184 protein-coding genes, 7 tRNA genes, 3 rRNA genes and 1 other RNA gene (1 of these 195 running past the window's edge) are annotated in these 230,686 nt (G+C 39.4%); 101 read left to right on the forward strand and 94 right to left on the reverse strand.

What is annotated here, in order from left to right:
• Together HS960_RS16015 and HS960_RS16020 are read right to left on the reverse strand one after the other, a co-directional pair.
• On the reverse strand, positions 1 to 2,674 hold the 5' portion of the coding sequence (locus HS960_RS16015) for a TonB-dependent receptor (protein WP_159731939.1). 80 nt of this gene lie to the left of the window's left edge; the window shows 2,674 of its 2,754 coding nt (coding positions 1-2,674); it begins with the start codon at positions 2,672 to 2,674; its stop codon lies beyond the left edge, outside the window.
• 80 nt (positions 2,675 to 2,754) lie between these two features.
• The gene (locus tag HS960_RS16020; RefSeq protein WP_120335275.1) at positions 2,755 to 3,357 is read right to left on the reverse strand and encodes a TetR/AcrR family transcriptional regulator; all 603 of its coding nucleotides are present in this window, start codon (positions 3,355 to 3,357) and stop codon (positions 2,755 to 2,757) included.
• Positions 3,358 to 3,905: 548 nt separating this feature from the next.
• On the opposite strand from HS960_RS16020, the gene HS960_RS16025 reads away from it, so the two are divergent.
• Entirely contained in the window at positions 3,906 to 4,430 is a 525-nt protein-coding gene (locus tag HS960_RS16025; RefSeq protein WP_070564708.1) for a hypothetical protein, read from the forward strand.
• 68 nt (positions 4,431 to 4,498) lie between these two features.
• Here the strand turns inward: HS960_RS16025 and HS960_RS16030 are convergent, their stop codons facing one another.
• The gene (locus HS960_RS16030) at positions 4,499 to 6,814 is read right to left on the reverse strand and encodes a TonB-dependent receptor (RefSeq protein ID WP_202883694.1); all 2,316 of its coding nucleotides are present in this window, start codon (positions 6,812 to 6,814) and stop codon (positions 4,499 to 4,501) included.
• 116 nt (positions 6,815 to 6,930) lie between these two features.
• On the opposite strand from HS960_RS16030, the gene HS960_RS16035 reads away from it, so the two are divergent.
• The gene (locus tag HS960_RS16035; protein WP_182330042.1) at positions 6,931 to 7,590 is read left to right on the forward strand and encodes a metal-dependent transcriptional regulator; all 660 of its coding nucleotides are present in this window, start codon (positions 6,931 to 6,933) and stop codon (positions 7,588 to 7,590) included.
• A 196-nt stretch (positions 7,591 to 7,786) separates the two neighbouring features.
• On the opposite strand, the gene HS960_RS16040 is transcribed toward HS960_RS16035, so the two are convergent.
• Positions 7,787 to 8,362, reverse strand: coding sequence for a 2,3-bisphosphoglycerate-dependent phosphoglycerate mutase (locus HS960_RS16040; RefSeq protein ID WP_182330044.1), 576 nt, complete (start codon positions 8,360 to 8,362; stop codon positions 7,787 to 7,789).
• A 370-nt stretch (positions 8,363 to 8,732) separates the two neighbouring features.
• On the opposite strand from HS960_RS16040, the gene HS960_RS16045 reads away from it, so the two are divergent.
• The 3 genes from HS960_RS16045 to HS960_RS16055 all read left to right on the forward strand — a co-directional run bounded on the left by HS960_RS16045 (position 8,733) and on the right by HS960_RS16055 (position 12,443).
• On the forward strand, positions 8,733 to 9,107 hold the full coding sequence (locus HS960_RS16045) for a BlaI/MecI/CopY family transcriptional regulator (protein WP_112373710.1): 375 nt from the start codon (positions 8,733 to 8,735) through the stop codon (positions 9,105 to 9,107).
• The gene (locus HS960_RS16050; RefSeq protein WP_159731941.1) at positions 9,104 to 10,501 is read left to right on the forward strand and encodes a M56 family metallopeptidase; all 1,398 of its coding nucleotides are present in this window, start codon (positions 9,104 to 9,106) and stop codon (positions 10,499 to 10,501) included. Before HS960_RS16045 ends, HS960_RS16050 begins: the two co-directional genes overlap by 4 nt.
• Before the next feature lie 649 nt (positions 10,502 to 11,150).
• Positions 11,151 to 12,443 carry a hypothetical protein gene (locus HS960_RS16055; protein ID WP_159731943.1) on the forward strand — a complete coding sequence of 431 codons (1,293 nt, stop codon included), beginning with the start codon at positions 11,151 to 11,153 and terminating at the stop codon, positions 12,441 to 12,443.
• An 87-nt stretch (positions 12,444 to 12,530) separates the two neighbouring features.
• On the opposite strand, the gene HS960_RS16060 is transcribed toward HS960_RS16055, so the two are convergent.
• The 5 genes from HS960_RS16060 to HS960_RS16080 form a co-directional block, all read right to left on the reverse strand.
• Positions 12,531 to 12,962 (reverse strand): DoxX family protein, encoded by a 432-nt coding sequence (locus HS960_RS16060; protein WP_182330046.1) that lies wholly within the window; start codon positions 12,960 to 12,962, stop codon positions 12,531 to 12,533.
• Between the two features lie 43 nt (positions 12,963 to 13,005).
• The gene (locus HS960_RS16065; RefSeq protein ID WP_159731948.1) at positions 13,006 to 13,155 is read right to left on the reverse strand and encodes a hypothetical protein; all 150 of its coding nucleotides are present in this window, start codon (positions 13,153 to 13,155) and stop codon (positions 13,006 to 13,008) included.
• A gap of 306 nt (positions 13,156 to 13,461) precedes the next feature.
• Positions 13,462 to 15,852 (reverse strand): PDZ domain-containing protein, encoded by a 2,391-nt coding sequence (locus HS960_RS16070; protein ID WP_159731951.1) that lies wholly within the window; start codon positions 15,850 to 15,852, stop codon positions 13,462 to 13,464.
• Between the two features lie 184 nt (positions 15,853 to 16,036).
• A complete protein-coding gene (locus HS960_RS16075; protein WP_153847876.1) occupies positions 16,037 to 16,444 on the reverse strand; it encodes an EthD family reductase in 408 nt (135 codons plus the stop codon).
• 83 nt (positions 16,445 to 16,527) lie between these two features.
• Positions 16,528 to 17,574, reverse strand: coding sequence for an alpha-L-fucosidase (locus HS960_RS16080; RefSeq protein WP_153847875.1), 1,047 nt, complete (start codon positions 17,572 to 17,574; stop codon positions 16,528 to 16,530).
• A gap of 317 nt (positions 17,575 to 17,891) precedes the next feature.
• On the opposite strand from HS960_RS16080, the gene HS960_RS16085 reads away from it, so the two are divergent.
• Both HS960_RS16085 and HS960_RS16090 read left to right on the forward strand, forming a co-directional pair.
• Entirely contained in the window at positions 17,892 to 18,389 is a 498-nt protein-coding gene (locus tag HS960_RS16085; RefSeq protein ID WP_153847874.1) for a DinB family protein, read from the forward strand.
• A gap of 16 nt (positions 18,390 to 18,405) precedes the next feature.
• Positions 18,406 to 19,020, forward strand: a complete 615-nt coding sequence (locus HS960_RS16090) for a DNA alkylation repair protein (RefSeq protein ID WP_202883695.1) — start codon at positions 18,406 to 18,408, stop codon at positions 19,018 to 19,020.
• Between the two features lie 249 nt (positions 19,021 to 19,269).
• On the opposite strand, the gene HS960_RS16095 is transcribed toward HS960_RS16090, so the two are convergent.
• Positions 19,270 to 20,766: a succinate CoA transferase gene (locus tag HS960_RS16095; protein ID WP_153847873.1), complete on the reverse strand. Its 1,497-nt coding sequence runs from the start codon at positions 20,764 to 20,766 to the stop codon at positions 19,270 to 19,272.
• A gap of 433 nt (positions 20,767 to 21,199) precedes the next feature.
• Here HS960_RS16095 and HS960_RS16100 point away from each other — a divergent pair, with 433 nt between their 5' ends.
• Together HS960_RS16100 and HS960_RS16105 are read left to right on the forward strand one after the other, a co-directional pair.
• Positions 21,200 to 22,033 carry an AraC family transcriptional regulator gene (locus HS960_RS16100; RefSeq protein ID WP_153847872.1) on the forward strand — a complete coding sequence of 278 codons (834 nt, stop codon included), beginning with the start codon at positions 21,200 to 21,202 and terminating at the stop codon, positions 22,031 to 22,033.
• Positions 22,034 to 22,072: 39 nt separating this feature from the next.
• Positions 22,073 to 22,924, forward strand: coding sequence for a 3-keto-disaccharide hydrolase (locus tag HS960_RS16105; RefSeq protein ID WP_153847871.1), 852 nt, complete (start codon positions 22,073 to 22,075; stop codon positions 22,922 to 22,924).
• A 147-nt stretch (positions 22,925 to 23,071) separates the two neighbouring features.
• Here HS960_RS16105 and rpsT read toward each other — a convergent pair whose 3' ends face one another.
• Complete coding sequence (rpsT, locus tag HS960_RS16110; protein WP_046671646.1) at positions 23,072 to 23,326, reverse strand: 30S ribosomal protein S20; 255 nt, start codon at positions 23,324 to 23,326, stop codon at positions 23,072 to 23,074.
• Positions 23,327 to 23,439: 113 nt separating this feature from the next.
• On the opposite strand from rpsT, the gene HS960_RS16115 reads away from it, so the two are divergent.
• Positions 23,440 to 23,973, forward strand: a complete 534-nt coding sequence (locus tag HS960_RS16115; protein WP_153847870.1) for an RNA methyltransferase — start codon at positions 23,440 to 23,442, stop codon at positions 23,971 to 23,973.
• Positions 23,974 to 24,063: 90 nt separating this feature from the next.
• The gene (sucD, locus tag HS960_RS16120; protein ID WP_153847869.1) at positions 24,064 to 24,936 is read left to right on the forward strand and encodes a succinate--CoA ligase subunit alpha; all 873 of its coding nucleotides are present in this window, start codon (positions 24,064 to 24,066) and stop codon (positions 24,934 to 24,936) included.
• Between the two features lie 76 nt (positions 24,937 to 25,012).
• Here the strand turns inward: sucD and HS960_RS16125 are convergent, their stop codons facing one another.
• The 24 genes from HS960_RS16125 to HS960_RS16235 form a co-directional block, all read right to left on the reverse strand.
• On the reverse strand, positions 25,013 to 25,273 hold the full coding sequence (locus tag HS960_RS16125) for a DinB family protein (protein ID WP_227550317.1): 261 nt from the start codon (positions 25,271 to 25,273) through the stop codon (positions 25,013 to 25,015).
• A gap of 46 nt (positions 25,274 to 25,319) precedes the next feature.
• Positions 25,320 to 25,514 carry a DinB family protein gene (locus tag HS960_RS26810; RefSeq protein ID WP_200845703.1) on the reverse strand — a complete coding sequence of 65 codons (195 nt, stop codon included), beginning with the start codon at positions 25,512 to 25,514 and terminating at the stop codon, positions 25,320 to 25,322.
• Between the two features lie 7 nt (positions 25,515 to 25,521).
• Positions 25,522 to 26,412, reverse strand: coding sequence for a DUF4886 domain-containing protein (locus HS960_RS16130; RefSeq protein ID WP_227550316.1), 891 nt, complete (start codon positions 26,410 to 26,412; stop codon positions 25,522 to 25,524).
• A 600-nt stretch (positions 26,413 to 27,012) separates the two neighbouring features.
• A 5S ribosomal RNA gene (gene rrf, locus HS960_RS16135) occupies positions 27,013 to 27,124 on the reverse strand.
• A gap of 126 nt (positions 27,125 to 27,250) precedes the next feature.
• Positions 27,251 to 30,130: ribosomal RNA gene (locus tag HS960_RS16140) — 23S ribosomal RNA — on the reverse strand.
• A 229-nt stretch (positions 30,131 to 30,359) separates the two neighbouring features.
• Positions 30,360 to 30,433, reverse strand: a tRNA-Ala gene (locus HS960_RS16145).
• Between the two features lie 11 nt (positions 30,434 to 30,444).
• Positions 30,445 to 30,518: transfer RNA gene (locus HS960_RS16150), tRNA-Ile, on the reverse strand.
• Between the two features lie 121 nt (positions 30,519 to 30,639).
• Positions 30,640 to 32,169, reverse strand: a 16S ribosomal RNA gene (locus HS960_RS16155).
• The 16S, 23S and 5S rRNA genes sit together here with 2 tRNA genes alongside, the layout of an rRNA operon.
• 143 nt (positions 32,170 to 32,312) lie before the next feature.
• Positions 32,313 to 32,456, reverse strand: a complete 144-nt coding sequence (locus tag HS960_RS16160; RefSeq protein WP_153848835.1) for a hypothetical protein — start codon at positions 32,454 to 32,456, stop codon at positions 32,313 to 32,315.
• 468 nt (positions 32,457 to 32,924) lie between these two features.
• A complete protein-coding gene (rpoC, locus tag HS960_RS16165; RefSeq protein WP_153847174.1) occupies positions 32,925 to 37,202 on the reverse strand; it encodes a DNA-directed RNA polymerase subunit beta' in 4,278 nt (1,425 codons plus the stop codon).
• Between the two features lie 71 nt (positions 37,203 to 37,273).
• Complete coding sequence (gene rpoB / locus HS960_RS16170; protein WP_153847175.1) at positions 37,274 to 41,083, reverse strand: DNA-directed RNA polymerase subunit beta; 3,810 nt, start codon at positions 41,081 to 41,083, stop codon at positions 37,274 to 37,276.
• 168 nt (positions 41,084 to 41,251) lie between these two features.
• Positions 41,252 to 41,629: a 50S ribosomal protein L7/L12 gene (gene rplL, locus HS960_RS16175; protein ID WP_003011668.1), complete on the reverse strand. Its 378-nt coding sequence runs from the start codon at positions 41,627 to 41,629 to the stop codon at positions 41,252 to 41,254.
• A 78-nt stretch (positions 41,630 to 41,707) separates the two neighbouring features.
• On the reverse strand, positions 41,708 to 42,226 hold the full coding sequence (gene rplJ / locus HS960_RS16180; RefSeq protein WP_046672239.1) for a 50S ribosomal protein L10: 519 nt from the start codon (positions 42,224 to 42,226) through the stop codon (positions 41,708 to 41,710).
• Positions 42,227 to 42,228: 2 nt separating this feature from the next.
• Complete coding sequence (rplA, locus tag HS960_RS16185) at positions 42,229 to 42,927, reverse strand: 50S ribosomal protein L1 (protein ID WP_046672240.1); 699 nt, start codon at positions 42,925 to 42,927, stop codon at positions 42,229 to 42,231.
• 22 nt (positions 42,928 to 42,949) lie between these two features.
• Positions 42,950 to 43,393 (reverse strand): 50S ribosomal protein L11, encoded by a 444-nt coding sequence (rplK, locus tag HS960_RS16190; RefSeq protein WP_028072660.1) that lies wholly within the window; start codon positions 43,391 to 43,393, stop codon positions 42,950 to 42,952.
• Between the two features lie 266 nt (positions 43,394 to 43,659).
• Positions 43,660 to 45,246 (reverse strand): S41 family peptidase, encoded by a 1,587-nt coding sequence (locus HS960_RS16195; protein WP_182330048.1) that lies wholly within the window; start codon positions 45,244 to 45,246, stop codon positions 43,660 to 43,662.
• A 70-nt stretch (positions 45,247 to 45,316) separates the two neighbouring features.
• Positions 45,317 to 45,862 carry a transcription termination/antitermination protein NusG gene (gene nusG / locus HS960_RS16200; RefSeq protein ID WP_046672242.1) on the reverse strand — a complete coding sequence of 182 codons (546 nt, stop codon included), beginning with the start codon at positions 45,860 to 45,862 and terminating at the stop codon, positions 45,317 to 45,319.
• Between the two features lie 20 nt (positions 45,863 to 45,882).
• Entirely contained in the window at positions 45,883 to 46,077 is a 195-nt protein-coding gene (gene secE / locus HS960_RS16205; RefSeq protein WP_028072657.1) for a preprotein translocase subunit SecE, read from the reverse strand.
• A 23-nt stretch (positions 46,078 to 46,100) separates the two neighbouring features.
• Positions 46,101 to 46,171: transfer RNA gene (locus tag HS960_RS16210), tRNA-Trp, on the reverse strand.
• Positions 46,172 to 46,334: 163 nt separating this feature from the next.
• Positions 46,335 to 47,519, reverse strand: a complete 1,185-nt coding sequence (tuf, locus tag HS960_RS16215; RefSeq protein WP_153847177.1) for an elongation factor Tu — start codon at positions 47,517 to 47,519, stop codon at positions 46,335 to 46,337.
• 72 nt (positions 47,520 to 47,591) lie between these two features.
• Positions 47,592 to 47,663: transfer RNA gene (locus tag HS960_RS16220), tRNA-Thr, on the reverse strand.
• A 95-nt stretch (positions 47,664 to 47,758) separates the two neighbouring features.
• Positions 47,759 to 47,831 (reverse strand) — tRNA-Gly (locus HS960_RS16225).
• A 50-nt stretch (positions 47,832 to 47,881) separates the two neighbouring features.
• Positions 47,882 to 47,962, reverse strand: a tRNA-Tyr gene (locus HS960_RS16230).
• A gap of 26 nt (positions 47,963 to 47,988) precedes the next feature.
• Positions 47,989 to 48,061: transfer RNA gene (locus tag HS960_RS16235), tRNA-Thr, on the reverse strand.
• Between the two features lie 326 nt (positions 48,062 to 48,387).
• Here HS960_RS16235 and HS960_RS16240 point away from each other — a divergent pair.
• Positions 48,388 to 49,551: a BamA/TamA family outer membrane protein gene (locus HS960_RS16240; protein ID WP_153847178.1), complete on the forward strand. Its 1,164-nt coding sequence runs from the start codon at positions 48,388 to 48,390 to the stop codon at positions 49,549 to 49,551.
• A gap of 177 nt (positions 49,552 to 49,728) precedes the next feature.
• Here the strand turns inward: HS960_RS16240 and HS960_RS16245 are convergent, their stop codons facing one another.
• From HS960_RS16245 to HS960_RS16260, 4 genes are all read right to left on the reverse strand, one after another.
• Positions 49,729 to 50,247 carry a hypothetical protein gene (locus HS960_RS16245; protein ID WP_182330050.1) on the reverse strand — a complete coding sequence of 173 codons (519 nt, stop codon included), beginning with the start codon at positions 50,245 to 50,247 and terminating at the stop codon, positions 49,729 to 49,731.
• An 82-nt stretch (positions 50,248 to 50,329) separates the two neighbouring features.
• Positions 50,330 to 51,649: a sensor histidine kinase gene (locus HS960_RS16250; RefSeq protein WP_182330052.1), complete on the reverse strand. Its 1,320-nt coding sequence runs from the start codon at positions 51,647 to 51,649 to the stop codon at positions 50,330 to 50,332.
• Between the two features lie 3 nt (positions 51,650 to 51,652).
• Positions 51,653 to 53,014, reverse strand: a complete 1,362-nt coding sequence (locus tag HS960_RS16255; RefSeq protein WP_153847181.1) for a sigma-54-dependent transcriptional regulator — start codon at positions 53,012 to 53,014, stop codon at positions 51,653 to 51,655.
• A 32-nt stretch (positions 53,015 to 53,046) separates the two neighbouring features.
• Positions 53,047 to 54,429 (reverse strand): TolC family protein, encoded by a 1,383-nt coding sequence (locus HS960_RS16260; protein WP_159730438.1) that lies wholly within the window; start codon positions 54,427 to 54,429, stop codon positions 53,047 to 53,049.
• 634 nt (positions 54,430 to 55,063) lie between these two features.
• Between HS960_RS16260 and HS960_RS16265 the strand changes: the two genes are divergently transcribed.
• From HS960_RS16265 to HS960_RS16340, 17 genes are all read left to right on the forward strand, one after another.
• A complete protein-coding gene (locus tag HS960_RS16265) occupies positions 55,064 to 56,317 on the forward strand; it encodes an efflux RND transporter periplasmic adaptor subunit (protein WP_153847183.1) in 1,254 nt (417 codons plus the stop codon).
• Positions 56,318 to 56,398: 81 nt separating this feature from the next.
• Entirely contained in the window at positions 56,399 to 58,774 is a 2,376-nt protein-coding gene (locus tag HS960_RS16270; RefSeq protein ID WP_182330054.1) for an ABC transporter permease, read from the forward strand.
• Positions 58,775 to 58,804: 30 nt separating this feature from the next.
• Entirely contained in the window at positions 58,805 to 61,171 is a 2,367-nt protein-coding gene (locus HS960_RS16275; protein ID WP_153847185.1) for an ABC transporter permease, read from the forward strand.
• Between the two features lie 91 nt (positions 61,172 to 61,262).
• Entirely contained in the window at positions 61,263 to 61,940 is a 678-nt protein-coding gene (locus HS960_RS16280) for an ABC transporter ATP-binding protein (RefSeq protein WP_046672289.1), read from the forward strand.
• Between the two features lie 44 nt (positions 61,941 to 61,984).
• Complete coding sequence (locus tag HS960_RS16285; protein WP_153847186.1) at positions 61,985 to 64,390, forward strand: ABC transporter permease; 2,406 nt, start codon at positions 61,985 to 61,987, stop codon at positions 64,388 to 64,390.
• A 48-nt stretch (positions 64,391 to 64,438) separates the two neighbouring features.
• On the forward strand, positions 64,439 to 66,814 hold the full coding sequence (locus HS960_RS16290) for an ABC transporter permease (protein ID WP_153847187.1): 2,376 nt from the start codon (positions 64,439 to 64,441) through the stop codon (positions 66,812 to 66,814).
• Positions 66,815 to 66,876: 62 nt separating this feature from the next.
• A complete protein-coding gene (locus HS960_RS16295; RefSeq protein WP_182330056.1) occupies positions 66,877 to 69,297 on the forward strand; it encodes an ABC transporter permease in 2,421 nt (806 codons plus the stop codon).
• 34 nt (positions 69,298 to 69,331) lie between these two features.
• Positions 69,332 to 71,803 carry an ABC transporter permease gene (locus HS960_RS16300; RefSeq protein WP_182330058.1) on the forward strand — a complete coding sequence of 824 codons (2,472 nt, stop codon included), beginning with the start codon at positions 69,332 to 69,334 and terminating at the stop codon, positions 71,801 to 71,803.
• 47 nt (positions 71,804 to 71,850) lie between these two features.
• Positions 71,851 to 74,259: an ABC transporter permease gene (locus HS960_RS16305; protein WP_153847190.1), complete on the forward strand. Its 2,409-nt coding sequence runs from the start codon at positions 71,851 to 71,853 to the stop codon at positions 74,257 to 74,259.
• Between the two features lie 69 nt (positions 74,260 to 74,328).
• Positions 74,329 to 76,710, forward strand: coding sequence for an ABC transporter permease (locus HS960_RS16310; protein WP_182330060.1), 2,382 nt, complete (start codon positions 74,329 to 74,331; stop codon positions 76,708 to 76,710).
• 32 nt (positions 76,711 to 76,742) lie between these two features.
• Positions 76,743 to 79,106, forward strand: coding sequence for an FtsX-like permease family protein (locus HS960_RS16315; protein ID WP_153847192.1), 2,364 nt, complete (start codon positions 76,743 to 76,745; stop codon positions 79,104 to 79,106).
• Between the two features lie 215 nt (positions 79,107 to 79,321).
• Positions 79,322 to 81,712, forward strand: coding sequence for an ABC transporter permease (locus HS960_RS16320; protein ID WP_182330063.1), 2,391 nt, complete (start codon positions 79,322 to 79,324; stop codon positions 81,710 to 81,712).
• Positions 81,713 to 81,812: 100 nt separating this feature from the next.
• The gene (locus HS960_RS16325) at positions 81,813 to 84,206 is read left to right on the forward strand and encodes an ABC transporter permease (protein WP_153847194.1); all 2,394 of its coding nucleotides are present in this window, start codon (positions 81,813 to 81,815) and stop codon (positions 84,204 to 84,206) included.
• A gap of 51 nt (positions 84,207 to 84,257) precedes the next feature.
• On the forward strand, positions 84,258 to 86,648 hold the full coding sequence (locus HS960_RS16330; RefSeq protein WP_182330065.1) for an ABC transporter permease: 2,391 nt from the start codon (positions 84,258 to 84,260) through the stop codon (positions 86,646 to 86,648).
• A gap of 32 nt (positions 86,649 to 86,680) precedes the next feature.
• On the forward strand, positions 86,681 to 89,086 hold the full coding sequence (locus HS960_RS16335; RefSeq protein WP_182330067.1) for an ABC transporter permease: 2,406 nt from the start codon (positions 86,681 to 86,683) through the stop codon (positions 89,084 to 89,086).
• Positions 89,079 to 89,213: a hypothetical protein gene (locus HS960_RS27030; protein WP_259255529.1), complete on the forward strand. Its 135-nt coding sequence runs from the start codon at positions 89,079 to 89,081 to the stop codon at positions 89,211 to 89,213. The genes HS960_RS16335 and HS960_RS27030 overlap by 8 nt, the downstream gene beginning before the upstream one ends.
• A 66-nt stretch (positions 89,214 to 89,279) precedes the next feature.
• Positions 89,280 to 91,685 carry an ABC transporter permease gene (locus tag HS960_RS16340; RefSeq protein ID WP_182330069.1) on the forward strand — a complete coding sequence of 802 codons (2,406 nt, stop codon included), beginning with the start codon at positions 89,280 to 89,282 and terminating at the stop codon, positions 91,683 to 91,685.
• 149 nt (positions 91,686 to 91,834) lie between these two features.
• On the opposite strand, the gene HS960_RS16345 is transcribed toward HS960_RS16340, so the two are convergent.
• Positions 91,835 to 92,506, reverse strand: a complete 672-nt coding sequence (locus HS960_RS16345; protein ID WP_153847198.1) for a hypothetical protein — start codon at positions 92,504 to 92,506, stop codon at positions 91,835 to 91,837.
• A 136-nt stretch (positions 92,507 to 92,642) separates the two neighbouring features.
• On the opposite strand from HS960_RS16345, the gene HS960_RS16350 reads away from it, so the two are divergent.
• The 6 genes from HS960_RS16350 to HS960_RS16375 all read left to right on the forward strand — a co-directional run bounded on the left by HS960_RS16350 (position 92,643) and on the right by HS960_RS16375 (position 102,348).
• Positions 92,643 to 92,867, forward strand: a complete 225-nt coding sequence (locus tag HS960_RS16350; RefSeq protein WP_153847199.1) for a helix-turn-helix domain-containing protein — start codon at positions 92,643 to 92,645, stop codon at positions 92,865 to 92,867.
• Between the two features lie 205 nt (positions 92,868 to 93,072).
• A complete protein-coding gene (locus HS960_RS16355; RefSeq protein ID WP_182330071.1) occupies positions 93,073 to 95,514 on the forward strand; it encodes an ABC transporter permease in 2,442 nt (813 codons plus the stop codon).
• 26 nt (positions 95,515 to 95,540) lie between these two features.
• Entirely contained in the window at positions 95,541 to 97,988 is a 2,448-nt protein-coding gene (locus HS960_RS16360; RefSeq protein WP_153847201.1) for an FtsX-like permease family protein, read from the forward strand.
• A 256-nt stretch (positions 97,989 to 98,244) separates the two neighbouring features.
• Positions 98,245 to 100,638 carry an ABC transporter permease gene (locus HS960_RS16365; RefSeq protein WP_182330073.1) on the forward strand — a complete coding sequence of 798 codons (2,394 nt, stop codon included), beginning with the start codon at positions 98,245 to 98,247 and terminating at the stop codon, positions 100,636 to 100,638.
• Between the two features lie 101 nt (positions 100,639 to 100,739).
• The gene (locus HS960_RS16370) at positions 100,740 to 101,399 is read left to right on the forward strand and encodes an ABC transporter ATP-binding protein (RefSeq protein ID WP_046672265.1); all 660 of its coding nucleotides are present in this window, start codon (positions 100,740 to 100,742) and stop codon (positions 101,397 to 101,399) included.
• Positions 101,400 to 101,496: 97 nt separating this feature from the next.
• Positions 101,497 to 102,348, forward strand: a complete 852-nt coding sequence (locus HS960_RS16375) for a transglutaminase-like domain-containing protein (RefSeq protein WP_310442314.1) — start codon at positions 101,497 to 101,499, stop codon at positions 102,346 to 102,348.
• A gap of 8 nt (positions 102,349 to 102,356) precedes the next feature.
• Here HS960_RS16375 and HS960_RS16380 read toward each other — a convergent pair whose 3' ends face one another.
• Positions 102,357 to 103,526 carry a hypothetical protein gene (locus HS960_RS16380; protein ID WP_153847203.1) on the reverse strand — a complete coding sequence of 390 codons (1,170 nt, stop codon included), beginning with the start codon at positions 103,524 to 103,526 and terminating at the stop codon, positions 102,357 to 102,359.
• Between the two features lie 179 nt (positions 103,527 to 103,705).
• Between HS960_RS16380 and HS960_RS16385 the strand changes: the two genes are divergently transcribed.
• The 12 genes from HS960_RS16385 to HS960_RS16440 all read left to right on the forward strand — a co-directional run bounded on the left by HS960_RS16385 (position 103,706) and on the right by HS960_RS16440 (position 113,760).
• Positions 103,706 to 104,356: an epoxyqueuosine reductase QueH gene (locus tag HS960_RS16385; RefSeq protein ID WP_153847204.1), complete on the forward strand. Its 651-nt coding sequence runs from the start codon at positions 103,706 to 103,708 to the stop codon at positions 104,354 to 104,356.
• 102 nt (positions 104,357 to 104,458) lie between these two features.
• Complete coding sequence (locus HS960_RS16390) at positions 104,459 to 104,995, forward strand: YceD family protein (protein ID WP_153847205.1); 537 nt, start codon at positions 104,459 to 104,461, stop codon at positions 104,993 to 104,995.
• 14 nt (positions 104,996 to 105,009) lie between these two features.
• On the forward strand, positions 105,010 to 105,201 hold the full coding sequence (gene rpmF, locus HS960_RS16395) for a 50S ribosomal protein L32 (RefSeq protein WP_046672269.1): 192 nt from the start codon (positions 105,010 to 105,012) through the stop codon (positions 105,199 to 105,201).
• A gap of 106 nt (positions 105,202 to 105,307) precedes the next feature.
• Complete coding sequence (gene plsX, locus HS960_RS16400) at positions 105,308 to 106,246, forward strand: phosphate acyltransferase PlsX (protein WP_153847206.1); 939 nt, start codon at positions 105,308 to 105,310, stop codon at positions 106,244 to 106,246.
• Positions 106,247 to 106,253: 7 nt separating this feature from the next.
• Positions 106,254 to 107,243, forward strand: coding sequence for a beta-ketoacyl-ACP synthase III (locus tag HS960_RS16405; RefSeq protein ID WP_153847207.1), 990 nt, complete (start codon positions 106,254 to 106,256; stop codon positions 107,241 to 107,243).
• A 74-nt stretch (positions 107,244 to 107,317) separates the two neighbouring features.
• Positions 107,318 to 107,797, forward strand: a complete 480-nt coding sequence (gene accB, locus HS960_RS16410) for an acetyl-CoA carboxylase biotin carboxyl carrier protein (protein ID WP_153847208.1) — start codon at positions 107,318 to 107,320, stop codon at positions 107,795 to 107,797.
• Positions 107,798 to 107,870: 73 nt separating this feature from the next.
• Positions 107,871 to 109,226: an acetyl-CoA carboxylase biotin carboxylase subunit gene (accC, locus tag HS960_RS16415; protein ID WP_153847209.1), complete on the forward strand. Its 1,356-nt coding sequence runs from the start codon at positions 107,871 to 107,873 to the stop codon at positions 109,224 to 109,226.
• A gap of 76 nt (positions 109,227 to 109,302) precedes the next feature.
• Positions 109,303 to 110,163, forward strand: coding sequence for a twin-arginine translocase subunit TatC (tatC, locus tag HS960_RS16420; protein ID WP_153847210.1), 861 nt, complete (start codon positions 109,303 to 109,305; stop codon positions 110,161 to 110,163).
• Between the two features lie 13 nt (positions 110,164 to 110,176).
• Positions 110,177 to 110,623, forward strand: a complete 447-nt coding sequence (gene rpiB, locus HS960_RS16425) for a ribose 5-phosphate isomerase B (RefSeq protein ID WP_153847211.1) — start codon at positions 110,177 to 110,179, stop codon at positions 110,621 to 110,623.
• 180 nt (positions 110,624 to 110,803) lie between these two features.
• Positions 110,804 to 112,378: a M28 family peptidase gene (locus tag HS960_RS16430; protein WP_182330075.1), complete on the forward strand. Its 1,575-nt coding sequence runs from the start codon at positions 110,804 to 110,806 to the stop codon at positions 112,376 to 112,378.
• A 154-nt stretch (positions 112,379 to 112,532) separates the two neighbouring features.
• A complete protein-coding gene (locus HS960_RS16435; RefSeq protein ID WP_153847213.1) occupies positions 112,533 to 113,465 on the forward strand; it encodes a DnaJ C-terminal domain-containing protein in 933 nt (310 codons plus the stop codon).
• A 4-nt stretch (positions 113,466 to 113,469) separates the two neighbouring features.
• Positions 113,470 to 113,760 (forward strand): chaperone modulator CbpM, encoded by a 291-nt coding sequence (locus HS960_RS16440; RefSeq protein ID WP_088160304.1) that lies wholly within the window; start codon positions 113,470 to 113,472, stop codon positions 113,758 to 113,760.
• Positions 113,761 to 113,782: 22 nt separating this feature from the next.
• Here HS960_RS16440 and HS960_RS16445 read toward each other — a convergent pair whose 3' ends face one another.
• From HS960_RS16445 to HS960_RS16465, 5 genes are all read right to left on the reverse strand, one after another.
• Entirely contained in the window at positions 113,783 to 114,673 is an 891-nt protein-coding gene (locus HS960_RS16445; RefSeq protein WP_153847214.1) for a hypothetical protein, read from the reverse strand.
• Between the two features lie 16 nt (positions 114,674 to 114,689).
• The gene (locus tag HS960_RS26815; protein WP_202883697.1) at positions 114,690 to 116,423 is read right to left on the reverse strand and encodes an energy transducer TonB; all 1,734 of its coding nucleotides are present in this window, start codon (positions 116,421 to 116,423) and stop codon (positions 114,690 to 114,692) included.
• 30 nt (positions 116,424 to 116,453) lie between these two features.
• Positions 116,454 to 116,822, reverse strand: a complete 369-nt coding sequence (locus HS960_RS16455; RefSeq protein WP_075991136.1) for a BlaI/MecI/CopY family transcriptional regulator — start codon at positions 116,820 to 116,822, stop codon at positions 116,454 to 116,456.
• Between the two features lie 151 nt (positions 116,823 to 116,973).
• Positions 116,974 to 117,378 carry an alternative ribosome rescue aminoacyl-tRNA hydrolase ArfB gene (arfB, locus tag HS960_RS16460; RefSeq protein WP_153847215.1) on the reverse strand — a complete coding sequence of 135 codons (405 nt, stop codon included), beginning with the start codon at positions 117,376 to 117,378 and terminating at the stop codon, positions 116,974 to 116,976.
• Positions 117,375 to 118,094: a DUF1003 domain-containing protein gene (locus HS960_RS16465; protein WP_153847216.1), complete on the reverse strand. Its 720-nt coding sequence runs from the start codon at positions 118,092 to 118,094 to the stop codon at positions 117,375 to 117,377. Before HS960_RS16465 ends, arfB begins: the two co-directional genes overlap by 4 nt.
• Positions 118,095 to 118,456: 362 nt before the next feature.
• Between HS960_RS16465 and bshA the strand changes: the two genes are divergently transcribed.
• From bshA to HS960_RS16485, 4 genes are all read left to right on the forward strand, one after another.
• Entirely contained in the window at positions 118,457 to 119,599 is a 1,143-nt protein-coding gene (gene bshA, locus HS960_RS16470; RefSeq protein ID WP_075991133.1) for an N-acetyl-alpha-D-glucosaminyl L-malate synthase BshA, read from the forward strand.
• A gap of 74 nt (positions 119,600 to 119,673) precedes the next feature.
• Positions 119,674 to 120,378 (forward strand): UMP kinase, encoded by a 705-nt coding sequence (gene pyrH, locus HS960_RS16475; protein ID WP_075991132.1) that lies wholly within the window; start codon positions 119,674 to 119,676, stop codon positions 120,376 to 120,378.
• 28 nt (positions 120,379 to 120,406) lie between these two features.
• The gene (gene frr / locus HS960_RS16480) at positions 120,407 to 120,970 is read left to right on the forward strand and encodes a ribosome recycling factor (RefSeq protein WP_075991131.1); all 564 of its coding nucleotides are present in this window, start codon (positions 120,407 to 120,409) and stop codon (positions 120,968 to 120,970) included.
• A gap of 231 nt (positions 120,971 to 121,201) precedes the next feature.
• On the forward strand, positions 121,202 to 122,185 hold the full coding sequence (locus HS960_RS16485; RefSeq protein WP_227550265.1) for a sugar phosphate isomerase/epimerase family protein: 984 nt from the start codon (positions 121,202 to 121,204) through the stop codon (positions 122,183 to 122,185).
• A 45-nt stretch (positions 122,186 to 122,230) separates the two neighbouring features.
• Here HS960_RS16485 and purE read toward each other — a convergent pair whose 3' ends face one another.
• From purE to glyA, 8 genes are all read right to left on the reverse strand, one after another.
• Positions 122,231 to 122,740: a 5-(carboxyamino)imidazole ribonucleotide mutase gene (purE, locus tag HS960_RS16490; protein WP_153847217.1), complete on the reverse strand. Its 510-nt coding sequence runs from the start codon at positions 122,738 to 122,740 to the stop codon at positions 122,231 to 122,233.
• Positions 122,741 to 122,748: 8 nt separating this feature from the next.
• Positions 122,749 to 123,891 carry a 5-(carboxyamino)imidazole ribonucleotide synthase gene (locus HS960_RS16495; protein WP_153847218.1) on the reverse strand — a complete coding sequence of 381 codons (1,143 nt, stop codon included), beginning with the start codon at positions 123,889 to 123,891 and terminating at the stop codon, positions 122,749 to 122,751.
• Between the two features lie 31 nt (positions 123,892 to 123,922).
• Positions 123,923 to 124,426: an NADH-quinone oxidoreductase subunit B gene (locus HS960_RS16500; protein WP_046674041.1), complete on the reverse strand. Its 504-nt coding sequence runs from the start codon at positions 124,424 to 124,426 to the stop codon at positions 123,923 to 123,925.
• 2 nt (positions 124,427 to 124,428) lie between these two features.
• Complete coding sequence (locus tag HS960_RS16505) at positions 124,429 to 125,019, reverse strand: NADH-quinone oxidoreductase subunit A (RefSeq protein WP_182330076.1); 591 nt, start codon at positions 125,017 to 125,019, stop codon at positions 124,429 to 124,431.
• A gap of 335 nt (positions 125,020 to 125,354) precedes the next feature.
• Positions 125,355 to 126,695: a signal recognition particle protein gene (ffh, locus tag HS960_RS16510; protein ID WP_075991125.1), complete on the reverse strand. Its 1,341-nt coding sequence runs from the start codon at positions 126,693 to 126,695 to the stop codon at positions 125,355 to 125,357.
• 133 nt (positions 126,696 to 126,828) lie between these two features.
• Positions 126,829 to 127,524, reverse strand: a complete 696-nt coding sequence (locus HS960_RS16515; protein ID WP_088160292.1) for a zinc metallopeptidase — start codon at positions 127,522 to 127,524, stop codon at positions 126,829 to 126,831.
• A 442-nt stretch (positions 127,525 to 127,966) separates the two neighbouring features.
• The gene (locus tag HS960_RS16520; RefSeq protein ID WP_075991123.1) at positions 127,967 to 128,563 is read right to left on the reverse strand and encodes an RNA polymerase sigma factor; all 597 of its coding nucleotides are present in this window, start codon (positions 128,561 to 128,563) and stop codon (positions 127,967 to 127,969) included.
• Positions 128,564 to 129,098: 535 nt separating this feature from the next.
• A complete protein-coding gene (gene glyA / locus HS960_RS16525) occupies positions 129,099 to 130,370 on the reverse strand; it encodes a serine hydroxymethyltransferase (RefSeq protein WP_075991122.1) in 1,272 nt (423 codons plus the stop codon).
• 285 nt (positions 130,371 to 130,655) lie between these two features.
• Between glyA and HS960_RS16530 the strand changes: the two genes are divergently transcribed.
• The 7 genes from HS960_RS16530 (at position 130,656) to HS960_RS16560 (ending at position 138,402) form a co-directional block, all read left to right on the forward strand.
• Complete coding sequence (locus HS960_RS16530; RefSeq protein ID WP_182330078.1) at positions 130,656 to 131,006, forward strand: HesB/IscA family protein; 351 nt, start codon at positions 130,656 to 130,658, stop codon at positions 131,004 to 131,006.
• A 213-nt stretch (positions 131,007 to 131,219) separates the two neighbouring features.
• On the forward strand, positions 131,220 to 134,633 hold the full coding sequence (gene ileS, locus HS960_RS16535; RefSeq protein WP_182330080.1) for an isoleucine--tRNA ligase: 3,414 nt from the start codon (positions 131,220 to 131,222) through the stop codon (positions 134,631 to 134,633).
• 3 nt (positions 134,634 to 134,636) lie between these two features.
• Entirely contained in the window at positions 134,637 to 135,023 is a 387-nt protein-coding gene (locus HS960_RS16540) for a TraR/DksA family transcriptional regulator (protein ID WP_046674049.1), read from the forward strand.
• A gap of 55 nt (positions 135,024 to 135,078) precedes the next feature.
• The gene (locus tag HS960_RS16545; RefSeq protein WP_075991120.1) at positions 135,079 to 135,729 is read left to right on the forward strand and encodes a lipoprotein signal peptidase; all 651 of its coding nucleotides are present in this window, start codon (positions 135,079 to 135,081) and stop codon (positions 135,727 to 135,729) included.
• An 89-nt stretch (positions 135,730 to 135,818) separates the two neighbouring features.
• Positions 135,819 to 136,763: a M20/M25/M40 family metallo-hydrolase gene (locus HS960_RS16550; protein WP_075991119.1), complete on the forward strand. Its 945-nt coding sequence runs from the start codon at positions 135,819 to 135,821 to the stop codon at positions 136,761 to 136,763.
• Between the two features lie 182 nt (positions 136,764 to 136,945).
• Positions 136,946 to 137,860 (forward strand): SDR family oxidoreductase, encoded by a 915-nt coding sequence (locus tag HS960_RS16555; RefSeq protein WP_153847221.1) that lies wholly within the window; start codon positions 136,946 to 136,948, stop codon positions 137,858 to 137,860.
• 14 nt (positions 137,861 to 137,874) lie between these two features.
• Entirely contained in the window at positions 137,875 to 138,402 is a 528-nt protein-coding gene (locus HS960_RS16560; protein ID WP_046674180.1) for an acyl-CoA thioesterase, read from the forward strand.
• Positions 138,403 to 138,512: 110 nt separating this feature from the next.
• Here the strand turns inward: HS960_RS16560 and HS960_RS16565 are convergent, their stop codons facing one another.
• The 4 genes from HS960_RS16565 to HS960_RS16580 all read right to left on the reverse strand — a co-directional run bounded on the left by HS960_RS16565 (position 138,513) and on the right by HS960_RS16580 (position 141,024).
• Positions 138,513 to 138,920 (reverse strand): EVE domain-containing protein, encoded by a 408-nt coding sequence (locus tag HS960_RS16565; protein ID WP_075991117.1) that lies wholly within the window; start codon positions 138,918 to 138,920, stop codon positions 138,513 to 138,515.
• Positions 138,921 to 138,947: 27 nt separating this feature from the next.
• Positions 138,948 to 139,298 (reverse strand): gliding motility protein GldC, encoded by a 351-nt coding sequence (gldC, locus tag HS960_RS16570; RefSeq protein WP_088160288.1) that lies wholly within the window; start codon positions 139,296 to 139,298, stop codon positions 138,948 to 138,950.
• A gap of 103 nt (positions 139,299 to 139,401) precedes the next feature.
• Complete coding sequence (locus tag HS960_RS16575; protein WP_075991115.1) at positions 139,402 to 139,647, reverse strand: hypothetical protein; 246 nt, start codon at positions 139,645 to 139,647, stop codon at positions 139,402 to 139,404.
• Positions 139,648 to 139,653: 6 nt separating this feature from the next.
• The gene (locus tag HS960_RS16580; protein WP_153847222.1) at positions 139,654 to 141,024 is read right to left on the reverse strand and encodes a DEAD/DEAH box helicase; all 1,371 of its coding nucleotides are present in this window, start codon (positions 141,022 to 141,024) and stop codon (positions 139,654 to 139,656) included.
• Between the two features lie 176 nt (positions 141,025 to 141,200).
• On the opposite strand from HS960_RS16580, the gene HS960_RS16585 reads away from it, so the two are divergent.
• Both HS960_RS16585 and HS960_RS16590 read left to right on the forward strand, forming a co-directional pair.
• Positions 141,201 to 143,339, forward strand: coding sequence for a S46 family peptidase (locus tag HS960_RS16585; protein WP_153847223.1), 2,139 nt, complete (start codon positions 141,201 to 141,203; stop codon positions 143,337 to 143,339).
• Positions 143,340 to 143,457: 118 nt separating this feature from the next.
• A complete protein-coding gene (locus HS960_RS16590; protein WP_153847224.1) occupies positions 143,458 to 143,637 on the forward strand; it encodes a histone H1 in 180 nt (59 codons plus the stop codon).
• A gap of 59 nt (positions 143,638 to 143,696) precedes the next feature.
• On the opposite strand, the gene HS960_RS16595 is transcribed toward HS960_RS16590, so the two are convergent.
• The 7 genes from HS960_RS16595 to HS960_RS16625 form a co-directional block, all read right to left on the reverse strand.
• Positions 143,697 to 144,488 (reverse strand): GLPGLI family protein, encoded by a 792-nt coding sequence (locus tag HS960_RS16595; RefSeq protein ID WP_153847225.1) that lies wholly within the window; start codon positions 144,486 to 144,488, stop codon positions 143,697 to 143,699.
• Between the two features lies 1 nt (position 144,489).
• On the reverse strand, positions 144,490 to 147,207 hold the full coding sequence (locus HS960_RS16600) for an outer membrane beta-barrel protein (RefSeq protein ID WP_182330082.1): 2,718 nt from the start codon (positions 147,205 to 147,207) through the stop codon (positions 144,490 to 144,492).
• 253 nt (positions 147,208 to 147,460) lie between these two features.
• Positions 147,461 to 148,249 carry a GLPGLI family protein gene (locus HS960_RS16605; RefSeq protein WP_182330084.1) on the reverse strand — a complete coding sequence of 263 codons (789 nt, stop codon included), beginning with the start codon at positions 148,247 to 148,249 and terminating at the stop codon, positions 147,461 to 147,463.
• Between the two features lie 18 nt (positions 148,250 to 148,267).
• On the reverse strand, positions 148,268 to 150,991 hold the full coding sequence (locus HS960_RS16610; protein WP_182330086.1) for an outer membrane beta-barrel protein: 2,724 nt from the start codon (positions 150,989 to 150,991) through the stop codon (positions 148,268 to 148,270).
• Between the two features lie 183 nt (positions 150,992 to 151,174).
• On the reverse strand, positions 151,175 to 151,528 hold the full coding sequence (locus HS960_RS16615; RefSeq protein ID WP_153845994.1) for a hypothetical protein: 354 nt from the start codon (positions 151,526 to 151,528) through the stop codon (positions 151,175 to 151,177).
• Positions 151,521 to 152,072, reverse strand: a complete 552-nt coding sequence (locus tag HS960_RS16620) for an RNA polymerase sigma factor (protein WP_159730492.1) — start codon at positions 152,070 to 152,072, stop codon at positions 151,521 to 151,523. Before HS960_RS16620 ends, HS960_RS16615 begins: the two co-directional genes overlap by 8 nt.
• A 7-nt stretch (positions 152,073 to 152,079) precedes the next feature.
• Positions 152,080 to 152,394: a hypothetical protein gene (locus HS960_RS16625; RefSeq protein ID WP_153845996.1), complete on the reverse strand. Its 315-nt coding sequence runs from the start codon at positions 152,392 to 152,394 to the stop codon at positions 152,080 to 152,082.
• Between the two features lie 107 nt (positions 152,395 to 152,501).
• Here HS960_RS16625 and HS960_RS16630 point away from each other — a divergent pair, with 107 nt between their 5' ends.
• The 16 genes from HS960_RS16630 (at position 152,502) to HS960_RS16705 (ending at position 170,076) form a co-directional block, all read left to right on the forward strand.
• Positions 152,502 to 153,872, forward strand: coding sequence for a dipeptidase (locus HS960_RS16630; protein WP_153845997.1), 1,371 nt, complete (start codon positions 152,502 to 152,504; stop codon positions 153,870 to 153,872).
• 61 nt (positions 153,873 to 153,933) lie between these two features.
• Complete coding sequence (locus HS960_RS16635) at positions 153,934 to 154,836, forward strand: LysR family transcriptional regulator (protein ID WP_153845998.1); 903 nt, start codon at positions 153,934 to 153,936, stop codon at positions 154,834 to 154,836.
• A gap of 80 nt (positions 154,837 to 154,916) precedes the next feature.
• Complete coding sequence (locus HS960_RS16640; RefSeq protein WP_182330088.1) at positions 154,917 to 155,897, forward strand: c-type cytochrome; 981 nt, start codon at positions 154,917 to 154,919, stop codon at positions 155,895 to 155,897.
• A gap of 31 nt (positions 155,898 to 155,928) precedes the next feature.
• Positions 155,929 to 156,399 carry a DsrE family protein gene (locus HS960_RS16645; RefSeq protein WP_153846000.1) on the forward strand — a complete coding sequence of 157 codons (471 nt, stop codon included), beginning with the start codon at positions 155,929 to 155,931 and terminating at the stop codon, positions 156,397 to 156,399.
• A 5-nt stretch (positions 156,400 to 156,404) separates the two neighbouring features.
• Positions 156,405 to 157,319 (forward strand): substrate-binding domain-containing protein, encoded by a 915-nt coding sequence (locus tag HS960_RS16650; RefSeq protein WP_182330090.1) that lies wholly within the window; start codon positions 156,405 to 156,407, stop codon positions 157,317 to 157,319.
• Positions 157,320 to 157,385: 66 nt separating this feature from the next.
• A complete protein-coding gene (locus tag HS960_RS16655; RefSeq protein WP_088160278.1) occupies positions 157,386 to 158,177 on the forward strand; it encodes a lysophospholipid acyltransferase family protein in 792 nt (263 codons plus the stop codon).
• On the forward strand, positions 158,159 to 158,917 hold the full coding sequence (locus tag HS960_RS16660) for an ABC transporter ATP-binding protein (RefSeq protein ID WP_182330092.1): 759 nt from the start codon (positions 158,159 to 158,161) through the stop codon (positions 158,915 to 158,917). The genes HS960_RS16655 and HS960_RS16660 overlap by 19 nt, the downstream gene beginning before the upstream one ends.
• Before the next feature lie 122 nt (positions 158,918 to 159,039).
• On the forward strand, positions 159,040 to 159,261 hold the full coding sequence (locus HS960_RS16665; RefSeq protein WP_028072584.1) for a DUF2795 domain-containing protein: 222 nt from the start codon (positions 159,040 to 159,042) through the stop codon (positions 159,259 to 159,261).
• Between the two features lie 150 nt (positions 159,262 to 159,411).
• On the forward strand, positions 159,412 to 159,879 hold the full coding sequence (locus HS960_RS16670) for a hypothetical protein (protein ID WP_182330094.1): 468 nt from the start codon (positions 159,412 to 159,414) through the stop codon (positions 159,877 to 159,879).
• Between the two features lie 350 nt (positions 159,880 to 160,229).
• The gene (gene trpD, locus HS960_RS16675; RefSeq protein ID WP_153846004.1) at positions 160,230 to 161,219 is read left to right on the forward strand and encodes an anthranilate phosphoribosyltransferase; all 990 of its coding nucleotides are present in this window, start codon (positions 160,230 to 160,232) and stop codon (positions 161,217 to 161,219) included.
• Between the two features lies 1 nt (position 161,220).
• Positions 161,221 to 161,847 (forward strand): phosphoribosylanthranilate isomerase, encoded by a 627-nt coding sequence (locus tag HS960_RS16680; RefSeq protein ID WP_182330096.1) that lies wholly within the window; start codon positions 161,221 to 161,223, stop codon positions 161,845 to 161,847.
• Complete coding sequence (gene trpB, locus HS960_RS16685) at positions 161,844 to 163,028, forward strand: tryptophan synthase subunit beta (RefSeq protein WP_153846006.1); 1,185 nt, start codon at positions 161,844 to 161,846, stop codon at positions 163,026 to 163,028. The genes HS960_RS16680 and trpB overlap by 4 nt, the downstream gene beginning before the upstream one ends.
• A 3-nt stretch (positions 163,029 to 163,031) precedes the next feature.
• Entirely contained in the window at positions 163,032 to 163,793 is a 762-nt protein-coding gene (trpA, locus tag HS960_RS16690) for a tryptophan synthase subunit alpha (protein ID WP_153846007.1), read from the forward strand.
• 185 nt (positions 163,794 to 163,978) lie between these two features.
• Positions 163,979 to 166,444, forward strand: coding sequence for a phosphocholine-specific phospholipase C (locus HS960_RS16695; RefSeq protein WP_182330098.1), 2,466 nt, complete (start codon positions 163,979 to 163,981; stop codon positions 166,442 to 166,444).
• A 363-nt stretch (positions 166,445 to 166,807) separates the two neighbouring features.
• Positions 166,808 to 167,227 carry an HYC_CC_PP family protein gene (locus HS960_RS16700; RefSeq protein WP_182330101.1) on the forward strand — a complete coding sequence of 140 codons (420 nt, stop codon included), beginning with the start codon at positions 166,808 to 166,810 and terminating at the stop codon, positions 167,225 to 167,227.
• A gap of 263 nt (positions 167,228 to 167,490) precedes the next feature.
• Positions 167,491 to 170,076, forward strand: a complete 2,586-nt coding sequence (locus HS960_RS16705) for a TonB-dependent receptor domain-containing protein (protein ID WP_153846010.1) — start codon at positions 167,491 to 167,493, stop codon at positions 170,074 to 170,076.
• Between the two features lie 54 nt (positions 170,077 to 170,130).
• Here the strand turns inward: HS960_RS16705 and HS960_RS16710 are convergent, their stop codons facing one another.
• Both HS960_RS16710 and HS960_RS16715 read right to left on the reverse strand, forming a co-directional pair.
• The gene (locus HS960_RS16710) at positions 170,131 to 170,709 is read right to left on the reverse strand and encodes a Maf family protein (protein WP_153846011.1); all 579 of its coding nucleotides are present in this window, start codon (positions 170,707 to 170,709) and stop codon (positions 170,131 to 170,133) included.
• A gap of 2 nt (positions 170,710 to 170,711) precedes the next feature.
• A complete protein-coding gene (locus HS960_RS16715) occupies positions 170,712 to 171,230 on the reverse strand; it encodes a KdsC family phosphatase (protein WP_153846012.1) in 519 nt (172 codons plus the stop codon).
• A gap of 864 nt (positions 171,231 to 172,094) precedes the next feature.
• On the opposite strand from HS960_RS16715, the gene HS960_RS16720 reads away from it, so the two are divergent.
• The 7 genes from HS960_RS16720 to HS960_RS16750 all read left to right on the forward strand — a co-directional run bounded on the left by HS960_RS16720 (position 172,095) and on the right by HS960_RS16750 (position 181,346).
• Complete coding sequence (locus HS960_RS16720; protein ID WP_153846013.1) at positions 172,095 to 175,526, forward strand: response regulator; 3,432 nt, start codon at positions 172,095 to 172,097, stop codon at positions 175,524 to 175,526.
• Positions 175,514 to 176,353: a CheR family methyltransferase gene (locus tag HS960_RS16725; protein ID WP_227550176.1), complete on the forward strand. Its 840-nt coding sequence runs from the start codon at positions 175,514 to 175,516 to the stop codon at positions 176,351 to 176,353. Before HS960_RS16720 ends, HS960_RS16725 begins: the two co-directional genes overlap by 13 nt.
• A gap of 6 nt (positions 176,354 to 176,359) precedes the next feature.
• Positions 176,360 to 176,920 carry a chemotaxis protein CheB gene (locus HS960_RS16730; RefSeq protein WP_200845652.1) on the forward strand — a complete coding sequence of 187 codons (561 nt, stop codon included), beginning with the start codon at positions 176,360 to 176,362 and terminating at the stop codon, positions 176,918 to 176,920.
• Between the two features lie 22 nt (positions 176,921 to 176,942).
• On the forward strand, positions 176,943 to 178,544 hold the full coding sequence (locus HS960_RS16735) for a response regulator (protein WP_153846016.1): 1,602 nt from the start codon (positions 176,943 to 176,945) through the stop codon (positions 178,542 to 178,544).
• Between the two features lie 176 nt (positions 178,545 to 178,720).
• Positions 178,721 to 179,254 carry a plastocyanin/azurin family copper-binding protein gene (locus HS960_RS16740; RefSeq protein WP_075991088.1) on the forward strand — a complete coding sequence of 178 codons (534 nt, stop codon included), beginning with the start codon at positions 178,721 to 178,723 and terminating at the stop codon, positions 179,252 to 179,254.
• A gap of 212 nt (positions 179,255 to 179,466) precedes the next feature.
• Complete coding sequence (gene lpdA, locus HS960_RS16745; protein WP_182330103.1) at positions 179,467 to 180,873, forward strand: dihydrolipoyl dehydrogenase; 1,407 nt, start codon at positions 179,467 to 179,469, stop codon at positions 180,871 to 180,873.
• Positions 180,874 to 180,941: 68 nt separating this feature from the next.
• Positions 180,942 to 181,346, forward strand: coding sequence for an acyl-CoA thioesterase (locus HS960_RS16750; protein ID WP_153846018.1), 405 nt, complete (start codon positions 180,942 to 180,944; stop codon positions 181,344 to 181,346).
• Positions 181,347 to 181,490: 144 nt separating this feature from the next.
• Here the strand turns inward: HS960_RS16750 and HS960_RS16755 are convergent, their stop codons facing one another.
• Positions 181,491 to 181,790, reverse strand: coding sequence for a DUF3817 domain-containing protein (locus HS960_RS16755; protein ID WP_046674086.1), 300 nt, complete (start codon positions 181,788 to 181,790; stop codon positions 181,491 to 181,493).
• A 245-nt stretch (positions 181,791 to 182,035) separates the two neighbouring features.
• On the opposite strand from HS960_RS16755, the gene lpdA (HS960_RS16760) reads away from it, so the two are divergent.
• Positions 182,036 to 183,424, forward strand: coding sequence for a dihydrolipoyl dehydrogenase (lpdA, locus tag HS960_RS16760; protein WP_153846019.1), 1,389 nt, complete (start codon positions 182,036 to 182,038; stop codon positions 183,422 to 183,424).
• An 81-nt stretch (positions 183,425 to 183,505) separates the two neighbouring features.
• Here the strand turns inward: lpdA (HS960_RS16760) and HS960_RS16765 are convergent, their stop codons facing one another.
• From HS960_RS16765 to HS960_RS16780, 4 genes are all read right to left on the reverse strand, one after another.
• Entirely contained in the window at positions 183,506 to 184,510 is a 1,005-nt protein-coding gene (locus HS960_RS16765; RefSeq protein WP_120333605.1) for a LacI family DNA-binding transcriptional regulator, read from the reverse strand.
• A gap of 127 nt (positions 184,511 to 184,637) precedes the next feature.
• On the reverse strand, positions 184,638 to 185,168 hold the full coding sequence (locus tag HS960_RS16770; protein ID WP_153846020.1) for an HAD family hydrolase: 531 nt from the start codon (positions 185,166 to 185,168) through the stop codon (positions 184,638 to 184,640).
• A 77-nt stretch (positions 185,169 to 185,245) separates the two neighbouring features.
• Positions 185,246 to 185,725 (reverse strand): ATP-grasp domain-containing protein, encoded by a 480-nt coding sequence (locus tag HS960_RS16775; protein ID WP_153846021.1) that lies wholly within the window; start codon positions 185,723 to 185,725, stop codon positions 185,246 to 185,248.
• Positions 185,726 to 185,754: 29 nt separating this feature from the next.
• Positions 185,755 to 186,405, reverse strand: coding sequence for an ABC transporter ATP-binding protein (locus HS960_RS16780; RefSeq protein ID WP_182333244.1), 651 nt, complete (start codon positions 186,403 to 186,405; stop codon positions 185,755 to 185,757).
• A 172-nt stretch (positions 186,406 to 186,577) separates the two neighbouring features.
• Here HS960_RS16780 and sucC point away from each other — a divergent pair, with 172 nt between their 5' ends.
• The 3 genes from sucC (at position 186,578) to HS960_RS16795 (ending at position 190,305) form a co-directional block, all read left to right on the forward strand.
• Positions 186,578 to 187,771, forward strand: coding sequence for an ADP-forming succinate--CoA ligase subunit beta (gene sucC, locus HS960_RS16785; protein ID WP_153846023.1), 1,194 nt, complete (start codon positions 186,578 to 186,580; stop codon positions 187,769 to 187,771).
• 321 nt (positions 187,772 to 188,092) lie between these two features.
• Positions 188,093 to 189,538 (forward strand): asparagine--tRNA ligase, encoded by a 1,446-nt coding sequence (gene asnS, locus HS960_RS16790; RefSeq protein ID WP_088160265.1) that lies wholly within the window; start codon positions 188,093 to 188,095, stop codon positions 189,536 to 189,538.
• Positions 189,539 to 189,684: 146 nt separating this feature from the next.
• On the forward strand, positions 189,685 to 190,305 hold the full coding sequence (locus HS960_RS16795) for an L-threonylcarbamoyladenylate synthase (protein WP_182330105.1): 621 nt from the start codon (positions 189,685 to 189,687) through the stop codon (positions 190,303 to 190,305).
• A 367-nt stretch (positions 190,306 to 190,672) separates the two neighbouring features.
• On the opposite strand, the gene HS960_RS16800 is transcribed toward HS960_RS16795, so the two are convergent.
• The 7 genes from HS960_RS16800 to tilS all read right to left on the reverse strand — a co-directional run bounded on the left by HS960_RS16800 (position 190,673) and on the right by tilS (position 195,830).
• Entirely contained in the window at positions 190,673 to 191,107 is a 435-nt protein-coding gene (locus HS960_RS16800; protein ID WP_182330108.1) for an SRPBCC domain-containing protein, read from the reverse strand.
• Positions 191,108 to 191,371: 264 nt separating this feature from the next.
• Positions 191,372 to 191,935, reverse strand: coding sequence for a Crp/Fnr family transcriptional regulator (locus HS960_RS16805; RefSeq protein ID WP_182330110.1), 564 nt, complete (start codon positions 191,933 to 191,935; stop codon positions 191,372 to 191,374).
• Between the two features lie 11 nt (positions 191,936 to 191,946).
• Positions 191,947 to 192,273: a DUF721 domain-containing protein gene (locus tag HS960_RS16810; RefSeq protein ID WP_228280047.1), complete on the reverse strand. Its 327-nt coding sequence runs from the start codon at positions 192,271 to 192,273 to the stop codon at positions 191,947 to 191,949.
• Complete coding sequence (recF, locus tag HS960_RS16815; protein WP_182330112.1) at positions 192,266 to 193,369, reverse strand: DNA replication/repair protein RecF; 1,104 nt, start codon at positions 193,367 to 193,369, stop codon at positions 192,266 to 192,268. The genes HS960_RS16810 and recF overlap by 8 nt, the downstream gene beginning before the upstream one ends.
• Positions 193,370 to 193,402: 33 nt before the next feature.
• Positions 193,403 to 193,723, reverse strand: coding sequence for a DUF4834 family protein (locus HS960_RS16820; RefSeq protein ID WP_182330114.1), 321 nt, complete (start codon positions 193,721 to 193,723; stop codon positions 193,403 to 193,405).
• A gap of 89 nt (positions 193,724 to 193,812) precedes the next feature.
• A complete protein-coding gene (locus HS960_RS16825; protein WP_182330116.1) occupies positions 193,813 to 194,307 on the reverse strand; it encodes a hypothetical protein in 495 nt (164 codons plus the stop codon).
• Positions 194,308 to 194,498: 191 nt separating this feature from the next.
• The gene (tilS, locus tag HS960_RS16830) at positions 194,499 to 195,830 is read right to left on the reverse strand and encodes a tRNA lysidine(34) synthetase TilS (protein WP_182330118.1); all 1,332 of its coding nucleotides are present in this window, start codon (positions 195,828 to 195,830) and stop codon (positions 194,499 to 194,501) included.
• Between the two features lie 99 nt (positions 195,831 to 195,929).
• Here tilS and HS960_RS16835 point away from each other — a divergent pair, with 99 nt between their 5' ends.
• Entirely contained in the window at positions 195,930 to 198,458 is a 2,529-nt protein-coding gene (locus tag HS960_RS16835; protein WP_153846029.1) for an OstA-like protein, read from the forward strand.
• A gap of 145 nt (positions 198,459 to 198,603) precedes the next feature.
• Here HS960_RS16835 and HS960_RS16840 read toward each other — a convergent pair whose 3' ends face one another.
• Positions 198,604 to 199,179 carry a non-canonical purine NTP diphosphatase gene (locus tag HS960_RS16840; protein ID WP_182330121.1) on the reverse strand — a complete coding sequence of 192 codons (576 nt, stop codon included), beginning with the start codon at positions 199,177 to 199,179 and terminating at the stop codon, positions 198,604 to 198,606.
• A 168-nt stretch (positions 199,180 to 199,347) separates the two neighbouring features.
• Here HS960_RS16840 and HS960_RS16845 point away from each other — a divergent pair, with 168 nt between their 5' ends.
• Both HS960_RS16845 and HS960_RS16850 read left to right on the forward strand, forming a co-directional pair.
• On the forward strand, positions 199,348 to 199,599 hold the full coding sequence (locus tag HS960_RS16845) for a hypothetical protein (protein ID WP_182330123.1): 252 nt from the start codon (positions 199,348 to 199,350) through the stop codon (positions 199,597 to 199,599).
• A gap of 57 nt (positions 199,600 to 199,656) precedes the next feature.
• Complete coding sequence (locus HS960_RS16850) at positions 199,657 to 199,962, forward strand: hypothetical protein (RefSeq protein WP_182330125.1); 306 nt, start codon at positions 199,657 to 199,659, stop codon at positions 199,960 to 199,962.
• Between the two features lie 71 nt (positions 199,963 to 200,033).
• On the opposite strand, the gene HS960_RS26930 is transcribed toward HS960_RS16850, so the two are convergent.
• The 7 genes from HS960_RS26930 to HS960_RS16885 form a co-directional block, all read right to left on the reverse strand.
• Positions 200,034 to 200,693 carry a hypothetical protein gene (locus tag HS960_RS26930; protein WP_228280049.1) on the reverse strand — a complete coding sequence of 220 codons (660 nt, stop codon included), beginning with the start codon at positions 200,691 to 200,693 and terminating at the stop codon, positions 200,034 to 200,036.
• A 91-nt stretch (positions 200,694 to 200,784) separates the two neighbouring features.
• Positions 200,785 to 201,765, reverse strand: a complete 981-nt coding sequence (locus tag HS960_RS16860) for a deoxyhypusine synthase family protein (RefSeq protein ID WP_046674101.1) — start codon at positions 201,763 to 201,765, stop codon at positions 200,785 to 200,787.
• Positions 201,766 to 201,905: 140 nt separating this feature from the next.
• On the reverse strand, positions 201,906 to 203,693 hold the full coding sequence (locus HS960_RS16865; protein WP_182330127.1) for an outer membrane beta-barrel family protein: 1,788 nt from the start codon (positions 203,691 to 203,693) through the stop codon (positions 201,906 to 201,908).
• Complete coding sequence (locus tag HS960_RS16870) at positions 203,666 to 204,127, reverse strand: hypothetical protein (protein ID WP_182330129.1); 462 nt, start codon at positions 204,125 to 204,127, stop codon at positions 203,666 to 203,668. The genes HS960_RS16865 and HS960_RS16870 overlap by 28 nt, the downstream gene beginning before the upstream one ends.
• A gap of 21 nt (positions 204,128 to 204,148) precedes the next feature.
• On the reverse strand, positions 204,149 to 205,624 hold the full coding sequence (locus HS960_RS16875) for a M56/M15 family metallopeptidase (protein WP_153846035.1): 1,476 nt from the start codon (positions 205,622 to 205,624) through the stop codon (positions 204,149 to 204,151).
• Positions 205,617 to 205,988, reverse strand: coding sequence for a BlaI/MecI/CopY family transcriptional regulator (locus HS960_RS16880; protein ID WP_153846036.1), 372 nt, complete (start codon positions 205,986 to 205,988; stop codon positions 205,617 to 205,619). The genes HS960_RS16875 and HS960_RS16880 overlap by 8 nt, the downstream gene beginning before the upstream one ends.
• A gap of 254 nt (positions 205,989 to 206,242) precedes the next feature.
• Positions 206,243 to 207,340, reverse strand: a complete 1,098-nt coding sequence (locus tag HS960_RS16885; protein WP_153846037.1) for a mandelate racemase/muconate lactonizing enzyme family protein — start codon at positions 207,338 to 207,340, stop codon at positions 206,243 to 206,245.
• A gap of 307 nt (positions 207,341 to 207,647) precedes the next feature.
• On the opposite strand from HS960_RS16885, the gene gltB reads away from it, so the two are divergent.
• A complete protein-coding gene (gltB, locus tag HS960_RS16890; protein WP_153846038.1) occupies positions 207,648 to 212,162 on the forward strand; it encodes a glutamate synthase large subunit in 4,515 nt (1,504 codons plus the stop codon).
• A gap of 17 nt (positions 212,163 to 212,179) precedes the next feature.
• Positions 212,180 to 213,640, forward strand: a complete 1,461-nt coding sequence (locus HS960_RS16895) for a glutamate synthase subunit beta (RefSeq protein ID WP_153846039.1) — start codon at positions 212,180 to 212,182, stop codon at positions 213,638 to 213,640.
• Between the two features lie 153 nt (positions 213,641 to 213,793).
• On the opposite strand, the gene HS960_RS16900 is transcribed toward HS960_RS16895, so the two are convergent.
• Positions 213,794 to 215,083, reverse strand: a complete 1,290-nt coding sequence (locus HS960_RS16900; RefSeq protein ID WP_202883699.1) for an esterase-like activity of phytase family protein — start codon at positions 215,081 to 215,083, stop codon at positions 213,794 to 213,796.
• 342 nt (positions 215,084 to 215,425) lie between these two features.
• On the opposite strand from HS960_RS16900, the gene HS960_RS16905 reads away from it, so the two are divergent.
• On the forward strand, positions 215,426 to 218,467 hold the full coding sequence (locus tag HS960_RS16905; RefSeq protein ID WP_182330131.1) for a VIT domain-containing protein: 3,042 nt from the start codon (positions 215,426 to 215,428) through the stop codon (positions 218,465 to 218,467).
• Positions 218,468 to 218,512: 45 nt separating this feature from the next.
• Here HS960_RS16905 and HS960_RS16910 read toward each other — a convergent pair whose 3' ends face one another.
• From HS960_RS16910 to tgt, 3 genes are all read right to left on the reverse strand, one after another.
• Positions 218,513 to 219,424, reverse strand: a complete 912-nt coding sequence (locus HS960_RS16910) for a DMT family transporter (protein WP_153846041.1) — start codon at positions 219,422 to 219,424, stop codon at positions 218,513 to 218,515.
• 97 nt (positions 219,425 to 219,521) lie between these two features.
• Positions 219,522 to 220,598 (reverse strand): LptF/LptG family permease, encoded by a 1,077-nt coding sequence (locus HS960_RS16915; RefSeq protein ID WP_153846099.1) that lies wholly within the window; start codon positions 220,596 to 220,598, stop codon positions 219,522 to 219,524.
• A 26-nt stretch (positions 220,599 to 220,624) separates the two neighbouring features.
• Complete coding sequence (gene tgt, locus HS960_RS16920; RefSeq protein WP_153846042.1) at positions 220,625 to 221,755, reverse strand: tRNA guanosine(34) transglycosylase Tgt; 1,131 nt, start codon at positions 221,753 to 221,755, stop codon at positions 220,625 to 220,627.
• A 277-nt stretch (positions 221,756 to 222,032) separates the two neighbouring features.
• Between tgt and HS960_RS16925 the strand changes: the two genes are divergently transcribed.
• Both HS960_RS16925 and rsmG read left to right on the forward strand, forming a co-directional pair.
• Positions 222,033 to 223,175, forward strand: coding sequence for a glycosyltransferase (locus tag HS960_RS16925; RefSeq protein ID WP_159730528.1), 1,143 nt, complete (start codon positions 222,033 to 222,035; stop codon positions 223,173 to 223,175).
• A 22-nt stretch (positions 223,176 to 223,197) separates the two neighbouring features.
• Entirely contained in the window at positions 223,198 to 223,833 is a 636-nt protein-coding gene (gene rsmG / locus HS960_RS16930; protein ID WP_153846044.1) for a 16S rRNA (guanine(527)-N(7))-methyltransferase RsmG, read from the forward strand.
• On the opposite strand, the gene HS960_RS16935 is transcribed toward rsmG, so the two are convergent.
• Both HS960_RS16935 and HS960_RS16940 read right to left on the reverse strand, forming a co-directional pair.
• Positions 223,834 to 224,424 carry a hypothetical protein gene (locus HS960_RS16935; protein ID WP_153846045.1) on the reverse strand — a complete coding sequence of 197 codons (591 nt, stop codon included), beginning with the start codon at positions 224,422 to 224,424 and terminating at the stop codon, positions 223,834 to 223,836.
• 75 nt (positions 224,425 to 224,499) lie between these two features.
• Positions 224,500 to 224,733: a hypothetical protein gene (locus HS960_RS16940; RefSeq protein ID WP_120333516.1), complete on the reverse strand. Its 234-nt coding sequence runs from the start codon at positions 224,731 to 224,733 to the stop codon at positions 224,500 to 224,502.
• Between the two features lie 262 nt (positions 224,734 to 224,995).
• On the opposite strand from HS960_RS16940, the gene dprA reads away from it, so the two are divergent.
• The 5 genes from dprA to accD all read left to right on the forward strand — a co-directional run bounded on the left by dprA (position 224,996) and on the right by accD (position 229,396).
• The gene (dprA, locus tag HS960_RS16945; RefSeq protein ID WP_182330133.1) at positions 224,996 to 226,126 is read left to right on the forward strand and encodes a DNA-processing protein DprA; all 1,131 of its coding nucleotides are present in this window, start codon (positions 224,996 to 224,998) and stop codon (positions 226,124 to 226,126) included.
• A gap of 75 nt (positions 226,127 to 226,201) precedes the next feature.
• A complete protein-coding gene (locus HS960_RS16950) occupies positions 226,202 to 227,707 on the forward strand; it encodes an MFS transporter (protein ID WP_159730534.1) in 1,506 nt (501 codons plus the stop codon).
• Positions 227,700 to 227,927 carry a DUF6814 family protein gene (locus HS960_RS16955; RefSeq protein ID WP_075991056.1) on the forward strand — a complete coding sequence of 76 codons (228 nt, stop codon included), beginning with the start codon at positions 227,700 to 227,702 and terminating at the stop codon, positions 227,925 to 227,927. The genes HS960_RS16950 and HS960_RS16955 overlap by 8 nt, the downstream gene beginning before the upstream one ends.
• Positions 227,928 to 228,232: 305 nt before the next feature.
• An RNA gene (gene ffs / locus HS960_RS16960) (signal recognition particle sRNA small type) lies at positions 228,233 to 228,330 on the forward strand.
• Between the two features lie 223 nt (positions 228,331 to 228,553).
• Positions 228,554 to 229,396 carry an acetyl-CoA carboxylase, carboxyltransferase subunit beta gene (gene accD / locus HS960_RS16965; protein WP_159730536.1) on the forward strand — a complete coding sequence of 281 codons (843 nt, stop codon included), beginning with the start codon at positions 228,554 to 228,556 and terminating at the stop codon, positions 229,394 to 229,396.
• A gap of 166 nt (positions 229,397 to 229,562) precedes the next feature.
• Here the strand turns inward: accD and HS960_RS16970 are convergent, their stop codons facing one another.
• Positions 229,563 to 229,898, reverse strand: coding sequence for a hypothetical protein (locus HS960_RS16970; RefSeq protein ID WP_182330135.1), 336 nt, complete (start codon positions 229,896 to 229,898; stop codon positions 229,563 to 229,565).
• A gap of 188 nt (positions 229,899 to 230,086) precedes the next feature.
• Between HS960_RS16970 and HS960_RS16975 the strand changes: the two genes are divergently transcribed.
• On the forward strand, positions 230,087 to 230,422 hold the full coding sequence (locus HS960_RS16975; protein ID WP_046674120.1) for a MerR family transcriptional regulator: 336 nt from the start codon (positions 230,087 to 230,089) through the stop codon (positions 230,420 to 230,422).
• Positions 230,423 to 230,686 lie beyond the last annotated feature (264 nt).

Here is a 230,686-nt window from a genome sequence, read left to right on the forward strand (position 1 = left end):
TTGTGATATTGGTCCCCCCAATACGAATTCCGGATCGAGCCTTAACAAATTTATAGCTCACTTGCGCATCGATCACCGCTGAGCTTGGCACTTGACCTGCGGCAAGTCCTCCAGACACGACATAATAGTACCCCGGTTTATAACGTAAGGAAGTACTAAAAGACCAAACCTGTTTTTTCCCAAAGCCACTATTCGCGAATTCAAGATTAAAGTGATAATGTGGTGTATTGAAATTGTTAATTTGACTATTGTTCTTATTTTTTAGGTAGTCAGAATAATAATTGGCCTTGGTCACAAAATTCCGGCCTAGATCCAAACTAATACTCGCGGCATATCCATAGGTATTTACGGTCTCTCCGCCATTAAAAGCGATATTATACTGAACATAGGTCGCATGATCTTTAAAAGCATTGTAATCGTCGCTTCCAGGAGTATTGGCAACATTGGCATAGCCAATAAAATTCTTCCAAGTTGAAAAATACCCCAACACATCGATCATCACCCGCTTGCCCAACATAGCTGCATAGCCCAGTTCGAAAGCATTAACCGACTGCGGCTTAATATCATCAAATTTAAATTTCTGAAGTACGGTTGGATCGTTCGATTGCTGAAACTTCTGCACGCTTTCCAAGGTGTAAGGAGGATAGCGATCAAATTGATAATTATCGATCAACAACAGCGATGAACCGCCGGAGGAATAGCTATTATAACCGTTTAAGGTATTTTGCAAGGCTTGTATATTAGAGGGGAAACTATACGCATTCTGATAAGAAAGGCGTAAATAATTCTGATGAAACAAATCAAACACCAGTGATGCTCTTGAAGTTAACTTTGGCTGAGCAAACAACGTATTCTTATCGTAACGGAATGAAGTGGCAATATTAAGGCGATCATCCAATACTTTTTTGGCGAGTTGCAGGTAAGCACTGTACTCTTTTACATGAATCGGCTTATCCTTATCCGGGAATAGTGTATTTTTTGAATTTAGATTGTACAAACGCCAATTGACACCTGCAATCACCTGCATAAATTTTACGAGATCTGAGAAATTATATTGTGCTTCGGCATTGTATAATTTGCTGCGGTCCAAGAACAGCGTTCCACCCTGCGATATTGGTGTATTGCTGATACTATCTTTAAGTCTATTGAACAGCGGTGTTCCAAGTTCGGCACGTCCTTGATCGGCTAACGTGCGTGCCGCTAGATGAGCGTCTGTGAGCGAAGTACCTGAAGCAAGTGCATTTAAGAGACCGGCAGTATACTCAGGATACCAGCCACCTGTTCCTCCATCGTAACTTGTTTTCCAAGATTCATTGATATATTGTGCCGTCGGCCCTGCAACCAGTGTCCTCCCCGAATTTTCTTGGGTCGTATACGTTCTGAAAAACCATTTATCCCCACGAAGCTCCAGCCGATATTGCCCTACTTTAAATCCTTTCAGCTGATAACGCGTATCGTTGGTATACACAATATTACCTGTACCAAAAGTGGCTGAAGCGATGGCTTCAATAGTGGTGGAAACCTTGTAACGGAATTCACCATTGATTTTAAAGAGCTTGGCTCTATTATCGAGATAGCCATATTCGGGGTATCCAGTCCGGGCAACATAATTTGGATTTTTCAGTAGGGGCTCGATTAGGGGGGCCAATTCCGGATTTCCCTGAAGTGCACCTTCCAAAAAGGGATTAATATCTGTCGAAGTCGCTCCTCCATACAGGTTAACCCCATTATAGTTTGGATCTGTCAGCGCTGTCCCAGGACCGTTTTTGTTGGTTTCATCGTTGGCTACCCAATCTTTTGCCTGCGTATACTGACCATTGATCTTGAAAGCAATTTTATTCCCCATTTGTTTTGCATAGCGTATAGCCCAATCATAATAGGGTGACGTAGGCACAGGATCATTGTTCTTTTTATGATTGATATGGTTGACACCTTGAGTCACCAACACACTTAATCCTTGATATTTAAACGGATTTTTACCTGTGGCAACCATCGTACCATTCAATCCCCTTGACCCATACAAGGCTGAAGATGCTCCAGACAGCACCTCTATATTATCGACATCAAGTTGAGTTAGCCCGATGACCGATCCGAGCGGAAAATTCAGTCCTGGCGCCTGATTATCCATCCCGTCTACGATCTGAGTAAAGTTGGTGTTCCCACTGGTATTGAATCCACGCGTTGTAACACTGGTAAAACCAATACTGGATACGGTAACATCGACTCCTCTCAAGCCTTGAAGCATATCCATGTAATTTAATTGTGCAGCATTACGAATGTCTTTGCTGCTCATTTGCTCAATTGTTACTGGCGCGGATAGTTTACTTTGTACGGTTCTACTTGCAGAAACAACAACTTCCTGCCCCAAAATGGGCGATAAATTCAAAGAAATATGCAATGGAGATGACAGGTTATTCACCAAAACTTCTTTCGATTCATACCCGATAGCGGAAATATACAGCGTAATGGGTAGTGGTCTATTTGTTTTCAGCTGAAAACGCCCTCGATCATCCGTGAAAGTACCTTCTTTTCCGTTTTTTACGTGGATCGAAACTGCATAGGCCGGCTCGGATGTTGAGCTATTGCTGACCTGCCCATTGATGATCTGTTGTGCAGACAAACTAAATGGCACACAGATACAGAGAATCTGGATTAATAAGGCAATTTTTTTCATGTTTATATTGGTTAGCGTATTATTATCGCTTCAATGCTTCACCTTACCCGCCATGATTCTCCAAAATGGACAATCGAGAATTATATTCTGAGCCCTCTAAAAATTAGGCTGACTAGAAATTTGGTATCCCGAAGACTTTGTGCATAGTCAATTTCAACCTGCCGCTTCAGTATCGCCTGCTGCTCTGTACTATGTTTCAATGCATTAGCAAAATTTATAAGTACAGAAGCTATATTTTCAGGATCTGTTAGATCCAATTTTTCATGTGCAATAGCCTGCGTGAGAAGCTTAGTAAGAAAAGCTTTCTCTTGCACCATCATTGCATCATATAGTTCAAAAAAACGAGGTAAAATCTTATCAAGTGACTCGACAGACACCCTATTCATATTTAGCACATTGGTATAATAGTTCAATCTCGATTCTAAATAAAAAGAAATCTGATTCTCCACTCCCTTCTTTTTCAATGTACTTTTTTGTAATGTATCGATAAAAGATTGTCCTTCTCGTATTGCTACTTCAATAAAAATATCCTCTTTGTTCTTGTAATAATAATAAAGAGACGTTTTGTTCAATCCTACAGTTTTAGCAATGTCTTCCAAGGTTGTTTTTTCCAATCCATAACGCTCGAAACATTCCATGGCCGCCTGTCCAATTCTTTCTTTGACCTGTTCCTTTTTGTTCATCTAAAATAAAGTTAGTAATATATTTTTCAATTTTCAAACATTTAAATAAAATGTTTGAAAATTGAAAAATATATCAAGATGTAAACCTAACACTGTTAAAAGTCAAATAAATACAGACTTAACATGTTACGCCAAACATAGACAAATTGATTTTTAAATAAAAGAAGTATGCGATCTTATTCAGGTTTATTCGCGACAAAATTGTCTATACTGCACTTTTTTAAGGGGCTCCGTTTTCTTTTCATCAAAGTATCTTGACTCCATCTTCTCTATTTTGTTTCCTGTTAAAACAGTCCAGCTATAAAAAACAGACCAATCACAGGTTGTTTATTTGGAAAAGCAGGCTCCTCGCAAATAGAATATGACTATTATGTATATAGTTGGGGTTATTTTTAGATTATCTACAAAAAAAAAAGCACTAAAAGAGAAGTAGTTACAAATCATTTATTGTTTATCAAAACATTAAAAAAAATCTTTGGCAAACTATTTGTTTGAACAGCGAAAGCTTTCTAATCGGAAACACACAACTTATATTTTTTTAAATTATCATGAAAAAAGTAATTCTACCTTTTCTAACACTTTTTACGCTACTATTTGTCGCTCATCAGCAAGCAAACGCACAAACTCCCTATCGGACAGCCATTGGTCTTGGAATAGATGTCGGCGATGGTCAAACATTATTCGGTCCACAGATAAAACACAATTTTGGTGGAAATGATGCTGGAAATGCACAAGTATTATTTGGAGACAATATTACTGTTATCGGCGTGGATTATTCATACAACAAACGTATTCCTGGATCTCGAGGTCTTTCATGGTACATTGGTGTTGGTCCACAAGTATCATTTATTGATTATGGTAAATGGCACGACGACTGGTATGACGACTACCATTGGAAAGATGGAAAAACACATACTGATTTTGCGATCCGTCCAGCTTTGGGTCTAGAGTTCAAAATACCTTCTGCGCCATTGGCCATGCATTTCGACTGGAAACCTTGGTGGAATCTTTCTCATGGTTCTAATTTCGAGCCATCGCGTTTTTCTTTAGGATTTAAATTCGTTTTGAAATAGCATAACGCGAATACAAATAACAAAAATCCTGCTCATCATCGGTGTGGCAGGATTTTTTGTTTTCACCATTAAGGTGTTTTTATCTTTACACCGACAAAGTATGTCCTTGGCATGTTGGGGCCATAAATGTAATTGCTATCGCGATTTTTCCCGGTATCAAAATCAGTTTGATACGCATTAAAAATATTTTTTACCCCTGCATAAAGCTCAATGACATTTTTGTATTTAGGTAAGTTAAATGCATAAGCTACTTTACTATTGAGCTCCGAAAAGGCTCTTGTCCGTACCATTTGATCGTCAGGAAAATTATCTGCTCCCCCGACATGGGCAATACGCATATTTCCCGTATAAACATAGTTTAAATTGATTGTCCAGGGTTTACTTCCTGTAATATTGAGGTTGGCAAAACCATATTCGTTGGGTGTCCGCAAAAATGATCGAATTGGAGCTACTCCTTCCAAATACGACACCGGACTATCATACTTGCTTTGCTGCACTGTCAATCCAGTTTCCAACTGAATCTTCTTAGCATAATTTACACGTAATTCCAATGTTCCTCCGGCTACTGTTGCGTTGTTTCCATTTCGCTTTTCAAAAATCTTCCCAAAATTATCTGCACCGATTTCCTCAAGTACAAATGCATTATTCAGGTGCGTATAAAATCCTTCCAGGGTGAAGCCTGCTATCCACGTTTCAGTTGCTTTGTCGTAGTTTATCGAACCACTCAGGCTTTTTGAACGCTCCTCCCTTAAATCAGCAGATAACTGTACACGCGATACGCCGCCACCAGCAAATGCGATATGCAGGTCGGTGTCAAATGCCTGTGGCGCTCTAAAGCCGGTTCCATAGCTTAATCGAAATTGTGTTGTTGGGGCATATTTATAAAGGAGTGCTATTCGCGGACTGACAACAACTTTATGCAATAAATTATGTTTGTCAACCCGAACACCCGACAATACATTAAACTTAGTCGCCAAATCCCAATCACTTTGAAAGAAGCTTCCCCAATCTTTGGTATGCTGATCCACGAGATAATTATAACTCGGAATTTCGTCATAAACTTTGTCAGAAACATACTCCGATCCAATGGTCAATACATTACGACCACTAAAGAAATTGCGGATCTCATGATTCAATTGAAAACCTCCCTGAAGTGTTGTTGTTTTAGAATCCCCATAAGGTGGATGCTTAAGATGATTTTCAATCGCCTCAGGATCATCTGGAAATACGCCGGTATAATGTTTTCTATTGGTATTTTGAAAAGCAGTATAGACGATCAATGCCGATTTATCTTGATTGAAGTTAATCTGATAATCAGTGCTTCCCATCCAAATTTTATGATGCCGCTCTTCTGACTGCAGTGTTAAATACGCAGGTTTATCGGTCATTTCACCACCGAAACGATATTCATTCAGGTTGCTTAAGGAGACTTCTAATTTTTGATTATCCGAAAACTGATAGAATGAATTAATTCCTAAAGAGGTATTTTCAATTTTGGGCATTTCAGAAAAATTATCACCATTTGCATCATAGAAACCACGATCCCGCTTGTTGAAGAAGAATGAAGTTCCGGCATTCCCCTTCTCGTTGACTAATGTTGCATTGCCCCCGAGGTTAAAATCATTTGTCCCCCCACCTATACGCTGATAGAAAGAATTGATTTCATAGCTGTTTGCCCGTGGGAGCTTTGTAATCACATTCACCGTTCCGCCAATTGCGCTTGAACCATACAATGAGGAGCCGCCTCCGCGAACGACTTCAATTTTTTCAATCATATTGACCGGTAGTTGCTCCATGCCATAAAGTCCCATCAACGGACTGAAAATTGGCCGACCGTTAATCAGAATCTGTGAATAACCACCCTGAAGTCCATTCATCCGCAATTGCGTATAGTTACAGGTCTGACAGTCTGTTTCTACGCGCAATCCGGGTTGAAACTTCAAACCCTCCGAAAGGTTACACACTTGTAGATTGTCCAAAGTCTTGCTATCCAAAATATTTACCATTACAGGACTCTCTGTTTTCCTTTTAAATGTTTTGGTACCCGTTACCACAATTTCATCCAGTAAAAGTTCAGCCCCATCTAACTGAATATCTTTGGTCAATACCCCTGGACCGACTTTTACTGAATCACGGAATTCCTTAAATCCAATGTGTTTTACTTCCACTTCCCAGGTACCATGGGGGATACTTTCAACGATATACCTTCCCGAATTGTTCGACTTGGTACCTATCTGTAATTTTGGAATAACAACGGATGCTGCTCCTAACGGCACACCATTCTTATCGTAAACCTTACCAGTAATCTTACCTGTCTGTCCAAAGGAAATAAATCCTGTAAGCACCATGGCTATTGTCAAATGAGCACTGTACCCTTTCATCATGTTTTGCTTTTTTATATTTATAAATTTAGATTAGCAAATCTAACAAGTTAGATTAGGCTAACAAAATAATTATAACATAATTATTAGACACGGCTAATATTTAATAAATTTGTCTTATGATTTCACAGACCGAAGAGAATTACTTAAAAGCATTGTATAACCTCACTTACCTAAAGGGTGATGCGAATGTCAATGAAATAAGTAAAAGGCTCGACATCAAGATGCCCACAGTAAATAGTATGATGAAAAAACTAGCCGACAAAGGTTTCGTTCATTATGAAAGCTATAAACCATTGCGGTTAACTGAAGAAGGAAAGAAAGAAGCCGCCCTTATTATCCGGAAACATCGACTTACTGAAATGTATCTGGTTGATAAAATGGGGTTTGCCTGGGATGAAGTCCATCAGATTGCTGAACAGATTGAGCATATCCATTCGCCCGAATTTTTCAGTAAAATGGATGAGTTATTGGGTTATCCGACTGTGGATCCCCACGGGTCGCCAATTCCCGATTCTAATGGGGTTATGCCTTTGGAAAACTATGTGTTTCTAAATAGTTGTAAAGTAGGTGATATAGTTACATTAATGGCGGTTCAGCCATCTTCAAAGGAGCTTTTACAATATTTGACAGCGAAAAATCTCGAGCTCGGTACGACTTTAACAATCAAATCAATAGAACCGTTTGATGCTAGCATCACAGTGGAATACAAAGACAGGCCAACGGAAGTGCTAAGCAGCAAAGTCACCGCAACACTACTTGTACGCCCTATCGCCTAAACTAGGAGAGAATGAGATCCAAATGTTATTTTTTGAAATGAAATCTACTGTTATTTCTCTTTATTAAGAAAAAAAATATTAGAAACAACTAACAAAAATAAGTAAATATTTAAAATGCTAAACCCGGAGAATCTATAGAAATACGATAAATTATTAGTCTCTACAGTTCAACTATCAATTTGTAAAAATTGGGCGTTTATTCTTCAATTTGATACTTGATTGGTTGCCCGGTAGCAATCTCCCGTTCCAATATCTGCTCCGGAGAAAGATGTTCCAAAAACATAATCAGCGCCCTCAGGCTATTGCCGTGCGCAACAACGAGTACATTTTTACCTTCTTTCAGTTTGGGTGCTATAAAACGTTCATAATATGGAATAACACGTTCGTATGTATCTTTCAGGCTCTCACCTCCAGGCGGAGGCACATCAAAAGATCTGCGCCAAATATGCACTTGTTCAGAACCATATTTTTCGGCTGTTTCGGCCTTATTCAAGCCCTCAAGCTTTCCATAACCTCGTTCATTCAAAGCAGCGTCTATAACAATGGGGATGGGAGGATCGCCCATTTCATGCAAAATAATACTTAACGTATGCTGCGCTCTTATAAGTGTCGACGTATACGCTATATCAATTGGTTCATTTGCCAGAGCCAGTCCTGCCTGCCGAGCTTCCTGTTGTCCCAATTCAGTAATATCAACATCTTGCCATCCCGTAAAGCGATTTTCCAAATTCCATTGCGACTGTCCGTGCCGGACTAAAAAAAGTTTTGCCATTATTTATCCAAAGTTTTTCTAAACGGTCTCTCACTACGTACCCAACATCATATATAATAGCGATACATTCCATTTTGTTTTATTTATACCATTTAGTCCCGATCAAATCACCTAAACCTAGGATCGAAGTACTTCAAAATCCAACGACAGATCCTTTAGTTAAAACAATATACTGACATATTCAGTTCCCCTATTATTTGTATAAACTTATCGGTTATATCCGGGAACAGCAACTAATTTTAGGGTGAAAACTATCCTCATTACCAGAACTAAAAAAAATAAACACCTATAAATCAATCAAATAAAACAACATAAATTATTTAACATATTTTAATTCTACACAATGTAGAATATATTCTATATTTGTAGTATGAATAAATTATCAGCTACGGAAGAACAATTGATGGGCTACATCTGGGACATGAAAAAAGCTTTTATGAAAGATCTTATGGAAGCGTATTCTGAACCTAAACCAGCGCCAACAACTGTTGCTACATTATTGAAGAGAATGACTGAAAAGGGGGCGATATCTTATGTGCTTTATGGAAATTCGAGAGAGTATTATCCACTAATTGATAAAGACAACTATTACTTAGCACATGTAAATGATATCGTAGAAACCTACTTCGACAATTCAGCATTAAAATTTGCTTCTTTTTTCACTAAACAATCTCAGCTGAGCAAAGAGCAATTGGAGGAACTGAAAAATATAATTGATTCCGAAATTAAAAACAAAGAGACATGATGCTATATATTGGAAAACTGATAGCCTGTTCGGGTTTACTCTATCTTATTTATTGGTCAATACTACGCAACCAAAAACTACTGATATTCAACCGTTTTTATTTACTCGGGATTATCCCCCTATCTGTCGTCATTCCATTGGTGCAGATCGTTGTCCCATTTGATATTTTCAACTTACTGAACGACAGAAACAGTGATGTTACCCCTGCGGGGCCGATCATTAAACAGCCCGCAACAGATTCAGCACTCTTCAATAATTATCACGTCGATTGGTACGATGGCGCTCTGCTGATTTATGTAATTGTCACTATTGCATTACTTCTGAAACAGGTATGGTTATACCGCAAATTCCTTTATTATATCCGAAGTGCCACACCAACCGATGAACAGTCCATTTATTGCATACATGGCTTAAAAACACCATTTTCCTTTTTTCAAAAAATTTATGTTCCCAAAGAGGCCTACCAACAGCGCGGTATTGATCAGTCAATTATAACGCACGAACGGGCCCATTCCAATCAACGCCATTCGATGGATATACTTTTTATGCAGATTTTGGGTATATTTTTGTGGTTCAATCCCTTCATTTATCTCATTCAAAAATCGATCCGACAAACCCATGAATACCTTGCAGACGATGCCGTAGTCAAGATTCATGAAAAGTTAAGATACCAACATTTGATTATCGAGTGGAGCATGTCCACCCCTGATATAAACACATTACCGGCCAGTAATTTTAATTTTTTAACAACAAAAAAACGATTAATTATGTTACAAAAAAGAACAACCCGAAGTAAACTCTTGCTAATGCCCGGGCTTACTTTATTACTGACAGTAGCGATATCTACGTTGTTTTCAACACATGTGGAGGCACAGAAAACAACGCCGACCACGACAAAAAAAGCAGCAGCTGCCAACACCGCAATAACGCCGCCTGCATCAAAGCAACCGGACGCTCCTAAAACTAGTGGAAGATCTCCTAAATCACCGACAAAGGAAATGGCTCCGCCAATGATATCCCAGCGTAGGTCTTCTTCCCAACAGGAAGGTAATGTACGTTTCCCGGAACCTCGAAAAAAACCTGCCCCACCTCAAAAATCACCCAAAGTAATCGAGGAAGTAAGTGTTGAACAGGTCAAATTTGCGGAACCTCAAAAAAAATCTACTCCATCAAAAAAAACTTCGGCGATAATTGAAGAAGTGCAAGTAGCACCTAAAATTGAGGAAGTAAGGGTCGAAGATATTCAACTGCGTCAACCAAAGCGGATCAATCTTTCCGCCAATGTCAGTTCAAATCAAGATCAAAAAGATATTCAAGTTAAGGAGGAAACGCCCGCAAAGATCGTCCTAAAAATGAAACCCGAAGTAGAAGTAAAATCTGTAAATAAAAAATAAATAGCAGAATTCTTCGGAATACAATAAGAGGAATACAATTCCTCTTATTGCGTTATGTCTACTCCTCACGATTACTCACCTATAAACCAGAATGTTGTTTAGATTATCCAAAATTTAATGTACCAACTCTTCTTATAGATATTGATATAATCTAAAATCAAGTTAAAAATAAACATCAGCATTTTCCAGAATATAATTAAGGATTGAATTCGGGTTTAAAAAACGACAAATTCTACTATAGTTTATTTTTAAAGCAATCATGTCCAGCTAATGATCCTTAAAAACGGCGGAAAAAGTTACACCCATCTAGGTGAAATGAATGTCTACCGGATGCGCTCTTCTATCATTGACAAAGAAAAAGAAGCGGAAGATAACTATTGATCGTCATCGCAAAGATTGTTTTCTAATCATCACTGGTGCTCAAAAGAGCATGACGACGGAGGTAGAAATACCTCCGTTTTATTTTTTTCATCTTTATATCATCAATATTCGAACAAGCTCCAAAAGGGTACGACGTCAAATTCCCGCTATAGCATAAGCCTATTCGACGAGGCTATCCCCAGCAAAAAATAAAAAACTTTTTTATTACCTTAGATAAATAAATCGAACAAGAAAACAACTTGTTTTTCATTAACTATAGTTCACATATATGAAATTATATGCCTTTGTTTTGGGAGTAGGCTTACTTCCGGCCGTAGGATTATGTCAAAAGACCGTCACCCCTGGTAGCAGCGATATCAATACCAACTATATAAAACCGGAGAAATCACTGTATACGGTATATTATGTTAAAGATAATACCTGGGACAAACAAGGATCATTGACCTACGATATCGTAGCGGCCAACAATCAGCTGACCTTAACCAATACCTATGTTCCGAAAGACAATGCCTGGACTTCGATCCGCACGACGATTGCCGACGCAAAAACACTTCGGTCCATCAGCTACTCGAGCGATGGCAAGGAAACAAAAGTAAACCTCAACTTTGCAGAAACAATTACAGGTAATTATTATTCGAAGAAAACTAAAAAGGAAAAAAAGATCGACTTACAGCCAACTAGACCTTTTGTAGATTTTAACTGGACAGATCATCTGATTTCAACTCTACCTTTAGATCTAGGGTATAAAGCGCGCATCCCGCAATTTTATTACAATAGTGATTCCAACATTTTTGTCGAAGACTATACCATCAAGGAAGTAAAAAGCTACAGTTATGGTTCCCCAAAAACAGGTAAGCACGACAGTTGGCTGGTTACACTTTTAGAAGAAAGTACCGGAGCCATCTACAATTATGTCATCGATAAGAAAGATCGCCGATTATGGCAAAGGGAAATGTCCATGGGAAACGGAAAGTGGGAAATTACCGTAAACGAAGAACTGGACTATCAACCTATTAAAAATAGATTCAACAAAGAACAGGCTGCCCAGCAGGTTTCTCAGGGGAGCAGTGTTATTATCGGGACGGCTTACGCACGATCTAGCTCCGGAAAAAAACTTGGCGGGCTCGTGAATACTGCCAAAAAGCAATATGCTCCAAAAGGGACAGAAATTACGCTATTCGCCAACTCTGCTTATTACGAAGAATGGCTGGAAGTCAATAAAAAGATCCGAAAACAGAAAAAGGTCCAGGAAGTTCCATTAGACCCTGATTTTGGCTATGCTGTTAAAAAAGCAAAAGTGTATGATGATGAGGGGCGTTTCGAATTTGCAGATCTCATGCCAGGTGCATACGTGATTATGGCGAGCTTCGATTTCACCAATTCTTACAACTATTCCTATGTATCAGGCTACACCAATTATTATAACTATTGGGGTTATACAGGTTCCACGACAAATTACGGTACGGCAAGATCATCTTATGTCGACAAAGCCAATGTTGAGAAACACGTTACCATCGACAAAGACGGTGAAAAGAAAGAGGTAAACTTAAAGGAAATGTAATCCTAAAAATGCCCTTAAACAAACTCGTTTAACGGCATTTTTATATTTTTGAGATCTATTCCTAAAATGAGAAGATCATCTATCCATTTACTTTTTTCGAAGTTCAATATAGCGGTCTATGCTAATGGGAAAGTTATCGGCAGTACGCAGTAGAAAACAGGCAGCCGCTCCTACCCAGACTGAATAATCGAACGTCGATTTAATTCCTAACGAGAGGGTCATCACTATCGCAAAGCTGATCAGTAGAATCCCGGCAACAAATGCAGTAAAACGCAACTTATAGCCGATCAGCAGTAGGATTGCTAAAACAACCTCTAATAATGTTGCACCGATAGCAAGTATATTGCCGAAAGATTCGGGCACAAAAAAATTAAGGGTATTTGAATAGGCTACAAAATTGGCCCAATTTCCCCAGGAAACATGTGATGCCCCCGGTGCCCCCCACACCCCAAAACGATCTGCAACAGCAGACAAAAATGCTGTCGATACAGCTATACGTACAAAAAGTTGATTATACATGGTATAAATTATATAAATATGGTGTAAACGATATAAATCAAATTTAAGAGAACAAAAACAGTCCAAACTTAAACCAGTTTAAGAAACTTGTTTCAACCATCCCATACCGACAAAGCCCCTCCTCATTGTCATACCGCTGTTGTACCTTCACTTCCACGCTCATCGTTCGGCGATCACCTGTGGGTAAATCCATTGCACAGTTAAATCAATAAGGCTGCCAGCACGTGGGTGCTGTACAGCCTTATACATCAATTAATACGAATAAGAATTTAATATCATGTGTCTACTCCATTAAATGATAACACACTGTTATAATGACGACCAAGATGCTCAATAGTCCCAATGGAAATAAAAATTATAAACAAAAGCTAAGCATCGTCATAAGATGATCGATCTATCAAAACTGCATTGGTTTACTGTTAAATCCCCACAATAGTGATATCGCGTGTCAACAAGCCAAAGTACAATACTATATTTCAATCTGCCTATAGAAAATTTGCTACAGCTGCAGCGTTAATTCCTGCTGCTGTTGGTTTCTAAAAATTAACACCTTCGGCTGGTCTGCGTGTACATGCTTTTTAATCGCTTGTTGCAAGTCTATTAATTGATTTATTTTCTCGCCCTGGTAATTCAGTACAACATCACCGACACGCAAACCGCTTTTATAAAGATTGCCTTTTTCATCCAACTGGAGTAGCAGCACGCCGTTTATCGAGGGTAGGCCCGCAGCCGACTGCTCTCCCAAAGTCTCCACTGATTTAAATAAGCCCGACTTCCAGGCCCATCTGCTCCCCTGTTCCTTTGCTTCGGATTGGATCAACTGAGGTATTTCAGGACTAGCGGCAAGAGTTTTAAGTCTTTTACTCATAACCCCGAAATGCAGCATGTCAAAATTTTTAAAATCTTGATCGTTCCAGTTCTTCAATCGGAAATCACCATGTGCAGGATCCGTAAAGTTCAATTGAATAACACGACCATGTTTTTCTATGCCTTTCGCCCGATCTTTGTCTAGGTCATCCTGCCTCCCGTAGATATTATGGTCTACCTCTTCCCCCCAATACTTGACCTGTATATCCTGATGGGACTCCATCACAATATTATTACGGAATACATCGTGACTATTCTGAAACCAGACATGCGGATGAAAACCATTGTTGATCATCACGTTGTTATACACTTTGCGATAAAATCCTTCTCTTAGTTTTAGTCCCCCACTTAAACAAAGATTGTTGTAAATTTCATAGTTGGAAGATCCGTCGTCCAAATCAATATCCCAACCGTGATCACAGCGAAATCTATTATCATGAATTTTGGTTGTTTTGACTGCATCCAGCAATATTAAATTGGGATGTTTCTCCGTCAGTTCATCCATCTCCTTTCGATTAGGATGCCAAAATCGGTCGCGACCCCATGAGTTGAAGGCTCCATGATCGCTGGTTTCCAGGACTGTATTAAAAACATCATTGTAAGCTATCTCATGACCGCCCCAAGTACCATCACCTACATTAATACCTGCTCGAGGCACATCGTAAATGGTATTGTGCAAAATTCGTAAAGATTCAGCCATGGAGACCTGTACACCGGCGACTTGTTTTTCGATCAATCCAATGTTATGAATCAGATTGTCACTCGCCTCACAATCCATAGGATAATTATCGGTTTTTGGCCCTTTGATGGTATCCATTTGGGCAAACGGAACAAATTTTTCATATCGAAATTCCGGTGAGCGTACCGCCGCTGGATCTCCTACAAAATTAATCGCTCCTGCACCGATCTGTTCAATCCGGTTGCCTTCGATTTTGACCCCGCGATTGTAATTATTAACAAATATTGCATTGCCGCCCAAAGCGATAAAATCATTCGCGCGGAAAATACAGTTTTCCGCACCTTCAATCTTTACCGCTCCCTGTCGATCGATCGTCCAATCACTACGTAAGAGCGGTTCGCTTGTTTTCATAAAGGTAGGAGCAGTATACATGAAGCGAAGGCCACTAACCTCAATATCATGCACTGGGCTGGAAGATGAACCTGAAAGATGGATTAGATTTTCCAATTGTGGTGCTACAAACTTTAGCTGGTTGGGATCAACTCCTTTAGCAGGCATATAATATAATAGTGCTTTCTCCTCATCCAAATACCACTCCTGAAAGGTATCGAGTTCTTCAAAGATATTTTCTACAAAGCGATAGGTCTCGTGCATTTTGCTGGGACGATTATTTTGCTGTCCACCTTCAAGTGTAACTGTTGATAAGCCATCTTTTCCGGTAATCTTATAATGGAATCCTCCCCAGCGACCAGCATGCAAAGCATGTACAATTCCCCCCTTAGGGTTTTTCCAGGTTGCGACACGTTCGGGACTTAATGCATCTGCAGCATAGCCTTGAAATGGCAAGACAGTGGGATCGTAGTTTGGATAACGTGCCCGGACAAGATGCTTATCATTAGCATATAAACTTTGGACGTTTACTCCTCTTGGGACCTTAGCCTCCCAAATACCATGATCGCCCTGTTTCCATTTGAGGTTAAGCGATTTGGCACCACTCAGTGTAACTTGTGCTCCATCCTCGGCTTTAATCCGCAAGGGTTGCCTTCTTGTACCCGATATCCCAGCAGACAATTCAATCGGTTTATCCAGTTGATAGGTGCCTGCCATAAAGATGATTTCGATGCCCGGTGTATTTTTCCCTTGTTTCTGTTTTTCTACTGATCGCAGTGCGGCCTCAGCTGTGGCATAGGGACTTCCCTTAGTTCCTTGGTTTCTATCACTTCCTTTTGTACTGACATAAATACGTTTGACCGAGCCAGACTGTTGCCCACGCACGCTAAGCGAAGTGACACCGGTAAGGCCAATAAATAATAATTTTGGAAATAGCATACAAGATATCTTCATAATTTTAATCGTTCATATAGTTTTAGCTAGATTACATCGACTATAAACCCGCTATATAGTTAGGTCTATAAGACCATAAAAATAAAGTCGTTTGCTATGCACAAACGACTTTATCAGTTCGTGTTTCATTCGATCAGGTTAATATTTCACAAAACAATAGTATTTCGGCGAATTAACGAACGGTCTATTGAATCACTTCACTGATCTGTACCTCTGGCGTAATATTCGTATACTTTGGGAAATCTTCGGCAAACTTTTTCCCATTTTCTTTTAAAGGATCCTGATAGGCCGCAACAGAATCAAAATACAAATGGCAAATGGCCAAATAGATCGGACCTTCTGCTGAGCTACGTCCCGAAAACCCTTTATCAATGGTTACGCCTTTCAGTGCTTTACCGTAAACTTTTTTGACAAGCGCAATATGTTTAGGGAGATAATAATCCCAATCAAATGTCTTTCCAGGTCCATTGCGATAAAAGATCGATACCTTGATCATCCCCTTTTTATGAAAAGGTGGATCTGCCTTTGCATTGCACTGAAACCCCAACAGCATGGTTATCAAAACCATAACTAAAATGATCTTTGTTTTCATATTTGTTGATAAGTAAGATTAAATAACACTCTTTTTTCCAAAAACATTTACCATGATTCAATAAACAGCTAATATTGCTTAGATTAGTTCTTTTTGCGCTCTGCGGCTGCTTTCAACAAAATATCTTTACTAGCAACCGGCACATTTCCGTCAGCATCAGGTCCAATATTGAGCAACAAATTTCCACCTTTTTCATTTATCTCCCGTAGCTTAGTATTTACTTCTGTAGGAGATTTCCAATTATTATCTGATTTTTTATATCCCCAAGAATTGTTCAGGGTATAACAGGCTTCCCAATCGTAATCCAGTAACGCTCCAGGATGTTCTTGTTCAGGCGTTCCAAAATCTCGCTTAAATTGATCACGCTTTGCTACGCGGTTATTAATGATAAGAGAGGGCTTCAATTTGCGTAGATATTGATAAAGATCTTCTCCTGCGGCCATATCCCACCAATTCACCCAGTCCCCATCAAACCACAGGATGTCAGTATCATACTTAACAACCAATTCTTTCAATTGATTTTTCATGTATTGAATATAAGCGGCTTTCTGTTCTGGCTTAATGAGGATCTGGCCCCAATCTCCTTTACCATTGGGATCGACATATTGCGAATCGTGATGCCAATCGATAATACTGTAGTAGGTACCAAATCTAATCCCAGCTTTCCTACAAGCTGTGGACAGCTCCCGCACGAGATCTCTTCCTTTCATTGGCGTCGAAGCTATATCATAATCTGTATAGGGGGAATCCCACAGACAAAACCCCTCATGGTGTTTGGTCGTCAGGACAATATACTTCATTCCGGCATCCTTAGCCAATTGAACAATACGATCCGCATTGAAGTCCTTAGGGTTCCATGTGTTGATCAGTTCCGAATAGGCTGCCTTCGGAATATTCATTTCCGATTGTATCCACTCGGCATATCCTTTAGTTGAATTCCCTTTATACATCCCTCCAAGTTGACTATAAAGTCCAAAATGAATAAACATTCCATATTTTGCTTCCCTAAACCAATGCATTCGTTCATCAAAATCCTTTTTGGACTCCTGTAAATAATTAACTTGGGCGTTTCCCATGTTCATAAACAACATGGCTATTAGAGAAAGAATACAATGCGTTGCTTTTATCATATTTATATAATTGGTTAATCCAACAAGCTCAAGCGGCTGTCAAATATTCTATTGGTATCTCACGCGCATTCGGCAAATGCTAAACCATTCTGCTATTGCAAAATAAATATAAAAAATATGAACAACACTTTTTATTTATTTCAAATAAGTTACGCTTAGCGTACAGGTCTATACCTGTCACAATTTTATAAAAAATAAAAACTTCCAAAGCAGCTTATCAAACAGTCTATCTGCTATGAAATTTAATATAAATTCTTTCCAAAAAGGATTTATATTTAGTAAAAATATCATTAAAAACCATACTATAGATTGAAATTATGAGTTTAAAGACCTTAATCACAAAAAGCGCAGAGTATAACAACTGGGTCGTTAATAAATACATCAATTGGCTGGCTGATAAATCGGATGACCAACTTAACCAAGAGGTACCTTCAAGCTTCCCGACCATTTTGAAAACTTTAAACCACATCTTGCAGACACAGGAATATTGGTGGAGCCACATTGCAGAAAGCAATGATTTTGATTTTGAAAAAAAGCGAACCACAAAAGAAGAAATATTTGAAGCACTAAGAAGAAGTTCAGTTCAACTTGTGGATTATATACACAAGCTATCTGAGTTGGATCTTGAAAAAAATATCAAAGTGGAATCACCATGGTTTCAATGCGACTTCACGAAATATGAATACATACAACAGCTGATCCTTCACGGAACATATCACAGGGGACAGATCGTTACAATGGGCCGGGCTATTGGAATAACGGATGCCCCAATGACAGACTTTAATTATTGGAATATTTATAAAGATCAACAATAGGGATTGGAGCAACGCCATGGACCAAATTACCAGTAAAGTACAGATCCGAGAAATTGTCGCAGCGGCGAAACAGCAAGGGCAGCAATCCGGTATTGAATGCCTTATATTAAGCTTACAAGAGTGTTTACTGAAAAAGAAAGTACGATTTCCACTTCTGGAGTTCGCGGCCAGGGAAATTATGCTATTCGTGCCTGAGGCCGAGCAATTACACTTGACAGATCGTCTCATTGCCACAACAGAAATGGGAAGTTATGTTTTAACGGGAATAATTCTTCAGCAACGTCTCACCGAACACTTTGAAGAATCTATCCATAAAGCCTGCACCTATATAACCATGGGCAATCAATGGTACGTATGTGATATCATCGGCGAACGCGTACTTGGTCATGCGCTGTTGACTTCACCTAAAAAAGCAATACCATTATTAGAAGAATTAGCTCATCATCCTGATAAATGGATTGTCCGTACCATTGGTGTAGCTACGCACTATGCTGTAAAAAAGGGACTACCAGCCACATACGTAGACATTTTGTTGAAGCTGTTGGTTTCACTATCCAATAAGACAGATTTCCACGTGAAGAAAGGAATTGGCTGGGGGCCAAAACAATCGCAAAGTTTCACCCTAAGCTAGTTGCTTGCTACAGTAAAGTAATTGAATCGCCAGAAACTAAACAATGGTTTCGGACAAAAATTACCATTGGTCTCATTCGCCACAAATTGGGGGCTAAACAGATCCAGTAGGAAGCCACAATGGTTCATCATAACCAATGAAATGAATGCGTGATTTTCTTTGCGATAGTTATACATCAAGAAAGGCGAAGTCTACAATTAAACCGCGCCTTTCTTTATACCTTTAGTCCATATGTAACCGCGCCCTCGGTTATTGGTCTTTTTTCATTGTTCCTTTTTCACGAAGATTAATATGCCAGCTAAAAGCCTCTTCTAGCAAATGTGGTGTATGCCCTCCCCTTTCACAAGCGCGGTTATAATAGTCTGATAGCTGCTCCTTATAATCGGGATGTACGCAGTTCTCAATAATTACTTTCGCTCGCTCACGAGGCGCTAAACCACGCAAATCTGCCAAACCATAATCTGTTACCAAAATATCGACATCATGTTCGGTATGATCTACATGAGAAACCATAGGAACAATATGAGAAATTGCATCCCCTTTAGAGGCTGCCTGTGTAACAAAGATGCTCAAGTAAGCATTGCGTGCAAAGTCACCCGATCCACCGATACCGTTCATGATATTTGTTCCCGACGTATGGGTAGAATTTACGTTTCCATAAATATCAAACTCTATAGCTGTATTAATTGCTATAATCCCCAAACGTTTGATCAGTCCAGGTGTATTGGAAATGTTCTGTGGCCGCAATACAATTTTATCACGGTATCGATCCAAATGATCGAACACTCTTGAATAACACTCTTCCGAAACAGTAATTGAAGAAGCAGAAGCAAAATCCAGTTTTCCAGCATCGATAAGGTCAAAGGTACTATCTTGCAACACTTCAGAAAACATCGTTAGATTACGGAACTTACTATGTATAAATCCGGTCAGAACAGCGTTAGCTACTTTTCCAATACCCGCTTGGAGAGGCATCAAGCTTTCTGACAAATGACCTAACTCTACTTCATTTTCGAAAAACTGTAAAATATGCTTCGCTATCGCTGTAGTTTTGGTATCCGGTTCAGCAATATCGGCTGGGCTATCAAGCTCATTCGTAAACACAATTCCCACCACCTTGCTTGCGTCCAAAGGAATAGTTTTACGCCCAATTTTATTTTCTGGAGCTACAATTGGAATAACATTACGGCGAGGGTAATCTTCCGCTTGGTAAATATCATGTATCCCTTTAATAGTCATCGGTATCGCAGTATTTACCTCCAAAATAACCTGCTTAGCCAATGCAGCAAAAGTAGCCGAATTTCCCACAGAAGTCGTTGGAACAATACTTCCGTCTGATTCTATTGCTGCTACTTCCAAAACAGCAATATCCACCTGAGGCAAATTCTTATTGTGCAGCAATTCGGCTGTTTCGCTTAGATGCTGATCAATAAACAGCACATCTCCAGCATTAATTTTATTACGTAAAATACGGTCTACCTGAAAAGGCATCCGCTTAGATAGTGCTCCCGCTTCCGCCAATTTACCATCCGTTCCATGTCCCAACGAAGCCCCGGTAATCAAGGTTATTTTCAATGGATCCACTTTTGCACGTTCAGCCAAGGCAGGTAACACAACCTTACTGTCTCCAGCCTTAGTAAAACCACTCGACCCAACGACCATTCCGTTTTGAAATAGTTTAGCAGCTTCTTCCGCTGTAATCACTTTATTATGTAAGCTTTGAACTTTTATTCTTTCGTAAGCCATATTGTTATAGTTTGATTTTATTCCATTATTGTAAACTTAAGAAATTGAAACCTATATATTTCCCTTATTGGAAAAGTTCTTTGTTATATTTTCCAACCTCTTAACCAAACAATTTTAGCATTTTTTTCACCTGCATATTTATTACCATTCGACACAAAATTATCCAAACGAGACTAAAAAGTCACAACTCACTACAAATCAAAAATATACAACAAATCACAATAAAAAAATATTTTATATCACACTGATCGATAATATATATCACACTGATAACAAACAACTTACAATAATAAAGATAAAATCAAAGTAAGTAAAGACTAACTCTCCGGTCGATTAATTGCCATTTTAACGTAAGCATACACTCACTTTCAAGAAGTAAAGGTGGGGTATAGTAAAAAAGTCTTACCTTTGTGGTATAGTATTATAGGTTAAAATGAATACACAAGATATAACGACAGATGCTAAATATGTCAACCGCTATTATATGACGGAAGTAGACTCATTTGAAGATAGCATTTACTGTCACCACGCTATTATTGCAGAGAATCATATTTCCGAACACTGCCACGATAAGGACCAATTTTTATATACAGAAGGTGGTGTCGTATTTGTTAAAACAGAGGAAAAATCATATTTTCTACCTGCCCGTCATTATTTGTGGATTCCTGCTGGCATAAAACATAGTATTCATCCAAGTACCCCTGAGGTCGTTATGCGTAATCTGTACTTTCCCAAAGCCAATAATGATGCACCCTTCTACAGTAAAATGGGGATTTATCCAGTAAATGATCTTTTGATAGAGCTGATTATGTTTACCAACCGCTGGAATGGCAATATATTTCCGGTCGAAGAACCTAAATATAGTATCGCTACAGCATTTAAGCTTATCCTGCCGGAATTATCGCTACATGAGCTTCCATTGGCCTTGCCTTATCCTAATCATCAGAAATTAAAGGATATCGTCACTTACCTCGAAGAGAATATAGAGGAAAATGTCAGCTTTAAAAAACTTGCCGGATTATTTAACATTAGTGAACGTACATTAGCCAGACTATTTCAAAAAGAATTAAATATGTCTTTTATCCAGTACTACACGATCCTCAGAATGCTAACCGCTCTTAAGCTCCTTTTAGACGAAAAACTAAGTGTAAATGAAGTTGCACTCAAAGTTGGATACAATAGCCTCCCCACGTTTAGTAACACATTCAATAAGGTCGTCGGTATCCGTCCAAGCGAATATGTCAAACAAAAAGAATTGCTTATTTAAAAATGTTTACCTAATTTAGGTCAATAAACCTAATTCAGGATGAAATTCAAACATATCATTTATAGTGCTGGAATTTTATTGCTTAGCACTTCTTTATTTGCCAAATCTCAAGATAAGAAACCCAAACCCATTCAGTTATTCAATGGGAAAGATTTGAAGAACTGGACCCCAAAAATCAGAAACCACAAAGTTGGGGATAATTACAAAAATACATTTCGTGTAGAAGACGGTTTACTCAAGGTAAGATATGATGGTTATGATAATTTCAATTTTCAGTATGGCCATCTCTTCTACAATAAAGAATTCTCTGCTTATTTGTTGCGTGTCACTTACAGATTTGTCGGTGAACAGGTAAATGGTGGCGAAGGTTGGGCTTGGCGTAATAGCGGAGCCATGCTACATGGACAGAATCCTAATACTATGGGTGTGGATCAAGACTTTCCGATATCTATAGAAGGGCAACTGTTGGGTGGAAATGGCAAGGACGAACGGACCACAAGTAACCTTTGTACACCAGGCACAAACGTTGTGATCGACAATAAGCTATTCACACCGCATTGCATTAGCTCAACATCAAAAACCTATGCTGGAGATCAGTGGGTAACTGCTGATTTTTTGGTCTTGGGAGACTCTCTTGTGCAGCATATCCTTGAAAACAAGGTCGTATTACAGTATAATAAACCCCAAATTGGTGGCGGCAATGTAAGTGGTTTCGATCCTAAAGTGAAAAAAGATGGTCAGCTTTTAAATAAGGGAACTATTTCACTTCAGAGTGAGAGTCATCCCATTGATTTCAAAAAGGTGGAACTTTACGATTTAGAACCTTACATGAAAGATCCCAACAAATTGAAAAAGATCATCGCTGAGTTACTTCCAAATTTGCAGCAATAAATACAATGTAGGTCAGTTTTAAAATAAAAAAGCATCGATATCCGATGCTTTTTTATTTACCATTCGCTTGGAAAGAGAAATCCAAAGTATATAACATAAAGAAAAGGGATACAGCGAGCTGTACCCCTCTATATCTGTACGAAAAGCTTACGCTAAACCGTTAACAAATTTTGTTAACTTAGATTTGTTGTTAGAAGCTTTTTTCTTGTGGATCACATTTTTCTTTGCCAAACGATCAAGCATAGAAATTACGCGTGGTAACAATGTTTTTGCTTCTTCTGCAGAAGTAGTGTGACGTAATTTTTTGATTGCGTTACGTGTAGTTTTTGCTTGGTAACGGTTTCTTAAACGTTTAGTAGCGTTTGCTCTAATTCTTTTGATCGCTGATTTATGATTTGCCATTTTTTTTAGCTAATTTTTATTCAATTTTTTCTTGTAATTCGGACTGCAAAAATAACACCTTATTTTCAATATTCAAAATCTATTTTATTTTTTAGGTTTAGTATATTTGCGACATGCAAAAATTATCGATGGATGAACTTCAACGTACAGATGTTGAATCGTTTAAAAAACAAGAAAAAACTCCTATCACAATCGTTATGGACAATGTACGGAGCATGCATAATGTGGGCTCGGCCTTCCGTACTGCAGACGGATTTGCTATTGAAAAAATACACTTGTGTGGCATTACCGGCACACCTCCCCATCGCGAAATCGAAAAGACGGCCCTCGGGGCAACCCAATCGGTCGCTTGGGAATACCACAAAGATACCACAGCTGTTGTTGATCAGCTTCGGATAGAAGGGTATGTCATTATTGCCATCGAGCAAGCAGATGATAGTGTTATGTTACATCAGTTTGAACCAGAAAATGACAAAAAGTATGCGTTGATTTTTGGAAATGAGGTCAATGGAGTCGATGAGAATGTCATGGAAAAAATTGATACCTGCATCGAAATCCCCCAATACGGGACTAAACATTCCTTAAATGTATCTGTCGCAATTGGCATTATTCTTTGGGATTTTATCCAAAAACGCAATTTCAATTAAAAATTTATCAATAAAGGTCACATTCCTATTCACATTGCTTCCATTTTAGAAAGCAAAATAGTAGATTTGTGTGCAAAATTTAAAGAAGAAATGAGTGTATTAGTTAATAAAGATTCAAAAGTAATCGTTCAAGGTTTCACTGGAAACGAAGGTACTTACCATGCTACTCAAATGATTGAGTACGGAACAAATGTAGTTGGTGGTGTTACTCCTGGTAAAGGTGGTCAACAACACTTAGACCGTCCTGTATTCAATACTGTGCAAGATGCAGTTGACACTACAGGAGCTAATGTTTCTATTATTTTTGTACCTCCAGCATTTGCTGCAGATGCGATCATGGAAGCTGCCGCTGCTGGTATCGAAGTGATTGTTTGTATTACAGAAGGTATCCCAACAAAAGACATGATCCAAGTAAAATCTTACTTGAGCGACAAAAACTCTCGTTTGATCGGTCCTAACTGCCCAGGTATCATCACTGCAGACGAAGCTAAAATCGGTATCATGCCAGGATTTATCTTCAAAAAAGGTAATGTGGGTGTTGTTTCTAAATCAGGAACTTTAACTTACGAAGCCGTAGATCAAACTGTAAAAGCAGGATTAGGCATCACAACAGCAATTGGAATTGGTGGTGACCCTATCATTGGTACAACAACGAAAGAAGCTGTTGAATTATTAATGAATGACCCTGAAACTGAAGCGATCATCATGATCGGTGAAATTGGTGGCGGAATGGAAGCTGAAGCTGCTCGTTGGATCAAGGAACACGGTACTAAACCTGTTGTTGGATTTATCGCAGGTCAAACAGCGCCTCCAGGACGTCGTATGGGACACGCTGGTGCAATTGTAGGTGGTGCAGATGACACTGCTGCTGCAAAAATGAAAATCATGCGTGAGTGTGGTATTCGTGTTGTTGAATCTCCAGCTGAAATTGGAAAAGCAATCGCAGAAGAATTGGCTAAATAATTAGACCATCGAGCATATAAAAAAAGGGAATCAAATTTGATTCCCTTTTTTTATACCTAATAATTAGATGACAACATTAACTAGACATTGCTTCGTCTGCCGATGGTCCATATAAGCCCGGTACAGCAATATCCAATAATCGCAAATAAACAGTCAACTGACCACGATGATGAACAATATGATTATTGACAATAAAACGTATCGCTCCAGCTCGTGGCAAACGGGCAATCTCATGGTCCCCAGCTTTAAGCACCCATTCATTAAACCAATCCGATTCGGCGATATCCTCTAGTGTTGCCTTGTTCTCTTCCAGTCCAAGAGTGAGGATTGTTTTCAACTCTTCTACTGAGGATACCTTGAGAGGCTTATAATCTACTTTAAAATCAAAATACGTCCTTTGGTATTGCCTTGTGTACCCAGTTATATAACTCGACAACATGAGCGGCCAATTCGCCCAAACTCATCGATTTTTCGTGTGGGCGCCAATCCAATTTATCGTCCGGTATCCGTTCTAGAATACGTTTGGTATTTTTTGTTTCGTGATCCAATTCGATCAAATAGCTCCTTTTGATACTCATATAAATACTAATTCATTAATTGAAAATCTTTTAATACGGTAACAGTATAGGGGAATTCCACAGCCTTATGTGCTGCCGCTCGCGCAATCTCTCCCTCTACATAGGTTACCTTGAGCGGCAAAAATGTATTGTTCAGTACATTTTCATGGAATAATGCCTCATACCAGGTGCAGGCAGCAACGAAACGTCCGTAGTTCAGATTTAGGTGATAGCCATCACGCGTAAAATGATCCCCCACAAAACTCGAACGCGCATTTTGAACAGCTGTACCCGAAGGAATCAAAAGATCGAAATTACCCCAGTTAAACACCTCTTGCGAAGTATTGGCAATAGCCCTATACATACTATCTTGGCTACGGTTATAGCGAACAAAACCTTCATGCGATGAACCGTTCTGATATGCCCAAGTTTGATGCAATATATACTTAGTTTCAGGAAATAGAATATGTTTTGTCACATAATCATATAAAGGCGGTAGATCCTTCGCATACGAATCATAATCTCCTGATAGCGGACTTGCTTGCTGAAAGCTAATATAATCCCAAGCCTCATCGATAAGCGCTTCAGATAAGCGCTCATTCGCTTTCTCGGACATTTGCCCGTCAAGATTTATTTTGCGGTAGCGATAAGCCGGCTTATCTTCTTTTGCGTTACTTACATGTAAACTTAAAGGAGCTCCCCCAATATAGAGATTGCCGATCACTATCTTTTTCTTGCCGGCTTTCGCCAATTCATATAAATTCTGTTCGATAGCATCTTCCGAGAAACTATTACCGATGGCCAATATTCGTAGCACACCATCATCTAAAGATTTATTTTGCGCATTTAATCGATTATTCTTCAAAAAGAATACGATTAAAAAACCAAAAACCAATACCTGTTTTACTTTTATCATCATATAATGCAATAACAACTAAATTAGATAATATCTCGTAGAAATACGAATGATATACCTAGAAAGGGAGATTTCCTCCCATCTGTAAGCTATCGAGATAGCAGCTGGGACAGGGGTATTTGCCGATAAAGCTTAATAATAGTATAGAATAGCTGTATAGCATGTAATTCTGAGAGCTATATCTGTAACCACTACCTGTATACTTCCCAACAGTCGGATAGCATATACAACTGCTTATTACAAGTAGCTACTGCAAGGCCATTGATATACAGCAATACGATACAGATGAAAAACAATATAGCTTGATAAGGATAGTAGCAGAACAGGATATTCCCCCAATAATTACGAGTAGTCCTTGCTGTACTTACCGATATACGGCTATAGGACACTCGTGAAAAGCAATAAGGTTTGACACGGTCAGTGAAGGCTGTAGGATTGCTGTCCACTGGATTACAATTCCCCTTGGCTACAAGGATGCTCCATACCACTGAGGACAATGAGAGTTGCGCAACAGCTGCCGATGGACAATGCTCATCGACGACCGGGAAAAGTATCCAAACGAAAGAAGCCCTTGACTGTTTCCAGCAAGGGCTTCCGTGTAAAAAAAGGCACCGACCTACTCTCCCACCTGTTACGGCAATACCATCGGCTCTGGCGGGCTTGACTGCTCTGTTCGGAATGGGAAGAGGTAGACACCGCCGATATAGGCACCTAAAAATCTTTATTGGCTGATCTATGATATTCATATCATCTTATTCATGCCAACTGACATAGCTATTGAAAGAGGTTCGTTTCTTGTTTGTTTCAAAAATTAAAGAGGAAGACAACAGTGTCTGTCTGCTTGAGAAAGCTTCGGGCTATTAGTACCACTTGGCTTTGGTCTCTCAACCTTTACACCTATGGCCTATCAACGTAGTCATCTTCTACGACCCTATAAGGAAGTCTCATCTCGTGGCTAGTTTCGCACTTAGATGCTTTCAGCGCTTATCTATTCCAGACGTAGCTACCCTGCCGTACACCTGGCGGCATAACAGGTTCACCAGAGGTCTGTCCAACCCGGTCCTCTCGTACTAAGGTCAGATCCACTCAAACTTCCAACGCCCACAACAGATAGGGACCGAACTGTCTCGCGACGTTCTGAACCCAGCTCGCGTGCCACTTTAATGGGCGAACAGCCCAACCCTTGGGACCTTCTCCAGCCCCAGGATGTGACGAGCCGACATCGAGGTGCCAAACCTCCCCGTCGATATGAGCTCTTGGGGGAGATCAGCCTGTTATCCCCAGCGTACCTTTTATCCTTTGAGCGATGGCCCTTCCATACAGAACCACCGGATCACTATGTCCGTCTTTCGACCCTGTTCGACTTGTCGGTCTCACAGTCAAGCAAGCTTATGCCATTGCACTCCACGTACGGTTACCAAGCGTACTGAGCTTACCTTTGAAAGCCTCCGTTACCTTTTTGGAGGCGACCACCCCAGTCAAACTACCCACCAAACAATGTCCTCGGCATGACCGAGTTAGAAACCGAATACAGAAAGGGCGGTATTTCAAGGTTGATTCCATGACTCCTGGCGAAGCCACTTCAACATCTCCCGCCTATCCTACACATCCTGTACCCAATCTCAATGTTAAGCTATAGTGAAGGTGCATGGGGTCTTTCCGTCCCGTTGCGGGTAATCGGCGTCTTCACCGATACCACAATTTCACCGAGCTCATGGCTGAGACAGCGCCCAGATCGTTACACCATTCGTGCAGGTCGGAACTTACCCGACAAGGAATTTCGCTACCTTAGGACCGTTATAGTTACGGCCGCCGTTTACTGGGGCTTCGATTCAATGCTTCTCTTGCGATGACATCCCCTCTTAACCTTCCAGCACCGGGCAGGTGTCAGGCCTTATACTTCATCTTGCGATTTTGCAAAGCCATATGTTTTTGTTAAACAGTCGCCTGGGCCTTTTCACTGCGGCTGCTCATCGCTGAGACAGCGCCCCTTCTCCCGAAGTTACAGGGCCATTTTGCCGAGTTCCTTAGCCATGACTCACTCGAGCACCTTAGGATTCTCTCCTCGACCACCTGTGTCGGTTTGCGGTACGGGTCTTCATAACCTGAAGCTTAGCGGGTTTTCTTGGAAGTCTGTTTACCTGCTCTATCAGCGCCACCGGAGCTTTGCTGTACTATTGGGTTTCAGCAGGGTCGGCGGATTTGCCTACCGTCCCTATACCTACGCCTTTCAACGAACTATTCCGTCAGTTCGCGGCAGTGTCACTACTCCGTCACCACATCGCAGTTATGAAGAGTACTGGAATATTAACCAGTTGTCCATCGGCTTGCCCCCTTCGGGTGCGCCTTAGGTCCCGACTGACCCTGATCCGATTAACGTTGATCAGGAAACCTTGGTCTTTCGGTGGGCGGGTTTCTCACCCGCCTTATCGTTACTTATGCCTACATTTGCTTTTCCATAACCTCCACAGTTCATTGCCAAACTGCTTCTCCGGCGATGGAATGCTCCCCTACCAGATGCACCTAAGTGCAAATCCATAGCTTCGGTACCGTTCTTGATGCCCGTTTATTATCCACGCCCGGCCGCTCGACTAGTGAGCTGTTACGCACTCTTTAAATGAATGGCTGCTTCCAAGCCAACATCCTAGCTGTCTGGGCAACCGGACCTCGTTAGTTCAACTTAGAACGAATTTGGGGACCTTAGCTGATGGTCTGGGTTCTTTCCCTCTCGGCCTTGGACCTTAGCACCCAAAGCCTCACTGCCGGCTATATTTGATAGCATTCGGAGTTCGTCTGGATTTGGTAGGATTTGACTCCCCCGCACCCAATCGGTAGCTCTACCTCTATCAAACTCTACGCCGACGCTGTTCCTAAAAACATTTCGGGGAGTACGAGCTATTTCCCAGTTTGATTGGCCTTTCACCCCTACCCTCAGGTCATCCGGAAACTTTTCAACGTTTATCGGTTCGGTCCTCCATTACATGTTACTGCAACTTCAACCTGCCCAAGGGTAGATCACAAGGTTTCGCGTCTACCTCATCTGACTATGCGCCCTATTAAGACTCGCTTTCGCTTCGGCTGCGTCCCTGAAGGACTTAACCTTGCCAGACAAGAGTAACTCGTAGGCTCATTATGCAAAAGGCACGCTGTCACAGAACTTGTCTGCTCCAACCGCTTGTAAGCACACGGTTTCAGGTTCTTTTCACTCCCCTGTTCGGGGTTCTTTTCACCTTTCCCTCACGGTACTGGTTCACTATCGGTCTCTCAGGAGTATTTAGCCTTACCAGATGGTGCTGGTGGATTCCCACAGGATTTCTCCGGTCCCGCGGTACTCAGGATACCACTATGTCAACATTCTTTACCTGTACGGGGCTCTCACCCTTGTCGCGCAGTTTCCCACCTGCTTCCAGTTCATAGCGCTGTACAATGTCGTGGTCCTACAACCCCGACCATGCCGTAACATGATCGGTTTGGGCTCTTTCCCGTTCGCTCGCCACTACTTGGGAAATCATTGTTATTTTCTTCTCCTACGCCTACTTAGATGTTTCAGTTCAGCGCGTTCGCGTTTTATACGACTATTCTTCAAATAGTCAGGTTGCCCCATTCGGAAATCTCTGGATCAAGTCGCATTTGCCAATCCCCAAAGCTTATCGCAGCTTATCACGTCCTTCTTCGCCTCTGAGAGCCTAGGCATCCCCCGTGTGCCCTTATTTACTTTCTTCACCGGCATAGCCTTTTGCTACTATGCGGCTGCTTTTGATATATATACACGTATGCTAGGTTCGGGATCGTTCGGCCTTGACCGAGGGTCTCTCCCTTACTTCAAACACATACACGTATTGTCTCTATACTGTTGTCTTCTCTTGTAATTTTTTTTCTCTTTCAATATGTCAAAGAACTCTTTTTCCGGTTTATTTTAGGAGCATCTGTCGATGCTCCTCCCGGAGATGTGGAGAATAACGGATTCGAACCGTTGACCCCCTGCGTGCAAGGCAGGTGCTCTAGCCAGCTGAGCTAATTCCCCTCTTTTTTTCGTAGTCCCGAGCAGATTTGAACTGCTGACCCCTACATTATCAGTGTAGTGCTCTAACCAACTGAGCTACGGGACTAGCTTATCTTGTTCATCTCTTTCTCTCGGTCCTGCTCCTTTCGGGGCGGGCACTTTCTTCTGATGTTTTCTCTTTTTGCAATCATATGTAACGTGACGAGTACCGATCCGCGATACTCTAGAAAGGAGGTATTCCAGCCGCACCTTCCGGTACGGCTACCTTGTTACGACTTAGCCCCAATTATCGGTTTTACCCTAACACGCTCCTCGCGGTAACATGCTTTAGGTACCCCCAACTTTCATGGCTTGACGGGCGGTGTGTACAAGGCCCGGGAACGTATTCACCGCGTCATTGCTGATACGCGATTACTAGCGAATCCAACTTCATGGGGTCGAGTTGCAGACCCCAATCCGAACTGTGAATGGCTTTTAGAGATTAGCATCATATTGCTATGTAGCTGCCCGCTGTACCATCCATTGTAGCACGTGTGTAGCCCCGGACGTAAGGGCCATGATGACTTGACGTCGTCCCCACCTTCCTCACTGTTTGCACAGGCAGTCTGTTTAGAGTCCCCACCATTACATGCTGGCAACTAAACATAGGGGTTGCGCTCGTTGCGGGACTTAACCCAACACCTCACGGCACGAGCTGACGACAGCCATGCAGCACCTAGTTTCGTGTCCCGAAGGACGAATGCGTCTCTGCATTCTTCACTAACTTTCAAGCCCGGGTAAGGTTCCTCGCGTATCATCGAATTAAACCACATGCTCCTCCGCTTGTGCGGGCCCCCGTCAATTCCTTTGAGTTTCACCCTTGCGGGCGTACTCCCCAGGTGGATAACTTAACGCTTTCGCTTGGACGCTGGCTGTCTATCGCCAACATCGAGTTATCATCGTTTAGGGCGTGGACTACCAGGGTATCTAATCCTGTTCGATCCCCACGCTTTCGTGCATCAGCGTCAATACCAGCTTAGTGAGCTGCCTTCGCAATCGGAGTTCTAAGACATATCTATGCATTTCACCGCTACTTGTCTTATTCCGCCCACTTCAAATGGATTCAAGCCCATCAGTATCAAAGGCACTGCGATGGTTGAGCCACCGTATTTCACCCCTGACTTAATAGGCCGCCTACGCACCCTTTAAACCCAATAAATCCGGATAACGCTCGGATCCTCCGTATTACCGCGGCTGCTGGCACGGAGTTAGCCGATCCTTATTCTTCCAGTACATTCAGCTTCCTACACGTAGAAAGGTTTATTCCTGGACAAAAGCAGTTTACAACCCATAGGGCAGTCATCCTGCACGCGGCATGGCTGGTTCAGGCTTCCGCCCATTGACCAATATTCCTTACTGCTGCCTCCCGTAGGAGTCTGGTCCGTGTCTCAGTACCAGTGTGGGGGATTCTCCTCTCAGAGCCCCTAGACATCGTCGCCTTGGTAAGCCGTTACCCTACCAACTAGCTAATGTCACGCGAGCCCATCTCTATCCTATAAATATTTAATAGCTAACCGATGCCGGTCAGATATGTTATGCGGTGTTAATCTCTCTTTCGAGAGGCTATCCCCCTGATAGAGGTAGGTTGCTCACGCGTTACGCACCCGTGCGCCACTCTCACCGTCTTCGAGCAAGCTCTCCGACGGATCCCGTCCGACTTGCATGTATTAGGCCTGCCGCTAGCGTTCATCCTGAGCCAGGATCAAACTCTCCATTGTAAAATGAAGTTTTTGATTCCAACTATTTACATAATCAGAATTCTTTTTTTTATATCTCTGATCTTGGATCGAATTGAACTAATTCTTGAATTTGTTCATGACTTTCGTTTGTCTACTCGTCACGCTTACATGATTGTGTTTTCTTAAAGAACTTTTCGCGCTTCAACTTCCGTATCCGCTATATTCCGATAGGCATTGCGCCCCTCTTTATCGTTTTGTTTTTCCCTTCGTTTCCGTTGGGACTGCAAAGGTAGAAATCTTTTTTGAACTTCCAAAAACTTTTTCAAGTTTTTTTTCTTTTCCCTTTTTTCGATTTCCGCGTTTAAAATAAACTGAGCGGGATTTTAAATCCTGTCAGGCTTCTCTTAAACCCTTCTTTTTTCATCGTTCCCTCTTTCGGGGTAACCGTTCCTCCCTTGCGGAGTGGTGCAAAGATAGGGAGTTTACTAACAAACTTCCAAGCCTTTTGTTTATTATTTTTTAACATTAAGGTTAACTAACTGTAACATTGAACGATTCATTTAAGATAGATATGCATTAAGCCGTCCAATCAGGTAAAATTAACCAATTAAACGGCCAAGCTGCTTGCTATAAATTTCAGTTTGCCCCCCTCCCTTAACAAGCAATTTCACAACTAAAAGGGCAAGTTTAAATACATTTTACTACGTTCTTCTATATCATATAAGGTCGCTATAGAAACAAAAAAGGTCCAGACGAATGTCTGGACCTTTCTATATAAAATAATCTATGATAGATTAATCTTCTTCTTTCGAAGCCAACAATTGATCGTACTCTTCGCGAGAACCGACAATTAAGTTGCTGTATTGACGGATACCTGTACCTGAAGGGATCAAGTGACCAACGATTACGTTTTCTTTCAAACCTAATAAGTTATCACGTTTACCTGCGATAGCAGCCTCGTTCAACACTTTTGTAGTCTCTTGGAAAGAGGCTGCAGAGATGAACGATTTCGTACCCAATGAAGCTCTGGTAATACCTTGCAACAATGGACTTGAAGTCGCCGGAATTGCTTCACGAACTTCAACAAGTTTTAAGTCACGACGTTTCAGACTAGAGTTTTCTTCTCTCAACTTACGTAAAGAAACAATTTGTCCCGGACGTAAATTATTGGAGTCTCCCGCATCAACAACAACTTTCTTGTCAAACAAGGAATCATTTTCTTCCATGAAATCCCATTTGTTAACTGCTTCTTTTTCTAAGAAACGCGTATCTCCTGGATCTTCGATGTTAACTTTTTGCATCATTTGGTGAACGATCGTCTCGAAGTGTTTATCGTTGATCTTTACACCTTGCAGACGGTATACCTCTTGGATACCATTCACAATGTAATGTTGCACCGCTGATGGACCTTTGATCGACAAGATATCCGCAGGAGAGATCGAACCATCTGATAATGGCATACCAGCTTTCACGAAGTCATTATCCTGAACAAGGATATGTTTAGAAAGAGGTACCAAGTATTTCTTGATTTGACCATCACGAGATTCGATAGACATCTCACGGTTACCGCGTTTCACACCACCCAATGTTACCACACCGTCGATTTCTGTTACAACAGCAGGGTTAGAAGGGTTACGTGCTTCGAATAACTCCGTTACACGTGGTAGACCACCTGTGATATCTCGCGTTTTACCTGTAGAACGAGGGATTTTAACAAGGATACCACCTTCTTTCACTGTTACACCATTAGCAACTGCAACGTGGGCGCCTACTGGGATATTGTAGGTACGAATAACCTCTCCCGATTTATCAAGAATCTTGATGGATGGGTTTTTCGTTTTATCGCGTGTTTCAATAATTACTTTCTCTTTGTGACCAGTTTGCTCATCTGACTCTTCACGGAAGGTAACACCTTCGATGATTGCATCAAATTCAACTTTACCGGCAAATTCCGAAATAATTACTGCATTATATGGATCCCATTCGACCAATTTATCACCTTTAGCTACTGTACCGCCATCCTCAACGAACAACTGTGAACCATAAGGAATATTTTGTTGGAATACGATTTTATTATGTGCATCAATGATCTTAACCTCACCAGAACGTCCTAAGACTACCTGATGTGTGCCATTATCGTTTGTTTGCGAAACAGTACGTACGTTTTCAAATTCGATTTTACCATCGTATTTAGAAATGATACTTGAATCAGCAGCAATGTTCGATGCCGTACCACCCACGTGGAATGTACGAAGTGTCAACTGTGTACCTGGCTCACCAATTGATTGAGCGGCAATAACACCCACAGCTTCACCTAACTGAACACGCTTACCTGACGCCAAGTTACGTCCGTAACAACAAGCACAAACACCACGCTTAGACTCACAAGTTAACACCGTACGAATCTCAATTCCTTCGATACCTGCTTTTTCGATAGTTTCAGCAATTTCCTCAGTGATATCTTCATTTGCAGAAACGATCAATTCGTCAGTATCCGGATGAAGAACGTCATGCAATGGTGTACGACCCAAAATACGATCGAACAATGGCTCAACAACATCATCATTATCTTTCAATGCTGTTGTATAAATACCACGTAAACCACCACAATCTTGTTCCACAACGATCATATCTTGCGCTACGTCATGTAAACGACGAGTCAAGTAACCCGCATCCGCTGTTTTCAATGCCGTATCGGCAAGACCTTTACGCGCACCGTGGGTAGAGATAAAGTACTCCAATACGGACAAACCTTCTTTAAAGTTTGACAAGATCGGGTTTTCGATAATCTCACCACCAGAAGTACCTGATTTTTGAGGTTTCGCCATCAAACCACGCATACCACATAACTGACGAATCTGCTCTTTCGAACCACGCGCTCCAGAATCCAACATCATGTAAACTGAGTTGAAACCTTGGTTATCATTCGAAAGAATATCCATAACGTGTGCAGTCAATCTGTTGTTGATACGCGTCCAGATATCGATGATTTGGTTATAACGTTCGTTGTTTGTAATGAAACCCATGTTATAGTTATTCATTACTTCTTCAACCTCGTTAGTTGCTTGTTGAATCAATTCAGCTTTCGCAGCAGGAATGTTCAAATCTTCCAAGTTGAACGAAAGACCACCTTTGAAGGCTGTTTGATATCCCAATTCTTTCATATCATCCAAGAATTGTGCTGCACGAGCCATACCCGTAGTCTTCACAATTTCACCGATGATATTACGCAAAGATTTTTTCGTAAGCAATTCATTGACAAAACCCATTTCCTCAGGAACAACTTGATTGAAGATCACACGACCTACAGTTGTTTCTAACAAGGTATCAACAATGCTACCATCTTTTTGTCTAACTTTTGTTTTTACTTTAATCCAAGCGTGAAGATCAATTTGCTTCTCATTTAAAGCGATGATAACCTCTTCAGCCGAATAGAAAATCATATCTTGACCTCTTACGATTTGATCACCAGCAGTTTTACGGCCTTTAGTAATATAGTAAAGACCCAATACCATGTCTTGAGATGGTACTGTGATTGGAGAACCATTCGCAGGGTTTAAGATATTGTGCGCACCTAACATTAAGATTTGGGCTTCCAAAACTGCAGCATTACCAAGAGGTAAGTGGACTGCCATCTGGTCACCGTCAAAATCGGCGTTGAACGCTGTACACACTAATGGGTGTAATTGAATAGCTTTACCCTCTACTAATGTAGGTTGGAAAGCCTGAATACCCAAACGGTGAAGCGTAGGTGCACGGTTTAGCAATACAGGGTGACCTTTCAATACATTCTCAAGGATATCCCATACCACAGGATCTTTACGATCAACGATTTTCTTAGCTGATTTTACTGTTTTTACAATACCACGTTCGATCATCTTACGGATGATAAACGGTTTGTAAAGTTCAGCAGCCATATCTTTAGGAAGACCACACTCGTGTAATTTCAAGTGAGGACCTACAACAATTACCGAACGAGCTGAATAATCCACACGCTTACCTAACAAGTTTTGACGGAAACGACCTTGTTTACCTTTCAAAATATCAGATAAAGACTTCAATGCACGGTTACCTTCTGTCTTAACAGCGTTCACTTTACGTGAGTTGTCAAACAAAGAGTCTACCGCTTCTTGAAGCATACGTTTTTCGTTACGTAAGATTACTTCAGGAGCCTTGATTTCGATCAAACGTTTTAGACGGTTGTTACGGATAATCACACGACGGTATAAGTCATTCAAATCCGAAGTCGCAAAACGACCACCATCCAAAGGCACTAAAGGACGCAATTCAGGTGGAATGATTGGAACGATTTTCACAATCATCCATTCTGGACGATTCTCGATATTTTCACGTGAACTACGGAAAGCCTCAACTACATGAAGACGTTTTAACGCTTCATTTTTACGTTGTTGAGAAGTCTCATTAGCAGCTTGGTGACGTAAGTCGTACGACAATTGATCCAAATCAATACGTTTCAACAAATCTTCTAACGCCTCAGCACCCATCTTAGCAACGAATTTTTGAGGATCGTTATCGTCTAAATATTGATTTTCTTTTGGTAAGGTATCTAAAATATCTAAATATTCTTCTTCAGTCAAGAAGTCCATGAAGTTGATACCATCTTCTTCCTTAATACCAGCTTGGATAACCACATAACGTTCGTAGTAAATGATCATATCCAATTTCTTGGTAGGAAGTCCCAATAAATAACCAATTTTATTAGGAAGAGAACGGAAGTACCAAATGTGCGCAACAGGAACCACCAAGTTGATATGTCCCATACGCTCACGACGTACCTTTTTCTCTGTTACTTCAACACCACAACGGTCACATACAATACCTTTATAACGGATACGTTTGTATTTACCACAGTGACATTCGTAATCCTTTACAGGACCAAAAATGCGCTCACAGAATAAACCGTCACGTTCTGGTTTGTAGGTACGATAGTTAATCGTTTCCGGTTTTGTAACTTCACCACTTGAGCGTTCCAAAATAGTTTCTGGAGAAGCCAAGCTGATCGTAATCGAAGTGAAGTTGCTTTTAATTTTATTATCTTTTTTGTAAGACATACTTATTCAAAAGTTAAAGCTTTATAAAGAAGCTTTGAAGGACTGAGCCCTTCAAAGCCCTATTTGCTTAATTAATCCAATGTGATATCTAGACCCAATCCACGTAACTCGTGTACCAATACGTTGAACGATTCTGGTACCGATGGTGTCGGAAGGTTGTTACCTTTTACGATTGCCTCGTAAGTTTTGGCACGACCAACCACGTCATCCGATTTCACAGTCAAGATTTCTTGAAGGATGTTAGACGCACCAAATGCTTCCAATGCCCAAACCTCCATCTCACCGAAACGTTGACCACCGAATTGCGCTTTACCACCCAGAGGTTGTTGCGTGATCAATGAGTACGGACCGATTGAACGTGCGTGCATTTTATCATCAACCATGTGACCTAATTTCAACATGTAGATTACACCCACTGTCGTCGGTTGATCGAAACGGTCACCTGTCAATCCGTTGTACAAATATGTACGTCCAGATTTTGGTAAGCCAGCTTTCGCAACCCAATCTTGTACCTGGTCCATTTCAGCACCATCAAAGATAGGTGTAGCAAATTTCACACCCAATTTTTGACCTGCCCAACCCAATACGGTTTCGTAGATCTGTCCCAAGTTCATCCGTGAAGGTACCCCTAGTGGGTTCAACACGATATCAACTGGTGTTCCATCTTCTAAGAATGGCATATCCTCGTCACGTACGATACGTGCAACGATACCTTTGTTACCGTGACGACCGGCCATCTTATCCCCTACTTTCAACTTACGTTTTTTAGCAACGTAAACTTTAGCCATCTGCACAATTCCTGATGGAAGTTCATCACCGACAGATACTGCGAATTTATCACGTTTGAATGAACCTAGCTCTTCATTAATTTTGATATTGTAATTATGAAGGGCCATTTTGATCAACTCGTTTTTATCTTCGTCAGTTGTCCATCCCATTGGGTTGATGTTGTTGTAATCCAATTCAGCTAAGATTTTTTGTGTAAACTTAGCACCCTTAGCAACCAACAACTCTTTATATACATTGTAAACACCTTGGCTTGTTTTACCATTCACTACAGTGAATAATTTTTCAACCAAACGATCTTTCAATGATTTAACAGCTCTATCGTGAGCAACCTCTAGTTTCTCTAAAGTTTTACGCTCAACCTCTTTAGACATTTTCTTCGCACGCGAGAATAACTTCGTATCGATAACAACACCTTTTAATGATGGTGGAGTTTTCAATGAAGCATCTTTCACGTCGCCAGCTTTGTCACCAAAGATTGCACGTAACAATTTCTCTTCTGGAGAAGGATCAGACTCACCTTTAGGTGTGATTTTACCAATTAAGATATCACCACCACCAACTTCAGCACCGATACGGATAATACCGTTTTCGTCTAAGTCTTTTGTCGCTTCTTCAGATACGTTAGGAATATCAGCTGTTAACTCTTCTTCACCACGTTTTGTATCACGAACTTCAAGTTCGAATTCTTCAATGTGAAGAGAAGTAAACCAGTCTTCTTTCGCTACACGTTCGGAAATTACGATCGCATCCTCAAAGTTATATCCTTGCCAAGGCATGAACGCTACTTTCAAGTTACGACCTAATGCCAATTCACCATTTTCAGTCGCATAACCTTCACATAATACCTGTCCTGGTTCAACTCGCTGACCTTTCTTAACGATAGGCTTCAAGTTCATACATGTATTTTGGTTGGTTTTCTTGAATTTGATCAATTTATATGTTTTGACATCATCATCGAATGATACAAGACGATCATCGTCGTTTCTGTCATAACGGATCTTGATTTCATCAGCATCTACATATTCTACCACACCATGACCTTCCGCATTGATCAATGTGCGTGAATCTTTCGCAACACGACCTTCAAGACCAGTACCTACAATAGGAGCTTGTGGACGCAATACAGGCACGGCCTGACGTTGCATGTTCGATCCCATCAATGCACGGTTGGCATCATCGTGTTCCAAGAAAGGAATTAATGAAGCCGCAATAGATGTAATTTGGTTTGGAGCAACGTCCATATAATCAAGCATATTAGGCTCGATAATTGGGAAGTCACCCTCATATCTGGCTTTCACTTTCGCATCTTCGAAATTACCTTTGTCATCATACAAAGCATTCGCTTGTGCGATTGTTTTACCATCTTCATCCTCAGCAGATAAATATACGACTGGCTCGTCAACCACAACAATCCCATCTTTTACCTTACGGTAAGGAGTCTCGATAAATCCTAAGTGGTTAATTTTCGCATGTACAGCCAATGAGGAGATCAAACCGATGTTTGGACCCTCAGGAGTTTCAATTGTACAAAGACGACCGTAGTGTGTATAGTGAACGTCACGAACCTCGAAACCTGCACGCTCACGGGAAAGACCACCTGGACCTAAAGCTGACAAACGACGCTTGTGCGTAATTTCAGCAAGAGGGTTAGTCTGGTCCATGAACTGAGACAACTGGTTTGTACCGAAGAACGAATTGATTACCGACGAAAGTGTACGTGCGTTAATCAAATCGGTAGGTGTAAACACCTCATTATCACGAATGTTCATACGCTCACGGATTGTACGAGCCATACGAGATAGACCTACACCAAATTGAGCATATAATTGTTCACCTACAGTACGTACACGACGGTTTGACAAGTGGTCAATATCATCTACTTCAGCTTTAGAGTTGATCAAATTGATCAAATACTTCACAATCGCAATGATATCCTCACGGGTTAATACTTTCGTCTCATCCGGAGTTCCCAACTTCAACTTACGATTGATACGGTAACGACCTACATCACCTAAATCGTAACGTTTGTCAGAGAAGAATAAACGATCGATGATACCACGAGCAGTTTCCTCATCTGGTGGTTCAGCGTTACGCAATTGACGATAGATATGCTCCACCGCTTCTTTTTCTGAGTTGGACGTATCTTTTTGTAAAGTGTTATATATAATAGAATAGTCCGCATTGTTTGACTCATCATCTTTTGCTAAGATAATAGACTTAACGCCAGCTTCGATAATCAAATCAATGTGATCTTCTTCTAGAACAGTTTCACGCTCAAGGATAATTTCGTTACGGTCGATAGATACTACTTCACCTGTATCTTCATCCACGAAATCTTCTACCCATTTTTTCAATACCCTAGCCGCAAGACGACGACCAACATATTTTTTAAGACCAGATTTACTAACTTTTACTTCATCCGCTAAATCGAACAATTCTAAGATATCTTTATCCGAATCGTAACCGATAGCACGCAATAAGGTCGTAACTGGAAATTTCTTTTTACGGTCGATATAAGCATACATGACGTTGTTTACGTCAGTTGCAAATTCGATCCAAGATCCTTTGAAAGGAATTACCCTTGCAGAATAAAGTTTAGTACCATTTGTGTGTCTACTTTGACCAAAGAAAACGCCTGGTGAACGGTGTAATTGCGATACGATGACACGCTCTGCACCATTTACCACGAAAGTACCTTTAGGAGTCATATAAGGGATAGTCCCTAAATATACATCCTGAACAATGGTTTCGAAATCTTCGTGTTCTTCATCATTACAAGATAACTTTAACTTAGCCTTTAAAGGAACGCTATAAGTCAAGCCGCGCTCGATACACTCTTGGATATCATAACGTGGTGGATCAATGAAATAATCCAAAAACTCTAGCACAAAAATGTTTCTTGAATCAGAAATAGGGAAGTTTTCCGAGAATACCTTGAACAGCCCTTCCTGATGGCGGTTGTCAGAAGTAGTTTCTAATTGAAAAAACTCCTTGAAAGATTCCAATTGCACATCTAAGAAATCTGGATATTCCAATACTTTCTTACTTGTCGCAAAGTTTATTCTTTCTTGTTGAATATTATTGTTTGCCAAGGGAATATGAATTTTAGTTTTAAAAAAACTGCGCTTACACTTATGCTGTAAACCACCTTTCCACTGTGCCCAGCATATACACAGCATAGTGGCGTATTGATATAAATAGGAATAGACTCTGACGAAAAATCGTCAGAGTCTAAACCTTTTCGGGCTAATTAGTTGAGATTATTTAATCTCAACAACAGCACCAGCTTCTTCTAATTGTTTTTTCAAAGCTTCTGCTTCGTCTTTAGATACACCAGTTTTTAATTCTTTAGGTGCTCCGTCAACTAAATCTTTAGCTTCTTTCAAGCCTAATCCAGCTAAATCTTTAACCAATTTAACTACAGCTAATTTTTGACCACCAGCTTCTTTCAAGATAACGTCAAATGAAGTTTTCTCTTCAGCAGCAGCAGCACCACCTTCAGCTGGAGCAGCAGCTACAGCAACAGCAGCAGCAGCAGGCTCGATGCCATACTCGTCTTTTAAGATATCAGCTAATTCTTTAACTTCTTTTACTGTTAAGTTAACTAACTGTTCAGCAAGTTGTTTTAAATCTGCCATTTTATTTTGAATTTTTGAATGTACTTTATAAAAATTGTTAATTAAATTGTAACGAATGTTTCTGTTCTAGAGGATTCGTTAACCTCTTTCTTCTAAAGCTTTTACTAAACCTGCAACAGTATTTCCTCCTGATTGAAGAGCTGAAATAACATTTTTCGCAGGAGATTCCAAGGCTGCGATAACGTCCGCAATAAGTTCGTTTTTAGATTTAAGATTAACTAATGCAGTTAATTGATTATCTCCAACGAATGCAGTTGCTTCAATGAATGCCGCTTTTAACAACGGTTTTTCACCTGATTTACGCAATTCTTTGATTAATTTCGCAGGTGCGTTAGCGACTTCCGAAAACATCATTGTAGACGCTCCTTTAAGCGTTCCAAAGATTTCTTCTTCATCAACACCAGCTTCGATTAATGCTTTCTTGATTAAAGTGTTTTTTACAGCTTTAATCTCGATGCCTTGTTCAAAACATTTACGACGAATGTTATTCACTTTTTCAACGGACAACTCAGCAGTATCGGTAATATAGAAGTTACCGTAAGATTTAATCTGTTCGGCCAAAGCTAGAACAATTTCTTGTTTTTCTTCTTTTCTCATGATTAAATACCTGCTACTGATTTAGTCTCAATATGAATACCAGGACTCATAGTTGAGGAAATGTGAATACTTTTAAAGTAAGTTCCTTTAGCTGCAGATGGTTTCAAACGAGCTAGAGTTTGTAATACCTCTAGTGCGTTATCATATATCTTATCTGCATCGAACGACGCTTTACCAATAGAAGTATGGATGATACCGGTTTTGTCAACTTTGAAATCGATCTTACCACCTTTTACATCTGTTACAGCTTTACCAACTTCTGTTGTAACTGTACCAGTTTTAGGGTTAGGCATCAAGTTTCTCGGGCCTAAAATACGACCCAATTTACCAACTTTAGCCATAACACTAGGCATAGTAATAATGATATCAACGTCAGTCCAACCACCTTCAATTTTGCTGATGTAATCATCTAAACCTACGTAGTCTGCACCTGCCGCTTTAGCTTCTTCTTCCTTATCAGGAGTACATAAAACTAAAACACGAACAGTTTTACCAGTACCGTGAGGTAATGTTGCAATACCACGAACCATTTGATTTGCTTTACGAGGATCTACGCCCAAACGAACGTCGATATCCACAGAAGCATCAAATTTGGTCAATGAGATTTCTTTAACTAAAGCCGAAGCTTCTTTTAAAGAGTATGCTTTACCAGCTTCAATTTTGGATAGTGCCGCTTTTTGATTTTTTGTTAATCTAGCCACTTTTCTTAAATTGATTTCTTAATTAATTGTTCCAAGGAGCATTACCTGATACAGTAATACCCATACTACGTGCTGTACCAGCTACCATTCTCATAGCAGCCTCTACAGTAAATGCATTTAAATCAGGCATTTTATCTTTAGCGATTGTCTCAACTTGTTCCCAAGTGATAGCCGCAACTTTTTTACGGTTAGGCTCGCCAGATCCACTTTTTAATTTAGCAGCGTCTTTCAACTGAACAGCTACCGGTGGAGTCTTGATGATAAAATCAAATGATTTATCAGCGTAAACTGTAATGACAACAGGTAATACTTGACCTGGTTTGTCTTGCGTACGAGCGTTAAACTGCTTACAGAAATCCATGATATTCACACCTTTAGCACCTAATGCAGGTCCTACTGGAGGTGAAGGATTCGCAGCTCCGCCCTTAACTTGTAATTTTACTAACGCACTGACTTCTTTTGCCATTTTGTTTTGAATTTAATTTTGTTAAATGTCTGTTAGTAAGTTGGAAGCAAATAACGTAACATTCATCGGCCAGGACGTAACACCCCAACCGAGGTGCAAAGTTAATAAGAAGATTTGAATCCTGCAAGTATCTAACTTTTAATTTTTCAGGAATTTATGTTTTTTTACATCCTAGCCCAGATTGCCCATCCTTCTACAAAAAAAATCTTGACACTTTTCTAAATATTAACACTAGAATTATCGGTTTTAGCAAATTCACATCAGCTCTACTGTCCTTTAATAGACTTCAACACCTTATCCAATACCGGATCTTTACCCTTGATAACATCATCAACACTCCGTACGACAGGAACATCCGGCATTACACCCCGCCCCTCTTCTGACACTTGATAATAAGGTTTGACATCCATTAAGCCAAAACGCCAACGTAGATGGGAGTTCGGAAGTTTCAGCACAGGAAGAGATCCGGCAACTGTCCCATTGGCAGCCCCACCAGTTTCCTCCCCCACAAAAACAGCCCGCTTCCCAACTTTTAGATTTGTAGCAATTAAACTCGCTGCAGAAAAAGTCCCGCCATCAATCAGTACATATAAATTACCACGATAGCGACTACTTTTGGATTTTTCGACTTTACTCCCTGTAAGGTGGGTATAATTTATCCCATCTTTGGAAAAGCTTTTTGTCCAGGACACGACAGCACTTGGTATAATAAATGGTGATAAAACGGGATAAGACCAGCCCGGCAATCCTTTTATCTGATAAAACGGCAAGTTGAATTTTGAGGTGATAACTGCCGGCTGAACAAATTGGAATTTATCTGCTTCAACCAGATAGCTATATAATTCACGGACATCGGACAAACGTCCGCCCAAATTGCCACGAAGATCCAAGATCAGGTATTGTACTGAATTAAGCTCAAGGCGATCAAAAATTCTTCTATAGGCTTCTTTTGGACGCCCATACGAAAAGTCAACCACTTTCAATAAAGCAACACTACTATCGCCTTTGACAGGGAAAGAGAGCTGTTTACTCATTCTTTTTAGATTGGCATTATAACCGAATATTTTGCGCTGCTTTTTCGTGTCGGACTTCTTTTCGGAAGGCTTCTTATTCGTTTTTTCTGTCGCAGCATGGCTGGTTCCCACCTTTCCCTTCTGTTCAGCGGCTTCAAACCTTCTGACAACAGTCCGCTCATATGTACTATCGGCACGAGAAAACAAAACCGAGATAGAATCTTTATACCCCAGTTCCAATTGGTAATACCGTGGTAATAAACGCTCGAAAGCCTGATCTATAAATGTTGTATTATAGCCGTCCGACGTAAAGGTTGGACGATATTTTGTGTACAGATTTTGCGGTTGTATCCCCTCAATGGCAAGAATTTTAGAGCCTGGTACCAAACTTGAATCTAACGTCCCATTTTTTGAGAGATAGAGTGTATTTTCTTGCCAATGAAAGCCCAATTGCGAAAAGGGCCCCTTGCTTTTTTGATAGCGGACCTTATCTTTACCTTTCGGATCAAATTTGGAAATAAGCGGACTCAGGGTCATATGTCCCTGCCGAACTTGGGCCAGTACAGAAGCTAATGCCAGCTGAAACTGATTGGGCAATAATGGCTGGTGGATCGCCCTACGAAGGCTGTCGAACTTAACCTTTAACTGATCCTCCCCCACATACAGAAACAAGTCTGGATGCATTTTCCATAAGTTATGCTCAACATAGTTGATATCTTGCTGCATAGCTTCCACTGCCAGGGGAGTTTCAATAAACCGATTGTACTTCTCGACATTTGCACAGCTCAGCAATGTCAGCACATACACCAATACAAATAGATAAATAGTTGGCCTTTTCATTTGTAGTAAGATACAAAAAAAAGCCTTCCAATTTTCATGAAAAGCTTTTCTCTATCGTTAATTACTAATCTTACTCTTTTTCTACTTGCATGTAGTTTAGTTCAAGTGGAGTCTTACGACCGAAGACCTTCACCATCACGATTAATTTCTTTTTATCTTCGTGGACTTCTTCGATTTCTCCGGTAAATCCATTGAAAGGACCATCGTTTACTTTCACTGTTTCACCCACATAGTAAGGAACGTTAATGGTTTCACCTTGCTCGGCCATTTCATCCACTTTACCTAGGATACGATTTACTTCTGCTTGGCGCAAAGGGACCGCATTACCAGCTTTATCTCCCAAGAAACCAATTACGCTATTGATATTTTTGATGATATGCTCTAACTCACCGTCAAGAGCTGCTTCTAATAATACATAACCAGGATAGTAGTTACGCTCTTTAGCAACTTTCTTTCCATCACGCATCAAGTAGTATTTTTCCATTGGAATCAACACCTGAGGAATCAAGTGCTCAATACCTAAACGGCTAACTTCGGCATCAATATATTGCTTTACTTTCTTTTCTTTACCACTTACAGCACGAACTACGTACCACTTTAAACCTTGATCTGCCATAAATAAATACGATTGAAAAATTAAGAAGCAATACCGTACAAGAATTCTAACCCTACGCTTGAAGCTTTATCCATTACAAAGACAACCAATGCAATAAGAAGAGATGCAACAAGCACAATAACAGCTGAACTTTGTAACTGAGACCATGTAGGCCAAGTCACTTTCTCAGTGATCTCTACATAAGAGTCTTTAAAAAAATCAAGTACTTTTGCCATTTTAGTTTATCTGTTTTTATAAGCACGGGCACCAGGACTCGAACCCAGACCAAAGGTTTTGGAGACCTTCGTTCTACCTTTAAACTATGCCCGTGTATTTCTTATTTTGTGATGCAAATATAGTGTTTTAAACCACTTTCTGCAAATATTTTTTCACTTTTTTTTATTTTAATCCGATAAATCGCTTATCGAAAAAATAAGCTAATCAACCTCAGTCGATTAGCTTATTCTATGTGATTCTAAATCTTTATTAAAGACTAGATAATTTCAGTTACCTGACCAGCACCTACTGTACGACCACCCTCACGGATAGCGAAACGTAGACCTTTTTCCATTGCAATAGCAGAAATTAATTTCACGCTGATTGTAACGTTATCACCTGGCATAACCATTTCAGTACCTTCTGGTAAAGAGATTTCTCCAGTTACGTCAGTTGTACGGAAATAGAATTGAGGACGGTATTTGTTGAAGAATGGAGTGTGACGACCACCTTCAGCTTTTGACAATACGTAAACCTCAGCTTTGAAATGATCGTGAGGAGTTACTGAACCTGGTTTACAGATAACCATACCACGTTTGATATCAGTTTTCTCAATACCACGTAACAATAAACCTACGTTATCACCAGCCTCACCGTAATCTAAGATTTTACGGAACATCTCAACACCTGTTACTGTAGATTTCAAGTTCTCAGCACCCATACCTAAGATCTCAACTGGATCACCAGAGTTGATTACACCTCTTTCGATACGACCTGTAGCAACTGTACCACGACCTGTGATCGAGAATACATCTTCTACTGGCATCAAGAAAGGTAATTCAGTCAAACGTGGAGGAATTGGAATGTAGTTATCTACAGCATCCATTAATTCCATGATTTTCTCAACCCACTCAGGCTCACCGTTCAATGCACCTAAAGCAGAACCTTTGATTACAGGGATATCATCACCTGGGAATTCGTAGAATGATAATAACTCACGAACTTCCATTTCAACTAAGTCTAACAACTCAGCGTCGTCAACTAAGTCAGTTTTGTTCATGAATACTACTAACGCAGGAACACCTACTTGGCGAGCCAACAAGATGTGCTCACGAGTTTGAGGCATAGGACCATCAGTCGCAGCAACTACGATGATAGCACCGTCCATTTGAGCAGCACCAGTTACCATGTTCTTAACGTAGTCAGCGTGACCTGGACAGTCAACGTGTGCATAGTGACGGTTAGCTGTAGAATATTCTACGTGTGCAGTATTGATTGTGATACCACGCTCTTTTTCTTCAGGAGCAGAGTCAATTGAATCAAATGAACGAGCTTCTGACAAACCTTTATCAGCCAATACTTTAGTGATAGCAGCTGTAGTTGTAGTTTTACCGTGGTCAACGTGACCGATAGTACCAATGTTTAAGTGTGGTTTACTACGGTCAAATTTCTCTTTTGCCATGTTTATGCGAATTAGTAATTATAAATTATTTCTATTTGTTATATACTCTTGCTTAACTTTTACACAAGTACGAGCCAAAGATGGGATTTGAACCCACGACCTCTTCCTTACCAAGGAAGTGCTCTACCCCTGAGCTACTTCGGCTTACTAAAAAACCTTATTTACGTATTAATGCCCCCACCTTTAGATACATTATTATCAAAGAAGATAGAGACTAAATTTAATACTTGAAAAATTTGAGCGGAAGACGAGGTTCGAACTCGCGACCTATAGCTTGGAAGGCTATCGCTCTACCAACTGAGCTACTTCCGCTTAATAATTAGAAACTAGAATAAACCTAATACTCTAATTAAAATAAAGTGTGGAGGGAGAAGGATTCGAACCTTCGAAGCCGAAGCAACGGATTTACAGTCCGTCCCATTTGACCGCTCTGGAACCCCTCCAGACCTGTAACTTTCGTTACATTTAGAGCCTCTTATCGGAATCGAACCAATGACCTACTGATTACAAGTCAGTTGCTCTACCAGCTGAGCTAAAGAGGCTTCTAATATCTTTATTTAAACTTACATTCTATCAACGTCTGACTAAGCATTTCTATCTTTTCAGCGAGTGCAAATATCGAATTTACTTTTGATTTCTGCAAGTTTATTTTTTATTTTTTTTCATTTAAAGAACTAAGCAAACTTTCGTTGTTTTGAACCGTTGTTCCCTTGTTTGCTGATGCAAAGATAGACACAAAACTCACTTTACAAAAATATTTGTCAAAAAAAAAAGACAGTTTTTGGCAATTATACTGATATGCAGCACAATAATTTTTCATTGCATATTTACCTGTTTTGGTTATTTGGCTAATATACTATCTTTGGGCATGCAAATTTTACCGCAATCACTTTCAAAACTTACCCGATACTCCGTACTATTTACGGTACTTTTAATGGGATCGGCCGAATTGAAAGCTCAAAATATTATTCAAAAATTGAGTAAAAAATTTCTTTCCTCTGAAAGAGATTCTACACGTTCCGGTAGTTTTATGGTTTTACCGGCCGTTGGTTATGCGCAGGAAACAGGCGTCGAATATGGCCTGGCAAGCGCTTATAATTTTTATCTGGACAAATCTGATCCCAAAATCCGCACCTCCACTGTCATGGTCATGGGAACCTTTACATCCAATAGTCAGTCCAACTTCAAACTGCAGACCGATCTTTGGACTAAAAACAACGACTACCATCTGATTAGTGAAATACGCTACCGTAATTGGCCCTTTAACTATTATGGTGTCGGTATGGACACTTGGAAAGCCGATGAAGAACGCATTGATCAAAAATTATTTCGCGTCAAACTCGAAGCCGAGAAAAAAATCAGCAACAACCTGTATTCGGGTATCAACATTCAATACGATAACTTCACGATTCGTAGCGATAGTGCAGATCGCATTTTTAATCATTCCGATCTTATTGGAAAGCATGGCGGACAACAGCTACTCGTAGGTCTTTCGCAATTGTTTGACAATAGGGACAACGTTTCTTATACAACAAAGGGGTATTATGCTAAATTGCGGCTGGCCTATGCTCCAAAGTTATGGACAAGTACTGATTTTACGGGGGCAAACCTCGATCTGGATCTCCGTGGCTTTATTCCTCTGCACAACCAAGTCACGCTGGCCCTGCAAGGAATCTTTCGTTCCACATTTGGAAAAACAGTCCCATTTTACAACTACCGTGAACTCGGTGGAGACATGATGATGCGCGGTTATTACCTCGGGCGATATCGTGACAAGAATTACCTTGCCTCGCAGGCTGAACTACGTTATCGCTTTCATCCACGCTTTGGTATTGTTGGTTTTTCAGGGCTCGGGTCGACCTTTTCCAAGGAAAATAGCAGCCGATATGTCGCAAGTTATGGTGGTGGTTTACGCTACTTCTTTAGTCTCGAACACAATAGCAGCATACGCTTTGATTATTCTTTTGGTGAACAAAGACCCGGAGAAAAAAGACAGTCGGGTTTCTATCTGTCCCTAAGTGAAGCTTTTTAATAAACAAGAGCATCCATATATTTATGGATGCTCTTGTTTATTCTTGCCTAATGGCATCCACCTTTTCCTTTTTCCCCTCCTCTCCAATTCCCTCAACTTCAGATAAAATACTTGATGCCCAACGGAACGCGGTAGATGACTGACCATCGACAGTCAAAAAGAGGTCGGAACAGCAGCCTAAAATCGAATCAGAAAATTCTCTTTTCGCTGTTCTTTTCTAAAGTAAACCAACCCAATTCGGTATAGATCTATCGTAACTACACTATGATCATCCTCCTTCAGCTTATTCCAATAGGCTTCCCTTTTCGCTGATAAATGGGGCTCGTTTATAATTAATAAATCTCGATCGCCAACATTTTCCAAAAAATTCAGGTCGAGATCATCCAGATCAATATAATAAATATGTCGATACGCATAGCTTCCGCATTGGTCCTGTAAAAGTTTCTTATAACTTTCAAGCGGACGATCGGCCCAATAGCTAAAATTGTCGTAAGCAAATGTCCTTAATAATCGATCGATTAATGCATACTTTTTCTGTTCTACCTTGCTCTCGTTTTGAATAGTTTGCGGTAGTTCTGAAATACTTTCTTTGGATGTCTTTTGATAGATCACTTCGTCTACCAATTTATAAACAAAAGGAGAATGGGTCCCATGGCGACTATGGGATACAAAATAATGCCGCCAATACTTAAGCATGTAGTTCATTTCGCTGCAAACATCGCTAAATTTTATGATTTTTCACATGGAACATCGGGTTTTAGTTTGCAGGAATGACCCCTTAAAACTGGAGAACAAAAACACTCCCTTCTCCTTCCGTACTATTGAGGAAAATAGTTCCTTTGTGCAAAAGCATGATCTGTTTGCTTAGGGTCAGGCCGACCCCTGTACCCGTTTTCTTTGTTGTAAAAAATGGCGTAAAGATCTGTTCCTGAAGATCGGCAGGAATTCCTGCTCCGTTATCTTCAATCCGAATCTGCACCTTTCCGTCTACTTCAAGAGCAGATAAACTAATATAGGCTTCTTCCCTATTTTTAACCGCATCTATTGCATTCAACATTAAGTTAATAATAACCTGCTCGATCAAATTGACATCGGCAGATAAGATTAGCCGTGTATTTTTCAGAATAATATCGACATCAATATTTTTCTGGATCAAGGTTGGTTCAAGCAGCTGATAAATATGTTCAAATAACTGCGAAATTTGGATCGGCGCTAGCTGAGGCTGATCGACCTTATTGATCATACGATAACTCTTCGCAAAATGTAAAAGTCCTTCACTACGACGTTTGATGGTGGAAATACCTGTTTTTAGATCATCAATATCTTCAGCTCCTTTAAAATGGTCCAAACGACCGTTTAAGGTTTCAGCAAGTGAGCTGATCGGGGCAATGGAATTCATGATTTCATGCGTTAGTACACGTAATAACTTGTGCCATGCCTTCGTCTCAGTCTCATCAATTGCTTCGTTGATATTTTGGTACACAACAATGCGAAACAAGGCGTCCTGTGTCTCAAAGCTTGAGCTCTGAATCAATAATTTTATTTTTCCTTTACTTGATTGAATGGACTCCATCTGTTGCTGTCCGTTTTCAAGTAACATGGTTTTTTCGTAAAGATCATTGTTTTTTTTCTTCAGTCCCGTGATGTTTCCAAGGTGTGGCAAATGAAACAGCTGTTTGAAAGCCTCATTCACCCACATGACCTTACCACTATCCATCTCATAAAAGATAATCGCCGAATTCAGCATATTGATCACACGATCCAGGTATTGGTGCTGAATCTCCTGCTTAATGCTGATCTCCTTATATGTTTCGTTGATCTGATTAAAGGCCAGAAAAAGCTGCCCCTCTACTGACTTTGTATTTTTCACCAAGAAACGTCTGGTAAAGTCGCGGTATTTGACCGCTTCGGAAAATTCAATCAGTTGCCTGGTCAAAAAATTATACTGTGCATATAGGTTAAAACCTAGGTATAGCATCATACAAAAGATCAAAGCCGCCTGTACATATTCCCTTTTTAGTAGCAAATAAGCGCTCGCAAGTGCCGCTACCAGCAGTAATATAACCTTGATTGCATTTAAGATTTTTCCGTGCCTCATCGACTAAATATCATATTTCTCCAAACGTCTATAAAGCGCCGCCCTGGTAAGCCCTAATTCTTTTGCTGCTTTACTGATATTTCCGTTATACCGCTCAATCGCCGATTTGATTGCTTTACGTTCCAATTCTTCCAGATTTTGACTGCTGGGACTGGATTCGACAACGCTGTTATCCATTTGCTGTTCTATTGGCGAGAAAAAGAGATCATTTCCGGCAATACTGAGCTGATCAGCCATAATTACGGCACGTTCGATGCTGTATTGGAGTTCTCGGACGTTGCCCGGGAAATGATATGCACACATTTTTTTAACCGCATCCGGTTCAAAGCCTTCAATCCGCTTATTGTATTTCTTCGAATAGATATCGAGAAAATGATCAGCCAATAGCTTGATATCCTCTCCTCGCTCACGCAAAGGCGGCACCTGAATTTCCACGGTATTGATCCGATAAATTAAGTCTTTTCGAAAACGACTTTCATCTGCGAGCTGTTTCAACGGAACATTAGTTGCTGAGATTAAGCGTATATCCACCGAGATTGGTTGATAGGAACCCAACGGTGTCACTTGTCTATTCTGCAGTACGGTTAACAATTTAGCCTGTTGCTGCAAAGAGATATTGCCAATTTCATCGAGGAACAATGTCCCCCCGTTTGCTGCTTCGAATCGACCTTGGCGGTCTTCACGGGCATCTGTAAATGCGCCCTTCTTATAACCGAAAAGCTCGCTTTCAAATAATGTTTCTGTCAGCGCCCCGACATCAACCTTAACATAGGTCCGGTCTGAACGTAAGGATCTTCGCTGAATGGCTTGAGCAATCAGGTCTTTCCCGGTCCCATTTTCACCTAATATTAATATATTGGCATCTGTAGGTGCAATTTTCTCCAATTTATATTGCAGTTCGTCCATAACAATGGAATTACCAATCAAATCAGGACTATTCGCACTACTGAGCAAGGAACTTTTACTTTTCTTTTCTTTATTTTTTGATTCAGCAAGAGCGCTTTCGATCGTTGCCAATAATTGCTCATTTTCCCAAGGTTTCACGACAAAATCTGATGCTCCCTGTTTCAGCGATTTTACAGCGAGATCAACAGCTCCATAAGCCGTAATCATAATGACGTGTACCTGTGGAAACTTTTCTTTGATCCGAGACAACCAATATAATCCTTCATTACCGGTATTAATCGTACTTTTAAAATTCATATCTAAAAGCACCAGATCGTAAGGTGTCTTCTCCAGATGTGCTATTAGGTTCTCCGGATTGGGTTCAACTTGAATATGACTAACTTTAGGTTTAAGCAAGATTCTTGCCGCAGTTAATAAATCCTGGTCATCATCAACGACTAAAATAGATGCTTTTTTCATACTTCCTGACTTCATTGAAGATACTAAGATAACTATAAATTCAACGAGCCTGCGTAATAATCATTGATATATTTTTGCAGCAGCCATTCATACTGCTTGACGACCAATTGAATCTGGCTGTTGTCGAATTTCGTTTTTGCGGTCAAAAATATCACTGAATTACTATTTCCCAATTCGAATACTACTTTGGCAATACGAAAAGATTCCGCATAATTTTCATTCTGACTACGCAATTGTGTAATCATATTGCTTGCGTTCTGCAAGTTAAAAACCGCATTGGACGTCGCCGACCGTAAAACATTTTGTTGGATCTCTTTTTGAAATCTAGCCGTCTGCAAATCTAGTTTTGCCAAGCGGACGTTGTTATAAACCTGCAAATGATTAAAAATCGGAACAGAAAGATTGAGAGAAATATACTTTCCTACGTTATTACGCATTTGTGACCAATACGTTCCTTGAATCCCCAATTTAGAATAATTTGATCCTAAACCAGCGTTCAGGCTTAAGGACGGATAATAGTATGATTTCGCAATCTTAATATCCCGCTCCGCCACTTTGATCCGATAATCCAGCGCCTGTATATCCGGCAATTGATCAACAGCCATTTCATAGAGCTGTTTCGCATCCAGTCGCTGCCCGCTCTCTTTTATTCCGAGGTTATCCAATTCGCCCAATTGATTTTCATCCATATTTAATAAGGCAGCAAGTTTCACCCGGCTACTGTATAGTAACTGACGATTATTTTCAATCGTGTTAACATCATTTGCCAGTTGTCCTTTCAAATCAAAGTAATCCCCAGGATTAATTGCGCCTTCCTTATGCATGCTCTCCGCACGTCTGACCTGTTCTCGGGTAACCTCAGTCTGCATTTCTGATTGCCGCAATATGTCCTGAGCAGTCAAACTTTGGATATAAGCGGTAATAACGTCCAGTTTTAAAGCATTAATCTGTGTATCAAAAGTCAATTTACCGGCAGTCTTTGCATCAGCACGCATCCGGATATCGTGAAATAAACGGAACCCTCTAAATATTGGAAGGCTTGCGCCCAAAGAAAAATTCCCTGTTGAGTTGTTGGATGAAATATATTGAAGGGTCGAATTATCCTGAGATCTTCCTGATGTTAGGCTATGCTGTAAGCTTGCGTCAACATCGGGAAGTCTATTCGCTTTAGCCTGTGCTAAATTCACTTCCGCACGCCTCACATCGAGTTCATTCTGCAATAAGGCTGGATTGGCCTTTATTGCCAACTGAATACACTCAGCTAAGCTCCGCTTGGCAATTTGTTTATCGTCTACCGCTGCAATTGTTGCTGTCCCCGTTACTCTTTCCGTTAGTCGCTGCTCCGTCTGTTGCGCCCCTGCCTTGGCATAACTCAATAAAAAGCATAATGTACTATATATATAGACTCTCTTCATATCCATTTTTTATTTTGTTGCTGACCATCGCCATGCCAAACAACAAAAACACTAACTATCAAATAGATACAAAAAACATATTTTCAAAAATGTTCATTAATGAACAGTCGGTGTGCGTAGTTGGACAATAGCAAAGACAAACTGTATAAATAGAAGAATAATTCAAATCAAATTCGACATTTATTCTTCTATTCAATGGATATAAGTCGGAGCTTGTTCGGATTTTTTTCGGTTACAACCGAAGAAGCACCGAACAAGCTCCGACTAAGTACCGAACAAGCACCGAGTAAACAACGAAAGTAATATAGTTAAATCCTAAATTTTAACAGACCACTTTTACCAACCTTTTGGACCGATCGGTCAATATAGCTACCTACCTCTTACCTAATTTGCCCCAACAGAGTAGCCTTTGCCCCACCGGAACTAATGTGCTTCACGGCAGCCAGATTATATTTGCTAAAAGCGCTTCAGTTGACGCCCTAAACAGCAAAAAACTTCCAGTTGTACGCCTTCGTACAAGAAGTGTCCGCTATCGAACACCAAGCTTCAAACTAAACAAAATAAGAATCTATCAATCAATAAATTACATTCTTGGCACAGCTTTCATAGTTATATACAAAATTGATATTAAATTATGGACAGACCTTTAGAAAAGAAGAAGTGGAATAGCAAACGTATCATGACTATTGTGGGGGTTGCTGGCTTAGTTGGATTGATCAGCGCCAGTTTCTATTTTACCTCCGGCAAAAGCAAACTGAATGTTGAAGCTGACCGCATCTCTATCGTCGAAATAAAAAATGGAAACTTTCAGGAATTTATCCCTATAAATGGCACTGTGCTTCCTATTAGCAGCATATACCTCGATGCTTCTGTTGGTGGACGCGTAGAAGAAAAGTTTGTAGAAGATGGCACTATCTTAAAAAAAGGGGATGCAATCATGCGTCTTTCCAATACCGATCAGGAGCTTACCTTGGTACAACAAGAAACGCAAGTGCTGAATCTATTGACACAGTCCCAAATAGCGCAGACCAATGCACAACAAGCATCGATTAACAACCGCAACCAAATGGCTGATGTAGAACAAGCCTACCGAGAAGCTGAACGTATCTATACCTTAAATAGAAAATTACTCGCTGAAAAAGCCATTGGTACACAAGAGTTCGAAAAATCAAAGAACGATTATAACTATCAAAAAGAACGGGTCAACTTGACCAAGCAGATCCTAAAACAGGACGAAATCTCTAATGCGCAAAAAACTAATCAGGATAAGCAAACTTATCAACGTACACAGAGCGCATTGGAACTGATGAAAAGAAAAATTGGTGATCTGATCGTTAGAGCACCTGTTGACGGACAATTGACAGCCTTCGATGCAGAAATCGGACAAAACAAAAACGCCGGGGAACGGTTGGGACAAATCGACGTCTTGACAGGATTCAAAGTGCGTGCTGATATTGACGAACATTATATCAACCGTATTTTCCCAGATCTACAAGGTGAATTTTCTATCGGTGAAAAAACCTACAAACTCCGTATCAAGAAAGTCTATACACAGGTCACCAATGGTCGATTCCAGGTTGACATGGAATTTATCAATGATGTTCCAAAAGGGATTCGTCGTGGACAAACTTTACAGATACGTTTAGCGTTAAGTGACGAGACAAAAGCATTATTACTGGCAAAAGGAGGATTCTATCAACAGACCGGTGGTAACTGGATCTTCAAATTGGATAAAAATGGAAGCACAGCATATCGTGTCGATATCCAATTAGGGCGACAGAATCCGGAATATTATGAGGTTATCAAAGGTCTACAACCGGGGGATAAAGTTATCGTATCGAGCTATGAGACCTACGATAAGGTTCAAGAGTTGAATATTAAAAAGTAACATCATATAGCGGTTATCGAAGAGACTTGATTAAGTGCATCAAATCTTTTTGATAACCGCTATGATCCTATTCAAAGAACAATGATAAAGAACGCGATCAAAACTGGAATTCGTTCCTTGCTTACAAACAAGAAGTTTACACTTCTGAATATTGCCGGACTAAGTATTAGTCTAACAGTGGTTATTGTCATTGCACTTTGGATCACGGATGAATTGTCCTTTAATAAGGTCTTCAATAATGCGAATCGAGTATATGAACTGTCGACAAACTTCGATAAGGAAAATGACCAATTCGTTCATGCTGCACCACCGCCAATTGCGCTATATGGAAAATTAAAAATTCCCGCAATACAAGAGGCGTGTCGCATAAGTGCTGGGCAGGACATACAGTTCAATAAAGATGAACTGATGGCCAGCGAACATGGGGTGTATGTTGACAGTACCTTTAACAACGTATTCGATGCTAGTACAGAATCGTTGACTCCCGAAAAGTTATTCCAAGGAAAACAGTCAATCGTTATTACAGAAAAGATTGCCAATAAATATTTTAAAAATGAAAATCCATTAGGACAAACGCTCTATTTAGAAGTTGACCCTATTCTGAAAACTGGTAAACAGCCTTTTCTAATTACAGCAGTCATCAAAGACTTCCCTAGCAATAGTTCCATTAAGGCTGATTATCTATTACCATTTGAACTACTGGCCAGTCTATCCAAAGAGCCTCTGGATGAAAAATGGGGCAATTTTCAATATTACATTTATTTTTTGCTAAAGCCAGGTGCCAATCCGGATCAGGTGGCACAGCAGCTCACCGCCATCCAAAAAGACAATTTTCAAGGAAATACGCTGTATACTAAATTTGCATTCTTCCTACAGAAAATAACACAAACAAATCTATATACTCCTAAAGGTGGTGACAGCGGTATGCAGTCCGTTTATATATTTGCAGTCATTGCCTTTGTTATCTTACTAGTTGCCTGTATCAATTATGTCAATTTGGTTACGGCCCGAGTTACAAAAAGAATAAAGGAAATCAGTATTCGTAAAATTATTGGCGCTAAGAGAAGTCATCTTTTTCTTCAATATCTGACCGAGTCTGCGGTGCTGTTTTTGATTTCATTAGGTATTGCTACCCTACTCGCTTATCTAGCGATCCCATTTTTTAATGTGCTCGCTGAAAAAAACATTCAATTCAGCCTTCTTTCTTCCGAACTGTGGTTTATCTTTCTACTCACCTTTATAACAACTGTACTAATTGCAGGAATCTACCCTGCTGTACTTTTCTCAAGCAACAATGTGTTGAGCCAGCTAAAAAATAACAGCACACTATTTGGCAACAAAAATAATCTACGAAAAGGACTTGTTGTCCTACAATTCTGCTGCACAGTTATACTCATTATCACCACTTTTATTTTTGAGAAACAACTGCATTATATGCGTCACAAGGATTTAGGATACAATAAAGAAAATGTCTTTCTATTTGAACAGAAAAACTTTTTGCCCCATTATGAAGCAATCCGAAACGAACTACAGCATCAACAGGGTATTTTAGGAGTTACCGCCGCCAGCAACGACATCAGTAACATCGGATCTGAAACCGCCGACATTAATTGGGATGGAAAAGACCAACTGCAGTCTAATTTTTTCATTAGACGCGTTGCTATTGATCCAAACTTCACTTCTGTTTTAGATATCAAATTAGCCGAAGGAGCTGGTTTTACAAAAAATCCTTCCGATAGCAGTCATGCACTACTGAATGAAACTGCAATTAAACAAATGGGCTTAAAAAATCCCATTGGTAAAACCATTACTTTTCAGGGAAAAACACTGACTATTGTGGGCGTCATGAAGGATTTTAATTTTAATGACCTAAAAACAGCTATAAAACCCTGCATCTTTTTTTCCGGTATGGGCTATGCACTTGGCGGAATGTATATCAAGACCAGCCCAGGACATGAAGAACAGGCACTTGCTGCCGTCCAAAAGCTATGGAACAAATACAACCCCCAATCAACCTTCAATTATTCCTTTATGGATGAATCTTTTGATAAAATGTATAAAAAGGATATTATCCATGGAAAACTTGTTCAGTTATTTGCCGCTATAACCATTTTACTTTCATGTATCGGATTATCTGGGCTCGTATTGTTCAGCACAGAATCTAAACTGAAAGAAATTGGAATCCGTAAAACCCTAGGTGCATCGAAACGGGATATTGTTATGATGATCGGTAGAGATTATATGATCCCAGTGATCGTATCATTCCTTATTGCTTTTCCAATTTCCTGGCTGATTATTTCCAAGTGGCTTGACAATTATGTTTACCGCACATCAATAGATCCTTGGGTTTTCTTATTAGCGGCGATAACAACTATTTTATTGGTTGTTCTTACAGCCGGTTCAGTTTCGCTCAAAGCGGCAATGGTCAACCCTACAAAAATTTTAAGAGACGAATAGAGTAATAAAATAAATAATACAAGATATACGATGATTAAAAACTTTATTAAAACCGCACTTCGTAACCTTTGGAAAACCAAAGGGTACAGCTTTCTCAATATTTTTGGACTGGCGGTCGGGATTGCTGCGGCATCGTTGATTTTTTTATGGGTTGAAAATCAGTTGAGCTTCAACGATAATTTCGCCAACAAAAAGGATATCTACATTGTCAAATCAAAACAGACATACGATGGTGCCACCTATGTTTTCGAATCAACACCTGGACCATTTGCCCAGAGCGTAGAAAAAGAAATTCCTGGCATCAAGCATGCCGTTCGCATTAGCTGGAATTCGCCAATGCTGTTTTCCGTCGGAGACAATAATATATTTCAAAATGGTGTATATGCCGATGGAAGCATCGCCGATGTGCTATCCCTAGCATTTCTTGAAGGTGATCGAAAGACTGCTTTTGATCAAGTCAATAACATTGTATTATCAGAAACTGCAGCGAAGAAATTATTTGGCAACCGTCCTGCATTGGGAAAAACTGTCAAAACAAACAATAGTGAACCTTTCATCGTCACTGCCGTTATTAAGGATCTTCCGAAAAATAGCACATATGATTTTCAATGGCTCATCCCTTTCAAAAAATTTGAAGCTGGTCAGGATTTTCTAAAAAATTGGGGGAACAATAGTGTTCAAACGCTAGTTCAGGTCGAAGATAATGCCAACGTCGATCAGATTAACAAGCAGATGATGGATTTCGTCAAACACAAGACCAATGGTGAAGTCACTTTCTCACAGAATTTTCTCTATCCAATGGAACGTTGGATTACCTACAATCAGTTTGATAACAGTGGTATTGAAAAAGAAGGTGGCATTAAAAATATCCGTCTATTTACCTTGATTGCATGGGTTGTCTTACTGATCGCCTGTATCAATTTCATGAATCTTGCAACTGCAAGATCTGAAAAAAGAGCAAAAGAAGTTGGGATGCGCAAAGTGGTTGGTGCAAGTCGCAAATCGCTCATTATGCAATTCTTGGGAGAATCCCTTGTGTTGGCAATTATTTCCTCTCTTGTTGCCATATTACTAATCTATATCTTCATCAGGCCGTTCAACACCATGATAGGCCAGGATCTTCAGGTTAATCTTTTGGCTCCCTCACACCTGCTATTTTTAACGACAATAACATTAGCATGTGGATTATTTGCAGGTAGCTATCCCGCATTTTTCCTTTCTGCATTCAAGCCGCTTTCAACGATCAAAGGGGCGAAACAGAAGGCCGGTAGTGGAAGTCTTGTCCGTAAAGGGTTGGTCATCCTGCAATATACAGCCTCAGTTGTATTAATTATTTGTACCATTATTATCTACCAACAGATTCAGCACAACAAGAACAGGGATCTCGGATTTGATAAGAGTCAGGTGTTGACTACAGCGCTACAAGGCGATATGGCCAAACATCTGCCGCTCATTAAAAATCAATTATTGGCAACAGGAGTTGTTCAAGAAGTCGGTGTCAGTGACATGAGTATCCTCAATATCAACTCCAATACGTCCGGTTTTAGCTGGGATGGAAAAGACCCAAATGCCAGTATTTTGATTGGTATGTTACGTTCTGATGAGGGTCTTATTCCAGCTTTGGATTTAAAACTTTTTGACGGTAGAAACTTCCATCAAAATTTTGCAGGTGATAGCACCTCGGTTGTCATCAACGAAGCATTTGCAAAACTGATCAAAAAAGATGGCCTTGTGGCCGGTAGCATCATCAGTTACGGTGAGGAAAAGTTTACCATCGCCGGTGTCGTCAAGAACTTCGTTTATAACAATGTGTATGCCGATCCTGAGCCGATGCTGTTTCTACCAATGAATAGAGATAATGGGATCATGACCATTAAGACAAAGGCTGGAGTAGATTTACCAGATGCCATTCAACAAATCGAGAAGGTCATCGTCAAAAATAACCCAGGCTTCCCTTTTGACTACAAATTTTTGGATGATAGCTTCAACAATAAATTTAAAGCCGAGCTTTTCGTACAGCAACTATCCAGTGTATTTGCACTCATGTCCATCATTATCTCCTGCTTAGGTCTATTTGGTTTAGCCGCCTTTGCAACTGAGCAACGCGCAAAAGAGATCAGCATCCGTAAAGTCTTGGGCGCCTCTGTTTCGGGACTTATCCAAATGCTCAACCGTGAATTTGTCATTCTTGTAGCGATCTCATGTATCATTGCCTTTCCTATTGCGTGGATGATCATGAGCAAATGGCTAACTAATTATGCACATCATATCGATATTTCCTGGACCATTTTTGTCATCAGTGGTCTGACAGCTATTATCATTGCCCTATTGACAATCAGTTCACAGGCATTTAAAGCAGCGATAGCCAATCCGACAAAGACTTTAAGAGATCAATAAACAATAAAAAAGAATTTAATAACAGAAATAGTAACTGTCCAAAGCAATTTCGCCAAGGATACAAAACATAAAAACCATGAGCACAAAAAATATGATCAAAATCACAAATCTTCAAAAGTATTACCGCACAGAAGAAGTTGAAACCGTCGCATTAAACAACCTCAATATCCATGTCAAAGAGGGAGAGTTTGTTGCTGTAATGGGGCCTTCGGGCTGTGGGAAATCGACTTTACTCAATATCATTGGTCTATTGGATGATTTGGATGAAGGAAGCTATCTGTTCAACGAGATTGAAGTTGCCAAATTCAAAGAACGCGGTCGCTCAGATCTTCGCAAACATAACATTGGTTTTGTATTCCAGAGCTTCAATTTGATCGATGAACTGACAGTATTTGAAAACGTGGAACTTCCACTGGTTTATACCAATGTTCCAGCAGCAGAACGCAAAAAACGTGTAGAAGAGGTTTTGGAAAAAGTGCAGATCATGCACCGTCGCAATCACTTTCCACAACAGCTGTCCGGAGGTCAACAGCAACGTGTAGCTGTCGCTCGCGCCGTCGTGAATAATCCAAAACTGATCCTTGCCGATGAGCCTACAGGTAACCTCGATTCCAATAATGGTAACGAAGTTATGCAACTCCTGACTGAATTGAACGAGGCCGGCACAACCATCGTCATGGTAACACACAGTGAGCACGATGCAAAATTCTCTGACCGTGTAATCCGCATGCTAGACGGACAAGTGATTATGGAAACAACTTCGGTATAAGACAACTCATATATAACCAAGATATTACTCCTAATAACCTATAGATGATGAGCACGATTAAATTAATTTTCAGACAACTATGGCGCAACCGTCTTTTCACATTTTTAAATGTATTTGGGCTTGCCATCGGAATAAGTGCCTGTTGGCTAATTTTCCGCATCGTCAATTATGAATTTAGTTTTGACCAGCATCATCCGGAAAGTGAGCAGATTTACAAGGTCCATACCTCCTATGAAGAAAAGGATAAATTAGATCATTTCGATGGTGTTCCCGCACCATTACCGGCATATATCAAGGAAAACTTTGTCAATGTTGAACTGACAGTACCCATCTTTAAACAATACTTCGAGCGTGTCAGTAATAATCGCGGAGCGCAGAAAATAGAGTTTGAAGATCAGCCCGAAATCATCAGTACCACGGGAGACTATTTCAAAATGACACCTTATGTTTGGTTAGCTGGCGACCAAAGGAATATACTAAAAAATAGCCATGAAGTCATCCTGACAGAATCGCGGGCTAAATTGTATTTCCCAAACACGTCAATAGACCAAATCATAGGAAAGACCTTATCCTATGATAGTACATTGTATAATGTCACCGGTATTGTAAAAGATCTAGCGCATCCAAGCAGCTTTTTGGGTAAAGAATTTATACGGATTCCAGAACAGGAATGGAATAGTACAAACTGGAACAATTCAAATTCAAATTGGCAGCTCTTTATTAAGGTAAAATCATCGGCTTCCATTCCTAACCTCATAAAGACAGCCGACAAAAAGGCGTATGAGATGACACATGCCGAATTTGACAAGTTTGGATTTAAAATGCATGTAAATACAGTTCCTTTAAAAGACTTACATTTTACTTCTTACGCGCAAAATAACGTTGATCAGAAAATAATGTATGGTCTTATCGGCATAGGTATATTTTTGCTCTTACTCGCCTGTGTCAATTACATCAATCTCGCTACCGCCCAAATCCCACAACGCGCGAAGGAAATTGGTATCAGAAAGACATTGGGAGAAAGCCAGAAAAGAATTACAAAATCCTTTCTGCTAGAAACATTTTGCATTACGGCTTTTTCGGTGCTTTTATCTTGGCCCTTACTTATTCTCATTCAAACAGTTTTAGCAGCATATATTCCCGATCAGCTCAAGTTGTATCCAGATCCCTGGGGCGTATCGCTATTTTTAGCAACACTTACAATTACGATTACCTTAATTTCCGCTGGTTATCCGATCTTATTGACAAACAAAGTCAAGATTGTTGAAGTCATTAAAATCTCGAATGCGCAAAGTCTTAAATTTGGCAATCTTTCTTTTCGAAAAATGCTCATTGTTTTTCAATTTTTGATTGCTCAGCTATTTGTTATTTCAACTTGCATCATTGGTCTGCAGTTGAAACATGCACTACAGAATAACTCCGGCTTCGATAAGGATGCGATCATTACCCTACGTTTCCCGAGTAAAAGTTATCAGGACAGTAATGTTGATCCTTTTGTTTTCAAACAAGCGATTAAGCACATCACAGGTGTAGAGCAGGCTTCCTTGGGGCATCTGCCCATGAGTAACGACCATTGGGGAAATGCCTTGTTTGCGAAAAGTGATACGGGGCAGGTACAAGCCGATGTACAAATGAAATTTGTCGACCAAGATAACTTTAAGCTCTATAATTTTAAAATGCTTGCTGGCCGCCCGCTGCAATTGGCCGATACGAGCACAGGCATCGTGTTAAACTTAGCCAGCGTTCAAAAATTAGGTTTTAAATCTGCTGAAAATGCTGTAGGGAGCTTTGTTACGTATACAGACAAACAGCGGCAGATTGTGGGCGTAACTGACAATTTTCACACAAAAAATCTCCATGCAGCCATTCAACCTGTTGTCATGCTGAGTTCCATTAAAAAATGGGAATTAAACAGACTAAGTGTCAAACTCAACAATAATTCAACTACCTGGCCGGAAACTTTAAAACAGATTGGGAAAGAATGGAAAAAATATTATCCAAAAGCCCCATTCAAATATGATTTCTATGATCAGCAAATCAAAGAACTCTATAGCAGTGATCTAAAATTCTCGAAGATCATCAATCTATTTACATCAACGACGATTCTCATCAGCTGCTTGGGATTGATCGGTCTGGTTACCATTACCACAGTACAACGCACAAAAGAAATTGGTATTCGAAAAGTGTTGGGAAGCACGGTCCTGGGGATTATTGGATTATTATCAAAAGATTATATCAAACTTATACTCATTTCTATTTTGATCGCTACCCCAATTGCCTGGTGGGCGATGCACAAATGGCTAGATGATTTTGCTTATAAGATAGAACTATCCTGGTGGATGTTTATCATTCCAGCTGCCGCAACTCTACTTATTGCATTTTTTACGATGAGCTACCAATCCATAAAAGCGGCACGTGCAAACCCCGTAAATAGCTTAAGAGATGAATAAGATCATAAAGAAGCTCAATAGTGATCAATACAACAAACACCTGTCCCTATGATAAAGAACTATTTAATAACCGCAATTAGAGAATTAAGGAAAAGAAAATTCTATACTGCTATCAATATATTAGGTCTGTCGGTCAGCCTTACTGCCTCTATATTAATTATCTTCTGGGTACAGGATGAAAAGAGCTTTGATAAATTTCATCCAGACTTTGAACAGATTTACAAAGTCAATTCTCATTTGGATCCCGAGCACAACGGTTCGATATGGGGGACATCTCCCGGGCCGATAGGAAACTATGCACAAAATGTACCGGAGGTAGATTACGCAACGCGAGTTTCGCAGGATTACAGTACCACATTGGTCAATGACAAACTGAAACGTCCGGTAACTGATATGAACATCTATTATGTAGATGGTAATTTTTTCAAGATGTTTCATTTTCCATTGCAAGAGGGCTCTCTCTCAGGTTTTCAGGAAAATTATAAGCAGGCACTGATCACGGCTTCAACAGCCGAGAAACTTTTTAGTACGCAAAAAGCCATTGGAAAAACTTTCCGTTACCAAAAAGATCTCTTCACTGTAGCGGGTATCCTAAACGATATTCCACAAAACTCTTCGATGCAATTCGATGTAGTTATTCCACTGGGTTATCATGCACAGCGGTTTACAAACTGGGGCGGTAACGGTAAATGGAAAACTATAGATGAAGATATGGGTAACTATAGTTTTTCAACTTATATTAAAGTCAAACCTCATGCTTCTGCCGCACTTATTGGAAAATCGGTCACAGACACTTATACCAAAGCCCGCGACGGTGAAAACTCGACTATATTTGTTTTAGATCCACTCAAAACCATGCATTTAATAGCTCCTGACGGAAATAAATCGACGCTTCGCATGGTTCAGATTTTTGGGATCATTGCAATATTACTTCTGGTGATCGGTGCGGTAAATTATGTCAATCTGAGTACTGCAAGAGCGTTGGATCGGGCGAAAGATGTCGGTATCCGTAAAATAATCGGCGCCAACCGTCTCCATTTATTCCTACAATTTATCACAGAAACTGTTGTTGTATTTCTTTGTTCACTACTGATCGCTTTCATCCTTATAGTGATTCTTCATACCGGATATAATCAGATCGCACAAAAATCAATCAGCCTATCTTTCCATAATACGACGATATGGCTGTATATTGGGGCAGCAATTATAGGCACATTGGGACTGTCCAGTATATATCCTGCGATACAGCTTTCCTCATTCAATCCCATTCATTCGTTAAAAGGAAAATCAGTAAAAGGTATTTCCTCAAATACCATGCGTAAAATATTGGTGGTTTTCCAGTTTACGCTCTCCGTGACCCTTATTGTATGTACATTGGTGATCCGAAACCAATTGGCTTTTATCCAGAAGATCAACCTCGGCTATGACAGAGACCATGTGCTAACCCTAGGCCTTCCAGAGGAAGCCTACAAACATATGGACGCTATACGTGCCGAACTCAAAAGCAACAATGCCATACAGGCGGTCTCTCTATCCGGTGTTTACAACATGACGGATTTCGGAAATGCCACGGGCGATATAGATTGGCCCGGCAAGTCCAAAGACAACAAACTCATTGTTGCTCAAGCGACCATCGATAAGGATTTTATTCCCTTGATGAACATGCAATTCCTCGAAGGAAAAAACTTTAGCGGCATGCCGGTTGATTCGTCCGGCTATATCATCAACGAGACCTTGGCGAAACAAATGGGATTAAAACCGCCGTACGTAGGATCCAATATGAGTTTCCACGATTTCCCTGGGCAAATTATCGGTGTTGTGAAAGACTTTCACTTCAAATCCATCAAAGATAAAATAGGGCCAATGGTCTTCTGGACGCGCTGGGGATCAGGCACACTTTATGTTAAAACGAGTACGACAAAAGCCCCTGAGGCCATTAAAGCTTTAGAAAAGATCTATAACCGATATCCATCAGATGCTCCTTTTAACTACACCTTTATTGATCAGCAATTTGATAATCTATATAAATCCGAGCAGCGCACAGGTTTGTTGTTCAATATTTTCGCTGGCATCGCCATTTTTATATCTGCTTTAGGTCTGTTTGCGTTGGCAACTCACGAAGCGCAAATGCGTGTAAAGGAAATCGGCATCCGTAAAGTTCTTGGAGCTAGCACCTTTGGAGTCGTCCGGCTATTGGGGAAAAATTTCGTGATACTCGTCTCCATTTCCATTCTGATTGCCTGCCCTATTGCAGTTTACCTAATGAAACAATGGTTAAGCAATTTTGCTTATAAAACAGATCTAGAGATGCAAACATTTGTCTTCGGTGGTATCCTGGCCTTGCTGATCGCCATTATTACCGTCAGCTACCAGGCTGTTCGGGCAGCTTTATCCAATCCCGTAGATAGTTTAAGAGACGAATAAAAAGAAAAATACAGTAAAAGTGGATTAAACATATTGATACACTAAAACTAAAGAATAAAACAATGATCAAGAACTATATAAAAATAGCCTGGCGCAATATCTCTAAAAATAAAGGGTATTCAACCATAAACATAATTGGCTTGGCAATAGGATTAGCCTGTTGCCTATTGATAGCAATTTATGTACAAAATGAATTGTCTTACGACAAATATCATGTGAATAAAGATCGAATTTACCGCATCGTCCATGACTATAAAGATATAAGCAGCACAGAGCAGCATCAAATCTGGGGCAATGGTCCAATCGGTGAAGCCATCAAAGCAGATTTCCCTGAAATCGAGAAGGTCGTTCAATTTTCAGGACAAACGTCTATCCTGCTCAAACAAGGCGATAAAAGATTCCAGGAGGAAAATGTATTTTTCATGGACTCTACTGCATTTGATGTCTTCAGTTGGAAGGTTTTGGCCGGCGACCCTCATACAGCCTTAAAGAACGCCTATTCTGTCGTATTAACAGAAAGTACCGCTAAGAAATATTTCGGAGATCAAAATCCCATTGGCAAGACGCTTGAGGGAGGCTTAGCTGCGGGCCGTGCTGACGCAGGTCTATATACTGTAACAGCTGTAATGGCTGATGTACCTGCTAATTCACACTTTACGTTCGATGCACTGCTCTCGATGAGTACATTCCGAAACGCAAGACCCGATGTTTTTAATAAAGAAGGCTGGGATTATGTCGATTTTTACACCTACTTTCTCGCTTCAAAAGACTTTGATCCTGTAAAGTTCGACCAAAAAATACCGGAGTTTCTCAAACGGAATCTCCCAACAAATGAAAACCCAAACGCAAAATACAATTTCCATATCGAGCCACTTCTGCAAGCTTACATGCACTCGTCTGCGGATCGTCAACCCGGTACCAATGGAAGCTATCAGAATTTATACATATTCAGCATTATTGGCGGATTCATATTACTGATTGCCTGTGTGAACTTTATGAATCTGGCTACATCAAGGTCAATGGAAAGAGCAAAGGAAGTAGGCGTACGAAAAACCATAGGAGCAAGCAAAAGCAATCTGATCTTTCAGTTTATGTCTGAATCATTGGTTCTTGTATTCGTCAGTAGTATTTTGGCTATACTGCTCGTTATGGCCTTTCTTCCCTTTTTGGAAACATTCTCGGGCAAACACCTCAATTATTCGTCCCTGAAAGATGGAACGACCTGGGCAATATTCCTATTCACTACCATTTTTACAGGACTTCTTGCTGCCAGTTATCCCGCGTTGATTCTAGCTAATTTCAACCCCATTACAGTACTTAAAGGAAGTTATAGCAACAGCAAAGGGGGTATATTATTACGTCGCGTATTAGTCGTTTTCCAATTTTGCCTTTCTATTGCGCTCATTGCAGGTACAGTCGTCGTCTTTTCTCAACTAGATCAATTACAGCACCGAGATCTTGGATTTCAAAAAGATCAACGACTGGTCATTGATTATAATTTTGATGATAAAGTAAACAATAACCTTGAAGCGATAAAATCTACACTTGCAAAAGATAAAGATGTTTTGTCTGTCACGGCATCACGTACGGTACCGGGAACATTTTTTCCAAATGCAGGGACAGAAATCATGTCAGCAAATGGAACAATGAGTCAATTTGCTCCTTTCTTATATGAAGTCGATGTTGACTTTATTCCTAATATTGGTCTGCAAATGGCCGCAGGGCGTGCCTATTCCAGAGATTTCCCAGCAGATACGGTCCATTCACTTGTTATCAATGAATCTGCCGCAAAACAATGGGGCTATTCAAATCCACAAGATATTATTGGCAAACAATTTCGTCAATGGGGAAGAGAAGGAACGGTTATCGGTGTGGTGAAAGATTTCAACTACCTTTCTTTGCACCGTAAGATTGAGCCTTTAGCTTTGCGACTTGAACCAAGCAGCAGCCGATATTTAACCTTGAATATCCAACATGTAAACCAGCCTGAGACCGTTGCCAGAATCGGCAAGCTGTGGAATGAACTTGTACCAAACCGTCCATTTTTATATAGCTTTCTTGACGACAATTTCAATCGTCAATATGAAGCGGATTTTAATTTTAGAAGACTTTTCACAGCCTTCTCCGGACTGGCACTTTTTATTGCCTGTTTAGGTTTATTGGGACTTGTTACATATACAGCCCAACAGCGTACCAAAGAAATCGGCGTACGGAAAGTTCTCGGTGCATCCATTTATAATTTAATCCTCCTGCTCTCTTCCGACTTCATCAAGTTATTGGCTGTAGCGCTTCTCATCGCGACACCGCTATCTTGGATGGCGATGAAAAAATGGCTTGACAATTTTGCTTATCACATTGAACCACAATGGTGGATGTTTGTCTTTGCTGGTTTTGCTACAATCATTATCGCATTAGTAACTGTGAGTTTTCAAACACTCAAGGCTGCCAAGGCAAATCCTGTAGATAGTTTAAGAGACGAATAACAATATAATTTAATCCCATCACGATACTCCAGCTATGAGCAACCTTCTATTAAAATCGGCAATTCGACAACTTTGGAAGAATAAACTATTCTCCCTATTAAATATTATTGGACTAGCCATCGGCATTACGTCCTGTTGGGTCATATTTAAGATTGTCAATTATGAGTATAGTTTTGAAGCTGGAGTTCCTCAGCTTGATCGAACCTATCGGATCATTTCTCAGTTTAAAAATGATGGCAAGGATAATTACAATGGGGGATTGGCCAAGCCGTTTTATCAGGCCATCCGAAAAGAAATTCCGGGCGTGGAACTGGTCGCTCCAGCATTCAGAAATTATCAAATGGAATCCGTCACAATCAACAAGGGACAAAAAAATCAAAAACTTGTCGAGGACTTTGATGAGGCTGAAGGCAATGTGACGGAGACTACCAGCGACTACTTCAAGCTCGTTGGCTACAAATGGTTAGCAGGTTCACCTGAGAACGCATTTTCAACTGCCAACGACATTGTACTGACAAAAAAAAGGGCTGCCATTTATTTCCCAAACCAGGCTGCCCAGGGCTTGATCGGCAAAACCATCTTTTATAACGACAGCATACCCAAAACGGTTACTGGCATTGTTGATGACCTTGGCTTCAACACGGAGTTCAATGGTACAGAATTCATATTGCTTAAAGAAGAAGTCTACCCACTGAATGTCTGGACGAATACCAATGGTTCCGACAAACTTTATATCCGATTAAAAGATGGTGTAAAAGACCTTCCAATCCAGGCAGCTATCAATAAAATCGGACAAAAAAAATGGCAGGAATTCAGCCAGGAAAAAAAACCTAAGTTTGATTACAACCGTAAGGTCGTGGTCATGCCGCTAAAAGATTCCCATTTTGCAGTCCACATTAAAGAATGGTACGCCGAAAGAACAAGCAAAACCGTTATTTATGGGTTGATTGCCGTAGCTGCTTTTCTGATGCTTTTGGCCTGTATCAACTATATCAATCTTAGTACGGCACAAATCCCAGCACGGAGTAAAGATATCGGTGTCCGTAAAACATTGGGAAGTAGTCAGGGAAAATTGGTTAGCCAAATTATTTTTGAATCGCTTTTAACCATTGCCATTGCACTTGTTTGTTCGGTCTTTCTGACGAAATTGGCCTTTTTCTATTTTCAGGAAATGATTCCGGAGAAAGTTAAGGATTTTACCAGTTCGACGACATCAATGCTGTTTATCGCAATTTTACTGACCGTAACGACTTTAATTTCCTCGGCATATCCTTCTTGGTTAATTAAAAAGGTACAGCCTGTCAACTTATTTCGTGCCGGCAAGCAGTTCCAAATCGGAAAAACACAAATCAACCTTCGGAAAACGTTGATTGTATTCCAATTCTTTATTGCTCAATTTTTTACGGTTTCGGCCCTCATTATCGGGCAACAACTTTCCTATACCCTCAACAAAGATATGGGGTTTGACAAAGATGCTGTTGTTACCTTCGATCTACCTTCCAAGCTCATCAACAAATTTTATGAGGAAAAACTGGATCAAAGTAAGAAACAAACACTCCTACATGAGATCCAAAAAATAAAAGGTGTTTCGGCAGCGTCAATCGGTAGCAAGCCCTTATCAAATAATTATTCATCATCTTGGTTTCATCGACAAGACCCTACACTAAAAGAAAAAATTTCATCCGATATTTTCTTTAAAAATGCAGATCCGAATTATATAGCTGTATATGACATGAAGCTAATCGCGGGAAATAACCTACCACAATCCGATACTGTCAATGCCTATATTATCAATGAATCTGCTGTCAAGGCATTCGGTTTCAATTCCCCTCAAGATGCTATCGGGAAGTCAATTGGTCAAGAAGACAGTACCTTCCCGATCGTTGGCGTTATTAAAGATTTTCATGCCCAGGAATTCTATAAAGAAATTACACCTTTGGCTTTGCGCAGTTTTAGTCGCGGTGCATATACCTTTAACATGAAACTATCGGGAAACAGCAAGGAATGGAAAGGTAGTATCGAAGCGATCAATAAAATATATGCGCGGTTTTTCCCGGAATACCCAATCGAAGTAAAATTTTACGATGAAACGATTGCCTCTCTTTATCAAAAAGAGCAAAATCTGGCCAAATTAATCAACGTAAGTACAATTGTTGCTGTTTTAATCGGTTGTTTGGGTCTCTTTGGGCTGATTACCCTTGCGGCTTTCCAACGCAGCAAAGAGATCGGTATACGCAAAGTTTTGGGTGCAAGTATTCCTAGTATCTTTCATTTATTGGCAAAGAACTTCGTACAGCTCATTTTAATCAGTATCCTAATTGCCGCACCATTGACCTGGTGGACGTGTAGCAAGTGGCTGGAAGATTTTTACTACCGCATCGACCTTACGGCAACACCTTTTATCTTAGGCGCTGGACTTGCACTATTTGCGGCAGTACTGACCATTAGTTTTCAATCGATCAAGGCGGCTATCCAAAATCCTGTCAATAGCCTACGGGACGAATAGCGACACGAGTATATCAAATCAGAGGGTTAACAAAAAACGAAATAACAATGATTGTAAATTCACTTAAAACAGCCTATCGTTTTTTAAAAAAACATAAGTTGATCACGTTTATCAATATCACGAGTCTTGCGATTGGTATTACCGCGACGTTGGTTATTTTCCTGATGATCCAATACGACTACAGTTTTGATAAACATGTTCCCAATCAACAACAGGTCTATCGTGTTGTCAATAACGGAGAGTTCAAAAATGCCGGCGTCTACGTACCGTTGGTACGCACCATGCAAGCAGAGTTACCCAACTTGGAGGCCGTAGCCCCGATTTATCGAAGCCATGTCCAAAAGCTGAAAGTTTCTCTGGCAACAGACAAATTCCAGACTTTCCCGAAAGAACAGAAGATGGTATTCACGAACAGTCAATATTTTGATATTTTCCCTTCAAAATGGTTGGCTGGAAGTGCTAAGGCTTTGAATTCATCCGGAAATATTATCCTTACAGAGAAAACATTAGAAAAGTTTTATGGAAAAGAACTGCCTGCAAATGTGATTGGCAAAACCATCATCTATGCAGATAGTATCCCACTTCAGGTCGCTGGTGTAATTGAAAATCCGCAGCATAATTCGGATTTCAATTTTGAAAGCTTCATCGCTGAGTCGACGATCCCACAGGATAACAATTTAAAAAACATGTATACATGGGAAGCTTGGAATAGCATATCGGATTCACATCAAGTACTTATCAAAACAAAAGCACAAAGCAATCCGCATCTACTGGAACGAAATATTGCTAATCTCCTTAAAAAATATAAATACAAAGAAGGAGAGAAAATCAACGACAAACTTGAATTACAAGCATTGGCAGATGTACATTTTGATACAAGATTTAATTATGACGCTACCCATCCGGAAGCACTACGCAACCTTATTTTACTTGCAGTCTTCCTCTTAGCCCTGGGGGCCGTAAATTTTATCAATCTATCCACGGCTCAGTCTATTGAAAGAGCCAAAGAAGTGGGCATTCGTAAGACGTTGGGTAGTTCTAAAACTACATTGATCAAACAGTTTTTGATCGAAACTTTTCTGATCACTTTGACAGCAACACTACTTGCAGTCTTATTATTGCCATTGTTCTTACATGTCTTTGAAGGATTTATTCCGAAAAACCTAAGCATGGAAGGTCTGGACAAAAGCGTTATTGTTTTCTTTCTATTTGGACAATTGGTCTTAGTAACCTTACTAGCCGGATTTTACCCTGCCTGGGTACTGACAGGATATGCTCCGGTGCTAGCACTCAAAAATCAGCTCGGAAAGAACACGAATCTTTCCCGAAGCGCATGGATACGCAAAGCACTGACTATTTTCCAATTTGTATTAGCTCAGGCTTTTTTGATTTGTGTGCTCGTTGTTGTCCGGCAAATCAATTACGTCTCCCATCGAGACATGGGATTTCAAAAGGACGCTATTGTTAATGTCTATATTCCGGGAGCTTTTCAAAATTCGGCAAAAGGTGTAGTCCTTAAAAATGAGCTCAAAAAGCTAACAGATATTAAGGCAATCAGTTTCGGGAACATTGCTCCTGCGATGAACGGCTGGATGACTACCGCAATCTCTTACGATCAATCGCCGGACAAGGAATCCTTGACTTTTGATAGCCGCTCTGGTGATGAAAACTATTTAGATGTTTATCAGATTCCACTTTTAGCAGGAAGAAATATCCGTCTATTGGATTCAACCAGTGAAATGCTGATTAATAGAAAGGGCCTTGAGCTACTACATATCAAAAATCCGCAGGATGCCATTGGCAAAACCTTCGAAAATGGACAAAATATCATCGTTGGTGTAATGGAGGATTTTGATTTGGCTTCTGCTCGACAAGGGGTCAAACCGGTTCTTTATACCGGTAGCAAAGAAGGATACGTACTCCATATCGCTTTGGAGCAATCACATCCCGAAAACTGGAAAAATGCCATTGATAAAATAACGTCAAGCTACAAATCGGTTTTTCCTGATGATGAATTAGACCTGCGGTTTGTGGATGAGGTCATCCAAAACTTCTATACACAGGAGAAGCAGCTGTCTAAACTCTTATCCTGGGCGGTAGGGCTCTCTATGCTCATCGCCGGACTGGGTTTATTTGGATTAGCCATATTTACGGCAAATCAACGCACAAAAGAAATTGGAATCCGTAAAGTACTGGGGGCATCTGTTTTCCAGATCACATTTTTACTGCTTCGGAATTTGCTATCACTGGTTGCAATAGCCTGTCTAGTAGCTTTTCCAATTGCTTATTATTTTATGCATAGCTGGCTGAACGACTTTGTTTATCGAACTACGATAAGTCCCTGGATTTTTGGACTGTCTGCACTGGGGTTGATTGCATTTGCAAGTCTTGTACTATCAACCAAAAGTGTCTTTGCAGCAAAAGCAAACCCGATTAATAGTCTAAGGGATGAGTAAATAAGCGAGTAAAAGAGATAGGTTTATGTGTATTCATAACATGTATTAAGAACTTAAAACCCCATAACAATGATAAAGAACTTCATCAAAACCGCATGGCGAAGTATTTTTTCTAATAAATTCTACAGTGCCATTAATATTTTAGGATTAACAGCAGGAATGGTTGTGGGGATATTTCTATTGCTATGGATACAAGATGAGCTATCCTTTGACCGATTCCATAAACATCAGCGCTCCATTTACAAAATTGGAATAGAAGGGGGAACGGGGATATCAAAACGAATCTTTGGATCCATCATTGCTCCGGTTGGAAGTTCTGCCAAGAAGGAGATTCCCGAAGTTCAGGATGCTGTACGCATATTTAAAATCGGCGATGCCGCCATCAAGTATAAAGATAAAAGGTTTAATGAAAAGAACTTTGCGTTTGTGGATCCCAGCTATTTTAGTGTTTTTGACTTTTCCATATTGCAAGGCGACCCAAAGCGACCTTTCCCTGATAACAATTCAATTGTAATCACCCAGCGTACAGCACGCCGTTATTTTGGCGATGAAAATCCAATTGGAAAAACCGTCGTATTAGGAATAGAAGATCTATGTGTCGTCTCCGGCGTTATTGCCGATTACCCTGAAAATTCCACCTTTCAATATCAGGTGCTGATGCCCCTTTCTAGATTTAATGAGCAAGCCTATATCAAAAATAAAACTACCTACGACAATAAAACTTTTCTGTCGTCCATGGATGAGGATTGGTCTAGTTTTTCTTTTGAGACCTACCTACAATTGAGACCTGATGCTAACCCGACGGCAGTCGCACAAATACTACAATCCATACACGAGCGAAATAAACCCGAGGATGCCCCTGTACCCTACGTTGCTCAAGCGCTGGCGAAGGTCCATCTATACCAAATGGATGGTAGTGACGGCGGTATTGGAAATGTTCGAATTTTCACAGGTGTGGCGATTATGATTCTTGTAATTGCAAGTATTAATTATATCAATCTTTCTAGTGCACGCTCGTTGTCACGCGCCAAAGAAGTGGGTATACGTAAAGTTATCGGCGCAGGTAAAAAGGAACTTTTTTTCCAATTTATATTGGAAACAACTATGCTCTTTACCATTGCTTCAACCCTAGCATTAGCCATCGTTTTCAGCTGTCTCCCTTTGTTTAATAACTTCTCCGGAAAACATATTTCTCTGCAACTCTCCAACCCTATGCTATGGTCAAGTGTATTGGCCATGCTCCTGGGTACGTTGTTACTCACCAGTATATATCCCGCTCTGCTTTTATCGAAGTTTGATCCAATTAAGGTATTGAAGGGTCGGTTTGCATTAAAAAACTCCAGTGCACGAAAAATACTGGTTGTCCTACAGTTCACTGTTTCTATAATCCTTATCACTTTAACAATTGTTATCGGTCGTCAATTAGATTATATAAAACATCAAAATTTAGGCTACGAAAAAGATCACATTATTTCCGTTGCCATGGCACCGAAAATGTCCAAACATTTTGATGCAGTAAAGAGTGAACTTCTAAAAAATAAGGATATTGATGCCGTTATTCGCCTCGGTAGAGATATGGTCTATGGCGGTGGTTCTACTGGAGATAACGACTGGGACGGAAAACCCAGTAAATCAAACCTCTGGTTTAACATCACGTATTCCGATCAATCTGCGCTCAATTTTTTCAAGATAAAACTTACACAAGGTCGTAATTTTACGGGATCAACAGCAGATTCAACCCATTTCATTATCAATGAAACGGCCGTACGGGAAATGGGGCTAAAAGATCCCATTGGCACACGCTTACGTATTCGAACAGTTCCGGGAACTATTATTGGGGTTGTAAAAGATTTTAATTATGCAAGCGTGAGACAAAAAATTGAACCCATGGTATTCCAATATAGCCCCAAAGATTGCTGGCAGCTTTATATCAAAACAACGACTTCCGGGGCTGGTTCCGCGCTGAACTCACTGCAACAGATCTGGAAAAGCTATTATGATGATATGCCGATGAACTATAGTTTCCTTGATGAAAGTTACCAGAACCAATATATGAATGAACAGAAACAGGGTGCGCTATTCAATTTTTTCGCACTGGTCGCTATCCTGATATCCTGCCTGGGACTTTTGGGATTATGTACTTACACCGCACAGGTTAAAACCAAAGAAATTGGAATCAGAAAAGTTCTTGGCGCAACTGTATTTAACATTATACAATTACTAAACAGGGAATTTTTACTCTTAGTCATTTTAGCCAATGTCATCGCAGTACCAATCGCTGTATATTTCAGCATAAATTGGCTCGATGGTTTTGCCTTCAGAACGACTCTCCCATTTACCATATTTCTATATGCGGCGGGGATAACCATTGCTATTGCATTATTTACGGTGAGTTTCCAGTCCATCAAAGCGGTATACGCCAATCCTGTAAAAAGTTTGCACGATGAATAGTTTATATTTGAGAACCAAAACAACAGCATAAAATGATTCGATTATTCCTAAAAACAGCGCTGAGAAATTTGAAGCGCAGTCCCTTAAACACAACAATAAATATTTTGGGATTAGCACTGGGGTTTACTGTTGCCCTGATAAGTACATTATGGGTACTGAAACAATTTTCTTTTGATAAGCATTACAGCAATTATCAACATATTTATCAGGTCATGATGACTGGAACTTTCAATGATGAGAAATCTACTGATCGCTCCACCCCTATTCCCTTGGTCAAAACGATCGCGTCTGATTTCAAAAATGAAATGCAAGATGCAGCACTGATCACGAATATGGAAAGCAACAATCTTAAGGTAGGTGATAAGAAGCTTAATGCACCAGGGTTTTATGCTATGGGAAAATTTGCCGAATTATTTTCTCTCGAATCTGTACAAGGAAATAGTACCACACCGAGCAATCCATCGACCATCATAATTTCAGAATCCTTAGCAAAACGACTGTTTGATAAGGTAGATATCATCGGAAAAACACTTCAATTGAATGGTAAAGAACAGTATACTGTTCAAGGTGTTTATAAAGATATTCCTGAAAACAACACTTTTTATGGCTTAGATTATGTATTGCCGTTTGTCGATTATCTTGCTAAAGACCAAGGTATTGAAGAAAGCTGGTCCAGCTGCTATTTCAGCACTTTCGCCAAGATCGACAATGATGCCTTTGTTCCCGCTTTGGAAAATAAACTAACAAATATCATCAACAAAAAACTGACGGATATAAAACCTGAAATCCTGTTACATCCGATGTCCAAATGGCATTTATATGATTCGTTCAAGAATGGAAAGAACGTAGGCGGACAGATTCAATATGTATGGATGTTTGTTTGGATAAGCGTATTCATCATTTTATTGGCCAGTATCAATTTTATTAACCTGAGTACGGCTAGAAGCTTAAAAAGAGGAAAAGAAATCGGGGTTTTAAAATCTGTTGGCGTCAACCGCCGGCAGCTTATTGCAGGCTTTCTTGTTGAGTCAATCCTCGCTGTAGCCTGCGCATTTTTGTTAGCTGTTCTATTCGCTACATTGCTTTTGCCTTGGGTCAAAACGATTACACATACGACACTGCATATCCCTTTTACCGATATTCGTTTCTATGGCTACTCCCTAATAGGAATAGGCGTTATAGGTCTTTTAGCAGGTATGTACCCCGCGTTATTTCTATCGGCTTTTAATCCTATTCTTGCACTTAAAGGTAAAATTAACAGCCGAAAAGGCGGATCAAGAAGTAGAAAGGCAATGGTCATCGTGCAATTTGCTATTTCTATTTTCCTAATGATATCTACTTATCTGGTGATTCAGCAACTGCATTTCACCAAGGATCGTCCAATAGGTTATAAAAGTTCAAATTTGATAAACATTACTTCATCCAATTCAACTATCGTCAAAAACTTTGATGTACTTCGAAAAGAGTTGATCGGTCAGCGCCTTGTCGCTGATGCCGCCCTTTCTTCCAACTTTGTGAACCACCTATCCTTAACAGGTGGTGGTTTTAATTGGCAAGGTAATGATTCCAAAGACGGTGCGATCATGGGGATCTTCACCGTAGATGAAAACTTTGCTAATACTGTACAGTGGAATTTTATAAAAGGACGCAATTTTTCAAAAGATTTCAAAACAGATTCAACTGCTGTTATTCTGAACGAAGCGGCGGCCAAATTTATGGGAGTTACCGACCTAAACAGCAAACAGCTTTCACGTGCCGGTATCAATTACCACATCTTGGGTATTATTCAAAATACGCTTTCCGAATCTCCTTTCAAATCCATTACACCGACGGCTTATTTTCTAAAATTTTTACCAAAGAATAAGATAACGCTTCAACTGGATGAAAATCAAGATCTCAAACAAAACCTAAAAGCGATTTCCACAGCGTTCAATCGCATAGATCCTGATCTCATTTTTGATTATACATTTACGGATCAGGAATATGCCAAAGAGTTTCAACAGATGGAAATGATCAAGAGCTTAACCAGTTTATTTACAGGGTTGGCCATACTCATTTCATGTCTCGGTCTCTACGCACTGGTTTCCTTTCTTACGGAGCAACGAGAAAAAGAAATCGGCATTCGTAAAGTATTGGGTGCATCAGAACTTGGCTTGTGGCGACTACTTTCCACAGAATACATTTGGCTCACAGGCATTGGCTTTTTACTCGCAGCCCCTTTAGCCTATCTCCTCATGGAATCATGGCTCGAAGACTATGTCTACCGCATATCAATTACATGGACGGTCTTTGCTATCACAGGCTTAACCGCGCTAATCATCACCTTATTAACCGTTAGTTACCAAGCGATTAAAGCAACATTGGCAAATCCTGTAAAAACCTTAAGAAGCGAATAATACCAATTTGTTCGGGGACGGACACTATACTGTCCGTTTCCGAACATTTAAAACCGCCACAAAAACACACCAAAAACCTAAAAATCAATACATTATATTTATGGCAAACGAATTGAACTACTTGGCTTTGCTATTTTTCGAATAACGGAGCCTTCTACTAAAGCGAGCTAAGTGACAAGAATGTAGCCTAATTAACAGTCTAAATGCTCATAACCATGTTAAAGAACTATTTTAAAATTGCTTGGCGGAATATCAGAAAAAACAAAGGATTTTCTCTTTTAAACATGTTTGGCCTCAGTATCGGAATAACATGTTTTCTATTGTTGGCAGCGTACATATATCATGAATCCAGTTATGAGCGTTTCCTTCCCAATGCGGACCGTCTAGCTTATATTAGCCTCACCTATAAAGCACCCAATAGCACGGAAGAAGTAAATTCTGCAGTAACACCAACAGGCTTAGCTCCTGCTTTACAAGCTGAATTTCCGGATGTAGAACAGGCAACCAGATTCTACAGCTATTCCAAAGGCGGTAAAATAGAATCCAAAGAGGCACTAATAACTGAAAAAGGCCTACTTTATGCTGACCAAAATGTTTTTAAAACTTTAGGTTTTACCTTTCTCGAAGGTGATTCACGATCAGCCTTGGCGGAACCAAATCAGATTGTCTTAACAAAAAAACTCGCAGCGAAATATTTCCCCAATCAGTCGGCCATCGGTCAGACACTATCCATTGACAAAGTCAACTGGAAAATCACAGGTATCATCGCAGACTTGCCCACAAATACACAGTTGAACTTCTCTGCACTCCTTTCCAACAAAGGATTAGAACGCTACAAAGAAATGGCTTGGTCATCTGCAAATGATATAACCATAGCGCTCCTAAAAAACAAAGATCAGTTCGGTTCAATCCAACAGAAATTGGACCAAATGACAAAATCAAAATTCGCCGAAGCAACAAAACAAGGCTATCAATTTCGATTTGTCCTAGAAAAGCTGACCGATATCCATCTCCACTCCAAAGCAGCAGGCACAGGAAACATTACTTATATCTATATTTTAATGGCGTTAGGTGCTGCGCTTATTATTTTAACCTGCATCAATTTTACAAATTTGGTATTAGCACATGCGCTTGAACGCAAGAAAGAAATCGGTGTCAAGAAAGTTTTGGGTGCAGCAAAGAAAACGATATTCTTTCAGTTCTTTTTTGAATGTAGTCTCATGGTTTTTCTAGCTGTTGGTTTTAGCCTTCTGACTACGGTACTCTTGTTACCCGTATTCAGTTCATTTATGGGTACCGAAATGAGATTAACCGTATGGACAGACCCTCGGTTTTATACGATTTTACTTGTTTTCATAGCCTTGTTGACGCTGCTGTCAGGTGGCTGGCCTGCCTATTCAATCGCTAGCTCAAAACCTATTTCCATTTTTAAGCGAAAACTAACTGAAAAACGACATGGTATATCATTGAGCAAGGTACTCGTTACTTTTCAATTCAGTATCTCTATATTTTTTATTATCTGCACCTTATTTGCGAGTAGACAGATGGATTTTATCCAGTCTAAAAACACAGGATTGGATCGCTCTGATATGTTGGTCATTGATGGCCGAGGATGGCAAAATAAAGAAAGGCAGCTATTAAAAGAAAAGTTAATGCAGCTCAATAATGTCCAGGGCGTTACCGCTTCGTATGACAATCCCGTCAATATTCAAGGTGGCTACAGCGTCAGTGAAGTAGAAGGCCAACCCAATGATTTTGATATGGATGTCACTGCAATTCCGATTGAAAAAGATTTCGTATCCGTTTTTCATATTCCATCCGTTGCCGGCGCACCGCTGTCAGATGCGGACATTTTGCGCGCGCAAGACACTATTTCACCAGAATATGGGTTTGTAGTGAATACACTTGCTGCATCCGCCATGGGTTTTACTCCCGAACAGGCTATTGGAAAGAAAATCAACTTGAACGGACGTAAGGGCAGCATCAAACAAGTTGTTGCTAGTTTTAACTTTGCATCATTACACAACGAAGTCAAACCAATTGTACTTTTTCCTGAATATAATTATTTCGGCAATATTTTCATTCGGCTCAATCCGACATCGCCGGTAAAAGATGTTCTTGCGCAGATAAAAGCTGTTATAAAAGATATTGATTCAAAAAACAGTTTTGAATATCACTTTCTCAATGATGATTATAACAAGTTATATCTCAAAGATCAGCAAACAACACGGGTTATGCAGTTATTTTCCATCATTACAATTGCTATCGCCTGTATGGGACTATTTGCATTATCAGCTTATGCCGTGCAACAACGCTTCAAAGAGATCGGTATTCGTAAAGTATTAGGTGCTTCAACGATCAAGATTGTCAACATATTGAGTGTTGACTTTATGGCCCTGGTCCTGTGTGCCGTATTGATCAGTTTACCCTTGGGCTGGTATGCTATGCACCGCTGGGTAGAAAATTTTGCTTACCACATCACGCTAGACTGGTGGGTATTTATTGTGGCGGCGATAAGTGCATTATTGGTATCATTTATCACCATTAGTTTTCAAACCATAAAAGCTGCGATTCTGAACCCGGTTGATAGTTTAAGAGACGAGTAATTGTTTTAGTAGCTATTAAAAATAAAGACACCTGATAAATAACAAGCTGGACCTTTAAAATTCAAGTTTTTTCTATTTATCGATACCTAATACGACAGATATGCTTAAAAATTACATCAAAATAGCATGGCGGAACCTGATGAAAAACAAATCCTTCTCCTTGATTAACATCATCGGATTGGCGATCGGTATGGCCGGAGCATTACTTATAGCACTTTGGTTGCAGAACATGTTAACCATGGACCGCTTTCATGAGAAGGGTGATCGCCTGCACGTATTGAGTAATCGTGACGAATTTCAAGGCGAAAAATCAGCCTGGGCCTATACGCCTAAAATATTAGCGCCCTCATTGGCTGCAGATTTTCCAGATATCGAAGCTTTTACCAGATATAATGAGGGACCGCAATTTTTAACAACTTTCAATGAAAAGAAACTGATAGCAAATACTGTTTTCATCGATCCTGGTTTTTTCAAAATGTTTTCTTTGCCTTTTGTGAAAGGAGAACAGAATGTGAGATTTGATCATCCCAAAGGTCTTGTTCTCACGGAAAGTTACGCAAAAGCGCTGTTTGGAAATGAAGATCCCATTGGAAAATCAGTTCGGATAGACTCAGTTAATCAAGTCACCGTACAAGCTATACTTAAAGATCTTCCGAGTAATTCAAGTTTCAAATTTGACATCCTCCTCCCATTTGAATATGCAAAAATAATTGGTTACGTAGACGATAACTGGAGCAATAATTCAATAACTACCTATATCCTGTTAAAAGAAGGTGCTTCAGTCAACGCATTTAACGACAAAATCAGAACCTATCTGAGAGATCATATCAATACGAGTAATAAAGCTGCCGGTTATACTTCTGCAAGAAATACGGGTGAGATTTTTGCCTTCCCCTATCCAGATTCTTTCCTTTACAATAGCGGAAAAGGAGGAAATTATACTTCCGGACGTATCGATATCGTCAAGCTATTTGCTTGGATTGGTGTATTTATTTTATTGGTGGCAAGCATCAATTTTATGAATTTGAGTACGGCACGTTCCGAACGCCGCGCAAAAGAAGTCGGTGTCCGCAAAGTAATTGGAGCTAATAAGACAAGCCTAATGGCGCAGTTCCTGGTTGAAAGCATATTGATTAGCCTGATCGGCATGGTACTCGCGACTATACTTGTTTTTATTGTCCTGCCATTTTTTAACGAGCTTGTCGGAAAACAGCTTAGCTTATCGTTATTAAACTTACCAACCTGGCTTTTTTTAATTGGTTTTGCCTTATTTACGGGTGTGTTAGCGGGTACCTACCCGGCCTTTTTCCTTTCTTCATTTCAGCCTATCAAGACCTTGAAAGGGAAATTTGTTTCTAAAACAAGAGGCCTTAGTATTCGCTCGCTCTTAGTCGTCATTCAGTTTAGTCTCGCTATTATATTGATTATCGCAACAGTCATTGTCGCGAAACAAATCCAATATACCAAGCAGCGCGACCGGGGTTATAATGAAAATGGACTACTTTATAGCAGTATCCAAGGTGATCTTGAGAAGAATTACAAAATTCTTAGAAATGAATTGTTAGCCAGCAACGCAGTTGTTTCTGTTTCGAAAAACATGTCGCCGGTAACTGATTTCTATAGCAATGGCTGGGGATTTACCTCCGGGACACCAACGGAACAGGACAAACGCATTTCCTATAACCGTTTTAGTACCGATGCCGATGCTGTAAAGAACCTTGGTTTGACATTGATCCAAGGCCGCGACATCGATATCTATAAATTTGCAACGGACAGTACAGCCGTAATTTTAAATGAGTCTGCCGTTAAAAGTCTCCATCTAAAGAGCCCTATAAACAGCATTGTGGATGGCGATGGAACAAAATGGACCGTAGTTGGAGTGGTCAAAGATTTCATTATTGGATCGCCATTTGGAGACAATAAACCTATGGTGATATTAGGACCGCAAGCCTGGTTTACAACGATCCATTATCGTCTAAATCCAAACAATAATATCGCAGACAACTTAAAAACGATTGAATCAATCTTTAAAAAGTTCAACCCAGATTATCCTTTTGAATATCAATTCATTGACAAGACCTACGAAGAAAAATTTAAAGAGACAAAAGCTATAGGTACACTGGCCATGATCTTTGCAGGATTGACGATCTTTATTTCCTGTCTGGGTTTACTGGCATTAATCGCCTATATGGCTGAAACGCGCATGAAAGAAATTGCTGTCCGCAAAGTTCTTGGAGCAAGTGTCACCCAAGTAACCTCTTTACTATCAATCGATTTTATTAAGCTTGTTGTGGTCGCAATTTTTATCGCCACACCTATCGCTTGGTGGGCCATGGATAAATGGTTACAAGATTACAGTTATCGAATTGAGATACAGTGGTATTATTTTGTCATTGCTGGACTATTAGCTATTCTGATTAGTATGGCCACGATAAGCTATCAAGCAATTAAAGCTGCATTAGGTAATCCTGTTAACAGTTTACGCGATGAGTAGCCCAAAGTTTAACAACATTGTTTCCTATAGTTTTAGACCATAAAGAAAGGCATGAATTCATTCAAACTTACTTTTCGCATCCTCATTAGCAACCGACAATATACCTGGATCAATATCTTAGGGTTAAGTATTGGCTTTTCCTTGTGTCTTCTCGTATTCGCTCTTGTCATTGAAGAAAATTCATATGACAAAAGCTGGAAAAATGCGGATCATCTCTTTCGGATTGTCACTATAGATTCAACGGCTGGCCTTGAACGCCAAATGTCCCGAACATTCGTTAATTTAAGTACGGAACTCAAACAAGTATTTCCGGAGATTCAAAATGAGGCTCGGATAGAATCCAGAAAATATTATTTAAAACCGCATGCAGGCTCAGCACAGCCCATAGGCATACAGGTTTTGGAGTCGGAAATAAACATCTTGGATATGTTGAGCATCAAGGTTCTCGAAGGCAATCCCAAACAGCTGGTCCAAGGAAAAACAAACTTGCTCATCGGCAAAGAATTCAAAGAAAAGTACTTTAAGAACGAAAATGTCATCGGCAAAGTCATCCAAAGTGCCGACCCCTATACCGATCAGCCATCCGATTATATCATTACGGGTGTTATGGATAATCTTCCTTATAATTCAACGCTCAGAGCTTCCGCCATTGCTTTAGTCCCCAAAATATCGATGGAATTAAGCAAAGATGGCTCAGGCTACTACACCGAACAATTTGTACAGCTAAAACCCGGGACACCAAGAATAGATCTTGAGCAGAAACTAAATCATTGGTATAAAGGATACCTCAGTCCTAACACAAAACAGGTGACTTCCTTTCGCTTGCAGCCTATTCAGGATATATATATGGAGCCATTAGGCAGTGCTGATATCAGCGGCAACCAAAAAACAACAAACATATTTGTAGGTGTTGCCGTTTTGGTCTTTATTATTTCCTGTATCAATTTTATTAATATTTACGCCGTAAGAACAGTTAAAAAATTAAGAGCATTTCATATACATAAGGTATTGGGGGCCAGCCGAGCCCAAATGATCAGACGAATGCTATTGGAAACAATCCTACTGTTTTTTATTTCTGCATTATGTAGTTTGGTACTCTTTAGACTTGGATTGTCCCAACTGGAACACTTTATAGGCTATGATCTCGCTTATATTAAATCCATACAACTCCCGTTGCTATTGGCATTTATCACGACTGCAATTGCCCTCGGCCTGCTAATTGGTTTTTATCCAGCATGGCTGATCTCCGGTATTAAGAGTTCAGATGCCTTAAAAAATAAGCTATCAAAAATTCCCAATGCAGAAGTCTTTATCAAAAAAATGCTTATCACAACACAGTTTAGCATTGCCATTATCGTCATCATTGGCCTTATAACAATCAAGTCCCAACTCAGCTATATGCAAGCAGCTCCCTTGGGAATGGAAGTCAAAAATGTGCTTAACATCGATTATTTCAACAAGGGTACACAGAATACAAATATAAAAGATCGAATTGGTCAACTTACCGGGGTTGAATCGGTCAGCGTCGCTGCCTGGACGCCGACAATCGGGTCAGGCTACCTCGCCAAGACAATCGTTGACAAGGACGATCCAGGGAAAAATATCCAAGTCAGTTTCATCGGTGGCGATGTCGATTTGTCCAAGACTTTGGGAATCCAGTTGGTTAAGGGTCGATTATTGACTGCTGAAGATTATACGCATGTTGAAATGGATTTGGGAGAAGACGAAGGTATCAATAATGCCCTTGTGACCGAAAGTACGGCAAAAAAGCTTGGGATAGAAAAACTCGGTATCCTGTATAAAGACCTTCAAATTATCCCCGTCGGAATCATTAAAGATTTCCATAGTGAGTCTTTTCGTAGCAAAATAGTACCAACAGTGATTTTGGCAAAAGATTTTAACGGAAGCGGCAATATTCTGATAAAAGTAGGGAAAGGACAAGAACAACAAATCTTTCGATCGGTATCTCAAATTATACAAAATACCTATCCAGATAAACACGTTTCCTTCCATTGGATAGATGAATTGATTGCAAAACAATATGAAAAAGAGAGCAAGCAAGTGCAATTATTTATCCTATTCAGTGCATTGACATTGTTGATTTCTGCCTTAGGAATCACAGGATTGATTATGCAAAATCTCGAACAACGTACCAAAGAAATTGGCATACGCAAAGTCCTAGGCGCAACAGTGCTCGACATATCACGTCTCTTTTCAAAAGATTATCTCATCTTAACGACCTTGGCTATTTTTATTGCTAGTCCAATAGCGGGGTATTTTTCAAAAAAATGGCTCGAAGATTATGCGTACAATGTGAGCGTACAATGGTGGTTCTTTATCCTTGCCGCGCTTGCCATCTTTTTAATCAGCATCATTACTGTCAATTTCCAAACAATACGTGCCGCACTAAACAATCCAGTAGATAGCTTACGAAACGAGTAAATATTCATTTATAGTAATAAAGGGGCCTCAATATGATCAAGAATAATTTAAAAATAGCATGGAGAAATTTAACCCGCAATTTCTCCACTTCGTTTATCAACATCGTTGGATTGGCCATGGGAATTGCAACCTGCCTTTTGATCAGCTTATATGTGACCGATGAATTTAGTTTTGATCGTTACAACGAGCATGCAGACCGTATTGTACGTGTTGTTTTCAGAGGAACTGTCAAGGGCGGAACGATCAATGAGGCACATGTGATGCCACCTGTAGCTTCGACAATGAAGTCAGAGCTGCCCGAAGTTGAAGAAACTGCACGACTAAGAATCGGTGGATCCCCTCTATTTGTCGTCAATAATAAAGTGTTTCACGAAGAAAAAATGGCTTTCGTGGATGCTTCTTTCTTCAGAATTTTCACGCTCCCTTTTATCAAAGGGAATTTGTCTACAGCTATTTCTTCCCCAAATTCTGCAGTGATATCCGAATCCACCGCCTTAAAATACTTCGGCACAAACGATGTTGTCGGTCGAGACCTCATCATCAAAGATAGTCCAAATATCCTCAAAATCACTGGAGTAATCAAAGATGTCCCTAAAAACTCTCATTTTCATTTTGATGTATTTACCTCTTTGGATGCACTGGAAGATTCACGATCAGATTCGTGGATGACTTCCGAATATTATACTTATGCGCTGCTTTCGAAGAATGCTTCACGTGAAAAGCTCGAAAAAAACTTAGCCACTCTATTCGACAAACATGTTGCTACACAATTTATAGCAGGTTTTGGCATGAGTTACCAAGAATACAAGAAAACGGGAAATAAGATCGGTCTTTACCTACAGCCGCTCACAGATATCCATCTATATTCGAATTTCAACTACGACCTCAGCGCTCCGGGGGATATACGTTATGTTTATATTTTTAGTGCTATTGCACTCTTTATGCTATTGATTGCCACAATTAATTTCATGAATCTATCTACAGCCAGTGGGTTTAGACGGTGTAAAGAAGTAGGAGTACGAAAAGTATTGGGTGCCGACAAACAAAACCTGATGCGACAATTTATGCTGGAGGGCGTCCTCCTGACTTATATTTCCTTGGGAATAGCTTTGGGAATTGTTTTACTTGCCCTTCCTCTATTTAATCAGATTTCAGGCAAAGAGATTGAAATTCAAAAACTTGAAGCTTTTAAAATTATCCCCTTCCTACTGACTTTTGGTTTAGTCGTCGGTCTATTTTCCAGCAGCTATCCCGCGTTATATCTATCCTCATTTAATCCGCTCCGTGTATTAAAAGGGAAAATAAGTCGTTCGACTAAAGGCCTTAATTTACGCAGTGGGCTTGTTGTATTTCAATTCATCATTTCCGTCGGACTTATCTTTGGAACCGTGGTGGTTGTTCAGCAGCTGGATTATATGCGTCATATTAAACTTGGATATAACAAGGATAATGTCCTTATTATACAGAGCTGGCCTTTGGGGAAAAACGAAAAGACATATTATAATTTATTGATGCAAGATAGTAGAATCAAGCATGTCTCTCATTCGTCCTATCTCCCCGCCGGAGAAAGTAACAACAACAATTTTTTCATCTATCCAGATGGCAATACTGATCAATGGGTCAAAACGATTCGTTACGATATAGATGAAGAATATATTCCGGTTATGGGTATGCAGCTTAAAGAAGGACGAAATTTCGCAAAAACATTTGGTAATGACAGCCTTTCTGTCATCATCAATGAAACTGCAGCAAAAGATCTAGGTTGGAACGATCATAGCCTTGGCAAAATATTGACCAATAAAGACAACAAAAGCTATCGTGTTATTGGTGTCGTTAAGGATTTCCATTTTCGCTCTTTACATGAGCAGATCTCTCCGCTTGTGATGGTTCTTAGCGATCAAGCCGGGAGTTTGATTCTCAAAACCCAAACAGCCGATATGGAGAAGCTCATTCAAAAATTAGCGTCTCTCTATCGTTCCTTTCCAACAGACATTCCATTCAGCTATTCCTTTTTGGATGACCGATACGCACAAACCTACCAAGCAGAAGTGAAAACAGGTAAATTACTGAGCATCTTTGCGGGACTGACTATTTTTGTGGCCTGCCTTGGTTTATTCGGCTTGGCTATTTTCACCGCCAATCAACGCAGAAAAGAAATAGGGATCCGGAAAGTTGTTGGAGCTACAGTTCCCGACATCACACGCATGCTTTCCACTGAGTTCGTCAAACTCGTTCTAATTGCCATTATCGTTTCTTCTCCCCTAGCTTGGTGGATGATGCACAAATGGTTAGAGAATTTTGCGTACCGTATTGAGATGCAATGGTGGATGTTTGTGCTAGCAGGAGCGCTAGCCGTTTTTATTGCTTTAATTACTGTAAGTTCACAAGCGATACGAGCGGCTCTAACAAAGCCTGTTGACAGTCTACGTGATGAATAAAAATAAACTTGTCTGTTCAGCTGTGGACAAAGCACTGTCCGATATCGAACAGCAAGTAAAAGAATCAGGAAGGCAATACGTTAATGATCAACAGGATAATTACTTGGCTAAACATTTGTATTTTTAATTTTATAAGTGGAGCATACAAGCTATCAGCAGCTCCACGACCGGAATAAATTCTTAGTATAAGACAATGAACTTTACAAACTTCAAAATTGCTTGGCGAAATATCGGAAAGAAAAAAGTGCAAAATCTGATCAATCTAATTGGATTGACCTGCGGTATTACTTTTCTACTACTTGTAGGCGCCTATGTATGGGATGTACATCAAGTGAATAGCAATATCAAAAATATTGATCGGCAATTTTTGTTGCAAAGCAAGTATAAAAAAGAAGGATTTGGTATTAACTTAACCACACTAGGGTCGCTCCCCAAAGCCTTACATGAGGAGTATCCCAATCTGGTCTCTAATTATTATCGGATTGATGGATTAACAGGTATCGTAGCAAACGGTGCGACAATCCATGAGGAAGGGATGTCTCTCGGAGATCCTAGTCTATTGACAATGTTTGGATTCCATATTTTAGCGGGCAATGCAAATACGGCTTTGAATAATCCCTTTTCAGTTGTCATCAGTGACAAAGCCGCCATAAAATATTTCGGACATGTGGATGTACTTGGAAAATCGCTACAAATAAAAAATTTCAAGGGTGAAAAACACGATTTTGAAATTACAGCAATCATCAAATCCGATGTCCAAAATGCCATTATGGATCTCACAAAAAATATGCATGCCGACATATTTTTACCGATCATCAACGAGCAATTCTTTGGCCGATCTATCGACAATTGGAATAACCCTTATATTGCGGGTTATATTGAATTGAAACCAGGTGTAAGCTTGGAACGAGTAGATGCCGCCATCGAAACGCTGGTAAGAAAAAATACCGATAAAGAATTTTCCAGTCAATATAGCCCCAATCTAAAACCATTGAAAACTTATTATTTGGATGACAATCAAGGGGCTGTCCGTAAAATGATACAGACGTTGATTTGGACTGCCATTTTTATCTTGATCATGGCTATCATCAATTTCATCAATTTTAGTATCGCTCAGCACATTACCCGATTAAAGGAAATCGGTGTTCGCAAGATGATGGGATCATCTCGAGTGCAGCTTATTAGACAACTGATGACCGAATATATCCTGATCGTGGCCATAGCAACATTAATCAGTCTGCCAATCTATATCGTCACAAGTCCAATTTTCGAACATATCCTGATGCGCAAGCTGCCTACGTTGATGGAATTGCCGATTTATTTTTTTGGTCTATTGGGTATAATGACGTTATTAATTGGTTTACTGGCGGGTCTATATCCAGCAATTAAGCTTTCCAATATAGCGGTACTTCCTGCAGTTAAAAATCAGTTTTCGACGTTGGGAGGCAAACAGCTGGTACGAAAAATTCTTTTGTTTTTTCAATTTGGGGTAGCCTTGCTCCTGCTGGCCTGCACACTAATTATTTCCAAACAAGTGGACCTATTTCTCCATAGCAATCTAGGTTACAACAAGGACTACTTATTAACCGTTCAAGTACCTAGAGATTGGTCCGAAAATGGTGTTCGCAAAATGGAGACTTTACAACATGAACTCAGCCAGCAACCAGAAGTAAAATCTGTAAGCTTATCTTATGAAACACCTGGATTACTGGGATTCAATATGCAATCTGCATTCGGTACGATTGAAAACAAAGAAATCCAGGTACAACGGATTACAAGTGATAGTCACTTTTTGGGAACCTATGAGATACCGCTAATTGCCGGAACTTTTCTTCCTAAAAACTATGCTACTCATGCGGATAATAGACCAGTTGTCATCAACAGGAAAGCTATGGATGATTTTGGCTTTAAAAATGCCGAGCAGGCTATTGGTCAGCAAATAGCAATCAATGATCCTAGTTACAAAATGACTATTGTGGGCGTTGCTGAAAATTTTGTAGCCAACACACTTCATCAGGCATCCCCGCCTATTATCTGGATAGATGTACATGAGAGCCTTCAATACCGATACCTCAGTATTCGCTTACAAAAAGGCTCTCTTTCCAATGCAGTACAACAACTAGAAAAAAAATGGAAAACGTTGCTACCTGATGCACCGTTCGAGTATCAGTTTATGGATGAACGTATCAAAAGTTTATATGAAACTGAGTTGCAGCTGCATCGCGCTTCCCAGATTGCTACGGTTGTTTCACTACTGATCGTGGCATTGGGACTTACCGGATTAATATCGCTTTCCATCCATCTGCGCAATAAAGAAGTTGGCATTCGTAAAGTACTTGGGGCTTCACTAGCACATTTGATGTTGCTCTTTTCAAAAGAGTACTACGGAATCTTCCTATTTGCTGCATTTACGACAGTTCCACTGAGCTATCTATTGATGCAATACTGGCTACAAAATTACATTATCCGAGTAGAAATCAATGCATTTACCTACTTGTTACCATTGGGGACGTTGATTGGTTTGCTGAGTTTATTGGTTGGCATTATTGTATTTCGATCAACTCGGTTTAATCCAGTTGAAAAATTAAGAGATGAATAAGAAAAATAAGCCGTAGGGTGTGCGAAAATTATTATCAAGCTGAATTGGGTGTAGTAGTTTATAATTGGTTCCCTACGGCTCAGTATCTTTATACTCTTCCAGTAGCTATTCGTTGCGAACAGCTACTGGAAGAGTAACTCCTTATTCCTTTAACCACCATAGCTTTTCGATAGATAAACAAATCCATATTTTGATTCTTTCCGAATAAGTTTAAGCTCATCAGACCGATTGAGCAAATCTTCAAGTATCTTCATCAGGTTTTTAGGTTGGATATATTTGTCAAGCTTTTCACAACAGCGTTTATGTATTTCGGAAGGGCTTCTATCTACACTAAAATATCCTTCATTTATTTCCGCAGTTATCAAATTATTAATTTTTTCGACAGTTAACTTTGTAGCGTCTTCATAAGGATCAATATCATGACGAGCATCTATCAACTTGAACTCTATTATCCGTTGCCCCTCTTCAACATCCAGTCGGCTTAACAAATAAACAACACGATCATTGAGCGTTGTCACTTCGAGTTCGTAAGTATGTTTCTGTAAGTTTATGTCCATACCTGGCAGCATTATGGAATTCGTACTACTCACATTCAACACACGACAAAATATATAGTAATCAATAGCAAGAATCGTTTTAATTTTGAAAGACTCAATCTTGCTCATAAAATCCAATGGTTTCCCCATTAAAAAAGAAACTTCTTGTGGAGATAGACCGAGTGAGACACGCTGCAAAAGCATACTATAAAATATTAAGATTTCTATTTCATCACATTTTCTCTTACAAAGCTTAGTTAAGTGTTGGTTACTTTTCTTTTTCATAATATGCTCAATTTATTTGTATAGTTATTCAATACAAAAGAATAGAAAATATTCTAAAAATAAAAACATATGTATAAATAAAAATAACATTTTGTATATTTATCTATACAAAACAAGAGCATACTAAATCATAACTATGACAAAACTAGGTGAATTTTTAGAGAAGAAATCCGTTAATAAATCGCGAATTGCACGCAAAACAGGTTTAAGTAAGGCGAGAATCAATGAGTTAACGATGACCGAAACGGCTAAATTGCGTTTGGATGAAATGTACCTGATCGCATTGGCTATTGATACTGATCCAGCTAAAATGATGTTCGAACTATGTGATCATCTCCAGCTGAAAGATATTGAAGATTAAGCAATTCTCTATTTAACGCCAGCGCCTAGAACGTCTGTGCGATACTGAACGCCAAACTGTTCGATATCGTACAGACTGGCGTTTCAAATTTAAACCAACAAACTAGTTATCAACATATTAACAAAATGGCAACGCAATTGATTTCAGCTTAAACGTCTGTTTTGATTATAACTACCAGTCATTCAGGCGCTAAAAAAATTCTGCTATGATAGGAAATAATCTCAAAATAGCTTGGCGGAATATGGCAAAAAACAAGCTATATTCATTCATCAAGATTGGTGGCTTTGCCTTTAGTATTGCGATCTGTATTCTTATTGTTTTATATATAAAACATGAGACAAGCTATAATAAGTTTTATCCGGCTATGGATAGAATTTACCGCTTGGTTGTTCAGTTACCTATTGAGAATAAAACCGAGCGCTGGGTTTCACTTTCTGCACCGGTAGCGCCAACCCTAAAAGCAGAAATACCGTCCATTGAGCAAACGGGGCGCATCCTACCCAATCCGTTATTCGGTGCGGGCAGCAACCAATTGTCATTAAATAACAGCCCTGATAGCCATTACGATGATGGATTTATCTATGTCGACCAGTCCATTCTCGACATGTTTCCTATGCCAATGGTTTCGGGCCAGCTGTCCCATGCACTCGACAAGCCCAACACATTGGTTATCACCAGAAGCAAAGCCGAAAAATACTTTAAAAATGATCCAATTGGACAAACGATCTATCTCAACAACAATAAATCTAAGGCGTATACCATCACCGGGGTCATTGAAGATATGCCCAACAATTCGACCCTTGCCGGTTATAGTTTTTTTATGTCGCTCGCTGGAGAACCTTTTTATCAAGGCGAACAGACTGCTTGGCTCAATAACAATTATACCGTTTATGTCAAATTAAAACCCAACGTAAATGTTGCACTGGCAGAAAAAGAAATTTCAAAGAATTACTTAGAGATACATTATCTCCCTGAATATCTAAAATCAGGACGTAAACTTAATCCGCTTTTCAAGCAGGCAAAAATAACTTTACAGAATGCACTCGACATGCATTTAAAATCTGCGGATATAAGCGACGATAAAGTTAGTACATTGAACAGAGGGGATATTCGCATGGTTTGGACCTTCGCAACAATAGCTTTATTTATTTTGTTCATTGCCTGTATTAACTTCATCAACTTATCGACAGCAAATGCAGCAACGAGAGCAAAAGAAATTGGTATCCGTAAGACTATTGGCTCCTCCAGGAAGCTGCTTGTTGGACAATTTCTTGTTGAAGCAATTTGTTATAGTGTATTGTCACTGATTATTGGGCTCTTTCTTAGCTGGCTACTACTACCCGTATTCAACCATCTAGCCAACAAATCCTTAACCATTCCTTGGATAGCAGCGTACTTCTTTCCTTCTCTTTTGGTGGCTATATTGGTGATCGGTGGCCTTGCCGGGATCTATCCAGCACTGTATCTATCCAAATTTAAACCAATCACCGCACTGAAAAACAATGTCATTGGCGCTAAATCTTCGCTCTTTAGGAATAGTTTGGTTGTCTTTCAATTCGCAACCTCAATTATCCTTATCGTTGGAGCATTGGTGACCAATAAACAGATAAACTACATATTGGACAAAGATCTGGGATTTGACAAGGAACAAGTCGTTGTGCTTCGCGGTATTGGAACATTATCGAAACAGCTTCCAAGTTTAAAAAATGAACTAAAGAGCCTCCCCAATGTTGCTTCAGTTTCCATGGGTGATTTTCTTCCAGTCCCCATCGATGGTGCCAAACGAAATGGCAATCCGTTCTGGGTCGATGGCAGAAAAGATCTTGATATGGCTACACAGGGCCAATTTTGGGAAATCGATCAGGATTACCTGAGCACATTCGGTCTTCATTTAAATAAAGGACGAAATTTTGATCCTACCAGAGCCACCGATAGCAGTTCGGCTATTATCAATCAAAAATTGGCCGACGAACTTCACTTAAAGAATCCCATTGGAGCAAAAATCACCAATGGCAATACATGGACGGTCATTGGCGTAGTAGATGATTTTATTTTTGAGTCGCTAAAGGATAAGGGGTACGCAGGGCTTTGTATGACATTACAAGGCAATCCTTCCCTTCTCTCTATTAAGGTAAAACCGCAACATCTCAAAGAGACGCTCGCTGATATCACAGGAGTATGGGACAAATTTGCCCCAAATCAACAAATTAACTACAGCTTTTTGGACGAAGGTTTTGAGGCCCTTTATCAAGACGTGGAACGGACCAAGAATATATTCACTTGTTTTGCTCTTGTTGCCATTTTTGTTGCTGCACTCGGGCTTTTCGGTCTCGCAACTTATGTGACACAACAACGGACCAAAGAAATTGGCGTACGTAAGGTACTTGGAGCCAATGCGATTAGATTACTCCGATTATTGTCTGGAGATTTTATAAAATTGGTGTTTGTAGCCTTGGTCATTGCCACACCAGTTGCGTGGTGGGCAATGAACCAATGGCTTACAGATTTTAACTATCGAATCGAAATAAATTGGCTATACTTCATTCTTGCGGGAATGAGTGCCATTTTAATTGCTTTAGGCACAATCAGCTATCAGACATGGAAAGCCATTCGCACCAATCCTGTGGATAGCCTGCGTGATGAATAAATACAAAACCGTAAAAGACTTTTATTATGATAGGAAATAATTTAAAGATCGCTTGGCGAAATATGGTCAACAATAAGCTTTACTCGATCATCAAGATCGGCGGGTTCGCTTTTAGCATTGCCATTTGCATTCTTATTATGCTGTACATTCGACATGAAACGAGTTATGATAAAATGTATCCCAACATGGACCGTGTTTTCCGTCTTATCGTTTCAGCACCCGATGGAGATAAAGTAAGGCAAACCTTTTCCTTTCCTGCCCCAGCAGCTAAAACCTTGCAAGAGGAAATCCCAAGTGTTGAGTTAGCCGGTCGCATTTTACCCAATACCTTATTTGGTGCCGGAAGCAATTTGTTTACTGTAAATGGCCGTGCGGAGAACTACCTTGATAAAGGTTTTGTTTATATTGATCAGTCCATTTTGGAAATATTTCCGCTTCCGGTCGTACAAGGACAGTTATCACATGCGCTGGACAAACCCAATGCGATAGTCATTACCAAAAGTAGGGCTCAGAAATATTTCAAAGGAAATGCAGTAGGACAAACCATCTATTTGAACAATAATAAAAATGTTTTATACAACATAACGGCTGTGATCGATGATGTTCCAAACAATTCCAGTCTTTATGGTTATGATTATTTTATATCCCTAGCAGGGGAACCATTTTATCCGGGTGAACAAAACAATTGGGGCGCGACAAATTACATTACCTATGTAAAACTGAAGGAGAATACAGATATTGCCAACGCACAGCGTAGCATTTCAAAAAACTATATTCAGGACCATTATATTTTGCTCAACAAAAAAAATGGAATGAAAATATCACCCGAAATGATGCAATCAACCGTATTGATTCAAAACGCGCTTGATATGCACCTGCACTCGAAGAATATTTCGGAATATGGAATGGCGACACAATATCAAGGCGACATTAAGATGGTCTGGATATTTGCGGGCATTGCATTTTTTATATTATTGATTGCCTGTATAAACTTCATCAACCTATCAACGGCGAATGCAGCAACGCGAGCCAAAGAAATCGGGATTCGAAAAACCATTGGATCAAATCGACGGACACTGATTATCCAATTTATGACCGAAGCGATATGTTACAGTCTTATTTCACTCCTTATAGGGTTATTATTAGCCTTCCTGTTATTACCGCTATTTAACAATCTAGCCAACAAAGCGCTGTTTATACCGTGGACAGTGTGGTACTTTGTTCCTTCGCTGATTTTGAGCATATTGTTCATCGGTATCCTTGCTGGCTTATACCCAGCGTTCTATTTATCAGGATTTCAACCTATCAACGCATTAAAAAGTAAATCGGTTGCTAATCCTAAATCTTCGTTGCTACGTAATGGACTGGTTATTTTCCAGTTTGCAACATCTATTATACTGATCATCAGTGCACTCATTGCAAATCAGCAAATCAGTTTTATGCTTAATAAAGACATTGGCTTTGATAAAGATCAGGTCATTGTACTTCGTGGTGTAACAGGTATTGCCTCTCGGGCAAAAGAATTAAAAAATGAATTGAAAGCCATTCCAACAGTTCGTGATGTCTCCATCGGCGACTACTTACCGGTTCAATTGGATGGTGCAAAAAGAAATGGGAATCTTTTTTGGGCCAAAGGAAAAGAAGATCTTGAATTGGGAGAAGGTGGGCAATTCTGGAATATCGACGAAAGCTACCTCACTACATTTGGACTAAAACTTATAGCAGGCCGAAACTTTGATCCACATATCACTTCGGATAGTACTGGCGCTATTGTTAACAAAAGAATGCTTGCTGATCTAGGCATCAAGGGAAATCCGATTGGGGCACAAATTACTAATGGCATGACGTGGACCATTATCGGCGTCGTCGACGATTTTATCTTTGAATCGATGAAAGATGAGGGCTACTATCCCGTTTGTATGACACTAGCCAATAGTCCTTCCATGTTTTCGATCAAGACCAAGTCAACCGATATGGCTAAAACTTTGGATGAGATAAATATGGTATGGAATAAATTTGCGCCTGATCAAAAAATCAATTACAGCTTTTTGGATGAGGGCTTTGCTTCCCTTTATCAAGATGTCCAACGGACGAAAAATATCTTCAGCTGCTTTGCTTTTGTAGCCATCTTTGTTGCAGCTCTGGGACTTTTCGGACTGGCAACCTATGTGACCCAGCAACGTACCAAGGAAATCGGTGTCCGTAAGGTTCTCGGCGCGAGTTCCATCCGATTACTCCGACTACTTTCGGGAGACTTTATAAAATTGGTGTTTGTAGCCTTGGTCATTGCCACACCTGTTGCGTGGTGGGCAATGAATCAATGGTTGAGAGATTTCAACTATCGAATAGAAATCAATTGGTTCTACTTTATTCTAGCGGGTCTCAGTGCAATCCTGGTTGCATTTGGAACCATTAGTTATCAAACTTGGAAAGTCGTCCGTGCCAATCCAGTCGATAGTTTAAGGGATGAATAAAGTCAGAAGATCTTAAAAATTGGTGTTTGTTGCCTTGGTAATTGCCTTGCCTGTTGCGTGGTGGGCAATGAACCAATGGCTCAGGGGGCGTGGATGTTCGATTCTGGACGTAAACTGTTCGAAATCGAACATCCAAAAACAAAACAAAAACACGATAAGTGATTTATAATAAAACTATTACGACACTGGCAAGGGGATTGTAATTTTAATTGAGTGAATTGGTTCGCATTAGTTTAAACATAATATCCTCCAAAAAATGGCAAAAAATGATTTCAAACTAGCTTGGCGTAAACTCCTAAAAAATAAAGGTTTTACTTTCTTAAATATTGTTGGTCTGACCTTGGGTTTTACGGGTTTTATCCTTTCCTATCAATACATCAATCGGGAAACGAGTTACGATAAATGGAATCCACATTTTAAGGATATCTACCAAATTGGCCTTGAAGCAGAAGGTGCATTTACGGACGAAACTTCACCTTCTCTGGCTCCATTGCTAAAACAGAATTTACCTGATATTGTATATGCAGGTAGAAAAATAGTTTACAATTACGGAAGTTATCCCCTTTTTGGTGAAAAAACAGTCCTTATTAAAAATGCTGCACTGATTGACTCCTCAGCCGCACGAATCTTTCAAATCGAAAATGCGACCGGACCGCTCTACAAAAACAAGGACCAAAAGGATGCGACCATGGTCAAAAGCCATATTGCCGAACAACTATTCAAAAAAGAAGACTTAAATTTTGACAGTCCCCAGTCGATTCCAGCTCTAAGTCTACAAATTGGAATGAAGGAAACAATCTACGGCACCATCAAAAAGCAAGGTCTGTCCATGATTGATTACGATCTCCTTTTTATCCGTGAACCGCAGGATCTCTTTGCCGATAATAATCCCTTTTTGTATCAAACTTATATTCAGGTTCGGCCCGGTACGGATATCACAAAGTTGACCAATCGCATCAATGCGCTTTACCAGAAAGAAATTGCACCAAAAGATAAAATACGCTCATCCAGTTATGCCAAGGGAAAAATCTATCTAGATCCACTTGCCAACCTTCACCTTCGGCCAAAAACGGGAAATAACACGGCTTATATCATTACGTGGATTATTGGTATTCTTTCGGTCTTGATTCTTTTACTTGCTTCGGCCAATTTTGCCAACATGATTATGGCACAGGCGGATCAACGACTTAAAGAGCTTGCCCTAAAAAAAATATTGGGAAGCTCACGTTGGGCTATCGTCAGGCAATTGGTACTGGAAGTATTTATTCTGACTTTCAGTGCTGCAATCCTAAGTTTCGTTACTTTGGCCCTCACAGGAAATATCCTCCAAAAATGGTTCAATGATGATCTTAAGGGGTATATTTTGAGTTCGGAGACAATCGCCCAACTTGCTATTGCCGTACTATTGACAACAATTCTATCGGCAATATACCCAGCGATCGTACTCTCTGGCTTCAAATCCGTCAATCTGCTCAAAGGCGGATTATCCTCAATACTAAAGAAAGGAACATTCCGAAATGCCTTGCTAACTTTCCAGATCAGTATGGCTATCCTCTTTATCTCGGGCATGTTGGTTATTAGAGCACAGCTAAATTATATGCAACAGGCGGATAAAGGGTTTGAGCCTGCACAAGTTGTCAATTTCAAAGGTGTAGGTATGTATTACAATAAAGACACCTACAATCAATTAAAACGTCGATTAGAAAATGACCCGAGTATTGCAGCTACCGCATCGGCAACAAATATCCCAGGAGAGGGCGAACAGCCTCCTAAAATGGATTTTTCTTATGCACAAAAAACTGTTTCATTCGCACATGTCGGCATTGATCCTAAATACTTCAAGACGTTAAATATCCCCAGCATACAGGGGAACACCAATATTTCAATAGATCAACTGCTTCGCGATTCCTTGGCCAACTATGCTATTATCAACGAATCTGCAGCCAAAAATTTAGGACTTGAAAACCCTATGGGGGCTAAAATTAAAGGCTGTGATGTCAACTTCGAAATTGTCGGTCTGGTCAAAGACAGTAAAGCTTATGGTTTTGAAAATGTAGTTCAACCGACCATCTATTCATTTAAAAGTGAATGCGGAAGCATGCGCTTGCAAACAACCCTCATGGTCAAAACAAAACCAGGAATGGTCGATCGGGCAATTCAAACAGTCAAAGCAGAGTGGGAGAAAAATCCATCCACAAAAGATCTGCCCCTTGATTATTCCTTTATGGATGAGCAATATGCTTTACAGCACAAAAAACAGCAAGAATTGCAGACTGCTTTTAATAGTTTCACCAGCCTTTCTGTTATCATCGCGGCCTTAGGGCTGTTCAGTATGGCGGCATATCAGGCGGCATTACGAAAAAAGGAAATGAGCATCCGTAAAGTACTAGGAGCGTCGGTACAATTGCTCTTTATTCAATTGAACAAACCATTTTTCAAGCTCTTTCTGATCGGGATCGGCATAGCCCTTCCAATAGCATATCTGCTCATGAATAGGTGGCTTTCCAATTTCGCCTATCACATTCAGCTGTCCTGGTGGTCGTTTTTGATCCCAATATTTTGCATATTTATACTCATATTGGTTTCCATCAGTTTCCAATCTATCAAAGTCGCAAAAACAAATCCAATAGATAGCCTGCGCGATGAATAAAAGATAATATGAGCAGAGAGGGCCTTACCCCACAATCGAACAATAAATATGGTTACTAGTAAAAATATAAATACGAATATCTAAGATCTCAATACTAAAAAATGATACAATTAAAAAATTTATTCAAGTGGTATAACGTAGGTGGTACACGCTCATTCGTCCTTAAAGATGTAAGTCTCGATATCGCTGAAGGTGATTTTATCTCCATCATGGGACCTTCAGGGTCTGGAAAATCGACTTTATTAAATATTATCGGTATGCTCGATGAACCTGATGAAGGTGAATATATCTTTATGGGCGAGAATGTATTGGAAATGAAAGCGAAAAAAAGAACGCAACTATACCAATCTCACATCGGCTATGTATTTCAAGCTTACCATCTCCTGGATGAATTGACCGTATATGAAAATATTGAAACACCCTTGATCTATAAGGACATTTCGAGCAAAGAAAGAAAAGCTATTGTTGCCGATATGCTCGATCGCTTTGGTATTGTTGGTAAGAAGGATCTCTTCCCAGCCCAGCTATCCGGTGGCCAACAACAGATTGTAGGTATAGCGCGTGCATTAGCGGGATCACCCAAGTTATTGCTGGCCGATGAGCCTACGGGTAACTTAAATTCCAAACAAGGTGAAGAAATCATGGATCTATTCAAACAGCTCAACGATGATGGTGTTACAATTATACAAGTAACCCACTCTGAAAAGAATGCCGAATACGGCAAAAGAGTTGTCAATATGCTGGATGGTCAGCTCAAATAATTGTATGCCAATTTAACCTGGATAATCCCTACGCAGTACATCAATTACGCTAGGGATTTTTTTAGCTCATATTTCGAATCAATTCTTTAACTTCGTTATGATGAATGAGAGAGAGTTGAAATCGCTTATATCCCTGTTGGACGACACCGACCAACAGATTATTCAGGAAGTGGAACACCAGTTAAAAAGCCAAGGTCCTGAGGTTGTACCCTATTTGGAAAAATTTTGGGAATCAAGCTTCGATCCCAGAATACAGGGGCGGTTAGAGAATATCATTCATGAAATTCAATTTGATCAGACCAAAAACGAGTTACAGATCTGGAACCTGAGTAACTCATTCAATCTACTGGAAGGATTAATTATCCTCAATAATTATCAATATCCTTCTTATCAAGACCACAAGATTATTTTGGCGATAGAGGATCTCAAAACTGAGGTATGGCGCGGTTTGCATTACGACATGAGCCCACTGGAAAAAGTGAACCTGATGAATCATGTTCTTTTTGGCTCCTTCGGCTTAGCAGGAAATACAAAGGATTATCATCACCCACAGAATTCCTATATTGGTCAAGTGCTCGATACCAAACAGGGAAATCCCTTAACCCTATCCTGCATTTATAGTATCATTGCACAAAAATTGGACATTCCAATCTACGGTATTAATTTACCAAAGCATTTTGTTTTGGCGTATATGGATTCGGATGAAGAAGGGAATGAAAATGTGCTGTTTTACATCAATGCCTTTAATCGTGGGCAGGTTATGCAGAAAAGCGATGTAAATTCATTTTTGAAGCAACTGAACCTCAATCCGGATAGAGAATTTACCTATCCCTGCGACAATGTGACAATCATTAAACGAGCTTTACGAAACCTGATGTCTGCCTACGAAGAACATGAAAGTTCAAACAAGCAACAGGAAATCAAAGAGCTTTTCCAGTTGCTTGCTTAAACTGCATGTTAGAAAACATTAGCTTCACGAGCATCTAAAAAGATATAATTAGGTGTCATGGAGCCATAGGTTTTCGCCGCAATATCGGGTTTTACATTGCCTTCGCCTAAGCTAACTAATGGAAAACGCGAAATTGTACGATTCGTTAGATCAGAAACATAAAAGAATTTCCCTTGTTCTGTACGGTCATCAATGGCTATCCCCCAAGGTTTTACTAAGCCTGTATTAGCCCCACCGACAACATAGTCCGGCTCCACGTTCGTTTTATCCGTGGCGCCGCTAAATAAGGTTTTTGGATCTTTAAAAAATAGTACTTCACTACCGGAAGTTACCGCCAACAAGTTCTTTTTGGGAGCATATGACACCGAGCCTAATCCCGTTTTACCATTGATATATACTTTCATCATTGGCGTAAATCTAGTGGAAGCTACAATGGTATCGCGAGCACGGTCGATGAGTTCTTGTTTGAGTTGTGAATATACCGCAAAACCACTTTTATTTTCTGTTCCTTCATTATTAAAACCAATCAGCAACAATTTCTCATTACTATCACTCGTGATGCTGTTCAATAAGGTCAGTGAACTCGGAACAATGGTCCCAAGGTTAATCTGTTTGTCAATGATCGGTGCTCCACCTTTTGAACCTACTTTTCCACTTGGTGTACTTATAGCATATAACATGGAGTTACCTGCTCCACGATTTGTAACAGCCAAAAGAAATGGTGTTGTAACAGATCCAGAAGCACCATTTTGTTGGGCATAAGTATAGTAGCCCAACCCCCTTACATTGGTAAAACCGGTGTATCCAATAGCACCTGCATTACCAGGAATTCCATAGATCTCATTGGCAAATGGAATCACTTGAAGAAAGGTATCCTGTGCCGTAACACTCGCCTGAAAGATAGCCCGGGCAGCAGCATCAAAAAGAATTGGACCACCACCCTTTGCCGGAGAAAGATATTGATAGATATTATCCAAGTTGGTCGTATCAGCCGGATCGATAATCATCATGTTTTTAAGCGCAGAATTGTTCTGGTCGTAATCCAAGAAAGAAACATACAATCTGGAGATCAAAGTAGCCTCTGTTCGCTGAGGTTCATCATCCAGTTTCTTACAGGCTGTGAAACCTATTATACTGGCAAAGAATAGAATAACAAAGGATTGAAATGAAAATTTCATATATTTTTTATTAAAAATAGCGTATTGCGTTAAACATACAAATCTACTAATATATGCAGCATATAAACGAATTTATATAATTCTTTTAAGGACAAACTCGCATAAGTAAAACGGAAATATTTGTCAATTCGCTACTTTTTGATTAAAATTGTCCTTGTTTTTTGTTAGCACATACGATTATGGAAAATAAGGAATTTGTAAGGGAGACGTTGGCATTACCGGGAGAGGGCAAAAAATTACTTTTACACTCCTGCTGTGCTCCTTGTTCAGGAGAAGTGATGGAAGCGCTCATTGCTTCGGATATCGATTTTACAATCTATTTTTACAATCCCAATATTCATCCCCGCAAAGAATATGATTTACGCAAAGACGAGAACATACGATTTGCGGAAAAACATAATATCCCTTTTATTGATGCGGACTACGATGTTGATCATTGGTTTGATTTGGCCAAAGGGATGGAGCAAGAGCCTGAAAGAGGCATTCGCTGCACCATGTGTTTTGATATGCGTTTTGAAAAAACAGCTGAGTATGCGGCTGCGAATGGCTTTGATGTGATTTCAAGTTCGCTGGGTATCTCCCGCTGGAAAAACATGGAGCAGATCAATGATTGTGGTTTACGTGCTGCCTCCCGCCATGAAGGGATGGAGTATTGGACATTCAACTGGCGCAAGAAAGGTGGTTCTGCCCGTATGCTTGAAGTCTCCAAAAAGGAGAAGTTCTATATGCAGGAATATTGCGGCTGTGCTTATTCGCTACGTGACACCAACAAATGGCGTATGGCACATGGGCGCGAAAAGATAGAGTTAGGCAAAAATTATTATGAATAAGCCCTGTTACTGGTGTATATAAAGCTTTGCTTCGGAATATTTAAAAAAATATTTCTATCCTAATGATTTTATACATACCTTTGCAGGCTCAAATGCAAGATTGTGAAACATCTAAAACAATACAGAATTCCCTTTTCGGGGCTCAACGCTGGAAAGCACAATTTTGAGTTTGACATTAATAAAAAGTTCTTTGACTGCTACGAACATTCGATTGTAAAAGATGGCAACCTGAAAGCAGAAGTTGAATTGCAAAAACAAGAAAATCTATTGATTTTGCATTTTGATATCCAAGGCGAAATTCAATTGACTTGTGATACCTGCTTAAAAGAGTTTATGTCACCGATTTCAATTCAAGAACGAATATTAGTCAAATTCACGGATGAAGATTGGACAGATAATACCGAAGAGGTGTTGATCTTATCCAAAAGCGACCATGAGTTGGATATAGCTGAGTTATTATACGAATACATTAATTTAGCTGTTCCCTATTTCGTTAAATGTGAAGAGCAGGGACAAGGCATACAATGTGATCCTGAGATGCTCGCGTTATTTACAAGCGAGCCTGATTCAGAAGAACAAAAAGAAGAAGAAATTATCGACCCACGTTGGGAAGCATTGAGAAATATTAAAAATAACTAAAACAAAAATACGAGATGGCACATCCAAAACGTAAAACTTCTAAATCAAGAAGAGACAAAAGAAGAACACATTATAAAGCTGAAGCTCCAAGCTTGACAGTATGTAAAGAAACTGGCGCAGTTCATTTACCTCACCGTGCGTATACTGTAGACGGAAACTTGTACTACAACGGTAAATTGATCATTGAAAATACAGCTGTTGTCTAAGGTAAACCTTTCATAACACCAAAACATCCCAGACAAGCACTATTTTAGAAATTTGCTTTACTTTGGGATGTTTTTTGCGTATTATTGATTTACTAAATAATAACGGATGAAGATTGGTTTAGATATTTTAGGAGGAGATTATGCTCCTAAAGCAACGATAACAGGTGCTATTGAAGCACAAAAACAGCTTACTGGAGACCAAAGAATAGTCCTTTTTGGTAAAACTGAAGAGACTAAACAATTAATCAATCAAGCCGGAGGAAATTCATCTGACTTTGAATATGTAGAGGCTCCAGAAGTCATTGCAATGGGTGAACATCCAACCAAAGCGATAACTCAAAAACCCAACTCAAGTATTGCGAAGGGATTTGAATATTTAAAAACAAAAGAAATTGACTCATTCGCTTCTGCTGGTAATACTGGCGCCATGCTTGTGGGCTCAATGTTCAGCGTTAAAGCTATCCCAGGCGTATTACGTCCTGCAATAGCATCCATTGTTCCCAAATTAAAATCAGGCTTCGGAATCTTATTGGACGTCGGCGCTAATGCGGACTGTAAACCAGAGATGTTGAACCAATTTGCAATCTTGGGAAGCGTCTTTGCCGAACATGTGTTTAATGTATCCAACCCTAAAGTGGGATTATTGAATATCGGAGAAGAAGAAGAAAAAGGAAACATCCTAACAACCTCTACCTACCCCCTACTTAAAGCCAACGACAAGATTAACTTTATCGGAAATGCAGAAGGCCGTGACCTGTTCAGTGACCATGCCGACGTTTACGTCTGTGATGGATTTACAGGCAACGTCGTCTTGAAACTCGCAGAATCATTTTATGTAGTGACATTGAAAAAAGGTTTTAAAGATGATTTCTTCGACCGATTCAACTACGAGCAGTACGGCGGAAGCCCCATCTTGGGAGTTAATGCTCCTGTCATTATTGGCCATGGTATTTCGACGCCTGAGGCCATTAAAAATATGGTTTTATTTTCAAGAGATATGATCGAGTCTAAGTTCATTGACAGCATCAGATCTATTTTCAATTAGAATATTTATGTCAAAGATTCACGCCGCAATCACGGCTGTAAATGGTTACGTTCCGGATTATATCCTTACTAACAAAGAATTGGAAACAATGGTCGACACCAACGACGAATGGATTGTTTCCAGAACGGGAATCAAAGAGCGTCGCATCTTAAAAGGTGAAGGGCTTGCTACTTCAGATCTTGCTGTACCTGCGGTTCAAGGTTTATTGAAAAAAAGAGGTATAGCTGCTACAGATATTGACCTTATTATCTTTTGTACAAGCACACCAGATATGCTGTTCCCTGCGACTGCAAATATTCTGGCCGATAAAATCGGAGCAACAAATGCATGGGGATTTGATCTTCAGGCTGCTTGTTCAGGTTTCTTGTTCGGTCTGAATACGGGAACACAATTTATCACTGCTGGTACACATAAAAAAGTCCTTGTTATCGGTGCAGATAAAATGTCTTCGGTAATCAATTATCAAGACCGTAATACCTGTATCCTATTTGGTGATGGTTGTGGTTGTGTATTGTTGGAGCCAAATGAAGAAGGAATGGGTATACAAGATGCTATTTTAAAAACCGATGGTTCCGGAGGACAGTTTTTGAATATCAAAGGTGGGGGTTCACTGAATCCGGCGTCGCATGCAACTGTAGATGCAGGATTACATTATGCTTACCAAGAAGGTCGTACGGTCTTTAAATTTGCAGTAACCAATATGGCAGATGTTGCACATGAGGTTATGGTCAAAAATAACTTAAAGGCAGAAGATATTGCTTGGTTGGTACCTCATCAGGCCAACAAACGTATTATTGATGCAACTGCAGAACGTGTGGGTCTTCCAGAAGAAAAAGTGATGGTGAACATTCAAAAATATGGAAATACCACCAGTGGTACTATCCCTTTATGCCTATGGGAATGGGAATCTCAATTGAAAAAAGGAGATAATCTTATCCTTGCAGCTTTTGGCGGTGGTTTCACTTGGGGATCCATCTATTTAAAATGGGCGTATTAATTGTCCATTTTATGGTATAATTTATTACTTTTGACAGTTAGAATTTTTTAGAAACAAACAAAACCTAGAATACTATGGGTATGGATATCAAACAAATTCAGGACTTGATTAAATTCGTTTCAAAATCAGGTGTGAATGAAGTCTCAATTGAAGAGCAAGATTTTAAAATTACAATAAAAACAAATCAAGAGCCTACGTACGTAACAGCTACTGTTCCTGCTATTGCTCCAATTGCTGCTCCTCAAGTTGCACAAGCAGCGGCGCCAGCTCCAGTAGCTAGCCCTGCAGCACCTGCCGCAAGTGCTGAAGCAAACTTGATTACAGTCAAATCACCTATGATCGGTACATTTTACCGTTCGGCTGGACCTGGTAAACCATCTTTCGTCAATATTGGTGATGATATCAATACCGGTTCTGTATTATGCATCATTGAAGCAATGAAATTATTCAACGAAATTGAATCTGAAGTTTCAGGTAAAATCGTTAAGATTTTGGTAGAAGACGCTCAACCTGTTGAGTTCGACCAACCATTATTCTTAGTTGAGCCTAAGTAATTTACAATTACGTAAATGAATACATGTAGCCTCCAAAGGGCTACATTTTTTGCAAACTTCATAATTCAAGACAATGTTCAAAAAAATATTAATTGCAAATAGAGGCGAGATTGCCCTGCGCATTATCCGTACCTGTCGTGAAATGGGTATCAAGAGTGTCGCAGTATATTCCACTGCTGATCGAGATAGTTTACACGTAAGATTTGCGGATGAAGCCGTTTGTATTGGTCCTCCTCCAAGTAGAGATTCTTACTTAAACATTCCGAATATTATTTCTGCTGCTGAATTGACAAATGCAGATGCAATTCATCCAGGATATGGCTTCTTATCGGAAAACGCACGCTTTTCAGCAATCTGTGCAGAATATGGTATCAAATTTATTGGTGCTACTGCAGAACAGATCGAAAAAATGGGTGATAAATCCCGTGCTAAGGATACCATGAAAAAAGCTGGAGTTCCTACAGTTCCGGGATCTGAAGGTTTGATTTCAGGTGTAAAAGAAGGTATTACATTAGCGAATGAAATTGGCTACCCAGTCATCATCAAAGCAACTGCTGGAGGTGGTGGTCGTGGTATGCGAATCATTTGGAAAGACGAAGAGTTCGAACCAGCTTGGGATTCTGCGCGTGTTGAATCTGCTGCTGCTTTCGGTAACGATGGCATCTACCTTGAAAAATATGTAGAAGAACCGCGTCACATCGAATTCCAAATTGTGGGCGATCAATTTGGCACGGTATGTCACCTATCTGAACGTGACTGCTCGATACAACGTCGTCACCAAAAATTGATCGAAGAATCTCCATCACCTTTTATGACTCCTGAGTTGAGAGCTGAGATGGGTGAAGCTGCAGTCAAAGGTGCCAAAGCTGTAAACTATGAAGGTGCTGGTACAATCGAATTCTTGGTTGACAAACACCGTAATTTCTATTTCATGGAAATGAATACCCGTATCCAGGTCGAACACCCTGTAACGGAAGAAGTAATCAACTTTGATTTGATCAAAGAGCAGATAAAAGTGGCCGCAGGAATTCCGATCTCTGGTAAAAACTATGAACCAGGAATGCATGCGATTGAATGTCGTATCAATGCGGAGGACCCTTTCAACAATTTCCGTCCTTCACCAGGTAAAATCACCAACTTCCACTCACCAGGTGGACATGGTGTACGTGTAGATACACATGTTTACTCTGGTTATTCAATTCCGCCGAACTATGACTCGATGATCGCTAAATTGATCACTGTGGCACAAACACGTGAAGAGGCCATCTGTACTATGGAGCGTGCATTGAGCGAATTCGTCATTGAAGGGATCAAAACAACCATTCCTTTGCATTTGAGATTGATGCGTGACCCTAACTTTAGAGCCGGCAATTTCACAACAAAGTTTATGGAAACTTTCGACCTAACGGAATATCCAGCAGAAGATTAAATAAAATTATCTTTACATACATAAAAAATACCATTCTTTACAATAAGAATGGTATTTTTGTTTCCAAACAATTTTTATGAGTACACCTAATTCGAAAGATCTAATACAAGCTATTAAAGATAAAGGGAAGAATATAGAAGCAGAAATGTCTTTTTTTGACCACCTTGAGGTTTTGAGATGGCATTTGGTCCGTTCAGCAATTGCGATCTGTATCTTTGCAGGTATTGCCTTTACATTCTACGATTTCGTATTCAACGATATCATCATGGGGCCAAAGAATCTAAATTTTTGGACCTATCGCATGATGTGTAAAGCCGCAGATGCTTTCAATTTAGCGGACTTCTGTGTCAAGAAAATCCCCTTTAATATCATCAATACCGAACTAGCAGGTCAATTTATGCTTCAGATAAACTCCTGTTTATTGATGGCCTTGATGATGGGCTTCCCTTACCTTCTTTTTGAAATCTGGTTATTTGTAAAACCAGCATTGACCGATGTAGAAAGACGGTCTGCACGTGGTTTTGTCTTTTACGCTTCTTTATTGTTTATCTTAGGTGCACTCTTCGGATACTACATCGTTGTACCCTTATCCATCAACTTTTTAGCAAATGTATCCCTAAGTGATGAAATCGTCAACCAGATTACTATTGATAACTACCTTTCTACGATATCAACGTTAACATTGGGCTGTGGGATTGTTTTCCTACTTCCAATACTGGTATTTATCCTCTCGAAAATAGGCATTATGACCCCTGAATTTATGCGGGCCAGCCGTCGTTATGCAACTGTAATTATTTTAGTGATAGCCGCTATCATTACACCTTCTGCAGATGTGATCACCATGTTGACCGTTGCAGCACCAATGTTCTTATTATATGAGATCAGTATCATGGTTTCTGCGGATGTCAAAAGAAAAAAAATAGCACAAGAAAAATAAAATAACAATAAAAATGAGCAGCGTAAAGAAAATTGCGATTGGAAGTGACCACGCGGGTTTTGAATACAAAACAGCTTTGGTAAATTTTCTAAATGAACTGGGATATGAAGTAACAGACTTTGGAACAAATTCTCCAGATTCAGTTGATTATCCAGATTTCGCACACCCAGTTGCATCAGCGGTAGAAAACAAAGAAGCTGATGCTGGAGTCTTAATTTGTGGAAGTGCAAATGGTGTTGCTATCACAGCGAATAAACACCAAAATATCCGTGCTGCGATCTGTTGGTTGGAGGAAATTTCGGCCTTAGCCCGTCAGCATAATGATGCGAACGTCGTATGTATACCTGCACGTTTTATTGACCTTGACCTTGCTAAAAAGATCGTCAACACATTTATGAACACGGAATTCGAGGGTGGACGTCACGCTAACCGTGTAAACAAAATAGCTTGTAGCTGTTAATAAATTAACATTTTTTAAGAAGCGGATGAAAGGTAAACTACACTTTTCATCCGCTTTTTTTTATATATTGTGCAGATACTGACACCTGTTATACGAATTAAGCAGATGATGCTCGCTTAATCCGGTTAATTAGAATTACAAAAATAAAGCGTTGAAAGTCGCACTAGTAAAAAATAAACAATGAAAAAAATATACAACCTGCTTTGGATCGCATGCTCCCTGATGAGCTGTGCAAAAGCACAGGACGTAAACAGTAAATATGCGGATGAAATCACAGTAGAATCTACACAGAAGCATCTGCGCACATTAGCTTCTGTCGATTTTGAAGGCCGAGGGACCGGCCAAAAAGGGGGGCGCCTGGCAGCAGAATATATTGCCAATGAATTTAAAAAATATGGCCTTAGTGCGCCTGTCAATGGATCCTATTTCCAACCCCTGCAGCTAATTCGCAACAGCTTTAAGGTAAAGCAATTTAGTATTAACGATAGACCATTCCAGCATGGTAAGGACATTTTTGTCATTGGCAACAATGAGAACAAGTTCTTCGAAAGCAATGAAATTGTGTTTATTGGCTATGGCATAGATGATCCCAAGTATTCGGATATCTCAGGCATGGATCTCCACAATAAGATTGTTATGTTGATCAATGAAAATGAGCCAACAGATGAGAAAGGGAATTCATGGATTACCAGCAAAAAGACTGCTTCGGACTGGGCAACAACCCGAAATAAAAAAGTCAAAGAGATCCTTAAACACAGTCCCAAAATGGTACTAGCCATCAATAGTCAGCTGTCTCAACTTTTGGAGGATGCAGGAGACCGTGCTATTGAGGGCCGTTATAATTTGGCGGTGGACCAACCCGCGCCGGAAAAGTCGCCGATGATCCCTGTGGTCAATATTACAGACCATGCAGCAAATTATATTCTAAACCTAGCGAGAACCAATCTTGCTACTGTGGTTGCAAAGATTAATCGTACGGGACAACCGAATTCCTTTGCTATTTCAACAAATTTTAAAGCTGAGTTTGGCACCGATGCGGCTCCTTTAGCCGATCCTAATATTCTTGGCTACCTGGAAGGAACAGATAAAAAAGACGAAATCATTGTGATCGGGGGCCACTATGACCACGATGGAATAGATTCCAAAGGAAATATCTTCTTTGGGGCCGATGACAATGCCTCGGGCACAACAGCTGTCCTTGAGTTGGCACGTGCTTTTTCTAAAGCTAAATCAACCGGAAATGGCCCACGGCGCAGTATTTTGTTCATCACCTATGCGGCAGAAGAAAAAGGTTTACTGGGTTCCAAATTCTATACAGAAAATCCCATATTTCCATTGAAAAACACCGTTGCCTGCATTAATATTGATATGATCGGCCGTGTTGACGACAAACATCTCAAAGGTAATCACGATTATATCCATGCGATCGGTTCAGATAAATTGAGCTCGGAGTTATATCAGATCAATAAAAATGAGAATGAAAAAAATACGAAACTGGAGATTGACTATATGTATGACAATCCAAAGGATCCTATGCGCCTCTACTATCGCTCCGATCATTATAACTTTGCCAAGAAAGGTATACCATCTGTGTTTTACTTTTCGGGCTTGCATCCGGACTACCACACGCCTGCAGATACCTATGACAAGATCGACTTTCCATTGATGGTTAAACGTGAAAAGCTCGCATTTTACACCGCATGGCAAATAGCCAATCGAGAAAATCGCCTGGTGGTTGACAATAATAAAGAGTAAGGTCAAATTATCGGCTGTAATAAGGATTACTTTATACTATATAAAAAAGCAAGTAAATGATTGTTTACTTGCTTTTTTATGTATTAAAATGACCTTTAGCATAAACCTTTTATCCACAATTATTGTTATCTTTAATACAAAACAAGTATAATTTATGGCTTTTGTAGATTACTATAAAGTGCTTGGCATTGATAAAACAGCTTCAGCTGATGAGATCAAAAAAGCATATCGAAAACTAGCCCGTAAATACCACCCTGATGTCAACCCCAATGACAATGAGGCCAAACAACGATTTCAGGAGATTAATGAGGCAAATGAAGTATTATCCGATCCCGAAAAGCGCAAAAAATATGACCAATACGGTGAACATTGGCAACATGGAGAGGAGTATGAAAAAGCGCAGCAACAATACCGTCAGTCCCAATCCACCGGAGGAAATCCATTCGGAGCTGGGGGAAATCCATTTGGTAGCGGCGGTTCCCACGAGTACACTGGAAACTTTGATGATGGGCAATTCTCGGATTTCTTCGAACAGATGTTTGGCAGCAGACGCGGGGGAGGCCGCCAAAGTACATTTCGTGGGCAGGACTTTAATGCTGAACTCAGCTTAACCTTACAAGAAGCTTACACCACACATCAACAGACCTTCAATATCAATGGAAAAAGTATCCGCATCACGATTCATGCTGGAGTGGAAGATGGTCAAAAAATCAAACTGAAAGGGTATGGCAGTGAGGGCATCAACGGAGGGCCAAAGGGAGATCTCTATATTACAATTAATATCACACCAGATGCCCGTTTTAAACGCCAGGGGAATGACTTATACACTACACTTGATGTAGACCTTTATACAGCTATTCTAGGCGGCGAAGTGACCTTAGATACATTCGGCGGAAAAGTTAAACTGAAAATTAAAGCCGAAAGTCAAAATGGCGCAAAAATGCGACTTAAAGGAAAAGGATTCCCCTTATATCGCAAGGAAGGTGAATTTGGCGACCTGTATGTCACATTGAATATCCAAATGCCCAATAATCTGTCTGCCGAGGAAAAGGCATTGTTCCAACAGTTGAAGGATTTAAAACAATAATCTTATGGAAACGACACTCATTAAAGTCATTGACTTCTGCCAGTCAAGAAAGGTTGAAACAACCTTTCTGCAAAGCATGGAGGAATACGGACTCATACATATTGTCATTCAACAAGAAGAACAATATATTGATGAAGAGGAGCTCCAAAAATTGGAGCGTTTTTCAAATCTCTATTATGACCTTGAAGTAAACCCTGCAGGAATTCAGGTTGCTAGCCATCTATTGGAAAAAGTTGAGCAGCTCCAAAATGAAATTTTGCATTTAAAGAATAAATTGAAAGCCCTGGATTATTGATCCAAGGCTTTCAATTTATTCTTTAGAATTCGACATCCCGCTCTGTATTCACCTTAGTCTGCCAAACAATTTTGTCTTGCAATGTGGTATACAGAATTTCATAATCCCCTTTACAGGTCACAAAGGACCCATAAAAATCTCCGGGCTTCATCACGCGGTAAACAACCAGTTTTCGTTCTCCGCCAACTTCACCATAAGCTTTCATTAACATATAGCCTGTTTTATTCACCTTTTCTTCAGGGATTTTATAATCCAAATGTGAACGGCTACTACCATCATCGGGGCATAAAATCTCTGTGCGGCTCGGGGTAAATTTATAACGGTCGCGATACATAGCAACATTAGACATGACCACATCCTTCGCCCACGCGATATCGGTAAAATCCTCAGGGAAGAGAAAGATCAGCGACACCATTTTCTCTTGCCAAAGGCGTCCATTAAACGGAATTACAAAATGAAGCAGCTTTTGTCCCTTAAAAGTTGTAGTCGTATAAAAATATCGCCCTTCCTTATTTTGCTCCCGTTGAAAAGAACTTAAATCAAGTAGGTGATTTTTCTTCCCTTTTACATTTGGCGAGTTGTTCACTACAGCAAGCATGTCATACTGATATTTTCCTTCCAGATGTCCAGAAAACAAAACCTGATACGCGGTATCTGAATAGCGTAAATGGCGCAATACACGACGAAATCGATTGTCAACCTGCTTTGCATTAATTGGATTAGTCTTACCTTGCCAATTTTTCTCCTCCATAATATCATCCCCGAGGAATACGGTGAGCTCTTTGTTAATATTAACAAAATACTCATCTCCTTGTACAGCAAAACCGTTGGGAACCACTTTATAGGACTTACAGGACGAAAGCATGGCCAAAACCACAATAAAATAGAAAATTTGAATGAATCTGCTCTGCATATTTATGATCTAATCTTTACTTCTTTAAATTTAAACGAATCGGCAATGTGTAAGCAACTCGCACCGGTTTACCGTTAACTATCCCCGGCTTCCATTTTTTTGCACCTTTTAAGAGCTCCAATGCCGCCTCTTTGGTTCCATAACCAAGATCTTTTTTTACATCAAAATGGGATAAACTACCATCCTTTTCGACAATAAAAGCCACTTCAACAATACCGTTAACACTCCGTTTAATTGCTACTTCAGGAAAAACAAAATTATCGCCTACCCAGATCATAAAAGATCGCATTCCCCCAATAGGTGTTGGTTGCACCTCAACTTTATCAAAAGTTACTAAATCGGACTGAAAATCCAACGAAAGATTCCAGCGGTCGCGTTCATCTTCCGTCCTTATCGCTTTTACTTCCTTGAGTTGTTTTTCCGTCTCTTCACCAGATTCAGCGCCGGGGAATGAATGAGATGACATCCGAACCTTTCTGCCCAATGTGTCGGTTTCCTCCCAATAATAAGTTGTTTTTCCGCCAACGGTAACGGGTAAGGAAAGCAGCGATCGAACGACTTTCCCATTGACGATTGCAGGTTTCCATTTCCCACTTGCTTTTATACCATTTTCCACAGCTGATGCTAGGCCATAGCCCAAATCATTCTTAGCCTTTATATAGCTCAACTCACCATTTTTCTCCACGATGGCTGTGATGACAATTACCCCGATCACATTATTCTTGATAGCTTCATCACTCACTTGAATTCTACTGCTCAATCCCATGACATACTTTTTCATTCCTCCAACTGGAATGGCCAATACCTCTGGATCTTTGTAGACCTTCCTGTCTTCATTTACCTGTTCGTTTTTTAACTCCTCAGGTTGGTTCGATAATGTCTGCTCATCAGTCACAGTTAACCTATTGACGCTTTCTTCAACATCCGCTACCATATCCTTGGCCCTACTCGTATTAAAGACCAACGTAGACCCCGCTACCACCAATAGCATGGGCAACACAATCACATATAACAAGCGTTGCCTTTGTACAGATTTAACTTTAAATAACATCGTGATGCGCTGCTTTAAAAAAGAATGGTTGGAAAACTCATGTGAAAAAGCCAATTGATCTGTACGTAATGCATGAGCAACCAGCATTTCTGCATAAGCCACTTTATCGGTCGAGCAAATTTCATCAACAATATACTCGTGTTGAAACCTTATTTCCTTTTGAAAGAAATACACAACAGGATTGAACCAATTGAAAATTTTGAGCAGCTCAATCAACACCAAATCGTAGGAATGTCCCTGCGCAGTATGGACCTGCTCATGCCATGCAATATTCTCCTTGTTTTTAATCGATTTTCCAATCACGATCCTATTAAAAAAAGAAAAACTCAGGTATTCAGGAGAAGAGCGCAATACCCGAACAAGTTGCCTGATGCGTATCACCAGGAAAAAAAAGGCGACTCCCACTCCTATCCAATAAATCTTGGTAAGAATATCCAACAGAAAAAGAGGTTTTTCTTCGATCGGGCTCCCGATTTCGACATCCATATATGTTCCTAAATCGACCTGTGGAATATGATTGGAAATCATCTCTGTCTTGGGCAATTCAATAAAAATACCCACGGGAGCTAATAAAGAGAATGCAACCATTCCAATCAGATAGATCCGATTCCATTGAAAAAAAGTAAGTTTTCTAAAAATCAGTTTGTAGAGCACAAAACTGATAATCAATGAAACATTGACAATCAATAAGTAAATCATAATCAAAAGTTTATAAAAGAGTATTGGTTGTTATTTATTACGTTCGATGATGGACAAGATGTCATCAAGTTCTTTGATGTCCAACCTATTCTCCTCCAAAAAATAAGAGAGCATACTTTTGGGCGAATTATCAAAATAATTGGTTAATAACTTACCTGTAATACCTTTCTTATACTCCTCTTTTGAAATCTTTGGTAAATATTGATGACTTTTACCAAAAGATTCATGCGTTACAAAGCCCTTCGTTTCAAGAATACGAACGATGGTCGAGACCGTATTGTAGGCCGGTTTCGGTTCCGAAAGTCGATCAATAATCTCTTTGACAAAGCCACGGCCCATCTCCCAGAGCTCTTGCATAATCTGCTCCTCAGCTTTCGTTAACTCTTTAAAATCCTCCATAACTCCTCAAGAATAAAATAAATACCTGAATAATAAATCAATAGACAAGGTATAACTAAAAACATAGTTTTACAACTAATAAATTAGTTCAAACATAAACAAACTGACAATCAGCGTATTATTTTTTCTTTAATCTGTAATGTAGTCATTTTTATTCATCGAAATTCTTTTTCCTTGAAGCTTTCAATTGAGATTGTTGCTTCTTTCGATCCAGCCTTTTAAGAACACTCGAATACGGAGTTTTGGTTTTCTTACGAGGTTTTGCTGGCACAAGTGCGGCCGTCAATATACGCTTAAAGCGATCGATTGCGATTTCTTTATTACGGACCTGCGACCGATCGATATCGCATTCCAATTGCAGTATTCCTTCTTTATTTATACGATTTGCCAACGCGGTGAAAACCATTGCTTTTTCTTCAACAGAAACAGCTGTCGATAGCGCAGCATCCCACTGCAGCAATACTTTCGATGACACCTTGTTTACATGTTGTCCACCTGCTCCACCCGACCTGGAAAACTTAAACGTAAGTTCTCCTATTACTCCTTCTAAATTCATTTATTTTTAAATGCTTCTTCTATTTTTTCCATCTTTTTTAATAGAAAGCTCAATTTTTCCACTTGATCCCGTTGAACTTCGACAAGTTCTTGTTCTTTGCGGATAATGAGATGATCTATTTTTTCATGTAATTCCCTGATTTCGAGTTCAGCTTTTAAGTTGACCATATAGTCATTTCTTGCGCGTTCACGGTCCTTATCTTCCTGTCTGTTTTGACTCATCATAATAACTGGAGCTTGCAAGGCCGCTACACAGGACAAAATCAAGTTAAGTAAAATAAAGGGATAAGGATCAAAGCCTTTATTATTTAGCCAAAAGAAATTGGCTGCAATCCAAACAATCAAAAATAAGATAAAGGAAATAATAAAGGTCCAGCTTCCGCCAAACTCAGCCACTTTATCTGCAACCCGATCTCCTACGCTGACTGGCTCCTTATTATCTCCGTCTAAACTTGCACTGATTACTTTATTTTCCTTAAAGCTATTGATTACCTGTTGGTCCAATTGACTTAATTGCCCCGACTCATCCTTCAAAAATTCGGAGATATAAGTTTCCTTAAATCGTGTCAACTCGCTTGCGGCGATATACTTGTCCTTACTAAAACTTGGATATTCCTTTTTTATCAGCTTGAAAATAGGTTGTCGGATTGAAGCCCCCAAAATACGTTGCTCTGAAGGAAATTGCTGTCCTGAAATATCACTTATAAAGTTATCCATATACCGATTTAATGTCTATTTAAAGATAGTGCTTTTTAACCAATCAAAAAATTCACAAAACTATGGCAATTGGTTTTTGTTATTTTACGCATAAATAGTCGAAATTTGCAACACAAAATTCATGAATAAGCGTTATCAATTTTTCATGTTAGCATGAAATAATTTAAAAAGACAATTGTTAAGGTAAATAACTTGGTCGGCGCCTCATGAATAAAAATAGTTTATATGTGATAGACGTCACATGTCTTGGACGACAACACGCAGAATACTAACATTAGGTTCCTTGGAGCCTTTAAACACAAATTAAACAGCGCGTATAACGGGATGCCGTTAAAAATATACGCTCAGACATAATTACGCAGATGAAAATAGGAATTGTTTGTTATCCCACCTTTGGTGGAAGTGGTGTTGTTGCAACCGAACTAGGAAAGGCCTTGGCCGCTAATGGACATGAGATCCATTTTATCACCTACCGACAACCCGCACGTCTGGATTTCTTCTCTGAAAACCTATACTACCATGAGGTAGCTGTTTCGCAGTATCCACTTTTTGACTTTCTACCCTATGAATCTGCATTAGCCAGCAAACTGGTTGATGTTGTTCGTTTTGAAAAGTTGGATTTGATTCACGTCCACTATGCCATTCCACATGCATCGGCGGCATTTATGGCAAAACAGATCTTACTCACTACGTATGGCATTAATATTCCTGTAGTAACGACCTTACATGGTACAGATATTACACTGGTTGGTAAAGACAAGAGTTTTAGTCCTGTTGTTACATTCTCCATCAATCAATCCGATGGCGTAACTGCGGTATCACAGAATCTGAAAGATCAAACGCTCCAATACTTTGACATTACCCGAGACATCAAAGTGATCCCAAACTTTATTGATCTGGACAGATTCAGCAATAAAGATCGGTCACATTTCAAAAAAGCCATCGCACCGGGCAATGAACGTATATTGGTTCATACCTCCAATTTTAGGAAAGTTAAAAATACAGAAGATGTTATTCGTATTTTTAAGAAAGTACATGATGTAATCCCTTCCAAATTATTAATGGTAGGTGATGGTCCAGAGCGTCGAAATGCAGAGGAACTATCCAGAGAACTTGATGTATGCAAAGACGTACGTTTCTTGGGGAAACAGGATGCAGTAGAAGAAATATTGTCTGTATCGGACCTTTTCCTGATGCCTTCAAGCTCGGAAAGCTTCGGTCTAGCGGCCCTAGAAGCCATGGCCTGTCAAGTTCCAGTGATCTCTTCCAACACCGGTGGTTTACCTGAACTGAATGAAAACGGTATCACTGGATTTCTCAGTGCTGTAGGTGATGTTGATGATATGGCGAAGAATGCAATTTATATCCTTGAAGATGGGGAACGCTTAGAGAAGTTTAAAGAAGCAGCATTAAATCATGCAAAAAGATTCCAATTGTCTAATATTATGCCTTTGTATGAGCAGTATTACCAAGAAGTCATTAATCAAACAATAAAAGCACAATAAATATCACTTTAAGGCTTAAGGGATGAAAAAAATATTTTATCTTTGACCTTTGGAAAATTTCCAAAAAAACAATTATGAAATACAAACGTATCTTATTAAAACTTAGCGGTGAATCCTTAATGGGTGACCAAAGCTATGGTATCGATATTAACCGTGTATCACAATACGCTAATGATATCAAAGAAATTCACGATCAAGGTTTAGAAATTGCAATTGTTATCGGTGGCGGTAATATATACCGTGGTCTAAGCGCTGAAAAATCAGGCATGGACCGTGTTCAAGCAGACTATATGGGCATGCTTGCCACAGTCATCAACAGCATGGCTCTTCAAGATGCGCTTGAGAAGGTTGGGAAAAAGACACGTTTGCTTACTGCGATCAAAATGGAGCAAATCTGCGAACCATTTATTCGTAGAAGAGCCGTTCGCCACTTGGAAAAAGGCCGTATTGTTATTTTCGGAGCTGGTACTGGAAACCCATATTTCACGACAGATACTGCTGCATCTTTGCGTGCAATCGAAATCAATGCAGATGCTGTATTGAAAGGAACACGTGTAGATGGTATCTATACTGCCGATCCTGAAAAAGATCCTAGTGCAACAAAATTTGAAGAAATATCATTCACAGAGGTTTATGAGAAAGGATTAAATGTCATGGATATGACTGCCTTTACCCTTTGTCAAGAAAACAAATTACCGATCATTGTATTTGATATGAACAAACCTGGCAATTTATTAAAACTTGCCAATGGTGAACATGTCGGAACTGTGGTTAAATAATTTAAATCTGTAAAAAACGTAATCTTATATGAACGAACTAATTTCAATTGAATTGGACGATTGTAAAGACAAGATGTCCAAAGCAGTTGCTCACACCGAATCCGAATTAACTAAAATTCGTGCCGGTAAAGCTTCTCCATCTATGTTAGATGGAATTTCAGTAGACTATTATGGTAGCGCCACTCCGCTTTCACAAGTGGCCAACATCAATACAACTGATGCACGGACTATTGTCATTCAGCCTTGGGAAAAATCGCTTATCAACGCAATTGAAAAATCTATCACAGACGCCAACCTAGGAATCAATCCGCAGAATGACGGTATCGTTATTCGTCTAAATGTTCCTCCTTTGACAGAAGAAAGAAGACGTGACCTGGTTAAAAAAGTAAAAGAGGAAACTGAAAAAGGCCGTATTGGTGTTCGTAATATTCGTAAGGATGTCAACGAATCCATCAAAAAATTAAAAAATGACGGTGCTTCAGAAGATGAAATTAAAACTGCCGAAGGTGAGGTTCAAAAGTTAACGGATGCATTCATTGTAAAAGTTGATAAATTGGCTGAACTGAAAGAAAAAGATATCATGACTGTTTAAGTGTTCCTACTTGAATAGAAAAAAGGTCTGAAAAATATTCAGACCTTTTTTATTGGTATGAAGACCGCCCCACTTCTCACCTAAAACGGACTCTTACCGCCCCACAATACCTAATCTCTCCGAAGATTTTATAGTTTATAAAATCAACATACTCTTCAAAAATATTCCTTGTTGCACCATTGATTTCTGAACAAATAATTGTACATTGTACACTAACAAGTAATCAATTATATGATGAACAATTCTCGCCGTCAATTTTTAAAGCAAGCTGGAATAGGTCTTTCGGCAGCTTATCTAGTGCCCAACTTTATATCTTGTCAAAATAAAGCCGGTGCAATCAGCGACAATCCATTACAGAATATAGGCGTACAGCTTTATTCCATCCGCGATTTAATGGATAAAGATCCGAAAGGATCTTTGGAACAAATTGCCAAAATTGGGTATAAACATGTTGAGCTCTATGGTATAGACGCCACAGCCAAGCAGTTCTGGAAATTGCCCTACAAAGAGTTGAAGAAAATATTGGATGATAACGGTCTAAAAACACATTCAGGCCATTACGACATGTCCAAATACCTAAGTAAAGCCCACACCGACAAAGAAGACCTTGCAGTTTATTTTGATGCAGCAAAAGAGCTTGGTCAAGAATATGTAATTGCTCCTGTAACACCGATGTTTGATCTGAATGCATTGAAAAAAGACGATTATCTCTATGCTGCGGAACAATTAAATAAAGCTGGTGAGCAGGCTAAAAAGCTGGGCTTAAAAGTTGCTTATCACAACCATTTCTGGGAATTCAGGGATCTCGGAAATAATACAACTGGAGAAGAGGTAATGCTTGCATTTACTGAACCCGACCTGGTCGATTTTGAATTAGATCTTTTCTGGGCAGAGAAAGCGGGTAAAAATCCGATAGCACTCTTCGAAAAGTTTCCGAATCGTTTTAAACTTTGGCATGTCAAGGATATGGATAAAACAAAATCCAATCCTATTGAATGGCCCAAAGATGGGAAATTGCCGATTGAGCAAATCTTCAATGACATCAAGTATACCGAAGTGGGGACCGGAAGCATCAACTTCCCTGAAATCGTGAAAGAAAGGAATAAAGCCGGACTTAAATATGCTTTTGTTGAGCAAGACAATATCTATATGCCAAATAAGATGGAAAGTCTCAAAAAAAGCTACGACTATGTACAGGCAAATCTTACAAAATAAAAAAGGGAGCAATGCTTCCTTTTTTTATTTTGTAAGATTGTCAGCTTAAAATTCGGTATCTTCTACCTCTACTGCGGTCTCGATTACTTTTCTCGCCAACTCTTCTTTAAATTCGATGATATTCTTGCTGATTGTTTCATCATGTGTACCAAGAATCTGAGCAGCCAATATACCTGCATTCTTCGCTGCATTTAAAGCGACAGTTGCTACAGGAATACCATTGGGCATCTGAAGAATAGAAAGTACCGAGTCCCATCCATCAATGGAATTTGATGATTTTACAGGCACGCCTACCACAGGTAAATGTGTAATAGAAGCAACCATTCCAGGCAAATGCGCCGCACCACCCGCTCCAGCAATAATAACTTTCAAACCACGAAAAGCTGCATTTTTCGCATAATCAAACATACGTTGTGGTGTACGATGTGCTGAGACGATCGTTACCTCAAATTCCACCCCAAGGGCTTTGAGCACATCTATAGCATCCTGCATAACAGGAAGGTCTGATTTGCTTCCCATGATAATGCCTACCTGGGCCTTATTATTGACTGACATAGTATTGTTTAAGCTTTAACTTTTAATATTTCTTGTACTTTTCTTGCATTGGAGATCGCTTTCTCCCGATCATCATTGATGATACAAACATGGCCCATCTTGCGGAATGGCTTCGTATATTTCTTCCCATATAAATGGATATATACGCCTTCCATTGCCAACACCTCTTCTACTCCCTCATATTTGGCCAATCCTTCATAGCCAGGTTCACCTAACAGGTTAATCATAACGGCATTCGTTCTGCATCTGGTATCACCTAACGGTAGATTGAATATAGCCCTTAAATGCTGTGCAAATTGCGACACATAATTACCCTCTATTGTTTGGTGACCACTATTATGAGGGCGCGGCGCCAATTCGTTGACCAAAATATCACCATTTTTCGTTAGGAACATCTCTACAGCCAATATACCTACGACCTGCAAATCATCGGCAATCTTTTTTGCTATCGCCTCTGCGCGTTGTTGAATCTCTACACCATACAAAGACGGCGCAATCAAAAATTCCACCAAGTTAGCCTGAGGATTAAATTCCATCTCCACCATTGGAAATGTAGACACCTCCCCCTTATCATTCCGGGCAACAATGACCGCAATTTCCTTTTCAAAATCTACCCATTCTTCAATTAAGCTAGCTTCTTCGAACGCCTCTTGTATATCCTGTTGGGTAACAATCTTCTTCACCCCTTTTCCATCATATCCATCCTTACGCAATTTCTGGATGTACGGTAAGCTTAACGAGGCATTTACTAAATTATCCTTATTGGATATCAATTGAAACGCCGAAGTTGGTATATCGTTTTGTTTAAAAAATTGCTTTTGTAGACCTTTATCTTGAATCAGACGAATGATACGTGATTGTGGGTACACGATTACTCCCTCGCCTTCCAGTTTCTCCAAAGCATCTACATTCACCTTCTCGATCTCGATGGTGATCATGTCCAAATCCTTACCGAAATTATAGACCGTTTCAAAATCGCCCAATGAACCACATTCAAATTTATTGCACAACTTGCGACAAGGAGCATTCTTATCCGGGTCCAATACATGAACGTTTATATTGTAATTAATGGCTTCCTGGATGAGCATTCTTCCCAGTTGACCACCGCCAAGAATACCCAATTGCAATTCACCATAAAAATCTTTTGCCATAATTGATTTAAAATCTTATAAAATTTATCTTTTAAGCTTTTCCGCTGAACAATTGCTCACCTAACAAGCTTTCTTTGTCTATCTTTTTTTGCAACTCGATAAAAGCACCAATTAGTGCCTCGGGACGTGGCGGACATCCCTGGACATAAACATCCACAGGGATAACGCGATCTACCCCCTTGACCACATGATAACCATGCTGCCAATATGGACCACCACAGTTGGAGCAAGAGCCCATCGAAATAACATATTTAGGATCTGGCATCTGTTCATATAGTTTCTTGATACGATCGGCCATCTTAAAGGTAACCGTTCCAGCAATAATGATCACGTCGGATTGCCTTGGAGAAGGCCTTGGGAATACACCCATCCGATCTAAATCGTAAGTTGAAGCCATTGCCCCCATCATTTCAATGGCACAGCAAGCAATACCAAAGCTCATAGGCCACATCGAAGATAATCTTGCCCAATTCAGCAAATCATCTAATTTGGCAACAATAACACCATTATTCTGCAATTGACTATCTAAACTCATGCTTACTCAGGTTTTTTAAATCGAGGTTTAAAGGCTGGCTTCGGCGTCGACACCTGTTCATCTACCGTTATTTTGTGTGCGACAGTTTCATCTACAACCAGTGCATAATCACGCACCTGATAAGTCTTACTATTCAGGCTTGCATAGGCGCTATCCGGAATAGGTACAGGAACTTTAGGTAAGGACACATTCGGTTTAACCCATTCTAAATCACCCTTTTTCCAGACAAAAACCAATCCTAGAATTAAAATACCAATGAACATAGCCATTTCTATCATGGTAAACCACCCCCATCTTCCATCTGCCGCAATATATTCGGACTGTCCAAATACAGTGGCCCATGGAAAAATAAAAATAAGCTCCACATCAAAAAGTAAAAATACGAGGGCGATCACATAAAACCGTGGATTAAACTGAACCCAAGAAGAACCAATGGGATCCTCACCACATTCGTAGGTACCAGATTTGATGGGATTATTCTTTTTCGGAGAGATTAAACGTGCAAGAAAAATGGTCGCACAGACTAACAGCGCCCCTATCAGAAGAATGATAAGGATTTTGCCGTATTCCGATAATTGCGCGGGGTCATCCATAATAATTACAAATTTAACAAATATTTCGTTCACTCGGGTGAGGAACTTGAAATTACGAATTATTTCTTTAAAAACAGTTCGAATTTTACGAAATCAACCACCAGTATCCTGTCCGCAAGTAACCTAGATTCATCTTGCACAGCGCATAGTAGAAACGAAAAAATTAATAAAAAAGGCAATACAATGATCAAAACCTTCATGACTTCGCAGACACCAACAGCAATGAAAGCGGACTGAAGGTTCTTTCTGGCCAATAAGATCAGACACTTTCAGAAAAAAAAATAGGGCATCGTATAAAACGATGCCCTTCTTATGATGTAACTATTCTCTAAAAATTACATTTTTCCTGGCATTTTGGGCATATTACGCATCATTTTAGCTGCCATCGCTGGATTAGACATCTGCTTCATGACTTTACGCATATCACCAAATTGTTTCAATAACTTATTCACTTCATTAATATCAGTACCTGATCCTTTCGCAATACGTAAACGACGTTTTTGATCAATGACATCTGGATTTTCACGTTCAAAAGGTGTCATGGAATCGATAATCGCTTCAATGGGTTTGAAAGCATTGTCATCTACTTCAATATCTTTCATTGCTTTACCAACACCAGGGATCATTCCCATGAGGTCTTTCATATTACCCATTTTCTTGATTTGTTGAATCTGGGATTTAAAATCGTTGAAATCGAATTTATTCTTACGGATTTTCTTTTGGAGCTCTGCAGCTTGCTTCTCGTCAAACTGTTGCTGCGCACGTTCCACTAAGGATACGACGTCACCCATGCCCAAAATACGAGATGCCATACGATCAGGGTGGAATACATCCAATGCATCCATCTTTTCACCTGTACCAATAAACTTAATGGGTTTATTAACGACAGATTTAATCGATAATGCAGCACCACCGCGTGTATCACCATCCAACTTAGTCAATACTACACCTGTAAAGTCCAGACGGTCGTTGAACGTTTTAGCCGTATTCACAGCATCTTGACCAGTCATTGAATCCACAACAAATAGGATTTCGTCTGGTTTTGTCGCTTCTTTAACTGCAGTAATCTCAACCATTAAAGGCTCATCGATCGCCAATCGACCAGCTGTATCGATAATTACAACATTATTTCCATTACGTTTTGCTTCTTCCACACCCGCCTTGGCAATTGCAATAGGATCGTTAGATTCACGATTCACATACACTGGTACGCCCACTTGTTCCGCGAGTACTTCCAATTGATCAATCGCTGCAGGACGGTAAACGTCACCAGCCACCAACAATGGTTTTTTATTCTTTTTATCTTTAAGGTACAAGGCCAACTTACCTGAGAACGTTGTTTTACCAGCACCATTCAAACCCGCAATTAAAATGACTGTTGGATTTTTTCCAGTCTCAAGCTCTGTAACAGATCCGCCCATCAAAGCTGTCAACTCATCATTCATGATCTTCGTCAACAATTGGCCTGGGGAAATACTTGTCAGTACATTTTCGCCTAAAGCTTTTTGTTTAACATCGTCGGTAAAAGTTTTGGCAGTTTTATAATTCACATCGGCATCCAACAACGCTTTGCGAATTTCTTTCATCGTTTCTGCAACGTTGATCTCGGTAATACTACCTTGTCCTTTTAATACTTTAAAGGCCCTATCTAACTTATCTTGAAGATTTGAAAACATAAAATCTGAATCTTATTCTATATAAACAGCAAAGTTAAAAAAATTGTCTATAGTAACCTCATTAACACACCATAAAAAATGCGACTATAAAAAATAATCGCATTTTTGTAGGATAAAGTTACAATCCCCGTATTTAATCACTTCTACGGCCACCGAATAAAATCGATGCATAATATAAAAGTGTTACCAACGCACTTAACGCTGCTACAACATACGTCATCGCGGCCCATTTCAAAGCATCTTTTGCACCGTCATGCTCTTCACCATTATAGGTTACACCAGCATGGTTTAACCATTCCAGTGCGCGGTTCGACGCATCAAACTCGACGGGCAAGGTGATAAAAGAAAATAAGGTCGTAATAGCCAGCGCCCCAACTCCAACAGCTAAAAGCCATGGATTACCACCTTTAGAAAAAGCAAACAGCATAACGCCCAACATCAATACCCATGATGTCATTTTGGAAGCCGCATTGACCATCGGTACCATTGCCGAACGGAATCCTAACCATTTATAGGCTTTGGCGTGCTGCACAGCATGACCACATTCGTGCGCCGCTACCGCTGCAGCTGCAACACTGCGGCCACTGTAAACTTCAGGGCTTAAATTAACGGTTTTATCCGACGGATTATAGTGATCTCCCAAACGATCTGGGATAGACAATACCTTTACATCATATATACCGTTATCATTTAACATTTTTTGCGCAATCTCAGCTCCAGACATCCCGTTGCTCAAAGGCATTTCGGAGTATTTCTTAAATTTGTTTTTGAATCTTGTTTGGACAATTAGGCTTACCACCATTATTCCAATAAATAAAATCAAGTACATAGCTATTCAATCGTTTTATAGTTATAATATGACTATCAAACCTTATTCCAATCGTTGAAAAAAGGTATATGCATAAATTTCTAAGATAAAAAAAGTCTTTGACCTGACAAAAAGAACAGATTCTTCTGATCTCCACATGACATAACTGCCACATCATTTGGACAAATAACTCCGCTTTCAGCTTCGATGCAGCGAAACACTTACGCTGATTAACAAGAATTCAATACGTATACTCATCGGTCATTTCTGAAGGCGCGCAGTTATTTTAAGTTCAATCAGGAGCAGATTATTGAAGGAAATGGCTTTTGAAGACATGATGCGCAAAGGATTGTAGCATTGCCTTACTATAAACAAAGGATGGGAAAATACAAAAGCAGCGAAACTCCCCTTTGATCCCAATTAGAATGTAAATAAAAAGGGGCGTTTTGTAATGCCCCCTTTATTATAAATAGCCCATTTGCAGGGTAAGATCGGTACCTTCAATCATCTTCCGTAAATTGCTCAATGCGTAGCGCATCCTCCCCAAAGCAGTATTGATACTTACTTCGGTTATTTCCGCAATATCTTTAAAGCTCATATCACAAAAGTGTCGCATAATGAGCACTTCTTTTTGATCGTCCGGAAGTTTTTGGATCATTTTCTTAAGATCAACATCAACCTGCTGTTTGAGCATTTTTGACTCTGCGCTTTCATCACTAAATTCGAGCACCTCAAAAATATCAAATCCATCCGCATTCACAATATTTGGAGCACGTTTTGCTTTTCTAAAGAAGTCAACAATCATATTGTGCGCTATACGAATAGCCCAAGGTAAAAATTTACCCTCTTCATTATATTTACCGGATTTTAATGTGTTGATGATTTTAATGAAAGTCTCCTGGAAAATATCTTCAGCAAGATATTCATCTTTTACTTTCATATATATAGAAGTATATATTTTCGATTTATATCGATTCAACAATGCCTCTAGACCGGACTCTTGGCCACCGACATACATTTGGATCAACTCTTGATCGCTTTTACCTTTTAGAAGTCTCATACGTCACTTACTTTTTTAGCAGTTCGCAAATAAATTATCAGTTCTGTGTTAAAATGTAAATGTTTGCCGTATAAACTATCCTTTCTTATTGTAAAACAATCAATTAATCTAAAACCAAATTACCGCAAAATAAATGAGTAATCAAATTATTACAATTTATTTTAAGGTTTTTTAACATTTAAAAATAAGTTATCTGCCTCACATTTCCAAACCGAGCTCTTAAGGCAATTCCCCCAATCCCTCCGAAACAAGCTAGAACCAGCAGTTGTACATGAGAAGGACAACACGCCAATGCGGCATCATTTAATCCGAACTTTACAGGGAGTTAATAGGGACCTAATAGGGACCTCATTCGGATGAGCCCCTATTTGAACCGTATAAAATACGGTTCAGGTTATTATATAATTTCTTTGATAAGTTAAATTGGTACGGACTTATACCATACATGTTACGCTGAAAATAGCTGTAAGAAAATAAAAAAAAGCAGAACCACCGCATCGGTGATTCTGCTTTTTTTTATTCCTAGGGGAATTTCTTATTTATACAATGGGAACTCAGCCATCATTGCTCTTACTTTACCATGGATCAAATCCAGTTGAGCATCGTTAGATGCATTTTTCAATGCCTCATCGATCAATTCGCCGATTTGTATAATTTCATTCTCTTTAATACCACGTGTTGTAATTGCTGCAGTACCAAAACGTACACCTGAAGTCACAAAAGGAGAACGTGTATCGAAAGGAACCATATTTTTATTTGTTGTGATACCGGCTTTACCTAATACAGCTTCAGCTTCTTTACCAGAAATATCTTTGTTGCGAAGATCCACCAACATCAAGTGATTGTCTGTACCACCCGAGATGATCTTGTAATCTCTTTCTACAAAGAATTGTGCCAATGCAGCTGCATTTTTCTTTACCTGAACGATATATTCCATATACTCATCGGATAAAGCCTCACCGTAAGCGATCGCTTTCGCTGCGATTGTATGCTCCAAAGGACCACCTTGTGTACCTGGGAATACAGCTAAATCCAATAATTGCGTGATTGTACGGATTTCACCTTTAGGTGTTTTGATACCCCATGGATTTTCAAAATCTTTACCGACCATAATCATACCACCACGTGGACCACGAAGCGTTTTGTGTGTCGTTGTCGTAACGATATGGCAATGTGGAAGTGGATCATTCAATAAACCACGAGCGATTAAACCTGCAGGGTGAGAAATATCAGCCATTACGATAGCACCAATTTCGTCTGCAACTTTACGAATGCGCGCGTAATCCCAATCACGAGAATAAGCCGAAGCACCACAGATGATCATCTTTGGTTTTTCACGAAGCGCTGTTTCTTCCAATTGCTCGTAGTCAATTAGACCTGTATCTTCTTTTACACCATAAAATAATGGTTGATAGATCTTACCAGATAAGTTCGCTGGTGAACCGTGTGTCAAGTGACCACCGTGAGATAAATCAAGACCTAAAATTTTGTCGCCGGGTTTGATTGTCGCCAAAAAAACAGCCGCATTTGCTTGAGCACCAGAGTGAGGCTGAACATTTACCCATTCTGCGCCAAATAATTGTTTTGCACGATCAATTGCGATGGTTTCAATCTCATCCACAACTTCACAACCTCCATAGTAACGTTTTCCTGGGAGGCCTTCTGCATATTTATTTGTCAACACTGAACCAGCAGCTTCCATCACTTGTTTTGAAACAAAGTTTTCTGAAGCAATTAATTCAATACCTTCTTCTTGGCGTTTAAGCTCATCAGCTATTAAATTAAAAATGGCTTGATCTCTTTCCATTGTTTTTAAATGTTGTAAAGTAAATTTTGTAGTTTATTTTAATGCCTCAAAGATAGCATATTCCATAAAGAATATCGACAAAAAGCCATATTTTATTGAATGTTCTTAGAAAAATAGCCTTATTTATGCGAATTACCTAATTAGGTCAAGATCATTTTATGGTGCTATCTGACCGAATAAGCGTACGAAGAATTGAATGTTTCGAAAATGTCAAAAAATCCCGGTCAAGCAATTTGCCATTAAAAAAATGTATTTTTGTATTGGATTGGCTAAAACACTATTACAATGAGTACAGAACATACAGCAGTTGCTCCTGTTTCTTTAACAGAAGGGGCAATCAAGGAACTAAATAAATTAAAGGATCAACAAGAAATCTCTGATGATTTTGGTTTACGTGTCGGTGTTGAAGGCGGCGGTTGTTCCGGTATGAGTTATATCTTGGGCTTTGACCAGAAAAAGGACGGCGATAACGAATACGAAATTCAAGGAATTCGCATCTTTATGAACAAAGCACATGGCCTATATCTTGCCGGTATGGAAATCGACTTCAAATCAGGACTAGATGCAAGGGGCTTCACATTCAATAATCCCAATGCAACAAGTATCTGTGGATGTGGAAGCAGTTTTTCAGCATAACTGAATTTCAGCACGAATGAAATAACAAAGGGACTGCCATAGGTGGTCCCTTTGTCGTAGCAGATGCTTCCATCATTTTCGCCAGTTGATCGAGTGAAGATTTCAAAAAGTTCAACCTCGATTTAATGATATAAGCACAACAAAGCCCTCTTTCATTTTCCATCATAAATCACTAAATTAGCGACCTTTAGAAAAGAAGCATACAACAGTCTGATGTACAAAGAATATAAGCAGTTAAATTTACCCGAGATAGGTAAAGAGATTTTGACCCGTTGGGAACAGGAAAAAATATTCGAAAAAAGTATCAAGAATCGTCCTGAAAGCAAGACCTATACATTTTTTGAAGGTCCACCTTCTGCAAATGGAATGCCTGGAATTCACCACGTGATGGCACGTACGATTAAGGATATTTTCTGTCGTTACAAGACTTTGAAAGGTTACCAAGTGAAACGAAAAGGCGGCTGGGATACCCATGGTCTGCCCATTGAACTTGCTGTCGAAAAAGCTCTTGGAATCACAAAAGAGGATATCGGCAAAAAGATTACCGTAGAACAATATAACGACGCTTGTCGCAAGGAGGTAATGAAATATACCGATGTATGGAATGACCTAACCACCAAAATGGGCTATTGGGTTGACCTTGAACATCCTTATATTACTTACAAGAATGAATACATCGAAACCTTATGGTATTTATTGAAAGAACTTTACAAAAAAGGTCTTTTGTACAAGGGTTATACGATACAACCTTACTCTCCGGCAGCAGGTACAGGATTGAGTTCGCATGAACTTAACCAGCCCGGCACCTATAAAGATGTTAAAGATACCACCATCGTTGCAGAATTTAGACTTATCAAAAGTCAGCTTCATCCAGCTATAGAAAAATTAGTTGACGACGATGCGGAGGATGTAGCATTCATTGCCTGGACGACCACGCCATGGACTTTACCGTCCAACACAGCCTTGGTTGTAGGCAAGAAAATAAATTATGTTAAGATCCGAACTTTCAATAAATATACTGGTGCTCCTGTATCTGTCGTATTAGCGAAAGATTTGATCAGCAAACATTTTAAAGCGGAAGGAGAAAATGCATCCTTCCAAGACTATAAATTGGGCGACAAAGTAATTCCTTGGGAGCTTGCAGCAGAATTTGTAGGAGAAGAACTTGTTGGCTTGCGCTATGAGCAATTGTTGCCCTATATCACCAACGAGGACTTACAAGAAAATGCTTTCCGAGTTATTCCAGGCGACTTTGTTACGACTGAAGACGGTACCGGTATCGTCCACGCTGCTCCTACTTATGGTGCGGATGACTTTCGTGTAGCAAAAGAACATGGTGTACCGGGCATCTTGGTGAAAGATGAAAATGGAAAAGAAGTACCTACTGTTGACCGTACTGGACGTTTTGTAAGTGAAATCACAGATTTTGCCGGAAGATTTGTCAAAGAAGAATATTACAGTGCTGAGGAACGTTCAAAAGAAGACTTCAAACCTACAGACGTGTTGATCTCTATCAAACTGAAAGAGGACAACAAAGCTTTCGATGTCAAAAAATATGAGCATACCTATCCACATTGTTGGCGTACAGACAAACCTGTTCTATACTATCCATTAGATAGCTGGTTTATCCGCACAACAGCAGTGAAGGAAGATCTGGTTGCATTAAATAAAACCATCAACTGGAAACCTGAAGCAACCGGTACCGGCCGCTTCGGAAACTGGCTAGAAAACTTGGTAGACTGGAACCTTTCGCGTTCGCGTTACTGGGGAACTCCACTTCCTATCTGGCGTTCAGAAGACGAAAATGAAGAAGTTTGTATCGGCTCCTTACCTGAATTAAAGTCTTTATTGGAAGCTTCTTTGACCTCAGACGTTTTGTCTGACGATGAAAAAGCGAAGAATAAAGCTTACTTGGATAAATTCGACACCGAGCAACTGGATCTTCACCGTCCATATGTGGACGATATCGTTCTTGTTTCTGATGCCGGACAAAAGTTATTTCGCGAACCTGATCTGATAGACGTCTGGTTTGATTCGGGCGCAATGCCTTATGCACAATGGGGATTGGATCACGAAAAATTAGCCAAAGGCGAAGAGTTTCCTTTTAAAGCTGGATTCGATCACGCATACCCGGCAGACTTTATCGCTGAAGGGGTGGATCAAACACGGGGTTGGTTTTTCACCTTACATGCGATTTCTACAATGATGTACAAATCGGTTTCCTTCAAAAACGTGGTTTCCAATGGCTTGGTATTGGATAAAAATGGAAATAAGATGTCCAAACGCCTGGGCAATGGTGTTGATCCATTCTCGACGATCGATCAATACAGTGCTGATGCAACACGCTGGTACATGATCAGTAATGCCGCACCATGGGACAACCTTAAATTCAATATGGAAGGGTTGGATGAAGTCCGCCGTAAATTCTTTGGTACTTTATATAATACCTACGCTTTTTTTGCATTGTATGCCAATATCGATAAGTTCTCCTATTCAGAACCAGATATTGCTTTGGAAAAACGTCCTGAAATTGACCGTTGGATTATCTCCTTGTTAAATTCGTTGACCAAGGAAGTAGACGAATACTTGGCGGATTACGAGCCTACAAAAGCCGCGCGCGCTATTCAAAACTTTGTTGATGAACATCTCAGCAACTGGTATGTCCGTCTTTGCCGTCGTCGTTTCTGGAAAGGAGATTATTCAGAAGATAAAATTTCGGCCTATCAAACACTTTATACATGTCTTGAAACGATTGCGAAATTGATGTCGCCAATATCACCTTTCTTCTCGGATAGATTATTCCTGGATTTGAATTCAGCCACGAACAAGGAACAAGTTGAATCTGTTCACCTGGCGAATTTCCCGGTTTATAATGAAAGTCTAGTCGATAAAGATCTGGAAGAACGTATGGCTTTAGCGCAGGATATCTCATCGCTGACACTTTCTTTACGGAAGAAAACTTCCATCAATGTACGTCAACCATTAAATAAAATTTTGGTTCCGGTACTGGATAGTGCTTTCCAAGAAAAGGTAGAGAAAGTAAAAGATCTGGTACTTTCTGAGACCAATATCAAAGATATCGAGTTCATTACAGATACCACTGGTATTATTAAGAAAAAAATAAAACCAAATTTCAAAGCTCTTGGCGCGAAAGTTGGTAAGGATATGAAGTTAGTTTCTTCGTCTATCCAATCGTTGACTATAGATCAAATCAGCACGTTGGAATCAACAGGCGAATTGGCCCTAGCAGGCACGCCATATACGATTTTACTGAGCGATGTAGAAATTATAGCAGAAGACGTTGAAGGATGGCAAGTAGCGAATCTAGGTAAATTGACCGTAGCATTAGATGTACATATCACCGAAGAATTGAAAAAAGAAGGTTTGTCAAGAGAATTGATCAACCGCCTACAAAATCTAAGGAAGGATAAAGGATTAGAAGTCACTGATAGAATTAACGTAAAGTTAACAGCTGCTTCAGAAGTGGTTAATGCTGCCAACGAAAATTTATCGTATATTTGCACCGAAATTCTGGCCGATTCATTGGTATTTGAAGATTCACTAACTGAAGGAGAGACCATCGAGATCGATGGCAAAGAACTTAAGGCATTAATCCAAAAAAATTAAATTATGGCAAACAACAACGAGAAAACACGCTATAGCGATTCAGAATTACAAGAATTCAAAGATATTATCTTGGACAAGCTTAGAATAGCAAAAGAAGAGCTTTCCTCGTTGACCGCAACGCTTAATAACAGTAATGCTAATGGTACCGACGATACTGCTGGAACGTACAAGACATTGGAAGACGGTTCAGCTACTTTAGAAAAAGAGCAAACAAATCAATTGGCTGCTCGTCAAAAGAAATTTATCGACAACCTAGAAGCGGCGTTGGTGCGCATCGAGAACAAAACGTATGGTATCTGTAGAGAAACAGGAAAACTGATTCAAAAAGAACGTTTGAAAGCTGTTCCACATACAACGTTGAGCATCGAAGCGAAAAACAAACAATATTAATTTTAGGCATTAAATATATGGTCTTTGCTTAGGCAAGGACCATTTTTATAACACAATGAAGGGTTATACGAAACCGATCGCGCTCATCGTAGCGATACTTTTAATAGATCAATTGTCAAAAATATGGGTTAAGCTCACAATGACAATTGGACAAAGCCACCATGTATTGGGCAAATTTTTCCAGATTCATTTTATTGAAAACAATGGAATGGCCTATGGTATGGAATTTGGCGGTGATTATGGAAAATTATTTTTGACGGTATTTCGTATTTTAGCCGTAGCTGGTATTGGATACGGCCTACATTACATGATCAAAAATAAGTATAACCGTGGATTCATCTTAAATGTTGCCCTAATTCTTGCCGGTGCCTTAGGAAATATCATCGATTCTGCTTTTTACGGTGTCATCTTTAGTGAAAGTACCTGGTATGATAAAGCGAGTTTATTCCCAGCAGGTGGTGGTTATTCTTCCTTCCTGCACGGAAAAGTAGTCGATATGCTTTATTTCCCATTAATTCAAGGCAACTTCCCTTCTTGGGTGCCCTTTTGGGGCGGTGAAGAGTTCCTCTTCTTCCGACCTGTATTCAACATTGCCGACTCGGCAATTTCTGTTGGGGTGGTTTTGATCCTGTTATTTCAAAAACGGTATTTCAAAACAGAAAAAGAAGAGAAATCCAGCATCCACAGTGAAATCGTTGAAGATTAACGAAATATCCCTAAAAGCCTTGTTAATCCCAAGGCTTTTATTTTTTTGCACATATAACCCAATACAACTATCTAAACTCTACTATTAGCATGAAAAACATTAGCCTACTTCTGACATTTTGCTGCCTACTAGGAATCCAAATAGCACAGGCACAACAGATCGAAGTTTCTAACTTAAAGAAACATATCTATTACCTCGCCGACGACAAAATGCAGGGACGAGGAACGGGCAGTAAGGAAGTATTTAAAGCTGCAGATTATATTGAAAAGGAATTCAAAAAATACAAACTTGAGCCTAAAGGTGAAAAAGGATACCGCCAATCCTTCAAAGCCAAAGTCTGGAAAGTAAAAGTTGCAGACAGCATTCGCAATGCAGATAATATCATTGGATTTATTGACAATGGTGCAGACTTAACAGTTGTTATAGGTGCACATTACGATCACTTGGGAACAGGTCGTCAAGGAAGTTCAAAAGATTCCTTAGGAGTAGGCAAAATCCACAATGGAGCCGACGATAATGCCTCTGGTACGGCTGGTTTATTGGAGCTCGCACGTTACTTTAGCAGCAACAATGAAAAAGAACCCTACAACTTATTGTTTATTGCTTTCGGGGCGGAAGAATTGGGATTAGTTGGTTCCAAATATTTTACGGAACACCCTACTCTACCATTGGAGAAAATCACAGCCATGCTCAATATGGATATGATCGGCCGCTATAATCCCAGCAATGGCCTTGCTGTAATCGGCTATGGAACAAGTAGTCAATGGCCAGCTATATTCAAAGATGTTCAGGCACCTATAAAATTTAATCTTAGCAAGGATGGCAACGGCGGATCTGACCAAACTTCATTCTACAAAAAGAATATACCGGTGTTGTTTTTCCATACTGGTGGACACCCAGACTACCATATGCCGACCGATGATGCCGATAAAATTGATTATAACGCTTTAAAGTCCATTTTAGATCTAGAAAAAACAGTAGTTGAAAATATCATGAAACAATCCAGTAAAATGGATTTTATATGGACCAACTAAAACAAAAAAGGCGGATTTGTGTCTAACAAAATGTGATAATCTAGCTTTTTATATGCTAAAATGCTATAACAGAGATTAGTAAATTAGTTTGTAGACATATACGAATAAACTAAACAGCACACTTAAGACCCTGCAAACGAGTTTTTATAAACAGGTGCTTGGATATCATTTAATTATTGTTGATGAAAAAAATTCTAGTGACAGGGTCCAATGGATTCCTTGGCCAAAAAGTCGTTGATTTACTTGCTAAAAATGACCAATATGATGTTGTTGCCATTTCAAAGGGTCCAAATCGCAACCCGAATCAAGTGGATTATGCTTTCTTTCAAGTAGACCTATCGGATCGGGAAAAACTGACAGATTTTTTATCTGCACAAACTTTTGATGCAATTGTACATACAGCAGCCATGACAAGTGTGGAAGCTTGTGAAGCAGATCAAGCAGCATGTCAATCGCTTAACGTCGATCTCGTAGCCTATCTGGCTTCTTACTGTACTGCACATCAGACCCAACTGATCCACTTATCTACAGACTTTGTATTTGATGGCAAAAAAAATGCGCCTTATGATGAAACAGATCTCCCCAATCCGCAAAGTGAATATGGGAAGAGTAAATACGCTTCCGAACAAGTGCTTGTGCGGTCCAGCTGCAATTATGCTATCCTTCGCACGATATTAGTCTATGGGATCAATGCTGACCCCAATCGTTCGAATCTAGTATTATGGGCTAAAAGTAAGTTGTCGCAAAATGAACCCATAAAAGTAGTCAATGACCAATGGAGAATGCCTACCTTTGTGGATGATTTAGCTTATGCTTGCCAACTCGCTATTGACCGAAAAGCGCAGGGAATATTTCATATTTCAGGAGCAGAGTTAATGTCGATCAATGAGGCTGTCTACAAAATTGCAGACTACTGGCAACTAGATAAAGGATTGATTTCGGAGATCAGTGCTGCCAGCATTGGACAGGCGGAGAACAGGCCACGGCAGACAGGCTTTGATCTGACTAGATCTAACGCTGAATTGGGTTATGTGCCGACGTCATTTATGGATTCTTTGGCAATCATAGATAATCAATTCAAAACGTTTGGACGATAATGACAAATAATGATATGATAGAGAAATTTGCGCGAGAGTCATACACTGAGATGAACGAATTGGTATTACCCAACGACACAAATACTTTTGGGAATTTGATGGGTGGCCGTTTATTGTATTGGATGGATATCTGTTCAGCTATTGCTGCTCAAAAACACTGTAGCAATGTCGTCGTAACAGTATCAGTCGACAATGTATCTTTTAAGCGCTCCATTAAACTTGGTGAGGTCGTCACGATACAAGCTCAGGTAACGCGTGCGTTTAATAGTTCCTTGGAAGTACGCATGGAAATTTTCGCGTCTAATTTACCGGAAGGCACCCGTGTAAAAACCAACGAAGCTTATTATACCTTTGTTGCTGTTGATGCGGATAACAACCCTAAAGCTGTGCCTGTATTAATTCCGGAAACAGATATAGAACACAAAGCTTACGAAGATGCATTACAACGAAGAGAACTGCGCCTTATTCTCGCGGGGAAATTAAAGCCTGAAAATGCAAAAAAATTAAAAGCGCTGGTCAGTCTTTTTAGTCAAAAGAACTAATGTTTAATGTTCATGACTTACATACCGTGTAAATAATCAAAAAGGGAAAATGATCGTTTTCCCTTTTTGAGTTATATCCCCATATACTGGGTTGATTTATTCGCGATAGCTTACGCGTTACCAAGCGCTAAAATCCGATCAAATTCTTCTGGCTTCAAAGGCATTACAGACAAACGTCCTTGTCTGACCAAAGCGATATCCTGCAACTGCTCATCAGCCTTGATAGTTTCCAACGTAACGGATTTCTTCAGCGTCTCTACAGGTGCCAGATCCACAACGACCCAACGCTCATCATCTGTTGTCGGATCTTGATAAAATTCCTTGACGACTTTCGCCACCCCCACAACTTCTTTTCCTTCATTGCTATGGTAGAACAGGACCAGATCCCCTTCTTTCATAGCTTTGATATTATTCCTAGCTTGATAATTACGAACGCCATCCCAAAATGTACGGCCATCTTTATTAAATTGTTCCCAGCTATATTTAAATGGTTCAGATTTTACTAAGAAGTATTGCATGGTCAAATTTCTGTTAAGCGTTAAAAACTATTGTTGTGGCATTAAAACTTCCATTTTATCTGCAAAATGCGCACAGTAATCACGCAAGTCGCCAATAACTTTTTCTGCCATTGGATCACCGCCTGAAGAACGGATAAAAGAGTCGCCCAATGTTTGCAGCGTTTCATAGAAAAAACGTTTCATCTCATCGTAGGGCATATCTTTAGTCCAAAGGTCAATACGCATTGAATTTTTATAATGTGAATCCCATAGGGCTAAAAACATCGCTTTTGCAGGTAATTCCTCCGCATTATTTCCATCTGTAGAAGACCACATGATATTTTCAGGCACGTTGTTTTCATCTAACTCTACCTGTAATTTTATTTCAGCTTTTTTCATTTTAATATTATTGAGCTATTTATATTGAGCTATGTTTTTTGAAACAGGAACTATATTTGCCATCGATTCACAACCTAACTCGTCTTTATTTTTAATTTACCTCTTACCCAAAGGTTACTTTGACAATTAAACTGGTGACACAAACGACTACCAAAAATGCCAATTGTAATAACCACATTTTTTTATTTGGCTTTACAAAGACCCTAAATACAATATCAATAACGGTCAATATCAACAACAATAGGATAAATGCGCCCCAAGTAAATAAAGCCTTTTCATCATTGGGGTTTTCCATAACAAACCAGGCAACAAGGCATGCACTAGCGATATTTAGTGGTGTAAAGCGCACAATAAATTAACGTTTTTTAAAATTGCGATTTGTTCCTCCCGATTTTCCACCTGCAGACTTACTTTTACTTTTTGCTTTTGGTTTAAATCCGGAAGCTCGTTGTGCCTCCCGCACTTCTTTCTGTTTGATAACGTATTTCTTTTCGTGAAAAGCACCTTGGAAATCTGGATCATCTTTTCGTTTTTGATTATCAATCTCGCGCGCAATATCCTGTTTTTCATGATAGGGTGTTTTCTCTATAAAGACATCCTCTGGTAGTGCGTAGACAGGTATACTTTGCTTGATCAATTTTTCGATTTTGCGAACATAATATTTTTCGGCATCATTACAGAACGTGATAGCATCCCCCTCATTGAAAGCTCGCCCGGTACGTCCAATACGATGCACATAATCTTCTATAACAATAGGTACTTCAAAGTTGATCACATGGCTTACATTAGAAACGTCAAGTCCTCGCGCCGCCACATCCGTTGCGACCAAAATACGAATATTCCCTTCCTTAAACGCATTGATGGAGTTGATACGTGTATTCTGCCCCTTATTGGCATGAATAACACGAACCTCATCTTTACCATATTTACGTTCCAAAAAGTGGAAAACATTGTCTGCTACCTGCTTTGTCTTACAGAAAACAATCAATCGGCTAAACGCTTCATCATCTTGCAAGAGATGCTGAAGCAAATTCAATTTTGTCTTTTGGTTGGGTACAACATACAATGCCTGACTCACCGTTTTTGCGGGTGTAGCTTGTTCTGATACCTCAATAACGGTCGGAAATGCTAAGAAATCACCTGCAATTTTGCGAACAAGCTCACTCATTGTTGCTGAGAACAATAAGTTCTGACGTTTGCGTGGTACGATTTCAAGTACACGATGGATCTTACTAATAAAACCCATATCCATCATCTTATCGGCCTCGTCCAAGACCAAAAATTTGAGTGATTTGACAACAATGTGCCCTTCGAGGTACAAGTCTAAAAATCGACCTGGAGTTGCCACAATAATATCCACTCCTTTTTCGAGTATTTCTATCTGAGTTTTTGGTCCTAATCCACCATAAAGTACCACTGAACGCAAATCAAGGTAAGTAGAAAACAGCTTAATATTTTCTTCGATCTGCATGGCCAATTCTCTCGTTGGTGTCAAAATCAACGCACGCGCATCATTTCCCTGAGCATACTTTAACTTCATCAACATGGGCAACACGAATGCCGCGGTTTTTCCAGTTCCCGTCTGAGCGATTCCCATCACATCCTGCCCGGCCAATATTGGAGTAATTGCCTTTTCTTGGATCTCTGTCGGTTGTTGATACCCCGCCTCCGCTATCGCATTTAAGATCTGTTTATTGAATTTAAAATTTTCAAATGATTGCTGCATCTTGCAAAGATAAGGAAAAGAGTCCATTTGACTTTCCTTGACAACCAATACGGCACACATTTACTTTCAATTGACATAAAAATTGGTAAAAAGCATATTATAAAGTCTAATATTTTGGTTTTTAAGAGAATTAAAGCATTTTTGTACTGTATAAACAAACTTTTTATCAGGTTGATATGAAAAAATTATGGATGTGTTTGTTGTTCATCACAACAAGCTTTGCTGCATTTGCCGATGAGGGAATGTGGTTTTTAATGTATCTAAAGCGTCTGAATGAGTCAGATATGCAGAAAAAAGGGCTTCGCTTAAGTGCCGAAGAAATCTACAGCATTAACCACTCTAGCTTAAAAGATGCAATCGTACAATTCAATGGTGGCTGTACTGCTGAGATCGTTTCTGATCAAGGCTTGGTATTCACCAACCATCACTGTGGATATGGTGCTATTGCTGAACTTTCTACACCAGAAAATGATCATTTAACAAATGGTTTCTGGGCCAAATCCAAAAATGAAGAGTTAAAACCTAAATCTTTGTCGGTTCGCTTTTTTGTGCGCATGGATGATGTTTCAAAACGAATCTTAGGTTTGGTCAACAACAAAATGGCTGAAGATGAACGAAAAAAAATCATTGCCGCTGAAATTGCCAAAATTCAAAAAGAGAATAGCGAAAATGGTAAGTATGTGGTTGAAGTAAAATCGTTCTACCAAGGCAATGAGTATTATTATTTTGTATACCAAGATTACAATGATGTCCGTTTGGTGGGAACACCCCCAAATAGCATTGGAAAATTTGGCGGTGATACGGATAACTGGGAATGGCCACGTCATACGGGAGATTTCTCAATTTTCCGAGTTTACGCTGATAAAAATGGTAATCCAGCAGAGTATGCACAAGAAAATGTCCCTTTGAAACCTAAACATTTCCTACCTGTCAGCTTAAAAGGTGTTCAAGAAGGAGATTTCGCGATGATCTTAGGCTATCCAGGTCGTACCAATCGTTGGATGCCTGCTGGAGGAATCAATCAGAATGTTAAATTCGCTTATCCAGCTTGGGTAGAAGCTTCTAAAACAGGTATGGATGCCATGAAAAAATTCATGGATCAAGACCAAGCTGTAAAATTGAACTATGCTTCAAAATACTCTCAGGTAGCTAACTACTGGAAAAACCGTCAAGGAATGATTGATGCTTTGACATTACATAAAACTGCAGAATCTAAAGCAAAAGACGAAGCTAAATTTGACAAATGGGCAAATAAAGCTGCAAACAAAGCAGAATACGGTGATGTCATCAAAACAATCAACGAATTTTATGCTTCGACAAACGAGAAAGCTAGACATGACAACTATTTAATGGGTATGTTGCGTTCTAGTGCAATTGCAGCTTTACCGAACACAATTGGATCAGGTTTAGAAGTATATACTGCTGGAGATGAAGCAAGAAGAAATGCTATTCTTCCTCGTTTAAAATCTGCCATCGATGCAGGTTATGAAAAAATGTACATGCCGCTTGAAGAGCAAGTATTGATTGACGAATTGAATCTTTATGCTAAAAAAGCAGGAAATATTGCGCCATATATTGCAGAATTGGCTGCTAAAAATAACGGTGACTTTACGGCTTATGTCAAAGAATCTGTGAAGAACAGCATCTTCGCTTCTGCTGAACGTTTGAACAATTACCTGGAGACCCCTAACGCTGAAATTTTAGCCAATGACCCATTGTATAAACTTTCTTCGGCCTTACTTAACAGATACCGTCAAGTAGATCCTAGCTGGAAAACACAAGATGACAAATTTGAAGGTGCTTATCGTAAATATGTCGCTGGGGTATTGGCTTCGAATCCAAAAGGCAAATTCTATCCAGATGCGAACAGTACGTTACGTTTAAGTTACGGTTCGATCAAGGGCCTACCACAAGATCCCCGTAACGATGCAGACAAAAACTTTTACACAACGTTAAAAGGTACTATTGCGAAGTACAAAAAGGGCGACGAAGAGTTTGATTTACCACAACCTTTGATGGATCTGTACAATAATAAGGACTATGGTCGTTATGCAGACAAGAAAGGATATCTACCAGTGAACTTCCTAAGTGACAACGACATAACAGGCGGAAACTCAGGTTCACCCGTAATAAATGGCAACGGTGAATTAATTGGCCTAGCTTTTGATGGTAATATTGAAGCTATGGCTGGTGATGTGATCTTCGACCACAAGCTACAACGTACAATTTCAGTTGATATCCGATATGTGTTATTTATCATCGATAAATTTGCAGGAGCAACCAACATTATTGACGAACTTAAGATTGTTGAATAGTTTTTTTTAAGCTTTTTCGATAAAAAAAAACGAAATTTATTTTCTATTTGATTCGTTTTTGTATATTTAAGGAGTGTTTAGGAAAAACCATAAAAACTAAAATTATAATTATAAAAAAATGGAAAACTACGTAAAATTAAAAGAGTTAGTAGCTTCTATCGAAGCTGATGCAGACAAGTTCTTCAACAATGGTAATTCTGCAGCTGGTACACGTGTACGTAAAGGATTACAAGAAATCAAAACCTTAGCACAAGAACTTCGTAACGAAGTTACTTCTAAGAAAAACGACGGAAAATAGTTTTTTCGAAGTTAAACATAAAAAAGGCCTTTCAAATGAAAGGCCTTTTTTGTTGGTTTTTACAGAAATGTACAGGCTATCACCAAATTGTAAATCTTAATACCCAGGTAATCACCGAAAGAGGCCTTCAGTTTATCATAAACCTGCTGCCTTGTCAAGGGTCTATCTTTCTTCTTTAACAAGGTAGCCGATGAAGGGTTTACGGCTCCCAACTCCACCTTCGTTGCAAACATATTGTAATGCAGCTCTGGAACCGCCAAACCAAGAATCATCCCCGGTAGTCCATTAAAGGCCGAAGGACCTCCCGAAACAGGGATTTGATCCGTATAAAAAGCAACGGCATAGATGGAATCCAATACAAGTCCATTGGCCCTACGGCAGGGGTAACCTGCGATTTCACGGTATTCATTCGTGATTTTCCACTTGATCTTTAATGTCGAATCTGCCACGACAACCCGTTCCCCCCCTAACTCAAAGACAGAATTAAATGCTTTACTCTTCAAATTTTGGTAGCCACTTATCCCAGACTCAAAAATACCAGACCGCATCAGCCCGCTAACAACGTCCGAATACTCTTCAGCAATATGCTCATAGAGGACCTCATCATTGGAAAATGTCAGTTTCTTTTTCAACACCTGGTTTTCGGGAATCTGCCCGATCATTTCTTTGATGGAGTTACGTGTATCCTCGTCTTTTGCATATGTTGCATAGCGTTTGAGCAGGTTTTTAAGAAACACGGTTTTGTCATAGGTAATTGTTCCTTGCGTAGGAAAATAAGCATATTGTCCAAAAGCTGTGGCTCCCCAGAAAAAGAACAGCAATAGGACGAGTAAATTTTTGATATCTTTCATTTTATTTCGATTTTACGAGCATTTTATTTATTTCCCAAGTGAGCTTAACCATATAATATCTGCTGATTGTGTTGTATCGGCGTTCGGTCAGTAGTGTCCCGTTTTGACTTCTGTCAAAACCCACATTCTGTTTGAGGAGGTCATTAACCATAAAGGTCAATTCAAGCTTTTCATCTTTTCGGAATTTTTTTGATAATGCGGGACTCAGCACAAATCGTTCAAATTTTTTACTGTACACCGCTGTAGGAGCCTGATAATTGTAGCTAAAATCTGCCCGCACAATAAATTTAGCCGGAAGAAAGTACTTTAGGTTTCCCTCAGATGAAAACGTAAATCCCTTACTATCTTCCATTGCACCAATGGAATTGTCTTGTATAAGATAGCCTGGAGACAATTCAATACCAAAGTCCAAGCCTTTGGTTGTCGATCGCTGTAGACTATAATTCATCCCATAACGCTGCACTTTGGCATTCGCCAAAACAGTATTGACATAGTTATAATTGTTGCTGAAAGATACCGATGGACCGCCACCATGTCTCAATTGAATTTTTTTCCATAATTTGCCGTAATACATTGGCCTGATGCTAATTTGATTATTGCTATTATGATTCAAATTTCCCCAAACAAATGTCGTCTTACCCAATGAATCAATCGTTGTATTTTGCACTAAAGCATTGTTTGTACGTGATGCACTTAAAAAGATACCTATAAACTTATCTTCCAATACGGAATACGTTCTAAAGCTTAGATTCAAATTATTGGTGTAGGATGGTTTCAAATTTTCGTTACCTAGATATTCATTCAAAGGGTCCAAATTCGACCGGAGTGGCTGGATCTGATTTAAAGAGGGCAAACCATTGGTACCCTGATATTCTAGATTAATCGATTTATTTTTCTGTATTTCATAATTAACATCAACCACCGGATTATACACAAAAAATGATCGTGAGAGTCTCGAATTCTCCATGCGGTTTAATTGCGACAGATTACTGTTCTCGAACTTATTCGAGACATTGACCACCAACTTTTCCAGAGGCTTGTAATTAATAGCAAGATTATACGTGTTTTTTGTCGTTTTGTATAAGAAATCATTGCTATACAAACTATCTAGTCTATCAAAACTACCGGTATTCTGATTTTTATCGAAAGACCTAACTGCGTTGTTATTTCTGTTGAAATTCAATCCATATTCGAAAGAAAGGATAATCTTTTTTGAAATCGGTTCGGAATAAGCAAATTCACCCCCCGTGGAAAAAGAGCTATTTTTCACAAATTTCTTCTGGTCGAGAGTCGAATCTCTTTCAACATTCCCTAATTTGTAAAATCTAAGTTTAGAAAACAAATCTTGCTCACCATCCTGTTTATTGCCCGATGTAAAATAGTTGAATGATAACGAACGGCCTTTCTTTTTAAAACGTCTTACATAGAGTGCAGAGGCATTATACTGTTCGGATCTAGAATCGTTCTTAAACTTTCGCATGTTATCGTTGATCTTTTGATCAAATTGATTTACAGTAGTTGATTGTGTCTCTGAAGAACTATTATCATGTCTTTTATTTGCACCTGCCCAAACCGTTAAATCCGACATGGAATCGACCTTAAATTCATATTTCAAACCAATATTATGCTTTCTGTTTTCATTTGACGCCAATGTGCTGCTATTGCTAGTCAATATCGTGTCGCGTGCCGCATTGCGCGTGAACACGTTGCGATCCAAATCAACATCGGATCGGATATGCTTATAGTCGATCCGCCAAGCATGTTTTTTGTTAGCGGTTTTATCTGAATATAGAAATCCCGTATTCAAGGACTTAGGAATACCTTCACCATTAAAATTATCGCCTCTATCGTAATCACCCCCCATGCTTGATACCTCCTCATAACTGAGCCCGCTCTTGCCGGTATTACTTGCAATCAAATAAGCCGAAGCTTTAAACGATTGATTAAAATAGTTCAAAAAGCCCTGTCCAGCGTAGAACTTATCACTACCTCCACCGACATCTACTTTCCCGAATATTCCGCGTCTAGCTTCCTCTTTTAACTTCACGTTGATTGTCTGTGTACGTTCACCATCATCAATCCCTGTTTTCTCAGCCTTATCAGACTTCTTTTCATAGACCTGAATTTTATCAACCATATCAGAACGAATATTCCGGCTTACTAAAATGGGATCGTCACCAAAAAACTCCTCGCCGTCAACAAGCATTTTCTTCACTGTTTTTCCTTGGGCAGTAATTTTTCCAGAGGCATCGACGGTAATCCCAGGTAAGACTTTCAACAAATCTTCAACTTTGGCGTTTTTTTCCACTTTAAAACTTCCGGCATCATATTCCGTTGTATCGCCCTTGATACTAATGGGCACCCGTCCCATAACAATGACTTCCTCCAGCAAGGTTGCGCTGCTGGTCATTCCAATAGACATGTTACTGTAATGCTGCCCTGGCAGGATCTCCGCGTAATATTCACCGTATTTCGGATAGGTGACAATGATAAAATATTGTCCAGTATCAGGACGCTCAAGAGAGAACTTACCATTTTCATCCGAACGGGCAAAATTGGTCAAAATGGAATCTTTGGCTGTTAACAACATAATTGTTGCATTATGCAGCTTAAGCTGATCTTTTACATCACTGATTTTTCCTTCAATCCGGGATTGAGCATGAACTATTCCGCAGAAACAGAATAAAATAAGTAAAAGTAGTTGCCCCACTCTTTTCATAATATGGTTTGGATAGTATATAATTATATAAATAATAAAATTTGTGCACAAAACTAATATTTTGTTTCAGTTAATTTAAGTTTATCTCAAAAAAAATACACGTAATAAAAAGACATTAAAAAAACAAAACAAACAACTGGTTAACAATACAATACAAATTAAAAACCATAAAAAAAGCTCTTCTTTTGAAGAGCTTTTTTATCTAAACAGTTAGAAATACACAACATATTGTGTGAACAGCATGCTTTGATTTTTATAAATTGCCAAGTTCCATAATAAATTGAACAGTTTCTTTATTCATGTGTTGAGACAGCACACCTGTAATTTGATCTGTCATGGCCTTTCTTGTCATTCGTTTTACCTTTGTATTCTCAAATTTCTTTTTGTCCATCACAACTGTGTTGCTGAGTTCGACTTTTGTTGCAAAATAGGAAACGTGCTGACTAGGTACGACCAAGCCTAAAATCATTCCCGGAAGACCATTGATGGACTCTGGGCCACCACTAATAGGAATTTCATTGCAGTAGTATCCAATGACATAAATGGAGTCCGGTGTAATACCATTGGCTCTCCTGCAATTGTAGCCAGCGATCTCACGGTATTCATCTGTGATTTTCCATTTGATACGTTTCATGGAATCCTGAACGATAATTTTTTCACCTACAATATCATTGTATCTCAAAAAAGATCGGTTAGACATATTTGAAAGTGTTGCTGCATCAAAGTCTAGCGCAAGCATCATAATATACTGCTTAATCTCTGCATCCAGGCTCTCGTCTTTTACCGACTCGAACAAAGTCTCCGTGGTATTGAATTTCATTGACTTCTTTAACACGGCACTTTCTGGTAATCTCGGTATTATACGCTCAAAAAACTGTTTTGAGTTATCATCGGCCTTAGCGATGAATTTTTTACTTACGATATTCTTCATATACATCGTCTTATCGTAGGAAATAGTTCCCGATCGACCAAACAACGTATACTGTGCTTTAAGACCTAAGGCTGAACAACAGAAGAAGATAAAAAAGATATATTTTAACATTGTATTTCGCTTAATATTTTATAAAAACATTTTTGTAAAATCCCATGATAGTTTAAGCATATAATATCTGCGTATCGTATCATATCGACGTTGCGTAAAGACAGAAGTCGATGCCGAACGACTAAAGCCCTTGTTCTGGTTAAGAACATCGTTGATCATAAAATCCAACACCAACGATTCATTTTTCAGGAATTTCTTGCTTACACCCGGATGCAACAAAAACTGCTCAAACTTCTCATCAAAAGCTTTGGTGGCCGCCTCGTAGGAGTAGGTATAATTGGTATAAACCTTAAATGTTTTGTTGAAAAAATACTCCACACTTCCGTTGGAAGCGAATACAAAACCATTACTGTTGGTATTGCGTTCCAAACTTGATTTCATCAAACGATATTGTGGACTAAAGTTCAGGTCAAAATTTAAACCTGTCTTGGTATCTCTTTTGAAATTATACGTAAAATTAAAGTTCGTCGTATTTACTTTATTCAATTGGTGATTGAACATATTATAATTATCACTCATATTCACATAAAACTGTGGTGAGTTGGACAGGCCAAGTTTTTTGCTCAGCTTGAAATAAACTCCAGACCATACGTTCAGGGAAGTATTTGTCTTGCCATCAACATTATTCCAAGTATATGTATTAATTCCTTTTAGGGTATCAATATTCTGCGTAATCGGGTTCTTTTCGGTAGAAATATTACCGCCGACATAAACGTAATTCCCGGTCAAAACACGGAAAGAATTATAGTTCAGATTTAATGAGTTTCTAAACGATGGTTTTAAGTTTTCATTTCCCAAATAGCGATTAATCTGGTCTGAGTTATCCAAGATCGGTTGGATCTGGCTCAAAGAAGGCAATTGATTTTTGCCGGTATAGTTCATCCATAACCCCTTAGTTTTTGTAAAGGAATAGCCTGCACTTACATTTGGATTATACGTAAAGTAACTTCTTGTAATCCCCTCGCTTGTATAGTTATTGAACTGTTTCAATTTGTCATTATTGAAATTATTAGCCACAGTGAACTTAAATTTTTCAGTTGTATGAACTATGGCCAATTTGTACCTATTGCTGCTTCTATCAAAATCATAGTTATTACTGAAACGACGATCCAATTGAGTATAATTTCCCTCTCCATCAATATTGAAAGACTCCACAATGGAACTACTATTACTCTGCTCAATTCCTGTTCCCACAACAAGGTTCCAAATTTTGGATAAGGGTTCGGTATAGGAAATTGAAGCGCTTAGCACATCACTTGTATTGTTACGTACCTTACTTTGATCTGTAGTTGAATCTGTTTTTAAGCTATAATTTCGCAGGTCGGAATTCAAATGTCCAGTACCTTTCATCTCATTTCTTTTCCATTGACCATCAAATGTAAAAGAACGTCCCTTTTTCTTGAATTTATGCGTAAAATAAGTACTAAAATTGAACTCGTTGATGTTATTTTTCACCAATTCGCGTGTATTCTCAGCAATGGTTGTATCTGAATTTTGGCCAAATTGGTAAGCTTCACGCTTGTTATCTGACCAAAGATTCTTTCTTGATGCCCCCCCTCGTATGGTTAAGAGATTTAACGAATCTAATTTCAGATCATATTTCAGATTGGCACGATGCTGGTCATTTTCAGAATCTACATTCTTCACTGATTTGTTATTGATCAAACCGGTCATAATCGTTTCATCATTTCCATCACTGCTCAATCTTCCATATTTATAGTTAATGTTGACTGTATGTTTATCTTTATCAAATTTATCCGAGAAGTTAACGCCCGAATTTATAGCCTTAGGTACACCGATAACCCCTTGCCCAGAAAAAGGATCCGTAAAATTAGACCAGCTCATCGATCCGTCATCACCATAGGACACACCTGAATCACCACCATACTTTTGTGCATCCTGCCAGTTCATGCTCGTGGTACCATTATTACCGAAAAGCCCATAAACTGATATTTTCTGCGATCCCTTAAACTTGTTCAACATCAATTGCCCCATATAGTAGTCGTCGGTTCCACCGCCAAGAAGCGCTTTTCCGAACATGCCATTTTTAGAGCCTTCTTTTAGCTTTACATTGATCGTTTGCTCACGCTGACCGTCATCCACTCCTGTTCGCTCTGCCTGCTCGGATTTTTTCTCATAAACCTGAACTTTATCCACCATATCCGATCGGATATTTCGTGTCACCAGTGTCGGATCATCACCGAAAAATTCCTCACCGTCTACCAATACTTTTTTGACTGTTTTACCTTGTGCAGTAATCTTTCCAGATGCATCAACCGTGATGCCAGGCAAAGCTTTCAACAGGTCTTCAACCTTGGCATTCTTCTCAACTTTAAAACTGCCGGCATCATATTCTGTGGTATCACCTTTAATTGTGATTGGGATGCGTCCAGTAACGATGACTTCTTGTAATAATGTGGCTGTATTTGTTAGACCAATAGCCAATTTGGAGTAATCCACACCAGATTGAATCTCCGTATAAAAATCGCCATACTTGGGATAACTCACAATCAGCACGTAAGCTCCTGTATCGGGCTTGGCTAAGGAAAACAGACCATTTTCGTCAGATCTCGTAAAGCCTGTTAATATGGAATCTTTAGCGGTCAACAGCATAACTGTTGCGTCTGATAACTTTAGTTGGTCCTTTACATCACTTATTTTTCCAGCAATCTTGGATTGACCCGAAGCCAAACCAGGAATAGCAAAAATGAAAAATAAGAGAATTTGTAAAACTCTTTTCATAAAATTGTTGGATAGTAAATTAATATCAATATAACATTAGTAGATAAAGCCAATGTTTTGTTACAGTAAATTTAATTTTATTTCTTAAAAAACGGATTTTGGTTCATAATTCCTCATTCGAGCAAAATAAGAGGTCCTTTTTACAGAAGCTCAGATTCGATGTTTTCATACAAAAGATCTTCACTATGCTTGATAGTCCCTCTTCTGTTGCATATTGATCAAACGCCACAACTGAAGACAGAAAAAGCATATCAAAACAGCAAAAGATAACTGGCCACCAATCGCACTATAATTTTTAAGATCCGGGGCTATGTCTGCAACTTGAATTTTGGCCATCAGATAATTATTGAACATCATGCCACAAACAGTCCCAAGAAGAAAAAATGTAATCGCATACTTTTTATTTGAAAGGGCTTTCTCTTTATCTTTCTCGAGCGCAGCAATACCGTTCATGATACGTTGTTCAAAATCGTCAAATGGCATTTCTATTTTACTCATTTGCATAACTTTCTTGAATTTTTCCTGTTCCTTATCCATAATACTCCGCTTTTTTAATTAACTGACTTAAAATGATCTGCATATTTTTACGGGCCCGATGCAAGATCACCTTTGTATTCGCTAATGTCCAGCCCATAATTTCTTTAATTTCATCCATCGACTGTTCTTCGAGATAGAACAACCGTAATGCAACAGACTCGCGAGCGGGCAAAATAGTGAGTGCATCGTTGATCATTTCTTTTCTTTCGTGATCGATTATCTCATCCAATACGGAATCTTCATGCGACATGTCATGGTGGGATAGATCAAAATTGACCAACTCCAGTTTCTTATGACGAATGGCATTAAAAGCAACATGTACAACAATTCGGTAAAACCAGGTACTAAATTTCGATTTCCCTTTAAAGGAAGACAGCGATTGATAGCATTTTATAAATGCATCCTGAACGACATCTTCTGCCAAATGCTCTTCCTTTACAATAGAAAGAGCGACAGAAAATGCCATATCCCTATACGTTTTTATAAAATAACGATAGGATTCCACATCGCCTGATAGAACTTTTCGAATATAGATTTCATCCATTGGCGGGTTAAATATCGCGTTTTTTATCCAATCGGTTAGCAATTATCATTGCAACACCCGCAGAAATAATCAAAATTGAGACGGCAAGTGAATCTGGCAAATCAGTATTCATGTAGTTATCCAAAATTCCCACAATGAATAATCCTATTCCTATACCAAGCACCAAAATCCCAGGCTTTTGCCAATCTAGTGACTCTCTTTTCTTATTTTCACCCGGAATCTGTACAGCCATACTCCGATACCGCATAATAAAATAAACACACAAGGTGATACATGTAAATAGTCCGATTCCTAAAATGGCTCCTACTGATTGCTTTTCCATAATTATTTGAATTAGTTTTTACATTAGTCACAGCCATTCCTGAAAAGGTTACAACAAATTGAGTTAAATGTCTCGATTTGTGTAAATTTGTTTCAAACACAAACAATATGCAAAACATTAAAGAATATGTAGAAGCAAACAAGCAACGTTTTTTGGATGAGTTGTTTGATTTATTGCGTTTACCATCAGTAAGTGCCGATCTTAAATTTAAAGGAGATGTTGAAAAGACTGCTGAATTTGTTGCTCAGAAATTGCGTGAAGCCGGAGCCGACAATGTAGAAGTTTGTCCTACCGCTGGTAATCCAATCGTTTATGGAGAAAAAATTATCGATCCGGCACTTCCTACAGTGTTGACATATGGTCATTATGACGTACAACCTGCTGATCCATACGAATTGTGGGATACCCCTCCTTTCGAACCGACGGTCCGTGATGGCAAAATTTATGCACGTGGTTCTGCCGATGATAAAGGTCAGTTTTATATGCATGTAAAAGCCTTCGAATACATGATTAAAAATGATGCATTAGCATGCAACATCAAATTTATGATTGAAGGTGAAGAGGAAGTGGGCTCAGTCAATTTGGGTACATTTGTTAAAGAAAATACTGAAAGACTGAAAGCTGATGTTATTGTTATTTCTGACACATCGATGATCAGCATGGCTCAACCATCGTTAGAAACTGGCTTACGTGGACTTTCTTATGTTGAAGTTGAAGTTACGGGGCCTAATAGAGATTTACACTCCGGCGTATATGGTGGAGCAGTAGCCAATCCGGCGACGATATTAGCAAAACTGATTGCATCATTACATGACGAAAACAATCATATCGCTATCCCTGGATTTTATGATGATGTTGTCGAATTGACTGCTGAAGAACGTAAAGCATTAAATGAAGCACCTTTTGATATTGAAGAATACAAAACAGACCTGGGCATCCAAAATATCTGGGGGGAAAAAGGATTCACGACATTAGAACGCACCGGTATTCGCCCAACCTTGGAAGTAAATGGTATATGGGGTGGTTATATCGGTGAAGGCGCCAAAACGGTATTACCTTCAAAAGCGAATGCAAAAATTTCAATGCGTCTTGTACCGAACCAAAACTCTCACCGTATTACGGAGCTTTTCAAAAAACATTTTGAATCTATTGCACCAGATTATGTGAAAGTAGAAGTTAAACCTCATCATGGTGGTGAACCTGTCGTCACACCGACCGACAGTGTTGCTTACAAAGCAGCAGAAAAAGCCCTCCATGACACCTTTGGTGTTAAGCCTATCCCAACGCGTGGTGGTGGTTCAATCCCAATCGTCGCTCTTTTTGAAGAAGTATTGGGTTTAAAGACTGTACTTCTAGGCTTCGGTCTGGATAGTGACAACCTACACTCTCCAAATGAAAAGTATGGTATTGAGAATTACCTTATGGGAATATCAACAATTCCTTTATTTCATAAATATTACGCGGAACTAAGCAAATAATTTAGTTTTTCATTAGATAAAGGGTTATTTTTAAATTTTAGAAATAACCCTTTATCGTTTTATGGATTTTGATTTTCGTTTAATTGTATTTTACACTGCGGCTCAGCACCTTAATTTCACCAAAACGGCCTCGGCCCTTTTCATCTCACAACCAGCCGTAAGCAAAAACATCCAAGAACTAGAAAAGAAACTTGGCGTACCACTCTTCGAAAGAAAGGGCAACAATCTTAATTTAACTGATTCAGGTCAGATTCTCTATAAATATGCCCAACAGATTATCAATCTATATAATCAGGCGGGTCAAGAAATACAGGAATTGCAGGAAGGGCGAAAAGGAAATCTCGTTTTAGGAGCCAGTACAACCATCTCCCAATATGTTTTACCCGCTCTACTTGCCGATTTTCTATCCCAATATCCCAACAACCGTATCCAGTCTTTTCAATCCAATAGCCGCAGTATTGAGGAGCAGCTTGTCGACAAAACATTGGATTTAGGTATCACCGAGGGGTCTACCGACAACCGGGCGCTGAAATACATTCCTTTTATGAAGGATGAGTTAGTTTTGGTCACAAATAGCCAAAACCCACTATTAGCTCAATTAAAAAATCCAATACTATCCGATATCACGCGCTTACCTTTGGTACTACGTGAGCAGGGATCGGGTACACGAACAATTATTGAGAATGCACTAAAAGATAACAGCATTAATCTATCCGAAGTACAGATAGAAATGATCTTGCCTTCAACAGAGAGTATCAAAGGCTACCTTGCACGTCGCAACAGCTTTGCTTTTTTATCTATTCATACGGTGCAAAAAGAAGTGTTAAATAATCTATTGACCATTGTTGATATTCCACAATTGACAATAGAACGTTATTTCTATTTTACCCATTTATATGGAGGACTTGCCGGTACGCCCAACCAATTTCTGCAATTCTGTCTGCGGCAAAACTTCAAGTTATAACCAAATGTTATATCTCATAAACAAACTTCGTTTTAATTCCAGATTTGAGGCGGCTAGATTTGTACAAATGAATTAGCGTAATGGAATATAAAAAACTAACAGATTATTTAAAGGCACTCAGCTGGATCATTGTAGCATTGGTTATTACATGTACGACCTTATGTGTATTTCCACTAAAACATGAGGAAAACAAAAAGCAAACAGATTCTCTTGAAATGCGCAACGACTCACTTATTACGCACGTTTCCCAATTTAAGGAAATCTCATTCAAAGATAATCCCGAAGGTGAAATGGCCAGTTATGGTGAAAAGCTAATCAAAAATACATACGATTATTTCTATGATGGGGAGGTCAAAATCGGCAACAAGCTTGCCTGTAGCAGCTGCCATCTCAATGGAGGCACAAAGGCTTTTGCTGCCCCTTATGTCGGGCTCACCAATGTCTTTCCAACCTATATTGGACGAGAAAATAAGGTTGAATCACTTGAAGAGCGCATCAATGGTTGTTTTGAGAGAAGCATGAACGGCCGAGCCATTCCTGAAAATAGCAAGGAAATGAGAGCCATTATCACTTATATTAAAAACATCAGCGTAAATACAGTTAATAAAGGTCGGTTAGCAGGCCAAGGATTTATAAAAATGGATATTCCCAACCGTGCGGCGGACTTGAAACATGGTCAATTGGTCTTTGAGAACAAATGTACAAGTTGTCATGGAAAGGATGGTCAGGGGCTACTACAAACAGCGGGAAAAGGATATCAATATCCACCCTTATGGGGAAAAGACAGCTACAATGACGGCGCTGGAATGGCACGATTACTGACCGCCACACGTTTTATCAAAGCTAATATGCCTTTGGGCGCAACTTATGATGCACCTCAATTGAAAGACGACGAGGCCTATGATGTCGCAGCATATATCAATTCTTTCGATAGACCTCAAAAAACAAACAAGCAATTGGACTATCCTAATATAAGCAAAAAGCCCAAAGATAGCCCCTATCCACCTTATGCCGATAACGTTAGTATAGAACAACATAAACTCGGACCTTTTAATTTTTAAACATAAATACCCCATTAAATCAATAATAAATATGAAAAAACAATTTACAATCGCTTGCATTTTAGTAGCGATAACGACTATTCAAGCGAAAGCACAGGACAATAAATTGTTGCTCAATAACCATCAATACAGCGGTGCCGTTGCTAAGAAAAAAGCGTATAAAGCCATCTATCAGCTGGATAGCAATGATCCAAAAACAATTGAAAAAGCAATCCGTAATATTAACAATGTCTTGAAAGACCCACGGTTAAAAGGACACTTACAGGTTGAGTTGGTTGCATTTTCCGGTGGTACCGAAGCTTACCTAAAAAAGAACAGCCAATACGAGAAACCTTTGAAAGACCTCGTCGAGAAAGGCGTTATCGTAGCGCAATGCCTGAATACGTTGGAAGAGAAACATATTGCCAAAGAAGAACTATTTGATTTTATAGGCTATGTTCCTAGCGGAAATGGTGAATTAATCTTAAGAGCAAATGAAGGTTGGGTTATCGTTAAACCATAAGTATAATGAAGAATTTTCTACTGCTTGGTCTAACAATAGCATTATTGGGAGCCCAGGAAATTAAGGCACAAGAACATCGTTTTGACCCACCCTGGAATAATCCACCAGAATCGGCTCTAAATTTTACGGTACCCGGGATAGATAATATTCCAGATTTATATGGTGATATCGAGAATCCGCAGCTTACCGTTTTTTTCGCGGGCAATCAATTTATGGTTGTCGATGATCTACTTGCATCATTCAAAAAAGAATACCCACAATACGAACGTATTTTTGTTGAAACCCTGCCGCCAGGCATTTTAGCTAAACAGATTAAAGGCGGATCAATCACGATAGGCAATCTACGCATTACGCATAAGCCCGATATTTACACAGCGAGTAAACGAGCGATCAACGAGATGGCAGATTACTTCAGTCATACACAGGTTTATTGCTACAACAATATCTGTTTGATGATTCCAAAAGGAAATCCCAGTAATATCAGAACATTGAATGATCTGGGGAATGACAAAGTTCGTATCAGCATGCCTAATCCCCAATGGGAAGGAATTGGGGAGCAGATCAAAGCATCCTATAGAAAAGCCGGGGGCGAACAACTCGTCAAGAAAATCATGGATGATAAGGTCAAAGATGGCAGCACTTATCTGACCAAGATCCACCATAGGGAGAGCCCCATGCGTATATTGTATGGACAGGCAGACGCAGCTCCGGTTTGGGCTTCTGAAGTCGTTTACCAAAAACTAATTGGCCATCCAGTTGAAGGGATCACCATTCCTGATGCGCAAAATACAACTGCAACTTACGTTGCTGCAAAGCTTAAAAACGCACCCCATGCGCAGGCTGCAGATGACTTTTTAAAATTCATGGACTCGCCAACAGCCAAGAATATTTACAAGAAATATGGTTTCACAGTAGACTAAAAAAGAAAATGGATAATTAATTATCCATTTTCTTTCTTTACTTTAGGTCAAAATTAGTTGACTTGTATGATCCTATTGCTCAAAAAACTCCATCGGTATTGGTATTTTATCAGCGTTCTACTTGTTTTTCTTCTGTTTTTCCCTTATATCTATTTTTTAGCACGGCGTCCCGAAAAAAACTATGCTAGAATCGCCCGTATGCGACGCTGGGTATCAGTTGGTGGTTCGGCCCTAGCTGGTGTATTTTTTAAGGTGAGCTATGAATCAAAAATAGATTGGAACCGTTCCATGGTATTGTGTCCCAATCATACTTCGGTCTTGGATATAACAGCCCTCACCTATTTGTGCCCAGCTCCTTTTTCATTTATCGGAAAAGCTTCATTGCTTAAAAATCCGGTTACACGTATTTTTTTCAAAACAATAGATATCCCGGTCACAAGAAGAAGTAAAGTCTCTTCTTTCAAGGCCTTCCAACGTGCCAATGAACTCGTCCGAAATGGCAGAAGTGTCGTTATCTTTCCAGAAGGAAAAATCGATGATGGTTTCCCTCCACAGATTCACGCATTTAAATCCGGAGCCTTTCGAATCGCTATTCAGAATGACGTTCCCACAGTACCCATTATCATAGAAAATGCCTGGGATATCTTTTTCGATGACGGCTCGAAAAGAGGATCTCGGCCGGGAATAGTTAAAATACATGTATTCAACCCGATAGAGACTAAAGATTTTAACGATGATAATGCATCAGAACTAGAAAAAGTTGTATATGACAAAATGCATTCCTATTGGATTATGAAGAATAAATCGTATTTTCATAACCTAGAGAACCTCCAAAAAATATGTCAGGAAAGATCTTAATCGAAATCAAGGATATTGCTAGAGAATACCAAATTGGTGCGGAAACAATTCATGCCTTAAGCTCCGTTACACTCAACATCCATAAAGGAGAATTTGTTGCCTTAATGGGGCCTTCAGGATCAGGCAAATCCACGTTAATGAACATTCTCGGTTGCTTGGATACACCAAGCCGAGGAGAATACATCCTCAATGGGATTAATGTGAGTGACATGACTGACGATGAACTCGCCGAAGTAAGGAACAAAGAAATTGGGTTTGTCTTTCAAACTTTTAACCTATTACCAAAGAATACAGCACTTGAAAATGTTGCACTTCCCCTAATTTACGCGGGCTATAATAAAGTTAAACGTGAGGAAAAAGCCACTGCAGCATTGGAAAGTGTCGGCTTAGGGCATCGTATGGATCATAGACCTAACGAACTCTCGGGAGGACAACGACAACGTGTTGCTGTTGCAAGAGCATTGATCAACGATCCTTCCATTATACTTGCCGATGAGCCAACAGGAAACCTTGACACCAAAACGTCCATTGAAATTATGGGCCTACTGGAAGAAATTCATTCCAAGGGCAATACCATTATTCTAGTGACACATGAAGAGGATATCGCATTACATGCACACCGTATTGTACGCATGCGAGATGGCTTGATCGAAAATGATTATCCAAACCCTGACATCAAATCAGTGTCACCAAGACTTGATGCGTTAAACGAAAAGGGGAGTGATTTTGAGAATATCTAAAAATATTATAACTCTAAAAATCAATAACTTACATTAATACAGCAAAAATAACACGTGATTTACTTGCTTAAGTTAAATTAAATCATAGTTTTGCGAAAATAGAGAACTTAAATTGTTTTTATATGTATTGGACATTAGAATTAGCTTCGCATCTAGAAGATGCACCATGGCCAGCAACAAAAGATGAATTAATCGATTACGCTATTCGTTCGGGTGCACCTGTTGAGGTGATTGAAAACTTACAATCTCTTGAGGACGATGGTGAGCCATATGAAAATATCGAAGAAATTTGGCCCGACTATCCAACAAAAGACGATTTCTTCTTCAATGAAGATGAATACTAAAAAATAAAAAACGCCTTTATTCAAAGGCGTTTTTTATTGAAGGCATCGCCCTCTTTTCGGAGACAACTCGATACGGATTATACCGATTAGCTCCCGAAGGTTTTTATTCCCTAGTTTTAATCTATTTTGATGAAGCTAAGTCTTACAGATATGAAGATAAAATTAAAGCTATTGTTGTTTATGTTTATTGGCTGTATAGTCAGCCAAAGCCTATTTGCTCAGGAACAACAAACTTCCAATGAATATATTGTTGTTTTAAAAAGGTTTGTTCAACGTTTACATGATCCGAATCTAGCTACTGATATTATGCTAAGTCAAGATCTAATAACATCAAAAAAACTGGATGAAGATTTACAGGAATACCTATTGGCAAGCATCGATGAAATCAGGATAAATGTACAGAGCAAGGATATCAACCAACTGGAATATCTTAGCTTTGCTCAAGCAGGAAGAAAAGAAACAAGTGATATCGATCTCGAAGGTATTGATCCACAACAAGTCTACTTTGTCAAATACCTCAAGCGTTTTGTATTTGCGGCAGTCATTCGTGAGAGAAAAATTGCTTCTTTTACATTAGTCTCTAAAGGTAATAATAAGGCCCATTTTGTATTCTATTAGTTTTCATCGCCCCTATTTTATCAGACGCCGGCTCTTAGAATCCTTAAATATCACGCTTAGTCTTACATAAATGCACGCTCATCAGGTTTTATTTTACAGTATATTTGTGAGCAATATTAAGCCAATGATGCTTTCTTAAAAATTTTTCAATAAAAACACTTGCATTTTATAATTCTATCAACCATATTTGTATTAATAAAAATAACAATGATAACAACTGTATCAAATAAAGCTTGGTGGTGGCACAACGAATAACGTTGTGGCAAACTCCTATTGCATTATTTGATTGATACGTCAAGATATGATGGGCTTGCCTAAATAAGGTAAGCCCTTTTTTTATTTAAATTACCATGAAAGAAATTTTAGCGCATTTATTTGAATACAAGACATTTTCTCGGCAAGAGGCCTACGAGATTCTAACCAACATTGCCATGGGCAAATATGACAGTCACCAAATTGCGGCATTTATGACGGCTTATGGTATGCGCAGTATTCGCGTTGAAGAGCTTGGAGGGTTTAGAGATGCGATGTATGATTTATGCCTCAAGCTGGATTTTAACGGTTATGATTTAATTGACCTTTGCGGTACAGGTGGGGATGGTAAAAATACCTTCAATATCTCGACAATAGCATCTTTTATCACAGCTGGGGCTGGTTACCATGTCGCAAAACACGGTAATATCGGGGTATCTTCGAGCTGTGGTTCATCCAATGTCATGGAATATTTAGGCTATCAATTCAGCAACGATAAGTCTGAACTACAACGCCAGCTAGATGAAGCCAATATCTGTTTTCTACATGCACCATTGTTTCACCCTGCCATGAAAACCGTTGCTCCGATACGTCGTGCATTGGGTGTTAAGACTTTCTTTAACATGCTGGGACCATTGACAAATCCTTCCAATCCTAGATTCCAGTCTGTTGGTGTATTTAGTTTAGAATTAGCAAGACTGTATGGTTACCTATACCAAAATACCAACAAACAATATTCCATTATTCATGCCTTGGACGGTTACGATGAGATATCCATGACCGGTGATTTTAAGGTAATCAACAACCAAGGAGAGAATTACTACAACATGGAAGAGCTTGGTTTTACCCCAGTCTCAGCTCAGGAGTTAACGGGAGGTGAAACTATAGCAGATGCCGCCCAGACATTCTTATCTATATTGAACAATCAGGGTACAGATGTGCAGAACAATGTTGTTTTGACCAATGCCGCATTTGCAATTAAGACCTTTAATCCCGAAAAATCTTTTGGCGACTGTTTTTATGAAGCTGAAAGTTCATTGATGGGAGGTAAAGCTTTGCGCAGTTTCCAAAAACTAATCAAAAAATAAAATGGCGATCAAAGTAAAAGTTTGTGGCATGAAATATCCCGACAATATAACCGCTGTAGCCTCCTTGGGCATCGATTATATGGGATTTATATTTTATGATCAATCCAAACGTTATGTTGGTCAAAGCTCCTCCTCATACATTAAGGAGCTTGACAGCCTAAGTAAGGTCGGAGTTTTCGTCAATGCCAGCCTTTCAGAAATTCTAGACAAAATAACTGAATTCCAACTAAATGCAATTCAACTGCATGGAAATGAATCTGCAGAATTCTGTCTTGAATTGAAAGAAAAATCAGCAATTACCCTCGTGAAAGCCTTCGGAATCGATCAAAACTTTGACTGGATACAGCTGAATCCTTACGCTAAAATTGTGGACTACTTTTTATTTGATACCAAAAGTAGTTCCTATGGTGGTACAGGAGTACAATTTGACTGGTCCCTATTGGACCAATACAAACTTACTACCCCCTATTTTCTCAGCGGCGGTTTAGATCCCGAAAATATCAAAACAGCGCTAGAAAGAAATGATCCACGGCTATATGCACTGGATTTAAATTCAAAATTTGAAGTAGAACCCGGCTTAAAAGATATTGAGCTATTAAGCCACAGTATAAATACTATTAAAAAATGAGTATATATCAAGTCAATGAAAAAGGATATTATGGTCCCTTTGGAGGAGCCTATATCCCTGAGATGCTCTATCCAAATGTGAAAGAGCTACGTGAAGAATATCTCAAAATTATTGAAGAAGAGAGCTTTCAGGAGGAATTTAACCAACTGCTCAGCGATTATGTCGGACGCCCTTCTCCATTATATCATGCCAAGCGTCTTTCTGAAAAATATGGAACTACGATTTACTTAAAACGGGAGGATCTTAACCATACCGGAGCGCATAAAATCAACAATACCATTGGCCAAATTCTATTAGCGGAACGCTTAGGTAAAAAGCGCATCATTGCGGAGACAGGCGCAGGACAACATGGCGTTGCCACAGCTACCGTTTGTGCGCTGAAAGGTATACAATGTGCAGTGTACATGGGCGAAGTTGATATTCAACGTCAAGCTCCAAATGTAGCACGGATGAAAATGATGGGTGCCGAAGTTATTCCTGCAACATCAGGCTCCAAAACGCTAAAGGATGCTACCAATGAAGCTTTGCGAGATTGGATCAACAATCCTGTCGACACCCATTATATCATTGGGTCTGTTGTGGGACCACACCCTTATCCCGATATGGTTGCTCGCTTTCAGTCTATTATTTCTGAAGAAACGAAAAAACAGCTCTTGACAAAAACAGGAAGAGAAAATCCAGATATAGTATTGGCTTGTGTCGGTGGAGGCTCCAATGCGGCAGGTATGTTCTATCATTACCTCGATGAAGAATCGGTTCAATTATATGCAGTAGAGGCAGCTGGCCACGGTGTTGATTCAGGCGAATCCGCTGCTACAACAGCATTAGGAAAAGAGGGCGTTTTACATGGAAGCCGATCTATACTGATGCAAACAGCGGATGGCCAGGTCATAGAACCTTACTCCATATCCGCAGGACTCGATTACCCCGGTATTGGCCCTCAACACGCTTGGTTATTCAAATCCGGTAGAGGGAACTATGTCAGTGTGACTGACGACGAAGCGATGCATGCAGGTCTTGAGCTTACCCGACTAGAAGGTATCATACCGGCTATTGAGAGTTCTCATGCCCTGGCTTATTTGGAAAAAATACCTTTTAAAGGTGATGAGACTGTTGTTGTCTGTCTTTCTGGACGTGGTGACAAGGATCTAGATAATTATATGAAATACTTTGATTTTTAAGGCATGAATACAATTGAAAAAAAAGAAGGTACTCCCCTTTTATCGATATATTTTACAGCTGGGTATCCAACATTGGACAGCACAATAAGTATTGCCCAGAAATTGGAAGAAGCTGGCGCGGACTTTTTGGAAATCGGTTTTCCTTATTCCGACCCAGTGGCAGACGGACCTGTCATTCAGCACAGTTCAGAAGTCTCTTTGGCAAATGGCATGACCGTAAAAAAGTTGTTCGATCAATTGATTGACCTCCGTAAACATGTTAGCATTCCCGTATTTTTGATGGGCTACTTTAATCCTGTGCTCCAATTTGGTGTTGAAAGATTCTGTGAAGAATGTAAAAATGTAGGCGTGAACGGTGTCATTATACCTGACCTACCCATGGATGAATACGAAGAACTTTACAAAGAGACGTTCGAGAAAAATGAGATTGCAAATATATTCATTGTAACACCGCAGACTTCTGAAGAACGAATCAGAAAAATAGACAGCCTTTCTAGGAGCTTTATTTATTTACTTTCTTCCAATGCAACGACGGGTAAAACACTTGATGTTGGAGACGATACAGCTGCTTACTTCAAGCGGATACATGATCTCCAATTAAAAAACCCATTGATCGTTGGTTTCGGTATCTCCGATAAACCTACCTTTCAAAAAGCAAGTAAGCATACGGCGGGTGCCATTATAGGTACAGCATTTGTCAAACGGCTAAAAGAACCGGATTATCTTACACAGATTCCAGCATTTATCGCGTCTATCAAAGCCTAATATGTAGGCTAGAAATTAGCAAAGCGTTAATTTTTTAATAAGAGTTCGGTCTAAAGTCTTTTTTCTTGGATCGAACTCTTATTTTTAAGACAGTTTTCGAAAATGTGTTTTTTCGAAGAGAAAGAACTTTGCAGCCTTGATCAACCAAGCAATAGGCAGCCAATCAAATCAATACTGATATAACCATGGATACTCGAAGAGATTTTTTAAAGAAAGCGGCTATGCTTGCTGGGGGAGCTTCTATCTCCCATGTTATTCCATCCGCTATTGCGAAAGCGATGGCTATTAATCCAGCATTGGGCAGCACGTTTTATGATGCCGAACACGTTGTTTTATTAATGCAGGAAAACCGTTCATTTGATCATGCCTTTGGAACACTGCGTGGTGTAAGAGGCTTCAATGATCCTAGAGCTATCCGTCAACCCAATCGGAATAAAGTCTGGTTTCAGACACAAAAATCCGGCGAAACATTTGCTCCCTTCCGATTGGATATCAAAGATTCAAAAGTCACCTGGATGGGTTGTCTCCCGCACAACTGGACCGATCAAACAGATGCTCGCAATAAAGGCAAGATGAACAAATGGTTGGATGTAAAACATTCCGGATTTAAAGAATTTTCGAATCTACCGTTGACTATGGGACATTATAGTCGCGAAGATATTCCATTTTACTATTCTCTCGCGGACTCTTTCACAATCTGTGACCAACACTTTTGTTCGAGCATCACCGGCACAAATCCGAATAGGCTTTATTTTTGGACAGCCAATATCCGGGAAAATCTTACAGGAAAGGCCTTAGTTTGGAATGGAGACTCCGAGTTTAGCGGGAAAGCAACATGGACAACTTTCCCCGAACGCCTTTCGGAACTAGGCGTAGACTGGAAAATCTATCAAAATGAAATTTCTTCGAGTAGCGCTGGCTATAGTGGTGAGGCAAACAGCTGGCTCGCCAATTTTGGTTGTAATCCGATGGAGTACTTCCCCCAATATCAAGTCAAATATCATCCACGCTATCGTCAGCTCCTGACATTAAAAAAAGAAGATCTCGAGCGCAAAATTAGCGAAACAACAGCTGCCGAAGCACTTGAAAATTTAAAGAAAAATCTCAAGCATATTCAAGAAGAATTACAGCTATATACAGCCGAGAACTTTGAAAAGCTCGATGAGCGGACAAAAGATATTCATCGCCGTGCTTTTGTTAACAACAGTGCACAACCCGATTATATGGAATTAGAAACAATGCATTATCAAGAAGGGGGGCAACAGCGCGAGTTACAGATCCCTAAAGGAGATGTCCTGTATCAATTCCGAAAAGATGTCGAGGAAGGTAAACTTCCAACCGTATCATGGCTGGCTCCACCGCAGCTTTTTTCTGACCATCCTGATTCCCCTTGGTTTGGCGCATGGTATGTTAGCGAAATCATGGACATTCTTACCCAAAATCCAGAAGTTTGGAAAAAAACAATTTTTATCCTTACATATGACGAGAACGACGGGTATTTTGACCACTTTGCACCCTTTACAGCTCCAAATCCGGATGATACAGAAAGCGGAAAAGTATCAGCGGGAATCAACCCTGGGTTAGAATATGTACGCCGTGATGAGCAATATTATCCTGAAAGCGGAAGAGAAAGCAATATCGGTCTTGGCTATCGTGTACCGATGATCATTGCTTCACCATGGACCAGAGGCGGTTGGGTCAATTCGCAAGTGTTTGACCATACCTCCAGTTTACAATTCCTAGAGAAGTTTATTAACCACAAAATCAAGAAAGATATAAAAGAAACCAACATCAGCAGTTGGCGGCGTACAGTTTGTGGAGATTTAACTTCGGCATTTAGGCCTTACCATGGCGAAACCATGAACAAACCTATTGTACTAGAACGGGAGCCTTTTATCCAAGAGATTCACCAAGCCAAGTTCAAAGGCCTTCCCATGGGCTTCAAAGCGCTCAGCGCAATGGAGATCAAACAAATAGAGCAAGACCCCAGCAGTTCACCCTATTTCCCAAAACAAGAAAAAGGGCTCCGGGATTCATGTATCCTTCCCTATGAACTTTATGTGCATGGCGAATATCAATCCGAAGGGGATTACTTGGTCACATTTGAAGCTTCAAATAAAATTTTTGGCAAACACGCTTCGGGTTCACCTTTTACAGTCTACCATGCTGCTAGCTACAAAGGAGAAGTTGGAACCTCAAGAAATTATGCTATTTCTCCTGGAGATCGTGTAACGGACCAATGGTCGCTAGACGCCTTCGACAAAAAAATGTACCACCTCGAAATCTATGGCCCAAATGGATTTTATCGAGCGTTTAAAGGTGACACAAACAACCCAGAGTTAAAGATCCGCTGTACCTATGAAAAAAGTAAAAATGAATCAGCGTTTACTGGGCGTTTATCTTTTTCATGTACAAACAAGGGGAAAACAACTCAGCAACTTGTTTTTGAGGATATCAGTTATGGAAAAGAAAAAAAGAGTCTGCAACTTAAAGGTGGACAATCCATTAGGATACATTTTGATTTGGCTAAGCAAAATTTTTGGTATGATTTCCGCCTCACCTGCACTGGTTTTCTAAACTTTGAGGAACAATATGCGGGTCGTATCGAGATTGGAAATGCGGGAAAAAGTGACCCTCTATTAAGCCGATAAACAAAACGAATGGGAGCATTTAAAAAATGTTCCCATTCTTATAATGTCTTCCTTATAACATCTTCCTGGAATAGGTAAATTTCAGGAATTAAATTACATATGCTGTTATCCGATAAAGTCCTCCGAAAAAGATCGAACACACTGTACTATTCCTGTATACGACGAACCAGATGATAGAATCCCTTGTACAATAGAATTGCCCCAACAATTAAAAAGATAGCTAACAAATACGAGCTGACCGGATTGATAAATAATAAATACATAACTCTGGTAATTTTTGGTTTTTCATTTGTTACTACAAGTTATAACATTTATCCAAAATATTACAAAAAAAAATTACATATTTTCTTTATTTTTGCTTCGATGAAGAAAATTGCACTATTTATTGGCTTATTTTTCTATTTGCTCGCAGCAAGTGGTGCCTCACTGCATCTTCATTTTTGCCAAGGGGAAACAAAAAGTGTATCATTATCGGAAAGCCATAATATGGCCTGCCCTCTTTGTGCCAAGTCTGCAAAAAAACAGCAGAACCACTGTCATGAAACAGGAAGCTGTAAAGATGTTAAGATCGAAGCACAAAAGGTTGATCACTTCAGCCGAGTAACACAAAATCTTGATTTTAACACTTTTTCTCCCGCAATAGTTACGCTTCATTGGATACTTAATTATTATCATTTCTCTGGGGAGGAGGACGATTTTTCTAAACTAAAGTATACCGATTTTGCGAGCGACAATAGACAGAACCCGCCTGTTTTTATTCTCAATCAAAATTTTAGAATTTAATATCACCTCTTTTCACCGAACACAGTTCATTTTCTTGAATTGACCGAGGTCCAGTATAGTTTTTATATTTCGTGAGAACGGCAGACCGTTATTCCCAGCATTGATCTTTCCGTAGCTTGTCACGGAACAAAAAACAGTGGATTTTAAATCATTCAGCAAAAATAGTAGAACTGAAAAAATAAATCCGTACCCCTTGAATGTGGTTGCGCGGTATCATGAAGGTAAAAATTAAATGCTAGTTGAAGCGAATACTCTTAATTAAAATGATGAATCAAATTTTCAAAAAAATATATACGACAACCATTCTATGCTTATTTTTTCTGGCATTTGTACAGGCACAGACCGACAGTACGAGGACTCTTACCGTGGCTGGAAATTGTGCCATGTGTAAAAAACGTATTGAAACTGCCGCAAAAATGCATGGCGTAGAAACGGCTGTTTGGAATGCGGGAGACAATTTATTGCAAATCAAATATAACCCCAAAAAAGTTCAACTGGAGGCAATCAAGAAAAATATTGCTCAAGTTGGTCATGATGTAGACAACTTGGTTGCCACTGATGAATCCTATGCTAAACTCCATGAATGTTGTATGTATCCGCGATTGGAAAATGGCAAAATACCCGAAAAGAAAATTGTAACAACCGATAACCATGACCATCCACATACAGTTACCGGTGTTGTAGTTGAAGAAAACGAAAAGGGGGATCTTAAACCCATTATTGGTGCCAATTTACACTGGGCCAACCTTCCAACAAAAAACACAAGGACAAACGAAAATGGTGTTTTTAAATTGGACCATAAAGAAGGGTTCAACAAATTAGTTGTAAGTTATGTAGGAATGAAACCTGACACCATCACGGTCAAAGATCTTCATGAAGTCATCATGATTACAGCAAAGGGAAATGTGTTGATGGAAGTCGAGGTTAAAGGAACACGACGCTCAAATTACATCGACCGTATGACACCTGCACGACTGGAAGTTCTTACAGGAAAAGAGTTATTCAAAGCGGCATGCTGTGATTTAAGCGAGAGCTTTGAAACCAATGCCTCCGTCGATGTCGTCAGTGCTGATGCTGTAACAGGCAGCAAACAGATTCAAATGCTAGGCCTTAGTGGTATTTATACCCAATTAACCGTTGAAAATTTACCCGGACCTCGTGGGCTCGCTTCTCCTTTAGGGTTAAATTCTATTGCAGGAACATGGATTGAATCAATTCAAATCGCGAAAGGTATCGGTTCCGTAGCCAACGGTTTCGAAAACATGGCCGGGCAGATCAACGTCGAATTGAAAAAACCTCAAAATTCAGAAAGATTGTTTTTTAATGCCTATGCTAACAACATGGGACGCACAGATGTCAACTTAAATCTTTCACAAAAAATTGGCCAGCATTGGTCCACTGCTGTTCTGTTGCACGACAATTTCATGTACAACAAATCCATGAACTTTAGTCACAACGGGTTTAGAGATGTGCCTGTTGGCAATCTATTCTCTGGTGTCAACCGTTGGTTTTATGAAAATGGAAAAGGACTTATGGTACAATTTGGGGTAAAATATCTCAATGACGACCGTACAGGCGGGCAGATTGATTTTAACGAAAAGACAGATAAGGGTACAACGAATCGCTATGGTTTGGGGTTTGATATTGAACGTGTAGAAGGTTTCGCTAAAATTGGTTATGTGTTCCCCGAAAATAAGCACCGCAGCATAGGTCTCCAGCTTGCAGGATCAAATTACAATCAAAAAAGCTATTTTGGACTCAATAACTACAATTCGGACCAACAAAATGGGTATGCTAACCTCTTATTTCAAGATATTATCGGCACAGTCGCTCATAAGTATCGCGTTGGTGCCTCCATTAATTATGACAATTACAATGAGTGGTATTTAAAAGATCAAAACTTCAAAAGGAAAGAAGTGGTTTCGGGAGCATTTGCAGAATATACCTATAGTCCATCAGAAAAATTTGATGCCATTCTTGGTCTCCGTCAAGACTACAATTCCCTATATGGTTGGTTTACAACACCACGCATCCATTTACGTTATGCACCGATTGCGGGAACAACGGTTCGAGCTAGCTCAGGAAGAGGTCAACGTACAGCAAATATATTTGCAGAGAATACGGCCGTCTTGGCAAGCAGTAGAAAATTGGTTATTCAATCGCCTAATATATACGATAAAGCTTATGGCCTACAACCTGAAGTCTCCTGGAATAGCGGAATAGCGATAGACCAAAGTATGCGGATCTTTGGACGTGAGGCTTCGGCATCCGTTGAATTTTTCCACAACAGCTTCTCTAACCAGGTCGTGGTCGATTACGAAAATCCCCGAGAGATCAATTTTTACAATTTGAATGGGAAGTCTTTCTCCAATAGCTTGCAAACAGAATTTCGCTTTATGCCAGCACCACATTTTGAAACGAGATTGGCCTATCGCTTACTTGATGTCCAAACTGATTTTGAAAGTGGCAGAAAGACCAAACCGCTATTGGCCAAACACCGTGGTTTTGTCAACCTAGCTTATAATCACCATTCTGGCTGGAGTGTAGACTATACGTTGAATGTTGTTGGACAAAAACGCATTCCGTCAACAGCAGAGAACCCCGTTGAATATCAAATGCCTACAGCATCAAAAGCTTATGCGACCATGAATGCGCAGATTAGCAAAACTTTTGGGAAAGAGAAAAACTTCACTGTATATGTGGGCGGAGAAAATCTGTCTAATTATTTCCAAAATATGCCAATACTTGCAGCGGATCAACCCTTTGGAAACTATTTTGATACTTCAATGCTTTGGGGACCATTAACAGGACGCATGTTCTACACTGGGGTTCGTTATTTCATCAAATAACAGCTCAGCTAAAAAAATCAAGGAATAATAAAAAAGCGGCTTTTGCCGCTTTTTTTACATTAACTTTTTCAATTCTTGATAAAGCTTTGCCGTCGGCAATCCGACCACATTATTATATTCTCCCTCTATTTTTTTTACGGCGATTAAACCGATCCATTCCTGTATTCCATAAGAACCCGCTTTATCTAATGGTGAAAATTTAGTAACATAATGATCGATTTCATCCGCATCTAATTCGTAAAAATAAACAGTTGTCGTTTCGACGAAAGTACTAATCTTACCCTCCCATGAGATCGCTACAGCAGTCAACACCAAATGTTTCTTACCAGACAAGTTTGTTAGCGTTGCTCTGGCTTCCTGTTCATCTTTGGGTTTACCTAAAATTTCGCCCTTATCCGATACGACAATAGTATCAGCACAGATAACCAAACAATCGTCTTTATCCCCAAATGCCTCCGCTTTACAAATAGCGATTTGGCGAACGACCTCAGCAGCGGATAAATTCGGATCCACGTATTCTGCCGTTTCCCGAACGTCGACTTCAAATGTCAGCCCAAGCCCTGCTAACAGCTGTTTTCTCCGTGGAGATTGAGACCCTAATATAATTGTTCTATTTTTTAGATTTTTCAACATCCTTATATACTTTTTACTGTTTCATCCTCATACCAATTGCCTTGTACTTTCATGACCTTTTCGATCAATTCACGCACAACTCCCTTTCCGCCACAAAAACCAGACACATAATGTGAAATTTTCTTGATCTCTTCTACTGCATCTGCCGGAGAAACAGCTACTCCAACAGACTTCATACAGCTAAAATCAGGGATATCGTCACCGATGTACATCAACTGATTTAATTCAAGCTTGTAATCATAAGCAAGTTCTTTCATTTTAGACAGCTTGTCAGTAACTTTTGAATACACTTCTTTGATTCCCAAACCTTTCATCCGCTGCTCGACCCCCTTCGAACCTCCCCCTGTGATAATAAAAATAGGATAGCCTTTCTTGATCGCCAACTGCATAGCATAGCCATCTTTTATATTAAATGTACGTAACTGATGCCCTTCTTCATTAACTTGTACAGTACCATCAGTCAATACACCATCTACATCCAATACAAATGCTCTTATCGATTTAAATTCGGTCAATACCATAAAAATTTATTTTTGTAAAAGTAAGGCATTTCGAGTAATAATTCGCGTAGCGATACTGATCTAATTGACAGGGCCGTCAGATAATTATTCAGTTAAGCCAAAATATCATTTGTGTGTCACAACATAGTTGTATTAGCAACTTATCCTCAAAAATATTTGGATGCTACTGTATATTTACCGTATCTTTGTAGAAGATAATTAAAGGTTATCTCGCTATGAAACACTAACAGCAAGCAGTCAGAAGAGTTATTTACTTGAAGCTTGCATAAGATTTAAAAAAACAATCATTTTTAGTTTTCACGGCACAACACGGCAACTAATTTAGTTTAGAAGCCCTTAAAAAGTCTTTTCATAATTTAGGTTTATAATTGGTTAGTAACGAACCCTGGTGCCCATCATCAGGGTTTTGTTTTTATAAGCATTTTTTCTTCTTCTATTTAATAGACTTGACCGAACCATCTCCCTACCAACATATAGCTAAGAACAATTTTCAATCAATTTTTAGACAGTGATCAGTCACTGATTATTCAGTCTACACTGAGTTATCACTGAACAATCACTGAACAAACACTGAACAAGTACTGTTAAAAGGCCTAATTTGATCACTGCTTGATCCCTACTTGCTGCAACTCAGAATTAAAAGACAAAAAATGCTATGAGCTACGCTTACGTAACAAAAAATCGCTATTGCGCGGTAATCGATTATTTTAGGATGCCCCTTGACTGTTTATAGGTTTGTTTCTATTCTGACTTTTGATTATTTTAGGAATAGCAAGTTTTTTTGTTATTTTACATATATCTTTTTCCCCAGGTACCATCGAAACACAATACCTACAGAAAAGTAAACGATAAACTCATTCTAACATGGATCGAAAAAATTATAGAAAGCAAATTACCATAGGAGTGATAATTTCTTTTTCGCTTATCTTCCTTTCAGCCCTATATTTTTTCATATCGCTGCATCATAACTTAAATAACGAGCGAAGTATTGTTCGTGTTGCCGAAAATAGATTCAATATCATTAATGAAATTAAATCAAGTGTAGACGAGGTAAATGACATCAAACTTGATTACCTGAATAAGAAAGACGCTTCGCTATTTATTCCTTATAAAATGGAATTAAAAAAAATGGATGAACTGTTACGATCTTTAAGTCTGAAAGATGATTTTTACCATGTTCAACCAAATAGCACTGAAAACATCCGTAAAGATATTGTTGCATTTTATGACTTTGAGCAGGATATCGATCATACAAAGGAAACTCAATCCATATCCCATAATATTCACGAGCGAAAGGCCTCAATATTAAATCAGATCGATCTAATGTCGAGAGACCTATTAGACCAACGGGCAAAAAGGTTAGAACAGTCTCGAAATGAACTGCAACTTGCCCAGTACATTACTTACCTTTTCATCGCCATTGGCTTAAGTGGGTTCTTCTATATTCTCGCTAAAATTTCCTCAATCTCTAGATTTCTGAGGTCTACAGTGAAAAGTCAACAAGAATCCAATAACCGCCTCCAACTATTGCAAGACCAGACTAACAGTGATAACTGGATTTTGAATGCTATTAACGGTATCGACGAACAGTTACGCGGTGATTATACAGACAAGAAAATTGCTGAAATAAGCCTACATGCTATTGCTTCCACGACAAAAGCATTAGGTGGGACTATTTATATTTTCGATGATAACTATCAGGAATATCAGCTATGCCACAAAATTGGCATTTCCTCCACACAGTATATCAAACGAACGTTTAAGGAAAACGATGGTATTTTGGGCGAAGTCGCAAACAATCATAAAGTCGTTAAAATAAAAGATATTGACCACAAGCACCTTATCTTAGAGACCTCATTATCTGATCACTTAGAAGCTGAGATTTATATTGTACCCTTCTCTTATGAAAGCCATTGTGTCGGTGTTATGGAGATTTGTTGCCCCATTATCAATGAGAAGGACGAGCAACTGCGATTTAACTTCTTGGATAAAGCAAAAGATAACATTGCCGTTATCATCAAAGTAGCCCAAACTCATGGAAAGCTTGCCGATCTTTATGAGGAACTTCAACAACAAACGGAGGAATTAGAGACTCAACAGGAGGAATTGAGAACAACTAATGAAGAGTTAATCCATAAGACACATTTGTTGGAGGCTTCTGAGGAAGAGCTTCGAGTACAGCAGGAAGAACTTATCCAAACCAATAATGAGCTGGACGAGAAGGCAAAATTGCTCTTTGCACAAAATGAAGATCTGGAAAAAGCCCGTCAGGCCATAGCCCAAAAAATAGAGGAAGTAGAGCTTTCTAGCAAATATAAATCTGAATTTATGGCCAATATGAGCCATGAATTGCGGACACCACTTAATAGTATTCTCATTCTTGCCAAATTACTTCAGGATAACAAAAAGAAAAACCTCAGTGAGGACCAAATAAAATATGCTTCTGTTATTCATAGTGCCGGCTCAGATCTACTACATTTAATTAACGAATTGTTGGATCTGGCAAAAATTGAATCGGGCAAAGTCGACGTCCAAAAAGAACGTATCAACACGAACTATCTTGTCAATTATATTAAAGATTTTTTCAGTGATACCGCAGCGTCGAAAAATATTCACTTCTTACTCGATGTCGACGTAAATGCACCGCAGGAATTCATTGGTGATGAACATCGTATACAACAAGTCCTCAAGAATTTATTATCGAATGCGTTTAAATTTACGGGTGAAAAGGGCGAGGTCTCTTTAGCAATAAAAGCTGAAGCAGAAAATCTTCTTTTTACGGTTGAAGATAGCGGTATTGGCATTGCTCCTGAAAAACAAGAGCTAATCTTTGATGCTTTTAAACAGGAAGATGGTTCAACTAGCCGTAAATATGGTGGCACTGGTCTCGGCCTATCAATATGCCGTGAAATTGCTAGCTTATTAAAAGGGAAAATAACCTTATCCAGTAAGGTTGGTGAAGGTAGTATCTTCACCTTCAGTATCCCGCTAGAACAGGAGATTCAAATTTCAGTCCCGAAAGTAACATCTATCGAAAAAGAAAGTAATCCGCCAACGCAAATTCCGAAGGAAAATCCTATAGTCGAAAAAACGAAGTCGATCGACAACGATGGAAAACACAATAAACTTCTCATTATTGAGGATGATTTTATTTTTGCAGATATTCTAAAAGACTACGCCGAACAAAATGGCTACGATGTATACATCAGTTATGATGGGCAAGATGGTTTACAAAAAGCACAAAATTTACGACCTGCCGCAATTATCTTAGATATTATGTTGCCTAAAATGGATGGTTGGGAAGTTCTTCGTAACCTCAAAAAAATTGACAGCACCAAAGAGATCCCCGTGCACATGATGTCGGCAGGAACATTTTTACATGATGAACCTATTTCTGCAGGAGCCATCGGGTTTATGGCTAAACCTGTGTCAGAAGACTCTTTGGCTGAAACATTCTTAAAAATAAAAGCATCGACTAGTCATCCATTGAAAAAAATTCTGCTGGTGGAAGATCAGGAAATTCAAAGCGATTTTATCAAACAATCTTTAGAAGAACAACATATTCAGATATTTCAGGCTTTCAATGCGAGACAAGCCCTCGATTTATTAGATCAAGAGAAATTGTTTGACTGCATCATTATGGATCTGAATCTCCCTGACAAATCAGGCATTGAACTCCTGAATGAAATCAAATCGAACAATCAATTTAAGGATTTACCCATTATCATCAATACGGCAATGGAACTCACAACAGAGCAGACTTCCGAAATTTTGCATCACAGCCAAGCGATGGTCCTTAAGTCAGCTAAATCAAATAATCGTCTGATTGATGAAGTTAATTTATTCTTAAATAAAATTCGCGGCAATAAGCACGAATACACGATGTTCAATCACTCAGGATCCTCTGTAATTGCGGAAAACAATTTAGCTTTCAAAACAGTATTACTGGCAGATGACGATATGCGGAATATTTTTGCCCTTAGCACGGCGTTTGAAAGCTATGATATGAACATTGAAATTGCCAACAATGGTCAGGAAGCTTTAGATATTCTTGAACGGAATAAACAGATTGACCTTGTTTTAATGGATATCATGATGCCCGTTATGGATGGTTATGAGGCTATCGAAAAAATTAGGGCAAACAAGAAATTTGCAAACCTTCCTATTATTGCTGTGACAGCGAAAGCAATGAAAGGTGATAGAGAAAAAACAATTGCTGTTGGAGCAAACGATTATATTAGTAAACCGGTTGATGTTGACAAATTAATATCCCTAATGCGCGTATGGCTGAGTTAACCGATAAAATAGTAGCAATGATAAGTTTTGAAGAGTTGGAAGAAGTTATTGATATAGTAAAAAATCTCCACGGCTATGATGTGTCCGGCTATACAAGAGCTTCTTTAAAAAGACGTGTGACTAGAATAATGGAACTTAACAAGCTCAATCTACAGGAGCTAAAGTCCAATTTGATCAATCAGCCCGGATTCAGCACCTATTTCCTACAGGAAATTACAGTCAATGTGACTGAAATGTTTAGGGATCCCGATTTTTATAAAGCTGTAAAAACGGATGTATTTCCCTATCTCGCAACTTATCCACATATAAAACTCTGGAGTGCAGGCTGTTCTACTGGCGAAGAAGTTTATTCGCTGGCCATATTGTTAGAAGAAGCAAATCTTTACCAACGTGCGTTTATTTATGGTACCGACATTAACAGCAAAGTGTTAGAAAAGGCAAAACGCGGTATCTATTCTCTTGCAAAAGTTAAAGAATACTCGGAAAATTTTATTAAAACAGAACCAAAAAACTCATTGTCGGATTATTATACAGCGATGTACAACGCCGCTACCATTAATAATAGTCTGAAAAAAAATGTCCTTTTCTCCATGCATAGCTTGGTGTCCGATGGCGTTTTTAATGAATTTCAACTGATTACCTGCCGTAATGTATTGATCTATTTTGATACTGAACTGCAAAATAAAGTCCTGGATTTATTCTATCATTCTCTTTGCCATCTGGGCTTCTTATGTTTGGGAGCGAAAGAATCTTTAATCAACTATAAAGACGCTGCTAAATTTAAGATCGTAAACAAAAAACAGAATATTTACCAAAAAATTGGGTAGTAGGTGATGGAAAGAAAAATTCTTTTGTTAGCGGGGTCTGCAGGTGGGTTTAGTGTCATTCTAAATATATTAAAGTCATTGGAACGACCAATCCGCATACCCGTTATTGTCATTGTACATAGAAACCCTAAATATGCTTCTAGTATTGAGGACACGCTTTCCAAAGCGCTTGTTCAAAAAATAAAAACTGCAGATGATAAGGAAGCGATAGAAGATGGGACTATTTATTTTGCCCCTGCTGGCTATCATCTTTTAGTTGAACCAGACTATAGCTTTTCTTTGGATATCTCGGAACCTGTTCAATACTCAAGACCATCAATTGATGTGACTTTTGAATCCGTGGCCGAAATATATAAAGAAAATTGTACGGCTATCTTATTCTCTGGAGCGAATCAGGATGGTGCACAGGGATTATTAATGATAAAAAGATACGGCGGGACGACTTTTGTACAAGACCCTGCGACGGCTGAAGTTCCCATTATGCCTGAAGCAGCTATTCAACTCGATGCACAGGAACGCATTTTGAGCATTCAAGAAATTAAAGACTACATCAAGCAATTGACTTAAAATTGTATTTAGATTTGCTATAATGAAGAAGATAAATATATTGATTGTCGATGATAAAATTGAAAATATTATCAGTCTTACAGCACTGCTGGAGGATATCGAAAATATAAATATAGTGACGAGCACAGATCCCAACGAAGCTTTAAAAATCTGTTGGAAAGAGGATATTGACTTAGCGCTCGTTGACGTGCAGATGCCAGAAATCAATGGTTTTGAATTTGTTTCCTTCCTAAAGAAGAATCCAAAAACAAACCATATTATCCCCATTATGGTAACAGCGATTTCAAAAGAAGACAAATACCTCATTCAGGGACTTAATAGCGGAGCTGTGGATTATCTATATAAACCGCTTAACCCGGAAGCAACCATCGCGAAAGTAAAATCTTTTGTCCAACAATTATTGATACAGCAGGAAATTAAAGAGAAAAACATTGCTTTAGAAGAATCAAAACAGGCCATTCTCAAAGCTAAAGAAGAGGCCGATCTTGCCAGAAAGTCGAAAGAAACCTTTTTAGCCAATATGAGCCATGAGATTCGTACGCCTATTAATGGCATTATGGGCATTACACAGATGCTAAAAAACTCCCAGCTCACTTTTGAACAAGAAAACTGGATCAATAAACTGGATTCTGCCTCACAAAATCTGCTGACCATTATCAACGACATATTGGATCTCTCAAAAGTTGATTCGGGCATGATGAAGCTTAATATGGAGTCGACATCAGTGCACGATATTACAGATGATCTAAACAATCTCTTTATTGATAAAGCCAACTATAAAGGGCTCAATTTTTCAATTGATGTAGACGATCGGATCACAAGTTATTTTCTGACAGATCCATTACGGTTGAAACAGATATTGACCAACTTTATTTCCAATAGTTTTAAATTCACCTCCGAAGGTTCTGTTGTATTAAAAATTCAGCTCCTAACAGAAGATAACCATAACATCTGTTTACGGTTTCAGGTTATAGATACAGGGATCGGCATCGTAGAAGACGCCCTGGAAAAAATATTTATTGCGTTTGAACAGGGAGAAGATAGTATCACCAAAAAATTTGGCGGTACAGGATTAGGTCTTGCGATTGTAAAACGTATTGCTGCACTGCTCAACGGTCGGGTTTTTGCTTCAAGTGAATATGGTAAAGGAAGTATATTTTCCTTTGAATGTACTTTCGACAAAATCAAAGACAAACCGGTAGAGAAAGCAACGCAGGTACTCTATACAGAATTACCCAAGTTCAACTTTCCGATGATCCTGATTGCTGAAGACAATGAATTAAACAGTTTTATGCTGGCAAATATCCTGAAGAGCTGGAATTGCGAAATCACTTTGGCGACCAATGGCCTCATTGCATTAGAAGAAATCAATAAGAAAAAAATTGATCTGGTGTTTATGGATGCCCATATGCCACTCATGAGTGGTTTTGAAGCGATCAAGGAAATACGTCGAAACACTAATCCGTTAATCGCAAACATGCCGATTATTTCCATTTCAGCCTCTGTGCTCCAAGCCGAACAACAGGAAGCGCTCGATGCCGGAGCCAATGAAGTTGTCGGAAAGCCATTCGATCCTATCAAATTATATAAAACAATTGATACTTTATTGTCAAAATTGAAATGATAGTTTCAATTTATCAATGAAATCATTAATTTTAGAACATAAACAAGATGTTTTGATGTTATTTCTCATGAACGCGCATCCAGAAAGGAATTACGTTCGTCATAACTTCATCACTAAACCGCTAAAGGCTGCGGAAATGCCTACAATAAATAAAAGATAAACAAACAATCATTCAAATGAAAAAACTTTTTATGATACCAGCAGTTGCAGTTGCTTTATCAATTGCGTCTTGTGGTGGAAACAGTGACAAGTCTGAAAAATCAACTAGTACAGAAGCGACAACTTCAACCGAAAGCCAAGCAACAGAAACAGTGCCTGGTATTGAAAACGTAGCTATTTCCAACAGCTTATCTTTAGAAGGTAACGATCAAATGAAATATAATAAGGATTTATTCCGTGTAAAAGCGGGTGAGCCAGTAGAATTATCTTTCAAAAATGCAGGTACTATGCCAAAAGAGTCCATGGGACATAACGTAGTTATCCTAAAACCAGGTGTTGACCTTCCAACTTTTGGTGCTGAGGCTGCTGCAGCTGCTGCAGACGAATATATTCCAAAATCAGCTTTATCTTCAATTGTTTCCCACACAAAATTATTGGGACCTGGAGAAACTGATAAAATCACTTTTACACTTGAAAAAGGAGTTTATACGTTTATTTGTAGCTTCCCTGGTCACTATGGTGTCATGCAAGGAAAAATTGTTGCAGAATAACAAATAAGTAAAAAAGGATATTCAAAATATGAATATCCTTTTTTCGATTTATACCCCACTAGCACCGATTCATTGTTCCACAAGGTGCATAATTTCCATTCTTTTATCAAAAAAATGTAAAGTAAGGATCTTTGGTCACAAATCTTAAGTTTTGATTTCCTATCCCATTAATAATCATTAAATTTGTGGTACAAAAAAATAAAACGTAATCAATGCAATACGACGTAATTGTAATCGGAAGTGGTCCAGGCGGATATGTAGGAGCTATCCGTTGTGCCCAATTAGGATTAAAAACAGCTGTTATTGAAAAATATAGCACATTTGGTGGTACTTGTCTTAACGTTGGATGTATTCCTTCAAAAGCGCTTTTAGATTCTTCGGAGCATTACCACAATGCTGCGCACAATTTTGATGCATTCGGCATCAGCTTGAAAGACCTGAAAGTAGACATGGCAAAAATGATTGCTCGTAAAGACGATGTCATTGGCCAAAATACTGCTGGTATCACCTTCTTATTCAAGAAGAATAAAATTGACAGTTTTCAGGGTGTGGGTTCATTTGTGGACAAAAACACCATCAAAATAACGAAAGCAGATGGTTCTACAGAGCAGATCACTGGTAAAAATGTAATTATCGCAACGGGATCGAAACCGACTTCATTGCCTTTCTTACCTGTTGATAAAAAAAGAATCATTACCTCAACCGAAGCACTTAACCTAAAAGAGATACCTAAACACCTTATTGTCATTGGTGGCGGTGTTATTGGTTTGGAATTAGGCTCAGTTTATGCTCGTTTGGGTTCAAAAGTTTCAGTTGTTGAATTTGCAAAATCTATCATCGGTACAATGGATGGTGGCTTAGGAAAAGAACTACAACGTGTTTTGAAAAAATCGTTGGGCATGGAGTTCTATTTAGGTCATAAAGTGACTGGAGCTTCCGCGAAAGGTAAAGTTGTAAAAGTAACTGCTGAAGATCCAAAAGGACAAGAAGTAACTTTAGAAGGTGATTATTGTATCGTAGCCGTTGGTCGTACCGCATATTCTGAAGGCTTAGGATTAGAAAATATCGGCATCACAGTAGAAGAAAGAGGTAAGAAGATCCCAGTTAATGCCCATCTGGAAACAGCTGTACAAGGTGTATTTGCAATTGGTGATGTGATCACTGGAGCAATGTTGGCACACAAAGCTGAGGACGAAGGTGTATATGTTGCTGAATATATCGCAGGTCAAAAACCACATATTGATTATAATTTGATTCCAGGTGTTGTTTATACTTGGCCTGAAGTTGCTTCTGTTGGAAAGACTGAAGAGCAACTTAAAGAGGCAGGTGTAAAATACAAAGCTGGATCATTCTCTTTCAAAGCTTCTGGTCGTGCAAAAGCATCTGGTGACACCGATGGTTTTGTAAAAGTACTGGCAGACGCGACAACTGACGAAGTATTAGGTATACATATGATTGGTCCTCGTGCAGCAGATATGATTGGTGAGGCAACCGTAGCCATGGAATACCGTGCATCTGCAGAAGATATCGCACGTATTTGTCATGCACACCCAACCTATACTGAAGCAATCAAAGAGGCGGCACTAGCAGCTACAGCAAACAGAGCAATACACGCTTAGGCGATAAATATCGAATATTCAAGGGGGAAAAGGAAACTTTTCCCCCTTGTCATAAATACCTATATACGATGAATTTTTATACAAGAAAATGGGTCAAACCCGAAGACCTAAATCCCAATGGAACATTATTTGGAGGAACACTACTGCGATGGATTGATGAAGAAGCGGTCATTTATGCTATCGTTCAATTAGGAAATCCCAAAGTGGTTACGAAATTTATTTCAGAAATAAACTTTGTAAGCTCAGCCAAGCAAGGCGATATTCTCGAACTGGGTATTGAAGCGATTAATTTTGGAACAACATCGTTAACGATGCGCTGCGAGGTCCGCAATAAAATATCCAGGAAAACAATTCTATCGATCGATAAATTGGTCTTTGTAAACCTGGATGAGGATGGTAACTCCGCTCCTCACGGAAAAGATAGCATTACCTATGCTTATATGGGGATTGAGAAGACAGGTAGAGATGATTAAACATCTCCCCTGTCTTTATAAATTTAGTATATCCACTCATTAGCGACGGAAACACTTATTCGTCTTATATACTGGTATTCTTTTAATCTATCCTCTACCCAATTCCTTGCGGAAATTCAGCTATTAGAATTTTAGAGAAAAAGACTAAGATTTTTGTCTTTTTCCCTCGATCTCTTTTTTAAGATCTAATTCCACCCAAAAGCCAAAAATAGGGATCAAAGAAGCCAAGAAATATTTCACGGCCTTTAATATAGGCCACTTGTATTCTACAGTTGACATGATCAGCATGACGACGAAGATAACGACAAAGAAGCCATGAATGGAACCGGCTATTTTGACTGCTTCGGGGATTCCCGCAAAATACTTCAACGGCATAGCAATAAAAAACAAGCAAATGGTGGAGATTGCTTCCCACAGAGCGATCTGTCTGAATATTCTTAACATAATGATAAACTGTGTATTGTGAATTTCAAAAATAAGACTCTAAATACGGTTTATCTATTATTTTTCCCCCTTTTACCAAGATGTGACATTGACCTAGAAACAGCGACAGTGTTTTATCAGAAACCGCCAATTTTACAATAAATAGTTCATATTCATCAGAAAAAATGCGTACTTTTGAATGAATATATGCTTCACATATTTTGTCATTTGAAGCTATAACACTCAACTACAGAATATTTATTTATATGAATTACGACATCATTGTAATCGGTAGTGGTCCAGGCGGGTATGTTGCTGCCATTAGAGCCGCTCAGTTAGGGTTCAAAACAGCGATTATTGAACGCGAATCATTAGGCGGAATCTGTCTAAACTGGGGCTGTATCCCTACAAAAGCATTATTGAAAAGTGCTCAGGTATTTGAATATTTAAACCATGCCGCTGATTACGGCATCAATGTTCAAGGTGGTGAGGCTGATTTTGACGCTATTGTCAAAAGAAGTCGCGGGGTTGCTGAAGGAATGAGTAAAGGTATTCAGTTCTTGATGAAAAAGAATAAAATCGACGTCATCAATGGAACTGCAAAAATTAAAAAAGATGGTAAAATCGATGTGAAAGCAGCAGACGGTTCTACTAAAGAATATTCGGCAAAACATACCATCCTAGCGACTGGTGCACGTTCACGTGAATTGCCTAATTTACCTCAAGATGGTAAAAAAATTATCGGCTACCGTCAAGCAATGACACTTCCTAAACAACCAAAATCTCTAGTTGTTGTTGGTTCAGGTGCTATCGGTGTTGAATTTGCTTATTTCTATAATGCAATCGGAACAAAAGTAACTATCGTAGAATTTATGGATAGAATCGTTCCTGTTGAAGATGAAGAAATTTCAAAACAATTAGAGAAAAGCTTAAAGAAACAAGGTATCACCATCTTAACGAAGTCTGAAGTTCAATCCGTTGACACAACAGGTGAGTTGAGCAAAGTTTCTATCAAAACAGAAAAAGGCATTGAAGTTATCGAAGCAGAGATTGTATTATCGGCTGTTGGTATCGCTCCAAATATCGAAAATATCGGCTTGGAAGAGGTTGGTGTAAAAACTGATCGCGGCCGCGTTGTTGTAGATGATTTCTACAAAACAAACATCGAAGGTGTATATGCTATCGGTGACATCGTTAAAGGCCAAGCCTTGGCTCACGTTGCCTCAGCAGAAGGGATCACTTGTGTTGAAAAAATCAAAGGTCTACATGTTGAACCTATTGACTACAATAATATCCCTGGCTGTACATATTGCTCCCCAGAAATTGCTTCTGTAGGTTATACCGAAAAAGCGGCGAAAGAAGCCGGCTATGAAATTAAAGTTGGTAAATTCCCATTCTCAGCTTCAGGAAAAGCTTCAGCTGCTGGTGCGAAAGATGGCTTTGTTAAAGTTATCTTTGACGCTAAATATGGTGAGTTTCTAGGCGCACACCTTATCGGAGCCAATGTTACAGAAATGATTGCAGAAGTTGTTGTTGCCCGCAAACTGGAAACAACAGGTCATGAAATGATTAAAACGATCCATCCTCACCCAACAATGAGTGAAGCGATTATGGAAGCTTGTGCTGATGCTTACGGTGAAGTCATTCACTTGTAGTATTAAAACAAATAAAAGTAAAAAGGGGAAAATCTAACGATTTTCCCCTTTTTACTTTTATGACCGAATGGATAATAGCGATTACATAACCAATCGCGACTTAAAGACGATTTGTTGATCGACAATTTCGGTGTTGTCAATGCGTTCAAATAAAATTTCAGCCGCTTTACGCGCTTGCATTCCCGGAAATTGCTCTATGCGTCCCATTGGCGGATTTTCCATATATTGCCATAACGGATAGTTCGCATAACTAATAAAGAAAATATCTTGATTTAAGACAAGCCCCTTTTGTCTGGCCGCTTTCATCAAATCAAGTGTAACAAAGTCATTAAAAGATATAATTGCAGAAGGTCGCTCAGACATTGCGAATATACTATCCATAGCCTTTTCATTTCCTTCCGTACTCAGGTCTGTTTCGATGATATTCTTTTCTAGAATATCCATCCCATTCCTTTTCATGGCAGATAAATAAGCTACTTTTCGATCTTCACTAGCCGGCAAGGTTTTCGGCCCATTTACAAGTGCAATAACTTTATGTCCACGCGCTACGAAAGCATCCACAGCTTCGTTCATACCCGTAGAAAGATCGCTTTGTACTTTATTGATATTGGGTAAACTAGGCACACAGTCAAAGAAGACAATCGGGATACCAGACGCTTCCAATTTCTCAATGAATTCTAAATTGGTCGTCTTTTTACCTATAGACATCAAAATCCCATCGACACGATGGTTTTTAAATGTTTTTAAGATCTGCTCTTCACGCTCGGGGTCATCCAGTGATTGTCCCATCAGCACAGTATATCGATGTTCTGATGCAACATTTTCAATTTCACTAATGGCGAAAGAAAAAAACGGTTCAGACAGACTCGGTAAAATAACAGCAATCGTAAATGTTTTACGCTGCTTGAAGAATATAGCCGTTTGATTGGGTTCATAATTCAATTCTTCGGCCATTTTTTTTACGCGCATTGTTGTTACCAATCCAATACTAGGATGATCATTCAATGCTCTAGAAACCGTCGAAGGACTGATTTTCAGCTTCTTGGCAATTTCTTTAATCGTGGCAGGCTTGTTCACTTTATTCATAAATCCAAGGGCTTTATATAAAAATAGGGCTTTTATATCCCTAATCATAATTTTTTTTCAACAATATTGACGACGATTTTAATGACAATTATTGTTGGTAGATTAAACAAAGATACTTACTGTAAACTTAGTCTACAAATTGAATTGCGGTCGTTTCTACGGTAAACTCATGGGCAAGGAACTCCAGTGGTTCAATTCCCCTAAAAACGAGTTCATCCAGAAAGTAAACTTTTATCTCATCCCCATATTCACCCCAATCCACAAATTTAACTTTATTGAGTTGTTCTAGCGGATTTCCTTTCGTCAAAATACAAACATGTTTATCTGCGGCTTTTAACTGCCTAAACAGCGTATTAATATGATCAAACAAATGTAACCGTAGCGGCAAAATTGCATTGACATGAAGCCGCTCAAAATTCTCCTTATATTTTTGATCAAATCCAAAAGTTTGCTGCGCATGTTCGAACAATAAATTCTCACCCTGATGCTCAAGGTGATTTTTCATAAATTGAACCAAATGTGCTTGAGCCGGAACAGTCTCTGTAAATTCTATAAAATTAGCAAAAAGATAATATACTTGAAGTAAGTAATCCCTTTTAGGAAAAACAACATCATCTAATTCAAAAACATATACCTTTTTTTCTTCTGGGAACATCATGATATGTAAAAGCTTAAAATTAAGAGCTGTGTCGACATTGTTAAAACCTTAATGACACTGGCCACAAAAATAAGATTCTATTTGGATACACAGATTAACGCTAAATCCTCGCCTGAATCCGAAGCAACAAACAAGCCATCCAATGATCTTTCGAAAGTCGCCGAATCCAATAAACTGTTGCCCTTTGACAGGAGTCTATAAGGCAAATCAGCAGGCGGATTTTCCATAACAGGAATAGTTTCAAGCAGATCTTTATCGGGGACAAGAACTGAAATCTGATATTCCTCAAATAAAACTTTGGCTGTGGACAATGGTTCCAGCTCAAAACCACCTAAAGGCAGCACATAATCAACCTCTTGGTCTAAACTTAATTTGAGTATCTCATGTGCAAAAGTAGGAAGAAGACCTTTTGGAATTTTGGCATATTTCCCTGATGCTAAAAGCAATTCGGGAATATCTTCTGAACTTGCATATAATATTTCGAAATCAGCCCCAAGTCTTTTAGCGATACGCATCGCCAAAGGTCTGGTTCCGAAAGTTATTAGTATTTTCTTCATTAAAAATATAATTATAATCTGGATTACTGTTACACAACTAACCCATCGCGCATATGAATCGTTCGGTCCGAAATTCGGGCAAGCTCCTCATTATGGGTAACGATAATAAAGGTCTGCTGAAATTTATGTCTAAGATCAAAAAACAATTGATGTAAAGCCGCTGCATTCTCTGAGTCAAGATTACCCGAAGGTTCATCTGCCAAAATAATGGAAGGATCGTTGATCAAAGCACGAGCCACAGAAACACGTTGTTGTTCGCCGCCAGACATTTCAGCAGGCTTGTGGTCAATGCGATGAGAAACCCCCAATAATTCAAGCAATTCTTTTGCTTTAGCTTCCGCCTCGGACCTCCCCTTTCCCTGAATAAAAGCTGGAATACATACGTTTTCCAAGGCAGTAAATTCAGGCAGCAAATGGTGAAATTGAAAAACAAAACCAATATGTTCATTTCGGAAAGCACTGAGCTTTTTAGCATTCAATTTTTGAACATCAACACCATTGATGGAAACCGTTCCCTGATCTGGCTTATCCAAGGTACCAATGATGTGCAACAGTGTACTTTTACCAGCTCCTGAGGCACCAACAATACTGACGATTTCCCCTTTTTCAACAGCGATATCAACACCTTTCAAAATCGGTAATGACCCATAAGCTTTGTGAATTCCTTTGGCATGTAACATCATAGGACAAAGATAAATAAATTTACGATACCACGTGTTTGAATAAATAAGCTGTTATTTCTCTATTCCAGCCATTTTATTTTGTCTAAATGTCAAAAAATAGATAAAAGAGCAACTTATCCCTTGTCTTATCCCCCAAAAAATTATATTTTTACGCCAAATATTTTTGCAAATGAACATTCACGAATATCAAGGAAAGCAAATACTAAAGAGCTTTGGTGTGCGCGTACAGGAAGGTATCGTAGCAGATACTCCAGAGCAAGCTGTGGAAGCGGCCAAAAAAATGAAAGAAGACTACAATTCTGATTGGGTTGTTGTTAAAGCTCAAATTCACGCTGGTGGCCGTGGTAAAGGTGGTGGTGTCAAGTTAGCTAAGAACTTAGATGAAGTCAAACAAAGAGCAACTGACATCATTGGTATGCAATTAGTAACGCCTCAAACTGGACCTGAAGGTAAAAAAGTAAACAAAGTTTTGGTAGCTCAAGACGTTTATTATCCAGGCGAGAGCGAAACAAAAGAATTCTACATGTCTGTATTATTAGACCGTGCTAAAGGACGTAACATCGTTATGTACTCTACAGAAGGTGGTATGGACATCGAAGAAGTGGCAGAAAAAACACCACACTTGATTTTCAAAGAAGAAATCGATCCAAAAGTAGGCTTACAAGGATTCCAAGCACGTAAAATTGCTTTCAATCTTGGTCTTTCTGGTGCTGCACACAAAGAAATGGTAAAATTTGTTGCCGCTCTTTACAAAGCATACGATTCTACAGACTCTTCTATGTTTGAGATCAATCCGGTATTAAAAACTTCAGACGACAAGATCTTAGCAGTTGATGCGAAAGTAAATCTTGATGAGAACGCATTGTACCGTCACCCAGATTACGCTGCTATGCGTGATGTAACTGAGGAAGATCCAACGGAAGTTGAAGCTGGTGAATCAAACCTAAACTATGTTAAATTAGATGGTAACGTAGGTTGTATGGTAAATGGTGCTGGTTTAGCAATGGCTACAATGGATATTATCAAAATAGCTGGTGGTGAACCTGCAAATTTCTTGGACGTAGGTGGTACTGCAAATGCTGAAACTGTAAAAGCTGGTTTCAATATCATTTTAAAGGACCCTAACGTAAAAGCGATCTTAATTAATATCTTCGGTGGTATTGTTCGTTGTGACCGTGTTGCTCAAGGTGTAATTGATGCTTACAGCGAAATCGGTAACATCCCTGTTCCAATCATCGTTCGCCTTCAAGGTACGAATGCTGAAGAAGCGAAAAAATTAATTGATGAGTCCGGTTTACAAGTTTATTCTGCAATCTTATTGAAAGAAGCTGCTGAATTGGTAACGAAAGTATTAAAAGGTTAATTCCTTTAATCATCATAACAAAAAGCGCGGATTAGAAATAATCTGCGCTTTTTGTTTCTACTCCTCCTATCGTTCGCCACACAGACAAAAAGTTCTCTTCTTAGCAAACCTATATTCATCGCAAAACGAGCTGTGTGCCATTTCCCAATCTTTGAGTTTTCACCTGTCTTTATTTCAAAATATATCTCCTCTATGCGCTATAATGAACCATCATGAAGTGAATTAAATCAACATTTATAACCAATAAACCAACAGAATAGCTTATTTTTGTATTGCTTTTTTGACAAAGCATCTTTTACAAGTCAATCTCCAAAAATTAAGATGGAACACACAAGAATAAAGGAACTATTGAATGCCACAGAATTTGGCAAAGAGGTCGTTGTTAAAGGTTGGGTAAGAACTTTCCGCAACAATCAGTTTATAGCAATCAATGACGGTTCGTCAATCAATAATATTCAAGCAGTTGTCGATTTTGAAAATACACCTGAGGATATCTTAAAACGTATCACCACTGGAGCAGCAGTTCGCGTAAAAGGTCAGTTGATAGAATCACTGGGTAAAGGACAAAAAGTTGAGGTTAAAGCTACTGAAGTAAGTATTATTGGCGACTCTGACCCCGAAAAATATCCATTACAACCCAAAAAGCATAGCTTAGAATTTTTACGTGAAATTGCGCATTTGCGTTTCCGTACCGGAACATTCAATGCGGTATTCAAAGTGCGTAATGCTTTGGCATTTGCTGTACACAAGTTTTTTCAGGAAAACGACTTTGTCTATATGCATACGCCAATCATCACAGGTTCGGATGCGGAAGGTGCCGGAGAAATGTTTCAGGTTACAACCCTGGATTTAAAGAATCCTCCACGCAAAGAAAATGGAGATATCGATTTCAAAGAAGACTTCTTTGGAAAACCGACGAACCTTACTGTATCGGGCCAATTGGAAGGGGAACTTGGTGCCATGGCATTTGGAAACATCTATACGTTCGGTCCAACATTTAGAGCGGAAAACTCAAATACAACACGTCATTTGGCTGAATTCTGGATGATCGAACCCGAAATGGCTTTCTATGAATTGGAAGACAATATGGACTTGGCCGAAGCGTTGCTGAAATATGTGATTAAATACGCTTTGGAAACTTGTCCAGAAGAAATTGAGTTCTTAACAAATCGCTTGTTGGAAGAAGAGAAATCGAAACCAGCTGCGGAACGCTCAGAATTAAATCTGGTAGAGAAATTAAACTTTGTTTTAACAAACGATTTTGAACGCGTTACCTATACAGATGCCGTTGAAATATTAAAGCGTAGCAAACCAAACCAGAAGAAACAATTCAAATATTTAATTGATGATTGGGGAGCTGATTTACAATCGGAACACGAACGCTATTTGGTGGAAAAACACTTCAAAAAACCTGTTATCTTAACAGACTATCCACGCGAAATCAAGTCCTTCTATATGAAGCAAAATGAGCCGGATGCGCAAGGAAGAAACACCGTACGTGCCATGGATATTCTTTTCCCAGGTATTGGTGAGATGGTCGGTGGTTCACAGCGTGAAGAAAATCTTGATCGCTTACTCGATCGCATGGCTGAAGTTGGTATTCCTGCAGAAGAAATGGAGTGGTTCTTGGATACGCGCCGTTTTGGATCGGTACCACATTCGGGATTCGGCGTAGGTTTCGAACGCCTCGTTTTATTCACGACGGGAATGACTAATATCCGCGACGTCATTCCATTCCCACGTACGCCGAAAAACGCAGAGTTTTAATATAAAGAACAACAGCCAAAACAAAATATTTTGGCTGTTGTTCTTTATATATAGCGTATCTGAATGCAGATAATAACCATTGCCCCATTGACATCTACAATAGGGCCTGAGATTAGACCTAATTCAGGTACTTAACAAAAATAAAAATGCTCATTAAGATATATAACGACAACCCCAATCCCAGGGCAATAGAACAGGCGGTTGATATTCTTCGCCGTGGTGGTGTAATTATCTACCCTACCGATACTGTATATGGTATTGGCTGTGATATCACGCAACAAAAAGCCATAGAACGCGTATGTGAAATTAGAGGTCTAAAACCAGAAAAGGCTAATCTATCATTTATATGCTATGATTTAACAGATATTTCGCAATACACAAAATCCTTCGATACCTCCGTATTCCGTGTATTAAAAAAAGCCCTGCCTGGACCCTTTACTTTTATTTTTAACGCAACAACTAAAGTCCCTAAGCTGCTAAGTTCCAAAAAGAAGACTGTGGGTATCCGTGTGCCAGACAATAATATTGTTCGTGAAATTGTTAAACAATTAGGCAACCCTATTGTGACAACCTCCATTCACGATGAAGATGAAATTATTGAATATTCTACTGATCCCGAATTAATTCACGAAAAATACGAAGATCTAGTTGATGCTGTTATAGATGGCGGTTATGGCGATAATGTCGCATCTACCGTGGTTGATCTTACAGAAGGAACTTTTGATGTTATTCGTGAAGGAAAAGGTGATTTGGAGCAATTCCTATAAAAACCAACTTTCAATAGAAATTCCCCATATTAACCTATTTGCAAAATTCCCTCCAGCAGCATTGTTGGTAATTTGTGCATAAATTACTCCCACCAACATACTTATTAACAAAACAAGCCACTTATTAACACAATAAATGTTAATAAGTGACTTGTTGACATATGCATATTAGCATAAAATGTGTATAAGTAGCCACTTATCAACACCATATTGTTAATAACACAAAGCGAAAGGATTCAAAAAAATAACAAATTGTGCAAAACTAGGGGGTTATACACATAAAAATGTGTATAAGATAGCATTCATCGACAAATCCGTTAAATAGCATGTTTATAAAAAAACTATACTAACAGATCCCTGTGGAAAGTTAAGAACCATACTCCACCCGCCTTTTTATCGCCATGTTGAAAAGGTCAAATCCGCGCTTTGTTTCTATAAGGAGTTTTCCCAGAAAAGGAACCAACAATCCAGAAAACAATTCACCTTGGACAAATCTAACTTGTGTAGCGCCCACTTGCTCTAACCTAAAATAATGTTCGCCATCAAAAATACCGGGAAAGAATAAATTCCCTTTCCAGCGCAGCTCTCTATTCCGTTCAATAGATAGAAATTTTGGATTCATTTTGATCTTAAATCCGTTTGGCTGTTCTAAAAATACTTTGCAACGTTTTCCTACCACCGGTTGCTTTTCAAACTGTTTGATAGTTGGGCTCCATTGGGGATAAGCCTTAAATTCACTTAACACCTGCCATACCTCTTCTGCTGTCGCGTCAATGAGAATACTCGTTTCAATCTTTTTCATTTGTCTTCTTTTTATCGCTGAAACGACAAAATAGTACATACTCCTTCATCTACTTCAAATCCCAATAAGGCGTATGTGATGCTATTTCTAGTTTCGTCTTAATATCAATTATTACAACTGCAAACAAACTAGGCAAGCTTAATATGTCCCGCAACGACGTATAAATAACATCAAATTTTGGTTGTGTGCGCTATTAAGCAAGCTGTTCGCTAACAGCTATAGAACAAAACTAGAAAAAGACAGGGAGCTCACTCTTGACTTTTATCAAGAACTTATTTTTGCTCGAATACGACTCAAGGTTTCTGGGCTCATACCCAACACGGAGGCGATGTATTGAAGGGGCACTTGTTGGAATAATAATTTATGTTGTTCAAAATATTGGACATATCTTTCTTCAGCGGTTAGACAAATAAAATCCGAGATTCGCTGCTCCATGGTGCAAAAACATTTTGCTAAAAAAGCCTTCTCAAATTTATTCCATTCCACAATTTCGGATTCCATCCTTTGGTAATCGGACTTTGACAAACGGTATACCGCACAATCGCTAACGCATTGGAAATTCCATATGGAAGGTCTGTCAAAAATGAAAGAAGCAAGATCTGTCACAAAATGATTCCTTGTACCTATCCATTGTGTAAACTCTCCTTTTTTCGACCAAGCATATTGACGGATCAATCCGGATTCTATCACAAACAGATTGGAAGAATAATCGCCCGCCTTGATCAGATAATCACCTCGTTTTAATTCAATACGCTCAAAGTTTGAGAAAAGTTTTAAGGCACTAGCTTCAGAAATAGGAAAAAAATCTTGAAAGAGTTGCTCTAACATGAAAGGAGGTTTTATAAAATCACGACTTCTTCAATAATGACGTGACCTACATATTCATTTACTCTTCCTAGAATTTGTCTACGCATAAGCGCCAATTCATTCTTAATAACAGCAGACTCTACCCGTACGAACAGTTTTTTATCACGAACATATAGCTGCTGTGTGCGATTAGCAATAGCTTTACCAATTAATTGAGGCCAAACAGATGCGATCGAAGTTTCATCAAATTTCCTTCGTAGTTTATAAGCCTCCAAAAGACGCTCAACCCCCTCTTTAATCGTCATATCGTCGCTTGACCGAATGAATTCTAGGCTTTTTTTAGCTTGCTTCTTATACATTGACTTGTCCTCCTTCAATATCAAATATACGAACAGGGCGGCTGATTTCGTCAAAGATTCGCTGAATTCTCATGGAATCTGTATCCGTCAGGAAAATCTGTCCAAAATCATCTTCTGAAACCATCTGCATCAATTTATGTGTACGGCGATCATCAAGTTTATCAAAGATATCATCCAAAAGAAGTAAAGGTTTAAAACCCTTTTTCTGTTGTAAATAAGAATATTGTGCAAGCTTCAGTGCAATTAGAAAAGATTTTTGTTGGCCCTGAGAGCCAAACTTTTTTAACGGCATTCCACCGTGAATGGTAAAGATCAGATCATCTTTATGTATCCCCTGAGTTGTGCGTTCCATAATACGGTCACGTTCCAAATTCTTCTCCAAAATATTTAGAAAAGAATCAGCCATTAAAGGCGATTCATAGTGTAATTGAACAGACTCTGCATCCTCGGTAAGGAATTGATAGTGTCGATCAAACTCTGGCTGAAACTCCTCCATAAAAGACCTTCTTTTCTGGAAAATAATATTTCCTACTTCTTCAAGTTGAAAATTGAGAATTTCAATTAGGCCCAGATCCAATACACTGGTTTGACGCGCTTGTTTAAGGAGACTATTACGTTGGGCTAAAAACTTATTATAAATAATTAGGGTATCTAAATATTTATTATCTGTCTGGGAAATCACATTATCCACAAACTTTCTGCGCTCTTCACTTCCATCTGTTACGATGATGCTATCATTTGGGGATATCATGACCAAAGGAAATAAGCCGATATGGTCAGCTAGTCGGGGATAATCCTTTTTATTTTTTTTAAACTGCTTTTTCTGATTTTTCTTAAGGCTACAAGAAATGAAATCACTAATTGATTCTTTATCAAACTCCCCCTGTACCATAAACCAGTCATTACCTGATTTGATATGCTGCGAATCAATTGGATTGAAATAACTTTTACAGAGTGATAAATAGTGAATCGCATCTAAAAGATTGGTTTTACCAACACCATTATTCCCCGTAAACGCATTTACCTCGGGAAGAAATTCCAAAGATGATTCCGAGTAATTCTTGAAATTTAGAACAGAAAGTTGCTTCAGCCACATAGCACAAAGATACGCTATTTGGGTTGCTAAAAATTATTTTATTTCCTCAAAATCCACAAACTCACCAGCAGTTTCAGTCCCTTTGCGTTCAGGGCCATCCTTCGGTGGAATGTAATCGACATGTACCTTCCCTTCAGGCTGAGACCTTTTACTTTCCTGTTGTCCTTGACCATTAAATTCATAATAAAATGTACCGCCTGATCCTTGGCTACCGTATGCTCCACCCTGCTGCTGCGCTTTTTTCATCAACTTTTCAGCTGCCTTACGCATTGCAAATGGTAAAAATAATCTAAATAAGAATCTTACTACAAAGTAAACAGCGAATGTAATAAGTATAAATTTTAAAAATGCCATAGTTAATTCGTTGCTATTTTCTCAAATTTAACCAATAACTCGATAAACTGTTGTCTTTAAAATGTCAGATAAGAATTTATTAACAAATTTTAAGACTTTCCTAATCGCCCTTTTGTTTCCATAATCATTCGATAGAGCTCTTCCTGGCGCTGTGTTCCCAATACGTAGGTAAGACCATTTTTATCTGTTAAAAAAACAGCATTTTTGCCACCAGCAAAGAATTTAATCTTTCCTTTTGTATGCAGATTATAAACTGGATTATTGAAAAAGAATGTGCTATAAGGCGCCTTTTCTATTTTTGTAATAGAGGCAAGATCGATTTTGACGACACGAGTAGACCATAGTCCACTAATTAGTATATGGTCTTGAAATACTTCTGTACGGAATAACACCATATACATCATAACAATAGACGTGATGATAATACCTACTCCTACGATAAAGAACAATTGGCTCGATATCAAATGGTCTAAATTCAAATAAAATGCCGTAAAACAAAAAAGTACGAGCACTAAACGCACGCTGATCCAAACACGGTCACGACCTAAATATTGATTTTCCGAATAAAGTACACCTTCTTTCATTTACTTAAGATTTAGCTATTAATTTGGAGACTTCACACCCTTGTTTCCTAATAGCAGAGCTCCTCAATAACTTCGTTTTTACTTCTATAGATTTTGTCACCACCAGGGTCCATTGTTTGACTATCAACCATATGGCATTATTTCTCAAAACAGAGACCCTTGGCGCTGATTAACATCAGCAATTTTTGCTGCTAATCAGTTCTGCAAACTAAAGTAAGGACTTTTTTTGTATTGGCGGTAATTTTATAACGATTGTCCATGCGATAATTGGCTACCCATAGGATATCTCCATTTCCATTCACCACGATCGGAATATTTTCCTTTTCAAATAAGCTGATCTTCTTATTGATAAAAAAATCGCTCAATTTCTTCCGCCCTTCCATACCTAAAGGATAAAAGCTGTCGCCAACTTTCCATGATCGAATCGTGAGTGGGAAAACTAATACATCATAATCCAACTTTGCAACCTCACTCGCTTTGACAATAGCTAGATCCGAAGAAACATCGGCATGAAAACAATAGTGTTTCCACTCCACTGTCGAAGTTTCGGAGGTGATTAAAGCCTCGTCGGGAGAAATAAATTCCTTTTCACGAATAAAAAGCTCATTTCTATCCAAGAGCATATGGTAGGCATCGGATTGAAAAATACGCCCAGACTCTCTTGTCCAAGCCTGTTGAAGATCACTTAGTACCGCTTTTGAGAAATTAAATGCCGAAAACAACTCATAGAGTAAAGGCAAATTATCCATATAGGGTTCCAGGTCCTCTTTCCGAACTCCCCAGCCCTCATCTATAGGATAAAACAGTTTTCTCCGGATGGGCTCCACAAATTGCTGCAACAGCTGGTAAGATTCCTTAAAATGATTGATATTCTGCTCGAAGACTATCTCAAAATCTGGCTGAAGTTTTTTAAAATGTGGGATGATATCAATTCTTATTTTATTACGCGCATATTTTGTTGAAAAGTTGGATTGATCGTCTCGATAAGCAATCCCATACATATCAACAAAATGTTCAATTTCGCTTGCTTTCAGAAAAAGTAGAGGCCGAATGATGCGTTCCCGGATAGGGAAAATACCCTGGAGTCCTTGGAGACCAGTTCCACGTGAAAGGTTCAGGAGTACCGTTTCGATATGATCGTTCAAATGTTGAGCTACTGCAATTCGATCGAACTGCAGTTCATGTCGTAGCTTCTCAAACCAAGTATAACGGAGTTCCCGGGCCGCCATTTGAATCGAAATTTGATGATCCTTTGCGTAAGCTTTTGTATCAAAGTGCTTCACGTATATTGGAACATTATTTTCCGTTGCAAATTTCCGAACTAAAGCTTCATCCTCATCAGATTCTGTTCCCCTTAATTGAAAATTGCAATGTGCAATCGCAATAGTATACCCTGCTTTTGCAAATAAATGTGCCATTAACATCGAGTCCTTTCCCCCACTCACCGTAAGCAATATTTTATCATGAGGCATCAACAAATGCTCCTTTTCAATATAGCCCATTAGTCTTTCCAGCACATTCATAGAACAAAGTTACGGTATATTTTGTCCGAATAATAAATTCAACTCTTAAAATTTGTGAAATCCAGTGAAGTAGCAATTAAAATCCATATTTTTGCCCTTGTGAAACAATACATTTATACACTTATTGTATTTATTTTAACTGGCTTGTCGGTCCAAGCACAGAAACAGGATGAACTAAAGCTTCTTTCATCATCCCATATTATTACGGGGAAAGACGGCAATATTTTGTTTTACCGTCCAGTCTATGAACATGTGGGTTCAACGCTATCATCAGATAGTGGCTATTTACATAAAGACAACATTGGCCGACAATTTTTTGAAGCCTTTGGAAACGTGATCATTACTCAACCCGACGGTACACAGATATTTTCCAATAAATTACATTATGAAGCAGCAATGCAGCTCGCTACGCTTACAGGCGCTGTTCGGATGGTCAGTACTAGTGGATCTGTATTAACAACCGATCATCTTGTCTACAATATGCGAAGTAAAATCGGCAATTATTACAGCGGCGGGCGTATTCTATCAGGAAGCGATACAATTACAAGCCAGCGAGCTACTTATTTCGAAAATACAGGGGAATCTTATTTCAATCAAAAAGTTGTGGTTCGATCAACCAATGTAAAAGTCTACACAGACTCCATGAAATATAATGGTAATACACGCATTACTGATTTCTATGGCCCTACAAATATCAAGGGAAATAAAGGGGAAAACCTGTATACTGAAAAAGGCCGATACCATATGGCAACGGGGCAGGCTTATTTCTCTAAAAACAACCTCTACACAGAAGGGACAAAGTTTCTTAAAGGAGACAGCCTATTCTACGATAGACAAGTGGGAATCGGCAAAGCCGTAAAAAATGTCGTCTTTGTTGATACCTTAGACAAATTTTATGCCTATGGTGGATTTGGTTTGTACAACGGGAGGAACGAATCCATTACAATGACAGACAAACCCCTGATCATTTCGGTGGTCAAAAAAGATTCAACACAAAAAGATTCTGTATCTTCTTTGTCTCCTGTCCAACAAAAATCGGAGAAAGAGCTAAAAAATGAAGCTAAAGAATTGAAGAAGATTGAAAAAGAACAACACAAAGATGAACTCAAATCAAATAAAGCCACATCGCAAGTTGTTCTAGAAGAAAAGGAACATCCAGGTAAAAATATCAAAAGCGATAATAGTAAATCCCTTAAGGCTGATCCACAAGTCGATTCTGTTTTTATGACAGCCGACACCCTCTTCTCACAGATGATATTTCGCCGAGATTATATTGCAAAAGATTTTAAATTGAATCGTGAAGGTGGGGCTATTGAAGATGATAATGAGATCGATTATGGTGACCAGGATTCCAGCTCAACAACAGTTGATTCTACAGGTACATTAGATAACACAAGAGTTAACCTTCACAAGGGAATAGACAGTTTGTCTAAAAAAGACAGTGGCAAACCGGTTCTTGAAAAGAGCATTAAAAAAGTACAAGATACACTTACAAATAAAAAACCGATTGCATCAAAGAAAATACCAGCTATTGTCGGTGATCAAAACAAGATAGAAATTGAAAAAAACCTTAAGGCTGATAGTGTATTGCGTAAAAAAGCGATCATCCCCAAAGGCGGTGAATCCGATAAACTGATGGGAGCAGCTTTAAAAAATGCCCAAGAGAGTAAACGGGATTCTCTCGCCCAGGATACAGCTAAAACACGGATTATAAAAGCCTACTATAATGCACGATTATTTAAATCGGACTTGCAGGCTGTAGCAGATTCTATGTATTATGGCATGCAAGATTCCATGTTCAGACTGATGGGAAAACCAATGATGTGGGCCGAAAACTCACAAATCTCCGGAGATACCATATTTCTACAGGTAAAGAATCAGAAATTAGACAATTCCTTACTCGTCGGTAATGCTTTCATGGTAAACGCAACAAGCGACTCATTGAAATTCAATCAGATTAAAGGTCGGAAGATTACCAGCTTTTTCACCAATAACCGTATGGAACGTCTGTTTGTTGATGGCAATGCAGAAAATATCTTCTACAATATTGATGAAAAGACCAATGTAACCACTGAGCTTGTGCATGATCGAAGCAGTCGTTTCAAGATCTTGATGGAAGATAATAAGTTGAAGGAATATGTATCTATTCGAAAAGTGGATGGCAAAGTCTATCCTATTGCTGAAGTCACGGCCGACAAGGAGTTTCTTCCGAATTTCACCTGGCGCCCCGAAGATCGACCTAAATCAAAAGATGATTTATTAAATCGAAAAAGGGATCTTTCAAAAGCGTCATTTACAGTTCCGACTGCACCAGAAGGTGAAGAATCTGGCACAATGAAGTCTATTAAAAAAGGTGATAAAACAACTACCCCTCAAAAAGGTGCCGCCAAGAAAGTTGGTGCGAACGAAACGCTCGAGAATGAAAAAGAGGTAGAGGCTGCAAACAATAAATCGAATGCTGTAACCAAAACAGCGAAGCCATCTGAAACAACGGATAAAGCTAGCGCTACAAAAACAAATGTAAAGACCGCAACCGACAAAGTAGCTGCAAAGTCCGACTCAACAACTAATAAATCAGCGATAATACCTGCTAAAGACAGTATCCAAACAAAAGTAAAAGCTAAATAAATAGCAGAAGTAACAAAAAAGGAAGCGTAAAACAAATTGTTTTACGCTTCCTTTTTTGTTATTTCAAGGCCTCAGCCCATCAGATTATCCCTTCCCGTTAAATTGGAAGCTCCTTACTTCTAATCTAAATAAAAAAAATACTAACCTATTTTGTTTTTAGGTATTCAGCGAGTTTGCCTACAGCAATCGCCCGATGGCTAATGCTATTTTTTTCCGCCGCAGTCATTTCGGCAAACGTTCTATCATAGCCATTCGGAATAAAAATGGGATCATAACCAAAACCATCAATACCCTTACGTTCTTCAATAATTTCCCCCTCGATACTTCCTTCAAAAAAGTGCTGCTGCTCATTCAAATATAATGAAATAACTGTTTTGAATCTCGCTGTACGATTGGGGGTATTGCCTAATTTTTGGAGGACAAGATCAATATTCTTTTCCATATCCCTTGATCCAGAATAACGTGCTGAATAAACTCCCGGTTCGCCATTTAATGCATCAATTTCCAAACCCGAGTCATCACCAAAACAGTAAAGGCCATATTTATCAACCAAATAATCTGTTTTCTGCTTGGCATTTTCCTCAAAGGTCTCTCCTGTCTCAGGAATATCATCGTTACAGTCAATATCATTTAAACTCTTAATGATAAAAGCATTTCCCACGATCGCTTGGACTTCCTCCAATTTATGGGCATTATTGGTTGCAAATACAAGTTCTAGCATCTTCTTCAAATTTAGTTTTTGTTTGTTCTTTCTCTTTGTTGACGGTGCTCCTCACCTTGCAGTAGGTTACTATCTTTCCATGAAGTCACACCCCCAAAAATAAGCATTACGATATATATATTCTGTAATAAAACTTATATTTGGCAACTATTAACCCAATAAAAAATAATGAAAAAGTATTCTTTAGCAGTTCCCCTACTGCTTACTTTAATGATGGTGTCGCCACGTAGTTCATTTGCACAAAAAATGAAAGTTCTTTCTGGAAATTTTGACTTCCTAAAAGGACAACAGGAATTGAACGTTGTGTTTGATTATACCCCCATGACCTTTTATAACGAGAAGATGTCAGAAAATGATTATTTGGAAAAAAGAAACAAAGACATCAGTGCGAATAAAGGTACGAATGAAGCAGAAAATTGAAAAAATGACTGGGCTTATTCCAAATCTACCGCATTTCCAAACAAATTTTTTGCTTCGATGAACAAAAACTGTGCTATCGTGACCGGGAGTAAAGAATCGGCCCCTTACACATTAATCGTTCAAACAACATGGATTTATCCAGGATGGTTCGCCGGACTAATGAAACAACATGCAAAAGTTACCACATTATTAAAGTTTATCGAAACAGCTAATCCTGCTCATGTGCTACTCGAAATAAATAGTGAAAAAGCACCTGGAGATTTTGATTTCGTCGGGATACCCAATTCCAATGACAGAATAGCTGAGGGTTACGCTAAAACTGCAAAGTCCCTTGCCAAATTAATAACAAAGAAGATTAAATAATAGATGGGGTTTAAGAGCTTACATCCCCTCTTAAATCCCAATTTTTATTCATAACAAGTATCTGATAAAAATCAGGAAACAATAAAGGTCTTAAATTCGTTCCAGAACAGCTTCTTTTTATTCACATCGACAAACATTTCTTCAAAACTGAACGTATTAAAAACCGTTGCAATACGCCCTTTCATGTAGGAATTATGTTCAATAAATGGAAGTTTCAAAGATGCGGGTTCCACACCCAACAGTATAATCTTAGTCGGTTGAAAAAACTGCATAATGCGCTTAAAATCATTCGGGTTATGGGGATTTGCCAAATTGAGTACCGCAACGGTCTCTTTGGTCAATTTCAAGGCACCAATTGTTTTTTCAAAAGCGTCCAACGCTGCTGGAGAAAAGTAGGGATATTGCTCGTAGCGCAATATAAATAGTATGCCCTGATCCTTATTTCCTTGATATATAAATTCACCACCCAATACCTCCAGATTGTCAACAGTATCGCCGCCCCCGCCGGACTCAATAGCCATAGCGGCCTGCTCCGCACCTAACCCAACTGCCACATACGAGGTATCCTTCGTTGTCGATGATGAGGGGTCAGCATATTGCACATGAGTACTGTTCTCCTCCTGTAAAGGATGTACAGACAGATCGGCTTGAAAATCAAAACCATTTCCAAAAATTGTTTCATCCATTAAGGTCTGAAGTGCAACGGGATTATCTGTTGTAAGATTGCTCATGGGGAAAAGAAATATTAGACCGTAAAGATAAAGAAGAAAAAGGGAAAAGAAAAAGGAGCGAAGAATCGCTCCTTTCTGTATGTCAAAAAGATTAATGACCTAAGATATACGAGAAGATTAATGGCGCAACGATCGTCGCGTCAGATTCTACGATAAATTTAGGTGTATCAATATCTAATTTGCCCCAAGTGATTTTCTCGTTTGGAACAGCACCAGAGTAAGAACCATACGAAGTAGTTGAATCAGAAATCTGACAGAAATAAGCCCAAAAAGGTACTTCTTCCCATTCAAGGTCTTGATACATCATCGGAACTACACAGATTGGGAAGTCGCCAGAGATACCACCTGCGATTTGGAAAAATCCAACACCTTTACCTGCCGAGTTGTTACGGTACCATTCTGTCAAGTAAATCATGTACTCGATACCCGATTTTACTGTACTTGCTTTCAATTTACCTTTAATCACATTGGAAGCGAAGATATTACCTGTCGTTGAATCTTCCCATCCAGGACATACAATCGGTAAATTTTTCTCAGCTGCTGCAACAATCCAAGAATCTTTTGGGTCGATCTCATAATATTGTTCCAACACACCTGAGTTAACAACTTGATAAAGAAACTCATGCGGTAAGTAACGCTCGCCTTTAGCCTCAGCAGCATGCCAAACATCCTCAAGATGTTTTTGCAGACGACGAAAAGCTTCCTCCTCTGGAATACAAGTATCTGTAACACGATTATAGTGATTATCCAATAGCTCTCTTTCTTGCTCAGCTGTCAAATCTCTATAATTCGGGATTCTTTTGTAGTGTGAGTGTGCGACAAGGTTCATCACGTCCTCTTCTAAATTAGCACCAGTACAAGAAATAAAGTGTACTTTATCTTGACGGATCATTTCTGCTAAAGAAACACCCAATTCAGCAGTAGACATTGCACCTCCCAAAGAGATCAACATTTTTCCACCATCCAACAGATGCTCCTCGTAACCTTTTGCAGCGTCTACTAATGCAGCTGCGTTAAAGTGACGGTAATTATGCTCAATAAATTGAGAAATAGGTCCTTTTTGAGTACTCATGATATTTTCTAACTTTTATAAAATAATAAGTACCGCAAAGGTACTGAATATAATCTATTTTCGTCCAAATAGAGATTCAAAACGCGTATAGACCACATTTTTTTAACAAATGTAAAAAGAATGGTATTCCAATGCTACGATTATAAACGTGACACTTCTCCTTCAATTGAAGTCTGTTTGACCTTTTGCTTTTTATAAAGGCCAAATGTATAGTTAAAATTTAGGCCAATAATTCTTGAATCGACCACTGTTTTAGAATAAATATTGAATCCCTGTCCCAAAATCTCTCGTTTCAAAACACGGCTATGAAACAGATCCCGTACTGTCAACGCAAGACTTAACGCATTCGAAAATTGCTTATTGACCGCCAGATGCATTTCATATAAAGGTTTTATAACTGTCTGTGCATAAAGCACATTAGTTCGGTATGAGTTTGTCCAATTTACAGTCATTTGATAAGGCAAATTTAACTGCATCATAAGATTACTCTGAAAGGACCAAATCCCCCGATTGATCAGAAGATCATTCAACTCCGTTGGTATATTTTTATAATGTATATATTGAATCTGACCAAAACCATAGAGCATCAAATTTTTAACAATGGCTTTTCCCATATTCATCGAGATAGCAGCACTCTTAACACCGGCAATATTCTGATAGGTTTGCGTATAATTTTGCTCACTAAGCTGATGGACCATGGAGATATAATTTCGATGATTGATCAAAGAAAGTCCAATATTCCATTTTTGACCATGAACATATTTAAGATCCATATTATCTGACAATTGAGCAGAAAGCTGCGCATTACCCTGATAGGTTGTGCTTGGATCGAAAAAGAAAATGGAAGGGTTCAGATCTTGATAATTAGGCCGTGATATTCTTCGCCCATACGCGACCTGTACCGCTTGACCATTATTTTCAGCTATTCGATAAATACCAAACACGGTCGGGAATAGATTGAACATTTGCTTCCTCCCATTCGTGTTTCGATCTATGTAGTCAATTTTCGTCTGAAATTGTGCGTATTCAGCCCGTACACCTAATTTAATCTCCCATTGCGCAAGTTTTAGTTGAAAATCCGTATAAATCGCTTCCAGGTATTCGGTTTGTTTAAAAGTATTTTCTAGGCTATTATCTTCGGCCATTACATACTCTTTTTCCCCTTTTTGATAATGTCCATACGATTGACGTTGGGACCGACTCGCCTGAAAGCCTGCTTCCATAGAAAAGGACCCGCTAAGTTTCCGTTGAAAATCACCCCTGATACCAAAAAGATCAACAGAGAACGGGTTATTTGAGCGCAAAAATTGCTGCTGCTCTTGCTGGTCAGAAAAAAAAGGTACTGTCCTTGTCTTCAAGTCCTGTTTCCTAATACTGCTGTAACGCAAATAATCAAAATCGAACTGAAGCGCTTCATTCTTATTTTCCCCAGCAAAATCATAGTGAAGATTTATACTATTTCTATGCAGCGGATTTCTCAGGTTACTCGTTGAAGCAGTGGATTGCTTCAATGTTCCATCAGCTGAAAAATCATTTTGATAGACACCTATCTCTTTATAATTATTACGAAGATAATTCCAGCTCAGTTCAACAGACGACTGCTTGTCGATCCGATAATTCATACCCAAACGACCATTTAATTCCTGTGTGTTATTCGTTTCCTTATTCAGCTGTCCGATCACATAATGAACATTTTCACTATACGCAAGTTCACGCTTGCGGTCAACATCAAAATAATTCGAAGAGCGTGCAACGGAAAAACTGGAGTTTAAGGACCATCTCTTCATTCCATACTGAAGGCTCACGCCATTATTATACTTCCAAAGCCTACCCTTTGATGCACCTAAAAAAACATTTCCTTTTAGACCTTTCAGTACATCCTTTTTTAAACGAATATCAATTACCCACCAGCCCCCTCCGCACTCCATTTCGCAGGTGGTATAGTCATGAGATCAATGCTCTCTAAAGAGCTTGCCGGTATAGATTTTAAATAGCCGACCAAGGAAGTTCCGGTTAGATAGGTCTGCTTGCCATTGATGGTAATCAATACGCCCGTTTTTCCCTGTAACGACAAGTTCCCTAATTCGTCTACCTCTATACTCGGAATGGCATTTAAAACAGCGAAAGTATTTCCATTCAATAAAACGGGATTGCTGCCTGGTCGAATACGGACCCGATCCAAAAGCTGCTGCTCGAGAGGCCTTGCCCCCTCTACAAGCACTGTGTCTATCCGTCTTGAATCGGATCCATTATTCCGCAGCATCGTACTGTCAGTTAATTGTTGTTTAGTTTTGGGAACCATTTGCGCCAATAACAGACATGGCAATGCCATGGATAACCATAAGAGTATCCTAAACTTCATGATATAAACGAAAATTAGTGCTTAGTATTCGAAACTTTGATCTATAGCGTGGGCTAGTTTATTGACAAAGTCAGGTTTCACATTTTTATCAATAGCATTGATGTTATCCAGCTCAAGAAGAAGTGCAGGTATTTTAGCACCACGTAAAATCGCTAGCTTTGTATTTATCGCCGGAGCACTCGCAGCCAGTCCATTCTGTTGCAACCTTTGTCCCAAACTAAACGCAAATTTGCGGCTAAGCTCTTCTAGCATCGTATGATTAACCCCCGACTGATATAATATTCGAATAGGAAGAGATTCTTTGTCTTTTACATTGTCGAAATGGATCGATAGCAATAAATCCCCTTCAAAGTTCGATCGGTCTCTGAGTAATTTATATTCATCAGCAGCCCTTGACAACACTACTTTGTACCCCTTGCGCTCCAGCTCCTGTTTCAAAAGTAAACAGGTTTCCCAGGTCAATGATTTTTCTTCCAATCCGAAAGATGAAATCCCCCCCGTGTCTTTCCCTCCGTGTCCGGGGTCAAGGATGATCGTTTTAGACGGATTCTTTTTCCCATTTAAAGATGCTGAAAACCAAACGCTCTTCGGGGGATTAATAAAAGAGTAAAATAGCAGTAAAAGGCCTAATAAAGGAACGGTCAATACATATTGCCATCTATTCTTTTTAGAGGAAGGTTTTGCCATCATGGCCTGAACCCGTTCGACCAGCTCATGCCTATTGTTAAATAAACTGCTCTGCAATCCAGCAGGACAGGCCTGCTGTGTTAAAGTCAGTAGAAAACGGGCATAGCTGCTGTTACCATATCGATTGGCCAACACCTCATCAACCTGATATTCATGCACCAAATACAGCTGTCTACGCATCCAATAAACAAATGGATTTAGCCAAAAAAGGCAACGAAAAATTTCTATAAACAATTTATCCCAACGATGTTTAAAAACAATATGCTGGCTCTCATGTTCAAAAATTAATTTTCCATCTGCCGAATCAAGCTGATCTTCTTCCATAACAATTACATGCTGAACTGAACAATTCGCATAATGTCCAAAGGGAGCAACCATCGTAAACCCATCAAATTTATACTGACTCAGCTGTCTAATACGGCGGAATAAGTGGATATAGCGTAACGCAAATCGGCACAACAAAACAAAAGATACCAAAAGATATCCATAAGCAATGCCATATCCAATCGAAAAGGAATGCCAGAAAGAATCGACCATTTCTGTTTCAGATACGAGATCACCCGAAGTTTCTATCGAATGAGCAACTGTGTTCGATTGTTCAAAAGCGAGCACAGAACTTGTCGACGAAAGAAATAGTTCGCCCAAACGTACAGTTCCAAATGGCAGAAGCAGACTCAACAAACATAAACCCAGGATAAAATAACGGTTCCATTGAAAAAATGAAAGCTGTCTGAATACCAGAAAATAAAGAACTGCCCCGATTACCAGACTGCAGTTAACTTCAAATAAATAATAAAGTAAGCTATTCATGATCTTCGTGTTTTTTGATGAGTTGTTCTATTTTCTGAATATCCTCCGCCGAAAGCTTCTTTTCTTTTACCATAAAAGACAGTAAATTCTCAACCGAATCATCAAAATAATGATCGAGCACTCTTGAAAATGAAAACTTTCGGTATTGCATCTTCGAAATCAAAGGATAATATTGATAAGTTTTTCCGAAGGCTCTATAACCTACATACCCTTTTTTTTCCAATATTCTTACAATCGAGGAGATTGTATTATAGGGTATGGAACTACTTGGATCCAGATACTCAATAATATCTTTGACAAAGACCTCGTTGAGCTTCCAGATCACCTGCATGACTTCCTCTTCTTTTTTTGTTAATTCTTCCATAATTTGATACGTTGTTTATACTAACATAAAGTTATAACTTATTTTTCAGTTTTACAACTTAAAAACAAGTTATAAAACTGAAAAATAAGTTTATAGAAGATATTCAATCAAAAAAAGGCTATTAAAACCTACTTTTTCAACAACTTAGAGAAAAACAAATAGGCCGCCACCAAAAAGATAACGATAATAATCAGGACAATAATCTCTTGTGTCCCTATTCCCCAGTTCATACTATTCATAATTTTTTTTCCAATTTAAATGATCCATTTCTCGCATTGATCTAAAAAAGTTTGGTCTATATCTGCGCCGATTCCAATGTGGTCTGAGATATGTATTTTGTATCCGTCATATTGAATACCGCCGATAACAGGATCCTCCAGATGTCCAACCATACAAGTGTCCAGATCAAAAAACTTGACATTCGGGGCAGCATAAGCGAAATGTACTTTAGCAGCCAAAGCCAAGCGAGATTCCAGCATCCCTCCGATCATACAAGTAATGCCGTATTCAGCGGCAATATGATTAATTTTTAAGGCCTCTTGAATACCTCCTGATTTCGAAAATTTAATATTGATATAGTCGCAAGCATCAGCTTTACAAAGGCGCTCTGCGTCATGGTGAGAATAAACAGATTCATCCGCCATCACGGGAACAATAGTTTCTGTGCGCAATTGCGGTAAATATTCGTCATCCCAGGTACGCATTGGTTGCTCACAAAATTGTATCTTAAAAGGCTCCAGCCCCTGCAATGCTTCTATTGCCCCCTCATAAGACCAGCCTTGATTTGCATCCACGCGAATAGGCATTTCAAATCCAACAGCCTTACGTATTTCACGAATACGCACAATATCCGTTTTTGGTTCCTTCCCCAGTTTAACTTTCAACATGACCGCACCTTCGTCCTGTAAACGCTTTGCCTTCAGCGCCATCTCTTCCGGAGATGCAATTCCTAAAGTGATATCTGTCGTAATCTCTCGTTTCGTTCCCTTTAGAAACTGATAAAGCGGCAGACCAGCATGTTTGGCAGCCAGATCATGCAAGGCCATATCAAACGCCGATTTGATCGTTTTGTTACTGGCAATATACAAATCCAATTCAGCCAAACGCTCTTCAATGGCCAAAGGATCGCGCCCCTTCCAGATCTTTGCAAAATCTCTTGCCAGAACTAAGCAAGTATCTTGTGTTTCTCCAACGATCATCGGAAAGGCAGAACATTCGCCCACACCATATATATTGGCATCGGTATATATACGTATAAAAGTATTTTGCGCATAGTCCATCGTCCCTGTCGCAATGACAAAAGGTTCCATAGGAATGCTTAGTCGATAAATTTCAATTTCAGTTATTTTCATCTCATTCTCTTTAGTTAAGCCATGTCGATACAGCATAAAAGGATATGCAATACTTTGCCTAATTTATATATATTCTCGCAATCTTGGGATGCTTTTTCCATATCCGACAAAAAAATATTGCCAAATGTTGCATTATTCAGCTACGCATCAAACTGTATTAATAGCAATGAATTTTAAATACAATATCAGCAACAAAACACATCAAAATGAATGATAAAATCAAATTAAACACATTTTCATTGGAATATTTACAATATTTACGTTTTTTATTCCTATATTAGCAATGTATAATATTTGAAAAGGAAAGATGATTCAACAAAGACCGAAAACGGAGGGCCTCTACGACCCTAATTTTGAGCATGACGCCTGTGGGGTAGGCTTTGTCGCCCATATCAAAGGGAATAAATCACACGCACAAGTAAAAGATGCATTAACCATGCTGGAAAATATGGAGCACCGCGGTGCTTGTGGCTGTGACCCAGAAAGTGGTGACGGAGCAGGTATCATGATCCAGCTTCCCCATGAATTTTTATGGGAAGAATGTATCAACTTGGGTATACAACTGGAAGAGCCAGGTTATTATGGCACAGGTATGGTCTTTCTTCCTAAAGAAGAAGACATGAACAAAATATGTCGGGATTTGATTGAGGAAGCGGCAGCAGAAAGGGGTATGAAATTCCTTGGCTACCGTCCAGTACCAGTCAATCGTGAAGGTATTGGACCAACAGCGCTCAGTGCAGAACCTGAAATTGTCCAATTTTTTGTCAGCAGACCGGACGGCGTTTCAAACACTGAAGAATTTGAACGCAAACTTTTTGTACTACGTCGCCTGATCATTCAAAAAGTTAAACAACAACAAGAATACCCTCTCCCCCTTTACTTTGCATCGCTTTCTTGCAAAACAATTATTTACAAAGGTCAATTAACAACATACCAAGTCGGAACTTATTATCTTGACTTACGCGATCCTCGTGTGGTATCTGCTTTTGGCTTAGTTCACTCGCGCTTTTCCACCAATACCTTCCCTTCATGGTCCCTCGCTCAGCCGTTCCGTATGCTGGCGCACAATGGGGAGATCAATACGTTGACAGGTAACCTGAATTGGTTTTATGCAGGTATGCGCGCTTTATCATCACCCTATTTTACGGAAGAAGAGATGGAAATCTTACTTCCAATCGTTGACCGTGGTCAGTCCGATTCGGCCTGCCTCGACAATGTAGCGGAACTTCTTTTACACAGCGGCCGTAGTCTCACCCATGTCATGTTGATGTTGGTCCCTGAAGCTTGGGATGGCAATACGCAAATGGACCCTTTAAAACGTGCTTTCTACGAATACCACGCAACGTTGATGGAACCTTGGGATGGTCCTGCAGCACTCTGCTTCACCGATGGTAAGCATATTGGCGCTACATTAGACCGCAACGGCTTACGTCCACTACGTTATGCCGTAACCTCAGACGACCGCGTCGTTGTTGCTTCTGAAGCGGGAGCGCTTCCGATCGAAGAGTCTACCATCATCAAAAAAGGCCGTCAACAAGCAGGCAAGATTTTTCTTGTCGACATGGAACAGGGGCGTATCCTCACCGATAACGAAGTAAAAGATCAACTGATCAACCAGCAGCCCTACAGCGATTGGTTGGACAATTACAAAATCAAACTGGAAGAACTGGAAGAGCCTCGTGTAACCTACACCTATCTTTCCAAAGATTCCGTTTTCAAATATCAAAAGACATTTGGTTTCTCCCGCGAGGATCTGGAAACCATCCTGACCCCAATGGCATTGACAGGGTACGAACCGACAGGCTCAATGGGGTCCGATGTTCCGCTGGCCATTCTTTCCGATCAACCACAGCATATTTCAAGTTATTTTAAGCAATTTTTTGCCCAAGTAACCAATCCACCAATCGATCCGATTCGTGAACGCTTGGTCATGAGTTTAGCAACATTCATCGGTAATGCAGGCAATATCCTGATCGAAGACAAAAAATTCTGTCACTGTGTGACTTTGCCGCATCCGATCCTGACCTCCAAAGAACTGGAGAAATTGCGCTCGATCGATACAGGATTGTTCCAAGCAAAAACCATTCAGTCTTATTTCCGCTCAGATGGTAAACCTGGATCATTGGAAGCAGGTCTGGAACGCTTGTGCCGTTATGCGGATGATGCCGTACGTGATGGTTTTGAAGTCTTAATTCTTTCAGATCGTGCGATCGACTCCAAACATGCAGCTATACCTTCATTACTTGCTGTTTCAGCGGTCCATCACCACTTGATCAAAACAGGTAACCGTGGTGCTGTAGGTCTCGTGGTCGAAGCCGGTGATGCTTGGGAAGTGCACCATTTTGCCTGCCTATTGGCATTCGGTGCCACTGCGATCAACCCTTATATGGCATTGGCGAGCATCCGTACGATGAAGGAACAAAATACCTTGGATACAGAGCTCACTTGGCCAGAATTATCCAAAAACTACGTCAAGGCCGTCAATAATGGTTTGTTGAAAATTTTCTCCAAAATGGGGATCTCCACATTGCAATCCTACCACGGAGCACAGATCTTCGAGGTACTCGGCATTGACAAATCTGTCGTTGATAAATTTTTCTGCGGAGCAGTCTCACGTATCGGTGGCATGACATTAGATGATCTTGCCAAAGAAGCCCTCTCAAAACACTGGCGTGGATTTGAAAAAAGCCGTACACCGCAAAATCTATTGCCAGAAGGCGGTATTTACCAATGGAAACGCCGCGGTGAAGGCCACCTTTGGAATCCCGACACGATTCACCTATTGCAACAAGCCTGTCGCACAGGAGACTACGCAACCTATAAAAAATATGCGCAGAAAATCAATGAGCAGAAAGAACATATGTTTACTCTTCGTGGATTGTTGGACTTTGCAAAACATCGCAATTCTATTCCATTGGAGCAAGTAGAACCTGCTAGTGAAATTCTAAAACGTTTCGCAACCGGAGCGATGTCCTTTGGATCAATTTCCCACGAAGCGCATAGTACCCTTGCCATCGCCATGAACCGCATCGGTGCAAAATCGAACACTGGTGAAGGTGGAGAAGATGAATTGCGTTATCAACCGCTTCCAAATGGAGATTCGATGCGCTCGGCAATTAAACAGGTTGCCTCGGCTCGTTTTGGTGTCACGTCCAATTATCTGACACAAGCGGACGAACTACAAATCAAAATGGCCCAAGGTGCCAAACCGGGAGAAGGAGGTCAATTACCTGGTCCCAAAGTGGATGCCTGGATTGCAAAAACCAGACACTCTACACCGGGTGTCGGTCTGATTTCGCCACCACCCCACCACGATATTTACTCCATCGAAGATTTAGCCCAGCTGATCTTTGATCTAAAGAATGCTAACCGTCAAGCAAGAATCAACGTAAAGTTGGTCTCTAAAGCAGGTGTTGGTACCATTGCTGCCGGAGTTGCGAAAGCCCATGCCGATGTCATTCTTATTGCAGGTTTTGATGGCGGTACAGGTGCATCTCCAATCAGTTCAATCAAACATGCTGGACTGCCTTGGGAATTAGGCCTTGCAGAAGCGCATCAGACACTTGTTAAAAACAAATTGCGCAGTCGTGTCGTGTTACAAGCGGACGGCCAGGTAAAAACAGGTCGCGACATCATCATCGCTACACTATTGGGCGCTGAGGAATGGGGCGTATCTACAGCAGCATTGGTTGCCGGCGGCTGTATCATGATGCGTAAATGCCACCTGAATACATGTCCTGTAGGTGTTGCAACCCAAGATCCAGAACTGCGCAAATTATTCTCTGGAAAACCAGAAGATATTGTCAACTTATTTACCTTCCTCGCGGAGGAAGTCCGGGAAACAATGGCTTATCTAGGCTTCCGTACCATCAACGAAATGGTGGGAAGAGCTCAATTCTTGAAAAAACGCGAGAATATAAACCATTGGAAAGCTAAGAAAATTGATTTCACAGACATTCTATATGTGGAACGCAACGAGCCTGGACAATCGTTATACAATACCGAAGAGCAGGATCACGGTATGGCCATGATTTTGGATTGGGGCCTTCTAAAACAGTCAAAATTGGCTTTAGACAGCAAAACTCCTGTATTTGGCACCTTTAAGGTCAAAAATACAGACCGTACGATCGGAACAATGTTGTCCAATGAAATTTCAAAACTCTATGGTTCTGAAGGCCTACCTGACAATACCATCAATTTTAAATTTGAAGGTTCGGCCGGACAAAGTTTCGGTGCATTTTCAACAAAGGGTCTTTCATTTGAATTACAAGGTGAAGCCAATGATTATGTTGGAAAAGGACTATCAGGAGCTCAGTTAGCAATCTATCCAGTTGCAGAAAGTGCTCTTGTACCGGAAGATAATATCATTATCGGTAACGTTGCGCTATTTGGAGCAACATCCGGACATCTATTCGTCAACGGACAGGCCGGTGAACGCTTTGCCGTACGTAACTCAGGTGCAACAGCTGTAGTTGAAGGTGTTGGTGACCATGGCTGTGAGTACATGACTGGGGGCCGTGCGCTGATCTTAGGGGCAACGGGTCGTAACTTTGCGGCCGGAATGAGCGGTGGTATCGCATGGATCTACGACATTAACGAAGATTTCCGCGAAAACTGTAATCAGGAAATGGTCGACCTTGATCCATTGGAAAGTGAAGACGAAACCGCAATTATCGCCTTACTGAAACGTCATATCTTGCTCACCAATAGTCGTAGAGCAGATTTCATTCTACAAAACTGGTCAAGAGAAAAAAATAAATTCATTAAGGTATTCCCAAGAGAATACAAAAATGTCATTCGTCAAAAATTAGTTGAAGCATAATATAGGAAGCACAGATCATGGGAAAAATTACAGGTTTTAAAGAATTTGAGCGCGTGCTTCCAACAAAAGAAGCTGTGGAAGGTCGCGTACAGCACTTTAAGGAATTCAATAAAGGGTATTCGGAGAACGAGCTCAATAAGCAGGCCGCGCGCTGCATGGACTGCGGCATTCCATTTTGTCATTCAGGTTGTCCACTGGGCAATGTCATCCCCGAGTTTAACGATGCCGTATATGATGGAAAATGGGAAGAGGCCTATCAGATTTTGTCCTCCACCAATAACTTCCCTGAATTTACAGGTAGAATATGTCCGGCACCATGCGAATCAGCCTGTGTACTTGGCATACATAGTACTCCGATCACTATTGAGGAGATCGAAAAACATATTATTGAGATTGCTTTTAAAAAGGGTTATGTCAAAGCGCATAAAAGCTATTTAAAGACAGGCAAACGCGTCGCTGTAGTGGGCTCTGGTCCAGCAGGACTAGCGGCTGCCGCTCAGCTCAATAAGGCTGGTCACGATGTTATCGTCTTCGAACGTGATGACCAGGTTGGAGGTTTACTCCGCTATGGTATTCCGGATTTTAAATTAGAAAAATCAGTGATCGATCGCCGTGTTAATCTCATGAAAGAATCGGGAATAGAATTCAAGGTTAATACAGAAGTTGGCAGAGACATAAGCTTTTATGAATTAAAAGCTTATGATGCAGTTATATTGGCCACTGGCTCAACCGTTCCTTGGCACATGCAATTACCGGGACATGAAGCTAAAGGCATCCATTTTGCCATGGACTTTTTGACCCAACAGAATAAAGAAGTAAGTGGAATTGCGGTCGAACAAGACCGTATCTTGGCAACAGACAAACATGTTGTTGTCATCGGTGACGGTGATACCGGATCAGACTGTATTGGTACATCCAATCGTCATCGTGCAAAAAGTATCACACAGATTGCCCGCAAACCTACACCATCTAAACAACGTCTAAAGAACAATCCTTGGCCGATGGACAAGCTCACATTCGGAACCTCCTCTTCCCAAGAAGAAGGCTGTGAAAGACTTTGGGCTACGGAAACGCAAGAATTTATTAAAGATGAAGATGGCCATATCAAAGCTATAAAAATCAAAGAGGTTCAATACGAAGTTGATGAATTTGGAAAAAGAACCCGCTTAGGAGAATCCGAGATCCGTGAAATACCGGCAGACCTCGTATTATTGGCTATTGGTTATCAACATACTGAACATATGCTCTTAGAACAGTTAGGTGTTCGTGTAGATGAAAAAGGAAATATCCTTGCAAATGACAAAGACTACCAAACGACAATTGATAATATCTTCACTGCCGGAGACTGCCGCAAAGGCCAGTCGCTTGTTGTTTGGGCCATCTCCGAAGGACGCGAATGTGCTCGAAAAGTCGATGAATACCTAATGGGGTATTCAGAGCTTGAAAGTAAAGACTTCCTGACGACAATAAATGCATAAAAGTAGGTCGCACTCAACAGAGAGGTCGTACCAGTGATACGCCAAGCCACCGTTTAATCTTTAATAATAAGGAGAAAAGCTTGGACAGTATAAAATCATAAAAAGGGTCCGCTGAGAATTCAACGGACCTTTTTTATAGTCAGTAATTAGTCCCTATTTCAATGGGTCCTTAAGCTGAACAAAATAAATACTGTTTTTGTCTACAGTCTTTATGTAAGGCAATATTTTCGACTCATAAAAGCCTTTTCCAGTCACCCCAAAATCATCATCATTACATACCGCGATCATGAATGGATTAATGACAGCCAAGCCCTCTGCTTTGTCATGCGGATACAATTCCTTGATGTCAGTCATTAAATCGGCAACCAACGTCTTATTGACTGGCTTAATATTATATTTTGCCAATGTAGCTGCGTCTTTGAGTTCCTCGACAGTTTTACCGTCAAATAATTTTCCAGTTGCGGTATTATTCGCATCCGAGATATCTGTTGCGCCAGAAAGATCTATTTTATAAATTTTCTTAAATACAGTAGAGCGAGTTGCTTCTGTCGCGTATTCCCCATCACGTTCCAAGACAATAAATGTTGAATTGCTCACGGCAGCAATTTCACTTACAGCCTGCAAATCGGTACGCTCCATCATATAGACATATTGTTTCGTGGCGCCGCTCGCAATATCGAGCGTAACAATACGGATTGCCAACGAATTTTTAATCGCATCTTTAGATGGATTATACAGTGGAAATTGCATGATTCCGACCAATGTTTTACCGTCAGGCGTAAGCGTCAATCCTTCCATTCCGCGATTAGGACGACGTTTGGCAAATACCAAAGGCAACTTTTTACCCGTAGACCAAGGGTTAATCCGTTCGATTTCTTTTCCCGAAGCGTCAAAATGAACGATATGTGGTCCGTATTCGTCACTGACCCACCAAGAACCATCCGCCGCTCTCGCTAGCCCCTCTGAATCGATTCCATCCTCACTTTTCCCTAGATCTTTACCATCAACCCCCAATGCTTTTTCTCCAGAACCACCCTTCCCTTCAGGATTTGGCAGGCCATTCAATTTCACACCATCTTTATTTTTCAATTCGATAACAGATTCCAATATTAGCGTATTTTCCTTTAATCTGAATTTACCAATCTGTGGTGCAAATGCCGGAGTAGCAAATACTTTACTATCACTTTCTGTCCCATCAATATTTGGTCCCCTATCAGTTAAAAGATAAAATATAGATTTATCAGTAGGATCTTGGACCATCGAAGACCCATAGCCTCCATTATACACTTTTACACCATTAATATCACTTAATACTTTTGGGTCTGTTGCTATTGCCTTTTGCGGATAGGTCAGTTCTATCGGGTCAGTAATCTGCGACACATCATCTTTACTACATGAAGCACACAATAGGGCCATCCCCACTACACTGTATATTTTTTTCATCTGTACAAATTTTTCAAATAATGTTTACTGCTGTTCAGGTTTATTCGAATAGCCAAATTTTATTCCTGTCGCCTTGCATATCTGATAAAACAGTACGGTTAGTTTAAACAATCTATGCTTGGTTGGCTGTCCGAATACTGATGCAAACATAATTGCCAGATATTAGCCAATCATTAACATAAGTTTAAATAAACTGCATCTCTCGTAAAAAAACATCCTATAAAAATTAAATACCCTCGGTTATGGAATTTTGAATTTTCCTGCATCACTAGAAAAATAAATAGCTAATTGTGCAGCGAATCAACAGTACATTCTCTGCCCTCACCTACTAAATATAGAAAGATGAAAAAGATCATAGTTGCCCTTTGCATAATTTTGGTATTTTCTAATGTGGATACGAAATCTCAGATCAGAACTACACGCGAAATACCCAGCTTAAAAATTAAAAATGACGATGGCCAGCAAAACAAGGTGATGTTGGCAGACCTAAAAGTAGATGTCGTCATCTTCGGAAATATAGCCAAAACGACGATGACAATGGTCTTCGACAATAAGACCAATCGCGATCTCGAGGGCGAGTTGACATTCCCTATGCCCGAAGGTGTCTCCGTGAGCGGCTACGCCTTAGATATAAACGGCAAATTACGCCAAGCAGTTCCAGTCGATAAAAATAAAGGAACCGAAATATTTGAAAGTATAGAAACACGCCGGGTCGATCCGGGTCTATTGGAAAAAGTCGAAGGAAATAATTTCCGAACTCGAATTTACCCATTACCAGCGAATGGGAAGCGCACCGTTCAGATTAGCTATTCGGAAAATCTGACAACAGAATCCGATCAGGCTCGTTACTATCTTCTACCCTTAAACTATACGTCCCCCATTGAAAATTTCGCCTTGGATATCCATGTCTTTCAAGACACACATAAGCCAGATTTCACAGAAAAACCAGACGGTTCTTTGGCATTCTCACAACATAACAGCAATTACACAGCTTCTTTACATAAACAACAGTTTAAATCCCAACGAAATTTAGTTATTCAACTGCCGACAGACAACAGGGAAGCATCAGGCCTATTTCAAGCAAATGGCGATAAAACCTTCTACTTTCTTGCCAATGCAACGGTAAACTCTACAAAACCTGCTCAGAAAAAATGGGGACACAGCATTGGAATTATATGGGACCGTTCGCTCAGCAGTAAAAATAGAGATATAGAAAAGGAACTCGCACTATTAGATCTCTTTTTTAAAGAAAACCCCAATATGACTGTTGATCTGGGCTTATTGGACATCCGCTTTGTAAAAGGGCATACGTTTCAGGTAAGACAAGGTAATTGGAATGATCTCAAAAACTACATCAAAGGAATTGATTACGATGGTGGTACAGACTATAGCCAAATAAAGGCAGGTGTAATACAGGCCAGCAATTACCTGCTGTTTAGCGACGGCCTTTCTACATTTAGTCAAAGTAAAATGAGCCTTGACAATCCAGTCTATTGCATTACTTCATCCAGTGGATCGGACTATGGTGTTCTAAAACAAATTGCCCAAAAACATATTGGAAAGATGATCAATTTAGCCAATACCTCAATAACTGAAGCTTATCATAAGATAAATACGATAAACCTGATTTACCTGGGGATAAAAGAAAAAAATGATTTTGAGGAAGTTTATCCTCAAAAAGGCTCCGCAATACAAGCCAATTTTTCTATCGCAGGCTTAGGGAAACGCCCCGGATTGAAGCAGCTCACAGTACTTGTAGGAGATGGGCAACAAGCACCACAAGAGATTAGTATAGCTCTGCAGCCTGACCATGGTGAAATTGACCTACAGCAGATCTGGGCACAAAAGAAAATTGAAGCGCTGGATCTTCAATACGAAGACAATCGTGAAGAAATTGAAACCCTTGGTAAACAGTTCGGTATTGTTACCCGAAATACCAGCTTAATTGTACTGGAAACTGTAGAAGATTACATACGTTATGCAATAACTCCACCTGCCGAATTGCTTTCCGAATTCAATCGGCTCATAAAAGAAGAAAGCATAGCAAAGGAAGAACGTGTAGCAGACTTGTTGGATCAGGCTCAAGACATTACCAAACAGCTTCAGTCCTGGTGGAATACCGATTTTCAGCAAAAAAAGAAATACCCAAAACGGAATAAGTCGCTTCAATCTGCAGATTATATGGCTGTCGAAGAAGAACTCGCTCCAAATGTTGTTGTTCCACCCATTCCGTCGCGCCCCACAGCTAGTCCTGCAGCTCCCACGCTAGCCTTAGAATCGCGTTCATCTGACGGAACCTTAGCGAAAAGCATCTCGGCAACTAGCAATTCAAGCACTGCCCATGCAGCAACCAGCGAATTGGCGAGGGCGGCCGCATCTGAGGACGTTCTTCAGGAATTCGCTGTTGTTCAATCCTTAGAAGGACGTATAGCTGGCCTACAAACGGCAAGCAGCATTAACAACATACGTGGAAAAATCAGCATCCCCGAAATTAAAGAAGACCAGGCCTATTTACAGGACCTTATTCAATCCAAAGATCCTTACAAAAGCTATCTCCAACTTCGGAATCAGTATATGGGAACGCCAACTTTTTATTTTGATGTCGCAAACTTCTTTTTCAAAAGAGGAGATCGAGACAAAGCCTTACTCATTTTAAGTGCACTTGCAGACTTACAAATTGAAAATGCAGATCTCTACAAAACCATCTCTTATAAGTTACGGGAATGGGGAGATTACGACAATGCACTATTCATTACAGCTAAGGTATTAAAATGGCGTCCAATGGATCCACAAAGCCACCGCGATTATGCCCTTGTCTTACAAGACAAAGGTATGTTCAAGGAAGCACTAGAACAATTATATGGGATTTTGACCCAAAGCTACTCCCCGGAAGCCGCCGACCGCGATGACGGTATTGAAGAAACATTGGTTATGGAAATCAATAATCTCATTAAAGCAAACAAAGCTGCAAGCTCCACAGTTACCGTGAACAAAAAATTAATTGCGGATCTACCCGTTGACATTCGTGTTGTCATCAATTGGAATTCACAAAACACCGATATAGACCTTTGGGTAACTGATCCAAATCAAGAAAAATGCTTTTATAGTAATCCAGCCACAGCGATTGGGGGTCGACTCAGCAATGACTTTACTGGCGGCTATGGCCCTGAACAATTTTTATTGAAAAAAGCACTAAAAGGAAAATATAAAATTGAAGTTGATTTCTTTAACGATGGTTCCCTGACGCTAGCAGGTCCAGCGGCTGTTATGGCTGAAATCTATACCTACTATAGTAGTGGAAAGCAAGAACGAAAAATCGTTACAATCTATCTTGACCGCAATAAGGAGCGCAATATTGGGATTGGCGAATTTTCATTCCAGTAGATTACCAGAGACAGTGAAGTCAATAAATTGACTTCACTGTCTCAATTAATGCAATTTACGAATAACCAGATCCTTTTGTCTATTCTCTAATTTGGTTTTTACATAGGGGTAAGTAAATACTGCTCCTAAAACGATACAGGCTCCAAGATAAAATCCGCCGCTCATGGTCTCCTTTTGCCCAAATATCAACATCGCCAACAGAATACCATAAACAGGCTCCAGGTTGGTTGTCAGCGCAACAGTAAAAGCAGATAATTCCTTCATGACAGCAACCCCCATAACATAGGCCACCGCCGTGCAAACCACACCTAACAACAGCAGATAAATTAAATCTTGCTGCCCCAATTTCATTTCAGCATTGAAATCTCCTGTAAACAACATCAATATGCTGATCCAGAAGCATGCCCCCATCATTTCATAGAACGTAATCAGGGTTGGGCTCGATTTTTTAACCATGCGCGCATTAGCTATAGAAAATATACTCGCGCAAAACGCACAACCAAGCCCCGCCAATAGACCAACGAGGTAATGTGTTTCAAAAGAAAAGATCGTATAAATACCGATGATAATTACCAAACCAACTACAATATCCAACAGCGCAATGCGCTTTTTATTCACAATAGGCTCCAATATCGCAGTAAATAAAGTCACCGAGGATAGTGTAACCAATGTCACTGATACGGTAGATACTTTGATTGAATAAAAAAATAATACCCAATGCAGCCCAACAACGGCCCCCACCATAAAAAATTGGAGAAATTGTTTCCTCGAAACTACAATCGATTGTTTGGTTACCAAGAAATAGATCAGCAGCGTGATAGACGCTATTGCAACACGATACCACACTAAATGAAGGGCAGATACGGAAATTAGGCTACCCAAAATTCCGGTAAATCCCCAAATAAGTATTGTTAAATGCAGAATTAGAATATTCCGATTTAATTGAATTTTAGTCATATTCTCTAGAATACATTTGTATAGAAATGATGAGCACTACCTATTATTTCCCTTTATAAGGCAAGCTCACTGAAGTTATTGAAAACTGAACAAAAAATTATTTTGGCGCTTTTATCGCCAGGTATAATGCTACCAAAAAGAAGGTAACATTCGGAATTAATACGGCTATCAACGGTGGCAGTCCCCCTTTCAAAGAAAACATAGTTGCAAACTGTATAAAGACGATATACGTAAAACTTAACGCGATACCAATACCAAGACTCAATCCTATCCCCCCACGTACTTTCTTGGATGACAGTGCAACGCCCATCAAGGTCAGTACAAAAGCTGAAAATGGATACACATAACGCTTATATTTCTCAAGTAATAAGTCGTTCATAACTCCGGTTCCCCTGATCTCCTCCTTATGGATACGAATATTTAATTCGCGTGTATCCATGGCGGTAAACATATTATCACGCACCTCAAAATCCGAAGGTTTCATATCCAAGGTTGTGTCTTTAACGGCTCCTTTGTCCATGCGTTCATGCAGTCCGTTGATAATACGATTGGTATACCCTTCGATCTTCCATTTTGTTGCCACCGAGTCCCAAGTAATACGGTCAGCCATCATTTTTTCCTTGAGGGTATCCCCTTTAAAAATTTCAAGTACAAAGCCGTATCCTGTTTTGGTTGTATTATCAAAATTGTCTATATAAACATAGCTGTTTTTGTCCAATTGCATGTGGGTAGAAACCCTCGAGTTATCCTTGGGTGGCTTTACGTAGATATTTTCAAAATCAACCTTCATCTTATTGGTATTCGGAATAATAAAGATGTTGAATACCAAAGAAATGCCAAAGATTAGGGTTGCTGCTATCATGTAGGGACGAAGCAAACGGTTAAAGCTATACCCGGCGCTTAGAATCGGGACAATTTCAGTTTGATCCGCCATCTTGGATGTAAAGAAAATAACCGCAATAAAGTTGATCAGCGGACAAAGAAAGTTTAAGTAAAAGGGAATAAATCCAGCATAATACTCAAAAATAATCTTATCGAGGGGTGCATGATATTTTAAAAAATCATCCAATCGTTCGGACACGTCAAAAACCACCATGACAACAGTAAATATCGCCATAGTGAATAAAAAAGTACTTAGATACTTTTTGATAATGTAACGATCGATTAACGACAGCATTTTTTTACTTGAGCTATTTAGTTTTACAAACGTTGATCCAATATTTTCACCATTTTGTTTTTCCAATCGTAGAAAGTTCCATCAATGATTCGCTCCCTAGCCTGATTAACCAACCAAAGGTAAAAATGTAAATTATGTAAAGAAGCAATTTGTGCCCCAAGAATTTCTTGCGATTTAATCAAATGCCTTAGATAGGCTTTCGAATAAAATTGATCTGCATGCAGATCACTCTCCGCTTCTATTGGTGAAAAATCGTCTTTCCACTTTTCATTTTTGATATTGATAATACCATTTTGTGTGAAAAGCATACCATTTCTAGCATTACGGGTTGGCATAACGCAATCGAACATATCCACCCCTAAAGCAATATTTTCAAGAATATTTACCGGTGTTCCTACCCCCATAAGATAACGTGGTTTGTCATACGGTAAGATATCACAGACAACTTCGGTCATAGCATACATTTCTTCCGCAGGTTCGCCTACCGATAATCCACCTATCGCATTTCCTTCGCGGTTAAACGAAGCAATAGTCTCCGCAGATTTTATTCTTAAATCTTTGTAAACAGATCCTTGAACAATTGGAAACAAAGTCTGATCATACCCATAAAGCGGATCTGTGCTATCAAAACGATCTACACAGCGTTTCAGCCAACGATGGGTCATATCCAAAGAACGACGTGCATACCCATAATCACATGGATAAGGCGTACATTCGTCAAATGCCATAATGATATCCGCACCAATAATACGTTGCGTATCCATTACATTCTCTGGTGTAAATAGATGTTTCGACCCATCGATATGGGAACGAAAAGTAACTCCCTCTTCTTTGATCTTACGTACTTCTGTCAACGAATACACCTGATAACCACCAGAATCTGTTAAAATAGGTCGATCCCAACCATTGAATTTATGCAATCCGCCGGCTTTATTCAACACATTCAACCCTGGACGTAAATAGAGGTGGTACGTATTACCCAGAATAATCTGCGCTTCAATATCGTTCTTCAATTCATGTTGATGAATTGCTTTCACTGTACCTGCCGTACCAACAGGCATAAAAATAGGTGTTTGAATGGGACCATGTGCAGTTTCGACAACACCTGCACGTGCTTTTGATAACTTATCTTGTGCTTGTAGCGTAAATTTCATTAATATTTTTCCTCTGAGACTATTTCTATTTTAAAGGATGATTTGCCATGGACATGGCGATATCGGCATTTGGAGTAAAAAAAATTAAAAACTCATTTTCAACTAGTTGCAACTTAAAAAGTCGTTATAGCTTTCCTAATTTCCACCCAAGCTCGGATTCATCCCTAGAATACGTTGCAAAAATACTATAAAAAGATTTGCAAACAGGATGTTTCAAAAATAAATTATCATTTTTCCCCTATAAAAAAGTTGCGGAAAGCACTTATCTTTGTGAGCTATGCTTGACCTTCACGTATTTTTGGCCAATCTTCCATATATTGCTTTCGGAGTATTGGGTCTTTTCCTATTGATACAATTGTACTACATCTTATTTGTATATAGTAAATTGAGTAGTTATCAAATTGAACCTGTACAAGAAGGAACTGAATTCCCACCGCTATCCGTTATTATTTGTGCGCACAATGAACAGGATAATATTCCTGAATTCCTTCCGAGTATACTGAATCAAGACTATCCCAATTTTGAAGTAATTGTTGTCAATGACTTCTCGACAGACAATACGCCTTGGATATTGCATGATTTCGAAGCAAAATATCCCCATTTAAAAATTGTGGATATCAAAGAGCATATTCGCTTGAAACATGGTAAAAAGTTTGCCGTTAGTATGGGTATCAAAGCATCAAAGCACCAGACACTGGTGTTTACCGATGCGGATTGTGCGCCACAATCCGATCAATGGCTCAAAGAAATTGCAGCAGCTTTCAGACCAGAAACAGAAATTGTACTAGGCTATTCTCCTTATTTTAAGAAAAAGAGCTTGCTAAATCTATTGATTCGATTTGAAACCAGCCATACCGCCATGAGTTATTTCTCCTATGCACTAAAGGGAGATGCCTATATGGGAGTAGGGCGTAACATGGCTTACAAAAAAGACCTTTTCTTTCGTAACAAAGGATTTGCTGCCCATATGCATATTAAATCGGGTGATGATGATCTATTTGTCAACCAAAATGCAAATCCGACCAACGTTAACATTGCACTGGCAGCCGAATCCATTGTCTATTCGGAACCCAAAGCGACCTGGAGGAGCTATTACAAGCAAAAAGCAAGACACTCAGGAGCCTCTACTATTTACAAAAAGCGACATCAGCGCATGCTGGGCACCCAGCTGGTATCGGCAGTCTTCTTTTACATAGCACTTATCGCAACAGCGATTGCCTTTCCAATGTACTGGTATGTTCCTGTTACAGCCTACCTGCTAAGGCTGATTGCACAATGGATAATATTTGCCAACATCTATAAAAAACTAGAAGTAAAGGAACTGATTTGGTGGCTGCCTTTGGTAGACTTCATCTACTATTTCTATATTTGCATCAATGGCATCTTCAGCAGAAAAAAGAAAAAAATAAGCTGGAAATAATTCACTTTTAAAACATGAAGCTTTGAATCCAACAGTTGATATCATCTATAACTATTTTCCAAAATTAACGGATATTCAAAAAGAACAGTTTGCAAAACTTGCCGACCTCTATACATTTTGGAATAGCCAAATCAATGTCATTTCACGTAAAGACATTGATAGCCTCTACCTGCACCATGTGTTACACTCGCTAGGTATCGCTAAATTTGTCCAAGAGCTCACGCCAGGAACACAAATTTTGGATGTGGGGACCGGAGGAGGCTTTCCAGGTATCCCAATGGCCATTATGTTTCCTGAAGTCAAATTCCATTTGGTCGATTCTATCGGCAAAAAAATTAAAGTCGTACGCGAAGTTGCGGCTGGGCTCGGTCTCCAAAATGTCGAAGCAGATCATATTCGCGCAGAACAACTCGACGACAAATATGATTTTGTCATATCACGTGCGGTGACAAGACTTGGAGAATTTACGCCTTGGATACAGAATAAATTCGCAAAAAAAGATAAAAACGGTATCCCTAATGGAATTCTTTACTTAAAAGGCGGAGATCTCTCCGAAGAGATCAAAGAATCTAAGCTCAAAGCAGAATTACACCCGCTTTCGGGTTACTTTAAAGAAGATTTCTTTGATACAAAATACCTGGTATACGTACCTATGTAGTTAAAGTTTGGCATTACCCATAGGAAACTGAAGTCGCCTATGGATAATGTCTACAGAATCGAGGTAGTTCGTTAAACACTTATGGATATAAGCGATCTTCTCATAACGATCATTCTCACGAAGCCACTTTAAGGAAGGCTCATAGTATATCCTAAATTTGCGCAAAGAATCTCCCGACAGCTTACTGTATTCCCCTGTCAAAGGATACCATTCCTCGCGAATCAGATCCTGTTGGTATTCTTTTTCAAACTGACGTTGAAGCTTCCTCGAATTTCGTCCCTTTCGACTGAATTTATTGTAAAGCTTGTTCAGATTAACAGCAATTCCCCCCTGATGAGGCAAGGTCACCATATTTTTCGTATCACCCCAGAAAAAGATCGACTTATACTCCTCCTTTTTTTCTTCCCATTTATCCGCTGCTGATTTACGTTTGATCGAAACAGTATCCAAACGTAAAGTATCGTTTTGACTTCCTTTTTTCCCAATGGTATCCTGATGATAAAATTCCGCTGGATGGGCAAAAAGTCCCTGCCGATAAAATGAAAAGTAGACACAGAAAAACAATAAAGATAGAAATCCGATACGTACCATATTTATAATTGATAAACCAAAATAACCAACTATAAATAAAATTAAAAAGTATTTAACTATCTTTAACTTAAGGAACTAAAGACCTAATTCCTTTTTAATTTCTAGGCCAATTAGATTGACTTCTTCATCCATACCGAACATAGGAAGTTCCGTTTCTGGATTCAGTTTCAACCAGTTTGTATCATTGTCTTTAATAATCTTTACGTATTCCACACCATCCTTAAAAATAACATACGTATCTTCTTCCTCAGGGAAAACAGAATAAACTATATCCCCCAATTCGATATCAAAAGGTTCTTTCATTTCCATAGTTAAAATATCATTAATCGTTCAAAGTTACCAATTCCTCTTCTTTCTTTCCAAAATTGACCAATATTTCATCCCACGCGATCTCAAATAAGCTCGGGAAAATTGCATTCATTCCATAACAATCCGCGGGTATTCCAGCAAGCACGTGATCTCCTCCGATTAAGAACTTCGCAATTCTACTAAAAATACAAGAAGCCTGAGCAATTCTAACAAAAAGTACAACAGCTAGTTATATTTTTCATATATTTAGATAAACCCAATTATGAAACTAATTTATCCCATAGCTTTGACGAAAATCAAGGGGATTGGCCCTAGAACAGCGCGTCACATCATTGACCAAGGTCACGATTTAGCGGACTTATTTGCGTACTCAAAAAAAGATTTGATGCAAATTCTTGGGATACGTGAGCCAATCGCCGAAGCAATATACAATAAAAGCTATATGTCCGCCTGTGAAAAAGAACTCGCTTTTATCGAAAAACATCAGATACAAGCGTTATGGCTGGAAGACGAAAATTACCCCAAAAGGCTGCGGCAATGTGAAGACGCTCCGCTTGTTGTCTATTATAAAGGGAACCAACCACTCAACAGCGCAAAAGTTATTAGTATCGTTGGCACTAGACATGCGACCTATTATGGCCAGAAAATATGCGAAGATTTGCTAGAAGCCATGAATTGTACCAAAGACACCTTAATTGTTAGTGGTCTTGCTTATGGTATTGACGCTTTAGCACATCGCAACGCACTAAAAAATAATATTCCAACCGTTGCTGTATTAGGGCATGGTCTCGATCGAATTTACCCTGCATCTCATCGCGAACTTGCCACAAAAATGCTAGACCAAGGCGGTTTATTGACAGAATTTACATCCAACACATTACCTGAGCGCAGTAACTTTCCTATGCGCAATCGCATCATAGCCGGTATGGCAGATGTCACCATTGTCGTAGAAGCTGCAATTAAAGGGGGCGCATTAATTACCGCTGAAATTGCCAACAGCTACAATCGCGATGTATGCGCCTTTCCAGGAGCCGTTTATGAAAAAAGTTCTGAAGGCACAAACTACCTCATCAAAACCAACCGTGCTCATATGATTAGAGGTCTTCAGGATCTCGAATACCTCATGAATTGGGAAATCAGCACAAAAGCCGTTGACCAACAGCTTAGCCTTCCTTTGACACTGACAAAAGACCAACAGCTCCTTTTTACACTCATTCAGCAAAAGGGTCAATTAGAAATAGACCACATGATTGACCTCACAAAATGGCCACAAAGTAAATTGGCCTTAATTCTATTGGAACTTGAAATGCAGTCACTCATTCACGCCCTACCCGGAAAACGGTATAAAACTGCCGGACAGACGGAAATTCAAAAAAATCAGCTCATTTCATAGCATGCAACAGCGCCGAAATGCTATTCGGAGCGTAATAAAAATTCACAATTATACCCAACCAAAAACCAAGAATTAATGAACGAAAACAATACAAAAAGTATCTGGAAAGTCATCGGAGCCTCCTCCATGGGAACACTAATCGAATGGTATGACTTTTTCATTTTTGGCAGCCTATCCATTGTAATTTCCACCAAATTCTTTCCAGCTGAAAATCCAACAGCAGCTTTTCTTTCAACCCTAGCCACATTTGCCGCAGGGTTTGTTGTCCGACCATTTGGCGCCCTATTTTTTGGGCGACTAGGTGATATTATCGGTCGAAAATATACGTTTATGGTTACTTTAATGCTCATGGGCGGAGCAACATTTCTCATAGGTTGCATCCCCAGCTATGAAAGTATTGGTTTTTGGGCACCGCTGCTCGTGTTGATCCTTCGTCTCTTGCAAGGTCTTGCCCTAGGAGGAGAATATGGCGGTGCAGCAACTTACGTCGCAGAACATGCCCCATTGGGCCAGCGGGGCTATTGGACATCATGGATACAAACAACAGCTACTTTTGGCCTTTTCATATCACTCGTTGTCATCCTCCTTACTAAAGGCTTTCTCAGTGAATCACAATTTGATTCTTGGGGATGGCGGGTTCCTTTCCTCCTATCTTTAGTCATGGTATATGTTTCCTATCTTATTCGTAAGAAGATGAAGGAATCACCCGAATTTAGCAAGGCCAAAGCGGAAGGAAAAACAAGTACAAATCCGCTAAAAGAAAGCTTTGGCAACCGCTACAACCTCAAATTTGTGCTGCTCGCACTTTTTGGTGCAGCCATGGGACAGGGCGTTGTTTGGTACACCGGACAGTTTTACTCGATGAGTTTCATGAAAACGGTCATGCACCTTCAATCTGACCAGGCCGATACCATCCTCGGCATCGCATTACTCTTGGGAACTCCATTTTTTGTTGTATTTGGGTGGCTAAGTGACAAAATTGGACGAAAATGGATTATGCTCGGTGGGATGTTACTTGCCGTATTGACTTACCGCCCGATTTACGAATCCATGTATCAACTTTCCAATACAGAACAGAAAGTCAAGGTGAACGAAACAACGGAGGTCCCCCTTGGACCGCAAACAACAGAAATCATTTCGATCATCAAGACTCAATATGAGGACCAGACGGAAGTTACTAGAGCCAGCATGATACATCAGTCAGGAAAACTCAAAGGACAGCCAATGACCAAAACCACAGTCCATCTTGCAGGCAAGAACTATATGCTGCTCGTCTTTCTGATCTTTATACAAGTGATTTATATTACAATGGTGTACGGGCCCATCGCGGCATTTCTTGTTGAACTATTCCCTGTAAAGATCCGGTACACATCCATGTCCTTACCCTATCATGTTGGAAATGGAATATTCGGCGGGCTCCTTCCTGCGGTATCGACATACTTAACGACAAATGCTGAAGCATCCAATACCCCGCAATTCTATCTTGCAGGTTTGTGGTACCCTATTATCATTGCCATTGTATGTTTTATCATTGGTAGTATCTATATCAACAACAAATCAACTCCCGCAACACATGAATAATCTCAAAAAATTCCTCGGCATACTTTGGATCGTTTTAGCATTGTTTACTGCTTATTTCTCCATTTTTGAACTGGCCCTGCCAAAGATTTCAACGGGACATCAGGAAGATCTCGTATTTGGCATCATTATCCTGTGCATCTTAACTCCCATAATCTCCATTGGACTCGGCTTATTTGGCTATTATTCCCTATTGGGCGAATACAATCAAGAAAAAATGTAGTCCAAAAAATGAGATCGCCTTTGAATAAGGGAAATTAGACTATTAAGCCTATTCAAAGTCGATCTCATATACGCCAGATTATTCTACTTCCGACGTTTTCAAAAGAACAATTACAGCCAATGGACTTCGTCAAGCACTTATTTTACGCCATTTTTAGCTGGTTTACACAGATACCAACTATTTTTCACCATAAAATAGTACGATGAGCAACTACTAAATACAATTTATTACAATGATAATCAGTAGCATAAGATAAAATAGCATTTTTTCTTTCCTAAAACTGTTTTTTTTTCTACTTTTGTGGCGGGTAAGTCTTCTACGACCAGCTCCCATTGACTCCCCCAGGTTGGGAACAAAGCAAGGGTATTTGGTTGAGCGGTGCGATAGGAGTAGCTTACCCTTTTTTTATGCCCATTTTTTTTGACTAATCCTCCGGTCCAAAATTCAATTCTAACCTAATAATCAGCTAAATATCTTATATATCCCAATTGTTACCCGCATTTCCCCTATTTATAGAAGCCCTGTTACACAAGGAGTTTTAATCGCTTGGCATGTACATTCAACACAATTATAATTGTATATAAAAGCAAATTTATATAAGTTTGTAATCGAATAAGAACTATCGTATGAGTTGGTTTAAAAGAGAAAAAGCTGGTATTAGCACAGCTACCGCTAATAAAAAAGAAGCACCTGATGGTATGTGGAACAAATGTCCCACATGTAAAAAACCATTGTTGCATCTTGAACAAGTAGAAAACGACTATGTTTGTCAATATTGTGGGCACCACTTAAGAATTGGCTCCAAAGAATATTTTTCAATTTTATTTGACAATAACGAATTTACAGAACTATTTCCTAATCTAAATTCTGGTGATCCATTAGAATTTTTCGATTCAAAGCCATACCCTGAACGTTTAAAGGAAAGTCAAGCCAAAACAGGCCTGAAAGATGCTTTACGTTCTGGCCATGGAAAAATGAATGGTCAAGACATCGTTATTGCTTGTATGGACTTTAGTTTCATTGGCGGATCAATGGGATCTGTCGTTGGTGAAAAAATCGCGCGTTCGATAGATTACTGTATTGAGCATAAAATTCCATTTATGCTAATCTCCAAATCAGGAGGTGCACGTATGATGGAAGCCGCATTTTCATTGATGCAAATGGCTAAAACTTCGGCTAAATTAGCGTTATTGGCAAAGGCAGGACTTCCTTACGTTTGTTTATTGACAGACCCTACCACAGGAGGAGTTACAGCATCTTACGCGATGTTAGGTGATGTAAATATTGCAGAACCGGGAGCATTAATCGGATTTGCAGGACCACGTGTCATTAAAGAAACAATCAAAAAGGATCTTCCAAAAGGATTCCAGACTTCAGAATTTGTTCTTGAGCATGGATTTTTGGATTTCATTGTCGACCGTAGACAATTAAAAGACAAAGTAGCTACTTATCTTAAATTAGTAGGATAATCGCCTTCAAAATAGAAAAGAAAGCGGTGCCAAGAGTATTCTTGGCACCGCTTTCTTTTTTGAAAGTGTCTATTTTATCGGCTAGAAAGCATATTCAATTCATCTCATAATTGTTGTGCCTGCAACCTTATGACGGTTTTATAGCAGGGTTGAATAGGTCATCCTTTTAAAGATATCGCCAAAAAGCCCATATTTTTCTTTTTGACAAATAATCTGTTTCACCCTCCCTGTCATACGCTTCCCGCTCAAAAGAAATACGCCGGTAGGCTTTATCAAAATCTCTAAATTGAATAAAATGAACGGCAAATTCTATGAGATACCATACATAGAAAAAGAGAATACCTAATTCAAGCGCCTGTCGCAAATGTATACGCTCATGACGAATCAAGTCGTCCTGCTGTTTAAAAAAGGTAGTTTTCAGAAAGATAAAAGGATAAATAGTAATTGCATTGGCTTTTCCAAAAGAGAAGAAATTCGTCCAAAATTTACTAACTATAATCATATATGATGTCTAGACCGTTTTCAAACTAGTCAAACTTAGAAAAATTTACCTTTATACACAATTATTATTGGCCTCTCATGAATTGTACAATATCCCTCTCGTTCAATCCCTGATCAGATAAGAGATCGCAAAAATTTCTTTTTGAATTGGAATTTTTATTAAGTTTGCTATAGATTAATCGTGAAGATATGCCGTACAAAGAGCGTGAAATAAATAAATTGTATTATACAATGGGGGAAGTTACAGAAATGTTTGATGTAAATGCGTCCCAAATACGTTTTTATGAGCGTGAATTTGACATTCTACAACCTAAGAAAAATAAAAAGGGTAATCGCTTATTTACGCAAGAAGATATTGCCAATTTAAAGATCATCTTCAATTTGGTTAAAGATAAAGGTTATACACTACAGGGTGCACGTGATTACCTGCGTGACAACAAATCTGAGGCAAAAGAAAATCAACGTGTTGTAGATTCATTGGAGCGGTTGAAGAACTTTCTTCTTGAAGTTCGTGATTCACTATAGTACCTGAGAAACTTCTTTTCAAAACTCCCGCAATAGGAAACTTTCCATCGTTTTGACCAACTTCTTCCCGTCTATCCGAAGCAGAAATTCTTTCGAATTATAGAAGAAATAAGATAACGAGCTGACACACTTTACAGCTGAAAATCATATATTTATTTTAACATCAGTAATAGCGTTATTTTATAAATATAGCCATGAAAGCCCTCCATCACCTTACATACCCACGCCCTGATCTTACAGACCTATTTACAGGACCTTTATCAA

The organism is Sphingobacterium paramultivorum (assembly GCF_014109745.1).
In the GTDB taxonomy this organism is placed as follows: domain Bacteria; phylum Bacteroidota; class Bacteroidia; order Sphingobacteriales; family Sphingobacteriaceae; genus Sphingobacterium; species Sphingobacterium paramultivorum.

What these genes read in the sequence shown, in the direction of transcription:
- HS960_RS16330 (WP_182330065.1), top strand. Translation starts at nt 84,258, where the DNA reads ATGAATTCATTCAAACTTACTTTTCGCATCCTCATTAGCAACCGACAA.
- HS960_RS16765 (WP_120333605.1), bottom strand. Translation starts at nt 184,510, where the DNA reads ATGAATAAAGTGAACAAGCCTGCCACGATTAAAGAAATTGCCAAGAAG.
- HS960_RS16365 (WP_182330073.1), top strand. Translation starts at nt 98,245, where the DNA reads ATGGCAAAAAATGATTTCAAACTAGCTTGGCGTAAACTCCTAAAAAAT.
- HS960_RS16640 (WP_182330088.1), top strand. Translation starts at nt 154,917, where the DNA reads ATGGAATATAAAAAACTAACAGATTATTTAAAGGCACTCAGCTGGATC.
- HS960_RS16895 (WP_153846039.1), top strand. Translation starts at nt 212,180, where the DNA reads ATGGGAAAAATTACAGGTTTTAAAGAATTTGAGCGCGTGCTTCCAACA.
- HS960_RS16845 (WP_182330123.1), top strand. Translation starts at nt 199,348, where the DNA reads ATGAAAAAGTATTCTTTAGCAGTTCCCCTACTGCTTACTTTAATGATG.
- HS960_RS16270 (WP_182330054.1), top strand. Translation starts at nt 56,399, where the DNA reads ATGATAAAGAACGCGATCAAAACTGGAATTCGTTCCTTGCTTACAAAC.
- HS960_RS16810 (WP_228280047.1), bottom strand. Translation starts at nt 192,273, where the DNA reads ATGTATAAGAAGCAAGCTAAAAAAAGCCTAGAATTCATTCGGTCAAGC.
- HS960_RS16295 (WP_182330056.1), top strand. Translation starts at nt 66,877, where the DNA reads ATGATCAAGAACTATATAAAAATAGCCTGGCGCAATATCTCTAAAAAT.
- rplJ (WP_046672239.1), bottom strand. Translation starts at nt 42,226, where the DNA reads ATGAGAAAAGAAGAAAAACAAGAAATTGTTCTAGCTTTGGCCGAACAG.
- HS960_RS16500 (WP_046674041.1), bottom strand. Translation starts at nt 124,426, where the DNA reads ATGAGTTTAGATAGTCAATTGCAGAATAATGGTGTTATTGTTGCCAAA.
- HS960_RS16580 (WP_153847222.1), bottom strand. Translation starts at nt 141,024, where the DNA reads ATGCAGCAATCATTTGAAAATTTTAAATTCAATAAACAGATCTTAAAT.
- sucC (WP_153846023.1), top strand. Translation starts at nt 186,578, where the DNA reads ATGAACATTCACGAATATCAAGGAAAGCAAATACTAAAGAGCTTTGGT.
- HS960_RS16740 (WP_075991088.1), top strand. Translation starts at nt 178,721, where the DNA reads ATGAAAAAACTTTTTATGATACCAGCAGTTGCAGTTGCTTTATCAATT.
- HS960_RS16355 (WP_182330071.1), top strand. Translation starts at nt 93,073, where the DNA reads ATGATAGGAAATAATCTCAAAATAGCTTGGCGGAATATGGCAAAAAAC.
- HS960_RS16925 (WP_159730528.1), top strand. Translation starts at nt 222,033, where the DNA reads ATGCTTGACCTTCACGTATTTTTGGCCAATCTTCCATATATTGCTTTC.
- HS960_RS16340 (WP_182330069.1), top strand. Translation starts at nt 89,280, where the DNA reads ATGAACTTTACAAACTTCAAAATTGCTTGGCGAAATATCGGAAAGAAA.
- HS960_RS16975 (WP_046674120.1), top strand. Translation starts at nt 230,087, where the DNA reads ATGCCGTACAAAGAGCGTGAAATAAATAAATTGTATTATACAATGGGG.
- purE (WP_153847217.1), bottom strand. Translation starts at nt 122,740, where the DNA reads ATGTCAGTCAATAATAAGGCCCAGGTAGGCATTATCATGGGAAGCAAA.
- HS960_RS16970 (WP_182330135.1), bottom strand. Translation starts at nt 229,898, where the DNA reads ATGATTATAGTTAGTAAATTTTGGACGAATTTCTTCTCTTTTGGAAAA.
- HS960_RS16050 (WP_159731941.1), top strand. Translation starts at nt 9,104, where the DNA reads ATGATGCTATATATTGGAAAACTGATAGCCTGTTCGGGTTTACTCTAT.
- rplK (WP_028072660.1), bottom strand. Translation starts at nt 43,393, where the DNA reads ATGGCAAAAGAAGTCAGTGCGTTAGTAAAATTACAAGTTAAGGGCGGA.
- HS960_RS16770 (WP_153846020.1), bottom strand. Translation starts at nt 185,168, where the DNA reads ATGATGTTCCCAGAAGAAAAAAAGGTATATGTTTTTGAATTAGATGAT.
- rpmF (WP_046672269.1), top strand. Translation starts at nt 105,010, where the DNA reads ATGGCACATCCAAAACGTAAAACTTCTAAATCAAGAAGAGACAAAAGA.
- HS960_RS16305 (WP_153847190.1), top strand. Translation starts at nt 71,851, where the DNA reads ATGATTGTAAATTCACTTAAAACAGCCTATCGTTTTTTAAAAAAACAT.
- HS960_RS16285 (WP_153847186.1), top strand. Translation starts at nt 61,985, where the DNA reads ATGATGAGCACGATTAAATTAATTTTCAGACAACTATGGCGCAACCGT.
- rplL (WP_003011668.1), bottom strand. Translation starts at nt 41,629, where the DNA reads ATGGCAGATTTAAAACAACTTGCTGAACAGTTAGTTAACTTAACAGTA.
- sucD (WP_153847869.1), top strand. Translation starts at nt 24,064, where the DNA reads ATGAGTGTATTAGTTAATAAAGATTCAAAAGTAATCGTTCAAGGTTTC.
- accC (WP_153847209.1), top strand. Translation starts at nt 107,871, where the DNA reads ATGTTCAAAAAAATATTAATTGCAAATAGAGGCGAGATTGCCCTGCGC.
- HS960_RS16555 (WP_153847221.1), top strand. Translation starts at nt 136,946, where the DNA reads ATGAAAAAAATTCTAGTGACAGGGTCCAATGGATTCCTTGGCCAAAAA.
- HS960_RS16065 (WP_159731948.1), bottom strand. Translation starts at nt 13,155, where the DNA reads ATGGATTTACCCACAGGTGATCGCCGAACGATGAGCGTGGAAGTGAAG.
- HS960_RS16905 (WP_182330131.1), top strand. Translation starts at nt 215,426, where the DNA reads ATGAAAAAGATCATAGTTGCCCTTTGCATAATTTTGGTATTTTCTAAT.
- HS960_RS16620 (WP_159730492.1), bottom strand. Translation starts at nt 152,072, where the DNA reads ATGGATGAAATCTATATTCGAAAAGTTCTATCAGGCGATGTGGAATCC.
- rpoC (WP_153847174.1), bottom strand. Translation starts at nt 37,202, where the DNA reads ATGTCTTACAAAAAAGATAATAAAATTAAAAGCAACTTCACTTCGATT.
- HS960_RS16115 (WP_153847870.1), top strand. Translation starts at nt 23,440, where the DNA reads ATGCAAAAATTATCGATGGATGAACTTCAACGTACAGATGTTGAATCG.
- HS960_RS16735 (WP_153846016.1), top strand. Translation starts at nt 176,943, where the DNA reads ATGAAGAAGATAAATATATTGATTGTCGATGATAAAATTGAAAATATT.
- HS960_RS16095 (WP_153847873.1), bottom strand. Translation starts at nt 20,766, where the DNA reads ATGGCTTACGAAAGAATAAAAGTTCAAAGCTTACATAATAAAGTGATT.
- HS960_RS16530 (WP_182330078.1), top strand. Translation starts at nt 130,656, where the DNA reads ATGAGTACAGAACATACAGCAGTTGCTCCTGTTTCTTTAACAGAAGGG.
- HS960_RS16195 (WP_182330048.1), bottom strand. Translation starts at nt 45,246, where the DNA reads ATGAAAAGGCCAACTATTTATCTATTTGTATTGGTGTATGTGCTGACA.
- HS960_RS16910 (WP_153846041.1), bottom strand. Translation starts at nt 219,424, where the DNA reads ATGACTAAAATTCAATTAAATCGGAATATTCTAATTCTGCATTTAACA.
- dprA (WP_182330133.1), top strand. Translation starts at nt 224,996, where the DNA reads ATGAAACTAATTTATCCCATAGCTTTGACGAAAATCAAGGGGATTGGC.
- HS960_RS16750 (WP_153846018.1), top strand. Translation starts at nt 180,942, where the DNA reads ATGAATTTTTATACAAGAAAATGGGTCAAACCCGAAGACCTAAATCCC.
- HS960_RS16610 (WP_182330086.1), bottom strand. Translation starts at nt 150,991, where the DNA reads ATGAAAAGAGTTTTACAAATTCTCTTATTTTTCATTTTTGCTATTCCT.
- accB (WP_153847208.1), top strand. Translation starts at nt 107,318, where the DNA reads ATGGGTATGGATATCAAACAAATTCAGGACTTGATTAAATTCGTTTCA.
- HS960_RS16585 (WP_153847223.1), top strand. Translation starts at nt 141,201, where the DNA reads ATGAAAAAATTATGGATGTGTTTGTTGTTCATCACAACAAGCTTTGCT.
- HS960_RS16540 (WP_046674049.1), top strand. Translation starts at nt 134,637, where the DNA reads ATGGCAAACAACAACGAGAAAACACGCTATAGCGATTCAGAATTACAA.
- pyrH (WP_075991132.1), top strand. Translation starts at nt 119,674, where the DNA reads ATGAAATACAAACGTATCTTATTAAAACTTAGCGGTGAATCCTTAATG.
- HS960_RS16290 (WP_153847187.1), top strand. Translation starts at nt 64,439, where the DNA reads ATGATAAAGAACTATTTAATAACCGCAATTAGAGAATTAAGGAAAAGA.
- HS960_RS16495 (WP_153847218.1), bottom strand. Translation starts at nt 123,891, where the DNA reads ATGGCAAAAGATTTTTATGGTGAATTGCAATTGGGTATTCTTGGCGGT.
- HS960_RS16650 (WP_182330090.1), top strand. Translation starts at nt 156,405, where the DNA reads ATGAAGAATTTTCTACTGCTTGGTCTAACAATAGCATTATTGGGAGCC.
- HS960_RS16045 (WP_112373710.1), top strand. Translation starts at nt 8,733, where the DNA reads ATGAATAAATTATCAGCTACGGAAGAACAATTGATGGGCTACATCTGG.
- HS960_RS16885 (WP_153846037.1), bottom strand. Translation starts at nt 207,340, where the DNA reads ATGAAAATAACTGAAATTGAAATTTATCGACTAAGCATTCCTATGGAA.
- HS960_RS16310 (WP_182330060.1), top strand. Translation starts at nt 74,329, where the DNA reads ATGATAAAGAACTTCATCAAAACCGCATGGCGAAGTATTTTTTCTAAT.
- tuf (WP_153847177.1), bottom strand. Translation starts at nt 47,519, where the DNA reads ATGGCAAAAGAGAAATTTGACCGTAGTAAACCACACTTAAACATTGGT.
- tatC (WP_153847210.1), top strand. Translation starts at nt 109,303, where the DNA reads ATGAGTACACCTAATTCGAAAGATCTAATACAAGCTATTAAAGATAAA.
- HS960_RS16405 (WP_153847207.1), top strand. Translation starts at nt 106,254, where the DNA reads ATGTCAAAGATTCACGCCGCAATCACGGCTGTAAATGGTTACGTTCCG.
- HS960_RS16655 (WP_088160278.1), top strand. Translation starts at nt 157,386, where the DNA reads ATGATCCTATTGCTCAAAAAACTCCATCGGTATTGGTATTTTATCAGC.
- HS960_RS16780 (WP_182333244.1), bottom strand. Translation starts at nt 186,405, where the DNA reads ATGTTACATGCCAAAGGAATTCACAAAGCTTATGGGTCATTACCGATT.
- HS960_RS16670 (WP_182330094.1), top strand. Translation starts at nt 159,412, where the DNA reads ATGAAGATAAAATTAAAGCTATTGTTGTTTATGTTTATTGGCTGTATA.
- nusG (WP_046672242.1), bottom strand. Translation starts at nt 45,862, where the DNA reads ATGGCAGATCAAGGTTTAAAGTGGTACGTAGTTCGTGCTGTAAGTGGT.
- HS960_RS16645 (WP_153846000.1), top strand. Translation starts at nt 155,929, where the DNA reads ATGAAAAAACAATTTACAATCGCTTGCATTTTAGTAGCGATAACGACT.
- HS960_RS16465 (WP_153847216.1), bottom strand. Translation starts at nt 118,094, where the DNA reads ATGGATAACTTTATAAGTGATATTTCAGGACAGCAATTTCCTTCAGAG.
- secE (WP_028072657.1), bottom strand. Translation starts at nt 46,077, where the DNA reads ATGGCAAAAGTACTTGATTTTTTTAAAGACTCTTATGTAGAGATCACT.
- HS960_RS16665 (WP_028072584.1), top strand. Translation starts at nt 159,040, where the DNA reads ATGTATTGGACATTAGAATTAGCTTCGCATCTAGAAGATGCACCATGG.
- HS960_RS16635 (WP_153845998.1), top strand. Translation starts at nt 153,934, where the DNA reads ATGGATTTTGATTTTCGTTTAATTGTATTTTACACTGCGGCTCAGCAC.
- ffh (WP_075991125.1), bottom strand. Translation starts at nt 126,695, where the DNA reads ATGTTTTCAAATCTTCAAGATAAGTTAGATAGGGCCTTTAAAGTATTA.
- ileS (WP_182330080.1), top strand. Translation starts at nt 131,220, where the DNA reads ATGTACAAAGAATATAAGCAGTTAAATTTACCCGAGATAGGTAAAGAG.
- HS960_RS16275 (WP_153847185.1), top strand. Translation starts at nt 58,805, where the DNA reads ATGATTAAAAACTTTATTAAAACCGCACTTCGTAACCTTTGGAAAACC.
- HS960_RS16850 (WP_182330125.1), top strand. Translation starts at nt 199,657, where the DNA reads ATGAACAAAAACTGTGCTATCGTGACCGGGAGTAAAGAATCGGCCCCT.
- HS960_RS16265 (WP_153847183.1), top strand. Translation starts at nt 55,064, where the DNA reads ATGGACAGACCTTTAGAAAAGAAGAAGTGGAATAGCAAACGTATCATG.
- HS960_RS26810 (WP_200845703.1), bottom strand. Translation starts at nt 25,514, where the DNA reads ATGAGTATCAAAAGGAGCTATTTGATCGAATTGGATCACGAAACAAAA.
- accD (WP_159730536.1), top strand. Translation starts at nt 228,554, where the DNA reads ATGAGTTGGTTTAAAAGAGAAAAAGCTGGTATTAGCACAGCTACCGCT.
- HS960_RS16370 (WP_046672265.1), top strand. Translation starts at nt 100,740, where the DNA reads ATGATACAATTAAAAAATTTATTCAAGTGGTATAACGTAGGTGGTACA.
- HS960_RS16800 (WP_182330108.1), bottom strand. Translation starts at nt 191,107, where the DNA reads ATGAAAAAGATTGAAACGAGTATTCTCATTGACGCGACAGCAGAAGAG.
- HS960_RS16040 (WP_182330044.1), bottom strand. Translation starts at nt 8,362, where the DNA reads ATGGCAAAACTTTTTTTAGTCCGGCACGGACAGTCGCAATGGAATTTG.
- HS960_RS16020 (WP_120335275.1), bottom strand. Translation starts at nt 3,357, where the DNA reads ATGAACAAAAAGGAACAGGTCAAAGAAAGAATTGGACAGGCGGCCATG.
- HS960_RS16435 (WP_153847213.1), top strand. Translation starts at nt 112,533, where the DNA reads ATGGCTTTTGTAGATTACTATAAAGTGCTTGGCATTGATAAAACAGCT.
- HS960_RS16730 (WP_200845652.1), top strand. Translation starts at nt 176,360, where the DNA reads ATGGAAAGAAAAATTCTTTTGTTAGCGGGGTCTGCAGGTGGGTTTAGT.
- HS960_RS16600 (WP_182330082.1), bottom strand. Translation starts at nt 147,207, where the DNA reads ATGAAAAGAGTGGGGCAACTACTTTTACTTATTTTATTCTGTTTCTGC.
- HS960_RS16325 (WP_153847194.1), top strand. Translation starts at nt 81,813, where the DNA reads ATGCTTAAAAATTACATCAAAATAGCATGGCGGAACCTGATGAAAAAC.
- HS960_RS16260 (WP_159730438.1), bottom strand. Translation starts at nt 54,429, where the DNA reads ATGAAGAGAGTCTATATATATAGTACATTATGCTTTTTATTGAGTTAT.
- HS960_RS16870 (WP_182330129.1), bottom strand. Translation starts at nt 204,127, where the DNA reads ATGAAGTTTAGGATACTCTTATGGTTATCCATGGCATTGCCATGTCTG.
- HS960_RS16720 (WP_153846013.1), top strand. Translation starts at nt 172,095, where the DNA reads ATGGATCGAAAAAATTATAGAAAGCAAATTACCATAGGAGTGATAATT.
- HS960_RS16070 (WP_159731951.1), bottom strand. Translation starts at nt 15,852, where the DNA reads ATGAAGATATCTTGTATGCTATTTCCAAAATTATTATTTATTGGCCTT.
- HS960_RS16445 (WP_153847214.1), bottom strand. Translation starts at nt 114,673, where the DNA reads ATGCAGAGCAGATTCATTCAAATTTTCTATTTTATTGTGGTTTTGGCC.
- HS960_RS16505 (WP_182330076.1), bottom strand. Translation starts at nt 125,019, where the DNA reads ATGGATGACCCCGCGCAATTATCGGAATACGGCAAAATCCTTATCATT.
- HS960_RS16105 (WP_153847871.1), top strand. Translation starts at nt 22,073, where the DNA reads ATGAAATTCAAACATATCATTTATAGTGCTGGAATTTTATTGCTTAGC.
- HS960_RS16590 (WP_153847224.1), top strand. Translation starts at nt 143,458, where the DNA reads ATGGAAAACTACGTAAAATTAAAAGAGTTAGTAGCTTCTATCGAAGCT.
- HS960_RS16725 (WP_227550176.1), top strand. Translation starts at nt 175,514, where the DNA reads ATGGCTGAGTTAACCGATAAAATAGTAGCAATGATAAGTTTTGAAGAG.
- trpB (WP_153846006.1), top strand. Translation starts at nt 161,844, where the DNA reads ATGAGTATATATCAAGTCAATGAAAAAGGATATTATGGTCCCTTTGGA.
- HS960_RS16715 (WP_153846012.1), bottom strand. Translation starts at nt 171,230, where the DNA reads ATGGTATTGACCGAATTTAAATCGATAAGAGCATTTGTATTGGATGTA.
- HS960_RS16245 (WP_182330050.1), bottom strand. Translation starts at nt 50,247, where the DNA reads ATGCTTAAGTATTGGCGGCATTATTTTGTATCCCATAGTCGCCATGGG.
- HS960_RS16380 (WP_153847203.1), bottom strand. Translation starts at nt 103,526, where the DNA reads ATGAAATTTTCATTTCAATCCTTTGTTATTCTATTCTTTGCCAGTATA.
- HS960_RS16700 (WP_182330101.1), top strand. Translation starts at nt 166,808, where the DNA reads ATGAAGAAAATTGCACTATTTATTGGCTTATTTTTCTATTTGCTCGCA.
- HS960_RS16605 (WP_182330084.1), bottom strand. Translation starts at nt 148,249, where the DNA reads ATGTTAAAATATATCTTTTTTATCTTCTTCTGTTGTTCAGCCTTAGGT.
- HS960_RS16075 (WP_153847876.1), bottom strand. Translation starts at nt 16,444, where the DNA reads ATGAAAACAAAGATCATTTTAGTTATGGTTTTGATAACCATGCTGTTG.
- HS960_RS16130 (WP_227550316.1), bottom strand. Translation starts at nt 26,412, where the DNA reads ATGATGATAAAAGTAAAACAGGTATTGGTTTTTGGTTTTTTAATCGTA.
- lpdA (WP_182330103.1), top strand. Translation starts at nt 179,467, where the DNA reads ATGCAATACGACGTAATTGTAATCGGAAGTGGTCCAGGCGGATATGTA.
- HS960_RS16860 (WP_046674101.1), bottom strand. Translation starts at nt 201,765, where the DNA reads ATGAGTACTCAAAAAGGACCTATTTCTCAATTTATTGAGCATAATTAC.
- recF (WP_182330112.1), bottom strand. Translation starts at nt 193,369, where the DNA reads ATGTGGCTGAAGCAACTTTCTGTTCTAAATTTCAAGAATTACTCGGAA.
- HS960_RS16315 (WP_153847192.1), top strand. Translation starts at nt 76,743, where the DNA reads ATGATTCGATTATTCCTAAAAACAGCGCTGAGAAATTTGAAGCGCAGT.
- HS960_RS16550 (WP_075991119.1), top strand. Translation starts at nt 135,819, where the DNA reads ATGAAAAACATTAGCCTACTTCTGACATTTTGCTGCCTACTAGGAATC.
- HS960_RS16950 (WP_159730534.1), top strand. Translation starts at nt 226,202, where the DNA reads ATGAACGAAAACAATACAAAAAGTATCTGGAAAGTCATCGGAGCCTCC.
- rpiB (WP_153847211.1), top strand. Translation starts at nt 110,177, where the DNA reads ATGAGCAGCGTAAAGAAAATTGCGATTGGAAGTGACCACGCGGGTTTT.
- HS960_RS16615 (WP_153845994.1), bottom strand. Translation starts at nt 151,528, where the DNA reads ATGGATAAGGAACAGGAAAAATTCAAGAAAGTTATGCAAATGAGTAAA.
- HS960_RS16345 (WP_153847198.1), bottom strand. Translation starts at nt 92,506, where the DNA reads ATGAAAAAGAAAAGTAACCAACACTTAACTAAGCTTTGTAAGAGAAAA.
- HS960_RS16030 (WP_202883694.1), bottom strand. Translation starts at nt 6,814, where the DNA reads ATGATGAAAGGGTACAGTGCTCATTTGACAATAGCCATGGTGCTTACA.
- HS960_RS26930 (WP_228280049.1), bottom strand. Translation starts at nt 200,693, where the DNA reads ATGAGCAATCTTACAACAGATAATCCCGTTGCACTTCAGACCTTAATG.
- HS960_RS16630 (WP_153845997.1), top strand. Translation starts at nt 152,502, where the DNA reads ATGCAAAACATTAAAGAATATGTAGAAGCAAACAAGCAACGTTTTTTG.
- HS960_RS16440 (WP_088160304.1), top strand. Translation starts at nt 113,470, where the DNA reads ATGGAAACGACACTCATTAAAGTCATTGACTTCTGCCAGTCAAGAAAG.
- gldC (WP_088160288.1), bottom strand. Translation starts at nt 139,298, where the DNA reads ATGAAAAAAGCTGAAATAAAATTACAGGTAGAGTTAGATGAAAACAAC.
- HS960_RS16940 (WP_120333516.1), bottom strand. Translation starts at nt 224,733, where the DNA reads ATGGAAATGAAAGAACCTTTTGATATCGAATTGGGGGATATAGTTTAT.
- HS960_RS16430 (WP_182330075.1), top strand. Translation starts at nt 110,804, where the DNA reads ATGAAAAAAATATACAACCTGCTTTGGATCGCATGCTCCCTGATGAGC.
- HS960_RS16035 (WP_182330042.1), top strand. Translation starts at nt 6,931, where the DNA reads ATGATTTCACAGACCGAAGAGAATTACTTAAAAGCATTGTATAACCTC.
- HS960_RS27030 (WP_259255529.1), top strand. Translation starts at nt 89,079, where the DNA reads ATGAATAAAAATAAACTTGTCTGTTCAGCTGTGGACAAAGCACTGTCC.
- HS960_RS16880 (WP_153846036.1), bottom strand. Translation starts at nt 205,988, where the DNA reads ATGGAAGAATTAACAAAAAAAGAAGAGGAAGTCATGCAGGTGATCTGG.
- HS960_RS16320 (WP_182330063.1), top strand. Translation starts at nt 79,322, where the DNA reads ATGTTAAAGAACTATTTTAAAATTGCTTGGCGGAATATCAGAAAAAAC.
- HS960_RS16280 (WP_046672289.1), top strand. Translation starts at nt 61,263, where the DNA reads ATGATCAAAATCACAAATCTTCAAAAGTATTACCGCACAGAAGAAGTT.
- HS960_RS16775 (WP_153846021.1), bottom strand. Translation starts at nt 185,725, where the DNA reads ATGAAGAAAATACTAATAACTTTCGGAACCAGACCTTTGGCGATGCGT.
- HS960_RS16055 (WP_159731943.1), top strand. Translation starts at nt 11,151, where the DNA reads ATGAAATTATATGCCTTTGTTTTGGGAGTAGGCTTACTTCCGGCCGTA.
- HS960_RS16565 (WP_075991117.1), bottom strand. Translation starts at nt 138,920, where the DNA reads ATGCAATACTTCTTAGTAAAATCTGAACCATTTAAATATAGCTGGGAA.
- HS960_RS16680 (WP_182330096.1), top strand. Translation starts at nt 161,221, where the DNA reads ATGGCGATCAAAGTAAAAGTTTGTGGCATGAAATATCCCGACAATATA.
- HS960_RS16360 (WP_153847201.1), top strand. Translation starts at nt 95,541, where the DNA reads ATGATAGGAAATAATTTAAAGATCGCTTGGCGAAATATGGTCAACAAT.
- HS960_RS16090 (WP_202883695.1), top strand. Translation starts at nt 18,406, where the DNA reads ATGGACCAAATTACCAGTAAAGTACAGATCCGAGAAATTGTCGCAGCG.
- HS960_RS16875 (WP_153846035.1), bottom strand. Translation starts at nt 205,624, where the DNA reads ATGAATAGCTTACTTTATTATTTATTTGAAGTTAACTGCAGTCTGGTA.
- HS960_RS16300 (WP_182330058.1), top strand. Translation starts at nt 69,332, where the DNA reads ATGAGCAACCTTCTATTAAAATCGGCAATTCGACAACTTTGGAAGAAT.
- HS960_RS16375 (WP_310442314.1), top strand. Translation starts at nt 101,497, where the DNA reads ATGATGAATGAGAGAGAGTTGAAATCGCTTATATCCCTGTTGGACGAC.
- HS960_RS16100 (WP_153847872.1), top strand. Translation starts at nt 21,200, where the DNA reads ATGAATACACAAGATATAACGACAGATGCTAAATATGTCAACCGCTAT.
- HS960_RS16545 (WP_075991120.1), top strand. Translation starts at nt 135,079, where the DNA reads ATGAAGGGTTATACGAAACCGATCGCGCTCATCGTAGCGATACTTTTA.
- bshA (WP_075991133.1), top strand. Translation starts at nt 118,457, where the DNA reads ATGAAAATAGGAATTGTTTGTTATCCCACCTTTGGTGGAAGTGGTGTT.
- HS960_RS16935 (WP_153846045.1), bottom strand. Translation starts at nt 224,424, where the DNA reads ATGGTACGTATCGGATTTCTATCTTTATTGTTTTTCTGTGTCTACTTT.
- lpdA (WP_153846019.1), top strand. Translation starts at nt 182,036, where the DNA reads ATGAATTACGACATCATTGTAATCGGTAGTGGTCCAGGCGGGTATGTT.
- trpA (WP_153846007.1), top strand. Translation starts at nt 163,032, where the DNA reads ATGAATACAATTGAAAAAAAAGAAGGTACTCCCCTTTTATCGATATAT.
- HS960_RS16515 (WP_088160292.1), bottom strand. Translation starts at nt 127,524, where the DNA reads ATGTACTTGATTTTATTTATTGGAATAATGGTGGTAAGCCTAATTGTC.
- HS960_RS16825 (WP_182330116.1), bottom strand. Translation starts at nt 194,307, where the DNA reads ATGAAAGAAGGTGTACTTTATTCGGAAAATCAATATTTAGGTCGTGAC.
- HS960_RS16060 (WP_182330046.1), bottom strand. Translation starts at nt 12,962, where the DNA reads ATGTATAATCAACTTTTTGTACGTATAGCTGTATCGACAGCATTTTTG.
- HS960_RS16025 (WP_070564708.1), top strand. Translation starts at nt 3,906, where the DNA reads ATGAAAAAAGTAATTCTACCTTTTCTAACACTTTTTACGCTACTATTT.
- arfB (WP_153847215.1), bottom strand. Translation starts at nt 117,378, where the DNA reads ATGAATTTAGAAGGAGTAATAGGAGAACTTACGTTTAAGTTTTCCAGG.
- HS960_RS16705 (WP_153846010.1), top strand. Translation starts at nt 167,491, where the DNA reads ATGATGAATCAAATTTTCAAAAAAATATATACGACAACCATTCTATGC.
- gltB (WP_153846038.1), top strand. Translation starts at nt 207,648, where the DNA reads ATGATTCAACAAAGACCGAAAACGGAGGGCCTCTACGACCCTAATTTT.
- HS960_RS16865 (WP_182330127.1), bottom strand. Translation starts at nt 203,693, where the DNA reads ATGGAGTGCGGAGGGGGCTGGTGGGTAATTGATATTCGTTTAAAAAAG.
- HS960_RS16350 (WP_153847199.1), top strand. Translation starts at nt 92,643, where the DNA reads ATGACAAAACTAGGTGAATTTTTAGAGAAGAAATCCGTTAATAAATCG.
- HS960_RS16085 (WP_153847874.1), top strand. Translation starts at nt 17,892, where the DNA reads ATGAGTTTAAAGACCTTAATCACAAAAAGCGCAGAGTATAACAACTGG.
- HS960_RS16820 (WP_182330114.1), bottom strand. Translation starts at nt 193,723, where the DNA reads ATGGCATTTTTAAAATTTATACTTATTACATTCGCTGTTTACTTTGTA.
- rpsT (WP_046671646.1), bottom strand. Translation starts at nt 23,326, where the DNA reads ATGGCAAATCATAAATCAGCGATCAAAAGAATTAGAGCAAACGCTACT.
- HS960_RS16900 (WP_202883699.1), bottom strand. Translation starts at nt 215,083, where the DNA reads ATGAAAAAAATATACAGTGTAGTGGGGATGGCCCTATTGTGTGCTTCA.
- plsX (WP_153847206.1), top strand. Translation starts at nt 105,308, where the DNA reads ATGAAGATTGGTTTAGATATTTTAGGAGGAGATTATGCTCCTAAAGCA.
- HS960_RS16695 (WP_182330098.1), top strand. Translation starts at nt 163,979, where the DNA reads ATGGATACTCGAAGAGATTTTTTAAAGAAAGCGGCTATGCTTGCTGGG.
- HS960_RS16560 (WP_046674180.1), top strand. Translation starts at nt 137,875, where the DNA reads ATGATAGAGAAATTTGCGCGAGAGTCATACACTGAGATGAACGAATTG.
- HS960_RS16625 (WP_153845996.1), bottom strand. Translation starts at nt 152,394, where the DNA reads ATGGAAAAGCAATCAGTAGGAGCCATTTTAGGAATCGGACTATTTACA.
- HS960_RS16385 (WP_153847204.1), top strand. Translation starts at nt 103,706, where the DNA reads ATGGAAAATAAGGAATTTGTAAGGGAGACGTTGGCATTACCGGGAGAG.
- HS960_RS16455 (WP_075991136.1), bottom strand. Translation starts at nt 116,822, where the DNA reads ATGGAGGATTTTAAAGAGTTAACGAAAGCTGAGGAGCAGATTATGCAA.
- HS960_RS16335 (WP_182330067.1), top strand. Translation starts at nt 86,681, where the DNA reads ATGATCAAGAATAATTTAAAAATAGCATGGAGAAATTTAACCCGCAAT.
- HS960_RS16595 (WP_153847225.1), bottom strand. Translation starts at nt 144,488, where the DNA reads ATGAAAGATATCAAAAATTTACTCGTCCTATTGCTGTTCTTTTTCTGG.
- HS960_RS26815 (WP_202883697.1), bottom strand. Translation starts at nt 116,423, where the DNA reads ATGATTTACTTATTGATTGTCAATGTTTCATTGATTATCAGTTTTGTG.
- trpD (WP_153846004.1), top strand. Translation starts at nt 160,230, where the DNA reads ATGAAAGAAATTTTAGCGCATTTATTTGAATACAAGACATTTTCTCGG.
- HS960_RS16255 (WP_153847181.1), bottom strand. Translation starts at nt 53,014, where the DNA reads ATGAAAAAAGCATCTATTTTAGTCGTTGATGATGACCAGGATTTATTA.
- HS960_RS16755 (WP_046674086.1), bottom strand. Translation starts at nt 181,790, where the DNA reads ATGTTAAGAATATTCAGACAGATCGCTCTGTGGGAAGCAATCTCCACC.
- tgt (WP_153846042.1), bottom strand. Translation starts at nt 221,755, where the DNA reads ATGAAATTTACGCTACAAGCACAAGATAAGTTATCAAAAGCACGTGCA.
- HS960_RS16840 (WP_182330121.1), bottom strand. Translation starts at nt 199,179, where the DNA reads ATGCTAGAACTTGTATTTGCAACCAATAATGCCCATAAATTGGAGGAA.
- HS960_RS16520 (WP_075991123.1), bottom strand. Translation starts at nt 128,563, where the DNA reads ATGAGACTTCTAAAAGGTAAAAGCGATCAAGAGTTGATCCAAATGTAT.
- asnS (WP_088160265.1), top strand. Translation starts at nt 188,093, where the DNA reads ATGGAACACACAAGAATAAAGGAACTATTGAATGCCACAGAATTTGGC.
- HS960_RS16485 (WP_227550265.1), top strand. Translation starts at nt 121,202, where the DNA reads ATGATGAACAATTCTCGCCGTCAATTTTTAAAGCAAGCTGGAATAGGT.
- tilS (WP_182330118.1), bottom strand. Translation starts at nt 195,830, where the DNA reads ATGAATGTGCTGGAAAGACTAATGGGCTATATTGAAAAGGAGCATTTG.
- glyA (WP_075991122.1), bottom strand. Translation starts at nt 130,370, where the DNA reads ATGGAAAGAGATCAAGCCATTTTTAATTTAATAGCTGATGAGCTTAAA.
- HS960_RS16710 (WP_153846011.1), bottom strand. Translation starts at nt 170,709, where the DNA reads ATGTTGAAAAATCTAAAAAATAGAACAATTATATTAGGGTCTCAATCT.
- HS960_RS16955 (WP_075991056.1), top strand. Translation starts at nt 227,700, where the DNA reads ATGAATAATCTCAAAAAATTCCTCGGCATACTTTGGATCGTTTTAGCA.
- HS960_RS16080 (WP_153847875.1), bottom strand. Translation starts at nt 17,574, where the DNA reads ATGATAAAAGCAACGCATTGTATTCTTTCTCTAATAGCCATGTTGTTT.
- HS960_RS16240 (WP_153847178.1), top strand. Translation starts at nt 48,388, where the DNA reads ATGCAAATTTTACCGCAATCACTTTCAAAACTTACCCGATACTCCGTA.
- HS960_RS16795 (WP_182330105.1), top strand. Translation starts at nt 189,685, where the DNA reads ATGCTCATTAAGATATATAACGACAACCCCAATCCCAGGGCAATAGAA.
- HS960_RS16250 (WP_182330052.1), bottom strand. Translation starts at nt 51,649, where the DNA reads ATGAGGCACGGAAAAATCTTAAATGCAATCAAGGTTATATTACTGCTG.
- frr (WP_075991131.1), top strand. Translation starts at nt 120,407, where the DNA reads ATGAACGAACTAATTTCAATTGAATTGGACGATTGTAAAGACAAGATG.
- HS960_RS16805 (WP_182330110.1), bottom strand. Translation starts at nt 191,935, where the DNA reads ATGTTAGAGCAACTCTTTCAAGATTTTTTTCCTATTTCTGAAGCTAGT.
- HS960_RS16660 (WP_182330092.1), top strand. Translation starts at nt 158,159, where the DNA reads ATGTCAGGAAAGATCTTAATCGAAATCAAGGATATTGCTAGAGAATAC.